Source organism: Spirillospora sp. NPDC048819 (genome assembly GCF_040650055.1).
Classification (GTDB): Bacteria; Actinomycetota; Actinomycetes; order Streptosporangiales; family Streptosporangiaceae; genus Spirillospora.
The window spans coordinates 140,158-367,258 of record NZ_JBEZGN010000003.1 but is presented as its reverse complement, the minus strand read 5'-3'; the positions used below and the strand labels follow the sequence as shown (position 1 = coordinate 367,258).

Sequence of the window (227,101 nt, the reverse complement as noted above, 5' to 3'; positions counted from 1 at the left end):
CCGGCGGCCTCCCGCAGCGCGCGGAGCCGCCGCGCCAGCAGCATCCGCGGGACGAGCGGGTCCCCCTGGGCGTCTGTGGACTGTCTTCTACCGGTGATCGCAACGGAGGCCAAGGGGACTCCTCATCGGGGGGACAGGCGTGGGCGAACGCCCCACTATACCTTCACGCATTGCGCCGGACAGGGGACGGTGAGCGACGTGGTGGCTCTGCGTCAGGGTTTGCGGGCCACCGCGCAGAGGGTCGGGAGCTCCTCGACCTCGACTCCGACCTCCGGGCGCCACGCCCCGCTGGTCACGAGCCCCGGCTCCTCGATCTCCAGGCCGTCGAAGTAGCCGCGGATGAACTCGGGGCTGCGCAGCCGGAACGGGATGGCGCCGGTCTCGTCGTAGGCGCGCTGCGCCGCGTTGAACGCCTCGTTGGTGTCGTTGGAGTCGTGCAGGATGAGGTAGCTGCCGGACGCGAGCGGCTCCATCAGCCCGCGGACGACGCCGAGCGCCTCGTCGGGGTCGACGATGTGCCCCATGACGCCGATCAGCATCAGCCCGACGGGCTGGGACAGGTCGAGCAGCTCCGACGCCTTGCTCATGATCGTCTTGGGGTCGTGCAGGTCGCAGTCGATGTAGGCGGTGCGGCCTTCGCCGCTGCCGGTCAGCAGGGCGCGGGCGTGCGCGAGGACGAGGGGGTCGTTGTCGACGTAGACGACCTTCGCGTCGGGGGCGGCGCGCTGGGCCATCTCGTGGGTGTTGTCGAGGGTGGGCAGGCCGGTCCCGCAGTCCATGAACTGGCGGATGCCGCGCTCGGCGGCGAGGTACCGGATCGCGCGGTCCATGAAGTAGCGGCCGGCGCGGGCGATCGGCACGATGCCCGGATACAGCGAGTAGTACTGGTCGCCGGCGATCCGGTCGATCTCGTAGTTGTCGGTGCCGCCGAGCCAGTAGTTCCAGATCCGGGCCGACTGCGGAACGTCAGTATTGATCTTCGTCTCCGGCGCCTGTTCCGGGCCGTGGGGGGCATCCGTCATCGGGTCTGACGCTCCTTTCACCGGTACGGCTCTGTCCCTTGCACGCGGGGGCACTTACACACGTCTCTTACACGTGGGTCACGGGCCAACCTAGACCCGTCCCTCCGGAGGAGGCCAGAAACGCGGAATTCGGGCCTGTCCGCATTCCCATTGAGGACATTATTGAATACGCAGAGTGGGCATGACTCCGAGGTTGGCGTGACGGCGGTGACCACGGGGATTCCGGTGGCGATCACGGACGTCCGGCACCGGCCCGCCGGGCCGTGGACGCTGCAACGATCACTTACGGGCACGCCACGGTGCCGTCACCGAAGCCCACGGGATTCACACCTCGCCGCCCTCGCCGGTCACCACCTTTCCAGCGGAACAATTCCGACATTTACCGCTATTTCGCAACACCCGGCCGAGTAGGGCCGGGTATTCGGCTCAGCGCACCACCCAGACCGCTACCGCCAACGCCACCCGGTCGTCGAACTGAAGCGGATTGCGGCCCGTGAGCGACTCGATCCGGGCGAGCCGGTGGCGCAGCGTGTTCGGATGCAGGAATAGTGCGCGGGACGTGGCGCCGACCGCGCCTCCCATGTCGAGGAACGTGCGGAGCGTCTCGGTGAGACGGGTTCCGTGCGCGGCGTCGTACTCGCTCAGCGGGCGGGCGATCTGGTCGACGAACGGGGCCAGCTGGTCCTGGGTGAGGCGGCCGAGGAGCGCCTGGAAGGTGGCCAGATCGGAGGCGTGGACGATGCCCCCCGTGCGGCGCGCGGCGTCCAGCGCGGCCAGGCACTCGGTCAGCGACACCGGCAGGTACTCCAGCGGGCCGGGGCTGCCGACGCCCGCCGGTTCGGTCCACGCGTGGTCGTCGTTGCTGATCAGGATGGCGGTGTCGCCGTCCACGCCGAGGAGACCCGGCAGATCCTCGTCGAAGACGTCCATCGCGATCGCGAGGAGTGACTCGGGGTCGAGCCCGGCCTCGTCGATCCGGGGACGGAGCACCTCCGCGGACGCGAGCCCCTCCCGGACCATGCGCAGCAGCCGCCCGGTCTCCTCGCGCTCGTGCCGCTCGTCGTGGGTGGACGCGAGCCGTTCGGCGAACCACTCGGTGAAGCTCAGGAACGGAACCTCCGGCGGGACCTCCACGAGCGGCAGGGAGAGCCTGTCGCAGGCCTGGCGCAGCGCCTCCGGCGCGGCGGCCGTGACGTCGCCGACGCCGTAGCCGATCGCGCTGGCGCGGCTGGCCTTGGCGGAGCCGGCGAACGCGACGCACGCCTCGTCGTCCCGCAGTGACGCGCCGACCGTCAGGACGATCTCGTGGCCGCGCAGATAGGGGCCCGGGTCGAGCAGCTCAGTGGAGTGGGCCCAGCGGATCGGGCGGTCCAGCCCGTCCTCCCCGGCGACCAGGCGCAGCTGGAAGCGCGGCACCTCAAGGAGCTGCCGGACGGTGAGGCGCAGCACCGCGGGATCGCTGGTCACAGCCTCAGCCTCTCACCCCCGCCCGGCGGTGGCGTCTGATCATGACCGTGTTTTGGAGAAGGGCACGACAGCCCGGGCCTGGCGCGGTGCATTTGGCCAAGAAATCACCATGACACTTGTCACCTGGGGTTATGGCGGGTTTGCCTGATGTCTTGCCCACCTGTCGCCCACCTGTTCGGAGGTCAGATGCGGGAGCGAGTCGCACTCGTCACCGGAGCGGCGAGCGGCATCGGCGCCGCGATGGTGCGCGAGCTGTCCGGCCGCGGCTGGACGACGGCCGGCCTGGACCTGAGCCCCGCCGACGACGCCCATCACTGGGTGAGCGTGGACGTGTCGGACGCGGCGCAGGTGACCGCCGCGGTCCGGCGGATCGAGCGCGAGCTGGGGCCGATCGAGGCGGCGCTGTGCGCGGCCGGGCACTACGCGATCGTCCCGGTGTCCGACATCGCCTGGTCCGAGTGGCGGCGGATGCTCCGGGTGCACCTGGGCGGGGTGGTCAACGTCTGCAAGGCCGTGACGCCGGGAATGATGAAGCGCGGCCGGGGCAGCGTCGTCGCAGTGACGTCGGAACTGGCCATCGGCGGCGGCGACGCCGAGGCCCACTACGCGGCGGCCAAGGGCGCGGTGATCGGGTTCGTCCGGTCGCTTGCGGCGGAGCTGGCGCCGTCCGGCGTGCGGGTGAACGCGGTGGCGCCCGGCCCGACCGACACGCCGCTGCTGCCGTCCGACTCGCCCTGGCGCAGGCCCGCCTACCTGCAGACCCTCCCGGCGGGGCGGCTGACGGCCGCCGAGGAGATCGCGCTCGCCGCCGCCTACCTGGTCGAGGACGGGACGTTCTGCGCCGGCGAGATCCTGTCCCCCAACGCCGGGGCGGTGATCTAGATGGCGGTCGCACTGGTCACCGGGGCCGGCGGCGGCCTCGGCACGGCGGTCGCGCGGCGCCTCGCCGCCGCCGGGCACCTCGTCGCCCTCAACGACCACCCCGACCGGGACGTCACCGGCCTCGCCGCCGAGGTGGGCGGCGTGACGGCGCCGGCGGACGTGTCCGACCCCGAGGCCGTCGAGGCGATGGTCGCCGGCGTCGAGCGGCAGGCGGGCGAGCAGGTCGGGATCCTCGTCGCCGGGGCCGCCTACATGACGATGGCGCCGTTCGCCGAGCACGACCTGGACGACTGGTGGCGGATCATCGACGTCAACCTCGGCGGGACGTTCGCGTGCGCGCAGGCCGTCCTGCCCGGGATGGTCGAGCGCGGCGGCGGCCGGATGGTGCTGATCTCCTCCGAATGGGGGCTGATCGGATGGCCGGACGCGACCGCCTACTCCGCGTCGAAGGCCGGGATGATCGCGCTGACCAAGTCGCTGGGCCGCGAGCTGGGCCCGCTCGGCATCGCGGTGAACGCCATCGCGCCGAGCGTGATCGACACCGCCCAGCTGGAGGTGGACGCGAAGGCCGCCGGGGTGAGCGTCGACGAGATCCGCGCCCGGTACGCCGCCCGGGTGCCGCTCGGCCGCATCGCCACCCCCGAGGAGGTCGCCGAGTCGGTCGCGTTCCTCGCCGACCCGCGGCTGCCGACGCTCATCGGGCAGATCCTGCACGTCAACGGCGGTACCACGAGGGCCCGCGCATGAACCTCCCGGAAAGGAACCCAATGGACCCGGCCGCCGAGGCCCCAGCCACCCAAGAGCCCCCCGCCCCATCGCCCTCCACCCGAGCACCGACCGGACAGGAACCGGCCGGACAGGAACCGGCCGGGCAGGGACCGGCCGGGCAGGGACCGGTTGGACAGGAACCGGTTGGACAGGAACCGGTTGGACAGGAACCGGTTGGACAGGAACCGGTTGGACAGGAACCGGTTGGACAGGAACCGGTCGGGCAGGTGAACGCGCTGGAGGTTCCGCGGTTCGCGGGGCCTGCGACGTTCGCCCGACTCCCCCGCCGCGCCGACGTCCCCGGCTACGACGTCGCCGTCGTCGGCGTCCCGTTCGACAGCGGCGTCTCGTACCGCCCGGGGGCGCGGTTCGGGCCGGCGGCGGTGCGGCAGGGGTCGCGGCTCCTCAAGCCCTACCACCCGGCGCTGGACGTGCTGCCGTTCGCGTCCCAGCAGGTGGTGGACGCCAGTGACATCGCCTGCAACCCGTTCGACATCGGCGCGGCGATCCGGCAGATCGAGGCGGGGCTGCGGGAGCTGACCGGGGACGGCGGGCGGGCGATCACGATCGGCGGCGACCACACGATCGCGCTCCCGGCACTGCGGGCCGCGCACGCGCTGCACGGCCCGCTCGCCCTCGTCCACTTCGACGCGCACCTGGACACCTGGGACACCTACTTCGGTGAGCCGTACACGCACGGCACCCCGTTCCGCCGCGCCGCCGAGGAGGGGCTGCTGATGCGGGACGCGAGCGCGCACGTCGGCATCCGCGGCCCCCTCTACGACCCGCAGGACCTGGTGGACGACGCGCGTTTCGGGTTCACCATCGTCCACTGCGCCGAACTCGACGACCTCGGTGCGCGGGGCGTCGCGGAGCGGGTGCGGGCCCGGGTCCAGGACGCGCCGGTCTACCTGTCGGTCGACGTCGACGTCCTCGACCCCGCGTACGCGCCCGGTACCGGGACGCCCGACAGCGGCGGCATGACCAGCCGGGAGCTGCTCGGCATCCTGCGCGGGCTCGCCGGGCTGAACATCGTCGGCGCCGACGTGGTGGAGGTCGCGCCCGCCTACGACCACGCCGAGATCACCTCCATCGCCGCCGCCACGGTGATCTACGAGGTGCTGGGCCTGCTGGCGAAGGGTCCCGCGGGATGACGGCCCGTGAGACGGCGGCCCGTGAGACGGCGCCCGGTGCGATGCGGCCCGCGGACCCGGTCCGCTGGCCGGGGGCGGCGACGTCGGCGGCGTCGTTCACCTTCGACGTGGACGCCGAATCGGCCGTCCTGGGCGTCCACCCGGAGGCCGCCGCGCGGCTGAGCGTGCTCAGCCACCAGGCGTACGGGCCGCTGACCGGGCTGCCGCGGCTGCTGCGGATCCTCGCCCGGCACGGGGTCCGGTCGACGTTCTTCGTCCCCGGCTACACCGCGCACCGCCACCCGGACGCCGTCCGCGCGATCGTCGACGGCGGTCACGAGATCGCCCACCACGGCTACCTGCACGAACCGCTGGCGGGGCCGGAGGGCGCGGTCGACGAGCGGACGGAGGCGGACATCCTCGACCGCGGCCTCGCCGCCCTGGAGGAGGTCGCCGGGATCCGCCCGGACGGGTACCGGGCGCCGATGTGGGAGCTGACCCACGCGTCGCCGCGCCTGCTGGCCGAGCGCGGGTTCCTGTATGACACGAGCCTGATGGACGCCGACGTCCCGTACGAGCTCGACACCGGCACGGGCACGTCCATCGTCGAGATCCCCGTCCACTGGGGCCTGGACGACTGGGAGCAGTACTGCTACCTGCCCGGCATCTCCGGGACGGGCCTGATCGAGAACCCGTTCAAGGCCGCGGAGATGTGGCGCGCCGAGTTCGAGGCGCTGCGCCGGGAGCACGGCTGCTTCGTCCTGACCGCGCATCCCTTCCTGTCGGGGCGTCCCGGACGTGCCGCCGCGCTGGAAGGGCTGATCGAGCACGTCGCGTCCTACCCGGACGTGTGGCTGGCGCCGCTCGGCGAGATCGCCCGGCACGTCCGCTCGCTGGGCCTGGCCCCGCGCGCGATCCCGCTCCCCGGCGGCCTCCCCGACCCGCATCGCCTCCCGCCGCAGGCCCCGTCCGACCCCTAGGACACCGACAGCAAAGGCACGCGATGACCCCCTCCAGCACCGGAACCGGCGAGGTACCGGCCCCCTCCGAACATCCTCAGACACTCCGCAAGGGCTTCAACCTGCGTTCGGCGACCGCGCTGGCGTTCGCCGACGTGTCCCCCATCGTCGCCCTCTACGCCATCTTCACGCTGGGCCTGCTCGCGGCCGGTCCCGCGTTCTGGTGGGCGTTCCCGATCGTCCTCGGGGGGCAGCTGCTCGTCGCCTGCGTGTTCGGCGAGCTGGCGTCCCGCTGGCCGTACGAGGGCAGCGTCTACCAGTGGGCCCGGCACGTGCGCGGTCCCGGCTCCGGCTGGTTCGCCGCCTGGGCGTACATGTGGGGGCTCACGATCGCGCTGTCCACGCTGTCGTACGGCGCGGCGGGCTTCCTGCTCCAGGCGATCGGCGTGGACGCGCCGGGCAAGGCCGCGACGATGGGCACGGCGCTGGCGATCCTGGTGGCCGGCAGCCTCGCCAACATCGTCGGCCGCCGGACGCTGAAGATCCTCGTCGTGGCGAGCCTGATCTGCGAGGTGCTGGCGTCCGTCGGGCTCGGCACCGTCCTGCTGCTGTTCTACCGGGAGCAGTCGTTCGGCGTCCTGTTCGAGGGCGCCGGGGCGGGTGGGGGCGGCGCGTGGCTCGCCGGCCCGATGCTGGCCGCCGCCGCGTTCGTGGGCTGGTCGTTCGTCGGGTTCGAGTCGGCGGGCTCGATCGCCGAGGAGGTCGAGGACCCCGAGCGGGCGGTGCCCAAGGCGCTGATCTTCTCGCTGCTCGCGGTCGGGATCGTCGTGATGTACTCGGCCGCCGGGCTGATCCTGGCGATCCCCGACATGTCCAGGGCCATGTCGGGCGGCGTCGCCGACCCGGTGAGCGACACGCTCGTGTTCCACTTCGGCTCATCGATCGGGCGGCCGCTGCTGGTGATGTTCGTGATCGGGTTCCTGGCGAGCTTCCTCGCCGTCCAGGCCGCGGTGTCCCGGGTGATCTGGGCGTCGGCGCGGGACCGGGCGCTGCCCGGCTCCGGCGTCCTCGGCCGGCTGACGGGGGCCGAGCGCCTCCCGGTCTTCGCGATCCTGCTGACCGCCGTCGGCGCCGCCGTCTTCGTCCTGCTCTCGGGCTCGACGCTGTACTCGGTGCTGGTCAACTTCACGACCGTCGGCTTCTACGTCGCGTTCGGGCTGCCGGTGTGGGGCGCCGCGCTGCTGCATCTGCGCGGCGGGTGGCGGCCGGGACCGTTCAACCTCGGCCGGTTCAGCGCCCCGGTGACGTACGTGGCGGCGCTGTGGCTGGCCGCCCAGACGATCAACATCTGCTGGCCGCGCGAGACCGGCGACGCCTGGTACATCGAGTGGAGCATGGTCCTGACGCTCAGCGTGGTGGGCCTGGCCGGGGCCGCGCTCTACCTCGGCTGGGCACGCCACCGCATCGGGCCCGCCTACGGCGAGTCGGCGGCCGCGAAGGAGACCGTCTGACTCAGGCCAGCGCGTACGCCTGCGTCAGCCGGATGTGATTCCCGGACGGGTCGCGGAACGCGGCGTCGATGCCGTAGGGCTGCTCTTCGGGCTTCTCGACGAACTCGACGCCGCGCGCCGACAGCTCCTTGTAGGACGCGTGGCAGTCGTCGGTGGTGAGGAAGATCGTTCCGGCGAAGCCCTTGCCCATGAGGTCGCGCAACTGCTCGGCGGTCGCGCCGTCCATGACGGGCTCCTCGGGGACGGCCATCAGCACGATGGACAGGTCGGGCTGCCTGACCGGGCCGACCGTCAGCCAGCGGAACCCCATCTCCGGCAGGGTCGCGTCGGAGCGGACCTCCATGCCGAGCTTCTCGGTGTAGAACGCGAGCGCCTCGTCCTGGTCGTGCACCCAGAGCTGCGCGCTGGCAAACGTGATCATCGGTTCCTCCCCGGCGAGTCGGTGGAGCCATCACGCTATTCGCGGGGGCGTCCGGCCGTCTTCTCGAAACGTCCGGTGTTTCGGACGGCCGTGTGCGCGCAGCACACAGGCGGGTATCCGCGCGTGCGCGGCGGCGGGAGGGAACGAGGCGCGGTAGGCCGTGGGCGACATGCCGAACATGCGGGTGAAGCTGGTGGTGAAGGAGCCGATGCTCTGCAGCCCGACGCCGACGCAGATGTCGGCGACGGACCTGTCGGTCATGCGCAGGAGGGCGGCGGCGCGTTCCAGCCGCCGGGTCAGCAGGTAGGCGTGCGGCGACTCGCCGAACGCGCGCCGGAACTGCTCGCTGAAATGGGCGCGCGACAGCCCCGCCGCACTCGCCAGGTCGGCCACCGTCAGCGGCTCGAAGTACCGCGCGTCGGCCAGGTCCCTGGCGCGCAGCAGGTGACGTGCGGGCGGGACGGACGTCATGGGCACAAGTATGCCCCCGGCCTGCGACACAGGCCGGGGGCGTGAGCGGGGGCTATTCGCGGGTGTTGATGGTGTCCGCGGGGCGGGCGGCCATGGCCAGGCGGGCGGGCAGGGCCGTCGCGGCCGCGGCGAGGACGCCGCCCAGGGCGAGGACGCCCAGGTGGCCGAGCGGCGGGACGTGCGGTGCGCCGCCGGTCATTCCGCTGCTGAACGCGGTGAGCGTGACCAGGGCGATCGCGCTGCCGAGGGCGGCGGCGATTCCCGCGATGGCCAGCGTCTCCCAGCCGAGCATCCGCATGACCTGGCGGCGGGTCGTCCCGACGAGGCGCAGCAGCGCGAGCTCGCGGGCGCGGCCGGAGGTCGACATCGCGAGGGTGTTGACGACGGCGATCGCGGTGAACGCGAGGATCAGCCCCATGGCGACATAGTTGACCTCGGCGTTCGTGGTCGCCCGGTTCTCGGCGAGGGTGCCGGCGTCCGTCGTGGGCAGGCCGTCGGGAGGCGTGCCGGCGATCAGCAGGGTGCCGCGCGGGTCGTCCACGTGGGCGGCGAGCAGGTCGCGGGTGACGGTGAGGTCTCCGAAGCCGAGGCCGCGCTCGTAGACGGCGATCACCTTGGGTTCGATCGGGGTGCCGTCGCCGAGGGCGAGGCTCAGCCGGTCGCCCGGCCGGACGTCGAGCCGGGCGGAGGCGGTGCTGCTCACGGCGATGGTGGAGGAGTCCAGTCCCTGGAGCGAGCCCTCGCGGACGTCCAGGTCCATGGTGCGGTCGAGTCCGCCGGGCGTGACGCCCTGGACGCCGTAGTTCTCCAGATCCACGCGGACGGTGCTCCGCAGAACCTCGGTGGCGGCGGTAACCCCGGGCGCCCGGCGGATCTCCTCGGCCGTGCCGTGCGGAACCTTGGGGCCCACGACGTGCTCGGCGATGGTGCCTTCGCTCGCCTGATTCGTCGCGGCATGGCCCATGGTCGTCTGCACGAACAGGATGGTCGCGGTCAGCCCCATCATGAGCGTGAGCGGTGTGACGACGGACGCGAGCCGCCGCGCGCCGGTGCCGAGGTTCGCGGCGGCGAGATGCCCGCCGACCGGGAAGAACCGCAGCGGCACCGACAGGGCGGCGGCCGCGGCGCGGCAGATGGCCGGGCCGAGCACGGCGACCGCGACCGTCCAGACGATCGCCGTCAGCATCGTGACCGGGCTGGACGCCGCCTCGGTGTTCAGCCCCGACAGCACGATCGTCAGGACGATCGCGCCCGCGGTGACCACGAGACCCGCCAGGATCCGCACGACTCCGAGCCCGCTCCGGCCCGGCGCCGTGTCGCCGAGTGCCTCGACCGGACGGATCCGGGCCGTCCGCCGCGCCGTGATCCGGGCGGCGGCGAACGCGGCGGCGACGGCGGCGAGCGTCGCGGCGAACGGCGGGAACGGGCTGACGACCAGGTCCAGGTTGGGCGGCAGCGCCCCGAGGCCGCGGAACCGGTCCCGCAGCCAGAAGGCCAGCGGCAGCCCGGCGGCCGCGCCGAGCGGGCCCGCGACGAACCCGACCAGCAGCGCCTCCCGCCCGATCATCCTGCGGACCTGGCGTGGTGTGGCGGCGACGGCCCGCAGCAGCGCGATCTCCCGCTCCCGCTGCTGCACCGACAGCGCGAACGTCCCGGACACGACGAGGATCGCGACCAGCAGGGCCGTCCCGCCGAGGGCTCCGCCCATGCTGATCAGCTTGATGCGGGACTTCTCCGCGCCGAGGAACTCGGCCTTGCCTCGGTCCTTCCCGGTGTGGACGGTCGCCTTGGTGCCGCGCACGGCGTCCTCGATCGCCTTCACCGGGCCGTGCGCGCCGATGGCGGTGACCATGCCGCTCCGTCCGGACAGGCGTTCGGCCTGGGCGGTGGAGAAGAAGACGGCGGTCTGGTGCTTAAGCGACTGCTCGGTGACGCCGACGACGCGGTAGCCGCCGGGGACGGCGGACGCGACCTTTACGGTCGAGCCTGGCCGGAGGCCCTTGGTGCGGGCGGTCGCGGCGTCGATGACGATTTCGTCGTCCGCCGTGGGGGCGCGCCCTTCCCGGAGGGTGAACGGGGTGAGCGCGGCGGACTCCCACCCGTGTCCCCACGACTCGCGGTCATCGTCCGCGGAGTCGCCGATCTCGGCGGGGAACGTCACTTCGGTGATCACGTCGCGGACGCCGTTCGCGCCCCTGACCTTGCCCGCGACGGAGGCCGGCAGCCACGCGCGCTCGGCGATCGCCTTCGCCTTGTGCTTCTTCTTGCCCTCCTTCTTCACGATCGTCTTGTGGACGAACTGGTCGCCGGTGACGACGACCGGGGAGCCCGCATACCGTTCGGGCGCGATGGAGCCGCGCAGACCCGTGTCGAGGAGGATCCCGCATGCGCAGACGAGGGCGGCCGCGCACAGAAGCGCGACGAACGCCCCCGCGAACCCGGCCTTGCGGTGCCGCAGCGTGCTGAGAACGAGCCAGAGCATCACTTCCACGCCCCCAGCCGCGTCATGCGGGCCGCGACCTTGTCGCTGGACGGCGCGTCCATCCAGTCGACGATCCGCCCGTCGGCGAGGAACAGCACCGTGTCGGCGTACGAGGCGGCGACCGGGTCGTGCGTGACCATCACGACCGTCTGGCCCATGCCGTCCACGGTCTCCCGCAGCAGCGTGAGGACGTCGCGGGCCGTCATCGTGTCGAGCGCGCCCGTCGGCTCGTCCCCGAACACCACTTCCGGACGCGTCACCAGCGCGCGGGCGATCGCGACCCGCTGCTGCTGCCCGCCGGACAGCTGCGCCGGACGGTGACCGGTCCGGTCGGCCAGGCCGACCCGGGCGACCACCTCGTTCAGCCACGCCTTGTCGAGGCGGGTTCGCGACAGCCGCAGCGGCAGCGTGATGTTCTGCTCCACCGTCAGCGACGACACCAGGTTGAACGCCTGGAACACGAAACCGACGCGCGCCCTGCGCAGCTCGGTCAGTTTCGTCTCGTACATCCCGGACAGCTCCGTCTCACCGAGGTGCACGGTGCCGGACGTCGGCGTGTCGAGACCGGCGGCGCAGTGCAGGAATGTGCTCTTCCCCGATCCGGACGGCCCCATGACCGCCGTGAAACGCCCCCGCGGGACGGCCGTCGTCACCTCCCGGAGCGCCGCGACGGCTCCCCTGCCGCGCCCGTAGACCTTGCTGACCTTCTCCATGCGCACGGCGTCGCGCACTCCGGTGCCGCTCCCGCTCGTGTTCACGCCCGTGGTGTTCATGCCCGAGGTGTTCATGGCTTCAAGTCTTCTGACCTGGAGGTTCACGAACCAGAGAGGTGATCAGCGGTCATATGTGATCTCGTCATGGTCCGCGGCGTGACGGGGTCCCGGCGGCGCGCCGGCGTTGATAGAAATAGGGGGTGATCAAGGTGCTCCTGGCGGACGACCACCACGTCGTGCGCAGTGCCCTCGCCGGCCTGCTGACGCTGGAACCCGACATCACCGTGGTCGCCGAGGTGGACCGCGGCGACGAGGTGCTGCCCGCCGCCCGCTCGGCCCGTCCCGACGTCGCCGTCCTCGACATCGACATGCCGGGCCTGGACGGCCTCGCCGCGGCCGCCGCGCTCCACGCCGCCGCGCCGGAGATCGCGTCCCTGATCCTCACCGGGCACGGCAAGCCCGGTCACCTGCGCCGTGCCCTGGCGGCCGGCGTCCGCGGCTTCCTGCTGAAGACGGCGCCGCCGGAGGAACTCGCCGCCGGCATCCGCAAGGTCGCCGCCGGCGAACGCGTCCTCGACCCCAGGCTGGCCCTCACCGCCTGGGACAGCGCCGACAACCCGCTCACGCCCCGCGAGACCGACGTGCTGCGCCTCGCCGCCGACGGAGCCGAGGCCACGGAGATCGCCGGGCGCCTCCACCTGTCCGCCGGGACGGTGCGCAACTACCTGACCTCCGTGGTGACCAAGCTCAACGCCCGCAACCGCACCGACGCCGCCCGCATCGCCCGTGAAGCCGGCTGGCTCTAACCGACCCGCGCCTCCAGCCGGAAGCGGCCCTCCCCGTCGGCGCGCGCGCTGAGCGTCCCGCCGACCGAGGCGAGCCGCGTGGACAGGTTCCCTATGCCCGAACCGGGAGACGTGCGGGGCGCGTGCGGATCGAGCCCGTCGTTCTCCACGACCAGCCACACGGCGTCGCCGTCCCGCCCCGTCCGGATGGTGCAGCGCGTCGCGGCGCTGTGCCGCAGCACATTGGTCACCGCCTCGCGCAGCACGGTGCCGAGCACCGCCGATGTCGGGCCGTCCGGCACCGCGCCGTCCTGGACCGCGCCGTCCTGGACCGTGGGGCCGGTCTCGACCTCGACGCCGGCCGCCGCGAGCACGGACCGTGCCGACCGCATCTCCGCGTCCAACGACAACTCGGCATCGCCCCCGGTCGCCGCGCGCAGATCCCGGCGGGCCTGCTCCGCCATGCCGACGACCTCCGCCAGTTCCCTGCGGGCGCGGTCCGCGTCCACGTCGGCCAGCCGCCGGGCCAGCTCGCACTTCAGCAGGATCGCCGCCAGGCTGTGCCCGAGCAGATCGTGCAGATCCCGCGCCGCCCGCAGCCGCTCCTGGACGGTCGCCGCCCGGGCCAGTTCCTCCCCCGCCGCCTGGAGGTCCCGCACGAGCCTCGCCAGCCGGACGAGCCCGTAGACGACCAGTCCCGTCACCAGCGTGCTGACGACGTAGTTGACGAGGGCGGCCGTCCCCAGCCCCAGCATCGCCGCGCCGACCCCGACGCCGGTCATGGTCGCCGCCACCAGCGGAACCGCGGCCCGTCTCGGCAGCCCGACGAGGAACGTCCCGGCGAGGAACCCGGCGAGGCCCAGCCACGCCTTCCCGAACACCGCGATGGGGGCGAAGCTCAGGACCGCCAGCGCGATGGGCCACCATCGGGGCCGTCCACTGCCGGTCCAGATCAGCTGCACCACCGAGGCCAGGGCGAACCCCACCGCAGCACCCGCCCAGCGCGGCCCCCACGGGACCAGCAGCAGCCCTTTCACCGAGAACCCGGCCAGCACCGCCGCCAGCAGCAACAGCGAAACGCGGTACGCCGCCCGGCCGGGCATGCTCGCCACGCGCTCCCCCGCCTCGACGGCCGCCTCCACCATGAACCGGCCGTCGTCGCCCAGCCTCGTGGTGAACGCGCCGCCCGCGTCCCGGACCCGCTCCGCCGCCTCGTCCAAGCCCTCCGCGCCCCGCGCAGCCGTGCGGACGCCGTCGTTGACCACGCGCAGCCTGACGACGCCCTCGTCCTCGGACGTCTCGATCACGCAGGTCCGCGCCGATCCCTCGCGCACCACGTCCGTGACCGCCTCCCGCAGCACCATCGCCAGCAGCGCCCCGGCCGGCCCGAGCGGCTCGCGGTGCCCGCCGCGCACCTCGGCGCGGACGCCCGCGGCCTCCAGCAGCGCCCGCGCCGCCGACGCCTCCGGCGCCAGCGACATGCTGCGGAAGTCCGCCGCCGCGGCCCGCGCGTCGTTCAGCGACTCCCGGGCGACCTTCAGGACGTGCCCGATCTCGGCGGGCCGCTCGACCGCCCGCAGGCTTCCCGCCGAGATCGCCTCAAGCCCGTCCCCGAGGCCCTTCTTCAGCTCCGCCGCGATGCGCAGCCGCTCCCGCCCGACCGCCGCCATGGTGACCGGCAGCCGCGCCGCCGCCGCGTCGCCGACCCGGTCGGCGAGCCGCACCAGCCCGTACACCACCATGCCGATCAGCAGGCAGGTGATCGCGGCGTCGGCGCTCGCGCCGTCCCTCAGGACGTCGATCAGCGCCGCGCTCCCCACGACCAGGATCGCGAGGGGCCACCCTCCCGCCAGCAGCAGCGACCCGGCGACGAACCCGAGGAGCCCCACCGACGTCCCGAGGCCGGCCACGGCCGGGTACGCGGCCAGCGCCTGCGCCGGCACGACCCAGCGCCCGCGCCACCGCTCCAGCCGCGGGACGACCCACACGAGCTGAAGGAGAAGGACCGCCAGAACCAGGGCGGCCGCCGTCCCCGCCTGCGCCGCCCCCTCCGTCCTCGACGGCGCCGCGAGCACGTACACCCCGGCGAACGAGGCCAGCACCAGCCCGACGATCAGCCGCGCCGCCCGCGGCCCCGGTACCGCCTCACCCAAACGCCCTCAACTCCCCCCATGTGAACGCCCACCCCACCCAACCACCTCCACCCAAAACGATCTCGGTGGGCACGACCGATATAGGAGACTTCAGCCGCCGAGCACGACGCCGGACTGAAAAGGTTCGACGGACCGGCGATTTCGCCGATGTTCGCGGGGCGGGCGCCTGCCGAGAATGGCGGCGTCCTGGAGCCGGGCCCCGGCTCCACCCCCGTTCTGGAGCCGCTCCCCCCGGCTCCATCGCGAACAGGAGCGAACCGACGTGCTATCCACCCCCAGGCTCGCGGCGAAAATGGTGTTCGCCGCGGCGCTGACCGCGGGAACCATCGCCGTCCCGCAGGCCGCGCAGGCGGCGGACAACCCCTACGAGCGCGGGCCCGACCCGACGGAGTCGAGCGTCGAGGCCCCGCGCGGCCCGTTCTCGGTGTCGGATGACCGCGTCTCGTCGTGGCTGGTCACCGGCTTCGGCGGCGGGACGATCTACTACCCGACGAGCACCTCCGAGGGCACGTTCGGCGCGGTCGCGATCGCGCCCGGGTTCACGGCGGACCAGTCCAGCATGTCGTGGTACGGGCCGCGGCTCGCCTCGCAGGGCTTCGTCGTCTTCACGATCGACACCAACTCGCGCTTCGACCAGCCCGACAGCCGCGGCCGGCAGTTGCTGGCCGCGCTCGACTACCTCACCGAGCGCAGCAGCGTGCGGAACCGGATCGACTCCTCCCGCCTCGCGGTGATGGGGCACTCGATGGGCGGCGGCGGGACGCTGGAGGCGTCGCTCGACCGCCCGTCGCTCCAGGCGGCGATCCCGCTGACACCGTGGGACCTGAACAAGAACTTCCGGAACGACCAGGTCCCGACCCTGATCATCGGGGCCGAGAACGACTCGGTCGCGTCGGTGACCTCGCACTCCGAGCCGTTCTACGAGAGCATCCCCGCGTCGTCGGAGAAGGCGTACCTGGAGCTGAACGGCGCCAGCCACTTCGCGCCGAACACCTCCAACACGACGATCGCGAAGTTCAGCATCTCCTGGCTCAAGCGGTACGTGGACAACGACACCCGCTACGACCAGTTCCTCTGCCCCCCGCCGAGCCGCAGCACCGAGATCTCCGAGTACCGCGACACCTGCCCCAACTCCTAGCCGCCACCGCCGTCTAGCGGCCGGGCCGCCCGTTGCCTCCCCGCACGGGCGGCCCTTCGCCGTCCTCGGGGCCGATGCCGTGCAGGCGCAGGGCGCTCAGCGCGAGGACGAGCTCGACCAGGTCGCGCGGGCGGGCCAGCGTCCGGCCGGTGAGCTGCTCGATCTTGCGGAGCCGGTTGAGGACGGTGTTGCGGTGGCAGAACAGCCGGTCCGCGGCGCGGGCGGCGGAGCCGTCGCACGCGAGCCAGGTGCCGAGCGTCGTCAGCAGGACGTCGCGGAAGGCGGGGTCGACGTCGGTGAGGCCGCCGAGCGCGACGTGGCCGAGCCGCCCGGCCAGGCGGGGCTGGGACAGCACGAGGGCGTCGGGGAGGCGGCGGTCCAGCCGGGCGATCTGGTTGCCGGGGCCGCGGCAGGTGCGCAGGGCCAGTTCGGCGAACCAGCGGGCGCCGCCCAGTTCGGCGAGGGAGCCGACGACCGGGCTGACGCCGGCGTGCGAGCGCGCGTAGGGGCGGACGGCGTCGACGAGGTCGTCGAGCTCCGCGGCGCCGAGCGCGACGAGCGCCACCTGGGCGTCGGTGCGCAGCCGCCAGATGAACCGCATCCCCGCCGTGTCGCCGGGGCGCCGTTCGGCGCCGTCGCCGAACCCGCTCTCCGCGCCGAGCATGACGACGGCGTAGCGGCCGGTCGCGGGCAGCCCGAGGACGGACGTGGCGGTGGACAGCAGGCCGCCGTCGGCGCCCTGGCCGTCGAGCAGGGCGTCCACGATCGCCTGGACGCGTTCCTCGCTGCGGCGCGCCAGCGCGAGCTCGGTGCGGTGGTAGGACGCGGCGGCGGCGCCGGACTGCTGGTCGATCGTGTCCCAGGTGCGGGTCGCCTGCCGGATCAGGGTCGGGACGTTCTCCGGGTCGTGCCGGTCGACGACCTCGACCACGGCCTCCCAGAACACCTTCCCGGCGAGCCGGTAGGACCGGAGCAGCTGGTCGAGCGGCTGCCCCTGGTGGGCGCGGCGCTGCCCGAGCCGCTGCGCCCATTCGAGGTCGGCGCGGCCGCGGCCGGGTTCGAGGATCGTCTCGAAGCCGTGCCCGAGCCCGGTATGGCACATCTCCCACACGTCGCGGGAGAAGGACTCGTCGCGGTCGACGCCGTCGCCGGACAGGATCTCGGCGGTGAGCCGGTCGGCGAGGTCGGGCAGGCGGTCGGTGAGGCGCAGCACCGCCTTGCGCATGATCTCCCGGTCGGCCCTGTGGTCGACGCCGCGGCCGGGGCCGCGGTCGGCGCCGCGCTCAGTACCGCGGTCGGCGTTCGTTCCGCCGGCCGTCCCGAGCCGTCCTCCCATCATCGTGGGCCACCTCCAGCACAACGCGGGGGCCTCATCGTGCCATTTCGGGCACCTGACGGCCATCGTCCGGCGGCCAGACTGTGCGGCGGCACAATCAGGGCCCGCCCTGATTGCACCCCGTCCCCGAAACAGAACGGCGCTCTGGACCCGTGCCGGGGGTGCGTGTTGACCTATGGGCCCGCTTCCTTTTGAGGCCCCGTCCAATAGAGGTTCATTGTAGAGGCTCGTTCTAGAGAATTGTTCTAGCCGAGACCCGGTACCGGTCAGGGTTCGTTCCCCGCAAAGGAGGACCGGCATGGCACAGGCTCACCCACCCCAACGGATCCACGGACGTGACCGCGAACTCGCCGCCATCGGCGCGACGCTCGACCGGGCCCGCGACGGGCACGGCGGCTCCCTGGCGATCGTCGCGGACGCGGGCATGGGGAAGACGACGCTGCTGGAGGCGGCGGCACGCCGGGCCGCGCCCGGCTTCCGGACGCTCGGAACCACCGGCGTCGCGCGCGAGACGGCCGTCCCGTACGCGGGGCTGCACCGGCTGCTCCGGCCGCTGTCCGGGCTGATCGCGGAACTGCCGCCCGCGCACCGGGACGCGCTCGGCGCGGTCACCGGCGGCGACGCCCGGCACGGCACGCCGTTCGTCCTGTACGCCGCCGTGTGCGAGCTGCTGAGCCGGGCGGCCCGCGACCGGCCCCTGCTGTGCTGGGCCGACGACGCCCAATGGCTCGACCGGGTGTCGCTGGAGGCGCTGGCCTTCGCGGCGCGCCGCGTCCAGGACGAGCCGGTCGCGGTCCTGTTCGCCGCGCGCGGCGACCGGCGCGAGCCCGGCGGCCTCGCCGGCATCCGGCGGCTGTGCCTCACGCCCCTCGACGAGGACGCCGGACGCCAGGTGTTACACGACGCGCTCGGGGACGCGCTGGGTTGCGCGGTCCCGCACGGCACGACCTGCGGTGACCTCACCGAGGAGATCGTCGACCTCGCCTGCGGCTCGCCCCTGGCCATCCGCGAACTCGCCGCCGCGCTGACCCCCGGGCAGCTGTCCGGCACCGCGCCGCCGCCCCGCTCGCTCCCCGCCGGAAGCACGCTGCGGGACCTGCACCGCCGCCGCTACCTGCGGCTTCCCACCGGCGCCCGGCGGCTCGTCCTCATGGCGGTGGCGGACGAATGGCTCGGCGCCGCCACCGTGGCACGGGCCACCAGGACCGATGGCACAACCGGCGGCGGCCCCGGCCCGCGCGACCTCGACGCGGCCCGCGCGTCCGGGCTGCTGCGGTTCGAGGGCGACGCGGTGACGGTGCGGAACCGGCTCGTCCGGTCCTCGCTGTGGGCCGACGCGTCCCGCGAGGAACGCCGGGACGCGCACGCGCTGCTCGCCGAGGTCCTCGTGCACGAATGGCAGCGGCCGTGGCGGCTGTGGCATCGCGCGGCCATGACCGGCGAGCCCGACGACCGGCTCGCCGGCGAACTCGCCGACGCGGCGCGGGCGTCGCAGAAGGCCGGCCGGTACGCCGACTCGTGGCGGGTCTGGCAGCGCGCCGCCGCCCTCACCGCCGACCACGCCGCGCGGACGGACCGGCTGCTGTCCGCGGCCGGCGACGCGTGGGCGAGCGGCCGGTCCCGGCGGGCCCGCTCGCTGCTGCGGCAGGTCCGCCCGTTCACGTGCGCCGAGACGCGCGCCGCCCACGCCGGGCTGCTGCGCGGCGAGATCGAGGTGGCGGCGGGGTCCCCGGCGACGGCGGTCCCCATGCTGCGGGACGCGGCGGAACGCCTCGCCGTCGGCGACGCGGACGCCGCCGACGCGGCGCTGACCGCGCTGATGTGGGCCGCCGAGGCCGCCGACGCGGCCGGCGACCACGACGCCTACCTGGAGATCGCCGACCGCGCCGCGACGCTGCCCCGCGCCCCGCTCGGCGACCGGGCCGGGACCGGGCCGCGCGGAGAGCTGATCCGCACCCATCTCGCGGGCGTCGCCGCCACGATCCGCGGCCGCTACGCGGAGGCCGCGGAGCGGCTCGGACGCGCCGTCCTGCTCGGCGCCGAGGTCACCGACCCGGCCGCGCAGGCGTGGGCGGCGCTCTCGGCGTTCGCCCTCGGGGACGGGCCGTCCACCCGGACCCTCGCCGCCGGCGCCGTCGCGTCCGCCCGGCGGGCCGGCGACGCGCCCGTCGAGTCGTACGCGCTGGTGATCGCCGGACGCTGCGAGGCGCTCCTCGGGCATCCGCCGTCCCCCATCGCCGCCTGCCACGACGGGCTGCGCCTCGCCCGCGCGACCCGGCTGCACGCCCACGCGGCCGAGCACCTCGCCACGCTCGCGCTCACCGCCGCGTTCAACGGCGACGAGAGCACCGCGCACGGGCACCTGGAACGGCTCACCGGCGCCGCCGACCGGCGCGGCCTCACCCGCGCCGCCGCGTTCGGCTCCTGGGCGCCCGCCTGCCTGGACCTCGCCGCGGACCGTCCCGCCGACGCCGCCGCCCGTCTCCGCCTGCCCGGCGGCGCCGGCCTCGCCCACCCGCCCGCACGGCTGATGGCCGTCCCGCACCTGGTCGAGGCGCTCGTCCGGGACGGCCGGCGGGGGCAGGCCGCCCGCGCGTTCGAGCACTACCGCCGCTGGACGGACGGCCTGGACGGGACGGCGCGCGCCCCGGGCCGCGCGGCGCTCGCGCGGCGCTGCCTGGCGCTGCTCGCCGACTGCGACGCCGAGGCCGAGGAGCACTTCACCGAGGCGCTCCGCCTTCACGAGGCCGCCGGCGCCGTGTTCGACCTGGCCCGGACGGAGCTGCTGTTCGGGCACCGGCTCCGGCGCGACCGGCGGCCCCGCGCCGCCCGCGAGCACCTGCGCGCCGCACTGCGGATCTTCGAGCGCTACGACGCCGCCCCGTGGACGTCGCGGGCCCGCGCGGAACTGCGCGCCGCCGGCGAGACCATCGCGCCGCCGCCCGTCCTCGAACCGGCCCCGGCGGCCGGCGCACGGGAGATCGGGGCGGACGGCGGCCCGGGCACCGCGACCGCGACGCGCACGGGCACCGCGAACGGCTTCGGGAAGCTGACCGCCCAGCAGGCCCACATCGCACGGTTGGCCGCCGAAGGCGCGACCAACCGCGAGATCGCGGCGCGGCTGCTGCTCAGCCCGCGGACCATCGACCACCATCTCCGCAACGTCTTCACCCGCCTGGGGATCCGCTCGCGCGTCGAACTGGCCCGGCTGATCCGCTGACCGCCGGCCCGGCCACGCCACGGGTGGCCGGCCGGTCAGCGGACGGTCTCGTACTCCTCGGCGCCCTCCGCGGCGTCGCCCTTGCCCTTTTTGCCCTTCTTGCGGGCGCGCTCCTCCTCGTCCATCGCCTCCTCGTGCGTCCGGACGACCTCGCTGTCGTGGATCTCGCCGCGCCAGCCCTCGACCTCGTCGGGATGCGTCAGCGACTGCGTCATCACGTACCGGCGGAAATGCTTGAGCTCCAGCCGGACGCGGCGGCCCTGGGCGCGCCAGAGGTTCGCGGTCCGCTCGAAGAAGCCCTGCGGGTGGTACTCCAGGACGAGCAGCACGCGGGTCAGGTTCGGCGACAGGCTGTGGAAGCTGACCGTCCCGTCCACATGCCCCTTGGGCCCCTTGGACCGCCACACGATGTGCTCGTCGGGGACCTGCTCGACGATCGTGGACTCCCACGTCCGGCTGGACCAGAAGATCTTCGCCTTCCAGTTCAGCTTGTTCTCGTCGGCCTGGTCGACGCTGATGACCTTCTTCATGAAGGACGGGTAGTCCTGGAACTGCGTCCACTGGTCGTAGACGAGGCGGCGCGGCGCACCGATGTCGGTGTGCTCGACGATGTTGGTGACCTTCACCTTCTTCCCGCCGCCGCCCTTGCCGCCGCCCTTGCCCTCGTCCTCGCCGTCGTCCTTGCCGCCGCCCGGGACGACGCCGCCGACGGTGTCCTTGAGGCGTCCGAGCACGCCCTGGCCGTTCTTCTCACCGGCCTGCTCGCCGGGCTCGCTCTTCGCCTCGCTCTTCTCCGAAGCGTTCTTCTGCCCGGACTTCCGCCCGGACTTCTGCTGCTCGGGCTCTTCCGGGTTGGACGAACCTTCCTCGTCCCTGCGGCCGCTCAGCGCGCGGCCCGCCGCGACCGCCGCGCCCGCGCCGAGCAGGACGCCGCCGGCCGTGCCGATGGCCCGCCCGCCCGGCAGGCTCTTCGCGATCCCGCCGCCGCCGGGCAGATTCCTGGTGATGCCGCTCAGGCCGGGCATCCGCTTGCGGCGCCCGCCCGGCAGCCGTTTGGCAATGTTTCCGACGGGCAGCCCGCCCAGTCGGCTTCCGCGTTTCATCATGCTTCCTCACTTGGGGGTTGTGACGATCTCGCCGTCGCGGATCTCGCCGCGCCAGCCCTCGACCTCGTCGGGACGGGTCAGCGACCGCGTCATCACGTGACGGCGGAAGTGCTTGAGTTCGAGGCGGGCACGGCGGCCCTGGGCGCGCCAGAGGTTGCCGGTCCGCTCGAAAAGGCCGACGGGGTGGTACTCCAGGACGAGCAGGACGCGGGTCAGGTTCGGGGTCAGCTCGTGGAAGCTGACCGTCCCGTCCACGTGCCCCTTGGGCCCCTTGGACCGCCACACGATGTGCCGGTCGGGGACCTGCTCGACGATGCTCGACTCCCACGTCCGGCTGGACCAGAAGACCTTCGCCTTCCAGTTCAGCCTCGTCTCCCCGGCCTGGTCGACGCTCTCCACCTTCTTCATGAAGGACGGAAACTCTTGGAAGAGCGTCCACTGGTCGTAGACGAGACGGCGCGGGGCGCCCACGTCGGTCTGTTCGATGATGTTGGTCGGTTTCCCCCTTCGTCCACGCCCGAAGATGCCGGCGAGGGTCTCCTTCAGCGCCGTCCATCCGAAGCTCAGCAGCGCCCGCAACGGGGACTTGCCCTCGTGCAGCGCCTTGACCCCGGCCAGGGCGGCCTTGGCGAGCGGACCGCCCTGCTCGGCCTTGGCCGTGAGATCCCGGACGGCGCGTTCCAGCCGCCGCTCGAGCCGCTGGACGATCCCGCCCGCGACCCGGCGGCCAAGGCGCCGTACCGACAGCGCGGCCACAGCTCCGCCCGCGCCGACGGCCAGGCCCGTCCGGAAGTTCATGTCATGTCCACCTCATCGTCCGCTCACGTACGGCGCCGCATTACCCGGTCAAGCAGGGGCAAAACAGACCGCAGGCCAGCGGAAGGCCGGTCGAGCCGCCGGAGACCACCTCAGCGGCACCGGCGACCGGCACACCGTGGGGGGTCGCCGACCGTGGACCTCAACTGATGCAGGCCGGGTTACCGTCTCTCATGCAAGGTGAAGCCGGCCCATCGGCAAGGAGGGCAGGATGCCGTTCCCGTTCTTCAAGCAGACAATGCAAATACTCTCGTCGTCGAACGACACCAACGGCGCACTCGGTGCGGTCGAGGTGGCGGGTCCCAAAGGGGCCGTGCCCCCTCTTCATGTGCATCACCGCGAGGACGAAGCGTTCTATGTCCTTGAGGGCGACTACAGCGTCTTCGTCGGGGACGACGTGATCAAGGCGTCTCCGGGCACCTGGGTCTGGGGGCCGCGAGATGTGCCCCATGGCTATCAGGTGCATTCGGAGCGCGGCCGCCATCTCAGCCTCGTCATGCCGGGAGGCTTCGAGGCGTTCTTCGAGGAGGTCGCGGCGATCGCGACGCCGGACGCCGACCCCCGGAACGAACTGAGCAGGCTCACGGCGGTCGCCGCCCAGTACGGCGTCGAACTCCTCGGCCCCGCCCCGCCCCCGGCCTAGCGGCTCACCACCGGGGGGCCGCTTCCGTGCGTGTTGGCTTACCGCGTGGGGCGCCCCTAGAGTCCGGTGGCCGGACTACCGGGAAGGGGTGACATGTCGGAGTCTTCGGCCGCTGCCGGCCAGACCGACAAAAGGCGGCGCAAGGCGCGGCGTGAGCGAACTCCATTGCAGCGTGCGCTGATATGGGTGTTCATCGTTTTGGTCTCCTACGGGCTCACTCTCACCGTCATCAGCGACACGTTCTTCTGGTTCGCGATTCCGGGATTGCTGGGGCTCCTCACCGCCGTGATGCTGGCCATGCACGCGGTGTTCCGCCGGTCGCCGGAGGACGATTTCAAAGTTCTGTTGAAGCGCTATGCAGCCGTCGTGCCGGTCGCCGTCGCGATGGTGGCCGTGCCGATGATGGTGGACGTCCGCTACCTCTATCCGCTCGTCGGGACGGGGATGATGACCTTCATCGTGGCGACGAAGACTTTGCTCGACCGGAGGCGCGTCGCCTGAACCACGCCGGTGGCGGGTTCAGGCGGTCCGGCTGAGCTGCATCGCCTCTCCGAGCCGGGCGAGCTTGTGCGGGTTGCTGACCGCGTAGATGCGGGTGATCCGTCCGCCCTCGATGACCAGGCTGACCGCGGTGTTGAGTTCACCTTCGAGATCGATCCGGAGTGCGGGGGCGCCGTTGAGCCACATCGCCCCGATGCGGGCGCCGGGCACGACCCTGGGGAAGGCGGCGAGCATCCTGGCCACGCGCTTCGCGCCCTGGACCGGCTGCCGCAGCGTGGGCACCAGCCCGCCGCCGTCGGCGACCAGCACCACGTCGGGCGCCAATACGTCGAAGAGCCCTTGGAGGTCACCGGTCTGGATCGCCGCGTGGAACCGCGCCACGGCGGCCTGTTGCTCGGCCCGGCTCACCTCCATGCGGGGGCGGCGGTCCGCCACGTGCTGCCGGGCCCGCCGCGCGATCTGCCGGACCGCGGCGGGGGTCTTGTCCAGCGCGCCGGCGATCTCCTCGTAGGGGGTCTGGAAGACCTCCCGCAGGACGAACACGGCCCGCTCCGCCGGGCCGAGCGTCTCCAGCACCATGAGCATCGCGATCGAGACGCTCTCGGCGAGTTCGACGTCCTCGGCCACATCGGGGCTGGTCAGCAGCGGCTCGGGCAGCCACTCCCCGATGTAGTCCTCCCGCCGCCGTGCCATGGTGCGGAGCCGGTCGAGCGCCTGCCGGGTCACGATCCGCACCAGGTAGGCCCGCGGCTCGCGCACCTCGGCCCGGTCGACGGACGCCCAGCGCAGCCACGTCTCCTGGACGACGTCCTCGGCGTCCGCCGCCGAGCCGAGCATCTCGTAGGCGACCGTGAACAGCAGGCTGCGGTGGGTGACGAAGGGGTCTTCGCTCATGCCGGAGAGGTCACGTCCTTCCTCGGCCGCGCGGAGGGCCGCGGATCGCGGCGCACATGCGATCCGTGGCATGCCGGCCATGTCTCCTCCTGTCGCCGAAGGCTTCGACATGGAGACGCCGGACGCCGCCGCTTTGTGACAGCCGAGCGTATTCGGTTGTGGGACCTCGGCGAACGTTCGGCTCGAAGCGCCTTGACCGGGACGCTAGGAGTTGGTCCACACGGCGGGCGACTCGCCGTCGCCTCCGCTCGTCCACAGCTCGCCGGTGCCGGGAACGGCGTCGAGGTCCCAGATCGCGGCGGTCGGGGAGTCCTGAGCCTCCTGCCATGCACCGTCGCTGTAGCGGAACAGCTGGTTCTCCCACGTGTTCGTGCGTATGACCGCCCAAGGAGTGCCCGCTTCGTCCGTGACCAGGTCATTTATCGCGGAGCCCTCGGGCGCCTGGATCTCGGTCCAGGTACCGCCGTCGTAGTGCAGCAGGGTGTCGCTCGTGGTGGCCCAGAATTCATCTGGGCCGACCGGAGCGACGCGAAGCAGCCGCGCACTGGGGCCGGATTGGATATGGGCAGGGACAGTCGTCCAGGACGTGCCGTCCCAATGGGCGATCGCCGGGAACTCCGGAGATCCGTAACTGTTCCGGTCCGGCTCGGTTTGGCCGACGGCCCAGGCGTCCGTGGGGGTGCGGGCCTCGATGTCGTTGATATATCGGAGGTCGGCGGGTACGGGGGTGCGGGTCCAGGCGCCGCCCGCGCGACGGTAGAGGGACTCCTCTCCTGCCTTGCTCATGCTCATCCATACACCGGCCGGGCCGCCGTGGATGCCCACCAGGGACCCGTCTCCCGGCGGTTCGGCCGGCTCGAACGCCCGGCCGTTGAACGCCGCCAGATACTCGTTCCCGGAAGCGCCGACGATCCAGGTCTCTCCCCCGCCGACCACGACGGCCCTCATCGACGCGTCCGCCTCGGGGTAGATCCAGCCATTGATCGGGTACTCCCGCCACCTTGAGCCGTCCCACTGCCGGACGACGGGGTTGCCGGCGCTGCGGATGGTACAGGGCCACATGGGCACCGGCTGCCAGCAGAACGAACCCTGGATGCCCGCGATCCAGACGTTGTCGGGCGCTGCGGCGGTGATGTCGTTGACGCCGGCGCCCGGCCAGAGGAAGGGGAGGTTCACCTTGCGCCAGGTGTCGGCGGCGGAGGCGGGCTGGGCGGTGAGGGAGACGACGAGGACTGCGGCGGCGCCGGCGGCCGCGGCTTTGATGAGCGCTCGCTTCATGGGCCCATCCTGAACCGGGGCGCCCTCCGGCGCTTGTCATCTCCGGATGAATTTCCCAGTAATCACTGGCATAGTTGTCCACAGGTGGCCACGCCTCCGGACGGCCTCTCGCCCTTGGCCGCCGCGCTGTGTCTTCCGGCCGTTTCTCGTTACTGTTCTCGGCGTGCTGATGGGGCGGGATCGCGAGCGGGAGCGCATCGCCGGCCTGCTGGAGGACGCCCGCTCCGGACGAAGCGGAACCGTGGTGATCCAGGGCGAGGCGGGCATCGGCAAGACCGCGCTGCTCGACCAGATCGCCGCGGACGCCGGTGACATGCGGCTCATCCGCGGCGCGGGCATCGAGTCGGAGACGGAGCTGGCGTTCAGCGGCCTGCACCTGATGCTGCACCCGTACGGCGACCGGTTCGACGGGCTGCCGGGGCGGCAGGCGGAGGCGCTGCGGTCGGCGTTCGGGCTGGCCGCCGGGCCGGCCGGCGACCGCTTCCTGATCGGCGCGGCCACCCTCACGCTGCTGTCCGAGCTGGCCGCCGACCGCCCGGTGGTGTGCCTGGTCGACGACGCGCAGTGGCTCGACCGGGCCTCGCTGGACGCGCTGCTGTTCGCCGCCCGCAGGCTCGGCGCCGACCCGATCTCCATGATCTTCACGGTCCGGGACACCGCCCGTCCCTTCCCCGACCACGGCATCGACGTCCTCCAGCTGGCGGGGCTGGACCGTGCCGCCGCCGAGGGTCTCGTCGCCGGCCACGCGCCCGGCCTGACCGTCCCGGTCCGCGAGCGGCTCCTGGACGAGGCGGCCGGCAACCCGCTCGCCCTCATCGAGCTGGCGAACGCCCTCGGAGCCGAGCCCGCCCGGCACGCCGGGCCGCTGCCGGTCGGCCGCCGGGTGCAGGAGACGTTCCGGCGCCAGCTCGCCGAGCTGCCGGACGCCGCCCGCCTGCTGCTCCTGGTGGTCGCCGCCGACGGCACCGCCGACCTCGGCATCGTCCTGCGCGCGGCGGCCGTCCTGGGTCTCGGGCCGGCCGATCTCGGTCCCGCCGAGGAGGCCAGGCTCGTGGTCCTGAGCGGCGAGGACGTGCGGTTCCGGCATCCGCTGATCCGCGCCGTCACCTACCAGAACGCCGCCCACCATCAGCGGATCGCCGCCCATGAAGCCCTGGCCGTGGCCCTCGCGCAGGCCGGACGGCCCGACGAGCACGCCGACCGCCGCGCCTGGCACCTGGCGGCCGCGGCCACAGGCCCGGACGAGGACGTCGCGGCGGAGCTGGAGCGGGCCGCGGACCGCGCCGGGCATCGCGGCGGGGCGGCCGCCGTCGCCGCCGCCTACGAGCGCGCGGCGCGGCTCAGCACCGACCCGGAGGGCAGGGCGCGGCGGCTCGTCCACGCGGCGCGGGCCGACTACGACGCCGGACGGCCGGACCGGGCGACCCGCCTCGCCGCCGAGGCCGCGCACCTCACCGCCGACGACGGGGTCATCGCCGAGGCCACCTTCATCCGCGCCCAGGTCGCCTACGAGCGCGAGTCGCCTGCCGCCGACGCGGCGCTCGCACTGGAAGGGGCGGCGCTCATCACGGGGAGCGACCCGGAGCAGGCGGTGTCGATGCTGACGGAGGCCGTCTGGTCGGCCCGGGACGCCGGCGCGCACGACCTCGTGCGGAAGAGCGTCGAGCTGCTCAGGAAGGTGCGGCTTCCGGCGGGTTCGGCGAAGGTCCCGGTGACCGGCGCGCTGATCGCCTACGGCCGGCTGCTCGACGGCGCCGTGACCGAGGCCGTGCCGCCGATGCGCGCGCTGGTCGGGGCCGCGTCGAACGGCGACGTCGAGGACGTCGTCGAATGCATCATCGCCGGTTACATAGGGCTTGTCGTGGCCGAGGACCGCGCCGCGGCGACGCTGCTGGAGCGCATGGCCGCGGACGCCAGGGCGCAGGGCGCGCTCGGCTGGCTCCCCTACATCCTGGAGCCCCTCGCGATCGGACGGCTCCTGCTCGGCGACATGCGGGGCGCGGAGGCCGCCGCGGCGGAGGGCATCTCGCTGGCCGCCGACATCGGCATGGACATGCAGGTCACCGCATTGAAATGCATCGCCGTCCGGCTGGAGACGGACCCGGAGTGCAGCCGTGCCGAGGCGCCCGAGGTCCTCGGGCACGCCGATCTGCATCCGACGAACGCCGCGCTGGCGTCCTGGGGGCTCGGCCTGCTCGACCTCGCCGACGGCCACGCCGACGCCGCTCTGAGGCGCCTGGACGCGGTCTGTTCGGGGCCGGCCGGGCATGACCTGCTGATCCGGGCCGTCCCCGACCACGCGGAGGCCGCCGTGCGGGCCGGACGTCCCGAACTGGCCCGCACCCACCTTCCCGCGTTCGAGACATGGGCCGCGGCGGCCTCGGACACGGCCACATCGACGGCGATGGTGCTGCGGTGCCGCGCCCTGCTGGCCGGAGGCGATGAAGCGGACGAGCACTTCCGCGCCGCGCTGAGCCTGCACGGCGACCACCCGTACGACACCGCACGGACCCGCCTCCTCTACGGCGAATGGCTGCGCCGCCGGCGCCGCCGCACCGAGGCCCGGACGGAGCTGACCGCCGCCGCGGACGCGTTCGCACGGCTCGGCGCCGGCGGCTGGGCCGAGCGCGCCCGCGCCGAACTGGAGGTGCTCGGCGACCGTCCCGCCGCGCAGGCCGGGGACACCGACCCGCTGAAGCGGCTGACCCCGCAGGAGCTGCAGGTCGTGCGGCTGGCCGCCGCCGGACTCAGCAACCGCGAGATCGCCGCGCAGCTTTACCTGAGCCCCCGCACGGTCGGCCATCACCTTTACAAGGCGTACCCGAAGATCGGTGTCACCCGCCGCATGGAGCTGGCCCGGCTGGTATCGGTCATCTGACTTATCCGCGCCGCCGTGCCCGCCGGCTCCCCTCGGCCGGAGCCGTTCTCCGGGCCCGCATTTCCGCGCTGACCTGCACGGTGCAACGCCGGTTCGCCGACCGATGCGGGCCGCGTGACCCCGCGCCTAGCGTCGAGTCCACCTCGCACAGGTCCAGAGGCCCGAACGGGCCGGAATGGAGAACGAGATGCTTCTCGAGAACAAGACCGCGGTCATCTACGGCGGCGGCGGGGCGATCGGCGGCGCCATGGCACGGGCCTTCGCGGCCGAGGGCGCGCGGGTGTTCCTCGCCGGCCGGACGCCCGCAACGCTCGACGCCGTCGCCGACGACATCCGCGGCGCGGGCGGCCTCGCCGAGACGGCCCGCGTCGACGCCCTGGACGAGGCCGCCGTGAACGGCTGGGTCGACTCCGTCGCGGAGACCGCCGGCAGCGTCGACATCTCGGTCAACGTCATCGCCCAGGACGCCGTGTTCGTCCCCATGATCGAGATGCCGGTCGGGGACTTCACGCGGTCCATGGAGAAGGTGGCCCGGTCGTTCCTGCTGACCACGCAGGCCGCCGCCCGCCACATGGTCAAGCAGGGCTCCGGCGTGATCCTGCACTTCGGCGGCTCCGACGCCGGCAACCGCATGGCCGGCATCGGCACGGTGCAGATCGGCGCCGACATGGTCGAGGCGATGCGCCGCCAGTGGGCGTGCGAGCTGGGGCCGCACTCGGTCCGGGTGCTGTCGATGCGGACCGGCGGCATCCCCGAATCCATGCCCGACGTGCCGGAGATCGCCCCGGTCAAGCAGCAGATGGTGGACGCCACCCTCCTCAAGCGCGCCGCGACCCTCACCGACGTCGGCCGCGTCGCCGCGTTCCTGGTGTCGGACCACGCCGCCACCCTGACCTCGACCCAGGTGAACATCTCCGCCGGGGCCGTGGTCGACTGACCGGCCCCCGATCGACCGAGGGGCACTAGTGCGGTGTCCATCAAGGTTCAGGCCGGTCAGGGGTCTGGCGCTCCTCAGGGCGTGATGATGAGTTTGCCGCGCGTGTGGGCGCTGCGGCTGGCGTCGAAGGCGTCGCCCACCCGGTCCAGGGGGAACGTGCCGGCGACCTCGACCGCGAGCGCCCCGCGGTCGGCGAGGGCGGCCAGCCGGGCGAGGGCGGCGCCGTCCGGACGGACCCAGATCCAGTGCCCGCCGTGCTTCTCCACCTCGCTCTCGGCGACGGAGACGTGGCGGCCCCCCGGCCGCAGCACCGACAGCGTGGTGTCGAGCTGGCCGCCGGCGAAGTCGGCGACGGCGGACACGCCGCCCGGCGCCAGTTCCCCGACGCGGTCCGCCAGCCCCTCCCCGTACGTCACCGGTTCGGCGCCGAGTTCCCGCAGGTAGTCGTGGTTCGCTTCGGACGCCGTGCCGATGACCCGGGCGCCCCGGTCGCGTCCGATCTGGACGGCGAAGCTCCCCACACCGCCGGACGCCGCGTGGACGAGCAGCACGTCGTCGGGGCCGGTCTCCAGGCGGTCTAGGGCGCGCTGCGCGGTCATCCCCGCCAGCGGCAGGCCACCGGCCTCGTTCCAGTTGAGCGCGGCGGGCTTGCGCGCCACGTCGTCCGCGGACACGGTGACGTACTCGGCGAACGTCCCCGCGCCGACGACGTCTTTACGGGCGTAGGACATGACCTCGTCGCCCGGCGCGAACTCCGGCGTGTCGGGGCCGAGCCCCCGCACGATCCCGGCGACGTCCCAGCCCGGGATGACGGGGAACACCGCGTCCATCATCCCGTCCAGGCCGCCGGCCATGATCTTCCAGTCCACCGGGTTGACCCCGGCGGCGCGCACCTCGATCAGCACCTGGCCGGGGCCGACCTTGGGTTCGGGGACGTCACCGACCTTCAGACGCGAGTTGTCGGCGGCGAAGGCGTCATAGGTGGCGGCACGCATGCCCTCAGCCTGCCACCGCACCCACCGGCTAAACCCGGTCCGGGCGAGGCCGGAGCCAAACGAGTAGGCAATCTCCTACGTTTGACACGTAGGGAACATCCTACGTATTGTCGTGCTCATGAACATCACACATGTGCGGATGCTGACCGTGCCGGTCTCCGACCAGGACGCCGCCAAGGCCTTCTACGCGGACACACTCGGGTTCGAGGTGGTGGCGGACCAGTCCATGGGCCCGATCCGCTGGCTTCAGCTCGCTCCCAAGGGCGCGGAGACGAACGTCGTCCTGGCGGACCACATGCCCGGCATGACGCCGGGAAGCGTCCACGGGCTGATGCTGGAGACGTCCGACCTGGACGCCGACTGCGAACGGCTGCGGCGCGCCGGGGTGGACGTCGACGGGCCGCAGGACCTGCCGTGGGGGCGCCAGGCCGCCTTCACCGACCCCGACGGCAACGGCATCGTCCTGGCCGAGGGCTGAGGGCCGAGGTGGCGAGCGTCGAGGTGGACGTCTTCGCGGCGCTGGCGAGCCCCGTCCGGCGGGAGCTGACGGCGCTGCTGCTGGACGGGCCGCAGCCGGTGAACGACCTGGCGTCCCATTTCGCGATGAGCCGCCCCAGCGTCTCCGAGCACCTGAAGGTCCTGCGGGACGCCGGGCTGGTCAGCGAGCGGCGCAGCGGCCGGCAGCGCATCTACCGGCTGGAGGCGGGCCCGCTGCGGGAGCTGTCGGAGTGGCTCGGCCCGTACGAGCGGTTCTGGCGGGAGAGGCTCTCCGACCTGCGCGAACTGCTGGACGAGGAGGACGGGCTGTGACACCGGTCATCGAGGCCGCCGGGCTGGTCAAGCGATTCGGCGGCGTGACGGCGCTGGCCGGGCTGGACCTGGTCGCCGAGCCGGGCCGGGTGGTGGCGCTGCTCGGCCCGAACGGCGCCGGCAAGACCACGTTCGTCCGGTCCGTCGCGACCCTCGTCCGGCCAGACGGCGGGACCCTGCGGGTGGACGGCGTGGACGCCGTCCGCGACCCGGACCGGGTCCGGCGGATCATCGGGCTGGCCGGCCAGTACGCGGCCGTGGAGGCGGCGATGACCGGCCGGGAGAACCTGGAGATGATCGCCCGGCTGTTCGGGCGGAGCCGCCGGGCCGCGCGGGCGGGCGCGGCGGCGGTCCTCGAACGGCTGTCGCTGGGCGAGGTGGGCGACCGGCTCGTGCGCACCTACTCCGGCGGACTGCGCCGCCGCCTGGACCTGGGGGCGAGCCTGGTCGGCGCACCCCGCCTGCTTCTGCTGGACGAGCCCACGACGGGCCTCGACCCGCGCAGCCGCAGGGAGCTGTGGGACGCCATCGGCGAGCTGGCCGCCGGCGGCACCGATGTGCTGCTGACCACCCAGTACCTGGACGAGGCCGACCACCTCGCGGACCGGGTCGTGATCATCGACCGCGGACGGGTCGTCGCCGAAGGCACGCCCCGGGAGCTGAAGTCCCGGACCGGGGGCGACCTGATCGAGATCCACGTCCGTGACCACCCCTCCGGTGCAGGGTCCGCGACGGAGGCCGCAGCCCGTGCGCTGGAAGGGCTCGGCACCGTCCACACCGACCCGTCGTCCCGGCTGGTGACCATGACCGCCGAGCACGGCCCCGAAGACCTCATGCAGGCCGTCCGCGCCTTGGCCGGCCAGTCCGTCGCCGTCGAGGACATCGCCCTGCGCCGCCCCACCCTGGACGAGGTCTTCCTGGCCCTGACCGGCACACCGACCCAGAGGAGCGTGGCATGACCACCGCCGCGGCACGGCCCTGTCCCGTCGGCCGGACGTCCACCAACGCGTGTCCGCCGGCCGGCGGTCGCGCGGCGGCCCTGAGGAGGCCGGCATGACGGTGATGCGGGTCCCGGGCGGCGCCTCTCTGGGGGCGGCGAGCTGGGTGGTCGCCCGGCGGGGGATTCACCGGACGCTCCGGACACCGCAGATCATCATGATGGGGCTCGTCCAGAGCGTCGCGTTCCTCCTCATCTTCCGCTACGTGTTCGGCGGCGCGATCGGCACCGGCCGGGCCGGCGTGAGCTACGTCGACTACATGATCCCCGGGCTGCTGACGGTGAGCGGCCTGTTCGCGGGGATGAGCGCGGCGGTCGCGGTCGCCGACGATCTCGCCTCCGGGTACCTCGACCGGCTGAAGTCGCTGCCGATGCCGCGCCTCGCCGTCATCGCCGGGCAGGTGGTGTCCGACACCGTCCGCGTCACGCTGATCCTCGCGGTGAGCGCCGCGCTGGCCTTCGCCGTGGGGTTCCGGGTCCACGCGGGCTGGGGTTCCGCGCTCGCCGGGTTCGGCCTGTGCGTGCTGTTCGGCTTCGCCTTCGTCTGGATGTTCGTGGCCGTGGGGCTGCTCACCGCGAACCCGCAGGCCGCACAGGGCGCCGGTTTCCTGGCGTTGCCGCTGAGCTTCGTGTCCAGCGCCTACGTGCCGGTGGACACGATGCCCGGCTGGCTGCGGGGCTTCGCCGAGAACCAGCCGGTGACCGTCATGATGGACGCCGTCCGGACCCTCACCCAGGGCGACGCCGCCGAGGCCCTGCTCGGGCACGGCAGCGGCCACTACGTGGCACGGGCCCTGGCATGGACGGCCGCGATCATCACCGTCTCGGCCACCATCGCCGTGACCCGCTTCAACCGCACATGAACACGACAACGACCGACACGACGACAACCGACACGACGACAACCGACACGACGACAACAGGCGCGGCGACAACAGGCGCGGCGACCTTGGTGCGGCGACCTTGGTACGGCGCGACCTCGGTGCGGCGACCTCGGTGCGGCGACCTCGGTGCGGCGACCTTGGTGTGGCGACGGCCGCCACGGCGGCACTTGACACGGCCGGCGATGCTTCACGGAAGAGAACGGGGGCGGCATGAGTGATGAGCGCGCGTCGATCGAGGTGGACGAGTTTCTGCCGCATCCGCCCGCCAAGGTGTGGCGGGCGCTCACGGAGCCGGATCTGCTGGCCCGCTGGCTGATGCCGAACGACTTCAAGCCCTTGGCCGGGCACCGCTTCACGTTCGCGACGAGGCCGATCCCGAACATCGGCTTCGACGGGACGATCGCCTGCCGGGTCCTCGACATCGACGAGGAGCGGCTGCTGCGCATCAGCTGGGGCGGCGGCGGACTCGACACGACGGTGACCTGGCGGCTCGTCCCCGAGGGGCGCGGCACCCGGCTGTTCATCGAGCACGCCGGTTTCGACCTGGACGACCCCGTGCACGCCTTCGCGTTCCGCGGCATGGGCAGCGGCTGGCGCTCCCACGTCATCCGCTCCCTCCTGGCCACCCTCGCCGGACTCGACTGACCACCGCCCCGGCGAAGGGGCGGCTCAGGGCGGGCCGGCGGCAGGCGGGTCGGCGAAGACGCCTTCCAGCATGCCCGTGGCCTGGCCGACCTCGATGAGGTGGCCGTCCGGGTCGCGCAGATAGCAGCGCAGCTCGGCCTTGCGGTCGATCGGCTCGGTCAGGAACCGGGCGCCCCGCGCGGTAGCCGCCTCATAGAACGCGGCGATGTCGGCCACGCGAACGTTCATGAACGCCGAAACCGGGTCGCCGGGTTCGGGCGGCGACAGGGTGACGTCCGGTTTGTCGGGGGTGGGACCGCCACCGGGATTCATGATGATCCACGTGTTGGCGACCTTCACGATGGCGGGATTCTCCTCCAGGACCACCTCACCGCCGAACACGTCCGCGTAGAACATGCGGGACCGGGCCACGTCCCGCACGGTCAGGAAATGCGTCACCACCAGCCCTTGCTCCGGTGCCGGCAGCTCGTCCCGGTTCACCATGGTCGCGTCCCTCCTGGACAGCACGTGCCCGTCGCCTGCTCGTTCCGCCGGGACGGTCATGCCCCCGGATAAGCCCCCGAACCGGTCGCGGCGGGTCAGGCGACGGGTTCCAGGGGCGGCTGGTCGCTGAACTGGGTGTGGTACAGGTCGGCGTAGCGGCCGCCGGCGGCCAGCAGTTCCTCGTGGGTTCCGCGTTCGACGATGCGGCCCTCCTCCACGACGAGGATCAGGTCGGCTGCCCGGACGGTGCTGAGGCGGTGGGCGATGACGACGGCGGTGCGGCCGTCGAGGGCCTCGGCCAAGGCCTCCTGGACGGCGGCCTCGGAGGTCGAGTCGAGGTGGGCGGTGGCCTCGTCCAGGATGACGACGCGCTGCCGGGCCAGGAGGAGGCGGGCGATGGTGAGGCGCTGGCGTTCGCCGCCGGACAGGCGGTAGCCGCGTTCGCCGACGATGGTGTCGAGCCCGTCCGGGAGGCCCTTGATGAGGGTTTCGAGGCGGGCGCGGCGCAGCACGTCCCACAGGTCGTCCTCGGCGGCCTCGGGGCGGGCGAGGAGGAGGTTCTCGCGGATGGACTCGTGGAACAGGTGCCCGTCCTGCGTGACCATGCCGAGCGTGTCGCGGATGGCCTGGAAGGAGAGGTCGCGGACGTCGACGCCGCCGAGGCGGACCGCGCCGGAGTCGACGTCGTAGAGGCGCGGGAGGAGCTGCGCGATCGTCGACTTCCCGGCGCCGGACGAGCCGACCAACGCGACCGTCTGGCCGGGTTCGGCGCGGAACGACACGTCGTGCAGGACGTCGACGCCGCCGCGGGTGTCGAGGGTGGCGACCTCTTCGAGGGAGGCCAGCGACACCTTGTCGGCGGACGGGTAGGCGAAGCGGACGCCGTCGAACTCGACGGCGACGGGGCCGTCCGGGACGGCGCCGGGCTCGGCCTTCTCGGCGACGAGCGGTTCCAGGTCGAGGACCTCGAAGACGCGCTCGAAGCTGACGAGCGCGCTCATCACCTCGACGCGGGCGCTGGCGAGGGCGGTCAGCGGCGCGTAGAGGCGGGTCAGCAGGAGGGCCAGGGCGACGACCGCGCCTGCGTCGAGGCTGCCGCGCAGGGAGAAGTAGCCGCCGAGCCCGTAGACGAGCGCGAGGGCCAGCGCGGACACCATGGTGAGGGCCGTGATGAAGACGTGCTGGACCATCGCGGTGCGGACGCCGATGTCGCGGACGCGGCGGGCGCGGGCGGCGAACTCGGCGGACTCGCGGGCCGGGCGGCCGAACAGCTTCACCAGCGTCGCGCCGGGCGCGGAGAAGCGCTCGGTCATCTGCGTGCTCATCGCGGCGTCGTGCGCGGCGGCCTCGCGTTCGAGACGCGCCAGGCGGGTGCCCATGCGCCGGGCCGGGAGGACGAAGACGGGCAGCAGGACCAGCGCGAGCAGCGTGATCTGCCATGAGATGCGGACCATCACGGCGAAGGTCAGCAGGACCGTCACCAGGTTGCTGACGACGCCGGAGAGGGTGTCGCTGAAGGCCCGCTGCGCCCCGATCACGTCATTGTTGAGGCGGCTGACCAGGGCGCCGGTGCGGGTCCGGGTGAAGAACGCGACCGGCATGCGCTGGACGTGGTCGAAGACCGCGGTCCGCAGGTCGAGGATCAGCCCTTCGCCGATGCGGGCCGACAGCCACCGGTTGGCGAGCCCGAGACCGCCCTCGGCGAGCGCGAGGAAGGCGATCAGGATCGCGAGATTGACGACGGTGGACGTCGCGGAGTGGTCGACGATCGCGTTGACGACCTGCCCGGCCAGCACGGGTGTCGCGACGGCGAGGACGGCCATCACCACGCTGAGCAGGAGGAACACTGCCAGTCTTCGTCTGTGGGGGCGCGCGAACCGGCCGATGCGGCGCAGCGTCGCCTTCGAGAAGGGCCTGCTGTCCCGCGCGTTCATCGCGTGGTGCAACGACATCCACGCAGTGACTTCCATGTCCATGACGAACCCCGTTGATCGTTAGCCTGGAAGAGCAAGCATGCGACCTCAACAAAGGTTGAGGTCAAGTCGCCACCCGTGACCAGGGTCGCGCGGGGGTACGACATTTTCGAGGGAAGGGCGGCACGTGGACATCGGCAAGCTCCGGACCGACACCCCCGGCTGCGTGAGAGTGGCTCACCTCAACAACGCCGGCGCCGCGCTGCCACCGCGTCCCGTGATCGACGCGGTGGCAGAGCACTTCGCGCTGGAGAACACGATCGGCGGGTACGAGGCGGCGGAACTGAACGCACCGGCCGTCGAACGCTTCTACGACGCGGTGGCAAGGCTGATCGGCGCGCGCGCGGACGAGATCGCCTACGCGGAGAACGCCACCCGGGCCTGGGACATGGCGTTCTACGCGATCCCCTTCGCCGTGGGCGACCGCATCCTCACGACGACGAGCGAGTACTCCAGCAACACGATCGCCTACCAGCAGGTGGCGGCGGCCAAAGGCGTGAGCGTGGAAGTCGTCCCGGACAATGCCGACGGGACCCTGTCACTGGACGCCCTGGAGGCCGAACTCGCCAAGGGCAGCGTCCGGCTGGTGTCGCTCAACCACATCCCCACGCACAACGGGCTCGTCAACCCCGCCGCCGACGTCGGGCGGCTGTGCCGCGAGCACGGCGTCCTGTACCTCCTGGACGCGTGCCAGTCGGTCGGCCAGCTCGCCCTGGACGTCGGCGAGATCGGCTGCGACATGCTGTCGGCGACCGGCCGCAAGTTCCTGCGCGGCCCGCGAGGGACCGGGTTCCTGTACGTGCGGCGGCAGATCGTCCCGACGCTCGAACCGCCGTTCCTCGACCTGCACGCAGCCGTGTGGAAGGCCCCCGACGGCTTCGAGACGCGGCAGGACGCGCGGCGTTTCGAAACATGGGAACGGTACGTCGCCGGGCAGATCGGGCTGGGCGTCGCCGCCGACTACGCGGCCGATCTGGGGATCGCGGAGATCGAGGAGCACGTGACCGGGCTCGCGGCCGTGCTGCGCCGGAAGCTGGCCGCCCGTCCTGCGACGACGGTCCTCGACAAGGGCGAGCGGCCGTCCGGCATCGTCACGTTCACCGTGGACGGCCACGACCCTGCCGCCATCAAAGCGGCCGCGAGGGACCGCGGCGTCAACGTCAGCGTCGCGAACCCCCGCGCACACGGATACGACCCGGACACCGTCCCGGCGGCCGTGCGGGCCTCCGTGCACTACTACAACACCGAAGAAGAACTGGATCTGCTTTTGTCCGCCCTTCCCTGAGCGGGGCGGACGCGTCCGGCGGCCGGGGATGGAGACCGGCGGGAGCCGCCGGACGCGCCCTGGCTCGGGCCCCGCGCGTACGCACGTGTCAGGTGTTCGGGCGGGCGGCGCTGATGTCGGCGAGCGCCGACACCTCGTCCCTCTCCATCGCCAGGTCGCCGATCGACACGATGCCGACCGGCCGGCCGTCCTCGAGGACCGGGAGCCGCCGCACCGCCCGCTCCCGCATGACCTGCGCGGCCTTGTCCAGCGAGTCGTCCGGCCCGACGGTCGCGGTCGCGCTGCTCGCGATGCCGCCGATGTTCACCCGCGTCGGGTCGCCGCCGGCGGCGAGCCCGCGGATCACCAGGTCGCGGTCGGTGACGAGCCCCAGCAACTCGTCGCCTTCCGCGACCAGGACGGCACCGATGTCCTCGTCGCGCATCGCCCGGGCCACGGTGACGATGTCGAGTTCCGGAGACACCGACGTCGGCGAACCGGTCATGATTTCGCGGATCTTCGTTGCCATCGCTCACTCCTTGAGCCTCGTGGGTCATCGCTGGGGGCCCGGGATGACTCGGCCCTACCCGGCAGGGGCGAGGTCACTCATCGCTCACTCCCGGAACGGCGCGAACAGCCGCTCGGCGGCCGCACGGTCCCACGCGAGGCGGTTCGGGTCCGCGGGCGCCGGATGGACGGGAACGGTGCTGAACTCCACGTCGCCCGGGCCGGTCTTCGCGAAACTGCTGGCGAGCGCCTCCAGTGTGCCGATGTCCAGCCGGGGCTCGGTCCTGACCGAACCGGCCGCTGCGGCGAGGAACCTGGCGAACCGCACGGGATTCGTCCGCTGCTCCTTCTCGGCCTCCCGCACCAACGCGGCCATGAACTTCTGCTGGCGCCCGATCCGGTTCAGGTCCGAGCCGTCCCCGAGGCCGTATCGGGACCGGACGTAGGCGAGGGCCTGGGTCCCGTCCAGCGACTGCGTCCCGGCGGGCAGGTCCAGCCCGGCCTTCGGGTCGCTGACCGGTTTCGGCAGCGTCATCTCGACGCCGCCGAGCGCGTCCACCATCTTCGTGAACCCGGCGAAGTCGATCACCACGGTCTTGTCGATCCGGACCCGGGTCAGCGACTCCACCGTCTTCAGCGTGCAGGACGCGCCGCCCGACGCGAACGCCGAGTTGATCATCCCGACGTGCTCCGGGAGGACCTTCCCGTGCGCGGTCTCGCACTTCGGAATCGTCACCAGCGAGTCGCGGGGGATGCTCACCACGCGCACGTGCTTCCGGTCGGCCGGCACATGCGCCAGCATCAGGGTGTCCGAACGCGCGAGGTCGCCGCCGCGCCGCGAATCCGAGCCGATGACCAGCACGTTGAGGGCCCCGGCCGCCGCGGGCGCGGTCGTGTCCGTCGCCACCGGCCGCGCGTCCCCGCCGTGGAGCAGCGTCGCCGGGACGAGGATCGCCGCGGCCGTCACCGCCGCCGCCACCGCGCAGAACAGCGTCCACCGGCGCGGGCTCCGGCGTCCGGGGGCCCGCGCGGCGTCCAGCAGCCGCCCGCGCTGCCGGGCGAACGAGGCCGTCGGCTCATGCTCCAGGCCCCGGCCGAGGTCGCGGAGCAGTTCGAAATCGTCCACGGTCACGCCTCCTCGCGCGTCGGGTCGGTGCCGCCGAGGGCCGCGCGCACCTTGCGCCGGGCCCGGTTCAGGCGGGAGCGGACGGTGCCGACGGGGATGCCGAGCGCCCGCGCCACCTCCTCGTAGGACAGGTCGCCCCACGCGACCAGCAGCAGAACGTCCAGGTCCCGCCTCGGGAGCCCGGCCAGCGCCTCCGCCAGCGCCGGACGCGACGCCGACGCCGTCACCCCGGCGGCCACCCGGTCGGCCGGTCCCTCCACCGGCCCGTCGACCGGGCTCCTGCGCAGCGCCCGGTAGCGGACGGCCTCCGTCCGGTGGTGCCGTGCGACCAGCTTCGTGGCGATGCCGAACAGCCACGGCCGCGCGTCCGGTTGCGCCAGGTCGTAGCGGTGCCGCTTGCTGAACGCGGCCAGGAAGGTCTCGCCCACGACGTCCTCCGCCGCCTCCGGGCCGAGTCTGCGCGAGACGTACCGGAAGAGCATCGCGGAGTAGCGGTCGAACAGCGCGGCGAACGCCTCAGGATCGGCCAGCGAACACTCGATGAGATCGGCGTCGCACTCCTGGGCCGTCGGAGGTACGGTCATCGCAGACACCATGGCATGCGCACCGGGCCTTCCCGTGCGGGGACGTTGTCACCGATGTATCTCCGCGAGGGCCCATCCGGGTTCACGTCCGGCGCGACACCTGCGCCGCCATTGCGAATTCACGCGAACCTTCTCGCTAAACTGCGCATCCTTCAATATGCACGGGGTTTGCCGGGGAGACCGCTCCGTCTGTCGGGGGGTTACCAGTCGAGAAGGGGCGGGCAGTGGACGACGCCAAGCAGGAACCGGTGACGTCCGGCTCCAAGGACGAGCGCGAGCCCGCGCGTACCGCCACCGCGGAGTTCCGCATCCCCGCGAAGGTCTCCCTGACCAGACCGGACATCCCCATCCGCCGCCCGGCCAAGCCGAAGGGCGACGCGTCCGAGGGACCCGCCTCTGCCCCGACGGGCCCCTGGTACGTGAAGGTCCCGAAGCCCGTCGAGGACGCCCCCGCCGAGGAAACCTCCGAGCCCGACACCGACACCGCCGAGCCCGACGCGGTCGAACCCGAAACCGCCGAGCCCGACTCCGCTAAGGACACCGCGGCCAACGTCCCGCCCGCCAAGGACGAATCACCAGAAGCCGCCTCCCCCACCGAGACCCCGCCCCAGAAGGACGCGCCAAAGTCCGGTGGGACCGGACCTACACGGGTTGAGCGTCTACCGGACCTCTCCTCCCAACCCGCACCACCGCAGGCGTCACAATCACAGGCGTCACCAACACAGGCCTCACCCCAACAGGCCGCACCACAGCGATCCGCACCACAGCAGTCCGCACCACAGCAGTCCGCACCACAGCAGTCCGCACCCCCACAGGCCTCACCCCAGGCCTCATCCCCGCAGGCCGCACCGCCCCAGGCGCCGCCGCCCCAGGCGTCACCCCCACAGGCCACGCCTCCGCAAGCCGCGCCCCCACAGGCGTCACCCTCGCAGGCCGCGCCTCCGCAGGCTGGGCCGTTGCAGGCTGGGCTGCCGCAGCGGCAAACCTCGGTTGTCAGGTCTTCGGGCCAATGGACTGTGCCCTGGGACGGGACGGCCCCTCCCGCTCCCCCGGCTCCGCCTCCGGCGCCCGCCGCGGCCGACGAGACGGAGGACAAACGGGGGCGGCGCGGGCTCGTCGTCCTCGTGGCCGTGCTGGTGCTGGTCGTCGGGGTCGTCGCGGGGCAGCTGGTGCGGCCGGTCCCCGACCCGACCATCGATCTGGCCATCACGTCCAGTCACGCGTTCCCGGGGCAGGCCCCGGCGCTGCCGTGGCCGTCGTCGGGGCAGTCGGTCGTCCACGTGGAGGGGCTCGGGACGATGGGCTCGTCGGGAGGGTCGGCGCCGACGCCCACCGCGAGCGTCGCGAAGGTGATGACGGCGTACGTGTATCTGCGTGAGCATCCGCTGAGGGCGGGTGAACCAGGACCGGTGATGACGGTGTCGCCGCAGGCGGCGGCGCAGATCCCGATGCGCAAGCAGCGCGGGGAGTCGATCCTCGGCGTGACCGCGAACCAGAGGCTGACGCAGCGCAAGGCCCTGGAGGCCCTGCTGATCATCTCGGCGAACGACGTGGCGCACGAGCTGGCGCGGTGGGACGCGGGGAGCGACCAGGCGTTCGCGGCGAAGATGAACGCGGCCGCGCAGTCGCTGGGGATGACCGCCACCCGCTACACCGATCCGAGCGGCTACGACTCCGGGACGGTGAGCACGGCCGCGGACCAGGTGAAGCTGCTGCGGGCGGCGATGAAGATCCCGGCCTTCGCGGAGATCGTGAGCAAGCCGGCGTACGTGCCGGACGACGGCGGCGCGGAGCGGCAGGGCGGGAACTACCTGCTGGGCCAGTACGGCGTCATCGGCGGGAAGACGGGGTACACGGACGCGGCGGGCGGGAACTTCGTGTTCGCGGCGCGCAAGGACGTCGAGGGCGTGAGCACCGTGATCGTGGGCGCGGTGATGGGGCAGGAGTCCCCGTCGGCGGCGGGCGCCGTCGACGCGGCGCAGCAGCTCGTCATCGCGGCCGAGAACGCGCTGGTCACGGCGACCATCGCAGCGAAGGGCGCGAGGGTCGCGCGGGTCGACGACGGGCTCGGCGGCTTGACGCCGCTGCGCGTCGCGTCCCCCGTGATCGTCGTCGGGTGGCCGGGGCTGACCGTGCCGGTCGGCGTCGAGGGGGAGCCCCCGCATCAGGCGTATTCCAGTGAGCGGGTCGGCATCCTGACGGCGGGCGCGGCGAAGGTTCCGCTGGAGCTGATGCGGGAGCTGGAGGAGCCGTCCATCGTCGAGCGGCTGATCCGCCTCGGCTGACCCCCGTGGCGGGGGTGGGGCGTCAGGCGTAGAGGGCGGACAGGAAGCGGATCAGCAGGGCCTCGCGGGTGGCGGGCGGCAGTGCGTCCAGGATGGCGTTGACCACGGCCATCTCGGGTTGGGCCATTTGGGTGCCGCCGCCCGCCAGGTCCACGCCGACGGACGCGAGGAGCCCGGCGAAGCCGGCGTCGTCGAGGCTGTCGAGGTCGAGGCCGGCGAGGGCGCCGACCAGGCCGGACGGGACGTCGGGCGGCCCGGCGGCGCGGGCGGCCTTCGTGGAGTCGGCGAGGGCCGCCAGCAGCGGTTCGATGTCGCTGACGCCGGTCAGCGTGAAGTGCAGGTTCGGCGGGATGCCCTGGTAGGACAGCTGGGGCTGGAAGAACCAGCCGCGCGACCGGGCCTCGTCGGCGATGACGAAAACGTCGAGGTCGGGGTCGCCGGACGCGACGGCGACGAGCGGCGCGACGGGTTCGCCGAGGACGCGCAGGCCCGGGATCTCGGCGACGCCGGCGATGAGGCGCTCGGCCGCCTTCATCGCGTTCTCCGCGAGGTCCCGGTAACCCTGTGCGCCGACGGCGTTGAGGGTCGCCCATGCGGCGCCGAGCGGTCCGGCGCTCTTGCTGCTCTGGACGGTCGCGTTGATGACGGTGTAGCCGGGCCATTCGGCGGCGGCGAAGTAGGCGCGGCGGCGGAGCGACTCGTCCGCGAACAGGACGACGGAGGCGCCCTTCGGGGAGTAGCCGTATTTGTGCAGGTCGCAGGAGAGGGACGTCACGCCGGGCACGGAAAGGTCGAACGGCGGGACGTCGCGTCCCCCGTCCCGCAGCCAGGGCAGGACCCAGCCGCCGACGCACGCGTCCACGTGGCAGGGGACGCCGGCGGACGCGGCGATCGACGCGATCTCCGGGATCGGGTCCATGACGCCGTGCGGGTACGAGGGGGCCGAGGCGACGACGAGGACGGTCCGCGGGGTGAGGGCGGCGGCGGTCGCGGCGGGGTCGGCGCGGAACGACGCGTCGACCGGGACGTGCACGACCTCCATGCCCAGGTAGTGCGCGGCCTTGTGGAACGCGGGATGCCCGGTCGTGGGGAGCACGATCTGGGGTTTCCCGTCGACCTGGCGGGCGTCGCGCGCCGCCTTGACCGCCAGCATGATCGATTCGGTGCCGCCGCTGGTGAAGACGCCGGAGCCGCCGCCGAGCTTGTCCGCGACGACGGCGACGATCTGGCGTTCGAGGGCGACGATGCTGGGGAACGCGGTGGGGTCGAGGCAGTTGACCTCCAGCATCTCCAGGTAGGCGGTGGCGGCGAGGTCGTGCACGGCCTCGCGTCCGGTGTCGTAGACGTAGGCGGTGACCTGGCCGCCGCGCACGGGCAGGTCGGCGTCCCGCAGCCGGGCGAGTTCGGTGAGCAGTTCCCCGGCCGGGCGGCCGTGCTCGGGCAGGTGGTCAGACGGCATGGCGTTGCGGTTCCTCAATGCTTCGGTGGGCGGCGGCCAGCCGGCGGTACGCCAGCAGCAGGGGGATGCTCAGCAGCAGGAGCACGGCCGGGACGAGCGTGAAGCCGGCGGTCAGGCCGGTCAGCGCCGAGCCGGGCTGGATGACGGGCGTGTCGAAGTCGGACGAGTGGAACGACGAGACGGCGAGGATCAGCGCGAAGATGCCGGGCCCGAGGGCCAGCGCGCCGGTTTCGGCGGCCGTCCACAGGCCGGTGAAGGCGCCGGACTGCGCGTGCCCGGTCCGTCCCGTGTCGGCGTGGACGGTTTCGGGGAGCAGCGCGAGCGGGAGCAGCTGGACGGCCGCGTAGCAGACGCCGATCAGGGCGCTGAGCGCGAGGACGCCGGCCACCGTGGTGATCACCGGGTACAGCGCGGCGGCCGCCGCCGCGAACAGCACGAGCCCCGCCAGGTAGCAGGCGACCTCCCCGTACCTGCGCGACAGCCGGTGCCACAGCGGGACGGCGAACGCGCTGGGGCCGACCATGCAGACGAACATCGCGGACGTGAGCCCGTAGTCGTCCAGCCGGTAGGTCGCCACGTACGGCGCGCCGGCCAGCATGATCGCGACGGCGAGGGTGCTGGTGACGTAGGCGCCGAGCAGCATGAAGAACGGGCGGTTCCCGCGGGCGGTGCGCAGCGCGGCGACCAGTCCCAGCGGGCGGGGTCCGGGGCGGGACGGGATCCAGCGGTTCGCCAGTGTGCTCGCGATCATCGCGGCGCCCATGGCGAGCCCGACCACGGCGCCCATCAGCGCGTACCCGGCGCGGCCGCCTCCGCCCGCGTCCGCGAGGGCCGGGGCGAGGCCGCCGGCGACCAGGATGCCGAGCGTGAGGCAGACGACGCGCCAGGCCATCGCGCGGCCCCGCTCGGACGGCTCCGCGGAGATCTCGGCGGGCAGCGCCACATAGGGCACCTGGAAGCAGGCGAAGGCGCTCGCGGCCAGCAGGAACATGATCCCGGCCCACGCGGCGGCGAACCCGGGGGATTCGACGGGCACGGCGAACATCGCGGCGAACAGCAGCGGCAGCGTCACCGCGCCGAGCAGCAGCAGGCGGGTGCGGCGGCCGGTCCGGACGGCCTCGCGGTCGCTGGCGGCGCCGACGATCGGGTTGAGCAGGACGTCCCACGCCTTGGGCACCACGAGGACGACTCCGGCGAGCGCGGCGGACACGCCGAGAACGTCGGTCAGGTAGTACAGGAGCAGCAGGCCTGGGACGGCGGAGAAGACGCCGGTGCCGACCGAGCCGATGCCGTAACCGAGGAGGCGGCGCCGGGGCAGCGCGGCGGCCATCAGGCGTTCCGGCCGCTGGGGAGCCCGATCGCGTTGGAGACGAGGCGGCGGAGGTGGGCGCGGAACCGCGCCACTTCGCGGGGATCCTCCAGGCCGTGGCGGAGCCCGTCGGCGTCCATGGTGCCGCCGGACCCGAACCCGTGGGTGCACCAGACGACCGTCCACACGACGTACTCGACGTCGACGTTGTCGGGCACGACCTTGCGGGCGGCACTGGCCACCATGTCGAGCAGCGGCCTGACGAACTGCACCTCAAGGTGTGCGACGTCGGCGGCGTCCGACAGCCAGCGGTGCATCCACAGCGCGGGGACCTCCGGGTGCTCCACGCAGAAGTCGATGTAGCGGTCGACGACTTCCAGGAGTTCTTCCGGCTCGGTGCCGATCTGCGCTACCGCGTCCTCCAGCACCGCGCGTTCGACCTCGTGGGCACGTTCCATGACGGCGAGGTACAGGTCTCGTTTCCCGCCGACGTGGTAGGCGACGGTGGCGACGTTGAGTCCGGCCGCCTCGGCGATCATGCGGGTGGAGGTGCCGTCGTAGCCGAGCGCGGCGAACAGCCGGGTGGCCGCGTCGAGGATGCGCTCCGGGGCGGCGTCGCTGCTGGTCATAAGGTCAGGCTAGGCGGCGGTCCGGCTCCCGGTCAATCGCTTGATGGAGACGTTTCGGGTGCGGTGAGCCATACGGTCAGCGCCATCTCCATCTCCAGCCGCGTCTCCGGCGCGTCCAGCCGGCCGCCGAACAGATCCTCCAGCTGGTGCAGCCGGTACCGGACGGTCTGCGGGTGGACGTGCAGGCGGTGCGCGACCTCCGTGGCGTTGAACCCGTTCTGCAGGCAGGCCAGCAGCGTGCGCATCAGCCGCTCGCGATGCCGCGGCCGGACCGCCTTCAGCGGCGCGAGCCGCAGCTCGGCGACGGTCCGCACCAGTTCCTCGTCCTGGAACATGACGAGCGCCGGCATGTGGTCGGCGCAGCGGATCAGCCGGTCGGTCGGCAGGACGCCCCGGCGCGCGAGCGGCAGCGCCTCGCGGGCCCAGCGCAGGGACTTGGCCGCGTCCTCGACGCGGACGGTGGGGCCCATCGCGGCGATCCAGTCGCGCAGCGCCGGATCCAGCAGCCGGCCGCGTCCCGGCCCCTCCGGGTCGGGGACGATCAGGCACGGCTCGCGGCGGTTGAGGTCGGTGAGCACGTCGGGCGGCAGCGACGGGTGCGAGAACGGCTGCTGCCTGCGCTCGTACAGGACGACCGCGGCGACCGTCCGGGGGACGCGCCACTGCGCGAGGCGCGCCAGGTCGGCGATGGCCTGCGCGGCGGCGGGCGGCTCGGCGAGCAGCAGGTCCAGCAGCCGGCGGCGGCGGTGCTCCAGCTCGCCGGCCTCCTGCTCGCGCGCCTTGGTGTAGCCGTCGGTGGCGGCGCGGGCGATCTCGTCCAGGAACGCGAAGATGGCTTCGGCGATGCTGGCGAGCGTGCGGCGGGAGATGTTGTAGTGCTCCGACTCGGCGGCGAGCCGGCGCCAGGCGACGCGGGCGCCGAGCCGCAGGGACGTCTGCAGGATGTCGAGGTTGCGGCCTTCGCGGGCCTCGGCCCAGCCGATCTCCCGGTAGACGGCGGCGACCGGCTCCCAGGAGCTCTCGGGGTCCATGATGAGGTCGACGAACTGGCGCAGCGCGCCCTCGACGGCGAGGCGCACGAGCCGCGCGTACTCCTCGTCCTGCGGGCGGGAGTACTCGGGGATCCCGGTGAGGATCTCCTCGATCATCTCCTCGGCGAGGCCGTCCAGATGGGGCCGGAATATGTCGGACAGTTCACTCGGAACGCCGGCCCAGGGCTTCAGTGGCGAGCGCTCCCCGAGCGTCGTGGTCACCGCCGGCACCTCCCCCGCCCCCTCGGTGTGCGGGGCACTCCGGAAGCTACCGATGACGGATCGGGCGGGGCTGCACCCCCGTGTAAGCAATGCGTCCGGACGCTTGTCACCTGGTTGACAATCCGTCCGCGCGCCCCGCGGGGACGCCGAGCGGCGCAAACGCCGGTCGCGGCGGGAGGGTCAGGCGCGGCGGGCGCCGGGCGCGGCGAACACGGCGACGGCTCCGAGGCCGAGGTAGACCAGGCCCGTCGCGTACCGCTGCCGCCGCCGGAAGACGGGCCGGGTGCGCAGCCACGTCCCGATGGAACCGGCGGCGAGGGCGTACCCGATGTCGCTGACCAGCCCGATCAGCGCGGTCACGACGCCCATCACCGCAATCTGCAGCGGGTCCGCGCCCGCGCCCTGGTCGACGAACTGGGGCAGGAACGCCAGGAAGAACAGCACGACCTTCGGGTTGAGGACGTTCACGAGCATGCCGTCGAGGTAGACGCGGCGCAGCGGCCGCGGTTCGAGCACCGGCTCACCCATGTCGTCGCGGCTGCGCAGCGTCCGGTAGGCGAGGTAGACGAGGTAGGCGGCGCCCGCGTAGCGCAGGAAGCCAAACGCGGTCGCGGACGCGGCGACGACGGCCGACAGCCCGGCCGCCGCGGCGGCGATGTGGACGAGCGTGCCGGTCTCGACGCCGAGCGCGGACGCGATGCCGGCCCGGCGTCCCTCGCCGATGCTGCGCGTGGTGATGTACAGGTGGTTGGGGCCGGGGATGGCGACCAGCGTCAGCGCGGCCAGCAGGAACAGCAGCGGATTCGTCACAGGAGCACGTTAGGGAGCGCGGTGGTCCATGCAACAGGTCCAATCAGGCCCGCGGAAAGTGGACCATCAGGGGGCGGCGGCCGCGGCGAGCGCACCGGCCAGCACCAGCCGGCCGGCCGTGCGGACCATCGTGGCGACCTCCTCGGCCGGCTGGCGCAGCGACGCCAGGCTGATCAGCGCCGCGAGCAGGATGTTGCCGAGGACGATCTCGACGTCGTCGCGCTCGGGCACCGGATCGCCGATCGCGGTCGAGAGCCGGTCCCGCAGGAACAGGAACAGGACGGTACGGGGATCGTCGACGCTGGAGTCGTCCGAGGTCACCGCCTGGATGATGGCCGAGGTCAGCGTCGGTTCCTCCGCCGCGACGTACACGATGCGCTCCAGCATCGCGGTGAGCCGCTCCAGCGGGGTGTCGCCGACCGCGAGCGCGTCGACGTCGTCGATGACCCGGTGCGCCCAGGCCGCCGCGACCTCGGTGAGCAGGTGGTCCTTGGTGGCGAAGTACCGGTAGACGGTCGCGCGGGCGACCCCGGCGCGGTCCGCGACGTCGTGCATGGTGACGGCCGCGTAACCGCCCTCGAGCGCGAGCCCGCGCGCCGAGTCGATCAGCCGTTCCCGCCGCGCCTGCTGGTCTTTGCTCAGCGTCCGGGTGACGGTGAACCGCATGTCGCCGCTCAAAACGTCCTGCCTTTCCGCGTCCCCCGCTGTGCCGTGGCCATTCCCCATTCTCCCGTACATTCGCCTCGAAGACGTACACCAGGGGTCTTCCACCCTTGCCGGGCACTTCGCCCCGGCCGGAATCTTCACCCTTGCCGACCCCTGGCCGCCGGTTCACGATAGACCTATCGTTTGCTTGGTTGAGACCTTGGTCTAGATTCAAGGCTCATCCGATTCGTGCCGAGGAGCCGTGGATGTCGCACTCCCCCCCGACCGGCGTTCCCCCGACAGGCCCAGCGCTCGCGGGCACCGCGGCGCTCGTCACCGGCGGCGGCAGCGGCATCGGCCTGGCCTGCGCCCGGCGCCTCGCCGCCGACGGCGCCGACGTCACGATCTGCGGCCGCACCGAGGCCCGCCTGAAGGACGCCGCCGCGGCGATCGGGGCCCGCCACGTCGTCGCCGACGTCACCTCCGAGGAGCAGGTCGAGGCCGCGGTCCGCGCCGCCAACGCGAACGCCCCGCTCCGCGCCGTCGTCGCCTGCGCGGGCGGCACCACCTCGGTCGGCCCCATCCCCGCCCTCGACGCCGACGCCTGGCGGGCGACCTTCGAACTCAACGCGACCGGGACGATGCTCACCCTCAAGCACGCGACCCGGCTGATGGCCCGGACCGGCGGCGGCTCCTTCGTCGCGATCTCCTCGATCGCCGCGTCCAGCACGCACCGCTGGTTCGGCGCGTACGGGGCGTCGAAGGCGGCCGTCGACCACCTCGTCCAGCTCGCCGCGGACGAACTCGGCGGCGCCGGCGTCCGCGTGAACGGCATCCGGCCCGGCCTCGTCCGCACCGAACTCGTCGCCGGGGTCACCGACCCGGGCCCCGTCCTGGACGACTACCTGGCCTGCATGCCGATCTCCCGCGTCGGCGAGCCCGACGACATCGCCGCGGCCGCCCGTTTCCTCTGCGGGCCCGAATCGTCCTGGATCACCGGCCAGATCATCAACGTGGACGGCGGCCACCACCTGCGGCGCGGCCCCGACTACCGAGCCGTCTTCGAGCCCCTGTTCGGCGCGGACGCGCTGCGCGGAGTCATCCCCGAGGAGTGAGCCCATGGACATCGACCTTCTCGACGGCGAGATGTACGCCACCGACCCCTGGACCGTCTACGCCCGGCTGCGCGCCGAGGCCCCCGTCTACCACGACGCGGACAACGAGCTGTGGGGCGTCTCCCGGCACGCCGACGTGTTCGCCGTGGAACGCAACCCCAAGATGTGGACGAACTCCGGCGGCTACCGGCCGCAGCTCCCGGCCGACCCGTCCATGATCGGGCAGGACGACCCGGAGCACGCGCACCGCCGCCGCATGGTCTACCAGCGGTTCACCCCGCGCGGCGTGTCCCGGTACGCCGACCGGATCCGCGCGACCGCCGTCGACTGCATCACCACCGCACTGGACGCGGGCACGGTCGACGCCGTCCCGGCGCTGGCCGCGCCGCTGCCCGCCCGCGTCATCGGCTGGCTCCTCGGCTTCCCCGAGGAGTCCTGGCCCCAGCTGGTCCACTGGTCGGAGACGGCCGTCTTCGCGGGCGGCGGCCGCCGCTACATCACCGACGACGCCACGATCGCCGCCGGCGAGTACGCCCTCGCCGTCCTCGAAATGGCCAAGGACCGCCGCGCCTGCCCCACCGACGACCTGCTGTCCATCTGGTCGAACGCCGGCCCCGGCCAGCCCGCCTACGACGACGACCACCTCGCCCACGAGGCGCTGCTGCTGCTCGTCGGCGGCGCGGAGACGACCCGGACGGTCATCGCGACCACGCTCAACGCCCTCATCGAGCACCCCGCCGAATGGCGGAGGCTGCGCGAGGACCCGTCGCTCATCCCGGACGCCGTCGAGGAGTTCGTCCGCTGGACGACGCCCATCCTCAACATGTGCCGCGTCGCCGCCGCCGACACCGAGATCGCCGGCGTCCCGATCCCCGCCGGCGGCCAGATCCTCCTCATGTACGGCTCCGCCAACCGCGACGAGGCGGTGTTCGACGACCCCGCCGCCTTCGACGTGACCCGCCGGCCCGGCGACCACATAGCCTTCGGCCTCGGACCCCATTTCTGCCTCGGCGCGTCCCTGGCCCGCCTCGAACTCCAGATCTTCTTCGAGGAGTTCATCGCCCGCGTGGACACCGCCGAATGGGCCGACGCCGAAGGCCCCCGCATCCTCCGCAACGCCTTCGTGCGGGGCGTCACGGAGTTCCCCGTGACCCTCACGCCCCGCTGAGGCCCCGGGACCGCGGATTCACGGCTTGCGCCCTACCCCGGCGTACCCGTCGATGTCCCGGGGGCCGAACGGGTCGGGGTCGGGACGCCACGTGGTGAACGGCACGACACCGGGTTCGACCAGTTCCAGACGATGGTGTACGCCTCGCCCGTGTCGGCGACATGTCCCATGATCCCGTTCAGGATCAGCGCGACCGGCTCGGTGAAGTCCAGCGTGCGCGCCGCGGCGCTGAGGATGGCGTCCGGGTCCCGCAGATCGGCCTCCACGTAGTCGCAGACCCCTTCCGGGCTGCTGGTGAGCAACGCGTTGGCGTGGAGCAGAACAAGGGGGTCGTTGTCGACGTACGCGATCCGGCACTCCGGGGCCGTCTGCTGGGCGATCTCATGGGTGTTGTCGGCGGTCGGCAGACCGGTGCCGACGTCGAGGAACTGGCGGATGCCCGCTTCACCGGCCAGGTGGCGAACGGCACGCGCCAGATAGTGCCGGGACGCCTGCGCGGCGAAGACGATGTCGGGGTAGGTCTCACGGACCTGGTCGCCGATCGCCTGGTCGATCGGATAGTTGTCCTTGCCGCCCAGCCAGTAGTTCCAGATCCGCGCGGAATGCGGAACGGTCGTATCGATCTCGCTCGACGGGCGGCCGGGAGTGGCGGCACTGTCACTGCTGGTCACGGTTTCCCTTCCCAGGACGGCGTTGGCGGAAGCCGATCTCACGCTAGACCGCCCAGTTCCCCGCCGCCCGGGTTCGGGGACGACCGGGGCCGACCACAGGCGGCCGGTCGCGGTGCGGCAAAACGCTCAGCTCCGAGAGGTAACCCAGTCCTGGCTTGAGCAATCTGCTCAATTGCCGTCCCATCATCTTGCACCGCGCTCATGGGTGACGGCTCAATGAGCCTGATCGGTGAACACCGCTGCGAGAGGGGCCAGACCATGACCGGACGCACACGGGCACGGCGGTCCCCGCTCCGTGACCGGCTCGAACTGGAGCGCGGACGGATCGCGATCGGCGGGGTCCACGCGCTCGTCCGCCTGCTGCTCGACCAGCGGCGCGCGGACGCGCGGCGCGGCTGGACGACGGCCGGGTTCGTCTCCGGGTACCGGGGGTCGCCGCTCGGCGGCCTCGACCAGCAGCTCATGCGGGACGCGAAGCTGCTGGAGGGCCGCGACATCCGGTTCGTGCCCGGCGTGAACGAGGAACTGGCCGCGACGGCGGTCTACGGGTCCCAGCTCGTGGAGCACCTGCCGGGGCCGCGCCACCAGGGCGTCTTCGGCCTCTGGTACGGAAAGGCGCCCGGCGTCGACCGTTCGCTGGACGCGTTCAAGCACGCGAACTGGCTCGGCACGTCCGAGCGCGGCGGGGTGCTGGCGGTGGTGGGCGACGACCCGTCCGCCAAGTCGTCCACGCTGCCGTCGGCGACGGAGGGCGCGCTCGCGGAGGCGTTCATGCCGGTGCTGGTCCCGGCGTCGGTCGGGGACGTGCTGCGGCTGGGCCGGCACGGTTTCGAGATGTCGCGGTTCAGCGGCGCCTGGACCGGATTCAAGGTCGTCACCGACGTCGCGGACTCGCACGAGGTCGTGGACGCCGCCCCGGTGCCCGATCCGGTGCTGCCGGAGTTCGCGTGGCGGGGACGCCCGTGGAAGCCGACGCGCAGGCCCGGCGTCGACCTGAAGGACACGACGTCCCTGGAGACCGAGGTCCTGCAGGGCCGGCTGCAGGCCGCGACAGCATACGCCGCCGCGAACGGCCTCGACCAGATCGAGGGCGCCGCCGGCGACGCCGTCATCGGGCTCGTCGCCGCCGGGCGCACCTACCTGGAGTTGCGCGAGGCGCTCGACCGGCTCGGCCTGGACGACGACGCCCTCGCCCGGCGGGGCGTGCGGCTGCTGCGGCTCGCCCTGATCCATCCGCTGGACGGCGGCCGGCTGCGGGAGTTCGCACGCGGGCTCCGCGAGATCGTCGTGGTCGAGGAGAAGCGCGCGTTCATCGAGACGCAGATCCGCGACCTCCTGTACGACGAGGCGGACCGCCCCCGGGTGTACGGCAAGAACGGGCCGGACGGCACCGGTCTCGTCCCGCCCGACGGGGGCCTGGACGCAGACCGCATCACCAAGACCCTGGCCCGGCTCCTCGCCGACCGCGTCGGCGAGGAGCACCTGGACCTGCGCGACCCGGTGCTGCGCCCCCGCAAGCCCCGGATCGACCTGCTCGCGCCCGCCCGCACCCCGTTCTTCTGCTCGGGCTGCCCGCACAACCGGTCGACGGTCGTCCCGGACGGGTCGATCGCGGCGAGCGGCATCGGCTGCCACGTCATGACCGTGTTCACCGACCGCAGCATCGGCACGACCCAGATGGGCGGCGAGGGCGCGATGTGGGTCGGGGCGGCGCCGTTCACCGACACCGCCCACATGTTCCAGAACCTCGGCGACGGGACGTTCTTCCACTCGGGGAGCCTCGCCGTCCGGCAGGCCGTAGCCGCCGGGACGAACATCACCTTCAAGCTTCTCTACAACGCGGCCGTCGCGATGACGGGCGGGCAGGACGCCGACGGCGGCTCCGACCCCGCCGCGATCACCCGGATGCTGCACGCCGAGGGCGTCGCGAAGATCGCCGTGGTGGCGGACGACCCGTCCCGCTACCCGCGCGGGACGGACTGGGCGCCCGGCGTCCGCGTCCGGCACCGCGACGACCTCGACGCCGTCCAGCGCGAACTGCGCGAAGTGCCCGGCGTGACCGTGCTGCTGTACGACCAGGCGTGCGCGGCGGAGACGCGGCGCAAACGCAAGCGCGGGCTCGTTCCGGACCCGGCGAAGCGGGTGCTGATCAACGAGGCGGTCTGCGAGGGCTGCGGCGACTGCGGCGTGAAGTCGAACTGCCTGAGCGTGGAGCCCGTCGAGACGGAGTTCGGCCGCAAGACGCAGATCAACCAGACGTCCTGCAACAAGGACTACTCGTGCGTGGACGGCGACTGCCCCTCGTTCGTCACGGTGATCCCGGGCGAGCAGAAGGCGGCCGGGCCGTCGCTGCCGGAGATCGGCGCGCTGGACGAGCCCGCCGGACGGCCCGTCTCGGCGGACGTCCTGCTCGTCGGCATCGGCGGCACGGGAGTCGTGACCGTCAACCAGGTCCTCGCCACCGCCGCGCTGATCGACGGACGCCACGCCCGCGCGCTCGACCAGACCGGGCTGAGCCAGAAGGCCGGCGCGGTCGTGTCGCACCTGCGGATCGGGGACGCCGCCCGGGACCGTCCGGGCATGGTCGGCGCGGGCGGCGCCGACGCCTACCTCGTGTTCGACGCGCTGGCGGGGACGTCCGAGACGAACCTGCGCCGCTGCGCGCCGGGCCGCACCGCCGCGATCGTGTCGACCAGCGAGGTCCCGACCGGCCGGATGATCACCGACACGGCGGCGTCGCTGCCGCCCGGCGCCGCGCTCGTCCGGCAGATCGCCGGCCGGACCGACCCCGGGCGCCTCGTCGCGTTCGACGCCCTCGCGCTGGCCGAACGCTGGTTCGGGAGCACGACCACGGCCAACTTCGTCGTGGTCGGCGCCGCCTACCAGTCGGGGCTGCTGCCGCTGTCGGCGGACGCGATCGAGGAGGCGCTGGCGCTGAACGGCGTGCAGGTGGAGGCGAACGTGCAGGCGTTCCGCGCGGGGCGCCGCCTCGTCCTCGAACCGGGCTGGGCGGACGCGGCCGAGCCGGCCGCGTCGCCGGCGTCGCCGGACAGGCCGCTGGACAGGACCGCGCGGGACGCGTTGCGCCTGGTCGAGGGGTCGGGCGCGGACGGCGAGCTGGCCCGCGTCCTGCGGATCCGCGTCCCGGACCTGGCCGCGTACCAGAACCTCGCACTCGCCAGGCACTACCTGGACACCGTCCTGCGCGTCGCCGAGGCCGAGCGCGCGGCGGGCGCGGCCGGGCAGCGGCTCGCGGTCGCCGTCGCACGCAACCTGTACAAGCTGACGGCGTACAAGGACGAGTACGAGGTGGCCCGCCTGCACCTCGACCCCGGCCTCGCCCGGCGCGTCGAGGAGCAGTTCGGCGCGGGCTCCACCGTCCGGTACATGCTGCATCCGCCGATGCTGCGGGCGCTGGGGCTCGACAAGAAGATCGCGCTCGGCCGGACGGCCCGCCCGGCGTTCCGCGTCCTGCGCGCGATGCGGCGCCTGCGCGGCACCCCGTTCGACCCGTTCGGCCCGGCGGCGCAGCGCCGCGCCGAACGCCGGCTGATCACCGGCTACCTGGCCGTCGTGGACGAGCTGACCGCCGCGCTGGAGGACGCCGGGGACCGGCTCGACGACGCCGTCCGGATCGCGGAGCTGCCCGACATGATCCGCGGATACGAGGACGTCAAGACCGCGAACGTCGCCCGCTACGAAGAGCGCCTGCGCGAACTGCTGGCCGCGTGGCGCGCCGAGCGCTCCCCGGCCGGCGTGTGACCGCCGGGAGACGGCGCCGGAGAGAGCCGCCGCGGCCCTCCCGGCGCCATCGCACGCGGGTGTTCGAACCCCGTCACCGGACGGCGCGTACCACCGGGCAAGCCAGGGGCCACACCTGGCCAGGAATGTGCGACGAGGGTTGGTTCGAGTGGAATCGGGCTTGCGGCTGACGGAGCGCTACCGGCTGGTGGAGCGTCTCGACGACGGCGGGACGATGGAGGTCTGGCGCGCCTGGGACGAACTGCTCGGCCGTCCCGTCGCGGTGAAGCTGCCGGCGCCCGCGCACACCGATCTGCACCGCACGTTCCAGAAGGGCGTCAACCGCGCCGCCGGTCTCTCGCACGCCGCGCTGGAGACCGTCTACGACAGCGACCAGACCCGCGACGCGTCCGGACGCCTCGTCTCGTACGTCGTCACCGAGTTCCTGGACGGCGAGTCCCTCGCGGAGCGGCTGCGCCTCGGCCCGCTCACCGCGTCCGAGACCATCGGGATCTGCGCCCAGGTCGCGGCGGCGCTGGAGGCCGCGCACGCGGCCGGCGTCCCGCACGGCGACCTGAGACCCGGCAAGATCATGCTGGTCTGCGGTGAGGTCAAGGTCGCCGACACCGGCATCGGCGGGATCGTCCGCAGCGCCCGCGGTGGACCCGGCCGCGGGACGGCCGCCGTCCCCGCCGGGGCCGCGGCCGACGAGACGAGGGCGGCTGACGTCCGCGCGCTCGGCGCCGTCATCTCCGCCTGCATCCCCGCCGGGACGTCCGGGGAACTCGCCTCGCTCGCCGCGCGCTGCGCGGGCGCGGCCGCCGGGTACGGCCCGGCCGCGGCGGAGATCGCCGGCCTCCTCGCCCGCGACGACGAGCCGCCGAACGCGATCTTCACGACGGTGCGGAGCCAGGCGCCGTCCCACGACCACCGCACCAGGGCACTGCCCCCGCGCCCGCCCGCACGAACGCGCCGGCGGGGGGCGCGCCTCGCGGCGTTCGCCCTCGTGGTCGCCATCCCCGTCACGGGCGCCGCCGCGATCCTGGTCTCCGCGCCGCGCACCCCGGTGACCGTTCCGCCGCCTCCGACGAGAGCGGACCGTACGGCCGTGCCGGAACCCGAGCGCGGCGCCCGCGCGGCCGGGACCGGCGTGACCGACGCGCTCGGACGGCTGCGCCCGATCGTGAGCCGCGGCTACACCTCGGGGGAGATCCGCTCCGACGTCGCCATCGACCTCAACAACGTCATCACGAACCTGGAGAACGATCTCACCGCCGACCGGGACGTCGACGTCGACCGGCGGATCGACCTGCTCCAGGCCAAGATCGTCACGCGCCGGCGGGAACGTGGGCTGTCCCCCGATCTCGCCGACGAACTCAACCGCGTCCTGGCAACGATCCAGACATGACGGACGAACAAGACACCGGCGAGTGGCAGAGCGAGGAGCTCCGCCCGGAACAGCTCCGCCCGGAGCAACGCCGCCCGGAACGCGGATTCCACCTGCCCTGGCTCGCGCTCGCCGGCGTCGCCGCCACCATCATCGCCGCGGCGACCCTCGTCGTCGGGATCGGCGACTCGCTGGGAGACGGCCGGCCGGCCGGCCGTCTGCTCCCCCTCCAGGCGGCCTCACCACCGCCCCCGGCCCCGGCTCCGGCCCCGGCGGACCCCACCCCCGAGGACGGCCCCGCCCAGACCCGCGAGCCTCCCGACTCCCGCATCCACGAAGCGCTGCTCAGGCTCCGCTTCTCCGTGGACGAGGGCGTCGAGCAGGGCGACGTCCGCGACGACGTGGGCATCGACCTCACCAACGTGATCGAGCGGATCCTCGACCGCCCCTGGTCCCCGCCCGAACGCCGCCGCGCCGACGTGGCCTACCTGCACCACAAGATCGCCACCCGCACGCGGGAGGGCGCGATCTCCGACCACCGCGCCGACGAGTTCCACCTGATCCTGGACCACGCCACGGACTAGCCCGGTCAGACGCAGCCGTCGAACTGGGGGATCTCGATGATCGACAGGTCGAGGCCGGGGGTGCCGCCGAACCACCTGTCCATCAGCTTGGCGGCCGTCCCGTCCTGGTACATCTGGGTGATGGCACGGTTCAGCGCCTCGCACCCGTCGGGGTCGCCCTTGCGCAGCCCGATCCCGGTGTTCTGCTCGCTGATCCGGGCGTTCACCAGCCGGAACCCGCCGCCCGCACGCTTGATCAGCCCGGCCAGGATCACGTCGTTCGTGGTGATCGCGTCCACCGCGCCCGACCCGATCTTGGCCATGCACTCGTCGTAGTCCTTGGCGGGGACGAGCTTCGCGGTCATCCCGTGGATCGCGAGGAGCCGCGCGGTGGGGTCGGCGCCCTCCACGGCGCAGAACCTGCGTCCCTTCAGGTCCCGGACGCCGTCGATGCCGCGCTCGTCCGAGCGCACCAGCACGTCCTGGAAGGACATGTAGTACGGCCCCGCGAACGCGATCTTCGTCTTGCGCTCCGGCGTGACCGACAGCGTGGCGAGCACCAGGTCGGCGCGTCCGGAGGTCAGCAGCGGGATCCGCTCCGCCGCCAGCGCCTCGACGAACCGGACCTTCTTTCCCAGCCGGTCGGCCACATAGTGCGCCACGTCGATGTCGAACCCCTTGAACCGTCCGTCCTTCTGCCGGAGCCCGAGCCCCGGCAGGTCCGGCCGGACGCCGACCACCAGCGTCGACTTGTCGAGGATCGACTCCTGCTCGCTCTGCCCGCACGCGCCCAGCAGCCCAGCCGCCAGGACGATCGCCGCCAGAACCCGCGCTACAGCCACCGCCGCACCTCCAGAGCGTTCTCATCCCGGCGCGCGGGGCTGAGGTCCCATCTTCAATGGGCCAACCTTAGAGTGCGGGCGCCCTAGCGGGACAGGGGCGATCACTCCGAGGACGAGGACCGCCGCGACGATGGCCGCCGTCATCGCCGGGCACAGCCGCCGGCCCGGACGAACAAGATCCATCGGAGCCTCCGCGGCTCACTGCGCGCGGGGCCCGAACTCGACGCAGCAGTAGCCGGAGTGCGGGGCGAGCATCGCCTTGATGGAGGACGCGCCGAGACCGTCCACCATGCCGGAGAGGAAGGCGTGGTTGACGCCGCACACCAGGTCGGGATCGTTCTCCGCCATCGGGTGGAACGGGCAGTTGCGCAGCCGCAGGCGCGTGGGAGTCTCCCGGTCGGGTTCGAACCCGTGACGTTCCAGAATCTCCGCCGCGCAGGTCAGCGCGCGTTCGGTGCCGAGCCGCCCGCCCCGGACGGGACGGCTCTCCGCGGCGCCCAGGGCACGGCCGCGCTCCCCCGCGGCCCGCAGCGCGGCGGCCTCCCCGCTCTCCCCCGCGTCCTGCTCCCGGACCGCGTCCAGCAGGATGCTCGCGAGCAGGCCGTGCTCGCGCTGCGGAATGCTGACCCGGACGTCGACACCGGACGGCTCGTACACCTTGGGCGCCCGCCCGACCCGCCGGACCCCGGCCGGGCTGGCGTAGTGGGCGCGCAGCAGCCCCGCGTCGACGAGCTTGTCCAGGTGGAACGCGGCCAGCTTCCGGGAGATCCCGACGCTGGCGGCCGCCTCGTCCCGCGTCACGGGCGCCTTGGCCGAGCGGATGAACGCGTACATGCCGCGCCGCAGGTCGTCGCTCAGGATCGCGGCGGCCTCCAGCGCGGAGGAGTCTGAGGTCACGGGATCAGCCTAACGCGCGATCACCATAACACCTAGAAATCTGGTCAAAACCGGGCAACACCCCTAGACCGAGCCACGGTCGTTGACGTATGCCTGCTATAACACCAATACTTGTTGGTGAAATAGGAGGTCGTCATGGACGATCCGCAACACCGCGCCAAACGGCCGGTGAGCATGCTCGCCGGAAGCTACGGCCACCCCTTGCACCCGATCCTCGTGACGGTGCCGATCGGGGCCTGGGTGGGCAGCCTCGTGTTCGACGTCGCCTCGCACCTGGTCGACGATCCGGCGTCCGCGGCCCAGGGCTCGCTGTGGCTCATCGGCCTGGGAGTCGCCGGCGCGCTGGGCGCCGCCGCGGCCGGGTTCCTCGACCTGCTCGCCATCGAGCCCGGCACGCGGGCCTTCCGCACCGCGCTCGTCCACATGTCCCTGAACCTCGCCGTGACGTTCGCCTACGTGGCCGGATTCGGCTGGCGCATGGGCGGCGACACCGTGTCGCCCGCCCAGATCGCACTGTCGGCCGTGTCCCTCGCGGGCCTGGGCGCGGCGGGGTTCCTCGGCGGGAAGCTCGCCTACCGCTACGGCGTCCGCGTCGCCGACGAGAAAACCCAGGCCGAGGGCTTCACCGCGGACGCCCCGCCCCCGGCGGCAAGCCGCGAAGACCAAGCAGTTCTGAACACGGAGGAAACATGAGCATCGCCGCACTCGTCACCTGGCTCGCCACCGCGCTGGGCGGCTTCTACATGCTGGGCACCTGGATCGCCCGCGGCGGGGCGAAGTCGGACGGCTCGTCCCGGCTCCCCGTCCCGGTGGTCTTCGGGCACTTCCTGCTGGCCGCCGCCGGCCTGGTCGTCTGGGTGATCTACGTGTTCGCCGACACCCCGGCCCTGGCCTGGACCGCCTTCGTCATCCTGCTGCCGGTCGCGCTGCTCGGCTTCGTCATGTTCGCCCGCTGGCTCGCCGTGACCCGCGCGCCGGCCGTCCGCACCGCCCGGGGCGGACCGGGCGCGGCGGCGGCCGACGTCCCGGCCGAGCGCGGCTTCCCCCTCCCGGTCGTCCTCGGCCACGGCCTCCTCGCAGTCGTCACACTGGTCCTAGTCCTCCTCACCGCCCTCCAGGCATAGGCACCGGGCCGGCACTTGACGGTGGCATATCGTTTTTCGATACTATCGAGAAACGATATGCCACTCGAAGGAGCCGGCCCATGCCCCCCACGTCCTGGTGGAGACGGATCGACCGCCACGCCCTGGAACTGACCGTCGGCGTCGCCCTGCTCGGAGTCGGGCTCGCCACCCTCTTCCCGCTCTTGGCCGCGATCGGCCTCATCCCGCCGGTGGACACCCGCGAGGTCACCATCGACGACCGCGCGCAGACACCCCCTCTGGCGTCCGGCGGGACGTCGTTGCGCGGCACCCATCAGGCCGAACTCGCGGTCAGCGACCCGGGTCTCTGGGATCGGATCCTGCTCGCCGGCCCCCAGATCGCGTGGGGCGTCCTGACCATCGTCGTCCTGACGCTCCTCATGCGGATGGCCGAGACGTTCCGCGCGGACGGGGACGTCTTCGTCCCGCGGAACACCCGCCGCCTGTACGGAATCGCGCTCACCCTCATCGTGACCGCCACCCTCGTCCCGGCCCTGGAGGTCCTCACGACGATCGCCCTGATCAGCGGGACGTCCCTGGAGCCGGCCGTGAACGTCACCTACGACCTGCCCGTGGCGACCCTGCTCCTGGGCATCCTCGTCGCCGCCCTCGCGGGGGCGTTCGGCCACGGTGCGCGCCTGCGCGCCGACACCGAGGGCCTCGTCTGATGCCGCCGGAGGAACCCCACCGGATCGAGGTGCACCTCGACCGCGTCCTGGCCGAGCGCGACATCACCCTCGCCGAACTCGCCGAACGCGTCGGCGTGACCGTCGTCAACCTGTCCATCCTCAAGAACGGCCGCGCCAAGGCGATCCGCTTCACCACCCTCAGCGCGCTGTGCCGCGAGCTGGACTGCCAGCCCGGAGACCTCATCACCTACAAGAAGGCCTGACACATGGCGCGCGGGCCGGCGCTGATCCCCGGAGGTCGCCGCGTCGCCCTTGGCCGCGGGTTCTGCAGGTACCCGAGGCCAAGGGCGACGCGATCAAACGGGACTTCCGGACGAACCGGGCCTTGCGGTCCGGGTCAAGGCTTCGTCCGTTGCCCGGGTTCACTGGTTATGAGGTACCGGCGACCACTTCCGTTTCTGTGTCGGGGACGGTGGGCGAGGACGGCTGCGGGCTGCGCGGGGTCATGCCAAGGGCGGCGATCGCGGCGATCACCATGAACCCGCCGACCATCAGCCAGGCGTTCACGTAGGCGTCGTGGGCGTCGGCATAGCCGGCCGGGGTGCCGAGGACGGCGACGGCGAGGCTGACGCCGAGGACGGTGCCGATCTGCCGGCTCATGTTCACCACGGCGCTGCCGGTGGCGTAGCGGTGGGACGGCAGGTCGACGGCGGCGGCCGAGAGGATGGTGGGCAGGGCGAGGCCGACGCCCGTGCCGCCGATGAGCCAGCCCGGCAGCAGCTCGGTGGTGTAGGCCGGTGCCGGGCCGAGGCTCATCGCGATCAGGACGACGCCGAACGCGCAGAGCATGCACCCGACGGCGGTGATCAGACCGACGGGGACCCGCGCGGCGGCCATCTTGCCGGCGACGATCGCCATGACCGGGACCATCAGCGGGCCGGGCGCGACGGCGAGCCCGGTCTTGACGGCCGAGTAGTCCCAGACCTGCTGCATCCACAGGACGCCGAGCAGGAGGTTGGCGGCGAACGCGACGCTGAACAGCAGGACCGTCGCGTTCGACCAGGAGAAGGTGCGCACGGCCAGCAGCGAGGGCTCGATGACCGGGGCGGGGTGGCGCAGGGAGCGCAGCCAGAACCAGGCGAGGCCGAGCAGGGCGCCGCCCACCACGACGGTGATCTGCTCGCCCGGCCACTCGTTGATCTTCACGAGGCCGAGGGCGAGGGCGGCGATCGCGAGGGTGAGGACCGTGGTGCCCGGCAGGTCGGGGATGCGGGCCGTGGCGCCCTCGCGGGAGTCGGGGACGTACCGCAGCGCCAGCAGGGTCACGGCGATCCCGATCGGGATGTTCACCTCGAACACCCAGCGCCAGGACAGGTCGACGAGGACGCCGCCGACCGCCGGGCCGGCCGCGGCGGCGAGCGCGGCGGAGGCTGACCAGATCCGCACCGCGCCGCCCCGGCGGGCCGCCGGGTAGACCGACAGCAGGAGCCCGAGGCTGGTGGGGATGAGGGCGGCGGCGCCGGCGGCCTGCAGGACGCGGAAGCCGACGAGCGACCACAGGTCCGGCGCCATGGCGCACGCCTGGGAGGCGACGGTGAAGACGACGAGGCCGGCGATCAGCGTCGGCTTGCGGCCGTAGCGGTCGGCGAGCCGGCCGAGCGGGACGAGCAGCGCCGCGAACACGATCGCGTAGGCGTTGAGGACCCAGGACAGGTCGGCCATGGGATGCCCGGCGAAGTCGCGCCCGATGTCGTTGAACGCGACGTTGACGATGAACAGGTCGAGGCCCGCCATGAAGGAGGCGACGGAGAGCACCGCGAGCACCGGCCGTGGGCGTACCTGACTTTGTTCTCCCATAGTCAGGGAGGCTAGCGAGCGGGCTGACTTTGGTCAAGCAAAGTCAGAAGGTTTATAGTGGAGGCGTGACAATCGCACTTGAGGGGCATTTCGCCGACCGCGACGCCTGGTCCATGCAGAACTGCCCGGTCGCGAGGACGCTCGCCGCGCTCGGCCCGCCGTCGGCGGTGCTGGTGCTCAGCGAGGCCTACTTCGGGACCAACCGTTTCGGCGACTTCGTCCGCAACCTCGCCATGACCGAGTCCGCCGTGACCGCACGCCTGCGCCACCTCGTCAAGGCCGGCCTGCTCAGCCGGGAGCCCTACCAGGAACCGGGGCAGCGCACGCGCTACGAGTACCACCTGACGAAGATGGGCCAGGACCTCGCGCCCACCCTCGTCGGGCTCATGGAATGGGGCGAGACGTACCTGCCCGGCGACGAGGGGCGCCAGGTCATGCTGACGCACGCCGGCTGCGGGGAGGCGGTCACGGCGCAGGTCAGATGCGCGGACGGCCATGACGTCGGGGTGGACGAGATCATCATGCGCCCGCCGATGCCCGGAGACGACCCGAACGGCGGCGGCCCCGACGGCGGCGACTCCAACGGCGGCGGCCCGGCCCGCGCCGGCCGGGCCGCCGACCGTCCGTCCGGTTAGTTCTCCGGAGTCGGGGCGGGGGTCCGCCAGGACCGGGTGCTCGTGGACGGCGGGCCACCGGCGAGCCGCAGCGCGTGCTCGACCAGCGCGACCAGCACCTGCTTCGCCGACACCGTCCGGCGCGCGTCGCACAGCAGGACGGGCACGTGCGGGTCGATGTCCAGCGCCATCCGGATCTCCGGCGGGTCGTAGCGGTCGGCGTCGTCGAAGCAGTTGACGGCGACGACGAACGGCGTGCCCTTCTGCTCGAAGTAGTCGATCGAGGCGAAGCTCGCCATCAGCCGCCGGGTGTCGGCCAGCACGACCGCACCGAGCGCGCCGCGCGACAGCTCGTTCCACATGAACCAGAACCGCTCCTGGCCCGGCGTCCCGAACAGGTAGATCGCGACGCCGTCGCGCAGCGTGATGCGGCCGAAGTCCATGGCCACGGTCGTGGTCGTCTTGGAGCCGATGCCGTCGAGGTCGTCGACGCCGACGCTCGCGTCGGTCAGCGCCTCCTCGGTGCGCAGCGGGCGGATCTCGCTGACCGCGCCGACCATCGTCGTCTTCCCGACGCCGAACCCGCCGGCGACGAGGATCTTCAGCGCGACGCGCGGGCCGTCCGCCCGCTCGTCGTGCGCCTCCCCCGCGGTCTCGTCTCGGGCTGCGTCCGGGGCGTCGGGCGGGGGGTCAGAGCGCGCGGAGTTCATCGAGCACCCTCCTGAGCAGGTTCGCGTCGGTGTGCGGCTGGACGTAGGTCTGCCCGGACGGCGTGGACCACCGCTGGACGTCCACGAGGCCCGAGTCGAGCAGGTCACCGGCCAGGACCCGGATCACGCCGAGCGGCAGGTCCAGGTCCGAGGCCAGGTCGGCGAGGGCGTGCGGGCGCCGGCACAGCGCCAGCAGGCGGCGCTGCTGGCGCGACAGCCGGCCGGGCTCCGCGGGCCGCCGGCCGGTCGCGACGAGGATCGCCACGATGTCCAGGGGCTCGCCGCGGGGCTGGGTGCGGCCGCGGGTGACCGCGTAGGGACGGACGATCGGCCCGGCGGCGGCGTCCAGCCACCGTTCCCGGCCGGGTCCCCGCGGGTCGCCGGGCAGGTCGGTCGGGTCCATCGCGGGTCACCTGGGTCCGGGCCCGGGCCCGGCCCGTCTGAGACCCGTGGACAACTGCCGGCCGACGCGCTTGACCAGCATCGTCATCTCGTAGGCGACCAGGCCGGCGTTGGCGCCGACCTCGCTCAGCAGCGCCAGGCAGCTGTTGGCCCCGGCGGGGACGACGAAGAACAGGCCGTCGTCCATCTCGATGAGCGCCTGCCGGACCTCGCCGGACTCCAGCTGCGGCTTGGCCCCGATCGCGAGGCTGTGGAACCCGGCGGCGAGGGCCGCCAGGTACTCCGCGTCCTCGCGGCCGACGCCGCGGGACATGCCCATGACGAGCCCGTCCCGCGACAGGACGACGACCTTGCGGATCTGCGGTACCCGGTCGACGAGATCGTCGAGGAGAAAGTTCAGCTCGGCCGCGACTCCCTGCTGGGTCATGATCTTCCCTCCATGCCGTCCGCGGGTCCCTCGTCCTCGTCCCTGCCGCGGAGCCATCCCGCCTGCAGGGAGGCGAACAGGTCCCGGGACGCCTCAGCTGAACGTTCCTCCCAGGCCGCGACGGCGTCGTCCTGGGCCGATGGCGCGGCGAACGGCTGCTCGTCGCGGAGTTGCGGCGCCAGGTTCCCGCCGCGCACGCGGCGCGGCAGCGGGGCGCGCCCGCCGGGCCCCGCCTGGGCCTGCGCCTCCCCGAAGGACGCGGGCGCCGCGAACCCGGCCCCGCCTCCCGGGTCCTGGCCGTACTGCCCGGGACCCGGCTGCCCGGGCCCCGCCGCCTGGAACGGGCGCGTCGCGTCGAACGCGGGCGGCGCCTGCCCGTACGGCGGTGCGCCGTAAGCGGACGACGGCGGGGTCCCGTACGACGGCGGGGTCTCGGTCCCGTCGTACGACGGCTGATCCTGGAAGGACGCCGGTGCGTTGAACCCCACCGTCGCGTCATGGCCCGGCTGCTCCTCGAAGGACGCCGGAGTTTCGGGTGGCGCCGCGTCATAGGCCGGCGCGGACGTGTCGTAGATGGGCGCGGACGTGTCATAGGTGGGCGCGGTGGTGTCGTAGGTGGGCGCAGTGGTGTCGTAGGTGGGCGCGGACGTGTCGTAGGGCGTCGGTGCGTTGAGCATCGCCGTGGACGTGGGCGCCGACGGGGTGGGCCACGACCTCGCCGACCCGTTCCCGGATGCGCCGTTCTCCTGGACGGGCCTCGGCCGGGCGACGGGAACGTCACCGGGGGCGCCGGCCGCGCCGTCCTCGTCGTCGGGCTGGTCGGCGTCCACGATCAGCTGGCGCGGGATCAGCACGACGGCGCTGACACCCCCGTACAGCGACGGCTGCAGCGCGACCCTGATGCCGTGCCGCCCGGCGAGCCGGGACACCACGAACAGGCCGAGCCGGTCGGTGACGGCCAGGTCGAACTCGGGGGGCCGCGACAGCCGCAGGTTGAGCGCGTCCAGTTCGGCCTGGTCGAGCCCGATGCCGCGGTCGATGATGTCGACGGCGAACCCGTTGGCGCCCATCTCGCCGCGGACCAGCACCTCGGTCGGCGCGGGCGAGAACACGGTCGCGTTCTCGATCAGCTCGGCGAGCAGGTGGATGATGTCGGCGACGGCCTCGCCGATCACGGCGGCCTGCCCGGACATCACGACGACCTCGACCCGCGTGTAGTCCTCGACCTCGGCGATCGCGGCGCGCAGCACGTCCTCGACGTGCACGGGACGGCTCCAGCCGCGGCCCGGGGACGTCCCGGACAGGATGACCAGGCCCTCCGCGTGCCGCCGCATGCGGGTGGTGAGGTGGTCGAGGCGGAACAGGTCCTCGAGGGCCTTCGGGTCGGACGCGCCGCGCTCCATCTCGTCCAGCATGCGGAGCTGGCGGTGCAGCAGCGACTGGCTGCGCCACGCGACGTTGAGGAACACGCGGCTGATGCCCTGCCGCAGGTACGACTCCCGCACCGCCGTCTCGATCGCGGTGTGCTGCACCTTCGTGAACGCGTCGCCGACCCTGGCGACCTCCCGGCTCTTGCCGATGACGAGCGGCGGCGCCTCGGCGGCCACGTCGACCTCCTCGCCCCGGCGCAGCCGGGCCACCACGCCGGGCAGCCGGTCCTCCGCGAGGTTCAGCGCGGCGCGCTGCAGCCCGCGCAGCTCGCGCGACAGGCTGCGGGCCGCCAGCAGCGACAGGACGATCGACGCGACCACCGCGAGCAGCCCGAACCCGCCCGCGAGGACGAGCCGCATGATGATCTGCTCGCCGATCGGCTCGGCCATCTCGTTGAGCGCCAGGCTCGCCTGGGTGATCTTCTGCGCCCAGGCCTGCGACAGCAGCTGCGTGGTGGCCTGCCACTGCGCCGCCTCGGGCGGCAGCTTGTTGTCGCGGACGTTGACGATCGCGGTCTCGGCCGCGCGGAACCGCTTGAACTCCTCGGTCGAGGCGAGCTGCTGCAGCGGCCCGCGGATCTGACCGTTCAGATCGGCGAGGCCCGCCTCGAACTGCCGCCGCCCCTCGGCCGCCCACTGCACGAACGCGGTGTGCTCGGCCGGGGTGAGCCGCCCGTTGCGCGCCATCGCGGCGGTGACCAGGGAGTCCTCGCGCAGCATGGTGGCGCGGGCGTTGCCGATGCTGATCAGCGCGCGGCCCTGCGTGAGGATGGCGACGTCGTTGACCGTCACCAGGCCGTTGAAGACCTTGATGACCTCGTCGAGGACGGCGCTGTAGGCGTTGATGACCTCCAGCGGCTCGGCGTCCCCGGAGTCGACCTGGGCGCGCAGCTCCGGCAGCGTGTCCAGGGCCTTGATCGCGACGGCGAGCCGCTGCTTCGTCTCGGGTTCGGCGGCGTCCCGCGCCTCGGGCGACAGCGCGGTCCCGCGGAAGGACGCCTCCACGCCGCTGACCCGTTTGCGCTGGCCGGCGAGCTTCTTCTTCGCCTCCGCGTCGCCGGTGCTGAGCGCGACGACGCTGAGGGAACGTTCCGCCTGGAGCTGGTTCACCAGGTAGATGCCCGGAAGACCCATCTTCTCGTACGTCGTGGAGAAGTCGTACTTGTCGAACGCGTCGCCGAGCGTGATGTTCGCGGCGAACGCCCACAGGGTGATGAGGGACACCAGCGGGACCAGCAGCAGGGCCGTGATCCGCAGGCGGATGGGACGTCGACGCCGGCCCTTGCGGGCGGACGCGTAGTCCGGGGGTTTGCTGTTCGAGGCGGGCGCGTAGGGGTCCGCCGGCCGACCTTCGGCGACCATCAGATCACAACCTCATGCGGGGAGACGGGCCGCGGTTCAGCGCCCGTGTACTCGGTCTCTACGTCTTTGTCTGCACGGTCTCGGTCCGCACGCTCGCGCTCGTCCGGCGCTCGTGCCGGTCTCGCGCTCGTGCTGGTCGATGCCGCCTGGGGGGCCGCCGTGCAGGGCGCCCGTGCCGGCGCGGGTCAGGCCCGCGCCTCGTCCATGGCCGCGCGGGCCACCAGCCCGCGGAGCCGACTGGTGATCATGGAGACGGCCTGCGCGTGCCCGCGCACGGCCTTCTCGCGCGTGGTGTACTGCCCGATGTCGGCGTGCATCGTGGTGTCGGACACGATCGTCTGCCACAGCAGCGGCCGCCCGTTCGCCGCGAGCCCGAGATCGATCACGGTGAACCAGGTCGAGACGACCACGACGACGCCGCCGACGCGGATGACGTCCTGCGCGAGCAGGCGTCCCCGCACGTCGAGCAGCAGGCGCTGGGCCTCCTCGGCTGTGGCGCGATTCCCGTCCGAGCGGTAGTAGTCAACGGACATGGCGCGCGCCTCCCATCGCCGAACCGGGGATCTGCGAGGGGAAGGCTCAGTGTCCGGAGTGTTCGTCCCGCGGCCAGGCCCGCACTTCGCACCACACCGCCTTGCCGGACGGTGTGTGGTCGGTGCCGTGCCGTTCGGCCATGACCGCGACGAGGAACCAGCCCCGTCCCGTCTCCTCCATGAGGTCGACCGGACGCTGCCGCGGGACGGCGGCGCTCTGGTCGTGGACCTCGATGCGGAGCCGGGTGCCCGCGCGCAGCATCTTCAGGCACAGGACGGAGCCGGGGATCGTGGCGTGCCGGACGGCGTTGGTGACCAGTTCGGAGACCAGCACCTCGGTGTCGTCGGCGATGTGGCCGATGCCGGAGGCGGTGCCGACGGACCGGCTGAAGCGGCGCGCCCGCGGCACCGACGCCCGTTCGGCGGGCAGTGTCAGCTCGCCCAGCAGGGTCGCGGCGGGCTCCTCGAGGGTGGACAGTCCGTGCGGTGCGGTGCCGTTGTGCGGGGTGTCGTGCGGGGACGGGGCCAGGGTGCTAGGGAGTTCGATGGTGTGGTGTTCGCCCGACATGATGGACGCCTCCTTGACTAAGGCGTGTTGTCCCGATCCAGCCCTGCCGGGGTGCGGGGCTGGGGAGGGCGCGGGGGGTTGATGCCGGTGCCGCCGCCGTTCGGGCATGCGGCGGCACGGTGCCGCAGGGGATGCGGGCCGCCGGCGCGCGGTGCGCTTCGGTCATGACGGCTCGCCCCCCTCGGCCTGGGTGCCCGCCCGTGCTCGCAGGAGCCGGGCGGTGCTGGTGAACCATTCGTAGTTCTCCTGCTCGAAGCGCAGGCCGCGCAGGCACGTCAGATACGGGCCCACGGGGGTACCGGTCCGCAGGAACGTCTCCTCGTCCAGATCGCCGCGCAGGTGCTTCAGGGTGTGCTCGAAGACCTCGACCTTGGCGGCGGAGGCCACCGCCCGGTCCTCGAGCTGCGCGATGACGGACTCGGCGGAGATGTGGTCCACGGCCTGCACCATGACGAGCAGGTTCTCTCGGATGATTCCTGGCTTGGCGGGGGACGTCGCGAACCGTTCGAGTTCGTCGACGCCGGCCTGCGTGACGGTGTACACGCGTTTGTTGGGACGGTCGTGCTGGATGATCTGCCGCCCGCTGATCAGGCCTTCGGTCTCCAACCTCGACAGCTCCGAGTAGAGCTGCTGCGGTACGGCGTGCCAGAAGTTGGAGACCGACAAATCGAAGATCTTGGCCAGCTGGTAGCCGCTGTACTCGCCATCGAGCAGCGCCGCCAGCACCGCGTGACGTAGCGCCATCGGCCTTCTCTCCCCGCCTTGACTCAGGGTTGTGCCGACGGTAGCAGACAACGACATGATTAGTCATGCTTTTGACTAGGATTGGTTAGGGCGATTTTTCCGGTTCACCGAGACTCCCGGTACCAGGGCCTGATGACCGGACGGTCACCGGCGTCCGGCGCAGCGCGGCGACGCCCGGTTCGAGGTCGCCGGCCAGTTCGGTGATCTCCCCGCTGAGGAACGCCTCCCGGGTCAGGCGGCGCTGCATCTTCCCGCTCGTCGTCCGCCGCACCGTGCCCCGCCCGGACAGGACGACGCTCAGCGCGGGCAGCTCGAATGCGCGGGCCACGCGGGTCTTGATGAGGGACGCCAGCTCGTCCAGCGGCGTCCCGGCGGCGGCCCTCGTACTGACCTCCTGGACGATGACGACCTGTTCCCTGCCGTCGTCGAGCGGGGTCTCGGTGACGAACGCGGCGCCGACGAGGGCGGCGGGGTGGGCGGCCTGCGCGGCCTCCTCGATGTCGTGGGCGTGGATGTTGCGCCCGTTGACGATGACGAGGTCCTTGATCCGGCCGGTGACGTACAGCTCGCCGTCGGCGAGGAAGCCGAGATCGCCCGTCCGGAGGTAGGGGCCGTCGCCCTCGGCGGTGCGGGCCTGGAAGCCCTCACGGGTCTCCTCCGGGCTGCGCCAGTAGCCGTCGGCGACGCTCCCGCCGCCGACCCAGATCTCCCCCACACGCCCCTCTGGCAGGCGCGCACGGGTCGCGGGATCGACGACGCGGACGTCCAGGGACACCGGACGCCCGCTGCTCACCAGCCGCCGCACCCCGCCCGCCTCACCGCCCGCGTCCTCGCCCGCGTTCTCGCCCGCCGTCCCGTCCGGTTCGTCGCGCGGGACGGCGGTGTCGCGGGTGAGGGCTTCGGCGTCGAAGTCGCGGATGACCGGGCCGCCGCCGAGGGGCGCCGCGGTGATGAGGAGGGTCGTCTCCGCCATCCCGTAGCACGGCATCCACATGTCGGGGCGGAACCCGATCGGGGCGAACCGCTCGGTCACCCTCTCCAGCGTCGCGGCCCGGACGGGCTCGGCGCCGTTCTTGACCACGCGCAGGGACGACAGGTCCAGCCCGTCCATCTGCCGGTCGGTGACGCGGCGCAGCGCGAGCTCGTACCCGAAGTTCGGCGCGACCGTGATCGTGCCGCGGTAGCGGGTGATCAGCTCCAGCCACAGCACGGGACGTTTGATGAACGTGATCGGCGAGGTGAACACGTAGCGGCAGCCGAGGTAGAGCGGCTGGAGGAACTGCCCCACCAGGCCCATGTCGTGGTAGTGCGGGACCCACCCGACCCCGACCGTGTCGGACGTCCCCTCGATCCGCCGTTTGATCTCCTCGCCGTTGCTCAGCAGGTTGCCGTGGGTGACCATCACGCCCTTCGGGGCGCTGGTCGAACCGGACGTGTACTGCAGGAAGGCCAGGGTGCCGGGGCCGAACGCGGGGGCCGTCCAGTCGCCGGGGCCGGGGCCGCCGTCGCCGTCCTCGGCGCTCTCGGTGTCGAGGCAGCGGACGCGTCCCTTCAGGCCCGAGTCGTCCAGCCACCCGTCGAGTCTGCCCCGGTGGGCGGTGTCGGTGAGGATCAGCGCGATGTCGGCGTCCTCGATGATCCGGCGCGTGCGTCCGAACCGTCCCGCGTCCAGTTCGGGCAGCGGCGCCGGTACCGCGACGACCCGCGCGTACAGGCAGCCCATGAAGGCCGTCAGGAACTCAAGCCCCTCCGGATACAGCAGCAGGACGGCCCTGTCGCGCAGGCCGCGCGCCTCCAGCCGGCACGCCAGCGCGCGCGCCTTGCGGTCGAGTTCGGCGAATCCGAGCACGTTCTCCTTGTACTTGCGGCCCGGTTCCTCACTGATGAAGGTGAACGCCCGGTCGTCGCCCTGCTCTTGAACGTTCTCCCGGACGAGCGACACGAAGTCCCTGTGCGCGTGCATGGGCTGTCACTCGTCCTCGGCCAGCGACAGCAGGGAGAACCAGCGACGCTCGCCGAAGCTGCGGAACATGGCGTCCTCCAGCGAGGGGAGGAACTCCTCGGACAGGACGGTGTCGGGCTGTGCGCGCTGTAGCAGGCGTTGCAGGCAGAGCACGAGCCACTGCCCTTCGGCGAACGCCCCGCCGAACTCGTGCCGGTTGTGCAGCCATGTCAGGGCGCACGACATCATCGCGTGCAGCTCGCAGTACCGCTTGGCACGCGCCAGCGCCGCCACCGAACCGGTGTCGCCCTCGCTCGCCCGGATGCCCTCGTCCACCTTGGCGCGCAGGCCGCCGATGCTGGACATCAGGTCCTTCAACTCCGCCGCGACACCGGGCGCCGCGTGCACGTTCGCCGCCGACAGCAGCTCCTCGGAGATCTCCTCGAACCGCTGCCCGACCTCGTCGCGGCCCTCGTTGGTGAGCTGCAGCATCCGGCCGTCCGGCTCCCACGCGGGGGGCGTCCTCGTCCAGCAGAACAGGTCGGCGAGCAGTTCCTCCTCGCCTCCCGTCTCCTCCGGCGGCTCGATCAGATACGGGAGCTGCCCGGCGACGTTGGCGAGGTTGACGTGCGTGGTGCCCTCGAAGATGCTCGCGATCGCATGGTCGCGCTGCAGCTTCTGGAACACCCCGTGCGCCACGCCCTCGCGCAGGTAGCCGCGCGCCGCCAGCACGGTCCCGATGCTCGCCACGACCTCCTCCCCCAAGACGGGGACGAAGTACTTCACGATCGACGACCACAGGCTGAGGCGTCCGGGCGCGACCGTCAGGCAGCGCGTCACCGGGATCGCCACGCACTCGGCGATCAGCAGATCAAGGTGCGTCTTGACGAGATGGTCGCGGATCACGGGGATCTTGTAGATGTCCGACCCGTACAGGGTGCGCTGGTGCGAGTACTCCATCCCGATGCGCACCACGGCGTCCATCGTCCCGACCGACAGCGCCGCGATCGCCGTCCTGGTGATCTGCAGCGTCTTCAGCGTCTGGACGAGCCCGGACCCGCGCCGCCCGATCACCCGCTCCGCCGGGATCCGCGCGCCGACGAACGCGACCCCGCTCAGGTCGTGGCCGCGCAGCCCCACCGTCCGCACCGGCGGCAGCGCCGCCCACATGTCCGGTTCGAGTTCCCGCTTGTCGACCAGGATCAGCGAGAAGTCCCGCGCGCCGGTCTTGGCGTAGGTGGTGACGAACCGTCCGCGCGTGGCGTTGCCGACCGGCCATTTCGTCCCGGTCAGCAGCAGCTCGTCCCCGCGGATCTCGGCCTCGGACTCCGACGCCATCACATCGCTGCCGTGATCGGCCTCCGAGACGCCGAAGCAGGCCAGATCGCCGTTCAGGACACCGTCCGCCACGGTCCTGCGCTGCCACCCGTCGCCCCAGAGCCAGATCGGGTTCACCGCCAGCAGCCCCGACCCGTACATCACCGCGACGGTGACGCTGCGGCGCGAGATGCCGCGCGTGACGAAGAACAGCTCCTCCAGCGTCGCCAGCCGGCCGCCGAGCCCGACCGGCACCAGGTACTTCGGGAAACCCCAGGCCCGGACGGCGTCGACCGCGCCCGGCGGCAGCTCGTCGCGCTCCTCCGCCTCGACGATCGCCTTGTAGGAGAACGGCCCGGCCTCGTCGTCCATCGGGTCGCCGAGATAGCCGTCCAGATCGGCGGCGATCCGGTGCGCCGGGGACAACTCGGCACGTCCGGCACGCACGGCGGGCGCCGGCCGCGCGGAACGCGCCGGGCCCACGGGGTCTGCCTGACCTGCGGGGTCTGCCTTGGTCACGGGGTCCGCAGGTGGTACGGCACCTGCGGTAGGCGCGGGACCTGCGGGGTGCGCGGGAACCTTACTGTCCATCTTCGTTTCCACTCCCTATAGCTGGGCGGTGTCGGACGGGCCCCCCGGTCCCTCCGCTCCCTCCATCCGCCTCCCGACCACCCGGGCGAGCGTCATAGCCGCGGGCAGGGGGCGGACCATCACGGTCAGGCCGGTGACGAGGCCGGTGTCGCCGAACCTGAGCAGGTCGAGCCCCTGGACGGCCTTGCCCATCACCCGGGCGTTGAAGATCAGCGCTTGGGCCGGCGCGTCCTGCTCGGCAGTGCTGACCAGCTCGTCGGTGTAGTGGAAGTCCTCGAAGACCTCCAGCAGCACGCCGAGCAGCGCGGCGACGGAGTCGCGGCCGCGGTACGGCTTCACCATCACCGGGCTGTGGAACTCGATGCCGGGATCGAGCGCGCTGGTGATCGCGGAGAGGTCATGGGCCTCCACCGCCTTTCGGAACGTTCCGGGAACCGTCACCTGAGCTGTCCCTTCACTTGCCGTGGGCCGGGTCAGTTCACCGTCCCGGGCGGGACGGTGTCGGCGGGGGGCGTGCTCTCGGCGGAACCGGCCCCGGCGGCGGCCCCGGGTTCGGGGCCCGGCGCCGGGGCCGGTTCCGTGGTGATGGCGGGGGCGGGAGCGGGGGCGCTGGCGGGGGCGGGGGCGGCGGCGCGGGCCAGGTCCTCGGCCCAGGCCCGGTATCCGTCGGGGGACGGGTGGAAGCCGTCGGAGGCGAAGAGCCGGCGGTCGCGCGCCATCGCCTCGTCCATGGGAGCGTGGACCGCCCCGCCCGCCCGGGCCGCGTCGCGCATGATCCGGTCCATGGTGCGCGCCCGCGCGCCGAGGAACAGGCGCAGCGGCTGCGGGATCGCCGGGAACCGGTGGACGGGCGGCATTCCCGCGACGACCAGGGTCGCGTGCGCGTACCTGCCCTGGAGGACGGTGATGAGCTCGGCCACGTCGTCCGTCCACCGCCGCAGCGGGCGCCGCCGGATCAGATCGTTGATCCCCACGGTGACGACCACGAGGTCCGGGCTCACTCCGCCGTTGCCGGGGGCGCCGTTGGCGGGGGCGCCGTTGGCGGGTGCGCCGTTGGCGGGGGCGCCGTTGGCGGGGGCGCCGTTGGCGGGGGCGCCGTTGGCGGGGGTGCCGTTCGCCGGTGGGACGAGTGCGGTCGCGACCCGGTGGGCCGTCGCGCCGTTCTCGCCGTTGACCGACCACGCCACGCTTCTGCGCAAGCGCTCTCTCAGCGCCTCGGCGAGGAAGCCCGGCAGCGCCTGCGCGTGCTGGGACGCCCCGACTCCCACGGCGGTGGACTCACCGATCACCACGACCCGGTACGCGGGCCCGGCACCCGGATCCGCGCCGGGTACGAAGCCGTACTCGTCCCCCGACGCGGGGGCGAGCCGGGGTGTCCGGCGCGCCGTCCGCCATGCCTGCACGGCCAGCACCGGCGCGAGCGGAATCAGCATCATCGACTGGGGGACGCGGGCGAAGGCGAATGGTCTCTTCATCTGTATCCCAGACTTGTGCGGTGGCCCCCGAGGCTCAGATGGCCCGCTCGCCGAGCAGGCTCCGTGCGATGTGCGCGATCACCTCCGCCACATATGCGTGTCCTCTCGGGTTCAGGTGGATTCCGTCGGCACTCCACATCGCGGGGTCGGCGACTTTCGCCACCGTTTCCCGCGCGGGAAACGGTATTCCGAAGTCGCCGGTGGCGCGGTCGAGCTCCTCGTTGAAGTCGTGAATGCGCTGCACGGTGCGCTTCTTGCGGAACTGCGACATCGGGGCGAGGTCGAGCAGCGGCGGCCGCGGCACCGGAATCGCGAGCGCGACCGCGCCGCGCTCGCGGGCCCAGCCGAACAGCTCGTTCAGCCGGGCCGCCGCGTCCGCCCGCTCGAAGCCGCGCAGCGCGTCGTTCATGCCGCAGCCGAGCACGACGAGGCCCGGCCGCAGGTCCCGGACGGCGGGCAGCTGCTCGCCGACCACGTCCTCGATCGTCGCGCCCGGGTCGGAGACGTTGAGCATCTCCGCACGGGAAACGCCCAGCTCATGGGCCAGCCGACCGGCCCAGCCGAGCCACCCGCCGGCCGGGTCCGGGTCGTTCTGGCCCTCGGCGACGCTGTCGCCGAGCACCACCATGACGGGCCCGCCGCCCGGCCGGCCGCCCATCACGCGACGAGTTCGAGCAGGTAGTCGGTGAGCGCGGTCACCGTCTCCCTGCGCCGGGCCTCGGCCACGTCGACCTCGACCTGCAGGTGGTCCTCGATGTCGCTGATGATGCTGATGGCGTAGACCGAGTCGACTCCATAGCGGGCCAGTTCGACCCCTGGATCGATGTTTTCGGCAGGCCTGTCGAGGTAGAAGGCGATCCTGTCAAGAAGCCACGATTGCAACTCGCCGTGGGAAATTGTTTCCGATCTGGTCACCGCACTCCTCCTTATGTAAGAGGATCATCGAATCAATCGCGATAGCTATCGGAAGACGAGCAACACGCAAGATACAGGCAAATGGAGGATGTGTCTCAGATCCGCATGTGAACGATCGGACACAACCATGTCTCTGTTTCGTAAATTAAGTCAGTGATCCGGTAAAACGGCGCTATGTTACCGATCAGTAACCACTTCCGTTAAGGGACCCACCCACAGCCCGCCGGGAAACCGGCGGCACCGTGAGTCCCACCGATCCGTTCCTCCCCGCGGACCTCATGACGGCACGCGACCTGCGTCGTTCCCCAGCAGGCCCGTCGCGGGCGGGCGGCTGCCGGCCACCGCGCCCCGGCACGTTCCATGAGAATTTCGGTCAACCACTCAGACTCGCCCATCACGGGCAAGCCAGGTCCTTCTTCCCCCGCGGCAAGACGTACCTGTCTCCGGCGGAGTCAGCCCTCGTCAGAGGCGCCGTCCACCGGCACCGGCCCGTTCAGGAGCGAGACGACGGGATTGGGGTCGCGGGTCTGCGCGAGCCGGTCCAGCACCGCGTGCGCACGCCGCGACCGCCACCGGTGCGCCGCGAGGCGGTGGAACGTGGCGAGCTGCGCGGCGGTCGGGCGCGACACCCCCGACAGCATGTAGCCGTGGTCGACCAGGCGGGAGGCGAGGACGTGCTCGACGAGATCCGCCTCCCAGTCCTCGAGGCGCTCCCGCCACGCCCCCACATTGCGGGTGTTGGGCGCCTCGTGCGTACGGAGGTGCCACTTGCGCGCGGACGGCACCGTCTCGCGGGCGTGCTTGTACGCCTTGGTCATCGCGGGGTCGTACTCCTCGCCGAGGAACGCGCACAGCTTCACCAGCGCGGGCTCCGGCTCGGCGACCAGGTCCTCGTAGCGGAACTCGTAGAAGGTGTCCGGGCCGAGGCGCGCGCTGAGGCGCTTCCCCGTGTCGACCGCCTCCCGCCAGGTCAGCGCGGCGGAGTACGTGTCGCCGTCGTACCAGGGCATCTTCTTCAGCGAGCTCACGGCGTCCCGTCCGTCCCGGACGAGGTGGATGAACTGCGCGTCGGGGAACATGCGCCGGAGCATCGGGATCCGGCGGAAGTAGCTCGGGCGCTTGTCGCCCCAGCGCGGTTTGCCGTGCTCGCGCGCGTACGCCCGGAAAACGGTCGCCAGCGCGGACCCGAGGGTCGGCGGTGCGTTCACGATCTCCTCGACGATGTCGTCCGGGTCGAGCTTGAGGACGTGGAACTTGGTGTCCTTGCCCTTGGCGATCCACTCGCCCAGCTTGCGCCGGTTCTCCTCAAGCTCCAGGTCGCCGAAGGTCTGGCGCGCCTCGTAGGAGGTGTGCACGAACCTGGTCTCGGACGGGAACGCGATGCGCGAGTGCGAGTGCAGCATCTGCTGGAGCAGCGTCGTTCCCGAACGGGGGCAGCCGATGATGAAGATCGGCCGGCTGGTCTGCGAGGTCATGGCGCGCCAAAATACGCCGGTTGCCTGAGCCGAACCCCAAAGCCACCTCAACGTAACCTGAAAGTTCGTCCAGACCTGTCACGCCCATGCTAGCCACCCGCGCGCCACGCGACGCAACCCCACTGAGCAGGCAGAGCGCCGGATCGAGGAGCGACCTCACGGCACGGCAGTGGCCCGGGGGACGGCCGCCGATCCGGCTGGAGACTTCCCTTAAAGAGAGAAATAAGCTAAAGTAACGACTGGTGTGCCGGGAAGCCTGGTCGGCGAGACAGGATATGTCTGCGATCAGGAGGGCTGATGACTCCCCGGCACTTTTTCATTGCGCCGCCACCGCCGGTGCCGTGCCTTCTCGCCCCGCCGTACGGCCTGACCGCCGTGGCCCGGGCGCACGACTTCCCAGATAGCTGAGCAGCACCCTCATCTCCCCTTAGCGGGCCTTTCTTCACGGCCGGCGCGTATTCAGCGCGCCCGGCACGGTCCATGACGTCTCGATGCGGAAGCGTGCGTTCAAATGGGTGAATTCGTCGACGTGGCGTTCGGTTTTCCGACCGCGCTTTTCAGCTTCTCTCTCGTGGTCGTCGCCGTGTACTGGGCCCTCGTCCTGGTCGGCGGCCTGGGTCTCGACTTCCTCGGCGCCGGCGCCGATGCCGATGCGGGGGCCGGCGCCGGCGCCGAGGGCGGGGACGCCGGGGACGGGGCCGTGGCCGGCGCGCTCGCGTTCCTCGGGCTCGGCGGCGTCCCCGGCACGATCGTGCTCTCGCTGCTGATCGCGCTCGCGTGGTTCGTCAGCCTGGCGGGGGCGGCGCTGCTCGACGGCACGGTCCTGCGGGCGTTCGTGCTGGTCGCCGCGCTGATGGCGGCCTGGTTCGGGACGCGGCTGACCGTGCTGCCGCTGCGCCGGGTCTTCCGGAGCCCGGCCGCGGCGTCGCTGCGCGACTTCGTCGGGCTGCCCTGCGTGATCCGCACCGGGCGGGTCGGGCCCGACTTCGGCCAGGCCGAGGTCACCGCCCCCGACGGGTCGTCCGCCATCGTCCAGGTCAGGCAGCCGGCCATGGACGTGGCCGTGGCGGGCGAGGCGCAGGGCACCGGCCTCACCACCGGCAGCACCGCACTGATCTTCGATTTCGACCCGGCCGGACAGTTCTTCTGGGTCATGCCGCACGACGCGGCATTCGACCGTCCGGCCCTCTGATCCCCGCGACCTATCCCCCTACAGACAGGGATTCCCGATGGAAACCATCACCTTGGGAGCCGGTGTGCTCCTCGCGCTCGCGCTGCTCATCACCCTCGGCCTCGTGCTGATGGTGAAGAAGCTGTTCCAAAAGGTCGACCAGGGCCGCGCGCTGATCATCTCCAAGTTCAAGAAGGTCGACGTCACCTTCACCGGCGCGATCGTGCTGCCGGTGCTGCACAAGGCCGAGATGATGGACATCTCGGTGAAGACGATCGACATCGAGCGGACCGGCCGGGAAGGGCTGATCTGCAAGGACAACATCCGCGCCGACATCCGCATCACGTTCTTCGTCCGCGTCAACAAGACCGCCGAGGACGTGGTGAAGGTGGCGCAGGCCATCGGCACCGAACGCGCCAGCAGCCGGGAGACGCTGCAGGAACTGTTCGCCGCCAAATTCTCCGAGGCGCTGAAGACCGTCGGCAAGCACCTCGACTTCGCCGACCTCTACATCCGCCGCAACGAGTTCCGCGACCACATCATCCGCGTCATCGGCACGGACCTGAACGGCTACAGCCTTGAGGACGCCGCGATCGACTACCTGGAGCAGACGCCGCTGCTCTCCCTGGACAGGTCGAACATCCTGGACGCCCAGGGCATCCGGAAGATCACCGAGCTGACCGCGATCGAGCACGTCCGCACCAACGAGCACGCCCGCAACGAGCAGAAGGAGATCACGCGCCAGGACGTGGAGGCGCGCGAGGCGATCCTGGAGCTGGAGCGCCGCCAGGCCGACGCCGAGCTGCGGCAGCAGCGCGAGGTCGAGACCGTCCGGGCCCGCGAGGAGGCGGAGATCGAGCGGGTCAAGGCGGAGGAGCGGCTGCGGGCGCAGGCCGCGCACATCCGCACCGACGAGCAGCTCGGCGTCCAGACCGAGAACAAGAACCGGGAGGTCTCGGTCGCCGAGAAGAACAAGGAGCGCGTCCTCGCGATCGAGAGCGAGCGGATCGAGAAGGACCGCCTCCTGGAGGTCATCGCCCGCGAGCGGGAGACGGAGCTGACCCGGATCGCCGCCGACAAGGAGGTCGAGGCGGAGAAGCGGGAGATCGCGAACGTCGTCCGCGAGCGGATCGCGGTGGAGCGGACCGTCGCCGAGCAGGAGGAGGGCATCAAGCGGCTGCGGACGGTCGAGGAGGCCGAGCGCGCCCGCCAGTCGGTCATCATCCACGCGGAGGCCGAGGCGCAGGAGAACCTGGTCAAGGACATCAAGGCCGCCGAGGCCGCGGAGGCCGCCGCCGAGCACCGCGCCCGCGAGGAGCTGACGATGGCGCAGGCCCGCCAGGAGGCCGCGGAGATGGACGCGCAGGCCAAGATCCGGCTGGCCGAGGGCCTGCGTGCCGAGGCCGCCGCCGCCGGGCTCGCCGAGGTCCAGGTGCGCGAGAAGGACGCCGAGGCCATCGAGAAGGTCGGCCGCGCCGAGGCCGCCGTCGCGCGGGAGAAGGCGCTGGTCGAGGCCGCGCGGATCCGCGAGAGCCTCATGGCGGAGGCGGAGGGCCTGACCGAGAAGGCGGGCGCGATGGCGGCGCTGGACGAGGCGTCCCGCCAGCACGAGGAGTACCGGCTGCGGCTGGAGGCGGAGAAGGACGTCCGGCTCGCCGGGATCGAGGTGCAGCGGGAGGTCGCCGAGGCACAGGCGAGCGTCCTCGCCGCCGGGCTGGACAAGGCCGACATCAGCATCGTCGGCGGCGACAGCGTCTTCTTCGACCGGCTCGTCGGGTCGATCGCGCTCGGCAAGAGCGTGGACGGCTTCGTCCAGAACTCCGAGGTCGCGCAGTCCATCGCCGGCCCCTGGCTGGACGGGACGGGCAGCTTCACCGGCGACATGTCCAAGCTGCTCGGTTCGATCGACACGGGCGGCGTCCGCGACCTGACCCTCTCCGCGCTGCTGCTGCGGCTGATCAAGGACGGCGGCCCGGAGACGGGCGGGCTGCGGGAACTGCTCGACACCGCCCGCCGCCTCGGCGTCGCCGACGCCCCGCTGTCCGAGATCAACGGATCCGCCCTGACCGCCGGCTGATGCCGGGGAGCGGCGAGCCGCGTCCCCCGGCCGGCTCGCCGCCCCGGCACCGTCCGGGCCGCGCAACGGTTGCATTGTGACCTGCGGCCTGGCGGCCGGAGGCCGGATGGGCGGCAGGGCTGTGCGTGGAGGGCATGGGCCGGCGGTTGAGGACGCCGCGAACGTGCATGAACGAAGGACAGACGGGAGAGATGGGTGAATGAGGACGTGAGGGAGGCCACCGGGGCCGAGGCGGGGCGGTCGGAGCTGGACCACGGCACGTACGAGGTGCTGCGTGCGCGGCTCGCCGAGCACGCCGCCGAGCTGGCGCGGCGGGCGGAGGCGCTGAACGTCCGGCGGCTTGAGGTCTTCGGCGGCACGGAACTGCGGCTGGCGGGCACCGAGCAGATCCGGACGGCGCACAACTGCGTCCCGCGTGACGTGGTCGCGCTCGGCGGCGTGATGCTGTTCGGCTACAACGTCTTCCTCGGGCTGAAACCGGAGACGACGGTCGACGACGTGTTCTCCCTGCACCGTTTCACGCGGGACGGGGACGGCATCGCCTTCGTCCCGGCCGGGATGGACGCCGTGCCCGGCCTGCTGGACGACCCGCGGTTCCAGCGCGACTTCGCCGACATGTACCGGTACTACCGCCAGGCGCGGCTTCTGCAACTCCGTCTTGTGGACGGACGCCTGCTCGCGGTGTTCCAGACCGGCCCCCGCCTGTCCGATCTGCGCGTGCTGCGGTGGCGGACGGCACCCGACGGGACCGTTGCGTATGAGGACAACCAGGGCGAACGCGACCACCAGTTCCCGCCGGCGCACGACGTCGACTGGATCGAGACCACGCGGGACGACCACGTCCCCGGACGGCACCCGCACATCTCGATCGAGGGCGAGATGTTCGTCGAGACGATCGGCGGGACCCTCACCGTCAAGATCGAGGACAACACCGGCACCGGGACGGGCATCTACTCCGAGCCCGTGGACGAGCCGCTGCAGTCCCTCGCCGACGCCGACGTCCTGCACGCGCGGGTCGGGGCGCTGATCCTGCTGCGGATCCGCCCGTACAACGAGACCGCGTGGCGGCATCTGGTGTTCAACGTCCGCACGAAGGAGGTCGTGCGGCTCGACGGCATCGCGCAGGCGTGCCGGAGGCTGCCGGACGACCACGGGATCATCTTTCCGGGCGGCTACTACCTGGACACCGGCGCCGCGAAGACGTTCGACACCGACGTCACGGGCCTGGAGTACGAGCGCGTCATCCGCTCCCCCAACGGCGAGGACGTCCTCTACGTCTTCCATTCGCGCGAGGACGGCCGGTCGCTGCTGCTGCCGTACAACGTGATCCGCAAGCAGGTCACGACGCCGGTCACCTGCCACGGGTTCTCGCTGTTCGAGGACGGGACGCTCGCCGTGATGCGGGCCTTCTCCGACGAGCCGGCCCGCGTCCACCCGATGCAGATCTGGCGGACCCCGTACGTCTCCGACGCGCACGCCGCCGCACAGCCCGTCGGGACGGGCCCGCTGGAGCGCGTGGGAAACGCGGACCTCGTCCGCGGAATTTCCGAATGCCTCTCCGTCACCCGCATGGTGGACGAGATGTCGCCGTCGACCCGGGTGTTCGAGGCGCTGATCTCGGCGTGCACGCGGACGTCCGACCTGTACCACTGGCTCGCCGACGCCGACCTCGGGGAGGTGGCGGCGCCGCTGGCGGACGTGCGCTCGACCGCCGGGCAGGTCCTGGACGAGTACGAGAAGGTCCGCGCGCTCACCGACCAGGCCGTTGCCGCTGTTTCCGAGGCCGCCGACGACATCGCCGCGCTGATCCGCCGCGCCCGGACGGAGGCACCGGAGAGCGCCGAGGGCTGGATCGGCCGGCTCGCCGAGTTCCGCCGCGCCCAGGGCCGCCTGGAAACTCTGCGCGACCTCCGGTACGCCGACACCGACCGGATCGACGAACTTTCCGAAAGCGTCCAGGCGGAGCTTCGCGACGCGGGCCGGGGCGCCGTCGAGTTCCTCCAGGGCGAGGACGCCTTCACCGGCTACCACGCCGAAGTGGAGCGCATCACCGAGTCGGCGCACGCCATCGAGACCGCCGCCGACGCCGTGCCCCTCGCCGATCTCCTCGACGCGCAGAACGAGGGCCTGGAGGTCGTCACCGAGGTCGTCGGAGACCTCGACATCACCGACGCCACCGCCCGCACGGCGATCCTGGAGCGGGTCGGCGAGGTCCTCGGCGGCCTCAACCGCGCCCGCGCCGTCCTCGGCAACCGGCGCCGCGACCTCCTCGGACGCGAGGGCCGCGCCGAGTTCGCCGCCGAACTGGCCCTCCTCGACCAGTCCATCGCCGGCGCCCTCGCGGGCGCCACCACGCCCGAGACGTGCGACGAGCAACTCGGCCGCCTGCTCCTCCGCCTGGAAACTCTGCAGGCCCGCTTCTCCGACCTGGACGACTTCCGCTCCGAGCTGGAAACGAAGCGCACCGAGGTCTACGAGGCGTTCTCGTCCCGCAAGCAGACCCTCCTGGACGAGCGCGCCCGCCGCACCGACCGCCTCACCGAGTCGGCCGGCCGCATCCTCTCCGGCGTCCGCCGCCGCGCCGCCGCGCTGGGCTCCCCGGACGAGGTCAACACCTACTTCGCCACCGACGCCATGGTGGCCCGCCTGCGCGGGATCGCCGACGAGCTGCGCGCCCTGGACGACGGCGTCCGGGCGGAGGAGCTGGACGGCCGCGTCAAGTCCGCCCGCCAGGAGGCCGGCCGCGCCCTGCGCGACCGCCTCGACCTGTACGGCGACGACGGCGGGACGATCCGGCTCGGCCGGCACCGGTTCGCGGTGAACACCCGCCCGATCGAGCTGACCCTCGTCCCGCACCGCGACACCGTCGCCTTCGCGATCACCGGCACGGACTACCGGGCCCCCGTCCTGGACGACGCCTTCGCCGCGACCCGCCACCTGTGGAACCAGACCCTCGTCTCGGAAACCCCGGAAACCTACCGGGCCGAGTACCTGGCGACGTCGATCCTCGCGGACACCGGCCCCGGCGACCTGGACCGGGCCGCCGCGGACGGCAGCCTCCTCGCCCTCGTCCGCGACGCGGCCGCCGACCGCTACGACGAGGGCTACGAACGAGGCGTCCACGACCACGACGCCGCCCGCATCCTGGAAACTCTGCTGCACCTCCACGCCGACGCCGGCCTGCTGCGCTACCCGTCCCCGGCCCGAGCCGCCGCGCAGCTCTTCTGGACGCACGGCACCGCCCCCGCGGGACGAACCGCTCTGGCCACCCGCGCCCGCTCCCTCGTCCGGGCCCGCCGGACGTTCGGCCGCACCGACGCCCTGACCGCCCTCACCACCGAACTCGCCACGTCCATCACCGCCTTCACCGGCCGAACCGGCCTGGCGTCCCCGGACGGCCCACTCGCGGCGGAGTACCTGATCGAAGAACTCGCCGCCGCCCCGGACGGCTTCGTCACCAGCCAGGGCGCCCGCGATCTGCTGAAGAACTTCGGCCAGAAACACCAGGCCGAACTGGAGGCCGACCTGAGCGCCCTCGGCGACGACCTCGCCGCCCGCCACCAGCTCGCCGAAGCCTGGCTCGGCTCGTTCGCCGACGACCCGTCCGACCTCCCCGAGGCGGTCGCGATACAGCTGTGCGCCTCCACCCGCTACGACTCCCCCGCCGCCCTGACCGCCACCATCGACGACCTGCTCGGCAACCACCCGCGCATAGTCGACCGCCATCTCGACCTGCGCCTGGACGAACTGCTGGCCCGGACGGCACGTTTCCGCACCGACCGCGTCCCGGCTTTCCGCGCCTACCAGAAACAGCGGAACGACCTCATCGCCACCGAGGAGAAGCGCCTCGGCATCCCCGCCCTCAAACCCCGCACGATGAGCGCGTTCGTCCGCAACCGCCTGGTCGACGAGGTGTACCTCCCCCTCATCGGCGACAACCTGGCCAAACAGCTGGGCGCCACGGGCGACGGCAAGCGCACCGACCAGATGGGGATGCTGCTGCTCATCTCCCCGCCCGGCTACGGCAAAACGACGCTCATGGAGTACGTCGCCGAACGCCTCGGCCTGGCACTGGTCAAGGTGGACGGCCCCGCCCTCGGCCACGACGTCACGTCCCTCGACCCCGCCCAGGCCCCCAACGCCACCGCCCGCCAGGAGGTCGAGAAGATCAACTTCGCCCTCGACATGGGCAACAACGTCCTCCTCTACCTGGACGACATCCAGCACACGTCACCCGAACTCCTGCAGAAGTTCATCCCCCTCTGCGACGCCCAACGCCGGATCGAAGGCGTCAAGGACGGCGACCCACGCACCTACGACCTGCGCGGCAAACGCTTCGCCGTCTGCATGGCGGGCAACCCGTACACCGAGTCGGGGCAGCGTTTCCGCATCCCCGACATGCTCGCCAACCGCGCCGACGTGTGGAACCTGGGCGACGTCCTGTCCGGCAAGGACGACCTGTTCGTGCTCAGCTACATCGAGAACGCCCTGACGTCGAACCCGGTCCTCGCGCCCTTGACGAACCATGACCGTTCCGACATCGAGCTGCTCGTCCGCCTGGCCTCCGGCGACCAGACCGTCCGCCCCGACCGCCTGTCCCACCCGTACTCCCAGACCGAACTGGACGAGATCCTCTCCGTCCTGGAAAAGCTGCTCCACGTCCAGCAGGTGGTCCTGACGGTCAACCGCGCCTACATAGCGTCCGCGGCCCAGGACGACGCCGCCCGCACCGAGCCCCCGTTCCGTCTACAGGGCTCCTACCGCGACATGAACAAACTCGCCGAACGCATCCTGCCGGTCATGAACGCGGCCGAACTGGAAGCAGCCATAGACGACCACTACCGAGCCGAGTCCCAAACCCTGACCTCGGACGCCGAAGCGAACATCCTCAAGCTGGCCGAACTCCGCGGCACCCTGACCCCCGCCCAGCAGACCCGCTGGACGGAGATCAAATCCGCCCACCAACGATCCCAGACCCTCGCCGGCAACCAGGAAGACCCGTCCGTAGGCGCCCTCCTGCACCTGGCCGACAAACTGACCGCCATAGAAAAGGCCCTACGCCCCCACTGATCGCGTCACCACTTGTCAGAGACGGTCCGCGGCACGCCGAGATCCATCGGATAGGGAAATCGAGACATGGCCCAACATCCCTTCCTGAGATGATCCGTTGCCATGTCTGAATCCCCCATGGACATGATGTTCTCCGCAGGGACCCGTTACCGATGGGACGACGGGACTGCCTCGGTCATCGATGTTCAATCGGTCGGCGTGTCGCGCCTGCCCACCGGGCATCTGATCGCCCAGGACCCCGGCTGGGGGAGTCCACCCTGAGGTGCAGCCCTTCATCGTGACGGTCCCACCGGGCCGCTACCCGGTGACTCTGTCAATCTCTCACTGGGAACGATCACCAGTTCCGCATATCCCGTCCCCGATGCGGTTGGTGAACGCCGCAAAGCTCAATGTACGTGCCGAGCCCGCGGTGTCCTGGGAACTGGACGCGGCCACCTCGAACGCGATCGATCGGCGATGGTCGACGCCATTGTTCGTTCCATCCATCTCGGCGGTATCGAGGTTCCCACCGACGATCCTGAGCTGAACGTCATCGTGTTCAGGTGCGGTATGGGCGACGGGACCTACCCGATCTGGATCGGCCGCGCCAGAAACGGCGAGGTCGTCTGCTTTGTCGCTGACCTTGAACTGCTCCAGCACAGCCTGGGCACAGCTCTGAGTGGCCGGGCCCAATAACGGCCGTCCGGGCGGGTAAGACGGCCTCGACTACAGCGAAGCCCCGGCGCGGAGCCGGGGCTTCCGCTGTCGGAGTCAGAGGTTCTTGAGGGTCTCGGCGAGGCACCGGAAGTCGCCGGGGGTAATGACGAGTTTGGGGCCGGCGGGGTCCTTGCTGTCGCGAATGGCGACCGTCCCAGGAACGCCGGCGACCTCCACACAGTTGCCGCCGTTCGGGGTGCTGCGGCTGGCATTGCGCCACACCGCGCGGCTCAGGTCCATCTCTCTTCCACCGTCCTGCGGACCAACTCGATGCTCGCGGCCATCGGCAGGGCCAGGCGGCGAAGCTCCCGGAGGGTTCTCGCGACCGCAGCCAAGGCTTCCGGCTCGCTCAAGGTGAGTCCACGATACGCGCTCTCGACATACACGACCTCCGACCGGTCCTCCAGGGTCGCCACGACGAACGGCCCGGAGTTGCCTCCGTGCTCGCCACGACTGGGCACGACCTGGACGGTGACGTGACGGCCGGCCATGCTGATGAGCTGTTCGAGCTGCTCACGCATGAGTTCCTTGTTACCGACCTCGCGGTGCAGGCTCGTTTCGTCCAGCAGGACGGTCAAGGCAGGAGGATGGTCTTTCCGGAGAATCTCCTGACGCCTGATGCGGGCATCCCCGGCCTCCTTGTCCCCGTGCAGGACGCGCCGGCTGCAGCCCCTGCGTTCGAGCTCGGTCCACCAGCATCGAGATCGGCTGCGCGTCCGAGGCCGCACTCGACAGCGCCTGAACCGGCTGCTCCCCGGACTCCTCCTGATCCGCCGTTCATTGAACACTCCTACGCGGCGTAGTGGGCTGGGCGCGGGTGCGCAGCAGTTAAGGCCCGGCGGTTTGGCGGCGTCCTCGGGTGGTGGCTCCGGCTCGCGGGGAGCCGTTTCTGTGTCGGTATCGGCGGGCGGCTGAGCGGGGACTGCAGGCGGCGGGCGCTTCCCAGGGGTTGGGGACGTCGGGTGCCGGTGTCGGTGGGGGTCGGTGGCGGGTGTCTCCGGGAGGGAGCAGCCGGTAGGTGTATCGGCCGTCCTCGCCTCGGATCATGTGGACCTGGTCAGGGTTGGCCGCCTTGAACCGGTTGTGGAATCCGCAGGTCAAGGCGAGGTTGTCGATGTCAGTGGGTGCGTGGCCCAGGGCCCAGCCGTCGACGTGGTCGACCTCGCACAGCGTCCCGGGCACCTCGCAGCCCCGCGCCGCGCACGTCGGGTAGAGCGCCTCGAGTACTTGGCGCTGCCCTGGGGTGGCGAACCGGACGGTGCGGCCGAGGTAGAGAGGGATGTGGCCGCTCCCGAGGATGAGCGCGGACACTCCGGCCGCCAGGGCGATGCGGCGGGCCTGTTCCGGTGGGATCGGCGTCCCGTCGGTGAGGCGCGCCGGTGCTCGGCCACCGGCGAGGGTGTCGAGGTCGCAGATGATGGTGACCTTGGTGGCGCGGTGCCCGCCCGATAGGACATGGGTCAGCGCGGCGGCGGTGCGTTCGGCCAGGTCGCGTGTGTCGTCGGTCCCGGCCGGTTTGGCCAGGGGTGCGAGTGTGCCGTCCCAGAGGGCGGCGTCTTCGGCGTTGAGCCACCCCTTGATGTACCGGCCGCCGTCCAGGGACCGGGTGGAATCGATCCAGGAGCGTTCGTAGCCGCGCCGGGAGTCCTTATCAGGGGTATCGGTGCCGTCGCGTTCGGCGATCAGGTCGGTGATCCGATTGCCGAACGCGGCCACCTTTCCGGCGGAGAAGCCCTTCCCGGCCAGGTCGAGCAGGATCTCCTCGGCCGCCGCGCAGTCGGCGTCGTCCAGGCGGGCCACAGCAGCGGCGATGGTGGCGGCGTACCCGTAGGACAACTCCCCCGACGCCAGGCGTCCAGCAGCCTTGGGGAGGCGGTGACGTTCACGGGCGAGAGCCATGCGTTCCTTGGCGCGGGCCTCCCGCATCCCCAGCCGGGTCCGCAGCCAACTCCGCACCGACGGGTATCCCCACCGGCGCATCTCGCCCGAGACGTCCACCCGCCCGATCATCCCGGCCAGGGCACTTTCTTGCAGGTCGGCCGTGCGGGCGAGGGTTTCAGCGTCGTGCATGCAGACCGCCGCCGACTCAGGCGGCTCCCGCTGGGCGAGTTCGGCCGCGATCAGAGCCGCCGCGTCCACCAGCTCACTGGTGGACATCGACGCCACATCGATCATCTGACTCGAACACATGACTCCATGTTATCGAACGAACACTATTAGTGCAGCCCGTTTAAGGGTGACAGTATTGAGACGTTCTGGATAGTGAAGCGCTCAGAATCCACTGATGACCTTCATCTCCACGGACGGGGATCAGGATGGCTTTGGCAGGCCGACTGTGCTTGTGCGGGTGCAGCGGAAGGAACGCCTTTTCCGGCATCAGATGGTCTCGACCCGGCGAACCGGCGGAAATCGGTGCAATCCACGAAAGCTTCGAACGATCGGAGTGCCGTGAGGGCCGGGGAGACGGCACATTGGGCAGGCCATTGCCATGTTCGCCGGACGCGTGCGCGTCCCAAACTCACAGAGCGGGCGTTCGGGCCATTGGTGAGGTCTACGAACGGACAGCATGCGAATCTTCGTCGCCGGGGCGTCCGGCGCGATCGGCGGGCTCCTCGTGCCACTTGTTCGAGCTGAGGTGCTCGGCGCGGACCAGTTCGCGCAGGGGCGACCGTGCCTGTTGCGTCCTTCGCGAGGACCGCGATCGGTCCAGAACGGTGACTTCGGGCGGGTTGCCGTCGTGATCAGGGCTTCTCGCCGTCTCTCAGCTCGTCGGCGGCCTGCTGGTAGGCGTCGGCGGCGCGGGTGAAGTAGTCGAACAGGACGTCGAGCTGCTCGGGTGAGTAGGCGCCGAGGATCTCGCCGATCTGCCGCCTGGCCGGGGCCATGACCTCGTCGAGTTCCGCGGGTTTGCCGATCGGCTCGACGATCACCTTGCGGCGGTCCTCGGGCGACGGCGCGCGGCGGACGTAGCCGGCCTGTTCGAGGCGGTCGATCAGCCGGGTGGTCGGCCCCGTGGTCAGGCCGGTGCGGGCGCCCAGCTCGCCGGGAGTCATCGCACCCGCCAGATCCAGCACGTTCAACGCGTACAGGTCGCTGGCCCCCAGGTTGCAGGCCTTCGCGCTGGCATGGGTGTGCAGCATCACCGCGCTCAGGTAGCGGCGGTAGAGCCGTCCCGCGTCCGATCGCATCTCCGGCGTTGACATCCGGCTCCCCACTCCTTAATCTCTTCCTCAACGAAGAGAAATCCTTCAAGAAGAAACTTCACCTACGAAGGTACATGGAGGTCCGCCGTGATCGCGACCGTTGAGCCCCAGACCGTCGAGCCCCAGACCGTTCCGGCGGCCGCCCGGCCCCGGCGCCGCCGCGTCAAGCGCGTCCTCGGGCTCACCGCCCTCGCCCTCGGAATCACCGCCGCCGGCGGATACGTCTGGCTGAACACCACGGCGGACGTCCGCAACACGGGAACCCCCGAATGCCTCGACGTCGTCCCCACCGGTCCCGCCGGCGGGCACGCGGAGGTGTGCGCCACGCTCGACGCGCTGACCGGAGCCTGGAACCGGGGCGACGCCGACGCCTACGGCCAGATCTTCACCCCCGACGCCACGTACACCACCTATGTCGGCACCTACTACGAGGGCCGCCGTGACATCACGGAAGGCCACCGTGCCCTTTTCGGCGGATTCCTCAAGGACACCAAGCTTGCCGGCTCCTTCCTGTCCATCCGCTTCTACTCCCCCGGCACCGCGGTCGTCACCAGCCGCGGCGACACCTACAAGGGCGCCCCGAAGAAGCCCGAAGATCTTTCCAAGACGCAGACCTACACCATGGTCCGTCAGGACGACGGCGGCTGGCGCATCGCCGCTTTCCACAACACCAAGCGCCAGACGGTCATGGAGCGCATCTCTTTCCTGATGGCGCCCGACACCAAGCCGCAAGCCGAGAAGTAGCGGCTCCCGGAAACGACCGAAAGGGTGAATGAAATGAACAACGACAGCACCGAGATCCGCGCATTGCTGGACCGCGCCCAGGACGCGTGGAATCGCGGTGACGGCGCCGCCTACGGGTCCTGCTTCACCGCCGACGCCACCGACATCACCTACGTCGGGACCGTTTACAACGGTGCCGGCGAGATCGGCCGCGCCCACCAGGTCCTGTTCGACAGTTTCCTCCGCGGCACCAGGCTGACCCTGGAGATCGTCGATATCCGCCGGTGCGGGCCGGACGCCGCCGTCGTCGTCACCCGCGGCGAGGTCGCCAAGCGCACCCCCGGCGAACTCGGGAAACTCGCGACCTACACCGTCGTCCGCGGCGCCGACGGCCGGTGGCTGATCGCCGCCGTCCAGAAGACCAAGCACAGGCCCCTGCTGGAGGCCGTCTCCTTCAAAGTCAAGCCCGCCACCCGGCCGCGCAATGCTCGCACGCAGGGCGCACACGCACATTGACGTGCGAACGCAGGAAAGGCACGCTCGGGCCCGAGCGTGCCTTTCTTAGAGGCGGGGGCGGGATTCGAACCCGCATCACCAGGCTTATGAGACCTGCGTGCTCCCGTTGCACCACCCCGCACCGGTACGACAATGGTAAGAGCGAGGCCTCCCCGGTGACCAATGGTTTTTCCGAGGGACGCCGAATCGCCTCCGGGCCGGTCATCTGCGGCTCCCGTCCCGGCAGGTCGCCTTGCGCGCCGTTTATGATCACCGTCATGACCGGCAGGAACCGGGCCGCCGCGCCCCCCAGAGCGATCGCGCCGGGTGACGTCGTGGCCGCCTTCTCGATCGCTCTCGACGAGTGGACGGCCGCACAGATCATTCGTGTCGACGCCGCCGACGAGAGGGCGGCGGTGCTCGAACTGGACTGGTCCGGTCCCGAGCCCGCGTCCGCGGCCGATCTCGGTGACGTGGCGCCGCTCAGGCTGACTCACCACTCCTGGGACGGCGCCCTGTCGTACTGCAACTACGAATGGGTTCTGCCGCGCAGCTACAAGGTCATCGGGGCCCTGCCGCTGTTGCACGACGAGCCGTCACGCAGCTACTCCACCGGCTGGCGGCTCGGCGACCAGCTCGCCCGGCAGCGCCGCTGGGACGCCGGCGTCCGCGCGGACGCCGCCGACCCGTGGACGGCGGACTACACCGGTGCCGAGATCAACGATCTGCTCGACCGGCCGGACGATCCGCACACCGATATCCGGAGCTTGAAGGTCGGGGGCGTCGAGTCGCTCGACTGCGACCGGCTCGTCCGCCGGTTTCCGAACCTGACGGATCTGACGTTGCGGGGCGAACTCGGCCTGCTGTCGGCGGCGGCCGCCCTCAACGAACTGGGGTCGTTGCAGAGAATCCACATCATCGACCTTTTCGGGATGGGCCGGGACGACCTGCTGCTCCCCCGGAACGTCCCCGCGCTGGAGGCACTCCTCCTCTACAGCGTCCCCGCCGAGTACGCCGCCGCGATGCGCTCGACGTGGCGCCCCGAGATGCCCAACGGCACCTATGTCGACGTCCACAACGCCCGCACGCCCGACTGGGTCGCGGAGAACCGGAACAACCCGCTGCGCCACTGGGACGGCCGCGCGCACATCAGCGGCGCCCGGTTCAAGAAGGCCGTCGCGCAGTACAAGTCGACGCGACGGGCGGTCATGGCCGTGCTCTCCGGCGATCCCGGCGGCGACCGGCCGGCGCGGCTCGTCGAGATCGGGCGGCAGTACGGCGAGGCGTTCAACCGGCTGGACGACCGCACACCCTTCATCGAGACCGAGGAGCGCGAGGACCTGTTCGCCGCCCTCGACCACATCGTGGACGAAGCCGAAGCCGCCCACGGCCCGGGCCTGGCCTGGGCACGCGAGAGCCTCATCTCGGGAGTGGAGGACGTCCGCGACTGGTAGCGGCGGGCGTGGTGTTTCAGGGCGGCGTGGTGTTTCAGGGCGTCGGTGACGTCCTCGACGTGCGGGGCCGTTCCTCTGCCGAGGGGCAGGAGGACGCATGGGGTTCTCCGCATGCCCGGCAGCGGCCGGCGGGACCGGTCCGGGGCGCTGACCAGCGGTGAACGCTTTGCCTCCTCGATCGGCAATTCACAGGTGTAAGGCGATCCAGAACGAGGAGGGCCATGACACCCGATCCAGATGATGCGGAGTTGATCGCCCGGTCGCTCGACGGCGACGAGAACGCCTTCGTCGAGGTGGTCCGGCGTCACGAGGCGGCGGTGGGGGCCTACCTCGCGCGACGGGTCGGCCGGGACCTGGCCGAGGACCTGCTCGGCGAGGTATGGCTGGCGGCGCTGAAGTCCCGTGCGACCTACGACCGCGCGTTCCCGGACGCCGGCCCGTGGCTGTTCGGCGTCGCGCACAACACGCTCCGGCGGCACTGGCGATCCCGTCCGGCCGAGGAGCCGCTGGCGGACATGACCGGCATGGTGTCCGGGTGGGATCCATGGGCCGCCGTGGACGACCGCGTCGACGGCGAGTCGGCGCTGCGGCGCGCCCTGGCGCTGCTCCGGCCGCAGCAGCGGGAGATCCTCACCCTGGTCGCCTGGGAGGACCTGACCGTCGCCGACGCGGGGCGGGCGATCGGCATACCGCCGGGAACCGCGCGCCGCCACCTGCATGAGGCGCGCATGGCGCTGCGGAACGCGCCGGGGATGGCCGCGCTGGCCGGTCACAACACGCTTAAGGAGGCCAACTGATGGTTGACGAGATGGATCTGCTGAGGGATCTGAGGGACGCCGAGCCTGTGCGGCCGCGCGCCTTCGAGGAGGCCAGGGCCGTGCTGCAGTCGGCGATCGCCGCGGACGGGGCACCGGAAACGACGACGGCGCCTCGCCGGCGGGCCCGGTGGGGCATGCGCCGGACGGTGGGTCTCAGTGCCGCCCTGGTCGCCGCTGCCGCTGCCACGGCGGTGGCGCTGGCCGTCACGTCTGCGCCGACGCCCGGTGAGCCCCCCGCGCAGGCGTTGCCGGCCACGGCGAACCCGATCCTGACCGAGCTGGTGGCGCACAACACGCCCCTGCGGCCCGACATGCCGGGCGACGCGACGCTGCAGATCCGCAACCAGTCGCCGACCAGTGACGAGCTCGGCCACAACGGCATCGGCCTGTTCGCCGACGACGGCACCTACTACTGGGCGAACGACAGAAAGGCCCTGCAGCAGGCCATCGCCAAGGACGGGGGCGACGACGTGTTCAAGGGCGCCATAGCGGTGGCGCTCTACGCCGTGAAGGGCGATGTCGACACCGCGCGGGCACGGATGGCCGTTGCCAACCTTCCCGAGGGCACGAAGCCGGACTGGGAACGGGAAAGGGCGGAAAGGCTCAAGCGCTACGCCAAGGAGCGGGGCGAGAATTACGTGCCGCCGGAGCCGCTGACCCCCGAGCGGAAGAAGCAGATCACCGACAACCACATCTGGTCGAACTCCATCGACGCGCTGATCGCGGCGCCGAAGAATCCCCAGGTCCGGGCCGGTGTGCTCCGCATCATGGCCACGATGCCGAAGGTCGAGGTCACCAAGACCACCACCGCCGGACGGCCCACGCTGACGCTGGAGGACACCTGGTCCGCCGGCGGGGAGATCGTGGAAACGCTGATCATCGACGCCGCCACGGGCCACCCCGTCGCCGTCTCCAGCAAGGCCCCGGACACGCCGCTCAGGACGATCTACTACCACACGTCCCGGGTGACGCTCGCCGACATCGAAGCCGGCAAGTTCTGACCCCGTCCCACCGAAATCGTGCGGGCCGCCCCATCACCGGGCGGCCCGCACGCCTGTAGGGGCCCTGTGGCGCCCGCCCATCGGATGCGAATTAGCTGATGCAAATTCTGTTAACGTATGCGAACATCACACGGGATGTTCGCTGGAGATGGCGGCATCTCCGGTCAAGTGTCATACGGCGTTCTGGATGGTTTGCACACGCAACCGCCCACAGACGAAAGAAGCCCCCCGTGTTCCCTTCTCGCCTGATCACCCCCGGTGTGCTGAGCCTGGCGCTGCTGGCCCTGGCCGGTTGCTCGGGTTCGGACAAGGACGAGCCCGCCGCCTCCCAGGGCGGCTCGGCGAGCCCCACGACGGCCGCGGAGCCGCAGGGCGGCGGCACCGGAACGCCCGTCGGCGGCCCGAACACCGGGGTCACGGTCGGCCTCCCGGAGGGATGGAAGCAGGTCGACCCCACCCAGGACGCCTCCCCGGTGGTGCAGACGTCCTTCCATCTGTCCGGCGACCGCGGTGCGCTCATCAAGGAACTGATGGGCGAGCAGAAGAAGCTCGGCATCGTGTGGGGGATCGACTCGTCCGTCACGTCCGGTTTCGCGCCGAACCTGGCCGCCGGATGCGACAAGGGCGGCATCATCGGCACCGAACTGGAGACGCTGAAGGAGAAGGCGCGCAGGCTCAACAAGGGCGCCGAGATCACCGATCTCACCGTCAGCGGGAAGCCCGGGTTCAAGATGACCAACACCAGCACCGGAAGCGACGGGATCGCCACCGACCAGATCGAGGTCACCGTCCCCGTCTCCGACGAGCGCTACTGCTTCGTCAAGCTGGAGGCCGCGCAGGGCGCCATGCCGCCCGCCGCCGAGCAGATCGTGACCTCGTTCAAGCTCGCCTGAACACGAGCCGCGGCGGCTCAGCAGATGCGGGGCAGCGGGTCGCCTACGAGAAGGTCGGCTATGCGGGTGCCGCCGAAGGCGGTCTTCAGAAGGACGAGGCCGGGCGGGTCGTCGCGCACCCGGCCGATCACGGCGGCGTCCCGGCCCAGCGGATGGGCTTGGAGGGCGGCCAGCGCGGTCTCCTCCGCCTCGGGGGCGACGACGATCACGGCGCGGCCCTCGCAGGCCACGTACATCGGGTCGATGCCGAGGAGTTCGCAGGCGCCGCGCACGGCGGGACGCACCGGGACGCTGGACTCGTCCACCACCACGGCCGTGCCGGAGTCCGACGCCAGTTCGTTGAGGACGGTCGCGACGCCGCCGCGGGTGGCGTCGCGCATCCGGCGGACGGCGCCGGGGCAGGCGTCGCGGACGTCGGCGAGCAGGCAGTTCAGCGGCGCGGTGTCGGACGTCAGGTCGGCCTCGATGTCGAGTTCGCCGCGCGCCAGCATGATCGTGACGCCGTGTTCGCCGATCGGGCCGGTGACGAGGACGGCGTCGCCGGGCCGGATGTCGGCGGGTGCGGAACGGGCGAGGCCCACACCGGCGGTGTTGATGTAGCAGCCGTCGGCCTTACCCCGCTGGACGACCTTGGTGTCGCCCGTGACGATGTCCACGCCGGCGGCCTCGGCGGCGAGATGCATCGACTCGGTGATGCGGCGCAGGTCGGAGATCGGGAAGCCCTCTTCGAGGATGAATCCCGCTGAGAGGTGCAACGGAGTCGCGCCGGAGACCGCGAGGTCGTTGACGGTTCCGTTGACGGCCAGGTCACCGATGTCGCCGCCGGGGAAGAACAGCGGCGAGACGACGTAGGAGTCGGTGGTGAAGGCGAGGCGGGTGCCGTTCACGGCGAAGTGCGCCGAGTCGTCCAGCCGGTCGAGGACGGGGTTGCCGAACGCCTCGCGGAAGACGGTCTCGACCAGGGTGTGGGTGGCCTTGCCTCCGGAGCCGTGCGCGAGCGTGACGGTGTCCTCGCGGAGGCGCGGCCTGGCGTTGCGGGCTCGGTCGATGCGTTCGAGAACCTGCTCTTCGCGGATCGTCACCATGTCGTCTCCTTCACACCGGTCGTCTCCTTCACGCCGGTCGGCTCCTTCACGCCGGTCGCCTCCTTGACGCGCTCGCGGGTGAAGCGGCCGAAGTTGTAGTAGGCGGCGCAGGCGCCCTCGGACGAGACCATGCAGGTGCCGATGGGCGTCTCCGGTGTGCAGGCAGTCCCGAAGACCTTGCACTCCCACGGTTTCAGGACGCCCTTCAGGACCTCGCCGCACTGGCACGCCTTGGGGTCGGCGACGCGGCCGCCCGGGATGTCGAAGACGCGCTCGGCGTCGAAGGCCGCGTACTCGTCCTTCATGCGGAGCGCGGAGTGCGAGATGAAGCCGAGGCCGCGCCATTCGAAATAGGGGCGCAGTTCCATGGTCTGGCCGATGACCTGCAGCGCCTTGGCGTTTCCGTCCCACGGGACGACGCGGCCGTACTGGTTCTCGACCTCGGAGCGGCCCTCGGCGAGCTGGGTCAGCAGCATGTGCACCGACTGCAGGATGTCCAGCGGCTCGAATCCGGCGACGACCAGGGGTTTGCCGTGGTCGCCGGCGATGAACGAGTACGGGCGGCAGCCGATGACGGTGGAGACGTGGCCGGGGCCGATGAAGCCGTCGAGCCGCAGGTCGGGCGAGTCGAGGATGGCCTTGATCGCCGGGAGGATCGTCACGTGGTTGTTGAAGACGGAGAAGTTCTCGATCCCCTGGGCAGCCGCGCGCAGCACGGTCATCGCGGTGGACGGGGCGGTGGTCTCGAACCCGATCCCCATGAAGACGACGCGGCGCGACGGGTTCTGCTGGGCGATCTTCAGCGCGTCCAGCGGCGAGTAGACCATCCGGATGTCGGCGCCGGCGGCCTTGGCGTCGAAGAACGAGCCGTCTCCGCCGGGTACCCGCATCATGTCGCCGAACGACGTCATGATGACGTCCGGCTGGGACGCGATGTGGACGGCGTCGTCCACCCGGCCCATCGGAATCACGCACACCGGGCAGCCGGGGCCGTGCACGAGCGAGATGCTCTCCGGCAGGTAGTCCTCAAGGCCGTGCTTGTAGATGGTGTGGGTGTGGCCCCCGCACACTTCCATGAACTTGTAGTGCCGGCCGGGCTCGCACAGCGACGCGATCGAGGCGGCGAGCGCCCGCGCCCTGCCCGCGTCCCGGTACTCGTCGACGAAGCGCATCAGTCGATCCTCGATTCCCGCAGTGCGTCGATCTCGTCGTCGTAGGCGTCGCCGATGCCTTCGAGCAGCCGCAGCGTGGCCTTCGCCTCCGCCTCGTCGATCTTGGACATGGCGAAGCCGACATGGATGAGGACCCAGTCGCCGGCGGCGAGCCGCTCCCCGTCGAGCAGGCCGATGTTGACGGCCCGCCGGACGCCGGTGACGTCGACCTTCGCCAGCGGGCGGTCGGGCATGATCTCCACGATCTCGCCCGGTATCGCCAGGCACATCAGACGGCCTCCTCGGTGGGTTCGCGCCGTGTCGGTTCGCGCTGCGTCAGTTCGTGCTGCGTCAGTTCCCATAGGGCGTGGTAGATGGTCGTCTGCGCCTCCTGGATGCGGTGGACGGACGACGACGGCACGACGAACAGGTGGCGCAGCCCCGGTTCCTCGGCCATCTGGCCGCCGGTGTATCCGGCGAGGCCGACCGTGACCATGCCGCGCCGTCCCGCCTCCCGCAGCGCGGCGATCAGGTTGTCGGAGTTCCCGCTGGTGGACAGCGCGAGCGCGATGTCCCCGGGACGTCCGAACGCGGCGAGCTGCCGGGCGAACACCACCTCGAACCCGATGTCGTTGGACAGCGCGGTGACCACGGCGACATCGGTCGTGAGGGCCAGCGCGGGCAGCGGCCTCGCGGAGTCGCCCGGGTTGAGGAACAGGGCGGCGACGTCCTGCGCGTCGGTCGAGCTGCCGCCGTTCCCGAACGTGAACAGCCGCCCGCCGGCCCGGAACGCTTCCGCCATCCGGGCGGCGCAGGCCACGAGCTCCGCGCCGTACTCCTCCAGGACGGTCTCGCGCAGCCGGACGATGTCGTTCGCCTTGTCGGCGGTCGAGCGGCGGACGTCGTCCATGAGGGTGTCCAGCCCCGAGCCGCCTTCGTACAGGAACGGGTAGAGCTGCTGCATGTCGGTCATGTCACGACCCCGATCGCTTCCTTGGCATGGACGAGCACGGTGTCGCCGGCCGCCGCGTCCACCAGCGCCACGCTGACCTCTTCGACCCGCCCGTCCCCGGCGTCGACGTCGGCGAGGCCGCCGTCCCGTATCCGCAGGATCCGGACGGGGACTGCCTCGTCCGAGCACGTCACGCAGTGGTCGCCGGCGCAGTCCCGGCCTTCTGGCGGCGAGGTCACGTGACCGCCTCCCGGACGAGCACGTCCGGATGCTCCAGGAACACGTGGACCAGCTCCCAGAGCATGTGGTACGCCGTGACGTGCACTTCCTTGACGATGCGCGGATCGTCGGACGCCACCGTCACCACGTGGTCGGCCGCCCCGGCGAGCGCTCCCCCGTCGCCTCCGGCCAGCGCGACCGTGAGCATCCCGAGGTCCCGGGCGCTTTCCAGCCCGCGCAGGACGTTGCCGCACCGGCCGTCCGGCGAAATCCCGAAGGCCATGTCGGCGGCGCCGCCGAAACAGCGGAGCTGGTGCGCGAAGACGTCGTCGAACCCGGTGCTGCGGCCGATCCCCGTGAGGGTCGCGACGTCGCCGGTGAGCGACAGCGCGGGCAGAGCCCGCTTCCCCACGATCACCGGGTGGACGAACTCGACCGCCACATGCTGGGCGTCGGTGGCCGCGCCGCCGTTGCCGAACGTGAACAGCCGGCCGCCGCGGTGGAACCGCGCCGCCATCGCGTGGCACGCCGCGGCGATCGCGCCGGCGTCACCGGCGAGCGCCGCGCCGGGTTCGGCGCGGCGCCGGAAGACCTCCGCCACCGTGACGGTCATCGGCCGTCACCCCCGGGCGGCGGCGGGACGTCCCTGACGCCGTGCTGCCTGAGCGACATGTCCACGGCGAGGTCCCAGCGGTCGGACAGTCCGCGCGACATCGCGTACGCGTCGTCGCACATGGCCCTCGCCACCGCGGCGGTCTCCGCGTCGCCGGCGCGTTCGGCGACGCGCCGCAGCATCTCCCCGGCCGCGATCTGCAGGTGGACGGCGACGTAGGCGTCCCGCATGTGCTTGCCGGCGGTGTCGCGGCGGCTGCGGCCGAGCCCGGCCTCGACGACCGCCGCGAACAGCATGCCCGCGTCCCGGACGAGGGAGGGCGCGGAGTGGTGCGCCTTCAGCCGCGCCTCGATCTCCCTGGTGTGGACGCGCGACCGCTCGGCGTAGTGGCCGAGCGGCTGGCACATGTCCGGTTCGTCCGCGGACGTGGTCAGCAGTTCGCTCAGCGCCGCCTCCACGTGTTCCTGGAGGGCGTGCGCGTCCTTCAGATAGCCGATCAACTGCTTGTCGATCGTCGTCATGGGCGTCCGTTCACATCGTCTCGGCCCTCAGGTACCGGCGCATCGCCGGCATCTCCTTGACGAGCACGACGATCACGCCCACCGTGAGCAGCGCGACCATCGTGCGGGCCACTCCGGGGCCGATATGGATTCCCTTGCGCATTCCTCTCCCTCCTTCGCGGGTCTCTGTGCGAGTTCGCGGGTCTCTATGCGAGTTCCTTCGCCAGCAGCCCCTCGATCAGCCGGACGGCCTCGTCCACGGCCGCGCCGACCGGCGGGCTGAGCTCCATCTCCCATGTGGCGTCGGTGGTCTGCGACGACGGCTCGCACGCGACGAGCAGGATCCGGGCGGGCACCCGCCCGTTGTCGCCGGCGAGCCGCAGCACCTTCGCGGGGTCGAGCCCGTGCGCGTCCACGGCGGCGCCGCCGAAGCCGAAGCCGACGCCGTCCGGGTCGCCGGCGTCCGGCTCGATGAGCGAGACGGTGCCCGGCGCGTGGCCGCGCGCCGACGCGTCGACCAGGACGGCGGTCTCGTAGCCGTCGCCGAGCGCGTACATGAGGTCGATGCCGCGGATGCCGAAGTCGATGACGTCCACGCCTGGCGGCACGGGCCGGGTCGCCATCCGCCGGACGACCTCCACGCCGAAGCCGTCGTCGCCGTGGAACACGTTCCCGATGCCCGCGACGAGCACCTTGCGGGACGGCCCGTCCACCGGCAGCGGCTCGACCTCGTCCAGGCCGACGAAGAAGCGGTGCCCGAGCTGGTTGCGGGCGCCCAGGTCGCGCCCCGGGTCGTCGTCGACCGCGACGACCAGGTGCAGGCCGCCCTCCATGTCCTCCTCGACGCGCTCGACGGTCGCGGTGCGGCCGACGAGCGCGAGGTCGAAGATGTCCGCGCCGCCGCGCGGGCGCAGCCGGACGCGGCTGCCCGGCACCATCTCCGTCCCGTCCACGACGGCCCTGGCGTCCCCCGTCACCAGACGTCCTTCCGCGGGTCGCGCATCGTGCCGTGGAGCGTAAGCAGTTCGTCGGACGAGAGCGCGCCGCAGCGTTCCAGGATCTGCGCCGCCCTCGGGTCGGTGGCCGCCATCTCCCGCCGCTCGTCGTCGCTGAGGCTGAGCACGCTGAGGATGAGCAGCCGGTCGATCTCGGTGCCGTCGAACATGTCCCCGGGGCTCTCCGGCGCGACCTGCGGCCAGTCGTAGAGGACGATCGGCGCGGCGAGGACGGTGTCGTGGCTTCCCGGCGGGCCCGCGAGCACCGGCCACAGCCCGTCGCTCTCGCACGCGGCGGCGGCACCGGCCATCCGCTCGGGCGGGTCGGTCAGCGAGACGAACGCCGCGCCGCCGCCCGCCCGCGCCACGACGTGGGCGCACAGCATGCCCCCGTGGACGGCGCCGTCGCGCTCTTCCGCGGCACCGGTGTTGACGACCTCGACGCGCAGCCGCACGGCCCCGTCTCCGGCCTCGAAGGCCGAGATCTCGATCGTCCCGTCCACCCGCCGCCACAGGCGCGTGAACCGGGCGTCGCCGCCGATCTCCTCGTCCTCGGCGCCCGCGGCGACCGCGACCGGCACCCGGACGGGGGAACGGAGGAGGCGCGCCACGGAGACCCGTCCGCTGGTGATCTCGCGTTCGCGGGCCTCCTGCCATGTCGTGAACGTCTCGTCCCCGGCGCGGAGCTGATCCACCGGGGCGTCGCCGTCCATCACCTGGCGGTGCACCGCGTGCAGGAACCGCAGCGTGAACTCGACGTCCGGGTCGGAGCCCTCGGCGTCCATGAGGAACTCGGCGCGGACCGTCGAATGGTCGCCGGTCCGCTCGGCGTACGGGCGCGGGTAGACGCCGCCGATCGTCCACCTCCGCTGGTTCTTCAGCGCGGACCGCCGGTAGGGCCACAGCAGGTAGCCCTCGTAGAGGACGACGTCGGCGACCGCCCTCACGCAGTCCACTCTTCCTCCTCGCGCAGTTCCCCGTCCGCACGCAGGTCCCCGTCCGCACGCAGGTCCTCGTCGGCGCGCAGCGCCTCGGCCCTGCGGAGCAGCTCGTCGACCGTGTCGTCGAAGGAGGAGTGGGCCCGCCGTGCCCGGTACGCGGCCAGGCGGCCGAAGCAGTCGTCGTCCAGGCGAAGCCAGCGGGCGGACCCGTAGTAGCGGTCCATCAGGTCCCGCCACGCCTGGACGGGGAGCAGCCCGGTGGCCTCGTGATGCCACGGGATCTGCCCGGTGCGCAGCCTCCCGTCCTCGCCCGGATAGAACACGGTGCCGTTGAAGGTGAGGTCGAGCGGGACGTCGCCGCCGCGCAGCGCGTGCAGGTAGCGGTCGGCCGCGACCTGCATGTCGTGCCCGCACGCCAGCGCGAGCGTCACCTCCGCCTCGCCGCGGAACGTCGGCACGGTCGCGCCGACGCGTCCCCACGTCAGCCCGTGCAGCGACCTGTCCCACATGTCCGGCTCGCCGAACACGCCGGCGAGCCGCTCCCGCTCGACGTCGTCGTAGGCGCGGCGCGCCGCCGCGATCGTGACGGTCGTGGTGAGCAGGACGCACTGGACGGGTCCGCCGTCCAGCCGCCGCAGCCCGATCCGCAGGTTCAGCGTCGGCGTCGCCGCGAACGTCTCCGCCTCGATGCCGAGCAGGTCGAGGCCCAGTTCCGGTGACCCGCTCATGCCGGCGACAGGTTCGGCATCGAGTCGAGGATCGGTCCCCGGGCGGACGCGTTGATCCCGGTGGAGCGGCGCGCGGTCGAGGTGCCGTCCGGCAGGTGCCCCTCCTGTTTCTCGTAGTTGCCGGTGCTGTTGCCCTCGCGGACGCCCCTGACGTGCGACGGCTTGTCGGGCCTGACGTCGGGTTTGCCGACCTTGATCATCGTTCTCCCCTCATCTCTTCGAAGAAGCCGCTGATGTGGTCCCAAACCGCGTCGCCGCCGCCGAAGCCCGTCCAGTGCTCGCGCAGCAGGGCGGTCAGCCGGTAGCAGTCGTCGATCGGGAGGATCCAGTGCTCGGCCGCCCGCCGCTCCCGGTGTCGACCGGCGCCGTGCCGTTGAGCGCGGTGGACGACGAGCGCCTCCACGTCCGCGCGCAGTTCCGCCAGGACGGGGTTGGCCTCCGCCAGACGCCGCCAGCTGTCGGGATGGACGGTGGCGTGCAGCGCGCCTGCCGGGCTCGGGTAGCGGGCCGACACCTCCCCCAGCGCGGTCACGGAGAAGAACGCCAGGTCGACCGGGACCGCGAGGCCCGCCCACAGCGGCCCGTCCAGGTGGAAGCCGGTCAGCTCACGCCGTCCGGCCGGGACTAGCCGGTAGTGCCGCCCGCCCGCCGACTGGTCGTCGAACAGGATGGTGCACGCCCCGCACGCGCACAGCAGCTCGTCTTTCTCCAGGTCGAGAAGGTGCCGGTGGGCGCCCTGCAGAGGCTCGGCGCACAGGTCGCATTTGGCCGCGGTCTCGACGGCTTCGCCGGTCTCGCCGGTCTCGCCGGTTCCGGCGTGCGGCGGCGAGGACGGCGACCCGGCCAGCGCCGCCAGCCGCGGGGTGCACAGCCCGGACGTCATACGCGGCTCCTCAGCTGATCCAGCGGAATGAGCACCGGCTCCGGTGCGGGCTCCTCGACGTCGACGCGTTCCAGTTCCGGCGCCGCGGCCCGCACCGCCCGCTCGACCGCGTCCATCACGGGGCGCGGCGCGGCGGCACGCCCCTCGGTCGCGACGCTCAGCCGGACGGCCGGGCCCTCGATCCCCGCGAACTCCACGGACGTGCGGTGCTTGGCCAGGAACCCTTCCAGCCCGCCGAGCGCCCGCCGCACCCGCGTCTCCGGGGTCTCCGGATGCAGGCCGTGCATGAGCAGCAGGTGGGCGATCAGCTCGTCCCCGACCAGCGCGGGCACCGCGTCCGCGGCGAGCCGCACGACCCGGTCGAGGGCCTCCCCGTACAGGTCCGCCAGGGCCTGGACGGCCGGGGCCGCGGCCGGGTCGAGCCGTCCGAGCAGCCCCTCGAGGTGCTGGACGTGCTCGCGCACGCGCTCGTCGTCCCAGCCCATCAGGCCTGCCCGTCCATCGGCCGCTCAGCGAACATCGACTGGTCACCGAACATCGGCGAGTGGCGCTGCTCGATCGTCCGGCCGTTGCCCACGTACATGTGCACGCCGCACGGCAGGCACGGGTCGAAGCTGCGGACGGTCCGCATGATGTCGATGCCCTTGAAGTCGTCCGGGCCGTTCTCCTCGAAGATCGGCATGCCCTGGACGGCGTCCTCGTACGGGCCGGGCACGCCGTTGGAGTCGCGCGGGCTCGCGTTCCACGGCGTCGGCGGGTACGGCTGGTAGTTCGCGATCTTGCCGTCGCGGATGACGAGGTGATGCGACAGCACGCCCCGGACGGCCTCGTGGAACCCGACGCCGATGGCCTCGTCCGGGACGTCGAAGTCGGTGAACACCTTCGTCCGCCCGGCCCGGACCTCGTTCAGGGCCTGCTCGGCGAAGTGCAGCGCCATCGCCGCCGCGTACGCGATGAAGTACGCGCGGGCCCGGTCGCGTTCGATGGTGTTGGCGTACTGCGGCGGCCTCCACTCCAGGTTGACCTCCGGCATGCCGGGCGTCTTCGGCAGGTCGATCTGGACGCTGTGCCCGGTCGAGCGCACATACGGCGTGTTCACCTCGCCGGCCAGCGCCGTCGCCCACAGCCGGGCGAGCGGCCCGCCGCCGGTGTCGAGGGCCAGGTGGTCGCCGGACGACGGGTCGAGCCAGCGCGGGCTGACGACCCAGCTGTACTTCCCGCCGTCGAGGTCGCGCTTCTGCGGATGCGGCAGCGTCGTCTGGTTCCACGGGTGCCGCTTGTCGATGGGGTTGCCGAGCGGGTCCTCCTTGACGAACGTCTCCTCGTTCGTCCAGTCGTCGTAGTACGAGCTGCCCAGCAGGATCCGCATGCCGAGGTTAATGTCGACCAGGTCGGTCGTGACGAGTCGGCCGTCCACGACGATGCCCGGGGTGACGAACGCGGCGCGCCCCCACTCGGACATGTGCCGGTAGTCGTAGTCGACGACGTCCGGGTTCTGGAACGCGCCCCAGCAGCCGAGCAGCGTCCGCCGCCGCCCCACCTGGTCGTAGCCGGGCACCGCGTCGAGGAAGAAGTCGAAGACGTCGTCGTTCATCGCGACGGCCCGCTTGATGAAGTCGAGGCAGCGGGTCAGCCGGACGAGGTAGTCGGTGAACACCTGCGGTGTCGCGACCGTGCCGACACCGCCCGGATACAGCGTGGACGGGTGGACGTGCCGCCCCTCCATCAGGCAGATCATCTCGCGGGTGATACGGCTGAGCTGCAGGGCCTCCTTGTAGACCGACCCCTCGAACGGGTTGAACGCGGCCATCAGGTCGGCGATCGTGCGGAAGCCGTGGACGGAGCCGCGCGGCGCCTCGGTGTGCTTGGCAGTCGCCAGGAGACCCGGGTTCGTCTCGGCGACCATCCGTTCGCAGAAGTCGACGAAGACCAGGTTGTCCTGGAAGATCGTGTGGTCGAACATGAACTCGGCGGCCTCGCCGAGGTTGATGATCCAGTCGGCGAGCGGCGGCGGCTTGATCCCGTACGCCATGTTCTGTGCGTAGACGGAGCAGGTCGCATGGTTGTCGCCGCAGATGCCGCAGATGCGGCTGGTGATGAAGTGCGCGTCGCGCGGGTCCTTGCCCTTCATGAACACGCTGTAGCCGCGGAAGATGGACGAGGTGCTCTTGCACTCGGCCACCTCCCGGTTCGCAAAGTCGATCTTGGTGTAGATGCCGAGGTTGCCGACGATCCGGGTGATCGGGTCGAACGCGACCTCGACGAGGCCCCCCTGCCCGGGGGACATGTCGCTCCTCGTCTGAGTGCCCTGCTTCATTCACGCGGCCTTTCGGTTGCGGGCGTCCGGCCTCAGTGGTGCGGCCAGCGTGGCTGGTAGCCGCTGGTCAGCCGTTCGCGGTTGTGGCGCCACTTGGGCTCCTTGTTCGCGCCCCTGTTCGTGATCGACCGCATCGTCCGGATGAACGGCCCGTACGTCCGCAGCAGCGTCGAGGACAGGCTCGCGCCGGGCGGCTCGTCCATGAACGGCATGAACTTGTCGGGGAAGCCGGGCATGGTGCAGCCGATGCAGATGCCGCCCACGTTGGGGCAGCCGCCGACGCCGTCCATCCAGCCGCGCTTGGTGACGTTGCAGTTCACCACCGGGCCCCAGCAGCCCACCTTCACCTGGCATTTCGGCGAGTTGTAGTCGCGGGCGAAGTCGGCCTGCTCGTAGTAGGCGGCCCGGTCGCAGCCCTCGTGGACGGTCTTGCCGAACAGCCAGGTCGGGCGGAGCTGCTCGTCCAGCGGGATCACCGGGGCCTGCCCGGCCGCCTGGTGCAGCACCCACAGGAGCGTCTCCATGAAGTTGTCCGGCTGGACGGGGCAGCCCGGCACGTTCACGATCGGCAGGCCGCCGGCGGAGCGGAAGTCCCAGCCGAGGTAGTCGGCGAGGCCCATGCACCCGGTCGGGTTGCCGGCCATCGCGTGGATGCCTCCGTAGGTCGCGCACGTCCCCGCGGCCACCACCGCCCACGCCTTCGGCGCGAGCCGGTCGATCCAGGTGTTGACCGTGATCGGCTCACCGGTCTCGGGGTCGTTGCCCATCGACGTCCAGTAGCCGTCCCCGTTGATGTTCTCGTTCGGGATCGATCCCTCGACGACGAAGATGAACGGCTCCAGCTCGCCCCGCGCGGCCTGGTGGAAGGCCTCCATGAACTCGGCGCCGTTCTCGTAGGCGAGCACCTTGTTGTGCAGGTGGACCTTCGGCAGGCCCGGTATCGCCCCGAGGACCACGTCCTCGATGCTCGGCAGCGAGGCCGCGGTCACCGAGACGGTGTCCCCGTCGCAGCTCATCCCCTCGGACGTCCACAGAATGTGGATCTCGTCCGTCCGCGGCTCCGCCGGTGCGGCGCTCACCATCGCTTCCTCCCCCGACCGGTAGAGATCATTACCAATTCGGCCTGCCCTGCGGGAACGTCCCGAAACACCGGCCGAAAAGCCTTCCAAGCAAGTGCATCGACTCGGTAAACACAGCGTTTGAGCAGGGAAGATCGGGGCAGCAGAAACGGGCGTGCGCAACCGAGGCCGACGGGGGATGAGCGTGCACGAATTGGCGGTGACGGAGAGCGTCATAGCTGCGATTTCCATGCAATTGCCCGATTCGCAGGTGGCTGTTGTCCATCTGGAAATAGGGAGACTTTCCGGTGTCATGCCGGACGCCGTGCGATTCTGCTTCGAACTCGCGGGCGAGGGCACCTGCGTGGAGGGCGCGCGGCTCGACATCACCGAACCCGAAGGGACAGGGAGCTGCGCGAGCTGCGGAACGTCCTTCCCCGCACGCGACGCCCTCGCCGTGTGCCCGTGCGGCAGCGCCGACGTGACGATCAGCGGCGGCGCCGAACTGACGATCAAAGCGGTGGAGGTCACCGACGATGTGTGAGACCTGCGGATGCGACGCGGCCGGCGCCCCGCGCCTGACGACCCTGCCGGCACCGGACCACGCACTCGGCCGCGACACCGCACTTGGCCACGACCCCGCACCCGGCCGCGACACCGCTCACGACAACGACCCGGCACACGATCACGACCGGCCACACGGCCGTGACCACGCCCACGTCGTCCCGCTGGGCCAGCGGGTCCTGGCGCACAACGACGACCTGGCCGGGCGGAACCGGGCCTGGCTCGCCGAACGCGGCGTCCTCGCGCTCAACATGATGAGCTCGCCCGGCTCCGGCAAGACGACGCTGCTGGAGCGGACGGTCGCCGACCTGGGCCCGTCCCGCCCGGTCTCGGTGATCGAAGGCGATCAGGAGACGCTGCTGGACGCGCGCCGCCTCGCCGCCGCGGGAGCCCGCACCGTCCAGGTCAACACCGGCTCCGGCTGCCACCTCGACGCCGCGATGGTGGCCGACGCCCTGACCGCGCTGGAGGCGCCGGACGGCTCGACGGTGTTCATCGAGAACGTCGGCAACCTCGTCTGCCCTGCGCTGTTCGACCTCGGCGAGCGCGCCCGGGTGGTGCTGATGTCGGTCACCGAGGGCGCCGACAAGCCGCTGAAGTACCCGCACATGTTCCGCGGCGCGGACGTCCTGCTCCTCAACAAGATCGATCTGCTCCCGTACGTGGACTTCGACGTCGACGCCTGCCGTGACGCGGCCCGCCGCGTCCGCCCCGGCCTGAGCCTCCTGCCCGTCTCCGCCACCCGCGGCGACGGGCTCGACAGCTGGTACGACTGGCTCGCCGACGCCTGACGCCGCGCCGCGGCGGCGATGAGCGGCCTTGACCTTGAGCGCACTCCAGCAGCTAGCGTTCCGCGCATCCGACTACCAGGGAGAACCCCCAGGATGCAGTATCGCAAGCTCGGCCGGACCGGCGTCGAGGTCAGCACCCAGTGCCTCGGGGCCATGATGTTCGGCGAGGTCGGCAACCCCGACCACGACGACTGTGAACGCATGGTCCACCGCGCGCTGGACGCCGGGATCAACTTCATCGACACCGCCGACATGTACGCCGCCGGGGAGAGCGAGGAGATCGTCGGCCGCGCCATCAAGGCCCGCAGGGACGACATCGTCCTCGCGACCAAGTTCTTCTTCCCGCTGGGCGAGGAGCGCAACCGGCGCGGCGGATCACGCCGCTACATCGTGCGCGCCGTCGAGGACAGCCTCCGCCGTCTCGGCACCGACCACATCGACCTCTACCAGATGCACCGCCGCGACTGGGACACCGATCTGGACGAGACGCTCGGGGCGCTGGACGACCTCGTCCGCCAGGGCAAGGTGCTCTACCTAGGGTCGTCGTCGTTCCCCGCCGACTGGATCGTCGAGGCCCAGTGGGCCGCCGACCGCCGCAACACCGCGCGGTTCGTGTGCGAACAGCCGCAATACTCGATCTTCGCGCGATCGATCGAGGTGGACATGCTGCCCGCAGCCCGGCGGCACGACATGGGCGTCATCCCGTGGAGCCCACTGGCCGGGGGCTGGCTCACCGGCAAGTACCGGCGCGGCGAGCAGGCCCCCGACGGCGCACGCTTCTCCGGGACCGGCCATCCCGCCTGGGAGAGCCGCACCGTCGGCGTGGACCCCAGCGCCCCGGCACGCTACGACGCCGTCGAGCGGCTCGCCAAGATCGCGGACGAGGCCGGCCTGTCCCTGACGCACCTCGCGCTGGCCTTCGTCGCCGAGCACCCGGCCGTCACCTCGACGATCATCGGCCCCAAGACCATGACCCAGCTCGACGATCTCCTGGCCGCCGCCGGCACTCGCCTGGACACCGCCGTCCTGGACGCCATCGACGAGGTCGTCCCGCCCGGCACCGACATGCCCGGCATCAACCACGGCACGGGCAACACGTCCCTGGAACCGGCCGACCGCCGCCGCTGACCTTTCCGCTTGACCTTGAGCGCGCTCCAGGTTCTAGCGTTCGGGTGACTACCAAGGGAGCACATCAGCATGGAGTACCGGAGACTCGGCCGGACGGGCGTCCGAGTCAGCACGCAGTGTCTCGGCGCCATGATGTTCGGGACGATCGGCAACGCCGACTACGGCGAGTGTGAACGCATCGTCCACCGGGCCTTGGACGCGGGCGTCAACTTCATCGACACCGCCGACATCTACTCGAACGGCAAGAGCGAAGAGATCGTGGGCCGCGCCATCAAGGGGCGGCGGGACGACATCGTCCTCGCCACCAAGTTCTTCAACCCGATGGGCGAGGACCGCAACATGCGGGGCGGGTCGCGGCGCTGGATCGTGCGGGCGGTGGAGGACAGCCTCCGCCGGCTGGGGACCGACCACATCGACCTCTATCAGATGCACCGGCACGACTGGGGCACCGATCTGGACGAGACGCTCGGGGCGCTGGACGACCTCGTCCGCCAGGGCAAGGTGCTCTACCTCGGGTCGTCGTCGTTCCCCGCCGACTGGATCGTCGAGGCCCAATGGGCCGCCGACCGCCGCAACACCGCGCGGTTCGTTTGCGAACAGCCGCAATACTCGATCTTCGCGCGTTCGATCGAGGTGGACATGCTGCCCGCCGCGCGGCGGCACGGCATGGGCGTCATCCCGTGGAGCCCGCTGGCCGGGGGCTGGCTCACCGGCAAGTACCGGCGCGGCGAGCAGGCCCCCGACGGTTCCCGTTTCAGCCGCCGCGGGGGGCTCGACCAGAACCCTGACGCGCCCGCCCGCTTCGACGCCGCCGAGCGCCTGGAGAAGATCGCCGACGACGCGGGCCTCTCGATGACCCATCTGGCGCTCGGGTTCGTCACCGAGCACCCGGCCGTCACCTCGACCATCATCGGGCCGAAGACGATGGAGCAGCTCGACGACCTGCTCGCCGGCGCCGACGTCCGCCTCGACGGCGGTGTCCTCGACGCCATCGACGAGGTCGTCCCGCCGGGTACCGACATGCCGGGCATCGACCACATGTCCGGCAACCCGTCGCTGAGGCCGCGGAACCGCCGCCGCTGACCCGCCGCGGATCCGCCGCGGACAAGGAACGGCCCCGGCGCGGGTGCGCCGGGGCCGGTTCCGCGCCCTACCGGATCAGCGGGTCGCGGGGCAGGCCGAGGATGCGTTCGCCGATCTGGTTGCGGGTGATCTCCGACGTCCCGCCGGCGATGGACATGCCGCGGGAGCCGAGCCGCATCAGCCCGGCGAACTGGCCGAGGCCGTCGGTGAACGCGGTGTCCGGGCCGGCGAACTCGGCGAGCAGGTCGGCCGTGGCGTGGCCGTGCTCGGCGAGAACGAGCTTGGTGATGTTGCCCTCGGGACCGGGCTCGCCGCCGGCGACGGCCCGTTCGGCGGACCGGAGGTTGAGCAGCCGGAGCGCCTGCTCCTCCGCCGCGTAGGCGCCGACGCGTTCGGCGGCGGCGGGAACGCGGTCGCCGCGCTCGGTGTAGAGCCGGAAGACGTCGGGTCCGGGCGGGCCGCCGACACCGCCGCCGATGCTGACGCGCTCGTTGCCGAGCGTCGCGCGGGCCACCGCCCAGCCCTGGTTGGGGGTGCCGACGACGTCGGCGTCGGGGACGAAGACGTCGGAGAAGAAGACCTCGTTGAAGTCGGAGTCCCCGGTGGTCTGGCGCAGCGGCCTGACCTCGACGCCGGGGTGTTCCATGTCGACGACGACCATGGTGACGCCGGCGTGCTTGGCGGCGTCCGGGTCGGTGCGGACCGTCGCGAAGCCCCAGCGGCAGTAGTGCGCGCCGCTCGTCCAGACCTTCTGCCCGTTGACGAGCCAGCCGCCGTCCACCTTCACGGCCCGCGTCTTGACGGCGGCCGCGTCCGAGCCGGCCTCCGGCTCGCTGAACAGCTGGCACCAGATCTCGTCGCCGGTGAGCGCGGGACGCACCCAGCGGTCGATCTGGTCCTGCGTGCCGTGCTGGATCAGGGTGAGGATCACCCAGCCGGTGATCCCGTACTGGGGGCGCTTGACGCCGGCGGCGCGGAACTCGTCCTCGATGACGAGCTGCAGCCCGGCGCTCGCCTCCACACCCCACGGGCGCGGCCAGTGCGGCTGGACGTACCCGGTCTCGATGAGCTTGCGCCGCTGCTCCTCGGCGGGAAGCGCCGCGATCTCGCGCGCCAGTTCGCGGATCCGCCCGCGCTGCGCCTCGGCCTCGGGCGGCAGGTCCAGGCTCGCCACCCGGGCGACGCCGGCGGTCCGCAGCCGCGTCACGTCCCGCTCCGCGGCGTGCGGGTCGAACACCGCCTCCAGCGTGGCGGCGCGGCGCAGCAGCAGGTGCGCGTCGTGCTCCCAGGTGAAGCCGATCCCGCCGTGCACCTGGATGTTGAGGCCGGCGTTGCCGGTGAACGCGGGGACCGCGAGCGCCGCCGCGACCGCCGCGGCCAGCTCGAACTGGTCGGACGGACCGGACGCGGCCCGCGCCGCGTCCCACACCGCGGCCGTGCCCATCTCGGCGGCAACGAGCATGTTCGCGCAGTGGTGCTTGACGGCCTGGAACGTCGCGATCGGACGCCCGAACTGCTGCCGCACCTTGGCGTACTCGGTCGAGGTCTCCACGCATTCGAGCGCGCCGCCGACCGCCTCGGCGGACGCGAGGGTGCGGGCGATCGCGGTCGCGTGCGCCCTGGCGCCGGCCAGGACCGCTTCGGCGGGCACGCCGTCGAGCCGGACGCGGGCCGAGCGGCGCGACGGGTCGAGGTTGCCGGGCACCTCGACGGTGACGCCCGCCGCGTCCGCCCGCACGACGACCATGGCGTCGCCCGCGGCGAGGACGAGCAGCTCCGCGAGCCCGCCGCCGAGCACCACGCCGGCGTCCCCGGAGGCGGCGCCGTCCCGCACCGTCACGGAGCCGTCCACACCGACGGCCGCGGGGGTCGCCCCCGAGGCCAGGCCGGGCAGCAGCCGCGCGCGCAGCGCGTCGTCGCCCGACGCGGCGATCACGGCGGACGCCGTCATCGTCGGCAGGAAGGGTCCGGGCGCGGCGGCGCGGCCGAGCTCCTCGGCGACCACGACCAGTTCCTGGAGGCCGGCGCCGCCGCCTCCGTGCTCCTCGGGGAGGTGCAGGCCGAGCAGCCCGAGCCCGGCGAACTCCGTCCAGAATCCCGGCAGCGTCTCCTTGTCCGCCTCCAGCAGCGCACGGTTCGCGGCGCGCGCGTCATGGTCGCGCAGGAACGTTCGCGTCGTCCGCGCCAGCTCGCGGTGTTCCTCGCTGATGGCGATCGCCATGGGCCCTCCAAGGTCCTGCCGCTTCGGCACCCGCCCGGCCCGGCCCGGCACTTCGGCGGGAACCCTCGATGTTCACCCGGTCATTCTGGACCGAACGGCATTCTAGTCGCACGGGCGGCCGTTTGGGCAGCCTCAATGCGATCGCAGGTCCGGGTACCGCCGGCTACCGCAGCGCGTCGACGAAGCGCTGCGCCTCGTCGCGTCCCATACCCGTCTCGGCGCAGACCAGCGCGACCGCCGACTCGTAGTCGCCGGCGTGCTTGAACGCCCGCACCCGGTCCGACAGCACACCGTGCGGCGCGGCCGCCGGCGGCGGCACGGCAGGCGGCGGTGCGGGCACGTGCCCCATCTGAAGGGCGCGGACATAGTCCTTGGCGGCCCGCGTATCGAGGCGGATGTACTGGTGGACCAGTTTCACCGCTTCCTTCTCCCTGCTCCCGGCGATCAGCACGCGCGCCTGGGCCTGGATCTCGGGCGGCACCATCCTGTCGAACGCCTCGGCCCGCAGGCCGTCCACATACTCCTTCGCCTCTTTCAGCCCGGCCCCCGTGGCCTCCCGGACGAACTTGACGGCCGGAATGTACTTGCCCCGCCTGACCATCTCGATGACCCTCTCGCGGGCCTCCGGATGCATTGGGGGAACCGAAGATTTCACCAGATCTCTCCTCAGAGCGGCAGGCGTCCGATTCTTCCCGCATCCACCGGCCGCCGCACCCCCCTCACCTCAGCGGACGGCGGCCGAGATAGGCGATCAGCCGTTCCCCCGCGTCGGCGTCCGGGCCCGGCTCGACGGGCTCGTCGAACAGCGGGCGGCGCGGCTCGGGCACGACGAGCGGGCAGAGCCTCAGCAGTTCCTCCGCCATCCCCGGCGGGACGGGCCGCCGCTCCCCCGACGCCTGCGCGATGTCCCAGCCGTGGACGGCCACCTCGATCGCTCCCGCGGCCTCCATCAGGTCCCCGGCAAGCCGGCGGTCGCCGATCTCGACCCGCCCCAGCGCCCCGGAGACCCGCAGCAGCCGGACGGCGCTCACCCGCACGGCCGACACCGGATCCTCCTCCCGGACGAGCGGCGCCGGTTCGACGCCGACCCGTCCCAGAGAAGCGCCCTCGCTGAGCGCCGTCAGCGAGTCCCGGAGGTGCAGCAGCAGCATCTCGAGGTCCCAGGACGCGCACGGCGTCCGGCGCGGCAGCATCTGCGGCGTGACCGTCTGGACGGACGTCAGCGCGAAGCCGATCGCCCGTTCCAGCAGCCCGCCGCCCCGGGGGGCCCGACACGGCGCGCTCGTCCGCTCGTACATCGGCGTTCCAATCGTGGTGGTGTGCCTCTCTCTTTTGGACCATCCGGGCGACAGAAAGTCATCGGGCGTCACACATTGCGCGAAAATCTCCCACCCGACCAGTGAAACGGCACATTCCACCCGTAAAGCCCACGTTCACCCCGGCCCGAATACCGTGGAGGCGATCATCGCGCGCGAATCCCGCAGGAGTGAGCCCATGTCCGACCAGCGACGGCCCGCGGCCGAGGAGACCGGGCCCGGCGCCATCACCGTCCGCCCCATGCGGGCATCGGACGCCGACCAGGTACTGGCCATCTACCAGGCGGGCCTGGACACGGGCGAAGCGAGCTTCGAGACCACCGCCCCCACCTGGGCCGGCTTCGACGCCGCCCGGCTCCCGGCGCATCGCCACGTGGCCGTCGACGCCGCCACCGGCGAGATCGCCGGCTGGGTCGCCGTGTCCCCCGTCTCCAGCCGCCGCGTCTACGCCGGCGTCGTCGAGCACTCCGTCTACGTCCATCCGGGACGGCGGCAGCACGGCATCGGCGCCGCCCTGCTCCGGGCCCTCATCGACTCCACGGAGTCCGCCGGGATCTGGACCATCCAGACCGCCATCTTCCCGGAGAACTCCGCCAGCCTCGCGCTCCACGAGCGAGCGGGCTTCCGCATCGTCGGCACGCGAGAACGCATCGCCCGCCACCACGGCCGCTGGCGCGACGTCATCTTCCTGGAACGCCGCACCCCGACCGACCCGCCCCCCGAAACCAGCTCCCTGTAGTCCCGGGAATCCATGGCGCCCAGACGGCGGGGCGAATTCCGGGTGCCCGCCCACCGGCTCGTATGGAACCCTCGAACCCCACGGCGAGGAGAAGCGGATGAGAACCGGCGATCTTGAGACGCGCATGCGCTCCCGGGAGTGGTTCCACTCGATGAAGCTGCTCCCGGGCGCGTGGACCATCGTCCGCGTGGACGGACGCTCGTTCTCCCGCTACACCGAAGCCCGCTTCGACAAACCCTTCGACCCGCGCTTCTCCGAGCTGATGACCGGCACCGCACAAGCCCTGCTCACCGAACTCGGCGGCCGGTACGCCTATACCGAGAGCGACGAGATCTCCGTCGTGCTCGACCCGTCGTTCGACCTGTTCGGCCGCGAAATGGAGAAGCTCGTGTCCCTGTCGGCGGGGATCGCCACCGCGGCCTTCACCCACGCCGCGGGCGAACCGGCCGTCTTCGACGCACGCGTCTGGCTGGGCACCGACCTGGACGACGTCGTCGACTACCTGTCCTGGCGCCAGGCCGACGCGGCCCGCTGCGCCCTCAACGGCTGGTGCTACTGGACGCTCCGCGATGAGGGCCGGTCCGCCCGCCAGGCGAGCCGCGACCTGGAACGCACGTCGACCTCGGCCAAGAACGAACTGCTCTTCGCCCGCGGCGTCAACTTCAACGAGGTCCCCGCCTGGCAGCGGCGCGGCGTGGCCCTGTGGTGGGAGACCCACGAGAAGACCGGCCACGACCCCATCCGGAACGTCGACGTCACCGCCACCCGCCGCCACGTCCACATCGAACGCGACCTCCCCATGAAGACGCCCTACCGGGATCTCACCCGCACCCTCCTGACCGGCTGAGAGCGCGGCGGCTCGGCCCGGTCACCGGCCGGGTCCGGCGGTGAGTTCGGCGGCGAGCCGCTCGATGCGGCCGCGGATCTCGTCGCGGATGGGCCGGACGGCGTCCACGCCCTGGCCGGCGGGGTCGTCGAGTTCCCAGTCGAGGTAGCGCTTGCCGGGGAAGACGGGGCAGGTGTCGCCGCAGCCCATGGTGATGACGACGTCGGAGGCCTGGACGGCGTCGACGGTGAGGATCTTGGGCGTTTCGGCGGAGACGTCGATGCCCTCTTCGGCCATCGCCTGCACGACGGCGGGGTTGACCTGGTCGGCGGGGGCCGATCCGGCGGAGCGGACTTCGACCTTGTCGCCGGCGAGGTGGGTGAGGTAGGCGGCGGCCATCTGGGACCGTCCGGCGTTGTGGACGCAGACGAACAGGACGCTGGGCTTGTCGGGCATCAGGCTCCTCGCGGGTCGGGCGTGGTGAGGCGGCGGCGCAGCCACAGGGAGACGTACACCAGGGCGACCAGGACCGGGACTTCGATGAGCGGGCCGACCACGCCGGACAGGGCCTGGCCGGAGGTGACGCCGAAGGTGCCGATGGCCACCGCGATGGCCAGTTCGAAGTTGTTGCCGGCGGCGGTGAACGCCAGCGTCGCGGTCCGCGGGTAGGGCAGCCGGATCGCGTGGCCGAGGGCGAACGATCCGCCCCACATCAGCGTGAAGTAGACCAGCAGCGGCACTGCGATGCGGGCGACGTCGGCGGGCCGGCCGGTGATGGCGTCGCCTTGCAGGGCGAACAGGATGACGATGGTGAACAGCAGCCCGTACAGCGCGACCGGGCCGATGCGCGGAAGGAACCGGTTCTCGTACCAGTCGCGTCCGCGGGCCCTCTCCCCCGTGCGGCGGGTCAGGTACCCGGCCAGCAGCGGGACGCCGAGGAACACCAGCACGTTCACCACGATCGTGCCGGTGGAGAACTGCACCTCGTCGGTGGCCAGGCCGAGCCGGCCGGGCAGCACCTTGAGGTAGAACCAGCCCAGCGCACCGAACGCGATGACCTGGAAGACCGAGTTCAGAGCGACCAGGACGGCGGCGGCCTCGCGGTCACCGCAGGCCAGGTCGTTCCAGATGATGACCATCGCGATGCACCGGGCCAGCCCGACGATGATCAGCCCGGTGCGGTACTCGGGCAGGTCGGGCAGGAAGGTCCAGGCGAGCGCGAACATCACCGCCGGGCCGATCAGCCAGTTGAGCACCAGCGAGGACACCATGAGCCGGCGGTCGCCGGTGACGGTGTCGAGGCGGTCGTAGCGGACCTTGGCCAGCACCGGGTACATCATGACCAGCAGCCCCAGCCCGATCGGCACCGAGATGCCGCCGACCTCGACCTTGGACAGCGCGTCGTCCAGGCCGGGCACCGCGCGGCCGAGCCCGAGACCGGCCGCCATCGCGGCGATGATCCACACCGGCAGGAACCGGTCCAGTGTGGACAACCGGCCCGCCAGGCCGGACTCGGCGGCATCAGTCTGCGGCGCCGCCGGTTCGGTGGTGGTCACGGGCAGGGCCTCCTGATGTCGCCGCCACGAGTGGCGCGGGCCTTCGCCGCCAGTTCGCCGAGCCGCTCGGCCAGGGAGTCCAGGGCCTCGGGGCGCAGCCGGTAGTAGGTGAACCGGCCGCACGGCTCGGTCTCCACCAGCCCGGCGTCCTTCAGAACCCGCAGGTGGTTGGAGATGTTGGTCTGCCTGGCGCCGGTCTCCTCCACCAGGTGGCACGTGCACAGCGCCTCACCGGCGAGCAAGGTCACGATGCGCGCACGCAGCGGATCCGCCAGCACCCTCAATACATCAGTCTCAACTGACATCACCATGGAGTGATACGTTAGCAGCTCCCCGAACCGGTGCCCATCCACCTCTGGCCACGATCCAACTACACAACTACACAACTTTGTGTAATAGTGGCGCCATGGAGGCGAACGTCCACGGATGCGAACCGGCACTGCCGTCGGCCAAGGCGGGCAAGCCCGCCCTGGCGGACCGGCCGCTGATCTCGTCCGCACAGGCCGGGCGGCTCGTCGGCCTGTTCAAGGTGCTCGGCAACGACACGCGGCTGCGGCTGCTGCACGCGCTGCACCGGGACGGCGAAGTGCCGGCCGGCGAGCTGGCAGAGCAGGTGGGCATGCGCCCCCAGGCGGTCTCCAACCAGCTCCAGCGCCTGGCCGACCGGGGCATCGTGACCGCGCGGCGGGACGGCAACCGGATCTTCTACTCGATCGCCGACCCCTGCGTACCCGCCGTCCTGGACCTGGCGTTGTGTCTGACCGAGGAGACGGCGGTGGCCGGCGATGCGAACCCGTGAAACCCAGGTAACGGCCAAGCGGCACGCCCGCGTGGGCGCGAACCGCATCGCCTACCTGGACGTAGGCGACGGCCCGCCGGTACTGCTGCTGCACGGCTGCCCGTTCTCCTCGTTCGTCTGGCGCAACGTCATCGCCGAACTCCGCGGGCGGTTCCGGTGCCTGGCGCCCGACCTGCTCGGCCTCGGCGACACCGAGACCCCGCGTGGCGCCGACTGGCGGCTGCCCGCCCAGCTCGACGCCGTCCTCGGGCTGCTGGACCACCTCGGCCTGGAGCGGGTCACCGTGGTCGGGCACGACCAGGGCGGCGCGATAGCGCAGCTGATGGCCGCCGCACACCCCGGCCGGATCAGCGCACTGGTCCTGGCCGACGCGGAGGCCTACGACAACTGGCCCTCGGCCGACGAACGGCCGTTCGTGCGCGCCACCCAGATCCCCCTGCTCGGCCCGCTCGTGCTGTGGACGTGGTCGCGGCGCAGGGTGTTCCGGTGGGCGCTGGCGTCCGGCAAGGCCGTCCACGACCGGACGGCACTGACCGACGAACTGGTCGACGGCTACACCGCCGCCAACCTGTCCACCCGGCACCGCCGCGCCAAGACCCGCCGCTTCCTGGCCGCCCAGCTCGACCCCGCCAACCAGGCCTGCACCGGCACCGCCCTGGACGGCCTGCGCCGCTTCACGCGCCCGACCTTGATCATGTGGGGCGAACACGACGTGCACTTCCCGCCCCGCTGGGGCGAACGCCTGCACGCCGACATCCCCGGCGCCGTCCGCTTCGTCGTCCTGCCGGGCACCGGCCACCTGCTCATGGAGGAACAGCCCGGCCCGTTCGCCGCCGAGCTGACCCGGTTCCTCACGGATCTGGACGATTCCGCCGGTGAGGGGTGACCGGCGATGCTGCTGGAAGCCGTGATCGTCGTCCATATCGCCGCGGGCCTGACCGCCGTCATCGCCGGAGCCACCGCGGCGCTCGCCCCAAAACGCCCGGGTGCCCACCCTCGCGGCGGCAGGACGTACCTGCTGGCCCTGCTCGTCCTGGTCGCGACCGCGACCGGCATCGCGTTGGCCCGGCCGCACACCGCCTACCTGCTGGTCCTGGGCGCCCTGGCCCTCGCGGCCGCCGGGACGGGGTTCGCCGCACGGCGACGGCGGTGGCGCGGCTGGCCGCGTCACCACATCACCTCGATGGCGATCAGCTACATCGCCATGCTGACCGGCTTCTACGTCGACAACGGCCCCCGCCTGCCCCTATGGGAACTGCTGCCGCCGATCAGCTTCTGGTTCCTGCCCGCCGCGGTCGGCGTCCCTCTGCTGGTCCGCGCTCTGCGCCGCCACCCCGCCCGGCCCGCGTCGCCTGACCCGGGACGTGCCGCGGAGGCCGTTCATGACTGACCGGGCCGTGCCGTCAGTCCACGGTGGGCGGGCAGCAGCCGCGGAGGTAGTCCTGGAGTTCGGTCAGGGACTTCTCGACGGTGGGGACGTCGACGCGGTATCGGACCTCCTTGCCGACCCGGCGGGACGCCAGCAGGCCGCCGCGGCGGAGCAGGGCGAGCTGCTGCGAGGCGTTGGACTGGCCGATGCCCATGCGCTGGGCGACCGTGCCGACGGTGAGTTCGACGCCGCCGGCGAACAGTTCCATGAGCTGCTGGCGCTGTTCGCTGGCCAGGGCCTTGAGGAAGTCGCGCAGCTTGTCGCTGGGCTGGACCACGGCCGCCGCGCAGGACGGCCCGCCCACCTCGTCCGGCTGCGGCCCTGCCGTGGAGCCGGTCGTCGGCCCGGTCATGGTCGCCCCCTCTCCGCGATCGTCATCGTAGCTCAGACATCAACAAATTGACACATTATAAAGTATTGATATGTTGGCCCATTCCCGCGCGCCGCTGATCGCGCTGTGCGTCACCGAGATCACCAGCTGGGGCGTCCTCTACTACGCCTTCCCCGTCCTGGCCCCCGCGATCGCCCGCGACACCGGCTGGTCCACGTCCGCCACCACCGCCGCGTTCTCCGCCGCCCTCGTCGTCGCGGCCCTCGGCGGCATCCCCCTCGGCCGCGTCCTGGACCGGCGCGGCCCGCATGCCATCATGACCGGCGGCTCCGTCCTGGCCGTCCTCTCCGTCCTCGCGATCGCGGCCGCGCCCGGCCCGTGGGCCTTCGCCGCCGCATGGCTGCTCGCCGGGACCGCCATGACCGCCGTCCTCTACCAGCCCGCCTTCGCCGCCCTCACCCGCTACTACGCACCACGCCACGTCCCCGCGCTGACCACCCTCACCCTCGTCGCCGGGCTGGCCAGCACCGTCTTCGCACCCCTCACCGACGCCCTGGCCTCCCACCTGACCTGGCGCGGCACCTACCTCGTCCTCGCCGCGATCCTCGCCGCCGTCACGATCCCGCTTCACGCGATCGCCCTGCGCCGCCCCTGGCCACCCGGCACGCATACCCCGCACGGCGACCGGGCCGCGCCCGGCAACGTCGCCGCAGTCGCGCGCAGCCGCCCCTTCCTCCTGCTCACCGCCTCGCTCACCCTCTCCGCCTTCGCCATGTACGCCGTGATGATCAACCTCATCCCGCTGCTGACCGCACGCGGCGCCGGCGCGAGCACCGCAGCCTGGGCGCTGGGCCTCGGCGGCGTCGGGCAGGTCGCCGGACGCCTCTGCTACGGCCTCCTGACCCGCCGCACCGGCGTCCGCGCCCGCACCGTCTGGGTCCTCGGACTCTCCGCGGCCACCACCCTCGCCCTGGCCGTCCTGCCCGGCCCCATCGCCCTGCTCACCGCCATGGCCGTCCTTGCCGGAACCACCCGCGGCATCGCCACCCTCCTGCAGGCCACCGCCGTCTCCGACCGCTGGGGCACCACCGCCTACGGCGCGCTCTCCGGCATCCTCGCCGCGCCCATCACCACCGCCGCCGCCCTCTCCCCCTTCGCGGGCGCGGCCCTAGCCGCCGCGCTCGGCGGCTACCCCGCCCTCTTCGCCGTCCTCACCGGGACCGCGGCCCTGGCCGCCGTCCTCGCCGCGGGCAGCGTCCCCCGCAGGGATCGAACCCCGTGACGCCGATGTCCGTATGACTCGCCGAGGGAGCCCAGCCGGAACTCGAGATCCGGAGTTGCGGTGGACGGAGAGTCTGTGAAGGCGCGCGTCAGATGACCACGCCGGGCGATGCGGCGGCCGGCTCGGCGGACCCGTGGGTGCGGTTCCTCGCGGCACTCGAAACCGGATGCGGAACGTGCGGCGGCACGGGCAAGACCGTCCGCGAGGAGTGGCGCCTGTGGCACCGGCAGGCGGACGAACTGGTCAGAGTCGCCCAGGCCGCACGCCGGGCGGCGGACCTCAACCCGGACACGACCGCCTACCAGCACGTCCCCCACGGACCGGGCGGGCACGGACCGGGCGGGCAGGCGCCGGGCGGGCAGGCGCCGGGCGGGCAGGCGCCGGGCGGGCAGGCGCCGGGCGGGCAGGGACCGGCCGGACCCGCCGCCGAACCCTCCATCGTCGCCGCCATCGACCGGGCCATCGACGACCACATGAAGGCACGGCCGCAGGGCCCCGAGGAGGAGACCTGCCGGGCGTGCCGCGGCTGCGGGACGCTGCTGACGGCGGCCGGCCACCACCTCGCCGACCTCCTGGCCCGCCACGGCTTCGTCCGGGAAAAGTGAACGAAGGACCCCGCGTCCTGCGACGCCCCCCGGCCGCGGGGCGCCGTCGCCGTCAGCCGATCCAGCCGTTGGCGCGCGCCTGGTCGAGCGCCTGCTCCGCCTCCCGGTCGTCGAGCATCTCCAGACCGCGGACCGCCCAGAACCGCAACGACTCGTCCATGCCCTCCAACTGATCGCGGAACAGGCCGAGCGCCTTCGGCGACCGGGCCTCGGCGACGAGTTCCAGCAGCCAGCAGCGCAGGCCTTGGTCGTCCTCTGCCGTGAACTCCGCGATCAGCTCATCCACATAAGCATCGGCGTGCTCGCGAAGAAAGTCGAACGCGTCCTCCCGGACCTGCGTGTCACTCTTCCGCATGAGCTGCATGGCCTGCTCGAAACGCTGCCGCGACATACCCCGACCCTACGACCGCCCACCGACAGGCAACGCCCGGCGGCCTCGCTGGTGGGTACGGGCCCGGACGGGGTATGTCGCGGGAGATCACCAGGAGGCACCATGACGGTCACATCGTCCGCATCGTCCGTGCTGGGCGGCTTGGACACCGTACGGGAATGGCAGGAGGAGCTCTACCGGGATCTGCATCGGCACCCCGAGCTGTCCCATCAGGAACGGCGGACCGCCGGGAAGGTCGCCGAGCGGCTCGGCAAGGCCGGGTTCGACGTCCACCAGTTCGTCGGCGGCACCGGTGTGGTCGGGGTGCTGGGCAACGGCGACGGCCCCACGGTGCTGCTGCGCGCGGACATGGACGCCCTGCCGGTCAGGGAGGCGACCGGGCTGGCCTACGCCAGCACCGCCACGGCCACGGACTCCAGAGGCGACGAGGTACCGGTGGCCCATGCCTGCGGACACGATGTGCACGTGGCCTGCCTGCTGGGCGCCACGACGCTGCTGGCGGAGGCCCCCGGGCAATGGAGCGGGACCGTGGTCGCGCTGTTCCAACCGGCCGAGGAGACCGGCGACGGCGCCCGGGGAATGGTCGACGACGGTCTCGCCGACCTCATCCCGGCCCCGGACGTGGCGCTGGCCCAGCACGTCCTGCCCGCACCGGCCGGGCAGCTCGGCACCCGCGCCGGGCCGACCCTGTCGGCCGCCGACAGCATGCGGATCACCCTGCACGGGCACGGTGGGCACGGCTCGATGCCGCACGCGACGGTCGATCCGGTGGTGCTGGCGGCGATGATCGTGATCCGGCTGCAGACCGTCATCTCCCGCGAGACCCCGCCCGGGGAGACCGCGGTGCTGACGGTCGGCAGCATCCAAGCGGGGACGGCGAGCAACGTCATCCCCGACACGGCGGTACTCCAGCTCAACCTGCGCTGCTACAGCGAGCAGACCAGGCGCCGGATCCTGGACGCGATACGCCGCATCGTCATCGCCGAGTGCGACGCCTCGGCCTGCCCTCAGGAGCCGGAGTTCGAGCTGTTCGGGCGTTTCCCTCTGACGAACAACGATCCCGCTGCGACCGACAGGGTGGCGCGGGCGTTCGCCGACGTCTTCGGCGAGAGGTCGCAGCCGATGGGCCCGCAGACCGCGAGCGAGGACTTCAGCGACATCCCGTCCGCCCTGGGTGTGCCCTACACCTACTGGGGGCTCGGCGGCGTCGACCCCGACGCCTACCACCGGGCCGAGGCCGCCGGCCGCATCAACCAGGACGTCCCGGTGAACCATTCACCGAAGTTCGCTCCCGTCATCCAGCCCACGCTGGACGCCGGGACTGAGGCGCTGGTCGTCGCCGCCCTGGCCTGGCTGGCCCCCTGACTCAGTGCCGGTCGGCGGGGTCCGGCTCGGGCGGATCGGTGCCGGGGCCTCTCCACGGCGGACCCGGTGCGTTGAGTTCAAGGTGGACGCCGAGCATCCGGATGGTGAAGCAGACCGCCGCGGCGCCCAGCGCTGCGGGCAGGCCGTAAACGTCCAGCTGAGTGGTCGCGACCGTGATCCCGGCCGCGACCAGGGCCGGAATCGCGTACAGGTCGCTGCGCAGCACCGATGGGATCCGTCCGATGAGGATGTCCCGGATCGTGCCCCCGCCCACCCCGGTGACCACACCCAGCGCCAGCGCTGGCCCGATCCCCAGCCCGTGGGTCAGTGCCTTGCTCGCCCCGATGACCGCGAACGTGCTCAACCCGATCGCGTCCAACACCGTGATCGGCCCCTCCAGCCGATCCAGGAACCGGCTGAACGCGAACGCGAGCAGACCTCCGACCGAGGCGAGGGCGAAGTAGCGCCAGTCCACGAACGTGGCGGGCGGGAACGAACCGATGATGACGTCCCGGATGACCCCGCCGCCCAACGCCGTGATCATCCCGAGGGCCACGACGCCGACCACGTCGAGCTGCACCGCGCGCACCGCCGTCAGCGCCCCGTTCAGCCCGAAGGCGAAGGTGCCGGTCAGATCCAGCGCGAGCAGCAGGGGCGATTGGGTGGCCATCCCTCCTGACTACCACGAGCCGGAATCGCGACGGCCGCCGAACCCGCGCCGCAAGGGATCAGCGGAGGTACCGGTGGACGGCGCGGCGGATCTGCCCGGACGTCATCAGGTCGGTCGACAGGGCGCTGTGCAGGACGAGTCCCTCGATGAGCGCGTCGACCTCCCGGGCGGTCGCGGCGTCGAAGTGGCGCTCCAGCGCCCGGCGGCTGCGCGCCATCCACGCCTGCGTGACGGCCTTCAGTGCCGGGTTGCGCGCCGCGGCCGCGTACAGCTCCACGGTGAGGACGAGGTCGTGCCGTGAGCCGAGCAGGTCGTCCGACACCAGCGTGATGACGGCCTCGACCGCCTCCGCCCGGTTCCGTGCGGCGCTCAGACGCTCGTCGAAGACGCGGGCCACCGACTCGGCATGCCGCGTGAACGCCTCGGCGAGCACTTCGTCCAGGGACGTGAAGTGGTAGGTCATCGAGCCCAGCGGGACGTCCGCGGCGCGGGCGATCTCCCGGTGCGTCGTCCCGGCGACGCCGCGCTCGGCGATGACGGTGAGCGCGGCGTCGATCAGCCGGTCGCGCCGTCCGGGGTCGTGCCGGCGTGGCCGACGCGGGGCGGGCGACGGTGACCGCGTGCCGCTCATGCCCCGTCGGCCTCGATCGTGCGGACCACGCGGGCGGGACTGCCCACCGCGACGACGTTCGCCGGCAGATCCCGGGTGACCACCGCGCCGGCGCCGACGACGGTGTTCTCCCCGATCGTGACCCCGCCCAGGACGATCGCCCCGCCGCCCAGCCACACGTTGTCACCGATGGCGATCGGTTCCGCGGCCTCCCACTTCGCCCGCCGAAGCCCTGGATCCACCGGATGCGTCGGGGTGAGCAGCTGCACGTTCGGACCGATCTGCACGTCGTCGCCGATGGTGATCGGCGCGACGTCCAGAGCGACGAGACCGAAGTTGGCGAACGACCGTGCGCCGACGCGGATGTGGGCGCCGTAGTCGACGCGCAGCGGCGCCCGGATCTCCGTGTCCTCGCCGACCGCGCCGAGCAACGCGGAGAGCAGCCGGCGGCGCTTCCGCGGATCACGGGCCGACGTCGAGTTGAACGCCTCCATCAGATCCATGGCCCGCAGGCTGAGTTCGGCCAGCTCCGGGTCATCGGCGATGTACGGGTCACCGGCGAGCATCCGCTCGCGCATCGAGCGACCATCCGGATCGGCAGCCATATGTACCAGCGTACACATGCTTGGGCACCGATGCCGGGGGGCAGAATGCCGTACATGACTCGGACTGTGAATCTGCCCGGTGGCGCTGCGCTGCCGTTGATCGGTTTCGGAACCTGGGAGCTGCAGCCCAAGACGACCTACGAGTCGGTGCGCGCGGCACTGGAGATCGGCTACCGGCACATCGACACCGCGACCCTGTATCGGAACGAGGCGGACGTCGGCAGAGCCGTGAAGGACGACGGCGTGGACCGGGACCAGGTCTTCATCACCACCAAGCTGCGCCCGAAGGACGCCCGGCATGCCCGGCGCACCCTGGAGTCGAGCCTGCGGCTGCTCGACACCGGCTACGTGGACCTCTGGCTGATCCACTGGCCGACCGGCGAGGAGGAGTTCGTGTCGACGTGGCAGGAACTGCTGTCCGCACGGGACGCAGGCCTGGTCCGCAATGTCGGGGTCAGCAACTACAGCCCTGCGCAGATCGACCGCCTGACCGAGGCCACCGGAGAGCAGCCGGCCGTCAACCAGATCCCGTGGAGTCCGGGGCAGCACGACCCCGACCTGCTGGAGGAGCACCGTCGCCGCGGCGTTGTCGTGGAGGGCTACAGCGGGCTGAAGAACACTGATCTGCGCGATCCGGTCCTGACCGAGATCGCTCAGCGGCACGGAGCCACGCCCGCCCAGATCGTCCTCCGCTGGCATCTGGAGCACGACATCGTGATCCTCCCCCGGTCCTCGCGCCGCGAGCACATAGCCGCCAACTTCGACCTGGACGGCTTCGGCCTCACAAAGGAAGACGTCACCGCGATCGACACCTTGGCCCGAACCGGCTGACCGAGGCCGGCCGTGTACTGAAGCAGACCTCCGAACTCGCAATGACGAGTCGGTGAAAGGCGTGTCCAATCGCGCAGATCCACGACCCTGTTCAGCCAGAGTGCACGAAAACGGGAGCCTGAACACGCAGACTTTGTCAACCATGTCGTAATCGCCGCGAATGCGCGCCGAATTACGTCATAGCCGGTGACGCCGGGCACGATGCGCAGTATTATCGCGCCTGGTCGTCAGTCGTCTGACCTGCCCAGCCCGGTCCTCCGTTCGCTTCCGCAGAGATCAGCGACGTGGTGATCTCTCTCGCCAATGCGAATTCGGACTACGCCTGCCCGCGTCGGTTGACGGACGGTCCCCGAAGGCCCACTGGGCGCTACTACGTGACGGAGCGGGCTGTTGATCGACGACGTCCTCGACTCGACTCCGGAACGGGAGGAGCCGGCCGCCGGATCGCCCGCGGCGGCGATCGGCCGCGCGACCTTGGGGTCCCGGCTCTCGGCGACGTTACCGGCGGGACTGGTCGGCCGCCTCGTGCGGGCGGTCTATCCGCGGCTTGAGCCCGAGTTGGGGCGGCTGCCCGAGTACGTGCCGGCCGGGGGCACCGCGGTCGACGTCGGGGGTTGGTTCGGTCCGTGGACGCGGCGCCTGGCGGGCCGGGCGGACCGGGTGGTGACCATCGAGGCCGATCCGCACCTGGCCGCGCTGCTGCGCCGCACGTTCCCGAGGGTCGAGGTAGTGCAGGCCGCCGCGTCCGACGAGTGCGGCGAGATCGACCTGTGGATCCCCGACGGCGGTGCCCTGGCCGGAGTCTCCTCGGTATCGGGCCGCACCGGCCGTCCCGTGAGCGTCGCCCGGGTCACCGTGGACAGCCTGGGGCTCACCGACGTCCGCTTCATGAAGCTCGACGTCGAGGGGCACGAACTGAACGCGCTGCTCGGCGCCGGTGAGACCATCGCGCGCGACCGGCCCACCCTGCTGGTCGAGGTGGAGGAGCGGCACGGGCAGATGCCGGACGTGATCGCCCTGATGCGGAGCTGGAGCTACACCGGCCACGTGCTCCTGGACTCCGGCTGGACACCGCTGGCCGATTTCGACCTCACCGCCCACCAGCGCGACACGGTGCACGAACTGAACCGCGGTTTTGTCAGCCGAATGCTGCGGCCCGGCAGGCGCTACATCAACTCCGTCCTGTTCACCAGCGGACCCCGCCCGCCGTCCCCCACGACGCACGGCTGAGCGCGCGAGGCACCGGCCGAGGGCCATAACTACCCCTACCCTGTATAAGTTTTCGATCTCCCGCAGGTCGGCGCCTCCGCCCGGCGGGCGCTGACGCACCTCGCCATCCGAGGTCAACGCGTCCGCCAGAGCCACCCAACCCACATCTGAGAGCAGCCAGGGGTTGCCGTTTCGGCACTACCCCCCTAGGGTATGGACCTCTCATTGATACCCCCCAGGTGTATAAGGAAGGTGACGCTCATGTCCCGCACGACAGCTCCCCCGGCCTCACGTCGCTGGTGGGCGCTCGCCCTCATCGCCCTCGCCCAGTTCATGGTGATCATGGACACGTCGATCATCGGGGTGGCCCTCCCCCGCATCCAGGAGGACCTCGGGTTCTCCCAGGAGAACCTGTCGTGGGTGTTCAACGCCTACGTCATCGCCCTGGGCGGCCTGCTGCTGCTCGGCGGCCGGCTGTCGGACCTGTTCGGCGCCCGGACGATGTTCGGCACCGGCTGGCTCATCCTGCTCGCCGGCTCCGCCATGGCCGGGGCCGCCGGCGACGTGGGCGTCGAACTCGCCGGACGCGCCGTCCAGGGCGCCGGTGCGGCGCTCATCGCACCGGCGGCGCTGACGCTGCTGATGATGCTGTTCGGGTCCGAGCCCCGCGAGCTCACCAAAGCACTGGCCCTGTACGGCGCCGCCGCTCCCGCCGGCGGAACCGCCGGCGTCTTCCTCGGCGGCGTCATCACCGAGTACGCCTCCTGGCCCTGGGTCTTCTACATCAACATCCCCATCGCCCTCATCGCGCTGGCCGCCGCACCGTTCCTGATGCCCGGCGGCGGCGGGGCACGGGGCTCGGTCGACCTGGTCGGCGCCGTCACCGTCACCCTTGGACTCGGCACCACCGTGTACGCGATCGTGCGCGCGCCCGAGGTCGGCTGGGGCTCGGCCGAAACCTGGACCGTGATCGCGGCCGGGATCGTGCTGCTCGCGGCGTTCCTGTGGATCCAGTCCGCCCGACGGCAGCCGCTGATGCCGCTGTCGATCTTCCGCGCGCCGAACCTGGGCGCCGCCAACCTGGCCCAGCTGCTGCTCGGCGCGGCGTGGATCCCGATGTGGTTCTTCCTCAACCTCTACCTGCAGCAGGTCCTGGACTACAGCGCCTTCCCCTCCGGAGCCGCCCTGCTGCCGATGACCGTGCTGATCATGCTCGGAATGATCGTCCTGGCCCCACGCGTCATCAACCGTTTCGGCCCCAAGGCCGTCACCGTCGCCGGGCTGGCCGTGCTGGCCGTCGGAATGGGCTGGCTGTCACTGATCCGTTCCGACGGCACGTTCTGGATCGACGTACTGCCCGCCTCGCTGGTCGCCGCGCTGGGCATGTCGCTGGCCTTCATCCCCTCGCTGGGCACGGCGATCTCCGCCGCCCGTCCCGAGGAGGGGGGCCTGGCGTCCGGCATCGTCAACACCGGCTACCAGGTCGGCTCCGCGCTCGGCCTGGCCGCCATGACCGCCATCGCCACCGCCAACGGCGCCGACCGCCTCGGCGACCTGCCCGCACTCACCGACGGCTTCTCCGCCGCCTTCATGGGCGCCGGCCTGATCGCCCTCACCGGAGCCGTCCTGGCCGCCGCCACCCTGCGCACCCCCCGCCCGGAGCCGGGAACCGCGACCTTGGCCGACGACCGTGAGACGACCCGCAGACGCTGAGACAAACCACGAACGAATGGCACAGCCGAGCTTCAAAGGAATTCCGCGCGGCGCCGCCGGACGCTCTACCCGGCGGCGCGGCCGCTACGCCCTTCAGACCCGCACCCGAACAGAATCCAAGGCGACACCATGCGAAATCTGCACACACTCGCCCCCGCCGACGCCCCGGCCAAATCCAGGGAACTCCTCACCGACATCATCGACCGCCACGGTTCCGCCGGGGACATGATCAGCACCATGGCCCATTCTCCCGCCCTGCTCCAGGGCTACCTGGACTTCTCCCGGGCGATGAAACGCGCCAAGCTGCCGCGCCCGTTGAGCGAGAAGCTCTCCCTCGCGGCACAGGAATGGATCGGTTGCGGCACATGCCTGGCGGCGCACACCGACGCCGCACGATCGGCCGGCCTGACCGAAACCGACATCGCCCTGGCCCGTCAAGGCACCTCGACCGACGCCCGCGAAGCCGCACTCATCGAATACGCGCTCCGCGTCCTGACCGAGCCATCGTCCATCACCAACGACGACGTGACCGCGCTACGCGAACACCAATGGAGCGACCGGATCATCGCCGAGGTCGTCGGCCTGGTCACTCTCAACATGCTCACAGGCGCCTTCAACCTCATCGCCGGAATCCAACCACCCACAGACGCTGAATGAAACCGGCCGACCCTAGCCTGCCGCTCCTCTGGTTCCACACACGTCGCCGACAGTTGATCCATACTGCTCTGACGGCGTTGTCGGCGATGAGGGATGGCTGGAGGTCTTCACCACAAACGAGAACGGTGCGCTGGCCGTCGTTCAGGTGTCAGGCCCGGACTACGGATCGCACATCCTCGACGCGCTCAATTTTCCCGCTGACGAGGACGATCCGGGTGACGTGATCGAGGTGCGCAGCGGGGAACTCGCGCTGTTCAGTGCGGCAGCCGACGGCGCGGGCGCACACGCCACCGAGTTGTTGCCGGCTACCCCAGGGCCGTTTCCTGCCTCAAGACCACCGATGACGCCGGGGCTCGATCCGGGCCTCGTCCTCCCCATGATCCGAGGCAAGTACATGCTGCGTGTGCGGTGGTACACCGAACTCGGTGACGACGCCTGCTTCGCCCGATGGCTCCTCCTGCCCGTGGTCGCCCTAGTTGGCGCGCCATGCCCGGGCCGCGAACCATGAGGCGGTGTTCGGGCTGCTCTTCCGCCTCACCGCCGAAGGCCGCGATGTTCGCCGGGGAGGCAGACGACCTCGACCTCTTGGGGGGCGTTGTTGGCGAAGCCGCCGCGATTCCAGGCTTGGCCGTCCGGCTGCACGTTGCCCGCTTCGTCCGTGGCCCGTGCCGACAGCAGGTGGCGGCCGGGGGACGGTGACCAGTCAATGGTCCAGGAGCGCCAGGCCCACGGTCCACCGTCGCCCTCGTCGAGGGCGGCCGGTGCCCATGATCGGCCGCCATCGGTGCTGACCTCGACGGCGTTCACCGGTGCGCGACCAGACCAGGCCCTGCCTTGGAGTGTGATCGGCGCAGGCCGGACGATCCGTCGCCGGGACATGAAGTCGGGGAAACCCGGCGGGATCAGCAGTGCACGCGGTTCGATCCGCGTCACCGCCTCTCCCTCCTCGCCGGCGTCCTGACGGAGGCGGTAGGCGACAGTCTGCTGGAAACCGGTGAACGGCCGGTCCACAGCCGTGATTCGCGTGAGCCACTTGACGTGCGCCATGCCGTACCAGCCCGGTACGACCAGGCGCAGCGGGTGCCCGTGCTGAGCGGGCAGGGGTGCGCCGTTCATCTCGTAGGCGAGGATCGTGTCCTCGGCCATGACCTCGGAGACGGGGAGGCTGCGCTGATAATCCTGCTCCACGCCGCGTTCAACACCGTGATCCGCACCGGTGAAGACCAGCTCGACGGCCGACCGGTCCAGACCGGCCAATGCGAGGACCTCACGAAGGGGAACGCCGGTCCAGTCTGCTGTACCCACCGCCTCGACGATCCAGGGCTGGCTGACCGGCCGCGGCGTGAGGCGAGCCCGCCCGTTCCCGGCACATTCCATGGTCACCCGCACCGTGCGGCTCGGCATCCCGCGCAGCGCGTCGATGTCCAACGCCAGCGGCCGACCGACGGACCCCCCGACATCGAGCAGGACGGACGAACTCGCCGTGATGTACAGCGGCCAGATCGTCGAGTCGGGCCCCACCGCCGCGGTCCTCGATGCGCCACTGATGCCGTACACCGCGGCACTCCTGCAGTCGACGCCGAGCGTGGACAAGCCGGCGGGAGGCCGGCTCCCCACGATCCCCGGCGAGCCGCTGCCGCCGGAGCGCCGTCTGACAGGGTGCCGTTTCGCGTCCCGATGCCGCTACGCCATCGAAAGATGCCTCACCGCCGAGCCACCCCTGGCGACCACCGCCGGCGGACGCAGTCACCGATGCCATCTGCCGCTGGACGGGCCCGCGGCGTCCGAGGCCCTCGCCGCGAATCTCGCGCGAGGGCATACGGCGGCCGGCCTGCCGGTGGCCGAAACCGACGTCGCGAGAGGAGCCTGACGATGGCGGGCACGGGAAAGGCCCACTTGAGGGCCACCGGAGCAGTACTGCGCGCCGAGGACCTCGTCGTCGAGTTCCCGCTGCGCGGGGGCAAGCGCGTCCACGCCGTCTCGGGCGTCGATTTCGACCTCCTGCCCGGTGAGACGCTCGCGTTGGTCGGCGAGTCCGGATCCGGTAAGTCGACCATCGCGAAGGCCATCGTCCAGTTGGAGAAGCCGACGGCGGGACACGTGCTTTTCGAGGGCGATGACCTGACCGGGCTCCGGGCCGGCGCCCTGCGGCAGGTCCGGTCGCGCCTGCAGATGGTGTTCCAGGACCCGGTCGCCTCGCTCAACCCGTGGCGGGAGGTCCTCGACATCATCGCGGAGCCGCTGCAGATCTGGGGCCGGGGCACCCGCCGGGAGCAGCGGGAGGCGGCGCGCACCGCCATGCGCTCCGTGGGACTGGATCCCGAAACGATCGGCAGGCGCCACGCGTCCGAGCTCTCCGGGGGCCAATGCCAGCGCGTCTCGATCGCTCGCGCACTCATGCTGGAGCCGCGGGTCGTCATCTGCGACGAGCCGGTCGCGGCGCTCGACGTCTCGGTGCAGGCCCAGATCCTCAATCTGCTCAGTGACCTGAAGACGCAGTTGAGCCTGTCGATGCTGTTCATCAGCCATGACCTCGCGGTCGTGAGGATGGTGAGCGACCGTGTGATGGTCATGTACCTCGGCAAGATCTGCGAAGTGGCCTCCGCCGCGAGCTTGTACGAGGCTCCCGGCCACCCCTACACCGCCATGCTGCTGAGTTCCATCCCACGCCTTGGAAAGGCGTCAACAGCTCCCCGGTACGGCCTCGGCACCGAGATCCCTTCGCCCGTCGACCCGCCATCGGGCTGCCGCTTCCGCACTCGATGTCCACTGGCAACCGCCCGCTGCGCAAACGAAGAGCCCGTCCTGCGAGAGATCGCTGACGATCATTACGTCGCCTGCCACCATGCGGACACGCCGATCCCGAGCAAGACTGACGCACGTCCCCCAGCGGTGCTCCTGCCCTGACGACGAACCCATGTCGGCGGTGTTGGGCGAGGCCTGACCGGCGGAGTGCCTGCGGTCAGGACGGGTAAGGGCCCCACGCGTCGCGGCCGGAAGTGGAGGGCTTGTTGCCGAGTTTGCCGGCGCGTACCTGGACGGCGAGGCTGTCCAGGACGATACGGCTGCTCATCAGGCAGGTCATCTCGGCCCAGTCGTAGGGCGGGGAGCATTCGACGATCTCGATTCCGGCCAGGCCGGGTTCGGAGACCAGCCGGACCAGGTTGAGCGCCTCGCGGGGCAGCAGGCCGCCGGGTTCCGGCCAGCCGGTGCCGGGGACGAACCCGGCGTCGATCACGTCGATGTCGAAGGAGAGGTAGACCGCTTCGGCGTTCTTCCAGGCGATCTCCAGCGCCGTCTCGGCGACCTTCTCCACGCCGACGCGTTCGACGTCCCCGACCGTGATGACCGTGGTGCCGCGCTCCCGGCCGACCTTGACGCCGGCGCGGGGCGACTGCCAGCCGCCGATGCCGATCTGGACGAGGTTGGTGGCCGGGGCGTTCTTGATGTTGGTGGCATGGAACCAGGGCGTGGTGTGCATGCGCTCGTCGAGGTCGGTCTCCTGGGTGTCGACGTGCCGGTCGAAGTGGATGATGCCGACGTTGCCGTCCACATGGGGTGTCAGGCCGCGCACGGTGGGGAACCCGATCGAGTGGTCACCGCCCAGGACGACCGGGAACACCTCATGCGACACCACGTGCGACATCGCCTGGCTGATCTGGTCGAAGGACTTCTCCAGGTTGCCCGGGATGGTGAACACGTCGCCGATGTCGACGATGTTGAGCTGCTCGCGCAGGTCCACGCCGAGTTCGTAGCTGTAGGTGCCGAACAGGCCGGTGCAGCGGCGGATGCCCTGGGGACCGAACCGGGTGCCCGGCCGGTAGGTCGCGCCGGCGTCGAGCGGGACGCCGAACACGGCCACCTCCGCGTCCCCCACGTCGTGGACGTCCTCCACGTAGGGGCACTTCAGGAAGGTTCCGGTCTCACCGGCGAAATGCGGGATTTCGCCCCGCGCGAAGGTCGAGATGGTCCGGTCCTTGATCGTGGGAGCGCCTTCCAATCCGTGGGCCAGGCGCCGTTCGATCTCCTCCTGATTCCTGCGGGTGGGCAGCTCGGCCTCGGCCCGCTGGGCTCCCGCGCCTTCACGGTCGACCTGCTCGCCCATAGATGCCTCCCTCACCGTGTCCATGGGGGCGCCGGTCGCCCTACCCGGGCGAGAGCAGGTCACTCACGGTTTGCGGCCGACGCCTCCGAGCAGCCACCGTGTGGGTGGCCGGAACGGGCCTGATGGACGCCAGTCGGGCGCGGACACCAGACCCGGTTCGAGCAGGTCGAGCCCCGTGAAGAACTGGGACGCCCTCGTCCGCCCCCGCATGGTGACCGGGATGCCGATCTCGTCACCGATACGCAGGTAGGTGGCCACCCTTTCGGCCGGCTGCTCCTCGCCGCTGAGATCGGAGTAGACCAGATGACTGCCGGGCGCCATCGCCTCACGGTAACCGGCGACGACGCCGTCCGGGGCGTCCTCGTCGCCGATCAGGTGCAGTACCGCGATCAGCAGGATGCCGATCGGACGGTCGAGGTCGAGGCGCGCGGCGACCTCGGGATGACCGAGAACGCCCTCCGGGTCCCGGACGTCCGCCTGGACGGCGGTGGCCGCAGGAACCTTGGACGACAGGAGGGCCAGAAAGTGCGTGACCGCGACCGCGTCGATGTCGACGTAGACCACCCGGGCCTGCGGGGCCATGGCGTGGACGATGTCGTGGACGTTGTCGCGCACCGGCATGCCGCAGCCCAGATCGAGGAACTGGCGGACGCCCGCGTCCAGCAAGGCCTCAAGAGCGCGGGCACGGAAGCGGTGCCACTCGGACAGCAGGTAACGCGCCTCTTCGAGCGCGTCCGCCAATTTCAGCGCGGCCGTTCGGTCAGCGGCGAAATTGTCTTTTCCCCCAAGGGCGAAGTCGCACAGACGCGCGTCGTTCGCCCTGCTCGCGTTGACCTCGCGCGGCAATCCGGAGTCTGTTTCCATCGCCCTCCGATCCTGTGCCGACCTCACCTCGCGCTTACGGCCGCCGACCCCCGCCTCCGACGATTCCATCGTGACGGACCGCTGCGCGCAGACCATACGCGGTCCGGCATGGCGGCAGACCAGCGTCACATTGCGCGATGCCGGGTCATTACGACGGTAGCATCGTGGCAGCGCACCGTTTACCCGAACCTCAAATCTCTCCCCCCCGTGTCCACCGAGGTTTTCATCCGGCGCCTGGCAATGGAGTCAGACACCATCCCGCTAAATGTCCACTCAACCACGCCGTAAAATTGCGTTGCCTAGGACCATTGATGATGGTTCTGGGCACCATTTGAAGGGTGCCCAGCGGACCAGGCCGCTCAGGATGTGGGGAGGCTGGTCATCTTCTGCGGCTCACGGTATGGCACAGCGGTCGGAGGGGGCGGTCGTGGTCAAGGGAGGGAGCTGTCCTGGGCGGTGATCCAGACCGCGATCTGGGCGCGCGAGGAGTAGCCGAGCTTGGCGAGAATGTGCTCGACGTGCGAGTCGGCGGTCCGTTTGGCGATCGTGAGCCGCTCAGCGATGTCGCGGTTGGACAGTCCTTCGGCCACCAAGCCCGCGACCTGAAACTCGCGTTCGGTGAGCGGATGAGCGGCGTCGGCCGGTTTGCCCGCGGGCTCGCCAGGGGCGGTCGTGGACTCCCTGAGCGCGTCTTCGATCGCGTACGCCAGGGGCAGCCGCTTGCCTTCCTCGAAGGCCGCCTGGAACCGCTCCCGTCCAAGGGCCTTCACGGTTTGGTCGATGTAGATTTCCCTGAGTATCGCGTGGTGAGGGCCGAACCAGGACGTCTGGGTCGACTCTCGCATCCTGTCGGACGCCCCGAGGAGCATGGCGGACCGAACAAACTCGCCGCTGCTGCACAGGCACCCGGCGATCCCTTCCAGCCCCAGCGTCATGCCCAACTCGTCTCCGAGGTCGCGTTTGATCCGCAGCGCCTGGCGGAGCCGCTCCATGGCCTCATCGAGGTCGCCGCCGAGCCACAGCGCGAGGCCCCATACGAGCATGCCGTAGGAGCGGGCCCACAGTTCCCCGCGCTCCTCGCCGAGCCGCACGGCTTGACCGGCGTGCGTGATCGCCGCGGTGAGATCGTTCCGGAACAGGTACGCCAGCCCCCGGAAGACCTCAGTGAGCAGGATGAACAGGTCGTCGTTCCCGGCTTCGCCGTACATCTCGTCGGCGGTGCCCAGCAGTTGCAGCGACAGATCGAAGTCACCGGCGAACAGTGCGGCGACGCCCTGACCGCCCAAGGCGGCTGCGACGCCCTCCTGGTCGTCCTCCGCCCGGGCCTGCGCCAGCGCCCGTTCCAGCAATTCACCCGAGACGGCGAGATCGTTCTGAAGCGTCATCGTCAACGCGGCCACCGTGAGGAAGTCCGACCAGCCCCGTCCCGTGGTGTCGCGCCTTTCCAGCAGCCGGTCCATCCAATGACGACTCTCGCCGAGGATGCCGTTCAGCGCCCAGAAACGGCCGAGGGTGCCCAGCGCGTCGCGGATCGTTTCCTCGTCGGCCGTCGGCAGAACCTGCCCGAGCACCGCGCGGATGTTGGCGCGCTCGCGGCCGAACCATGCGAGCCAGTCGACCTGTGCCGCGCTGGGCAGTTCGGTGCGAGCGCGGCGCAACAACTCGGCGTACCAGTCGAAACAGCGATGCCGCAGCCGGTCCACCTCTCCCGGGCCACGCGCGGTGAGGCGCTCGGCGCCGTATTCGCGCAGCGTTTCGAGCATCCGGTAGCGGACCCGGCCGCCACGATCGGCGCGCTGGACGATCGACTTCTCAAGCAGCCCGGTCAGCACCTCAACGATGTGCTCAGCGGCCAGGCCGTCCCCGGAGCAGACGTCCTCGGCCGCGTCCAGGTCGAAGTCGGTGGCGAACACCGACAGCCGCGCCCACAGCAAACGTTCCTCGGCCGAGCACAACTCGTAGCTCCAGTCGACCGTCGCACGCAACGTCTGATGCCGCTGCAGGCTCGTGCGCCTGCCACGGACCTGGAACAGGTGGGTACCGAGACGCCCGAGCACCTGGTCCAGCGAGAACGCACGTAACTGCACCGCGGCGAGTTCGATCGCGAGCGGGATGCCGTCGAGGCGGTCGCACAGACGAACGACCACTTCGCGGTCGTCCCGCGTGAGCGTCCACCCCTGCACGGTCGCGGCGGCGCGCTCCGCGAACAACTTGACCGAGTCGCATTCCTCACCGTCGGCGGCGTCCGGACGTCCTGAACCCGCCTCCGGCATGCCGAGAGGCGCGACCAGGAACGTGTACTCGCCCATCACATCGAGCGGCTGACGGCTGGTCGCCAGGACGCGCAGACCGGGAGCCGCCCGCAGCAGCGCCTCGGTCAGCATCGCGCACTCGTCGACCAGGTGCTCACAGGTGTCGAGCACGAGCAGCAGCCGCATGCCGGCGAGATGGTCGGCGAGACGCGTGGCCGCGGGCTCGCCGGCCCGCTCGCCCAATCCGAGCGCGTCGCAGATCGTCTGCGCCAGCAGCGACGGCTCCGTCAGCCCGGAGAGACCGACGAACGACACGCCGTCGTCGAAGGCGTCCTGCGCCAGGCTCGCGGTGCGCACGGCGAGCCTGGACTTGCCGACCCCGCCCGGCCCCGCCAAGGTCACCAGCCTGTGGCCGTCGATGAGCCGCCGTACCTGCTCCAGTTCCGCCTTCCGGCCGATGAAGCTGGTGAGCTCCGCAGGCAGTCTTCCCGTTTGCCGTTCCAGAGTCGCGGTCAGCGACAAGGCCGCCTCCAGTCAGCTAGGCCGCAAAAGTCCGGCCACCAGGGGGACCCTTTGAGTGTAGTCAACAGGACACGGACGGCTACTCGATTAGGAATGATGCACAAATCGGTACGCGGATCGGTTCATCTACCGATGCGCCCCGCTGACCACGCCACCACGATGGGTCTTTGCCAGATGGGGAGCGGGCCGTCCCAGACGGGGGCATGGGCCGTCTTGGTTCGAGACCGGTGAAACGCGCAGACCCGCGATTCTGCGGCCCGCCCCTGGAAGGCCATCCCCGGCGTTCCCACGAGGTCCGCCGGACCGGCGGCCGGAGATCCGAGGGGGAATCTCCGGCCGCCGGTCAGGACCGGGTGCACAAAGGGAGCCGAGGACGGTATGGGGGCATTGCATGACGATCGACCTATACAGCTGGCAGGTACGAAGCGGCGACGGGCAACGTGCCGGCCCCGGCGGAATCAGCGGCGAGCAGACCCGCGCGCTGGAAGCTCTGGCCGAAGCGCTCGCGGACGAGCCGCCTGGCGCGCGGGGCTCGGTGTGGGCAGTCCACCTCAGACAGGGACGGCGTCCGGACTACGACTACGCGGGGCTCGTAGCCACAGGTTTCCATGATCCGCAATCAGGTGCTGTCACCGTGGAAGGTCCCGACCTGACCTTCAAGGCTCAATGGCCGAGCGCCACCGCCAGCGCCAGGCCCCAGGGTGCAGCCCTCGATCGACTGCAACGGGCGCGTCCAACCTCTAGGCTGCGCGGGGTGACGGCCGTATCGGACAACGCGCTGCCCGGCCCGCTTTCTGACCGGGAACTTCGAATCATCGGTGAAGCCGGCTTGGCACTGTTCGCCGGGCGGGTGGTCTTGGACGCGCAGCCGCCGGTCGACGATGCGGTACTCAGTGCGGTGGCCGAACGCTGCGCCGGGCCGCTACCCGATCCGCTCATCGCGTTGTGGCGCACCACCTTTGGTGGACGACTCGACTACGGCCTGCGCACTGATCTCGACGGCCAGGACGTCCCGCTGTCGTTCGCGGAGCTGTTCTATCCGGACAGCGACGGCTACCACGACCTGTGGGGCTGGATCGATCACGAGTGCGACTTGGCCGAGGAGTATCAGCCGGACTGGTCTGGCCGGCTCGTCCACCTGCCGATCGGTGGTTTCGAGTATCTCGAGCGCGTCTACGTGCACACTGAGCCCGGCCCGGACCACGGCACTGTCATCTGCTGGCGGCAGGGACTGCCACCCGGGTGGGAGCTGTCCACGGGCGACCGTGCCGGGTGGCTCGCGGGCGACCTGCGTGCGCTGTTCGGCCGGCTCGTCCTGGATCAGGATCCCTGGAAGACGCAGGACGACACGGGCGCGGAGATGCGCGACGCCGTCGACGAGCTGGCAAACAGCGGCGACCCGGACGCCCGGTCGGCCGCGGCGAAGCTGCGCCGGCTCGTCCAGGCGACCGTGCTCGACTGGCGCGGCGCGCTGAACGAGGGCACGCTCGCCGCGGAGCGCCGGCTCCGGCGTTTGGCCCTGGAACGGGCGGCGGCCGACGACGATGTCGCGCTGCTCAAGCGGCTGGTGGCGATGGGCTGCGATCCGGCGGAGGAGGTCGGCAGCGGGCTGAGCCCGCTGGAGGTGGCCCTGCTCCATCGTGCCTCCGCGGTCATCCGGTGGCTTCTCGAACAAGGTGTTCCGGTCGAGAACTCCCTGCGGGTCGGCGCGCACGCCGTCGACTTGGAACTTGCCCGGGACCTCCTCGACCGAGGCGCGTCGATCGACGCGAGCGCGCTGACTCGGGCGTTGGAGAACGAGGACGCGGAGGTCGTGCACCTGCTGTCCCGGGCCGTCCAGCCGGACGAAGGGCTCGCTCGGCTCGGGTCTCAGCTGCGGATGCTGGCCGCCCAGGCAGCGCTCGTCGGCGGCCGCCTGACGGCCCAATCCGACCAAACGGCTGCCGAGCGTGAGCAGCGCCGGTCTTCGGTGCTGACAGAGCTCGCGGACCGATTCGATCCCGACCGCCGCTTCTGACCGCGCGACCGCGTTGCTGGACGCCGTCAGCAAATCGCCGGCTACTGGCCGCGCAGGGCCGAGTGGTCGGCTGCCTGCGGTGGGCTGGGCGTAGACCAATGCGGCAACAACGGCTGGCAATCGTCAGCGGACCACTTACCGAATGAAGTCGTCATCGTGGGCGCGCGGCGTCGGGGTGGAGGCGTGGGCGCAGGCCGTTCATGCCTCCGTCGACGGTCACTGCCGTGCCGGTCACCGGCGAGGCGAGACAGGTGATCGCGGACGGTGTCGCGGGTGACGTTTCAGGTGCATGGAGGCACCCAGTTGCTGCTTCCCGAAGGACAGTGTTGAGACCCGGGTTACGGATGCGGCCGCGCGTTCGTCCCGACCGACCCGGCGCCGGTGCCCGGGCGCGCCAACGACGTGCCCGTGTGGGCGAGTCGGCTGTGGCGCTGTTCTGCGTACGCGTTCTGAGCCCGCTGTCGTTTCCGTCCAAGACGGCCCAGCGTCTGCGATCTAGTGTGAACCCGGCAGCTCGCCCGATCATGAGGAGAAAGAGTTATGCGTGACCTGGTCTACACCGGTTTCATGTCGCTCGACGGCGTTGTGGACTCACCCGGCGGAGGGCCGGGTGAGGAGCACCGCAGCGGCGGCTGGGTGTTCAAGGACCTCGAGTTCGTCCCGGAAGCCTGGTCGCTGAAGGGCGAGGAACTCGCCGACACCACGGCGCTGATGTTCGGCCGCCGCAGCTACGAGGCGTTCGCGTCGGTCTGGCCTGGTTCGGAGGACCACGCCGACTACAAGGAACTGCCCAAGTACGTGGTGTCGACAACGCTGCCCGACGACGCCCTCGTCGACGGGTGGGGGCCGACGACGATCCTTCGCTCGACCGAGGACGTCGCCGCGCTGAAGGAGGGCGAGGGCGGCGCGATCTTCATCCACGGGAGCGCGGAACTGGCCCGGCGGCTGTCGGACGCGGGCTTGATCGACCGGTACAACCTGCTCGTCTTCCCCGTACTGCTCGGTGCCGGGAAGAGCCTGTTCGGGCGGGCCGACCGCGACAAGCAGATGCTGACGCTCCGGGAGTCGGAGAGCTACCCGAACGGGATCCTGAGGCTGGTCTACGGCGTCGAGCGCTGATCCAGGTCGAGGCCGATCGCGCCGCCGGCGCCCTCGCGCAACTGCCCGGCGGTCCGTCCGACGTAGGAGCGCAGCGCCCGGGCCAGGTGCGGCTCGTCGAAGTAGCGGAGCTTGGCGACGACGACGGCGGCCGGGTCACCGGCCGCCAGCAACCCCGCCGCCGTGCGGGCCCGCTCGATCTGCCGGACGGCGCCCAGTGTCAGCCCGGTCGCGGCACGGAACCGGCGTTCGACCGTCCGCCCCGAGACGTCCGGGCGGTGGCCCCGCAGCACCTCGGCGACGAGCGGGTCAGCGACCACGGCCCCGGCCCGGACGAGACGCTCGACCAGGGCCTCGGCGTCGTCGGGGCCGGGCGTCTCCCAGCGTGCGCCATCCAGCCGGAACGTCCAGCGCGTGGTGTCAGGGAGCTCGACGCCCGCGTCGACCAGCGCCGACGTGGGCACGGCCCGCAACGAGGTGCCCACCGCGAACTCGATACCCGTGAAGTTCGCGCCCTCCGGCACCGGCGCCATGCCGGTCCGGGTCTCGGGACCGGTGATGCTCGTGTACGCCCGGCCGTCCTGCCTCCAGAACACCAGACCCCAGCGCGCCCCCGCCACGGACGTCATCTCCGTGACCTGCTCGCTCGTGCAGGTCCAGACGGTGTCAACCCATGGCGAGTCGGACTGGCGCGTCCCGAAGCGCAGTTCCACGGACGAAGGATACGCCGCGCCGGACACTACGCCGCGCCGGACGAATCTCGATGCGACGGCGCTCAGCGGCAGAAGAGGGCGTTGTAACACGCGGGATGCTGTATCGGGTCTATTCCTTGACCGCTTGCAGTGTGTAACTGGCGGCCAGCCGTTCGGGGTGGCGGGTCAGGCGCCATTCGCCGGTCTCGTCCATGGTCATGTGTCCGGGGAGGGCCTGCCAGGGGACGCTGTCGTGCTCGGTCAGGCCGGTCAGCCGCATTCCGGCCGCCAGCAGCGCGGTGATGGTCTCGCCGAGTCCATGGTTCCATTCGTGGGTGAGAGCGTGGGTGAACATGGTCTCGGTCTGCACGTAGGTCCCGGGCTCGTCGGAGATCACCGGCTCGGCGGTTTCGAAATAGGGGTAACGCAGGCCGGGCGGGCTGGCGGTCTCGTCCAGTGCGAACAGCATGGGGTGGCCCTCGCGGATGAACAGGCGGCCGCCCGGGCGCAGCAGGTCGGCGACGACGCGGGCCCATCGCGCCACGTCCGGCAGCCAGATCAGGGCGCCGATCCCGGTGTAGACCAGATCGAAGCCCTCGCGGCCGAAGACCTCGACGGCGTCGTAGAGCTCGGCGTGGCGGAAGTCGACGGTGCTGCCCGTGCCGACGGCCAGTCGCCGCGCCTGGTGCAGCGCGGCCGCGGAGAAGTCCAGGCCGCTCATCGTGGCGCCCAGGCGCGCCAGGGACACGGTGTCGGTGCCGATGTGGCATTGCAGGTGCACGGCACGCAGCCCGGTCAAATCACCGAGGCGGGGGCGGTCGAACCGGACGACGTCACTGAGGTACTCGGGGTCGTTGATGAACCGATCGAATCCGTAGTCGGGGGAATCGGCATGTGCCGGGGCCCGTTCGTCCCAGTTGGCCCTGTTGATCGCCACGTAGTCGTCCACACCAGCACTGTGCCAGCGCATCGCCCCCACACCCAGCGAATATCCGCCTGCCCCGCGCACAGCCACCCGCAGCCGGCACCGATGCGGCCGCACCTCGGTCCTCCGCGATGACGCCTCCGGTTGCGCACAGCCCGGCCCGCCTCGAACGAGGTGGGCCGGGTACTTCTTAGAGTTGGGAGACCAGGATCCGCGCGAAGGCCCGCATTCCCATGGCGTTCGGGTGGAACGGGACCGCAAGGCTGGCTGGAATGTAGGGCTCGACCCACGCGGATACCGCCCAGCATCGCATCGATCGCGGGCGCCAGGGCCTTGATCTTGGCCTGCCAGATGTCGTGGCCGTCCTGTTGGTAGCCGTCTCGGCAGGGGTCGGGGTTCATGCCCAGGGCGAGGCAGTCAGCGACCAGCCGGAACAGCGAGATGTCGTTGGCCCGAGGTGGACGGTGACCAGGTCGGTGCCCTCCGTCAAGGCGTCGAACTGCGGCGGAGCCCTTCCAAGCAGGGTGCTCTGGGGCCGGGTCAGGTCGGTCGTCTCGGCGCTGGTGCACGTCACGTCCGTGAAGGAGTGAACGTTCAGGGCGGCGGCCGTCAGGGACGGGTGGTTCCGGCGGGAGCGAAAGCAGCCGGGTCGGCTCGGGTCCTGGTCGGGGATGAGTGGACCGGCCGCGGCCGGATCGCCGAGGGCGCTAGTCGATGGTGCGGGCGTCACCGGCGTGGGCGGGAACGGCTGGGGCGAGGACGCAGACACAGAACGCCAGACCGGCGATCACATGTCGGAGCATGGGGGTGGCCTTTCGAGGGCGGGCCTCTCCCGGCGGGACGGCCCGCCGGGAGAGGGGACGGTCAGCCGGGGATCTGGAGGGCCTTGGCGTTGCGGCGCCAGTCCGACCACCGGCTGTCGGAGCAGTAGCCGCAGGACGGGCCGAAGAATTCGCTTCCGGCGTTCGGGTCGTCCATCAGCCAGTGGCGCAACCAGGCGGTGGCCGGGCCGCGGAACCCGCCGCCGCCCCAGGCCGCGGTGAGGTGATCGGCCCCGCGCAGCTCCGCGTAGACGGCCGGGATGTGGTCCGAGTCGTTGTAGAGGGCCTTCACCATGAACGGGAAGACGATGCTGTCCTTCTCACCGGCCATGTAGAGGGTCGGTTCGTCGATCAGGTCGGGGTCGGTGAGCGGACCGGGCTCGATCCCGACGGCCGTGTCGACCCGGGAGTCGATCGCGGCGTTGATCGCGCCCGCGCCGCCCTGGGAGTGGCCGGCGGAGGCGATGCGGTCCAGGTCGACCTTCTGGTGGAAGACGCTGCTCGGGTCGGCATTGCGCTTCGTCAGCGTGTCGATGCCGAGCCGCATGCTGAGTCCGGAGTTGGACTGGGTGGAGTTGGACGCGGCGACGATGAAGCCGTGGCTGGCCCAGTGCCGGAGCAGAGCGCTGTAGACGCCGGGCACGACGAACGTGCCGTTGCCCCAGATGATCACGGGGTGTTTCTCGCCGTGCGTTCCCATGTGGGCGGGGCGGTAGAAGGTGGTGACCGCCTCGATGTCAACGTGGACGTCGTAGGGTCCGCGGTCGGCCCATGCGTGGCCGACGGTCGGGATTCCGTTGGGGGTGGTGTCCGCGGCGGCGGGGCCCTGCAAGAGGGAGGCCGTCAGCGCGACGACCGCCAGCAGGGCGGTTCCTCTTCTCTTCATAGACGCACATCGTGAACGGGTGCCGGGGCGTTGTCTGTCCGCAATCGCGGCAAAGTCGCCGTTCACCGGTTGTGCGTTCGCCCAACGGTCAGCCGGTCAGGTCCAGTGCGGTCAGGGCGGCGAGGAGCAGGCGGGAGCCGTCGGGGTCGGCCGGGTCGAGGCCGGTCAAGGCGGCGATGCGGCGCAGCCGGTAGTCGAGGGTGTTGCGGTGGACGTGCAGGTCGAGCGCCGCCTGCCGCCGGTTGTTGCCGTGGACGGCCACCGCCCTCAGGGTCTCCATGAGGTCGGGGCGGTCCCGGATCGCGTCGAGCTGGGCGGCGAGCTTGGCCAGCCCGTGCCCGGGCCTGGACAGCTGGTACTCCAGCAGCACGTCCTCGATCCGGTACAGGCCGGGCGGGCGGCGCAGCCGGACGACCAGTGCGGCGACCTCGCGGGCCTCATCGGCCGCGGCCGGGATCTCCTCCGGCGCCGCGGCCGTCGCGTGGGCGGCGGTCGCGGGCCGCTCTGCCGCGTTGCCGAGCAGCACGATCAGGTCCCCGAGGCGGGGATCGGGCGGTCCCGGCAGCAGGATCGTGCCGCCGTTCTCGTCGAACGAGGCCAGGACGTGCGATTGGGCGTGCGCGTTCAGCGTCGTCTCCAGCGCCCGCAGCAGCGGCCGGACGTCGCCCGGCTCCGGGGCCGTGCCGCCCAGCCGCAGCACGACGACCGTGTACTCCGTGGCGAGCGCGACGCCCGCCCGGGCCGCCAGGCCCCGCGCGCGGTCGCCGTTCAGCAGTGCGGTGACCAGGGCGTGCCGGGCCTCCCGCCGTTCGCCGTACAACTGCTGCTGTTCCTGGACGTGCGCGAGCGTCACGGCGGGCACGACCGAGCGCAGGTGGCCGAGCAGGTGCAGGCCCAGTTCTTGGAGGTCGCCGGCGTCGTCCGGCCCGGCCTCCTCGGCCGCCGCCCGCCAGCACACCTCGGTCGCCAGGTGGTAGGCCGACAGGGCGGCCTCCAGCGGGACGCCCTCCTCGGCTCTCCGCGCCGACCAGCTGATGATCTCCGCCTGTTCCTCGACGCTCGGCGCCCGGCACTGCCGGAGCGTTTGCACGATCAGCCGCAGGTTCGCCTCGACGGCGAGCCGCACCGGCCCGTCCAGGACCTCCGGCGGCTGGAGCGCGTAGAACGGTACCTGCCGCCTGAACTCGTCCACGATGCGCAAGGCCAGCCGCGGCAACTGATCGGCCAGCCAGAAATGTAGTTTCGGCTCGTCCATCGGGACTCCTGGGGTGGGGAAGACCGATGCTCTCCCAGTAGTGGGCCACGGTCCATGGGCGGTGGCACTATGCCCGATTCCTCGGCTTGGGCGTACGCTCAACCGCGAGGACCGGGTCCAGCACGGTCGTGAGGAGCCGGGCGGCCAGGTCGGGGCTCGCCGCCACCAGGGCCGCGGCCGGATCGTCGGCGATGGTGCCGGCGCCGCGCGAACCTGGCCGCATCGAATCGCGGGCCAGTACTCGCCAAGGCTCGGTCCATCCCAACGAGCGCGATTCGGCAGACCCGCGCTGCGGCATGTGCGGACGTCCTACCCGGCACCAGGGGTCGTGGTATCGCCACGCCCCTATCGTGGTTCGCACGGAAGGTTGCCACCTCGTTTCGGGACTGCATCGCTTCGCCGATGACTCCGATGCGGTCGATCGAAACCACGCCCGGGAAGTTCCCGTTGCGTCTATGACTCCGGAGGCGGCATGTTCTGCGCGCACGGTGAGGACCGAACCGCACTCCAAGAGCTGGCCCCCCGGTGGCGTGCGGGCGCGGTCACTCGAGCTGGGCCAGCAGCGCTCGGGTCCGGTCACGTTCCGCGCGAGCGTCCAGATGTTCCCACGCCGTGAGCGCACGCGTCAGCTCGGCGGAATCCCCGTGCAGGCGTCCGCGCGCACGGGAGAGGCAGGCCGCTGCCCACCCGTTCTCCTCGGCAAGCGGGGCGGTGGTCGCGAGCAGTTCCGCCGCGTCGGGCAGTTCCGCCGCGACGGCCAGCTCTGTGCCTGCGGCCCGTGCGTACGGCAGGTACGGGTCCAGCGGGGCATCGAGGGCGAACGCCGTGCGCACGAGGGGCTCGGCGTCGTCGAAGCGCCCGGCGTGGACGGCGAGGAGGGCGTCGACGAACACGGCGACCGGTGCCGTACCGAGGGTGCCGCCGGCCACCTCCTCGGCCCGGGACCTCCACAGCGCGGCGGCCTCCGACTCCTCGAGCATCGCGCAGGCCAGCACGGTCGTGCACACCGCCGGCAACATCCAGAGCGGGGCCGGGCGCCCGGCCCGCTCCCACTGGTCCCACATCCGTTCGGCATGGTCGACCGCGTCGCGGAACCGCCCGGTCAGCGCGAGCGGCTGGACCAGGCGGCTGGCCGTGATGTGCGTGTCGCGCAGCAGGTCGTCCTCGATGCAGGCCCGCGCCGCGGCCATCCCGCCGCGCAGGTCACCGGCCATGATCGCGTAGATGCAGGCGCGGCCGTAGGTGTTGCAGATCTCCGGCGCGCAGTACGGGTCGTCGCGGTCCATGGACGGCAGCAGCCGCATGCGTTCCCGGGTGATGCGGTTGGCCTCCCGCAGTCGTCCGGCGCGCAGCGCCGCGGTGGCCGCCGCGCACAGCCCCGAGCTGAGCAGTACCGGATCCGCGGTCGCCTGGGTGGCGGCGACCGCGGCCGACGCGAGCGCGAGGTCCGGCGCGCCGCGGTCGGGGCCGGCCAGCCACGCGCCGGCCACGGCGATGCACGCCGCCACCTCCGGATCGTCGGCGGGCCCGGCCGCGAGCGCGTCGTCGAAGAAGCCGAGGAGGATCTCGCGCGGAACCTGCGTCTCGAACGCCTCGGGGAACCGGCACGCGGTCTCCACCGCGCGCGCCAGGTCGATCGCCCGTCCGCGGTCGTCCCCGGCCAGCCGGGCGTGTTCGGCCGCCTCCAGCAGTAACTCGTACACGTGCAGGTTGGACGTGGTGCTCACGTGCGCGCACCAGGCTCCCGCCCGCAGGTCGCGCGCGGCCGAGGCGGCGCCGGTCGCGACCAGGGCGGCGGTCCGGTGGTGCGCGAAGGACTCCAGCAGGTGCCGGCGGGCGAAGGTCAGGTGCGCCAGGGTGCGCGCCAGCCGGTGCGTCACCTCGTCCGGACCTCCGGCCGCGGCCAGTGCGGCCCGCAGGTCCGCGGCCTGCACGTCGAAGTCCTCCCGCCACGCGGGATCGCCGAGCCCGGCCTCCACGGCGCCCGCCGCGTCGGCGGCCCACTGCAGGTGTCGTGCCCGCGTCTTGTCCTCTTCACCGATGGCCGACATCTGTGCCAGCGCGAACGCTCGGACCGTCTCCAGCAGCCGCCACCTGCCGGCCCGCCCGCGCACGTGCACCACGAGGCTCTTGTCCACCAACCGGCCGAGCAGGTCCGCGACGCTCGCCCGGTCCCCGCCGACCGCCGCCGCGGCGTCCAGGTCGAACGCCCCCACGAAGATCCCGAGCCGGCGGAACAGCGCCTGCTCCTCCTCATCGAGCAGGTCGTAACTCCAGGACAGCACCGCGCGCAGGGATCGATGCCGCTCGTCGCCACCGCGCACGCCGCCGGACAGCAGCCGTAGCGCGTCGTCGAGGGCCGCGAGCAGACCCGTGGGGCCCAGCGACGCACTGCGGGCCGCGGCCAGCTCGATCGCCAGGGGCAACCCGTCCAGCCGCGCGCACAGTTCCGCGATCACCGCGGGCTCCGCCACGAACTGCGGGTCCGCGGCCAGCGCCCGGTCGTGGAACAGCCGCTCGGCGTCCGGGCCCAGCGGCAACGGCGAGATCGGCACGCTGCGCTCGCACGGGATGCCCACCCGTTCCCGGCTGGTCACCAGCACACGGGTGCCCGGGCAGGCGATCAGGATCTGCTCGGCGAACGCGGTCGCCTCGTCGATCACGTGCTCGCAGTTGTCCAGGACGAGCAGCCACCGCCCGGTGCCCAGCCGGGCCGCGACCGCCTCGGCCAACGGCTGATGCGAGCCCTCGGTCACGCCCAGCGTGGTCGCGACCGCCCGGGCCACGAACCCCTCGCGCACCGGCACCAGGTCCACGAACGCGCCGCCGGACGGGAACATCGCGACGGCGTCCTCCGCCACCACTGCGGCCAGCCGGGTCTTGCCCACGCCGCCCGGACCCACCAGAGTCACCAGCCGGGCCTCCTCGATCGCGGCCAGCACGGCCGCGCGCTCGGCGTCGCGGCCGACGAACGTCGTTCCGGTCGCGGGCAGGCCGACGATGCGGGCCGGCTCCCGCGTCCCCGAGCGGGCCAGCTCCGCCAGCGCCCACCGGTCGGTCACCCCGTGCTTGCGCAGCAACGACGACACGTGGCTTTCCACGGTGCGTACGGAGATGTGCATCCGACGCGCGATCTGCGCGTTGGTCAGCCGCATGCCCAGCGCGGCCAGCACCTCGGCCTCCCGCTCAGATATCCGCTCCGCCATCGCGGCCCCTTCTTATCCGTGACGGTATCCGTGGCGGCATCCGTGGTGGTCTGCGGACGGTACGGATGACCGTCCCGCCCCTCCGGAGCGACGCTGGAGGCATGGACATCACCCTAACCGCGCGCCCCGCCACCCAGCCGCCTGAACTGAACGAGCTGGTCCCCGCCGTGCGCGCCGCCGTCGCCCGCAACGCCGGCTGGCGCGACACCGCGTCCCATGTGGCCGACGCGCTGCGCGAGCACCTGCCGTCGCCCGGGCTGCTCCCCGCCGGCCTGCTCGAAGGCGAGTACGGAACCCACCGGAGCCACCGCCTGCACGTGGAGCCGGACGGCTCGTTCTCGATGCTGGCCATCGTCTGGCAACCGGGCGCCCTGACCCGCGTCCACGACCACGTGACCTGGTGCGTGCTCGGCATTCTCGCCGGTGTCCAGTACGAGGACCTCTACGCACTCGCCGACGACGGCACCGCCCTGATCGAGGCCGGCAGCACCCGCAATCCGACGGGTGAGGTCACCGGCTTCGCCCCGCCCGGCGACATCCACCGCATGCGCAACGCCGAGGACGGTCCCGCCGTCTCCCTGCACATCTACGGAACCGACCTCGACCGCATCGGATCCAGCGCCCGCCGCTTCTACGACCTCCCCGTCCGCCCCGCCCGATGAACCGACAGGAGACCTGAGATGAGCAAGCCGATCATGCGCCCGGACGAGGTCAGCGAGGTGCTGAACCGTCCGCTGAGCCAAGAGCTCCTGGCCCGCGACCTGACCCGCCTCGCGTACGTCGCCAAGGACGGGACGCCTCGGACCATCCCGATCGGGTTCACCTGGAACGGCTCGGAGATCGTCATGTGCACCGCGACGAACGCCCCGAAGCTCCCGGCGCTGCACCACAACCCGGCGGTGGCCCTGACGATCGACACCGAGGTGCACCCGCCGAAGATCCTGCTGATCCGCGGCCGAGCCGAGCTGGACGTCGTCGAGGGCATCCCGGAGGAGTACCTCCAGATGAACGGCGCGCTCACGATGACGGCCGAGCAGCGGGTCGAGTGGGAGGCCGGGGTTCGCTCGCTCTACGACGCCATGGTCCGGATCGTCGTGACCCCGACCTGGGCGAAACTGATCGACTTCGAGACCACCCTCCCCAGCGCGGTCGAGGAACTGATGCGGAAACGCGACGAAAACCAGCGCGCCTGACCGAGCGCCATCGCCGAACGACTCCCGACCTCAGCAACCGCGACGCGCGTAAATTTGACCCGAGGAGAACAAGAAATGAGCTCAACTACAGCCGGCACCATGCGGAAACTCATCGTCCAGCAGTGGGTCACCGTCGACAACATCGCAGCAGAGGAGGACGGCGGGCTCAGCTTCGTGTCAGGGGAGCCCTTTTCCGAGAAGAGCGACCCTGCGTTCAAGGCAAGCGTGATGGGCTTCATCGACTCGGTCGACACGATGATTCTCGGCGCGAACACCTATGCCCAGTCCAAGGACTACTGGCCGTACGCCGACGAGCAGGGCGAATACGGCGAGAAGCTCAACGACCTCGCCAAGTTCGTCGTCTCGTCGAAGCTGGAAGACGCCCCCTGGGGAACCTTCCCCGCCGCGACCGTGACGCGCGACCCGGTCGCCACCATCCGGGAACTCAAGCAGCAGAGCGGCAAGGACATCTGGCTGTGGGGGAGCTTGAAGCTCATGCACTCCTTGCTGGACGCCAGCGTCGTCGACGAGGTCCGGATGCTGGTCTGCCCGGCGTCACGCGGCAAAGGAACGCGCGTTTACGACGGCGGGCAAGACCTGAAGCTGATCGAGGCGACCGGGTTCGAAAACGGCCTAGCGCTCCTGCACTACGAGATCAACAAGTAGGCGGAAAGCGGTCGAGGGCTGCAATGGCATCGGCCGGCACATCGCCAACCGGCTCCTGGCCGATGGTCAGCAGGTCGTCGATGTCCCGGCGAAGCTGTCGGCATGGGCACGGATATTCGCCACCGGGCAAGGCCGCAAGACCGACGCCACCGATGCGCACTCGGTCGCCCTGGCCGGCACCCGTATGGCGGGTGGCCGGCGACGAGCAGCTCGCGCTGCCGCGGATCCTGATCGACCGCCGCCGATCCCTCGGCGATGACCACACCAGAGCGGGCCGCTTCATGTAAATCACCAGGAACCACGCGCAGCGCGACGTGCTGCCCGTGGTCGTCGGCGACCAGCGCGAGCGCCAGGTCCAGGAACGCGCTCAGCCGGGCGCCCGTCCACACGTCGCCGTCGCGGATGAAGACCGGGTCGGCGTCACCACGGTGTCGGGTACTCGGCGGCGAGTTGGTCGGCAGTGGACCAGTGCGTCGTAGCCAGCCCGCGAGCGGCCGGTTCGTGGCAGAGTTGCGGGATGCCTGGCGCGCGGTACGGGATGGATGCGCCCTACGGGTTCGGCTTCGTTGGCCTGGTCGTGCTGGGGTTCTGGGTGACCGGGCTGGTGATGGCGGTCACCGCCGATCTGGCCGCCGCGCTGCCCGCGCTGGTCTCCGGCACCCTGCTGGCGGGATGCCTGGCCCTGAGCCTGCACGCCACGCTGCGCGGCAAGTTCCTGGTCTGGCGGGACGTGCTGGACGAGCTGGACCTGCGTGGCGACGAACGGCTGCTCGACCTCGGCTGCGGACGCGGCGCCGTCCTGTTGGCCGCCGCCCGGCACCTCCCGCAGGGCCGGGCGGTCGGCGTGGACCTGTGGCGCGGACGGGACCAGTCCGGCAACACCCCGGCGGCGACCCTGCGCAACGCGCGCGCCGAAGGCGTCGCCGACCGCGTCCACGTGCAAGGGGGTGACCTGCGCAGACTCCCGTACGCGGAGGCAAGCTTCGACCTGGTGGTGTCCAGCCTGACGGTGCACACCATCTTCGGCGCGAACGCCCGCGCCCAAGCGATCGCCGAGGCGTACCGGGTGCTGCGGCCGGGCGGCCGCCTGCTGATCGCCGACCTGGCGCGGACCCCCCGCGAGTACGCCGCGGTGCTGGCCCGGCTGAACGCCCAGGACATCCGCGTGCGCGGCCTCGGCTGGCGCGCGTGGTGGGGCAGTCCGTGGGTCCCGACCCGCCTGCTCACAGCCCGCAAACCAGCAACCCCCTGAACACACCTACCGGCACGATCCAGGCCCCATGGTCACCTGGCGTCCGACGAGCACGTGTGTGTTCCACGGCTTCCGGGAGGTCGTCCTCCGTCTCATCGGCAGGACCACCATCACCGTCATCACGGTGTCAGCCGCGCTGGCAGCCCCCGCCCCCGTTGGCCGCCGACACCATCAGGGGCACCCATTTCACCCCTGGGTTTTGCGATCCTGGTCTGCGGACATGTCGTCATCAGTTCCCTGGTCAGGACCGGGCTCCGGGCGATTCCGGTCTCCGGACCCTCGGCCAGGTGACCGCGCAGCCTCGCAACGACCTGTTCGGCCGAGGTCGCGGCATCGAGATGCACCTTCAGGGCGACGGCGCAGGCCTCCCACCGACGCACCCGGCCGTAACCACGACGGCCACCAGCGGCACGGCCAGAAACCGGCGCGGCGCATGATCCATACCGGGCTCCACGCACGCGGCGCCCCCTCTGTTAAGGAAATCTCGAACGGCAGCGAACAAATCACGCTCTTCCGCGCCGACCGGCTCGGCCAAGTGGGTCCTCGCGACAGCGTTTCAGCCGGAGTGATCGTCTGGAAGGGCTATCCCGGGCGGCGTCCCCATGCCGAGATCAGCGGCGCGAGGGTGAGGTCGAGCTCGCCGGCATCAATGGCGGCCAGGTGCGCGTCGATCTCGGCGTCGTTGGCCGACCCTGCGGCGAGCAACTCGGCGCGGACCATGCGCACCGTCGCGGTCTCCAGCCGATCGCAGGCTAGCCCGCCGACCGGGAAGCACCCGGCCGCCCCGACATCGACCAGGCCGGCCGCACGCAACGCCCGCGGCAGCGTACGGCCGTAGCGTAGGTCGGCGCCGCGACGGGTCATCAACTCCCGGACAGCGCGCCGCAGCCGGTTGGCGCGTTGCTGTGCCGGGCCAGCCTCATCGAGGCAGGCCAGCGGCTGCAGCTCGGTATCGGCGTCCTCGACCAATAGCCGGCCACCGGGCCGCAGTGCCGCCACCATCGTCGCCAGCGCCCGGGCACGGTCGGGAACGTGGACAAGCACGAGCCGGGCGTGTACCAGGTCGAACGTGCCTTGCTGCGGCGGCGGGTCCCCGACAATGTCGTGCCGGAGCACCTCGTATTCGCCGTGCGGGTCCAACCAGGCCGGATCGATGTCCGTGGCCAGCACGTAACCGGTTGGTCCGACGGCCGTGGCGAGTGCCTCGGGAATGCTGGGGCCTCCGGCGCCGACTTCCCAGCAGCGCCAGCCCGTCTTAACTCCGAGCCGGTCGAAGTGCCCCCGTGTGACACCGTCGAACAGCTCGGCCAGCCAGGTGAACCGCTCGCCTGCCTCCGTCCGGGCGTTGTCGAGCAAATAGCGGTGATCCGGGGTGGCCCCAGAGTTGCCCGGCGATGGGGGGCCGGACCCCGCGCCAGCGGTATTCACCGGCGCGCCTGCGGTCGTGTCCGGCTCGGATCCGGGGTCGGTTCGGGGCTGCGATGAACTCATGCCCACATCCTCATGACCTACCGCGAGTTGTGTCAGTGCAACACGGAATAACCTGAGGGGCCCGGGTTCGATGAAGTCTGATGTGCCCCGACCACGGCGACCGGAACGCCGCCGCACTGCCCAAAGCCTGTTAAACCGGATGCCGGTCTAAAAGCGGACATCACCTTTGTGATGGGTGCAGGAAGCGCGTGCAGGGCCGCGCCGTCCCGTATCAGTGGCGGAGTTGGCCGGTGGCCGGTGGGCCGGGGGTGGTGGTGCGCAGGTGTGGCCTCAGGTGTTGATCTTGTCGGTGGCGGGGTGAGGGCTGCGTCATGGGGCTGTGACTGCGGCGGTGTGGCGTGGGGGGGTGTTTGGGTGACCGGGGTGTGCCGTCTGGCGTCGCTCGGTCTTGGTGACAACGTGGTGACAAATGATTAGAGGCCGATCTAGGATTTCTCCTGAATCGGCCTCTTACCTGGGGTTTCTCGGTGGAGCTGAGGGGATTTGAACCCCTGACCCCCTCGATGCGAACGAGGTGCGCTACCGGACTGCGCCACAGCCCCGAGGACTCCGTAAGGTTAGCAAACATCCGGGGGTGTTCGCGCACCGGTTATTCGCCGACGGCGCGGCGGTCGTCGGCGTATTGGTCGAAGACCTCCTCGGGGGTGAGGAGTTCGATGACCTCGGCCGGTTCGGCCGTTTCGGCGGCTCGGAGGGCCTCGCGGGCCTTGGCGCGGGCGAGGGCGCGGGCGTGTGCGGCGGCCTGGCGGCGGGCGGTGTCCATGCCGACGGCGACGCGGAGGAGCGCCAGGTGTCCCGCCAGGAGGACGGTCGGGGGCGCGGTGATCCACCAGGGCGCGAGGCCGGACGCGACGACGGCCGCGGCGGTGAGGAGCAGGGCCGTCAGGCCCGTGGTGCGGCGGCGGCGGCGGGCGATGACGGTGGCGCGGCTCGTCCGGCGGTGGGGCCGGGGTTCGGGGATCTCCTCGGGTTCCTCGTCGTCGTCTTCGACGAGGGTTTCCTCGGAGCGTTTGTGGAGGAGCCGGGTGATTCCGGTCGTCTCGGTGTCGCGGCGCAGCCACATGGGCACGAGGACGACGGCCCAGACGGCGACGATGGCGAGATAAAGAACGGCGCTGCTCACCGGCCCCACCGTCCCAGGGCACGCTCAACAGGCGGGCCGACTTTCGGCGCGCGAACGTGCATTGGGAGCAGGGTCACGCCCCGCACGGTACGAGGGGGTGTCAGAGGTTGACGAGCATAAGGGACGGTGTGTCGCGAGATCGATCTCGCCGTTACTCTCCGTTTGCCAAGGCTTCTCGATCGCAGGATTCTTACGGCGGGAAAGTCACAGCGGACTCAAGTGCGCCGGGGAAATGCCTGTTTGCGCTCGGCCAGCCAGCGTGCGCGCAGGCCACCGGGCACGTCCTCGACGGTCAGGGCGTAGCAGATGTGGTCGCGCCAGGCTCCGTCGATGTGCAGATGGCGGCGCCGAATTCCCTCTTCCCGGAATCCGAGCTTTTCGACGACGCGGCGGCTTGCCGTGTTCTCCGGACGGATATTCGCCTCCAGGCGGTGGAGGCCGACGGTGAAGAAACAGTGATCGACGGCGAGGGCGACCGCGGTGGGAATGACGCCGCGGCCGGCGACCTGCTTGTCGACCCAGTAGCCGATCTGGGCGGAACGGGCCGAGCCCCAGACGATCGCGCCGATGGTGAGCTGCCCGGCGAATTCGCCTTCGTGGGTGACGACCCAGGGCAGGGCGAGGCCTTGGCGGGCTTCGCGGCGCATGGTGTGGACCATGCTGAGGTAGGGGCCGAGGCCGCTGCGGAACAGCGGTGTCTCGGGGTTGGTGGGCTCCCAGGGGCGGAGCCAGTCGGCGTTGCGCACCCGCAGTTCACGCCAGACGGCGGCATCGCGGTGCCGGAGCGGGCGCAGCCCGACAGGACCCTCGGTCAGGGTGGCAGGCCATCCCCGCAAACGTTCCACGGCTCCATGATTCCCTGGTCGGACGTCTGGACGCCATCAATTGTCGCCGAGAAACGGTCACTCAGGTCGTTCAAGGGCCGTTTTCATGTCGGGGCGGGCCGTTTCGCGCGCTGCTCAGCCGGTGGGCGGGCGGGGGTGGTCGCCGCCCTTGATCTGGTCGACGGCGTGGGCGAGGACGCGGCCGAGGACGGTCATGCCGTCGCGGACGCCGCCCGTCGAGCCCGGCAGGTTGACGATGAGGGTGCCGCCCGCGACGCCGGCGAGCCCGCGGGACAGGATCGCGGCGGGCACCATGTCGCGCCCCTCCAGCCGGATGGCCTCCGCAATACCCGGTATCTCCCATTCGATGATCTGACGGGTCATCTCCGGGGTCTGGTCGGTGGGGGTGAGGCCGGTCCCGCCGGAGGTGACGACGACGTCGTAGTGGGCGGCGACGGCGTCCCGGAGGGTCTCGGCGACCGGGTCCCCGTCCGGGATGACGACCGGGCCGTCCACCCGGCAGCCGAGGTCCTCCAGCATCTCGACGAGGACGGGGCCGGATTTGTCCGGGTAGACGCCCGCGGCGGCCCGGTTCGACACGGTGACCGCCATCGCCCTGATCATCGGCGCCACACGCCCTTCTTGCCGCCGGTCTTCTCCTCGACCCGCACGTCGCCGATCACGGCGGCGGGGTCGACGGCCTTGACCATGTCGACCAGGGCCAGCGCGGCGACGCTGACGGACGTCAGCGCCTCCATCTCCACGCCCGTGCGGTCCGCGGTGCGGGTGACGGCAGTGATCGCGACGCCCTCGTCCCGGATCTCCAGGTCGACCGTGACTCCGTGGAGCGCGATCGGGTGGCACAGCGGGACGAGGTCAGGGACGCGCTTGGCCCCCATGATCCCCGCGATGCGGGCGACGGACAGGGCGTCGCCCTTGGGGATGTCACCCGCGCGGAGGAGGGCGACGCACTCGGCTGAGAGGTGGACGAAGCCCGTGGCGGTCGCTGTCCGGGCGGAGACGTCCTTGGACGACACGTCGACCATGCGGGCCGCGCCCGCGTCGTCCAGGTGGGTGAATTCGGGACCCGTGGCACTCAAGACGGCAACCTCATGACGTCGACGTGGGAACCGGCGGGGAGCGCTTCGACATCCTCCGGCAGAACGATGAGCGCGTTGGCGGACGCAAGCGAGCCGAGCTGGTGCGAGCCCTGCACCTCGGCCGCCGTGACGGAGTAGGAGCCGCGGTGGAACGACAGCCTGCCGCGCAGGAAATGGCGGAGCCCGGCGGGTGACTTGACGTCCTCGGCGAGGACGGCGCTCACCGTGGGCAGGGGGTCGGGTTCCAGTCCTTGCATGGCGCGCAGGGCGGGGCGTACGAAAACCTGGAACGACACGTACGCGCTTACCGGGTTGCCAGGGAGGGTGAAGACCGGCGTGTCCTCAAGGAGGCCGAACCCTTGAGGCTTACCGGGACGCATGCGCACCTTGTGAAAGCCCACCGTGCCCGTGCCGGAAAGTACTTCCTTGACGACGTCCTTGGTGCCCATGGAGACGCCGCCGGTGGTGACGATGGCATCGGCACGGACGAGCTGGTCTTCGAACATCTCCAGCACCTTGGCGGGCTCGTCCACGACGGTGGCCTGCCGGAAGCCCATTCCGCCCGCCTCCACGACGGCGGCGGTGAGCATGTAGCTGTTGGACTCCCAGATCTGGCCGTGCCCGAGCGGTGAGCCCGGTTCGCGGAGTTCGTCCCCGGTGGCGACGACCACGACGCGGGGCCTCGGCCGCACCGTCACCCGGGACCGTCCCACCGCGGCGATCATGCCGATCTGCGGGGCGCCGAGCCGGGTGCCGGCGTCCACGACGACCTGCCCGGCGACGACGTCCTCGCCCGCGCGGCGGATGTAGTTGCCCGCCGGCGCGGCGCGCGAGACCCGGACGGTCGCGTTGCCGCCGTCCGTCCACTCGACGGGGATCACCGCGTCGGCGCCGGCCGGCAGCGGCGCGCCCGTCATGATCCGGGCGGTCAGGCCGGGCCTGATCGCCGACACGCCGGAGTCGCCCGCGACGATGTCCCCGACGACGGGCAGCGTGACCGGGTCGGTCTCGGTCGCCGCCGCGATGTCGGCCGCGACGACGGCGTAGCCGTCCATCGCGGAGTTGTCGAACGGCGGCAGCGGGACGGGCGCGGACACCGACTCCGCGAGCACCGTCCCCTGCGCCTCCAACAGCGCCAGGTCGAGCGGCGGCAGCACCGCGACGCCGCCGAGGATGTCCGTCAGATGCTCATCGACCGTTCTCATGCCCACGGCCCCAGTCTGACGGGTCGTCACGAGTCCCCGGAGCCGCCCGTGCCGCCGGACGCGTCGTGCTCGCGCACGAACTCGCGCAGCCACGGGATGAACTCCGGTGCCAGGTCGGGACGTTCCGAGGCGAACTGGACGACGGTCCGGAGGTATTCGAGCTTGTTGCCCGTGTCGTACCGGCGTCCCCGGAACTTGACGCCGTAGACGCCGCCGCCCTGGTCGGCGGGCGTGTCGGCGAGGGTGCGCAGCGCGTCGGTCAGCTGGATCTCGCCGCCGCGTCCCGGCGGGGTCTTCTCCAGGACGTCGAACACCGCGGGGTCGCAGACGTACCGGCCGATGATGATCCAGTTGCTCGGCGCCTCCTCGGCGGAGGGCTTCTCGACGAGGTCGGAGATCCGGACGACGTCGTCCTCGCCGGTCGCCTCGATGGCCGCGCACCCGTACGCCGAGACCTGGTCGGGCTCGACCTCCATCAGCGCGACCACGCTGCCGCCGTACTGCCCCCGCACCTCGATCATGCGCCGCAGCAGGTTGTCGCGCGCGTCGATCATGTCGTCGCCGAGCAGCACCGCGAACGGCTCGTTCCCGACGTGCTGGCGGGCGCAGTGCACCGCGTGCCCGAGCCCGCGCGGCTCGCCCTGCCGCACATAATGCATGACGGCCAGGTCACTGGACGCGTGGACGGCGTTGAGGCGCTCGTCGTCGCCCTTGGCGCGCAGTGCCTCCTCCAGCTCGTACGCTCGGTCGAAGTGGTCCTCGATGGACCGCTTGCTGCGGCCGGTCACCATCAGGACGTCGCTGAGACCCGCGTCCACCGCCTCCTCGACGACGTACTGGATCGCCGGTTTGTCGACGATGGGCAGCATTTCCTTGGGAGTCGCCTTGGTGGCGGGCAAGAATCGGGTACCGAGGCCGGCCGCCGGGACGACCGCCTTGAGCACAGGTGCATTGTCGGCCATGTATTGACCCTAGCCACCCACGAGGACGGCAGCGTGCAGGACATCGTTTCGAAGACCGACCTACGAGCCGAACTGATCGGCAGACGTGCGGCGATGCCGCCCGAAGCCCGTACCGCGGCCGGGAGGTCGATCCGGGACGCGCTGCTGCCGGTCCCCGAGGTCGAGATGGCGGGGACCGTCGCGGCGTACGTCTCGATCGGCACCGAACCGGACACCCGCGGGCTGCTGTTCGCGCTGTGGAAGCGCGGCACGTACGTGCTGCTCCCCCGCCTGCTCCCGGACGGCGATCTCGACTGGGCGTCTTATGAGGGCCCCGACTCGCTCGTCCCGGGGCCGCGCGGACGCCTGGAACCGTCCGAGCCGCCCCGTGGGCCGGGCGCGGTGGCCAGCGCGGACGTCGTTCTCGCCCCGGCGCTGGCCGCCGACCGCACCGGCATGCGCCTCGGCCGCGGCGGCGGCTCCTACGACCGGGCGCTCGCACGGGTCGGCCCGGCGATCCTGACCGTGGCGCTGCTGTACGACCAGGAACTCCTGCAGACGGTGCCGGCCGAACCGCACGACCAGCGCGTCCGCGCGGCCGTGACCCCGTCCCAGGGCCTCGTCCGGCTCGGCTGACGAGCGGGCCGGCGCCCTGAGGCGGCGACCCGGGCCGGGCGGGTCGTCGGCGGGGCTCATTAGAGTGAGAAAGGCAAGATCGCGGGAGCGGTCGTGCGGAGGCGAAACGGGAGGTTCCAGATGACGGCGCCGTGGCGGATCCTGTCCCTGCCCCCGATCGACCAGAACGTCGTCCGGCGGCTGTTCGAGCCGCTCGGGGACGCCGCGGAGGTGACGTTCCCGCAGGCCAGGGAGCGCGCGGCATTGCTGTCCGCACTTTCCGGCGCCGACATCGTGATCGCCGACTTCAGTGCACGGCTGGCCCTGGACGCCGAGGCCGTACGGGCCGCGCCGCGCCTGGCGTTCGTCCAGATGCCCGCGGTCGGAACGGACAGCATCGACATCGCCGCGCTGGCGGCCGCGGGCGTGCCCGCGGCGAACGCGGCGGGCTTCAACGCGCGCGGGGTCGCCGAGTGGGCGGTGGGCGCGTCGTTCGCGCTGTGCCGCCACCTCGCCTGGGCGGACAGGGGCGTCCGCGCCGGCAAGTGGCCGCAGATGGAGGTGGTCGCCCGGCGTCCGCGCGAGATCCACACGCAGCGCGTCGGCATCGTCGGCTTCGGCGCGATCGGCGCCGAGGCGGCACGGCTGTTCGCGGCGCTCGGCTGCGCCGTCTCCTACTGGACGAGGCGTCCGCGTCCCGAGGCCGCGGCCAGATACCGGGAACTGGACGACCTGCTGGCCACGTCCGACATCGTCGTCCTCGCTCTGCCGCTGACAGACGAGACCCGCGGGATGATCGGTCCCGAACGTCTCGCCCTACTGCCGGACGACGCGCTGCTGGTGAACGTGGCGCGCGGGGGCATCGTGCCTGACGACGCCATAGTCGCCGCTCTGGAGTCGGGACGGCTGGCGGGCGCGGCCCTGGACGTGTTCGACGAGGAACCCCTTCCGGACGACCATCCGCTCCGCACCAACGAGGACGTGCTGCTGTCCCCGCACGCGGCCGGAACGTCCGTTCAGTCACAGTTGAACCTCGTGTCGGTCGTACGCGACAACGTCACCGCGGCCGTGGAGGGACGCGAGGTGCAGAATGTGGTCAACGGTGTGAACCCGCACGTCAGACGGCGATAACGGGGATCCCCGGCATGCCGTCCCTCAACCGCAAATGTGCGATCGGCCCGTGAATCTGTAGGATTCCTAAACGATCAACTTTGACGACCCCGAAGGGTGGGATGTGCATCTCGACATCTGGCTACTCCTCGGGGCCACGCTCGTACTCAGCGCCATCATCGCGGTCAGGCTGTCGCACCAGGCGGGCCTGCCGACCCTCCTGGCGTACATGGGCCTCGGCCTTCTCATCGGCGAGTCCGGCCCCCTCCACATCAACTTCGACGACGTCGAGCTCGCCAATACGCTCGGCTTCGCCGCCCTCGTCCTGATCCTCGCCGAGGGCGGTCTCAGCACCAGCTGGCGGCACGTGCGGCCCTCGGTGCCCGCCGCGATCAGCGTTTCCACGATCGGCACGCTGATCAGCATCGTCGTGGTGGCGCTGTCCGCCATGTGGCTGATCGACATGCCCTGGCAGCCGGCGTTCCTGCTCGGCGCCGTGCTCGCCCCGACCGACGCGGCCGCCGTGTTCTCGGTGCTGCGGCGGCTGCCGCTGCCGTCCCGGCTGTCCGGGCTGCTGGAGGCCGAGTCGGGCTTCAACGACGCGCCCGTCGTGATCATCGTGATCGCGCTCAGCACCCACACCGGCGCGCCCAACCTCGCCGAGCTGTTCGGCCTGATGGTGTACGAGCTGGTCGCGGGCGGCGTCGTCGGCGTCGCCATCGGCTGGCTCGGCGCGCAGGGCCTGCGCCGCCTCGCGCTGCCCGCCTCCGGCCTCTATCCGATCGCGGTGCTGTCGCTGGCCGTCGCCGCCTACGGCGCCGCGTCGCTGCTGCACGCCAGCGGGTTCCTCGCCGTGTACGTCGCCGCCCTCGTCCTCGGCAACGCCCGGCTCCCGCACCGGCCCGCGACCCGCGGCTTCGCCGAAGGCGTCGGCTGGCTGGCCCAGATCGGGGTCTTCGTGATGCTGGGCCTGCTGGCCTCCCCCGGCGAGCTGCCCGGCCAGATCGTGCCCGCGCTGGTGATCGGGTTCGTGCTGCTGCTCGTCGCGCGTCCCGTGTCGATCGTGCTGTCCACGCTCGGGTTCAAGCTGTCGTGGGGCGAGAAGATGTTCGCGTCCTGGGCCGGGCTGCGCGGCGCCGTGCCGATCATCCTCGCCACCATCCCGATGGTGGCGGGGGTCGAGGGCTCCGCACGGATGTTCTCGATCGTCTTCACCATCGTCGTGATCTTCACGCTGCTCCAGGGCCCCACACTGCCCCTGGCGGCGCGCTGGTGCCGGCTGGAGAGCGACGAGCAGACCCGGGAGCTGGACGTGGAAGCGGCGCCGCTGGAGGAACTGCACGCCGACCTGCTGGAGGTCCGGATTCCGGCCGACTCCATGCTGAACGGCGTGGAGATCTTCGAGCTGCGGCTGCCGCCCGGCGCGTCCGTCACGCTCATCGTGCGGAACGGGTCCAGCTTCGTCCCGGAACCCACCACGCCTCTGCAAGCCGGTGACACCCTCTTGGTCGTGACCACCGACGCAGTGCGCGAGGCCACGGAACGCCGTCTGCGCGCGGTCAGCCGGAAGGGCAGGCTGGCCGGCTGGTTCGGCGAGAAGGGAATCTGACTTGCCGTCCCGTGACAGGGTGCCGTACCGGGACCGGTCGTCTTGCCGTCCCGTGACCGGTGGTCTTGTGGCCGGTGGTCTTGTGACCAGGTTGTTCGCCGGCCTGTGACCGGGCTGTTCCCCGGCCTGCCGGACTATGACCGGTCAGGGAACAGGTCGGGGGCGAATCCTGTTTCAGCCACGGGTACCATTAGCAGTCGTTCAAAGTGAGTGCCAGTCCGGGTTGAGCCGGACTGAGTCAGCGAGGAGGAACCGTGCCGACGTATCAGTACGTTTGCACCGAGTGCGCCGAGCCTCTGGAGGTCGTGCAGAAGTTCAGCGACGACGCGCTGACCGAATGCCCGGCCTGCGAGGGCAGGCTCCGCAAGGTCTTCTCGGCGGCGGGGATCATCTTCAAGGGGTCGGGCTTCTACCGCACCGACAGCCGCGGCTCCGGCAAGACCTCGGCCGCGGGCGCCTCGTCCAACGGCGCCGCCTCGAACGGCGACTCGCCGTCCGACTCGTCCAAGTCGGATAAGTCTGACAAGTCGTCCTCGCCTTCCGCCTCCTCGTCCTCTGGTAGCGACTCCTCCTCGTCCTCCAGTACGTCGTCGTCCTCCTCTTCCTCCTCCGAAAAGGTCGCCTGACCCCTTCTCGGAGCCCCTCCGGGCCACGCACGGTGAGCCGGGCGATCCGCCGTCCCCTGGTGGGCGGGCGGATCTCCCGGCTTTTGTCGTGCCCAGAACTCGCCCGTCCCGGACATCCCGCCGGCGAGCCCACGTGAAGCGCATCAGCGCCGCGAACCCCGCCGCGTTAACCGGAGACATCCCCCGGTAGACTCCTCCCTGCCACCGCGACATCTACATCTCAAGAGGTAGCCGCGGTGCCGGTACCTGCCTCAGATGACGTAGCCCAGGTCCAATCTCTCGCCGGAGGCGCCGGCGATGCCGTCCCGCGACGATTTAGAGGGCGAGAGACGACCGGCAGGCCGGCTCTCCCGACTCGACGAAGCCCTGTCCCGAGAAGGCGCGGGGCTGCATGGAAATCTCGCGATAGTACTTGACATTCATCTCGCCCATCGAGACAGTCTGAAAGACGCGACATATCTCGATTGTCGGAGAGTGCACAGGAGAGGAATCATGAGCACACAGAGCCCGGCTCCCCCCAGGACGTGGGCCCATCGCCTGGCCGGACTGATCGCCGGCAGGCGCACCAAATGGGCAGTCCTGGCCCTGTGGGTCGTCCTGCTCGTCGCCCTCGGGCCCCTGGCCGGCAAGCTCGGCGACGTCGAGGAGAACGACGCGGCGTCCTGGCTCCCCGCCGGAGCGGAATCGACCCAGGTCGTCGAACTTGAAGAACAGTTCCGCAAGGACGAGACGATGCTCGCGGTCGTCGTCTACGAGCGCGCCGAGGGGATCACCGCCGACGACCGCGCGAAGGCCGCCTCGGACGTCTCCGCGTTGCAGAACCTGCCCGGCGCACAGAAAGTACAGGGCCCGATCCCGTCCGAGGACGGAAAAGCGCTGCAGACCCTTGTGCCCCTCACAGACGAGGACCTGACCGGTGCCGTCGACGAGGCGCGTGAGCTCGCCGAGCGCGGACCTCCTGGGCTGACCTCGCACGTCACCGGTCCCGCCGGAAGCGGCGCCGACCAGTTCGAGGTCTTCGAGACCATCGACGGGTTCCTGCTCATGGCCGCGGGCTCCGTCGTCATCGTCCTCTTGCTCATCATCTATCGCAGCCCGATGCTGTGGTTCGTCCCGGTACTGAGCGCCCTCTTCGCCCTCGGGCTGGCCCAATCACTGGTGTACCTGCTGGCCAAGTACGGGGACCTCACCGTCAACGGCCAGAGCGCCGGAATCCTGACCGTCCTCGTCTTCGGCGTCGCCACCGACTACGCACTGCTGCTCGTCGCCCGATATCGGGAGGAACTGCACCGCCACGAGGACCGGCACGAGGCCATGGCCTACGCGCTGCACCGCGCCGGACCGGCCATCATCGCGTCCGCCGCCACCGTCGCGGTCGGCCTGCTATGCCTGCTGCTCGCCGAGATGAACTCCACCGCCGGCATGGGACCCGTGGCCGCCGCGGGCGTCCTGACCGCGCTCGCCGCGATGACGACCCTCCTGCCCGCACTCCTGGTCATCTGCGGACGGTGGCTGTTCTGGCCGCTGATCCCCCGCTACGACGTCAAGTACCTGGAGCCGGAGGCGTACGAGTCGGAACACGGCATCTGGAGCCGAGTGGCCCGCCTCATCAGCAAGCGCCCGCGCGCGCTCTGGGCCGCCACCATGCTCGGCCTGATCGTCCTCAGCCTTGGCCTGACCACCCTCAAGGCGGACGGCCTCTCGGACGCGGGGATGTTCACCGGACGCCCCGACTCCGTCAAGGGCACCGAGGCCGTCGCCCGGCACTACCCCGCCGGCTCCGGTTCCCCGGCCGTCGTCATCGGCTCCGCGTCGGCGTCCGACAAGATCGCCGATACCGTCCGCGGCACGTCGGGCGTCGCCCAAGTCAGCGCACCCGCCACGGCGAACGGGCTGGTCAAGTACGAGGCGACGCTGAAGGACGCGGCGGACAGCGAGGCCGCCCGCGCGACCATCGACCGGCTGCGCGCCGCCGTGCACGACGTCCCGTCCGCGGACGCCAAGGTCGGGGGCATGACCGCGACGTCCCTGGACATCCAGCGGGCCTCCGCCCGCGACAACAAGGTGATCATCCCGATCGTGCTGGGCGTGGTGTTCCTGATCCTCGTCGCGCTGCTGCGCGCCCTGGTCGCGCCGCTGCTGATGATGGGCACCGTGGTCCTGTCGTTCCTGGCCTCGCTCGGCGCCTGTGCGGTGATCTTCGAGTACGGGTTCGGCTTCGAGGGAACCGACGCCGGTTTCCCGCTGCTGGCCTTCATCTTCCTGGTCGCGCTGGGGGTCGACTACAACATCTTCCTGATGCATCGCGTCCGGGAGGAATCGCAGGTTCTCGGGACCCGCCGCGGCATCCAGCGCGGCCTCACCGTCACCGGCGGTGTGATCACCTCGGCCGGTCTGGTCCTGGCGGCCACGTTCGCCTCCATGGTCACGCTGCCGCTGGTGTTCATGGTCGAGATGGGCTTCGCGGTCGCGTTCGGGGTGCTGCTCGACACCTTCATCGTCCGGTCTCTGCTGCTCCCGGCCCTGTCGTACGACATCGGGCGGCGGATCTGGACACCGGGCCGCCTCGCCAAGCGCAAGCCGGCCGCCGACCCGCCCAAGGTCCTCGAACGGGTCGGCTGACGCCGCCACAGATCCCGGCTCCGGCCGGGACGGGGAAGGGGAGGGGTCCGGCTTCGGCCGGGCCCCTTCTTCGTGCCGCGGAGTTATCCACAATCGGCGGACGGTCTCCCGGGCGCCGGCGCGGGATGGCTAATGTCGGCGCCATGTCCACTCAGCCTTCCGCCGCGCCGCCCACCGCCGAGATCGGGGTCATCGGCGGCTCCGGGTTCTACTCGTTCCTTCACGACGTCGAGGAGGTCCGAGTCGAGACCCCGTACGGGCCTCCGAGCGACCCCATCGCCGTCGGCGAGCTGGCGGGACGCCGCGTCGCGTTCGTCCCCCGCCACGGCCGCGACCACCGGTTCCCGCCGCACAAGATCCCCTACCGGGCCAACATGTGGGCGCTGCGCTCACTCGGCGTCCGGCAGGTCCTGGCGCCGAGCGCGGTCGGCTCCCTCACCCCCGACTACGGCCCGGGCACGCTCGCCGTCCCCGACCAGCTCGCCGACCGCACGTCCGGACGCGAGCAGACCTACTACGAGTCGGGCGCCGCCGTGCACGTGTCGTTCTCCGACCCGTACTGCCCGGCGGGCCGCCGCGCCGCCGTGGAATCCGCGCGGACGGCCGGCTGGGACCCCGTCGACCGCGGCACCCTCGTCGTCATCGAGGGGCCGCGCTTCTCGACCCGGGCGGAATCCCAGTGGTTCGCCTCCCAGGGCTGGACGCTCATCGGGATGACCGGCCACCCCGAGGCCGTCCTCGCCCGCGAACTCGCCCTCTGCTACACGTCCCTGTGCCTTGTCACCGACCTCGATGCGGGCATCGAGGAGGGCGAGGGCGTCACCATGGAGGAGGTCCTCCGCGTCTTCGGCGAGAACATCGACCGTCTCCGCACCCTCGTGGCCGACGTCGTCAAGACGCTGCCCGCCGAGCGCACCTGCCCCTGTCCGAACGTCCTGGACGGCATGAAGCTCCCCCTGGAACTTCCGTGAACGCCCGCTTAGCCCGCCTGCGACGGCCGCTGGCGGCACTGTTCGCCGCGGCCGCCGCGGGCCTCGCCCTCATGGCCCTGCGCCCCGGTCCGCCACCGTCCGTCCGGGTCCTGGCCGCCGCCCGCGACCTCCCGGCCGGAACCGCCCTCGCCCCAACCGACCTGCACCATGTGAACCTGCCGCCCGCCGCCGTCCCGTCCGGCGCCCTCCGCTCCGGCACCGGCCGGACCCTCGCCGCCCCCATGCGCGAAGGCGAGCCCCTCACCGACGCCCGCGTCGTCGGCGACGGCCTACTCCGCGCCTACGGCCCCGGCACGGTCGCGACCCCGGTCCGCATAGCCGACGCCGACGCCGTCCGCCTCCTCCACCCGGGCGACCACATCGACGTCCTGACCACCCCGGCGCCACCCGCCTTGCCCGACGCCACCGCAAGCCACCCCCGAGGCGACGCCCGGGTCGTGGTGTCATCGATCCCCGTCATCACCGTCCCCGCCCCCGACGAGGCCGACAGCCGACAGGGCGCCCTGGTCGTCCTGGCGACCACCAGAGCCCAAGCCCTCGCCTTAGCGGCCGCCACCGCCCCCCTGACCCTCACCATCACCGCCCCTGCCCCGTAATCAAGAGCAAGCTTGGCCTCACGTCCCGAAGCTGCGCGATTCCCCAACGATGTTGGACGCACCGGTCGCCCGGCACGTGCTCACCGCGGACGGTCAGCCCCCTGCCCCGCCCCCGGACCGCCACCCCCCGGCGCGTGCTCACCGTGGACGGTCAGTCCCCTGGGCCGGCCCCAGACCGCCGCCCCCGACGGACCGGCAGCCACCACGGCGCGCTGATCCGAGGTACGCCCCGCCCCCACGACATCCCTGACTCCCGCCCCCACCGCAGTCGACTCTCACTCGCAGCGGACCCTCACCCGCAACCCTGAACTTGGCATGTCACACAAGGTTTCATTACCATCCGTAGCCGTTCCTGCGCTCTCGATTCACCAGGGAGACGCACCCCCTAACCCCCGGAGCCGGCATGAGTGGTTTCAAGAAGTTCCTCCTGCGCGGAAACCTCGTCGAACTCGCGGTCGCGTTCGTCGTCGGAGCAGCGTTCGCGGGCCTGGTGAAGGACTTCGCGAGTTCCTTCATCACGCCGCTGATCGCGCTGATCGGCGGCGAGCCCGACTACACGGCCCTGGCCGTGACGATCAACGGAACCAAGTTCCCGTACGGCATCTTCGTGACCTCGGCGATCGCGTTCGTCATCACGGCGGCGATCGTCTACTTCCTCGTGGTGTTGCCGACGACCAAGCTGATCGAGCGAATGGACCGGGGCAAGGAGGCCGCCGAGCACGAGTGCCCACAGTGCCTCAGCGACATCCCGGTGAAGGCCCGCCGCTGCCGCTACTGCACCGCCGAGGTCGTCCCCGCCACCGAGGCCCCCTATCAGGGCGGCCCCGCCTAGCCTCGACACACCCGCGCCAAGTAGCCCGCAGGCCCTGCTGCCGCCCCCGAACGGCGCTGACCTGGGGCCGTGCTCCCCGCGGGCCCGAACTGACCCCGACCGGTGCTGCTCTCCGGCGGTACTGCTCTCAGGTCGTTCCGACCCCGCGCCCGAGCCGACCCCAGGCAGTGCTGGCCCCGCACCACGTTGCCGCAGCATCGTCTGGGGCCAGCTCGGATCGAGGGCAACACCACCCGGGGCCGGCGCCGCGCGAGTTCCCGCACGAGACCGCCGACGCCCTGGGCGAGCAGCACAAAGCACAGGAAACCGAGAGTGATCGCCGACCAGATCACGGGCGCGCTCGCCTGTACGGCGCTGTTCTGGCGGCGGCGGTGGCCCGTCCAGCTCGCCGTGGCCCTGCTCGTGACCGGAACGTTCGCGCACCTGATGACCGGTCCGACGCTGATCGCCCTGTTCATCGTCGCGGCGCACCGTCCCGTCCGCACGACGGCCTGGGTGAGCGCGCCGGCCTTCGCCCCGCTGCCGCTGTTCGTCGCCCCGCCGTACCTGCCATCGCGGGCCGCACCGCGTACCGCATCGTCCGGGAGAGCCTGACGAACGCCCGCAGACATGCGCCCGGCTGCCGAGGTCGCCGTGACGGTACGCAGCGGCCTCGTGCCGGTCCCGAGCCGTGCCGACCCCCGGGCCGAGCCGCGTTGCCCTCGGACCGTGCCGGTCCCGGGTCGTGCCGCCCCCGGCGGTGATGGTCTCGGACGGTCCTGGCCTCGGGCGGTGTTGCCCTCGGGCCGAGCCGGTTCTGGGCCGAGCTGCCCCGCGCCGCGTGACCTCGGGCCGACCCCAGGCCGTGTTGGCCCCGGGCAGTGCTGGCCCCCCGGCGGGTTAGTCCCGGACGGTCCTGGCCCCGCGCCGCGTTGTCCTCGGGCCGTGTCGGTCCCAGGGGCGTGGTTGCACTTGGCGGTGTTGGGCTTGGGTGGTGTTTGAGGGTGATGCGCTGCGTGGTGGGTCGGGGGTGGGTTATTCGTTTTCGGTGCCGAATTCCCAGTGCCAGGGTTCGAACGGGTTGCTGTAGGCCCATGCCGGGTGGATCCATCCGAACTTCCCGGCGTTGTTCTCCATCCAGTTGAACTGGACGGAGCCTGAGTTCTGCACGCCGCCGCAGAGGTCGAGCGCTTGGCCCTTCCCGTGGTTGCTGGTCCCGGGGACGGCCGCGAAGCCGGGCCTCCGCGCGTAGACCGAGTGCTGCTCAGAGAGGCTCCGGTACGCGTCCGTGACGCACATGTCGCGGCCGAACCGGCGCTTGTACGAGGCGTTCAGCTTGTAGAAGCCCAGCGCCGCGTCCGCCCGCAGCTTGTGCCCCTTCTGCGGCAGGTCGCACAGGTACTTCGCCGGGATCAGCCCGTTGGGGAACTGCTTGGCGTCGGCGGCGAGGCTTTCGTCGCATTTGAGTTGCAGCCGCTTCAGCCTGCTCACCGCAAGCTTGTCGAGCATCGTGTTGAGCTGTTTGGTGAGCTCCGCCGACTTGGTCTTCAGCCCGTTCACCTCCTGCTGGAGGCGGGTCTGCTCGACCGCGTTGCGCGACTGCAGTTCCTGCGCGGTCGACGCGAGCCGCTTCCGCCGCGACTGCAGGTCGTCGGCGCGGTCCACGAGCGCCTGCTGCGACCTGGCGAGCAGCGTCACGTCCGCCGTCGAGCGAAGCGCCTGGCTCGGATCGCCCCCACCGAAGATCGCCATGGACCCGACGGCGCCACTCTGCTTGTACGAGGAGTTCGCCAGCCTGGCCAGCGGCTCACGGATCTTGTTCAGCTCGGCCTCGGCCACCGCGAGGTCCTTCAGGGTGCCTCGCAGCTTGACCTGCGAGGCGGCCAGATCCTTCTGCCGGCCTTTCATCTGCTTGGTGGCCTTCTCCAGCTCGGTGCGAGCCTTCGACGCCTCACGGCGCAACGACTCCAGGGTGTCGCCCTCGGCCGCGCCGGCGGCGCCGAGCGGTGAGAGCGTCGTCATCACCAGGAAGACCGCGGTCAGCGCCGCCGACCGGGGGTACGGCACGGTGGTTTTCCTCCTGATGCCCAAATGCGGAACAGCGGCAGAACGGTACTACAGGTTCTACGATGACCTGTGCGTAATCGGTTCAGCGGCCACGGTGACCATCGCGATCACCCTGCCGCTCGCACCACCTTCGCATCCACCAGACGTCCTCCCACCCTGGTGGGCACGGCCTCCTCGTCGTGGTCTGCGACGGTGACGGGGACGGCGCCGGCGGGCGTCTCGTCCGCCGCGGTGTGGTCCTGGGAGCGGGCGCCCGATTCGGCGCCTTGGTCGCCGCCTGCGGCTCCTGCTCGGGCGGTATGTACTCCCCGTACGTCGGCTCACCTGCGGGGACGGCCGGCGCCACCTTCTGCGCGGAGGTCCCCACCGTCCCGGGCAACTCCCCCGGCGACTCCTCACTCGCCCCGAACACGATCACGGTGGCCAGCACGACGGGCACCACGAAGACACCGGCGGCGACGCCGATCCATTTGGCCCGGGACGAACGCTCGTCCACCTCGTCTTCGGCAGCCCTGCCACTCGGCTGCCCGCGATGCCGACCCGTCACGGCACCGAAGCGTACCCACAGCGGCCCCACCAGGCCTAGAGTCCTGGGGCGCCACATAAGAAGGAGCGCGCAACGCGCCCCTTCCCCTACCCTGTAGGTGCCGTCCGCTACGCTCTTGCCGCGAGCGACGACATGCCTCCGTAGCTCAGGGGATAGAGCACCGCTCTCCTAAAGCGGGTGCCGCAGGTTCGAATCCTGCCGGAGGCGCCCTCGATGAAGTGTGCTGGCCAGCCGAAGTGTGACGGCCGGTCGGGGCGTCCGTCGTTCCGGGAGATCATCTCGGGCCTCCCGTGTCGGCACCCTTGCAGGCACGATCCGGCTACGTTCGGTTGCTGCGGCGGCATGAGTGTCGAGGTCTTCGGTGTTGCGTCCTCGCCTCGGCGACCGCGTGCACGTTCGAGGTGAGCGCGGACGCTCGAGACCTGCCTCAGTTCCCGCCCATGGGCCGTCCCTCGCGGGGGCGGTGACTGCCGATCGACCGGCCCGGTGGCGCTGGCCCGGGAGTTCGCTACGCCCAGTGAGGACGGTCGCGGTCGCCGGGCCTCCGCCGGGGGCGTCCGGCCTGATGCGTGTCACGCACTGTCGGTGTGGTTCTGCATTGGGTGCGTCTGCCCGGTGTGATCTCTAGGCGCTACCGTGTTGGCGTCTCGGTCACGGGGGCGGGCAGCGCGGTCTGCGTCGTGGCGGGGTGGCCCATTGTCTGGGCGAGGTCGCGGACGTGGCGGGTGTCGTCGTTCAGCATGTCCGCTCGGCCTGGACCAGCTCGTGTCCGGCGCCGAGGTGGAGCGGCCACGCGGTCGGTGGAAGGGGACCGAGTGTCAGATCATGTGCTCGCCGGCCGGTATCGCCTGGGGGAACGGCTCGGCAGCGGCGGGATGGGCACGGTCTGGTCCGCCGTGGACGAGACGCTGCGCCGCACCGTGGCGGTCAAGGAGATCGTCTTCCCGGACGTTCTCACCGCCGAGGAGCGCCGGGTGGCGGCCGGCCGGGCGCAGCGGGAGGCGCGGGCGGCGGCGCTGATCGACCATCCCGGCGTCATCACCGTGCACGACGTGGTGATCGAGGACGAGCGGCCGTGGATCGTCATGGAGCTGGTGAGCGGCGCTTCCCTTGAGGAGGTGCTCCGGCGGGACGGCCCGCGTCCGCCGGCGGTGGCCGCCCAGATCGGCCTGGAGGTGCTGGACGCGCTTGAGGCCGCACACGCCAAGGGCATCGTGCACCGTGACGTCAAGCCCAGCAACGTGCTGCTCGGCCAGGACGGACGGGTCGTCCTGACCGACTTCGGCATCGCGAGCATCGACGCCGACCCGGCCCTCACCCGCACTGGGACGTTCGTGGGTTCGCCCGGGTACATCGCCCCGGAGCGGCTGCGGGAGCAGCCGGGCGGCCCCGAGTCCGACCTCTGGTCGCTCGCCGCCACCCTCTATACGGCGGTCGAAGGAAGGCCGCCGTTCAGACGGGACAGCCCGATGGCGGTGCTGGGGGCCGTCCTGTCCGAGGAGCCGGCGCCGCCGCGGCAGGCGGGGTCCCTGGCACCGCTGCTGTGGTATTTGCTGCGGAAGGACCCGTCCGCGCGGCCGAAGGCCGAGGACGTGCGGCGGGTTCTGCGGAATGTGTCCGCCGGGAGGCCGTCGGGGCTGCCCGGTCCGGCTCCGGTCCCTTGGCCCGCTCCCCCGCGGAAAGGACCTTGGCGGGTGGCGGTTCCGATCGCGGCGGGCGTCGCCGTGGTCGCGGTCGGCGGCCTGGTCGTCGGAGCCGTGGCGCTCAACGGCTCCGACGGCGAGGCTCGGGCGACTCCCGGTTCGGCGCCGGCGGGGTCGTCCAGCCCTCCGGCGGCACCTTCGGCGACGCCGTCGCCGCGTACGTCGGGCCTCGACCTGTGCGGTCTGCTCACCCGGCAGCAGGTGAGCCGGCTGCTCCCGCGAGGGAAGCCACAGGTGGAGGAGGACGAGAAGTCCTGCGGATGGGCCGCCTCCAAACGCGGATTCATGATCAGCGACCTCGGCCGCACAGCCGGGCGGCCGCCCCCGCAATCGCCCGCCGAGGCGCACAACAAGTATGTGAGCACCAAGAACGCGGCCACACCCGGGATCCATTACTGGGGATGGCCCGAGATCAACGTCGACCATGTGAAGGCGCGGGAGACGCGGGCGCGCACCATCGCCGGGATAGGCGACGAAGCCTTCGCCTACACGTCCACGGGTTTGTCGAAGACCATGGACATATCCGCTGTCGTGCTGCGGGTGAAGAACACGGTGCTGAGAATCGAGCACATGTACGTGCGCGGCACCGCGTCCCCGGGTGAGGCCCGCGAAGCGGCGCGCTGGATCGCGCGAGCGGCGGCGGCGAAGTCATGACCGCGCCGGCCCGTACGCTCGGCGGGCGCTACAGGCTCGTCCGGCGCCTCGGTGAGGGCGGCATGGGCGTGGTGTGGCGCGCCCGCGACGAGTTGCTCGGCCGGGACGTGGCGGTCAAGGAGCTCCGGCTGCCCGGCCATCTGAGCCCCGAGCAGCGCGACCAGGCGGCCCGGCGTGCCCTGCGCGAGGCGAGGGCGGCCGCCCTGCTCCAGCACAGGTCGATCGTCACCGTGCACGATGTCGTCGTCGAGGAGGGCGGGCCGTGCATCGTCATGGACCTGCTTCCCGGCCGTTCCCTGGACGCGGTGCTCGCCGACGACGGTCCCCTGCCGCCCGATCGGGTGGCGCGCATCGGCCTGGAGATTCTCGGGGCCCTCCGCGCCGCCCACGCCCAAGGCGTCCTGCACAGGGACGTCAAGCCCGCCAACATCTTCCTGCGTGAGGACGGGGCCGCGGTCCTCACCGATTTCGGCATCGCCGCGCTGGAGGGCGAGGCCACGCTCACGCGGCCGGGCTCGCTGATCGGGTCGCCGGCCTATATGGCGCCCGAACGCGTGCGGCACGATTTCGGCGGCGCCGCCTCCGATCTCTGGTCCTTGGGCGCGACGCTCTACGCCCTGACGGAGGGCCGTCCGCCTTTCGCCCGCAGCACGCTGATGGGCACGCTTGGGGCCGTCCTGGCCGACGAGCCGGAGCCGCCCCGCGCCGCCGGGCCGCTCGGCCCGCTGCTGGGGCGGCTGCTGGTCAAAGATCCGGCGGCCCGCCTCAGCGCGGAGGCGGCCGAGGCGTACCTGCGTGCCCTGGTGACGGGCGAGCGCACCGTTCCTCCTCCGGCGGCCCTGCCTCCGTCGCCGCGTCCCGCCTATACGGGACGTCCCACCGTTCCCGCCCGGTCTCCGGGGACGGGCCGGCCCTGGATCGTCGCCGCCCTCGCCGGCGCCGTGGCGACGGTGGTCGTCATCGTGGCCGTCGTGGTCGTCGCCACCCGCGGTTCCGAGGACGCGCCGCCGGTGTCCCGGGCGAGCCCGTCCTCCCGGGCGGCCGAACCGGCGCCTTTCGCGGCCGCACCCTCCCCGTGCGGTCTCATCAGCGCCGAGCAGGCGGGCAGGCTGGTGCGCACCTTCCACAATCTCGGCGACGAGAGCCCCGACTCGTCCACGGGGCGGCCGAGGAAGGACTGCGTCTGGCAGACCGCCGCGCTCGCGGACGGGGACGAGCGGCTGAGGCTCACGCTCCGCACCACGGCGAACGCCGCCGCGGCCCGCCGCCTGCTCGCCGAGGAGCGGGCCGAGGCCACCGAGCGGGTCACGCCGCTCCCCGGCCTCGGCGAGGCCGCCTTCGCCGTACCCGGCCCGGCCGGCGATTCCGTGGTCCTCTTCCGCGCCGGCAATCTGCTCGCCGAGATCAAGTACCGCACCGGGCGCGATCGGCAGGACGAGCTCGCCCGCCAGGCGGCGCGGTGGGCCCGCGCGGCCCTCGAACGCTCCTGACGCCGGTTTTCATGCGGTGAGGGACGTTCGGGCCGGTGAGGGCGCCGGCCCGTGAAAGACGTTGACGTGTCGAAGCGCTTCGATCAGCCTCCTGGTCACCGGGACCACGAGGAGGTTCGAGCCCATGCGAAGATCATTCACCGGGGCCGTCGCGAGTGTGCTGGCGGCGCTGGCCCTGGTCGCCGGCCTGGTGGCGGGGGTGGCGGCGGCCACGCCCCGTCCTACGTCGGCGGCCGGGGACTACACGTGGAAGAACGTGGCGATCGGCGGGGGCGGATTCGTGCCCGGGATCGTGTTCAGCCGCAAGGAGAAGGACCTCGTCTACGCCCGCACCGACATCGGCGGGGCCTACCGCTGGGACCAGGCGGCCGGGCGGTGGATTCCGCTGCTCGACTGGGTCGGCTGGGACCGATGGGGGTACAACGGCGTGATCAGCCTGGCCGCCGACCCGGTGGACGCGGACCGGGTGTACGCGGCGGTCGGGATGTACACCAACGACTGGGATCCCAACAACGGCGCGGTGCTGCGTTCCGCCGACCGGGGCCGGACATGGCAGGTCGCGGAACTGCCGTTCAAGCTGGGCGGCAACATGCCGGGACGGGGCATGGGCGAACGGCTCGCGGTCGATCCCCATGACAACAGGGTGCTCTACCTGGGCACGCCCGAGGGCAACGGGCTGTGGCGGAGCACCGACCAGGGCGTGAGCTGGTCTGAGGTGAGCAGCTTCCCCAACCCCGGCGACTACTCGGACGATCCGGGTGACACCACCGGCTACGGCAGCCACCGTCCGGGCGTCGTATGGGTGACGTTCGACGAGAGCACCGGGACGGCGGGCGCTCCCACCCGGACGATCTACGCGGGCGTGGCGGACAAGGAGAACACCGTCTACCGCAGCACGGACGCGGGCGTGACGTGGGAGCGCGTGCCCGGACAGCCCACCGGCTACATCGCGCACAAGGGCGTGCTGGACGCGTCCAGCCACATGCTCTACATCGCGACCAGTGACACGGCGGGCCCCTACAACGGGGCCAAGGGCGACGTGTGGAAACTCGACACGCAGTCGGGGGTGTGGACGCAGATCAGCCCCGTGCCGTCGAGCAGTTCCGACGACTACTTCGGATACAGCGGCCTGACCGTGGACCGCCAGGATCCCGGAACCCTGATGGTCGCCACGCAGGTCTCCTGGTGGCCCGACATGATCATGTGGCGGAGCACCGACGGCGGTGCGAACTGGACCCGCATCTGGGACTGGACGAGCTATCCGAACCGCAGTCTCCGCTACACCCAGGACATCTCCTCGGTGCCCTGGCTGACGTTCGGGGCCAACCCCTCGCCACCGGAGGTCACCCCGAAGCTCGGCTGGATGAACGAGTCGGTGGAGATCGATCCTTTCGACTCCGACCGGCTGATGTACGGGACGGGCGCGACGATCTACGGGACCGGCGACCTCACCCGGTGGGACACCGGCGGCAAGATCACGATCCGGCCGATGGTGCGGGGCCTGGAGGAGACCGCCGTCCTCGACCTGATCAGCCCGCCGTCCGGCGCACCGCTGGTCAGCGGGCTCGGCGACATCGGCGGGTTCCGGCACACCGACCTGGACTCCGTCCCGTCGACGATGTTCACGCAGCCGGTCTTCACGAGCACGACCAGCCTCGACTACGCGGAGGGCAATCCGAGCGTGATGGTGCGGGCGGGCAACTTCACCGACTCCGACCGGCCGAACGACAGCCATGTGGCGTTCTCGACCGACGGCGGCGCCAACTGGTTCCAGGGGACCGAACCCGGCGGCGTCAACAACGGCGGGACGGTCGCGGCCGCCGCTGACGGCGGCCGTTTCGTGTGGGCGCCCGGCGACGGCGGGCAGCCGGTCGTCCACTCGGCCGGATTCGGCAACGGCTGGAGCCGGTCGTCCGGTGTGCCGGCGAACGCGATCGTCGAGTCGGACCGGGTGAACGCCGGCACGTTCTACGCGGTGTCGGGAGGCAGGTTCTACGTCAGCACCGACGGCGGGCAGTCGTTCTCGGCGACGGCGGCGTCCGGGCTGCCGTCGAGCGGCGTCCATTTCAAGGCGTTGCCGGGCGGGGAGGGCGACATCTGGCTTGCGGGCGACACCGGACTGTTCCACTCGACCGACTCGGGGGCGAGCTTCACGAAGATCTCGACCATCTCCTCGGCGGTGAACGTCGGGTTCGGCAAGGCGGCCCCTGGCGCGAGCTACCCGGCGCTGTACCTGATGGGGACGGTCGACGGCGTGACCGGGCTGTTCCGGTCGATCGACGCGGGCGGGAGTTGGACGCGCATCAACGACGACCGGCATCAGTACGGCAACGCCGGCGAGGCACTCACGGGCGACCCTCGCGTCTACGGCCGGGTCTACCTCGGCACGAACGGCCGCGGCGTCATCTACGGCGACACGTCCGAGACGACGCCCACGGACCCGCCGACCACGACGGAGCCGCCCACGACCGAGCCGCCGACCACCCCGCCGCCGTCTTCGGAGACCGCCTGCGCGGCCACGTACGAGACGACCGGGTCGTGGCAGGGCGGGTTCCAGGGTGAGGTCACCGTCGAGAACACCGGGACGGCCGCGATCACGGCATGGCAGGTCTCCTGGACGTTCGGCGGCGGCCAGACCGTCGCGCAGTCCTGGGGAGCCAGGGTGACGCAGGACGGCGCGGCGGTCACCGCGGCGAACGAGTCGTGGAACGGGACGCTGGCCGCCGGGGCGACCGCCACGTTCGGCCTGATCGGCACCGGCTCGGCCGAGGCCGTCGACCCGTCCTGCAGCGGCGGGTGACACCGGAGGCTCGAACTCGCCGGTGATCGCAGGGCTGCGGCCCACGACCGACAGGGAGCACAACGGGTCGACCCGCGCCCGTGGAGCGGCCGGGCGCGGGTCGACGTTCGCGGTCGAGTGGCGGGATGTGTCGAGTGGCGGGATGTTCAGCAGGTCAGGTTGCCGCCGGTGGGGACGCCCAGAATCTGGGCGAACCTCTGGTAGGCGTTCACCCGGCTCTGCACCTGGGCCGGGTTCCGGCCGTCGCATTCCAGAGCGCCGTTGATGCTGCGGATCGTCTCGCCGAAGCCGTGGCCGTTGACCATGGCGCTGTGGCCGGTCATCGTTCCCGGGCCGCTCTGGGTCATCCAGTACCAGAGCGCGCTCTTCCACGACACGGCCGCGTTCTGCTCCACCAGCCACGGATTGTTGAGCAGGTCGATGCCCAGGGCGTCGCCCGCCGCCTTGTAGTTGAAGTTCCAGCTCAGCTGGATGGGGCCGCGCCCGTAGTAGGCCGCCTGCCCGGCCGGGCAGCCGTAAGGCTGGCTCCAGTCGCAGTAGTGCGGGTAGTTGCCGGTGTTCTGCTCGACGATGTGGACGAGCCCACCGGTCTCGTGGTTGACGTTGGCCAGGAACGCGGCCGCCTCCTGCTTCTTGACGGTGTCGCTTCCCGTGTTGGCGAACGCGGGGAAGGAGTCCATGGCCGCGGTCAGGCCGCTGTAGGTGTAGAAGGAGTTGCGGCTCGGGAACATCTGCTGGAACTGCGCCTGACTCACCACGAAGCCGCCGGGGTCTCCAGGGTCGCCGGGCCCATCGCAGGTGTGCGGGTCCCAGAACCAGTGGCTGATGACCGGGTCGTAGCCCGGGTTCTCATGCACGGCGATGTAGTAGTTGCCGTCGGTGTACCGGACGATGCTGCCCACCGGGTACCACTGGCCGGCAACCCAGTTCGGGGCGTTGCAGGCCGCCGCGGCGGTGGCCGGCGCCGCCGGGACGACGAACAGCGTCGTCATCGCGAGAAGGGCGGCGCCGAGCAGCGTCAGGACGCGCCGCCGTATCACCTGACCTCCAGGTCGATGCAGGCGTAGAACGCGTTGGCCGTGTCGGCGATGTTCCAGATCGCCAGCACCTTCTGGCGGCCGCTCACTCCGCCGAGGTTGACGGTGTGGGACACGCTGGAGGGCGGCTGCTGATCGTGGCCGTCGACTACCGCGACGCGCCTGCCGCCGACGTAGTACTCGTAGTTGAGCGTGCGGTGCCGGGCGGTGAACGTCCAGGTGAAGGTCACCGTGTTGCCGACGGAGGTGGCCCGCCAGCCCTTGCCGTCATCGTCGAGTTCGCGGAAGCGCGCGTTCCCGCCGCTGCAGCTGCGCAGGCCCTTCGGCCCTTCGACGCTCTGCGGCTCCCACTGGATGGCGCCGCACTGGACGATGCGCGCCGCGCACTGGGCCTGCCGGCTCATCGGCGCGGAGACGTAGCCATGGGCGTAGGCGGTGGACGCCGGCATGATCACGGCGACGAGAGGGGCGATGCCCAGGCCCGCCACGGCGGCGGCGAGCCTGCTTCTTGCCTTCTTCATGCGGGGATTCCTCTTGTTCGGGGTGGTCAGGTTCTCGACGTGCCGCGGACACCGGGGGGATGGAGGGGAGCGGGGCATGGGGGGACTCCATCTGATAGGAAACTTTCCTATCAACTAATGCTCACGCTAACCCCGCGGCCGGAACCGGACAAGGCCCCGGGTTGATCACCGAATTGGCTGTGATATGACCAGCGCAGGCCGGAAACCGAACCACCTGGCGGCCCGGATAAATTCGTCAATGTTTCCGATGAACAGGGCCGGCGACCGGCGATTAATGCCCAATCACGCCTGAAGGCCCCGCTCGCGGCCGGCTATGTCGATCAGGGTTTGCGGGCCAGGCCGCAGGTGGCGTCGACTTCCGGGGGCGGGCCGAACGGGGCGGCTTCGGGACGCCACCTGGACGTGGAGACGACGCCGGGTTCGAGGAGTTCGAGGCCGGCGAAGAAACCGGCGATCTGCTCGGGGGTGCGGGCGACGTAGGGGGTGGAGCCCTGTTCCGAGGCGACCCTGATCGCCTCTTCCCGGCCCTCCTTGTCGAGGACGCCGGTGCCGTCGTTGAAGGCCATGAAGCTGCCCGGGGGCAGGGCGTCCAGAAGACGGCGGACGATCGTGTACGCCTCGTCGTCGTCGACGACGTTGCCCATGATTCCGAACATGATGAGGCCGATCGGCTCGGTGAAGTCGAGGGTGCGGGCGGCCTCCGCGAGGATCCGGCCCGGGTCGCGGACGTCGCATTCGATGTAGTCCGTCCTTCCCTCCGGGTGGCTCGCGAGGAGCGCCCTGGCGTGGAGGAGAACGAGCGGGTCGTTGTCGACGTAGACGATCCGGGCGGACGGGGCCACGCGCTGCGCGACCTCGTGGGTGTTGTCGTGGGTGGGCAGCCCCGTACCGATGTCGATGAACTGACGGATTCCCTCTTCGGCGGCCAGGTGGCGGACCATGCGCCCGAGGCAGACGCGCGAGTGGCGGGCGATGTCGCCGACGCTGGGGAACGCCGCGGCGACCTGGTCACCGACCTCCTGGTCGATCGGGTAATGGTCCTTACCGCCGATCCAGTAGTTCCACATGCGGGCCGGATGCGGTCGGGACGTGTCGATCTGCGAGGGGTCGTTGTCAGGCATGGCGTTCATCGTTCCCGCGCGGGCGCCGTCCGGCAAGGCAGAATCAGGGGTGTGGCGAAGAAGTGTCCTTGCGGTGTCGGCTCCCGGTATCAGGATTGTTGCGGACGGTTGCATCGAGGTGAGGCCAGGGCGGAAACGGCCGCGGAGTTGATGCGGTCGCGGTTCAGCGCGTTCGCGGAGCGGGACGAGGCGTATCTGCTGAAGAGCTGGCATCCCGCGACGCGGCCTGAACAGGTCGCCTTCGACGCCATGACGCGGTGGACGCGGCTGGAAATCGTCCGGGAGGAAGGCGGCGGGCCCGGGGACGACAAGGGGACGGTCGAGTTCCGCGCCCATTACTACGTGGAGGGTTCGGTACCCGGGGAATTGCACGAGGTCAGCCGGTTCGTCAGGCATGACGGCGACTGGGTTTACGTCCGGGGCAAGGTGAGCTGACTTTCCGGCCGGCGTGCGGCCCGACGCCCTTTCGGAAATGGCCGAGTGTCACGACGCCGGTGTCGTCCTCAGCCGCCACCCGCAGCGGGCGAGGAGCGTCAGCAGCAGGGCGGGGGCGACGAACACCGCGGCGCGCAGGGTGGTCAGGTCGGCGAGCGTCCCGAGGGCGAGCGGTGCGATGCCGATCGCGACGCCGGACGCGAGGGCGCAGCGGGCGGCGGCCCGGACCGGCTGCGACGGCCACGCGGCGAGCGCCTGCGCGAGGATCACCGGGTAGAGCAGCGCGACGCCGAGCCCGACGACCAGCAGCCCGGCGACCGTGACGGGCGCGGGCGCCGTCCACATGATCGCGAATCCGGCGACGCCGACGAGAGTGGCCGCGGCGAGGAGCCGGTCGGGGCGTCCCGCCGCCCGGACGACGGGCCCGGACATGATCCGCCCGATCGCCATGCCCAGCAGGAACGCCGCCGAGTACGTCGTCGCGGCGCCCGAGCCGAGGTCCTTGGCGGAGCGGAGGAAGTCCGCCGCCCAGAACACCATGCAGAACTCGACGCCGACGGCGAGGACGAGGTCGAGCCACCGGCTCACGAAGGCGCGCGGGGTCCGCTCGCCCGCCGCCGGCACGGTGGCCTCGGCGGCCGCCGGTGCCACGGCCCGCCGCGTGAGCAGCAGGGCGGCGGCCACCGCCAGCGGCGGGACGGCGAACGCGAACCGCCATCCGAGCCCGTGGGCGAGCGCGGCGCCGATCAGGATCGGGGACAGCACGGACGCGGTGCTCGCGACCGCGTTCGCCTCACCGATCGGGACCGCTCCGTCCCCGCCGTGCAGGTCCCTCAGCCCGGCCGGGATGAGCTGGACGAGTCCCGCGCCGCCGAGGCCGAGGACCAGGGCGCCGATCCCGGTCCCCAGGCGTCCGCCGGCGACGGCCATGATCCCGGCGCCGCCGGCCAGCGCGGCCAGGGCCGTGGGGAGCGCCAGCCGCCCGAGGCGCCCGGCGAGCCGGTGCCCGGTGAACCCGATGACGACGAGGCCGAGCGCGAACGCCGACGGGTACAGGGCGACCTCGGCGCGCGGGAGACCGCGCTCCTCGCGCAGTTCGGGGAGGATCGCGCCGAGCGCCGTGAGCAGGTAGCCGAGACAGCCGAACGTCGCGTACAGGCCGAAGGTCGCAGATGTCCGGCGCAGGGCCGCCGTCTCGGTCATGACACTCCCCCAAGGATTATGCTCGTGCAACGAGGATAATCACGAACGGCGAAGATGTCACCATGCAGCCGAAGAGCGCGCACTCGGCCCGGGCACTGCGCAGCCAGGGCGCACTGGCCGTGCTCCGCCACGTCCACGCGCACCCGTCCGCGACCCGCGCGGACGTGGCCCGCGCGCTCGGGCTGAGCAGCGGCTCCGCCACCGAGATCACGAGCCGGCTCAAGGCGTCCCGGCTGGTCCAGGAGACCGCGCCGCCGCGCACCGGCGGACGCGGCCGCCCCTCCCCCGCCCTCACCGCGCACCCCGGCGGCCCGCTGGTCTGCGTCGTCGACATCAGCCACGAGGAGTGGCGGGTGGCCTGCGTGGAACTCGGCGGCCGCGTCGTCACCGAGGACACCGGCCGCCACTCCGGCTCCCCCGAACTGGTCGGGACGCTCGCCGAGCACGTGGCCGCGCTGCACGACCGCCACGGCCGGCGCGTCCGCGCGGTGTCGGTCTGCGTCGCGGGCACGGTCAGCGGGACGACGATCGTCCAGGCGTCCGGCCTCGGCTGGCGCGACGTCGGGCTCGGGCCGCTCAAACCGCCGGGAATCCCCCTCCTCGTCGGCAACAACGCGTCGCTCATCGGGCTCGCCGACGCCCGGCGCGGTGCGGGCGCCGCGGCCCGGGTCGTCCTGCACCTGACGGTCGAGGTCGGCGTCGGCGGCGTCCTCGTCGTGGAGGGCCGCCCGGTGGACGGCGCGACCGGCGCGGGCGGCGAGTTCGGCCACATGCCGTTCGGCGACCCCGCGCTGGAGTGCCCCTGCGGCGCCCGCGGCTGCTGGGACCTGGAGGTCGACGGGCGCGCCATGTCCCGCGCGCTCGACCGTCCCCCGCCCGCGGACCCGCGCACGGCGGCCGGGGAGATCATCGCGTCCGCGGCGTCCGACCCGAGGGCACGGGACGCCGTGGCGGGTGCCGCCCACGCGCTCGGACGGGGCATGGGCGCCCTCGTCAACGCCCTCGATCCGGACGTCGTCACCCTCTCCGGCCTGGCCCTCGATCTGGCCGCGACCGCGCCCGCGTCCCTCGACGGGGGCTACGCCTCGGCGCTGATGCGCTACCGCCGCGCCGGCCCGCCGCCCATCCTCCGGTCCCCGCTCGGCCCGCAGGGCGCGCTCGTCGGCGCCGCCGACGCCGCGTTCGACGTCCTGCTCACCGAGGAGGGCCTGGACGCCTGGTCACGCGGCTAAGCCTGGCGCCACTCCGGTACCGCGCCGGCCTCGTGCAGGCAGAAGTCCGGTGCGCCCTCCAGGGCCTTCTCCTCGCCGCCCGGCGTGTACGTGACGATCAGCCGCAGCGGGCGCCACGTCGTGTTGTGCGTGGAATGCCAGACGCCCTTGGGGATGTGGACGGCGTCGCCCTCGCGGATCGCGAACGGCCTGCCGTCGTCCACCATCTGCGTCGCCTCACCGGAGATCACGTAGATGACCTCCTCGGCGTTCGGATGGTTGTGCCGCGCGTGCCCCTTGCCGGGGTTGACGATCACCTCGCCCAGCGTGCTGCTCGCACCGGGCACCGACGACGGCGTGACGAACCACTTGATCGACCCCCAGTCGAAGGTCATCGTCGTGACGTCTCCGGGATTCACCAGCATCAGATCTCCAGGTTCTTGAAGGCGGCCACTTGCTGCGTGATGGCCTTCTCGGTCGGCAGCCGCTCGACCGAGGAGGCCCCGAAGAAGCCCACGACGCCCTCGGTCCGCGAGAGCACGTAGGCGGCGTCGTCCGGTTCGGCGATGGGGCCGCCGTGGCAGAGGACGAGGACGTCCGGGCGGACGGCGGACGCGGCGTCCCGCATGGCCTGGACCCGCTCGACCGCCTCGTCCAGCGTCAACGACGTGCCCGCGCCGATGCTGCCCTTGGTGGTGAGCCCGACATGCGGGACGAGGACGTCGGCGCCCGCCTCCGCCATCGCCCGCGCCTGATCCTCGTCGAACACGTAGGGGGCGGTGACCATGTCGCGCTCGTGCGCGAGCCGCACCATCTCGACTTCGAGGTCGTAACCCATGCCGGTCTCTTCGATGTTCTGCCGGAACACCCCGTCGTAGAGCCCGACCGTCGGGAAGTTCTGCACGCCCGCGAACCCCATCGCCTTGAGCTGGTCGAGGAAGACCGGCATCACCCGGAACGGGTCGGTGCCGCACACCCCGGCCAGCACCGCCGTGTCCTTCACGACGGGCAGCACCTCGGACGCCATCTCCACCACGATCTGGTTCGCGTCCCCGTACGGGAGCAGCCCGGCCAGCGACCCGCGTCCCGCCATCCGGTAGCGGCCCGAGTTGTAGATGATGATCAGGTCGACACCGCCGGCCTCCGCGCATTTGGCGGACAGCCCGGTACCCGCACCCGCGCCGATGACGGGCTTTCCTTCCGCGACGCCGGCCCGCAGCCGCTCGAGGACGGTCTGACGGTTCACTTCGATCCCCCCGAGATCATCTGGTGCAGCCGGTCGGCCATCGCGCGGCCGAACGACGGGTCGTTGATGTTCACGTCGAGCCTTTCCGTCTCCACCGCGCCCTCCATGGCCGCGAAGCACGCCCCGTCCGCCTCCGGGTCGTGGAAGGGCATCCCCGGCGCGTCCAGCGCCGACACGCCCCCGAGCGGAAGGAACAGGACGGTCGGCCCGGTCGCCTCGGCCGCCTTCGCCGCCACCCGCCGGCCCAGCTCCGCCATCTCCTCCCGTGTCGTCCGCATCAGCGTCACGGTCGGGTTGTGGACGTAGAGGTTGCGTCCCTCGAACCGCTCGGGGACGGTCTCGCGCGGCCCGAAGTTGACCATGTCAAGCGCCCCGGGGGCCACGACCTGCGGAACCCCGTGCTTTCCAGCCGCGGTGAGCCGCTCGGGCCCGGCCGACAGGACACCGCCGACGAGGTCGTCCGCCAGCTCGGTCGTGGTCAGGTCGAGCACCCCGGCGATCAGCCCGCTCTCCACAAGCCCCTCAAGCGCCCGGCCCCCGGCCCCGGTCGCGTGGAACACGAGGACCTCGTAGCCCAGCTCGTCCAGCCGCTCCCGCGCCGCGTCCACCGCCGGCGTCGTCACCCCGAACATCGAGGCCGCGACGAGGGGCCGCTCATCGACCGCAGGCGCCGTCTTGGTCTCGGCGTACGCCTTGGCCATCCCCGCCGCCGCGGCCGCCGCGTTCCCGAGGATGAGCCGCGACACCCGGTTCACGCCCGCGATGTCGACGACGCTGTACATCATCGTCACGTCCTTCGCGCCCACGTACGGCGTCACGTCCCCGGACGCCATCGTGGACACGATCAGCTTCGGAAGCCCGATCGGCAGATCCCGGACCGCCCGCGCCGCGATCGACGACCCGCCGCTCCCGCCGACGGCGAGCACGGCGTCCACCCGCTCCAGGCCGGCGACCACGGCCGCCGCACCTTCCCCCATCGCCGTGACGGCCGCACCCCGGTCCCCCGCGTCCCGCAAGGCCCCAAGCGACGCGCCCCCGGCCTCCGCGACCCGCTCGGCACCTACATCGGCCTCCACATCGGACGCTCCGACCCCGACGTCGACGAGGACCACATCGCAGCCCAATTCCCGCACCCGATCACGAAGCCACACATACTCGGCCCCCTTGGTATCGAGCGTCCCCACCAACACCACAGTCGCCATGGAAGACGCATTCCCCACCACCCCACCCCGCAACCGGCACCGGATGAGTACGCGCTGTCCCTGTTTCCCTCACGCCTCAGTGCGGGATTCCGCCGATCAGGTCGCGGGCGCCCTTGCGCAGCAGGTCACCGGCCACGTATGCGCCCAGGTCCTCGCCCTTGTCCGGTTCCGACCACTCGTGTGAGTGCACGAACTTGGACCCGTCACGGGTGAAGACCATCCCGCGCAGGGTCAGCTGCCCGTCCCGTTCCAGCCGCGCATGCCCCGCGATCGGGCTGTTGCAGTGCCCTTGAAGCCCGTGCAACATCGTGCGCTCCGCGCGCACGCACCGCCGCGTGTCCCCGTCGTCCAGCAGCCGCACCAGTTCCACGATGTCGGGATCGGCACGCCGGCAGTCCACCGCCAGCACCCCCGCACCCACCGCCGGGATGATGTCGAGCGCATCGCCCGCCCGATCGATCCCCAGCCGTACCAGGCTCGCCCGCGCCAAGGCGATCGCGTCGAACTCCTCTCCCGAGTCCAATCGCCCGAGCCGGGAGTTGACGTTGCCGCGCAGGTACTCCACCCGCAGGTCCGGCCGGATCTGCCCGAGCTGCGCACGCCGCCGCACCGCCGACGTCCCCACCCGCGCCCCTGGCGGCAGATCCGCCAAGCACCGCACCTTGCTCACCATCGGGAACAGCATCACGTCGGACGTGTCATCACGCTGCACGTACGCGGCGAACACCAGCCCATCGGGGCGCGGCACATCACCGGGCACGTCCTTGAGGCAGTGCACCGCGACATCCACCCGCCCCGTCAACAACGCCCGGTCGATCTCCCGCATGAACGCACCCTTGCCGCCCAACTCACCCAGGTGGCCCCGGTGCCGATCTCCGGCCGTCTGAATCCCGATCACCTCGACCCGGACGCTGGCCAACTCCTCCAGCCGCGCCGCCACACTGCGCGCCTGCACCATCGCCAGCGGAGACGTACGCGTCCCCAACCGCAACGCCCCACCCCCGCCCGACCAGGAGAAAACCGGTTCCACTGCACCCGCCCCGGCCAGGACGACATCTGTCACGGCCGACGTTCCAGCCTGGCCGCTGGACTCCGCTTCACGCCCCATCGTCATGTCCCTTCCATTGCTTCACCGAGAACCCTTGCACTTGCGCGCCGCCACGATCAGGCGCGCTCTCGGAACGGGAACATGCGGTGCTTCAACAGCAGGTCCAGGGCTTCGGCCGCCGCCTTCACGTCCCCGCACGGCGAGATGAACCCGCCCCGACCGTCACCGGCCTCGAAGTAGCCCCACGCCTCGCCCGGCAGCGCCCGCACCGTCACCACGGCCCCAACGTCGTCGGCGTGCCCGCTGGCATACACCCACAGCAGTGGCACCGGGAAGCGGAACTCCCACTTGTCGTAAAGCCCCACGCACCGCCAGCCCAGCGGCAACAGCGCGACCCGCAGAACCTCCAGTCGCCGTACCGCCGCGTCATGGCACCCGAGTGTCCGAGCCTCCAGGATCAGCCGCCACCGGCCGACCCCCCGAATCACACCCCGGACCGCGCCCTGCGCCACCTCACACGCCCTTTCTGTTTCCCGAGCCGCCTCGTCCCCTGCCCACGCCCGCCGATCACCGCGCGTCACCCCCGTCCATCAGGTGTTCGACCTGCTGACGGCTGAACCGGCGGACGCCACCGAGCGTGCGAATGCACGCCAGCATCCCGTCGTCGGCCCAGCGCACCACCGTCTTGGGGTTGACGCGGAACATGTTGGCCACGTCCCCGGGCGTCATGAGCTGCCCAGGACCGAAGTCCCAGCCATCAATGATCAGCGGCTTGGCAACCGTCCGCTTGCGGCTGTTCATCGGGGGTTCCGTCTCGTTGAAGGAGACTTCGGCGGACGGGTTTGCGGTCCACTCGGCGAAGACGACCTTGCCGCCCGCCTCGTCGCGCAGCGTGCCCCACCGGTCGACCAGTTCCCCGATGATCATCAGCCCCCGACCGCTCAACGCGTCGGGGCCGGGGTGGCGCAGCACCGGAGGGGTCCCGTCGCCGTCCCAGACCTCCACCACGTAAACGTCGCCATCCGCGTAAGCGTCCACCCGGATCTCGTCCGTGCCCGCGTGCCGGATCGCGTTGGTGACCAGCTCCGAGGTGACCACGCGCACGTTGTAGCCATCGACAGGCCATTCGGCGGTGATCTCCGCGACGTGATCCCGCGCCACCTTGATCTTTTCGGCGTCCGGCTTGAATGCGATCATCTCACCCACTCCCCACGTGTTTTCCGGTCATAGAGTGACGGCCGCCGCTATGGTCTAACTCGTTCAACCAATCAATCTGTACTTAAAGGATCATGAATGGCTGCGCGGAACGACCTCGATCCGGATAACGATCACTGGCATTGGCTGGCCTCTGACCTGCGGGTATGGCGGATTGAGCGGAATATGACGCAGGCCGGTGTGGGCAAGCTCCTTGGGGTTACAAAGACTCAGGTTTCGAACTGGGAATCAGCTCGGGAAAACCTGCCCATGAAACACGCCGAAGCATTGGATGGGATTTGGCGTACATGTGGGCATTTCACCCGACTTCGCCGTCTTGCGGAGCGGGCGCACGACCCGGGCTGGTGGAACCAGTACACGCCGATCGAGGTGCGGGCGTCCCGCATCTGCTACTGGGCACTCGCGATAATCCCCGGATTGCTCCAGACGGCGAACTACGCCCGTGCTCTCCTGGAAGACGGCCAGATCATCGAGGACGTTGAAGCGACGGTCGGCGCACGCATCGCCCGGCAAGAGGTGCTGAGCCGGGACAAGCCGCCCGAGTTGCGGGCATTGATCAACGAGTCGGCACTCGACCAGCCTGTCGGCGGACCGGAAGTCATGGGCGAACAACTCGCCCACCTCATCACCCTCAGCCACCGGCGCAACATCATCCTGCGCGTCGTGCCCCGCAGCGTTGGCGCGCACATCGGCCTGGACGGCTCGTTCGCAATCCTCACTGGGACAAAGGATTCCGCGGCCTATATGGATGCCAACACTGGTGGCAGACTGACCCAGGACCCGACAAGGCTGGACGATCTGCATCGGCGCTTCGACCTCATCGGCTCCGAAGCGCTGTCGGCGTCCGCCTCGCGTGCTCACATCGAACGGATCATGGAGGGCATGAAGTGATCGAGTGGCGCAAGTCCAGCCGGAGTAACGCGTCCGGTGAGGAGTGTGTGGAGGTCGCGGTCCTTGCCGAGGGGTGCGGTATCAGGGACAGCAAGGCCCCTGAGGCTGGTCATCTGACGCTTTCTGCCGTGAGTTTCGAGCGGTTCCTCACCCGAGTGAAGCTGGATGAGTTGGATGTTCGCACGAACCCTTGACCGGCCAGCGTGAGTAGACCAAACGGAACTGCCGAGTCACCGGACGTCTGGCACTGCCAAGAGGTCGATCTCTTCGTTCGCGGGCATCCTCGAGGACACCCGCTTCGCCACCGGAGACGCCGTGACCCAGCCCGCCTATCAGCGCATCGCCGATGATCTACGGCGCCAGATCATGGGCGGGCGGCTCGCAGCAGGCGACAAGGTCCCCTCGCGCGCTCGGCTCCGCGAGCAGTACGACGTCTCCGACCAGGTCGCGATCCAGGCCGTGCGGCTCCTGATCTCCGAAGGCTTCCTGGAGGGCCGCTCGGGATCGGGCACCTACGTCAGGCGCAAGCCCACGCTGAAGCGTCTTGCCCGTTCCTGGTACGGCACGAGCGGCCGCACCAGTTCCCCGTTCCGCACGGAGATGGCGAGTCAGGGCCGGGCCGGCGACTGGCGGGTCTCGTCACAGACCGCCGCGGCGAGCCCGCCGGTCGCAGAGCGGCTCGGCATCGCGGCGGGCGACCCCGTGATGGAGAGCCGGTACACCTTCCTCGCCGACGACGAGCCGGTGATGCTGTCCACGTCGTGGGAGCCGCTGGAGATCACGCAGGGCACGCCGGTGATGTTCCCGGAGGAGGGCCCGCACGCAGGCGCGGGGGGTCGTCGCGCGGATGCGGGAGATCGGCCGGCACATCGAGACCGCGCAGGAGGTCGTCACCGCCCGCCCGGTCCTGGCGGCCGAGGCGGACCGGCTCGGCGAGGCGCTCGGGTCGGTGGTGATGGTGATCGCGCGGACCTACGCCACGGCCGACCGGCCGGTCGAGACCGCGGAAATCGTGGTGCCGGTCGACCGGTATGAGTTGGCGTACGTCATTCCTGTTGAGTGACGGGTGACCGGCGTCAGCCTGGGGTTGGGACGGGGGTTTCTGTGATTATGCCGTCTTCCAGGTTGAGGATTCGGTCGGCTTCGGTGAGGAGGGCCTGGTCGTGGGTGGCGACCAGGACGGTGACGCCTTCGCTGGAGACGACCGCGCGGAGGAGGGGCATGATCGTGGCGGCGGTCTCGGAGTCGAGCTGGCCGGTGGGTTCGTCGGCCAGGAGGAGGCGGGGGCGGTTGGCGAGGGCGCGGGCGATCGCCACGCGCTGGCGCTGGCCGCCGGAGAGTTCGTAGGGGCGCTGGGCCGCGTGGTCGGCGAGGCCGACCAGGGAGAGCAGGATGCGGACCCGCTCGTCGCGTTCGGCGGGGGCGGTGCGGACGAGGCGGAGCGGCACCTCGACGTTCTCGGCGGCGGACAGGACGGGGATCAGACCGTGGGACTGGAAGACGAAGCCGATGTCGTCGCGGCGGAGGGCGAGGAGGTCGTTCTCGGGGAGTGTCCCGACGTCGCGGCCGTTGACGCGGACGGTGCCGCCGTCGGGGGTGTCCAGGCCGCCGATCAGGTTGAGGAGGGTCGTCTTGCCCGAGCCGGAGCGGCCCTTGATGGCGACGAGTTCGCCGGGCGCGGCCTCGAAGCTCGCGCCGCGCAGGGCCGGGACCTCGATCCTGCCGGTGCGGTAGGTGCGGGTGAGCGCCTCGACGGCGACCATCGGCTCGGTCATTCGGTTTCCTCCCGGTCCGGCCAGACGCCGACGTGGTCGTCCTCCAGGTTGAGGCGGACGCGGTCGCGCATGTCGAGGGCCTCGGTGAACGCCGCGGGGAGCTGGACGCGGCCGACGCGGTCGAGGACGGCGTACTCCTCGGCGGTCCGGGTCCCGTCGCCTTCGGAGCGGCGGCGGACCTCGCTGCTGGTGCGGCCGTCGCGGATGCCGACCGTCCTGTCGACGTGCTCGGAGATCTGCGCGTCGTGGGTGACGACGACGGTGGTGGTGCCGAGTTCCTCGTTGACCTGGCGGAGCGCGCCGAAGACCTCGGCGGCCGTGGCGGTGTCGAGTTCGCCGGTGGGTTCGTCGGCGAGGACGACGCGGGGTTCGTTGGCGACGGCGACGGCGATCGCGATGCGCTGCTGCTGGCCGCCGGACAGCTCGTGGGGGCGGCGGCCCGCGCAGTCGCCGACGCCGAGCATGCCGAGCAGTTCGGCGGCGCGGGTGGCGCGGGCGCGGCGGGACCGCCCGGCGAACCGCATCGGCAGCTCGACGTTCTGCGCCGCCGTCAGGTACGGGAGCAGGTTGCGGGACGTCTGCTGCCAGATGAACCCGACCTGCTCGCGCCGGAACGCCAGCCGTTCCTTGGACGCCATGGTGAGCAGGTCGGAGCCGGCGACGCGGGCGACCCCGGCGGTGGGCACGTCCAGGCCGGACAGAATGTTCAGCAGCGTCGACTTCCCCGAGCCGGACGCGCCGACGATCGCGACCAGCTCGCCGGGGTCGACGAGCAGGTCGAGGCCCTGCAAGGCGACGACCTCGACGCCGTCGGTCTTGTAGATGCGCACGAGGTTGTCGCAGACGATGTGGGCGCCCTCGCCGTAGACGGGGCCGCGTTCGGCGGCCCGGCGCTCCAGTTCGGCGAGGTCGGGTGCGTTGGTCATCATTCCCCCGTTCTCAGGGCGGTGCCGGGGCGGGTGTCGAAGGCGCGGTCGACGGCGACGGCGGCGGCGGCCGCGAGCAGCAGGGCCGCGGCGAGGCCGAGCAGCGCGGGGACGCCGGGGACGTGCGCCGTGGCGGCGAAGCCCCCGGTGTAGGGGCGCAGGTCGACGACGGGGCCGGTGATCTCGGGCAGCAGGAGGCCGAGCGTCCATCCGGCCCCGACCGCGCAGAGGAGGACGGGCGCGATCTCGACGAGCGCGAGGCCGCGGCTCTGCCGGCGGCTCAGGCCGAGGGCGCGGAGGCGGGCGACGGTGCGGCCCCGGGCGCGGGCCCCCACGACGAGGACGAGCAGCACGGCGAGGAGCCCGTAGGCGCCGCCGATGAGCGCGCCGTCCCGGAACGTGTCGTGGACGACGGAGACCAGCGGCGTGCCGGTCATGCCGTCCAGGACGACCTGCCGCATCCGGATGTCGCGGCCGGGGGCGGCGGCGCGGAGGGCTTCGGCGTCCAGGTCGTGCCCGGCGACGAAGACCTCGGACGGGAAGCCCTCCGCCCCGGCGAGCAGCTTGTCCGGGACGATGACGAACGCTGAGCCGGCGTCCAGCCCGGGGAAGCGTTCGATCCGGCCGGACGGTGTGACGCGCAGCGGTTCGAGGCCGGGGCGGCTCAGCGTCACGGTCCCCGAGCCGAGGAAGCGGGAGGCGGACGCGGAGACCCACACTCCGGGCGAGTCCGGAATGCCGGGCACGTCGGAAGCGAGGTCGCGGTAGGCGTCCAGGTCCACGCCGACCACGGTCATCGGCGCCGGGTTCGCCTGGGACGTCACGTTCGTGACGACCCGGGCCGGGACCGCCCCGGTCACACCGCGCACCGCACGGATGCGGTCGAGCGCGGCGTCGTCCAGCGGCCCGGCTTCGATGAAGGCGTCGGCGCCCACCTCGGACCAGGACGCGCGTTCCTGCCCGTCCCGCAGCGCGGTGTCGACGGTCGCGGCGAAGCCCGCCACGGCGGTGGCGATCAGCAGGACGACCAGCGGCAGCGTCCCGACGAGGTTCTGCCGGGCGGCGCGGGCGAGGCCGAGGAACGCGACGGCCCCGCGCCGCCGGCGCAGGTAGGGCCCGGCGGCGCGCAGCAGATACGGGTAGGCGCGCAGGACGAGCACGCCGAGCGCCGCGCCGAGCAGCACCGGCACGGCGGCGATCAGCGGGTCGGTCCCGGCGGACCCGCCGCGCCGGCGCAGCAGCACGGCGCCGATCACGGCGAGGGCCACGAGGAGGAGGTCGAGGACGAGCCGCCGCCGGGACGGCCGTGCCGCGGCGCGGTCGTCCCGCCGGTCTGCCGTCGATTCCAGGCCGCCGCCGCGTTCCCGCGCGACCATCGCGGCGGACAGGGCCAGGACCGCGGCGACCGGCACGGCGATCGCGTACACCGATGCGGTCTGCGGCGGTCCCGCGTCCAGCAGCCGTCCCGCCGCGTACCCGAGCCCGGCGGACGGGACGACGGCGAGCGCGGTCAGCCCGCAGGCGTGGACGGCGAGCTGCCGCAGCGCGGCGCCGCGTGCCCGCATCGTCCCGAGGACGGGCCTGAGCCGTTCGCCGAGCAGCCCTGCGGCCAGCAGCAGCACCCCGGCGGCGACGGCGGCGAGCCCGCCGAGGGCGAGCCCCAGGACGGACCGGGCGGTGTGGAGCCGGTCCGAGTACCCCCGCAGCCGCCCGTCCAGCACGGTCACCACCTGGCAGGAGAACAGGTCGGAGCGGCCCTGCACCGCGGACCGGTAGGCGTCCAGGTCGGCCGCCATGGCGGTGACGTCGGCGGAGTCGACGGCGTCCCGGCGGACCGGGAAGCGCCAGCTGTAGGTGAGCCGCCGGTCCGGGTCGCGGGTGAGCATCGTGTAACCGCCGACGCCCATCAGGGCGGTGCCCAGATCGGCCTGGACTCCGTCGCCGACCGACGCCTTCGTGGCCCGCACCATGCTGGGACGCGCCTGCCAGTACGGGTCGGCGGCGTTGACCGGTTCGTACAGGCCGGAGATCCGGACCCGCACGGGCCGGGGCACGTCCCTCTCGCTGAGGGAGAGCCGGTCGCCGGGCTTGTAGCCCATCGCGTCGGCGTACTTCCTGGCGACGACGACCTGGATCTCGGTGTCCTCGTCCTCTGTGCCGGACGGCCGGTTGACCGGCGGACCGCCCGCGACGAGGCGGACGCGCTCGATGGCGCCCTCGGCCCAGCTCAGGTAGAGCAGCCGCGGAGCCGGCGCCTCCCCCGCGATCGACATGCGGCCGGAGGTGACGGACGGCTCCGGTTCGCCGGCGACGCCGCGCAGGGACGCCGGAAGCAGATCCTGCCAGGCGAGGGAGTTGGCCGTCATCGCCGCCATGTTGGGGATCAGCCGCGCCGCCGTGTCGCCTCCCGACGTGCCCTCCACGAGCACGTCCGCGCCGGTGCCCACCGCCGCGGCCGCGGCGCGGTCGTACCCGGCGGCGATCCTGGCCGGCAGGACGACGGCGAGCAGCGCGGACACCGCCGTCAGCACGGCCAGCGCGACGAGCGGCGCCCACTGCGCGCGGGCCAGCCGAATCACCGGGCCCCTCATCGGTCCTCCCCCGCACGCAGGCCCGCGCCGAGGTCCCGGCGGCGCAGCACCCGGATCACCGGCGCCAGCACAAGGCCGAGCACCACCGCGACCCCGGCGAGCATGCCGAGCACCACGGGCCATCGGACGACGAGTTCGGCGGGCGGGTACGGCTGTGCGGCCTGCACGCTCAGCACCACGTGCGGGACCACCAGCCGCGCCACGACCAGCCCGAGGACCGTCCCGCCCAGCAGGCCCAGCACGACCAGGTACGCCTGCTCGATCGCGAGCATCCCGGCGACCTGCCGGGGATGGACGCCGAGCGCCCGCAGCACCGCGAACTCGCGGGAGCGCTCGCCGGCCGTCACCGCCGCGTTCACCACGAACGCGATGACGGCGAACGCGAGCGCCGCGCCGAACCCCAGGACCAGCGCCCCCTGGAGCGCGGCGCCGAGCGGCGCGTCCCGCAGCCGCGAGCGCAGCGCGACGCGGTCCCCGGCGACCTCACCCCAGGCGGGGTGGCCGTTGAGGGCGCGGACGGCGGGGGCGGTGCGGCCGGCCCGCGCCGAGGCCCACCATTCCCCGGGCGCGATGCTTCCGGTGTTCGCCGCGCCGACGGCGATCCGGCTCTGGGTGAGCGTGGGCAGGTCCACCAGGACGCCCGGCGTCCCGGGAGGCACGCTCGGCAGCGCGGGCGCCACTCCCACGACCTTGACGGGCTGGTCGCCGTCGACGGTGCTCAGCGTGACGGTGCCGCCCACGCCGGTCTTGGCCAGGCGTGCCGTCTCGTCGGTGATGACGCCCGGCACGGCCGGCTGGAGTTCGGCGTTCCCGACGCCGTGGGACGGCGGCGTGGACGTCCCGAGCACCGCGTCGACCTCCCCGAGCGGGGCGCTGCTCGTGCCCCAACCGATGTCCTCCAGCTTGGGCTCGGGGATGGAAAGCCTCCCGAGCGTGCCCTCGGCGTCCTTCATGGTCGGTGCGGTCCGCGCCGTCGGGTCCGGCGGGAAGGCGAACGCGTCCCAGCGGGAACCGGCCGGGCGGGTCGCCTCCCCGGTGCCGTCGCCCCGCACCCGCAGGATCTCCAGTTCGAGCGGCCCCGCGATGGGGTTGTCGTCATAGGAGTAGTGGACGCTCCGTACCGCCAGCGGGTAGGACAGCGCGCCGCCCGGCCCGGCGAGGTCGTCCACCGTGACGGTGTGCTCGGCGCCGTCGGGGGCGATCCCGGGAAGGGTCACCCTGCGGGCCAGCCCCTGCCCGTCCACGATCGTCACGGCGATCTTGTAGGCCGGGCCGTCCGGTGGCCGCAGGTCACCCGGCGCCGGTCCCGCGCGGCTGAGCCGCAGGTCGAACAGCAGCCGCTCCGGCCGTCCCGGGACGGTCAGCACCGGCGCGGGAGGACGCAGCCGGGCCAGCTCGTCCAGCCGCAGCGCCCGCCGCAGTTCCGGCTGGACGCGCAGCAGCGGGCCGAGCGCCTCCGCGTCCGCGCCGAGCACGACCGCGGGCTGCGTGCCGAGGTCGGCGTCCGCGCGCAGCACCGGTGTCGCGGACGTGACGCCGGGCAACGCCGCGAACCGCCCGCCCTGCCCGAGCGGCGCCGGGCCCCCGTCGCGCGCCGAGGGGACGAGCCGCAGGTCGGACCCGCTCTGGAAGTCCGCCTGGTCGATGTGGGACTGGCGCCAGGTCGCCATCGTCGTCACCGAGAGGATCCCGACCGCCATCGCCATGACCAGCAGCAGCACCGGACCGGTGTAGCGCAGGCGCCGGCGGCCGACCTGGCGGGTGCCGAGGACGGGCACCAGCCCCCGCCCCCGCGTCGCGACCCGTTCGGCGGCGCGCGACACCAGCGGCACCGCCCGGAGCAGCAGCACCCCGCCGGCGAGCAGCGCCAGCGCCGGGCCGGACACGATGAACGGGTCCACACCGCCCGGACCGCCGCCCGGACCGCCGCCCGCGCCGTCCACCCCGTACCGGGTGAGCTGCCAGATCGCGAGGCCCGCGACGAGGAGCAGCGCCAGGTCGATGCCCGATCCGCGCATCCCGCCCCGCGCGGGGCGGCCGAGTCCGGCCTGCGCCTCCACGAACGTGCGGTTCGCGCCGCGCAGGGTCGGGATCGTCAGGACGGCCGCGCAGGCCAGTGCCGTCAGCACCGAGACGATCCACAGCGACCCGGACGGCCCGGTGTCCAGCCGCAGCCCCGACGCGCGCACCGCCGGGGCGAACCCGGCGAGCCGCAGCAGGGGCCCGGCCAGCAGCGGGCCGAGCAGCGCGGCCGGCAGGACGATCAGCAGCCCCTCGGCCAGGCCGGCGGCGGCGAGCTGCCGCATCCCCATGCCGCGGGTCCGCAGCAGCGCGACCTCGCCGCGCCGGTGGTCGGCCAGCAGCCGGGCGACGAGCAGCCACGCGCACCCGGCCAGCAGGACGAGCTGGATCACCGGGATGAGCATGGTGGAGCGCGCGACCTGGACGGCGTCGCGCAGTTGCCCGGCCAGCTCCGGCAGCTTCGTCACGACGGCGAACTGCGTCCCGTCCCCGGCGTTCTGGAAGGTCTCCTCGCCTGCGGCGACCCGGTCGGCGAGCGGGCCCAGCTCGCCGGCGCCCACGTCGCGCAGGTCGGGCAGGACGGTGAAGCGGACGTCGGCGCCGGTGCCGGTGAAGCGCTCCGCGAACACCTCGGGACGCACCACGAACGGCCCGTACGTCGTGTAGTTGAGGCGTTGGACGCCGGTCGTGACGAGCCGGTCGCCCTGCCAGAAGTAGTGCGCGGGGTCCGGGACGTCGAACAGCCCGACGACCCGGACCTTCACGGCCGACTCCTTGTCGACGCGTCCCCTCAGCGTGAAGGCGTCGTCCACGCCGACGCGCATGGCGTCGGCCGCGGCGCGCGGCAGGGCCGCCTCCACCTCACCGGAACCCGGCCCGGCTCCCGACCCGGGCCAGCGTCCCTCGGTGAGGCGCGCGTGCTTCTCGATCCCGGTGTAGGTCGCGAAGGCGGTCAGCTCGGGATGGTCGCCGTCCTCCTGCCCCGGCATCGTGTACGAGTCGCTGCGCACGCTCATCGAGACCGACAGCGGCACGTCCCGGTAGATCTGGCCGAGCGCGCGGCCGACCTGATCCCGCACGTCGCCGAGCCCGCCGGGGCGGACGTGGGTGCCGATCGTCGTCCCGGCCGTCTCGAACGTCGCGTCCGCGAGGGTGCGCCGGACCCCCTCGCGGGTCACCGGCCCGGTGTAGCCGACCAGGGCCGCGAGGACGGTGGTGGCGAACAGCGCCGTCGCGCAGGCGGCCAGCGCCAGCGTCCGATCGCCGGCCATCCGCCCGATGATGAACCCCCGTCGCCCCATGGCGTGATGATCAACTCTGTGCGGTCACGCGACAAGGGGTCGTAATGATTCTTTGACAAATCGCGATGATCTCGAAATCAGCGACAAGTTACTCGGCTGAAACCCGCCACACCGAGACACCTTTCGGTGGGACGGCCTCCGCGCGCCGCAGAATCTCCTCCGGATCGAGGGCGGCACCGGCCTCGAAGGCGTCGCCCGCGTCCCCGATCCGCGCGGTGGCGCGGTCGATGTCCTCCTGTTCGGCCGGCCCCGCGGGCAGACCCGCCGACGCGCGGATGGCCGCCGCCTTGCCGAGTGCGTGCGCCGCGTCCTCGGTGCGGCCGGCCAGGCCCAGAGCACCGGCCAGCCCTTCCAGGGAGCCCGCCAGGTCGCGCGGCGCCTCCAGGCGGATCGCGACGGCCAGCGCGTCCCGGTGGCAGGTGAGCGCGCCCGCCGCGTCCCCGCGCGCCTCGGCCACGCGGCCGAGGCCGGTCTGGACGAGGGTCAGGTAGAGCGGCGGGAACTCCTCCGGGGAGGCGGTCGCCATCAGGCGGTGCAGGCGGTCCTCGGCGTCGTCGAGACGGCCTTCGCGCTGTGCCACCAGGGCGAGGCCGATGTCGGCGAACATCACGGCCTGCGCGAAACCCTGCTCCACGGCCACCCGGTGCGCGCGGCCGAACAGGCGGCGGGCGGACGCGTGGTCGCATCGCAGGTAGGCGATCCAGCCGCGCCAGGCCATCCGGACGGCGACGTCCGGCCACAGGTGCAGTTCCTCGGCCATCCGCTGGCCGTCGTGCTGCAGCCGTTCGGCGCGGTCGTAGTCGCCGGTCAGTTCGGCCAGCGCGCCGAGCCACTCCACCGCCTGCAGCCGGCCCCAGCGGTCCCCGACCTCGGCGAACAGTGCGGCGGCCCGCTCGGCGTCGCGTTCCAGCGCGGCCGGGTCGCCGTGGGCGTGGGCGTGCTGCGCCCGCAGGATGAGCGCGGCCGCCTCGCCCCAGCGATCACCGGACGCGCGGAACGCGTCCAGCGCCTCCTCCACCGATGCCGCGCCCGCCCCGACGTCGTCCAGCTCGACCTGGGCGTACATCAGGAACCACCGCGCCCAGGCCCGCAGGCGCTCGTCCCCCGCCTCGTCCACGAGCCGGAGGGCCTCGTCCCGCGACTCCCTCCAGTCACCGGAGGCGTCCTTCAGGACGGACAGGCCCGCGCGCCACGTCAGCGTCCTGGCACGCACGGCGGGTGAACCGTCATGGGCGAGCGCGGCGTCCAGAGAGCGCAGCGCCTCGGTCAGCCTGCCGCGCAGGAACCAGTACCAGGCGAGCGCGTTGGCCAGCCGCAACGCGTCCTCGCCCGTGGCGGCGTCGAGCGCGACGCGGAGATTCGCCGATTCGGTGTCGAGCCTCCGCAGCCAGCGCGCCTGGTCGGGCCCGTACAGGTGACGTTCGGCGCGTTCGGCCAACTCGACGTAGTGGCGGCTGTGCCCGGCGCGTGTCCGCTGGACCTCCCCCGCCTCGGCCAGCCGTTCGGCGGCGTAGGCGGCGACCGACTCCAGCAGCCGGTACCTGGGCCCCTCACCCGGACGTTCCGTCATGACGACCAGCGAGCGGTCGACCAGCCGGACCAGCAGGTCCAGAACCTCCGCCTCGGGGACGTCCTCCCCCGCGCACACCGCCTCGGCCGACTCCGCCGCGCAGCCGTCGGCGTGCACCGACAGGCGCCGCAGGACGGCCCGCTCCGGCCCGGTCAGCAGATCCCAGCTCCAGTCGATCATCGCGGTGAGCGTCCGCTGCCGGGCCGGGGCGCCCCGGTGCCCGGACGACAGCAGCCGGAACCGGTCGTCGAGCCGGTCGACCAGCCCCTCCACGCCGAGCGTCCGCACCTTGGTCGCGGCCAGTTCCAGGGCGAGCGGGATCCCGTCCAGGCGGCGGCACACCTCCCCGACCGGCCCCGCCGTCTCCGCGTCCAGGCGGAAACCCCGCGACGCCGCCTCCGCCCGCGCCGCGAACAGCCGGACCGCGCTCGCCCCCGCGGGATCGTCGTCGCGGCCCGGAACGTCCAGCGGGGGGACGGCCCACACCACCTCGCCGGGCAGCCCGAGCGGCTCCCGGCTCGTGGCCAGCACCCGGATCCCCGGCACGCCGCGCAGCAGCCGCTCCACCAGCTCCGCGGCCTGCTCGATCACGTGCTCGCAGTTGTCCAGCACGAGCAGCAGCCGGCGGGCGCCCAGCGCCGCCGCGAGCCGGTCGAGGGCCGCCTCCGGGGCGCCGGGCGCGTCCCGGATGTCGAGGATGCCCGTCACGACCACCGCCAGGTCGGGGACGCCGGCCCGCTCGAACCCCGCCAGCTCCGCCATCCACACGCCGTCGCCGAACCGGTCCACCAGCCCCGCCGCCGTCTCCACCCCGAGCCGCGTCTTGCCGACCCCGCCGGGCCCGGTGAGGGTCACGAGCCGGTCGGTGCCGATCCGCGCGCGGACCTCCCTGACGGCGTCGCCGCGCCCGATCAGCTCCGTCGGCGGGACGGGCAGGTTCGACCGCCGCGCGGACGGCGGCGGGGACGGCGGTGCGGCGGGCGCGTCCAGGCCCGGGTCCTGCCGCAGGATCGCCCGCTGGAGATCGGCGAGCCCGGACCCGGGATCGAGGCCCAGCTCGTCCGCCAGCAGCGCCCGGTAGCGCTCGTAGCTCTCCAGCGCCTCGTTCTGCCGCCCCGCCCGGTAGAGCGCCCGCATGTGCGCGGCCCGCAGGCGTTCACGCAGGGGATGCGCGCCGACCGCGTCACCGAGCTCCCCCGCCAGGACCCCGTGCTCTCCCAGGTCGAGCCGCACCTCGGCATGCTCCTCCAGCGCGGTCAGCCGCAGCTCCTCCAGCCGCGCGATCGCCGGCCGCGCGAACGGCTCGTCCGCGAAGTCGGCGAACGCCGGCCCGCGCCACAGGCCCAGCGCCTCGGCGAGCAGCGCCGCCCGTTCCTTCGGCTCCGCGGCCTGGCGCGCGTCGTCCACCAGCCGCCGGAAGCGCCGGGCGTCCACCCGCTCGCCGCCGGCGCCCAGCAGATATCCGGCCGGACGCGACTCCACCAGCGCCCGCGCGCCCGGCTCCGCGTCCTCCAGCACGCGCCGCAGCTGCGACACCTTCGCCGACAGCGCCCCCATCGGGTTCCCGGGCAGATCCTCGCCCCACAGGTCGTCGATCAGCCGGTCGGCGGGCACCGGGCGGCCCTCGCTCACCAGCAGGTCCGCCAGCAGCGCCCGGACCTTCAGCCCGGGCACCGCGACCAGCCCGCCGTCGTCGGTCCACACGGCGAGCGCCCCAAGCACCCCGAAACGCACACTCCGACCCTAGCCGCGGCAAGTGACGGCGCCGCCCGGAAAGCAGCCGTAAGAATGCCGTAAACGCTCTGCCGCACAGTGGTTCCAGCAAGCCGGAAAGCGCACGATCGAACCGACGGAGGAAAACCATGCGCAAGATCATCAACTCGACGTACGTCTCGCTCGACGGCGTCATCGAGAACCCGCAGAACTGGACCTCGGCCTACTTTCAGGACGAGGCCGCCGCCTACGCCCGCGAGCTGCTGTTCTCCTGCGACGCCCTGCTGATGGGCCGTACGACGTTCGACGGCTTCTCGCAGGCGTGGCCCGCCATGGAGGAGGCGACCGGCGACTTCGGCGTCCGGATGAACAGCCTGCCCCACTACGTCATCTCCGACTCCCTGCAGAAGCCCGGCTGGGGCGACACCACGGCGATCCGGCGGTCGGACGCCGTCGCCGAGATCGGCAGGCTGAAGGAGCAGGACGGCCAGGACATCCTGCAGTACGGCTTCGGCGCGGTGTCGCGGACGCTCGTCGAGAACGGGCTGCTGGACGAGCTGCGCCTGTGGATCCACCCGGTGATCGTCGGCCCGGCCGACCTGAGCGAGCTGCTCGCGCCCAAGGACTTCACGGCGTCGTTCGAGCTGGCGGACACCAGGACGCTCGGCACCGGCGTCATCATCGCGACCTACCGTCCCACCGCGAAGTAGACCATCGCACCTCGAAGGGGGGCGGACGGGCGGGAGAGGGCGGAAGCGGGCAGGGCCCTGGCCATGGCGCCGGGGCCCTTCCCCGTGTGCTTCAGCCGAGCCGGTCGAGCTGACCGAGCCGGCCGAGCTGGTCGCAGATGCTCCGCAGGAGGGCGAGCGTGCGGACCGGCGGCTCCGCCTGGACGCCGAGCCGGTTCAGAACGTCCCGGTAGCGGATGAGGTCGGACGGCCTGTCCGGATACATCGCGCTGGTGAGCTGCTCCAGGTAGACCACGTCGGGCAGTTCGGGCTCGGCGAACCGCAGCAGCGTCATCGGGCCGCCCTCGGCCGCGTGGCCGCCGGTGGCGAACGGCAGGATCTGGAGGGAGACGTTCGGGCGCTCCGCCATCTCGATCAGGTGCCGGATCTGCTCGCGCATCGTCTCGGCGCCGCCGACCAGGCGGCGCAGCGCCGCCTCGTCGAGGACCGCCCAGAGCTTCAGCGGGTCGGGACGCTCGAACACGCGGCGGCGCTGCATCCGCAGCTCGACCCGCCGCTCGATCTCGTCCTGCGTCGCCTCCGGGTACCGGGCGGCGAGCAGCGCACGGGCGTAGCCGGCGGTCTGCAGGAGCTCCGGGACGTCCTGGACCTCGTACACGCGGACGACGACGGCGCCCTGCTCCAGCCCCAGATAGGGCTCGAACCAGGAGGGCACCACGTCGCCGTACTCCTGCCACCAGCCGGGGACGTTCGCGGCCTCGGCCAGCTCCAGCAGCGGCTCGCGGAGGTCCGGGGCGGTCACGCCGTAATGGGTCAGCAGGTCGGCGACGTCGCGTTCCTTGAAGCCGACGCGGCCCAGCTCCATCCGGCTGATCTTGGAGTGGGAGGCGCGGATCTCGTACCCGGCGTCCTCGGTGGAGATCCCGGCGGCCTCCCGGAACCGGCGCAGCTGCGCGCCGACGAGCATCCGCAGCACGGTCGGGCCCGACGTCCGGTCCCGCTGCGCGGGGACGACCGGGGCCGGTTCGTCCGGGGGTTCGCCCGCGCTCATGCCTTGCGCCCGACGGCACAGAACTCGTCGACCTCGTCCGGCTCGCCGAACGGCCCCGGCTCCACCCGCCACCGCGACACCGGCACGACGCCCGGCTCCAGGATCTCCAGGCCCTCGAAGTACCCGGCGATCAGCTCGGGCGTGCGCAGGTGGTAGGGGGTCTCGCTCGCCTCGTTCCACATCTTGATCGCGCTGTGGAACGTGTCGCCGGTGAAGACGTCGGTGCTGTCGGCGACGGCCAGGTGGCTCCCCGGGGGCAGCGCGCCGACCAGCTGCGCGACGATCGAGCGCGCCGTGTCGTAGTCCGGGATGTGGCCGAGGATGTTCAGGAGCATCAGCGCGACGGGACGGTCGAGGTCGAGCGTCCGCCCGGCCTCGGCGATGATCCGCCCGGGGTCGCGCAGGTCGGCGTCGATGTAGCTGGTGGCGCCCTCGGGGCGGCTGGTCAGCAGCGCGCGGGCGTGCGCGAGGACGAGGGGGTCGTTGTCGACGTACACGATGCGGGCGTCGGGCGCGACGCGCTGCGCCACCTCGTGGGTGTTGTCGACGGTCGGCAGGCCGGTGCCGATGTCGAGGAACTGGCGGATGCCGACCTCCCCCGCCATGTACCGTACGGCCCGGGACAGGAAGGCCCTGGAGTGCCGGGCGATGTCCACGATCTGCGGGTAGACGCCGACGAACTGGTCTCCGGCCGCCTGGTCGACGGGGTAGTTGTCCTTGCCGCCCAGCCAGTAGTTCCAGATGCGCGCGGACTGCGGAATCGCGTTGTCGATCTGGGGCTCGGACGGCACGCCGCCGCCCGGTGCCGAATCTCCCACGGGGACCGCCTCCTCGGACGCGCAAAAACCTTTCTACGGGACGAAGTTACTCGTAAGACGTCCACTTGCCCACCGAAGCGGATTGTTCAGTTCGCGGTGATCTGGGCGGATGTGTCGACCATGTTCCGTCGGCACCCCGGTGACCTGGCACGATACGAGGCCGGAAAATTTTCCGAAGAAGTCCGGAGGGAATGTCGATCCGGTCCCCCCTTCTTCGACGCGTCTGTGAAGGGCCGGAGAGACCGGCCCGGACGAGACAGAGGAGACACCGATGCGCTTCCTGATGATGACGACCGACACCGGCGCGGACCAGGGCCCGCCGGACGAGGCGATGCAGATCGAGATGGGCAGGTTCATCGAGGAGATGTCCAAGTCCGGCGCGCTGCTGGCCACCGGCGGGCTGGAGCCGGGCGGCGCCCGCATCACCTCGTCCGGCGGCAAGGTCACCGTCACCGACGGCCCGTTCGCCGAGGCGAAGGAGGCCGTCGTCGGCTTCGCGCTGGTCGAGACCCGCACCCGGGAGGAGGCGATCGAGCTGTCCAAGCGCTTCTACCAGATCGTCGGGGACGGCGCGGGCGTCATCAAGCAGGTCTTCGGCCCCGAGGACCCGATGCCCGGCGCGTGAGCCGCCGGTGAGCTGAGCTTGCGCGGCGGCCGGTGCGGGTGCTCTCATCGGCAGCGTGACGGCCTCGAACGGATCCGGCGTGCGGCGATCCGGCGTGCACGCGACCATCGACGCGGTGTGGCGGTTGGAGGCCGCCCGCATCATCGCCGGACTCGCCCGGATGGTGCACGACATCGGGCTCGCCGAGGAACTCGCGCAGGACGCGCTGGTCGCCGCGCTCGAACAGTGGCCCGAGTCGGGCGTCCCGGACAACCCGGGCGCCTGGCTCATGGCCGTCGGCAAGCGCCGCGCCATCGACCGGATCCGCCGGCGGCAGCGCCTCGAGCACAAACTTGAGGAGATCGGCCGCGACCAGGAGACGCAGGCCCCGCCGGAGATCGACGTCCCCGACGACGAGCACATCGAGGACGACGTCCTCCGCCTCGTGTTCACCGCCTGCCACCCCGTCCTGTCCACCCAGGCCAGGGTCGCGCTGACGCTGCGCATGCTCGGCGGCCTGGCCACCGACGAGATCGCGCGGGCGTTCCTGACGTCCGAGCCGACGGTCGCGCAGCGGATCGTCCGGGCGAAGCGGACGCTGTCGGACGCGGGCGTGCCGTTCGAGGTGCCCGAGGGCCCGGACCGCGCCGCCCGGCTGTCGTCCGTCCTGGAGGTCATCTACCTGATCTTCAACGAGGGGTACACGGCGACCGCCGGGGAGGACTGGGTGCGGACGGACCTGTGCCAGGAGGCGCTGCGCCTCGGCCGGACCCTCGCCGGCCTCGCGCCCGGCGAACCCGAGGTGCACGGCCTGGCCGCGCTGATGGAGATCCAGGCGTCCCGCATCCGGGCGCGCACGGGCCCGTCCGGCGAACCCGTCCCGCTCCTCGACCAGGACCGCGGCCTCTGGGACCGCCTCCTCATCCACCGCGGCTTCGCCGCCCTGCTCCGCGCGAAGAAGATCGGCGAGCCGCCCGGGCCGTACGTCCTGCAGGCCGCGATCGCCGCCTGCCACGCGCAGGCGCCCGCCGCCGAGGACACCGACTGGGCGCAGATCGCGTCCCTGTACGAGATCCTCGCGGGCGTCGCCCCGTCCCCCATCGTGGAACTGAACCGCGCGGTGGCCGTCGGCATGGCGCACGGCCCGGAGCGGGGCCTCGAACTCGCCGACGCGCTGGTGGACGAGCCGTCCCTGCGCGGCTACCACCTGCTGCCGAGCGTCCGCGGCGACCTGCTCGCCCGGCTCGGGCGGACGGACGAGGCCCGCGCGCAGTTCGAGAACGCCGCGAAGCTCACCCGCAACGAGCCCGAACGCAAGATCCTCCTGGACCGTGCCGCCTCCCTGGGTGACGTTCCCCGGTAGACCGCCCCTCCTCGGACAGGTGCCATACGTGATTTGGTACTGATAGGGCCGGAGACGGAGAGGAATCCAGTGATCGTTCATTCGGACGTCAGCGCCGCCGCGAAGCGCGTCGCGGACCATGTCCGCCGCACGCCGCTGCTCGCGGTCGACCCCGCCCCGCTCGCGCCCGCCGCGCGGATGTGGCTGAAACTCGAAATGACGCAGCACACCGGGTCGTTCAAGGCGCGCGGCGCGTTCAGCCACGTCCTGGCCGCGCGGGACTCGGGACGGCTGCCGGACACCGGGATCGTCGCCGCCTCCGGAGGCAACGCCGGTCTCGCGTTCGCGTACGCGGCGTCGCAGGCGGGCGTCCCCGCCGAGGTGTTCGTCCCGGAGACCGCGCCCGCGGTGAAGGTCGCCCGGCTCCACGCGCTCGGCGCCACCGTGACCCAGGTCGGCACCCGGTACGCGGAGGCGCAGGACGCCGCCGCCAAATACGCCGCCGACACCGGGGCGCTGTACTGCCACGCCTACGACCTGCCCGAAGTGTGCGCGGGCCAGGGCACGCTCGGCCTGGAGATCCTGGAGCAGACCGGCGGCGAGGTCGACACCGTCCTGCTGGCGGTCGGCGGCGGAGGGCTGATGGCGGGTGTCGCCGCCGCCCTCGACGGCCGCGCCCGCGTCGCCGGCGTCGAACCCGAGCTGATCCCGACCCTCGAACGCGCCCTCCACGCGGGGCGGCCCGTCGGCGTGGACGTCTCCGGGGTCGCCGCCGACTCCCTCGGCGCCAGCCGGCTCGGCGACATCGCGTTCGCGGTCGCGTCCCGAACCGGCGTCCTCCCCGTCCTGGTCACCGAGGAGGCGATCGTCGAGGCCCGCCGGTTCGTCTGGGACGAGTACCGCCTGGCCGTCGAGCACGGGACCGCCGCCGCGGTCGCCGCCCTCCGCTCCGGCGCCTACCGCCCGTCGCCCGGCGAGCGCGTCGTGGTCGTCCTGTGCGGTGCCAACACCGACCCGTCCGACCTGGTCTGACGCGCTCGCGGCGGCTCAGAAGCCGGTGCGGAGGGACTGGAGCGGCAGCAGCCGGACGGCCTGTTCGGGCCCGCCGGACTGCGTCGCGGCCCGGCTGCCGCACAGCGCCTCCACGACGTGCGCGCCGAGCGCGTTGTCGATCGGGTGCGGGACGGGGACGCCCTGCGCGTCGAGCTGCTGGTACTTCATCAGGTTGATGGCGAAGGAGACCTGGCGCGTGCCGCCGTCGGAGGTCAGCGACTGGGTTCCGGCCCCGAAGACCGCGCCGTCGTGGCCCCAGAACGTCCCGCACGGCATCTTCAGCGCGTAGAGCCCGAGGCCGTAGTTCATCAGGACGTTGCCGTCCGCGTTCTTCACCGGGACGGTCCGCTTCATCTGGGCCAGCGCGTCCCGGCCGATGAGCTCGCCGGTGAGGAGCCCGCGGTAGAAGCGGTTGAGGTCGGCCGTGGTGGAGACCAGGGCGCCCGCCGTCCACGCCCAGCTCATGTCGTAGGTGCTGTAGTCGCGGGGCGGTTCCACGTGCTGGTAGAGCGATTCGTACATCCGTGAGTGCGGCCCCTGGACCCATGAGCCGGACGGGAAGTACGTGTGCTTCAGCCCCGCCTTGCCGATGACGTTGCGGGCGATGTACTTCTCCGCCTCGGTTCCGGTCACCTTCTCCAGGAGCCGCCCGGCGATGATGTAGTTGGTGTTGGAGTACGACCAGCGCTCGCCCGGCATACCGGTGCGCGGGGCGTTCAGCCCCCATTCGATGAGCTGCTCAGGCGAGACGTCGCGGAAGCGATGTTCGTCCAGGCTCTCGGGTGACAGCTCGTTCAGCGACGGGAACGCCGAGCCGACGTAGTCGCCGATCCCGCTGGTGTGGTTGAGCAGCATCCGCACCGTGATCTGCTCTCCGCTCCGTCCCTGGAAGAGGCGGGGCAGATAGCGGCTCACCGGTGCGTCGAGGGCGATGCGGCCCTCCTCGACCTGCTGGAGGACCGCCGTGGCGACGAACGTCTTGGTGATGCTCCCGACCCGCTGCCGCATGTTCGGCGTGACGGGACGTTCCGTCCGGACGTCCGCGACCCCGGACGCCCCGGCCCAGGTGGTGCGGCCGTCCCGCGCCGCCGAGAACACCCCGTACATGCCGGCGGCGTGCGTGGCGTCGAGGGTGACGCGCAGCTTCGCCGGATCGAACGGCCCGGCGGACGGGCCGCGGGCGCCGGCCGGGAGGGGCTCGGCGAACGCGCGGGGCGTCCCGCCGGGCACGGCCGGCGCGTGGGCCAGCGTCATCGTCAGAACCACCGCGGCGCCCGCGGCCGCGCCCCGCGCCGCGACGGCGCCCGTGAGCCGCACCCGCCGTCCGAACCGCCTCGCCATCGCCCTCTGCTCTCCAGCCGTCTGACACGTCAGGAGAGAGTCTGCTCGCAGATCATCCGCGTTGTCATCCCGCGGCGAGATGAGCTCCGTCTCGTTCTCGCGGCGGGGCGGGCGGCCCGCGGGTCAGCCGAGCAGGTCGGCGAGGGTCTCCCGGCGGGACGGGTGACGCAGCTTGTGCATCCCCTTCGACTCGATCTGCCGGATGCGCTCGCGCGTCACCCCGTAGACCTTGCCGACCTCTTCGAGGGTCTTGGGTTCGCCGCCGGACAGGCCGAACCGCATCGAGATCACGCCCGCCTCCCGTTCGGTGAGCGTCTCCAGCACCGCGTCGAGGCGCCCGCGCAGCATCGAGGACGCGACGACGTCGGCGGGGTCGCCGCCGTCCGGGTCCTCGATGACGTCGCCGAGTTCGCCGTCGCCGTCCTCACCGAGGGGGGTGTGCAGCGACAGCGGCTCGCGGGCCTGCCGGCGCAGCCACTCGACCTTCTCCACGGTGACGTCGAGCTCGACGGCGAGCTCCCGCGACGTCGGCTCGCGGCCGAGGTCCTGCAGCATCCGCCGCCGGACCCGCGTCATCCGGTTGAGCACCTCGACGACGTGCACGGGGATGCGGATCGTGCGGCTCTGGTCGGCCAGCGCCCGGCTGATCGCCTGCTTGATCCACCAGACGGCGTAGGTGGAGAACTTCAGGCCGCGGCGGTACTCGAACTTCTCGACGGCGCGGATGAGCCCGAGGTTGCCCTCCTGGACGAGGTCGTTGAGCGGCAGGCCGTGGCCCATGTAGCGCTTGGCGAGCGACACGACGAGGCGGAGGTTCGCCTCGACCATGTGCGTCTTGGCGCGGCTTCCGTCGGCGGCGATCCATTCCAGGTCCCTGCGGTCCTGGAGGCTGAGCTCGTCGCCTAGTGCGTCGAGGCGCGCGCGGGCGAACAGGCCGGCCTCGATGCGCTTGGCCAGGTCGACCTCCTGCTCGGCGGTGAGCAGCGCGGTGCGCCCGATGCGGGAGAGGTAGTCCTTCATCGGGTCGACGAGGTTCACGGTGGCGCGGGGGGCGCTCTTCGCGTGGCTGGCGTTCAGGGCGGTGTCCTTTGCTCGTCCGGTTGCTCGTCCGGCCGGGAGGGAACGGGTCACGCGATCTCGGTACCCGGCAGCCTTGTGACATAAACTTAGGACGAACCTAGATCTATGTCAACTATAAATTTAGGTCGAACTATGGAAGGATGCCCGGCATGGGACTGCGGGAGATGAAGAAGCAGCAGACTCGGGAGAACATCTCGCACCAGGCGACGCGCCTCTTCCTGCGCCATGGCTTCGACCGGGTCACGATCGCCGACGTCGCCGCGGCCGCGCAGGTGGCCAAGATGACGGTCACCAACTACTTCCCGCGCAAGGAGGATTTGGCGCTCGACCTGCATGAGACCTTCGTCTCAGGGCCCGCCCGGACGGTCGCCGAGCGCGCCCCCGGCGAATCGGCGCTCACCGCTCTGCGCCGGGGCCTCCTCGACGCGGTCGACCGGCACGACCCCGTGATCGGCTTCTCCGGCGCCGAGTTCGCCCGCATGATCACCGACAGCCCCGCCCTCGTGGCCCGGCTGCGGGAGTTCCACGAGGAGCGTGAGACCGCCTTGGCCGCCGTCCTCGCGGAGGAGACCGGAGCCCGGCCGGGCGATGTCCTGCCGCGTCTGGTGGCGGCGCAACTGGGCGGCGTCCACCGCGTCCTTTTCCAGGAGACCCTCCGCCGGACGCTGGACGGCGAGGACGACCACACGATCGCGGCGGCGGTGGCGGAGTCGGCCCGGCTGGCGTTCGACCTCCTGGAGCCGTCCCTGGCCGCCTACGCGGTGCGCCCCGTGACCCGATCCGGCCGCCCCGCCACCCCTCGTTGAGTTGCCGCGTCGGTCAGGTGACCACCAGCAGGAGGTCGCCGGCCTGTACCGGGGTCGTCTGCGGGACGGCCAGGCGGGTGACCGTACCGGCGATGTTGGCGGTGATGGCGGCCTCCATCTTCATCGCCTCGATGGTGGCGACGACGTCCCCGGCGGCGACCTCGTCGCCCTTGGACACGCGCAGCGTCACCGAGCCGTCGAACGGTGCGGCGACGTGGCCGGGCTCGCCCGGGTCGGCGCGCTCGACGGGCGGCGCGTCCGACACGACGGACTTGTCGCGGACGGAGAGCGTGCGGAGCTGGCCGTTCACGGTGCAGATGACCTGCCGGACGCCCGCCTCATCGATGGCGCCGACCGCCTCCAGGCCGGCCAGGACGCGCACGCCGGGTTCGAGGTCGAACGCGACCTCGTGTCCGGTGCGGAGCCCGTAAAGGAACGGGCTCGTGGGCAGGACGGAGAGGTCGCCGTAGGCCGCGCGGGCTTCGCGGTAGTCCTTGGCGGGGCCGGGGAAGAGGAGCCGGTCCAGGGTCTCGCGTACTTCGGGCCCGGCCAGCGCCTTCTCCTCCGCGCCGTCGAGTTCGGCACGGGCCGGCGTGTACTGACGTCCGGCGAGGGCCTTGGTGCGGAACGGCTCGGGCCAGCCTCCCGGCGGGTCGCCCAGTTCGCCGTTCAGGAACCCGATGACGCTGTCGGGGATGTCGTAGCGCTCCGGGTTCTCGGCGAAGTCGTCGGGGTCGGCGCCTGCCGCGACCAGGTGCAGGGCCAGGTCGCCGACGACCTTGCTGGACGGGGTGACCTTCACGAGGCGTCCGAGGATCGCGTCGGCGGCCGCGTAAAGGCGCTCGATCTCCTCGAACCGGTCGCCGAGCCCGAGCGCCACGGCCTGCTGCCGCAGGTTGGACAGCTGCCCGCCCGGGATCTCGTGCCGGTAGACGCGTCCCGTCGGCGATGGCAGGCCCATCTCGAACGGGGCGTAGAGCTTGCGGACGGCCTCCCAGTACGGCTCCATGACGGTCAGCGCGTCCAGGTCGATCCCGGTGGCGTGGCCGGTGAAGTCGGTCGCGGCGACGATCGCCTGGAGGGGCGGCTGGCTCGTGGTGCCCGAGAGCGGCGCGGCGGCTCCGTCGACGGCGTCGACACCGGCCTCGATGGCCGCGATGTAGGTGCCGATCTGCCCGCCGGCCGTGTCGTGGGTGTGCAGGTGGACGGGCAGGTCGAAACGCTCGCGCAGAGCGGTGACCAGGGTGCGGGCGGCGGGGGCGCGCAGCAGGCCGGCCATGTCCTTGATGCACAGGATGTGGACGCCCGCCTCGACGAGCTGCTCTGCGAGCCGCAGGTAGTAGTCGAGGGTGTAGAGGCGCTCGTCCGGGGACGACAGGTCGCCGGTGTAGCAGAGGGTTCCCTCGACGACCGCGTGGGTTTGGAGCACCGCGTCGATGGCGGGACGCATGCGTTCCACGTCGTTGAGCGCGTCGAACACCCGGAAGATGTCCACTCCCGTGCTGGCGGCCTCACGCACGAACGCGCGGGCGACCGAATCGGGATACGGCGTGTATCCGACGGTGTTGCGGCCGCGCAGAAGCATCTGGATGCACAGGTTCGGGGCGGCCTCACGGATCGCGGCCAGCCTGTCCCAGGGTGATTCGCCCAGGAAGCGGAGCGCGACGTCGTACGTGGCTCCGCCCCACGCCTCCACGGAGAGGAGCTGCGGGGTCATGCGGGCGAGGTACGGCGCGGCGGCGAGCAGGTCGTAGGTACGTACTCGCGTGGCGAGGAGGGACTGATGCGCGTCCCGGAACGTGGTGTCGGTGACGGCCAGGGCGCTCTGGTTCCGCAACTCTTCGGCGAACGCGCGCGCGCCGAGAGCCAGCAGCCGGTCACGGGAACCCTGGGGGAACGGGCCGTCCATGGCCAGTGGCGGAAGCTTCGTCGCCGGGTCGAGGTCGGTGGGCGCCTCACCGTGCGGCTTGTTGACGGTCACGTCCGCCAGGTACCGGACGAGCCGCGTCGCGCGGTCGCCGCTCGACCGGGCCGTGAGCAGCTCCGGGTGCTCGCCGATGTAGGCCGTCGTGACGCCGCCGGCGCGGAAGTCCGGCTCGTCCAGCAGCGCCTGGAGGAACGGGATGTTGGACGCGACGCCCCGGATGCGGAACTCGGCGACGGCCCGGCGCGCCCGCCGCACCGCCTCCTCGAACGTCCGGCCGCGGCAGGTCAGCTTGACCAGCAGCGAGTCGAAGTGGGGGCTGACGATCGCGCCCCCGTAGGCCGTCCCGGTGTCGAGGCGCACCCCGGCGCCGCCCGGCGACCGGTACGCCGAGATCTTGCCGGTGTCGGGCCGGAAGTCGTTCGCGGGATCCTCGGTCGTGATGCGGCACTGCACGGCGAAGCCGCTGACCGTCACCTCGTCCTGCGCGATGCCGAGTTCGGGGAGCGTCTCGCCGCCCGCGATGCGCAGCTGGCTCTGCACCAGGTCGATGCCGGTGACCTCCTCGGTCACGGTGTGCTCGACCTGGATGCGCGGGTTCATCTCGATGAAGACGTGCTCGCCCCGGTCGTTCACGAGGAACTCCACGGTGCCCGCGTTCTCGTACCCGATCTCGCGGGCGAACTTCACCGCGTCCTCGCAGAGCCGCCGCGCGACGTCCGGGTCCAGTTCCGGGGCGGGCGCGATCTCCACGACCTTCTGGTGGCGGCGCTGCACCGAGCAGTCACGTTCGCGCAGGTGGACGACGTGCCCGGCGCCGTCGGCGAGGACCTGCACCTCGATGTGGCGGGGCCGGTCCACCGCCTGCTCCAGGAACACCGACGGGTCGCCGAACGCGCTCTGCGCCTCGCGGCGCGCCGCGTCCACGGCGGCCTCCAGGTCCTCGCGGGCGTCGACGCGGCGCAGCCCGCGCCCGCCGCCGCCGGCCGCGGCCTTCACGAACAGGGGGAACCCGATCTCATCGGCCGCCGCCAACTCCGCGCCGACCTCGGGTGTCGCCGAGCTCAGCACCGGCAGGCCCGCGCGCCGCGCCGCCGCGACCGCCTCGATCTTGTTGCCCGCCAGGTTCAGCACGGCCGACGGCGGGCCGACGAACTTGATCCCGTTGCGCTCGCACGCCTCCGCCAGCTCCGGGCTCTCCGACAGGAACCCGTAGCCGGGGTAGACGGCGTCGGCGCCGACCCGCAGCGCGGCCTCCACGATGCCGTCCACGTCCAGGTAGGCCCGGACGGGGTGGCCGTGCTCGCCTATCTCGTACGCCTCGTCCGCCTTCTGCCGGTGCAGGGAGAAACGGTCCTCATGCGCGTAGACGGCGACGCTGGCGATGCCGAGCTCGTAGGCGGCGCGCAGCGCCCGCACGGCGATCTCGCCGCGGTTGGCGACGAGGAGCTTTGTGATCAACGTTCTTCTCCCAGGAGACGGCTCGGGCGCGTCCGCCCGCACCCGACGGCCTCCCGGGCTCTTCACTGAGCTCGGCGGTGAGCGGGGACCAACCCGGCGGGCGAACCGAATCTTCGGATACCTACCCAGTTGAGCGGCTGGAACAGCCTCCCGGGCCGCCTCGAAGTTGTGAACAAAGTGACAGAACGCGCCTTGTGGGAAATATGGGCCATTTTTCTCCACGCCGCCGCGTTGGCCGGTCCCCATCGTTAGGCTGTTCGACCGCGTTGGTGTGCCTTACCGGCGTTGGGGTGCCTTACCGGGTTGGTGTGCTTTAGGGGGAACGCTATGCGGTTGCCGGAACATCTGGAACTTCTCGTGTCCGACGAGCCCGTCCTCGACCTGTACGCGTTCGGGCCCTGGCGCGTCCCGGACGGACTGTACGCCGAGATCCGCGACCGCGTCGACGCCCTCGTCAACGATCCGCGCTGCATCCCGCTGACCACCGGCCAGCACGCCATGATGAACAACCCGGCCCCGCTGGTCGCCGCCGAGATGATCAGCCTCCTCGCCTACCTGCCGGGCGCCGCGGCCCTCTACTCCGGCGCCTTCGACGACCTTTACCACGAGTTCTTCGGGCGCTACCTGAGCAAGCCGAAGAAGGCCGCGAAGCGCAAGCCCGGCGCCTGGAGCGCCCTGCCGGGCGAATTCCGGGCGTTCGAATGGCTGGAGGACGGCGGTGACCAGGACCTGGCGCTCACCCTGGCGCGCGAGTCGCTCGGCGTCTTCCAGGGCCTGGAGCCGTTCGAACGCCGCCGGCAGGCCCTGCTGAAGCTGTTCGAGAACCCTCCGGCCGGGAACTGGCTCGACCTCTCGCTGAAGCCGCGGCGGGAACTGTGGGCGGCGCAGGCCGACGACGACGTCATCGCCGCCCTGCCCGAACTCGCCGGGCCCATCAGCCACCTGGAATGGGTGTGCTCCGGCCTGCTGCCCGTCCACGAGCACCTCCGCGAGATCGCCCCCCACGGCGAGACCGCCGACGAGCTGCTCGTCAACCTGCTGTTGCAGGCCGGCCTGGAGCAGGTGCCCGCCGAACTGTCCGTCGTCCTCACCGAGGACCGCTACGGCGAACTGCTTGCACGGTTCGACGACAAGAGCGGCTCTTTCGACGCGGACGCGTGGTCGCTGACCGAGTGGGCCTGGCTCGCGCGCGCGCTCGGCGCCGGAGCCATCGACGCTTGCCGCGGCTGGCTCGACATGGCGATGCGCTTCACCGCCAGCGTCGGGGGGCTTCCGGACGTGCCGTCCAGGCCCGACCGCGTGTACATCCCGGTCGGCGGGTTCCAGGAGGACGTCCAGCGGCTGTTCGCACCGCGCCGCCGGATCGCCAACCCGCTCGCCGCGAGTCTCGGCAAGGCCGAGTCCCGTCCGCGCGGCGCCCGCGCCGCCGCGAAGGTGGAGACGGACCTGGTCGGCCAGCCGGACGTCGCCGCCGCGCTGGAGGAGATCGCCACCGGGCCGGGACCGGTGCGGCTGATGATCGTCGGCCCGGACGGCACCGGCAAGCGCGACGCGGCCCAGGAGATCGTCCGGCTCGTCCAGCGGCACGGCCTCGCCGACCCGCCGCTGTGGCTCGCCGGCGACTTCTTCGCCGGCAAGGACGTCTCGGGCGCCACCATGCACATCTACAACGACGCCCGCGAGAGCGCCGGCGTACGGCTCATGGTCATCGACGGCCTCGACGACATGTCCAAGGACGACCGGAGCGGCGAGGCCATCATCGAGCAGCTGCACCGGGCCCTCGACGTCCACGACGACCTGCACATCGTCGCGTTGTGCGAGCCCGGTGGCGACGATCGGATCCGCGAGGTCAACCCCGCGCTCGCCCTGCGGTTCCAGATCGTCCGCACCCATCCGTTCACCGCAGAGGGGCACGCAGAGCTGTTCAACCGGGCCATCCAGCAGCGCGGGGCGCGCGCGCACAAGCGCGCCTTGACGGCCGCCGGGCAGCTGCTCGCCGGCACACGGCCCGTCCGGAACCTGCGGAACGCCCGCCTCGCACAGCGCCTCGCCGACATCGTCGTGGAGTCCGTCCGCGAACGGACCGAGCCCGGCGAGGAGCTCGTCGTCAAGCGTCCCGACATACCCGCCTCGTTCGACTCCCCCGGCGCCGACCCCATGGCCGAACTCGAAGCGCTCACCGGCCTCGGCAGCGTCAAGAACGAGATCGAGCTGCTCATCGCCGGCGCGAAGGCCACGAAGATGCGCCGCGACGCGGGGGTGCCCGTCCCCGCCGCACCCGCCAGGCACACGGTGTTCACCGGCAACCCCGGCACCGGCAAGACGGTCGTCGCGCGGCTGTTCGCCCGTGTCCTCAAGGACCTCGGCGTCCTGTCGTCCGGGCACCTCGTCGAGGCGACCCGTTCGACGCTCGTCGGCACCTACATCGGCGAGACCGCCGTGAAGACGCGGAACGTCGCGCGCCGCGCCGTCGGCGGCGTCCTGTTCATCGACGAGGCGTACTCGCTGATCCAGGAAGGCGTCGAGGAGGACTACGGCCCCGAGGCCATCGCCGAACTCCTGAAGTTCATGGAGAACCACCGCGACGACCTCGTCGTCATCGTCGCCGGCTACGAACGCGAGATGCGGCGGTTCATCGCGTCCGATCCCGGTCTCGCGTCCCGGTTCCCCAGCACGGTCCGCTTCCCCGACTTCACCGACACCGAGCTCATCGAGATCTTCGACGGCCAGGTGGCGTCCGCCGGGCTGGAACTGGAGGACGCCGCCCGCGACAGGGTGGCCGACCTCCTGCGCCGCGCCCCGCGCGGCCGCTCGTTCGGCAACGCCCGCGCCATGCGCAACCTGTGCGAGCGCGCCACCGCCCTGCAGGCCCGCCGCGTGACCGCCCTGAGCAAGCCCGCCCCGGACGACCTGTCCGCCCTGCTCGCCGACGACATCCCGGACACCCTCTCCGGCGCGACCCGCGTCCGGCCCGTCACCGACCCGCTCGCCGAACTCGACGCCCTCATCGGACTCGCGGACGTCAAGCAGGAGGTGCACCGGCTCGCCGCCGAGGCCCGCGCCACCGACCTCCGCCGCGCCGCCGGCCACACGGTCGGCGTGCCGACCCGGCACATGGTGTTCACCGGCAACCCGGGCACCGCCAAGACGACCGTCGCCCGCCTCGTCGCCTCCGTCTACGCCGACCTCGGGCTGCTGTCGTCCGGGCACCTCGTCGAGGTCTCCCGCGCCGACCTCATCGGCTCCTACGTCGGCCAGACCGCCCCGCGCGTGCGGGCCGCCGTCGAGCAGGCCCTCGGCGGAGTCCTGTTCATCGACGAGGCGTACTCGCTGGCCGGCGACTCCTACACCCGGGAGGCCGTCTCCACGCTCGTCCAGCTCATGGAGGAGTACCGCGGCGACCTGGTCGTCATCGCCGCGGGCTACGAGCGGGAGATGAAGGCCTTCCTGGCGGCCAACTCCGGGCTCGAGTCCCGCTTCCCGAAGCACATCGCCTTCCCCGACTACTCCGACGACGAGCTCGTCGAGATCTTCGCGCATCTCGCCGCCGCCGAGGGGCTCCAGCTGGCCCCGGACGTCCCGGCGCGCGTGCGCGGCCTGCTCGGCGACGTCCCCCGCGGTCCCTCGTTCGGCAACGGGCGGCTCATGCGCAACCTCCTCGACGGCGCCCTCGCCGTCCAGTCCGAACGCCTCACGGCCTCGTCGGACGCGTCCGAACTGTCCACCCTGTCCGCCGCCGACCTTCAGCCGGTCAAGCCGGACTCGTCCGACGAGGGGACGGGCCTGTACCTCTGATCCCGGATGCGCTCGATCTCCGGATGCGCCCATAAACGGAACGATCACTCGGAATAAGGCAAAAGATCTTGCGGTTGCAACTACCGTGCGATCGCCCGTGATCCGGGTAGCACCCCCTGTCCGCCATCCACGGAGGAGAACCGTGCCGAGCAGCATCCCCAGAACCCGCACCGGCCGCCCACGTGAACATGTGAAGACCACATCGCTGCGCGCCCTCGCGGTCGCGGCGCAGCTGGAACGCAATCACGCCCAGGAGGGTCCACCGGGCAACGCGAACGGCCGGGTGGAGCGCGACGCAGAGCGTCGGACGCCCGACCCGGCCTGACACCCGTTCGCCCAGCCGGACCCCCGGCCGGGCATCCGAGCCCCCGTGCACGCCACGGGGGCTCCGGCGTTCTCAGGACCTCGCCACGTCGAAGAGTGTGAGGACGGCGGCGCGTGCGCGTTCCGCGCCAACGTTGTCGACCATCGCGGTGAGATGTTCCGCGCTGAGGACGGCCAGCAGCGCGTGCGCCAGAGCGTCCCCGTCGGGGACGATCTCGTCGAGCAGGATCGTCACGTGCCGATGCCAGAAGCCATAGGCGCCGATGCGGTACCGCGCACCCGGCGACGCCGTCTCCGACATGCGGACCAGGGACAGGTGGGCCAGCACGTAGTCCAGGTACGCGTCGGCGAAGGCGTGCAGACGTTCGGCCGGTGAGACCACCGCACCCGCATGACCTGGCCCCAGAGGAGACGGGCCGGACAGGATCGCGTCCTGCAAGTCGCGTTCACGCTCGTCCAGGAGGGCCACGGCCAGGCCCGCCTTGTCGCCGAAGCGGCGGAAGAGGGTTCCCTTGCCGACGCCCGCTGCGGCGGCGACCGCGTCCATTGAGACCGACGCCACACCGTGCCGGGCGAAGAGCTCGGCGGCGGCTTCGAGCACCTTCACCCGGTTGCGCGCCGCATCCGCCCGCTCCTTCGGCGGCGGCGTGCGCATCAACTCCAGGTCGACGCTCCTCCCGCCGGCCGGACCACGGTCCATCACCGCATCCCTCCTCCCATTAACCGGACTGTAGTCCTATTATCGCGGGATCGCCAGATCCTTGATCAAATGCTTTGCGGAGCGCCTACCATCATCTGGCCATAGGCTTGCAGCAATGTCTTGCCGATGAGCCGAAGGTTACGGGGAGCGAGTGGCGTGACGGACAGGACGATGCCGGACGCCCTTCCACTGCGGTCGGGCGATCCGACCGAGCTGGGCGGGTACATGATCCTGGGCCGCCTGGGCGAGGGCGGTCAGGGGGCGGTCTTCCTGGGCCGCCCCACCGGCGCGGCTCAAACCCTTCCCGCCGCGGACCACGTCGCCATCAAGCTGCTGCACGGCGGCCTCGCCGGGGACGACTCCGCCCGCGCGCGCTTCGTCCGCGAACTCGAAGTCGCCAAGCGCGTGGCGCGGTTCTGCACCGCGCAGGTCCTGGACGCCGACGTCGCGGGCGACCAGCCCTACATCGTCAGCGAATACGTCCCCGGCGTGTCGCTGCACCATGTGGTGCGCACCGAGGGCGCGCGCACGGGCGGCGCGCTGGAACGGCTCGCCATCAGCACCTTGACCGCGCTCACCGCGATCCATCAGGCCGGGATCGTCCACCGCGACTTCAAGCCGCACAACGTGATGATGGGGCCGGACGGCCCCCGAGTCATCGACTTCGGCGTGGCGCGCGCGCTGGGCGCGGCCGGTGAGACCCAGAACGTCGGCACCCCCGCCTACATGGCGCCCGAGCACTTCACCGGCGGTGAGGTCAGCACGGCCTCCGACATGTTCGCCTGGGGCACCACCATGGTGTTCGCCGCGACGGGACGCCCCGCGTTCGGCAACGACGAGATGGCCACGGTCATGCACCGGATCCTGACCGGCGAGCCGGAAATCGGCGACCTGTCCAGCCCGATGCGCGAACTCGTCCTGGCTTGCCTGTCCAAGGAGCCCTCCCAGCGCCCCACCGCCCGCGAGGCTCAGGAACGCCTGGTCGGCGCGGCCGGCGGCTCGTCCTCGGCGCCCATCCAGCCGCTGCCCGCGTTCCCCGGACTCCCGGCCGACGCCCCCGGCGCCCAGCACCCGGGCACGCCGCCGAACTCGACCGACCCGCACGCAGCCCCGTCCGCCATGGCCGGTGCTGTGCTGCCGCCCGACCACGTCACCGACCCGTCCGGCGTCAGGCACTGGACGGCCCCGCAGCCGCCGCCCTACGGCGAGCAGCCCCATCCCCACGGCGAGCAGCCTCCCGGTGGGCACGTGCAAGGCCCGCCCGGCGCGCCCCCACATGCTTTCCCTGGGCCGGCCCAGTCTCATGGGCCGGAAGGCAAGAGGCGCGGACTTCTCATACCGATCGCGGCGGCCGCCGCAGTGGCGGCCGTCCTCGCGAGTGGCGCCGTCTGGGCCGCGACAAGGCCGGGCGACGACAAGGGCAACGAGAAGCAGACCGTGGCGTCCGACCAGAACCAGGGCGCTCAGGGCGGTTCCGAGGCCGCGAACGGTGCAGGCGGCCAAGCGCAGAGTCCGACGAAGAAGCATCGGCAACCCAAGGGTGAGCAGAGCCAGAACCCCTCGGGCCCGAACTCGTCCCAGAAGCCCGGTACACCGCAGAAGCCCGGAGACCCGAAACCCACGTCGAGCACTGGCGGCGGAGGCGGAGGTACCACGCCCGACAAGGAGCCGGCCAACAAGTACAGCCCGCAGCAGGTGTGCAACAGCGGCGGCCATGGAGGCGGCTACTACGTGCAGCGTTCGCTGAGCGTCTCCGGCGGCACCGCCTACCTGATGTACAACAGCTCCACCTACAACTGCGCCGTCACGATAAAGACGCAGAACGTCGGTACGAAGTCCCCGGTGTCGGTCTGGATCCAGAAGCAGGGCGGCAGCACGATCGCCGACAGCGGCCAGTTCGCCTGGTACGCGGGACCGGTGTACGTGAAGGCGCCCGGCGCCTGCGTCCGCTTCGGCGGCAACGGCCGGTCCGCCCCCTACGGCAACTGCGGCTGACCTCGCAGAAGGCCGACCTCACAGAAAAGGCCACCCTCGCGCCTGGGGTGGCCTCTGCTCTATGGCGGTCGGGTCGACGTTCGGTGCACCGGAGCCGACCCGCCGCGTTTCGACTGGCGGTTTTCCTGGGGTGGTTCAGTTACGGGAGGCGATGAGATGGTCGAAGTCGCCGTCCTTGGCTCCAAGGATGAGCGCCTCGATCTCGGGACGGGTGTAGATGAGTGCGGGGCCGTCGGGATGACGGGAGTTGCGCATCGCGACCCGCCCGCCCGGCAGTTCGGCGATTTCCACGCAGTTCCCCTGGGAATTGCTTCGCCGGGACTTCAGCCACCGCGCCCCTTGGAGGTTGGCGGCCGGCATCCCGTTGTCGTAGTAGTTCTTGAGCATCATGTCTCTCTGAGAAGATCACCGAGAAGCTCGACGGTGCGTTCCGGTGTCGCACTGTCGACGCACAGGCGTTCCATCGCCTGCAGATAGGTGTCGACGTCGTCGCGCTTGTCCAGGTACATCGCGCCGGTGAGGTTCTCGACGTAAACCACGTCCGGCAGGTCCTGCTCGGGAAAGCGCAGGATGGTGAACGCGCCCCCCTCGGCGGCGTGGCCTCCGAACCTGAACGGCATGATCTGGATGGTGACGTTGGGCAGCTTGGACATCTCGATGAGGTGCTCGAACTGGCCCCTCATCACCTCCGGGCCGCCGATGGGACGCTTCAGCGCCCCCTCGTCCACCACCGCCCACAGGCGCGGAGCTTCCGGGCCCGTGAGGCGTTCCTGCCGTTGCATGCGGAGTTCCACGCGTTGGTCGATTTCGTGTTCGGCGGCTCCGGCGTTGCCCAGGCGGATGACCGCGCGCGCATACCCCTCCGACTGCAGCAGTCCCGGAACGAACTGCAGTTCATATGTGCGGATCAACGCCGCCGACTCCTCCAGGCCGACATAGGTCTGGAACCAGCCGGGCAGTACGTCGTTGTACCGGTGCCACCAACCGGGGGTGTTGGCCTCCCGCGCAAGCTGAAGCAGCGCCTCGCGTTCCGTCTTGTCGCTGACGCCGTACAGCGAGAGCAGGTCGTCCACGTCTCGCTCTTTGAAGCTGACCCGTCCGAGCTCCAGGCGGCTGATCTTCGACTCCGACGCGCGGATGACGTAGCCGGCGTCCTGACGGGTCACGCCCTTCTGCTCGCGCAGACGGCGAAGCTGCGACCCGAGCAGGATCCGACGAACCGTCGACCCGCTTCCCGGCGTCTCTGGAGTCACGCCCAACCTCCCGGCTATTCGGCGGACAGCGAACCTAGTGTGCCACTGGCCTCAGTGTCCTGCGGTTACCTCCGATCAGCTCGCGTACATTCGCGCCGCCCCACACCCTCACAACGCGGATGCACGTGCATTGGGCCTTGCATTCGCACGCTACGATGCGCAGGATAACGCACGAGACTTCCGAGCCACGGCTGCACAACGAGATCACTCTGCGGGGTCCGGTTGGAATGACGTCACGCCACGCGCACGACGACACGCGGTGGGAGCTCGGCCCCTTCGTGGGGCCGGCCGATCCGCACGGCCATGCCGGGTGCTCGACGCCCGTCCCGGAGTCGTCCGACCTGCCCCCGCGCCTGGACACGGCCGTGACGGCCCTCACCCTGCTGCGGGGCCCGACGGTCTCGTTCACGGTGAAGCCCGATCCGGAGTCGGTCACCGAGGCGCGGCATTTCGCCGTGTCCCGGCTCACCGAATGGGGTGTGCCCGAACTCGCCGACGACGTCGGCCTCGTCGTCTCCGAACTCGTCACGAACGCACTGCGGCACAGCGGGCGGCACAGCGGGGGGACCTCCCGCGGGCGGCCGGGCGGCCCGGTGGCGGACGACGTACACCGCGAGGGCGTGTACGGCGACCCCGCCGACCCGCTCGGCTCCGCACCGTCCGCCATCAGGCTGCGGCTCGCCCACCAGGACCGCTGGCTGCTCTGCGGAATCATGGACGCGAGCCCGGCCGCGCCGCGCCGCAAGGAACCCGACTACATAGCCGAGACGGGCCGCGGCCTCCACCTCGTGGAGTCGTTCAGCGTCCGGTGGGGGTGGCGCGCCATCCCGCAGGGCAAGATCGTATGGGCCCTGTTCCGCTCCCCATGAAGGCCCCGACGCGCTCCGCCCCGCGTAACGACGTGCCATAGGGGTACCAAACGAGTTCCCACTAGTCTCGACGGGACGAGCGGCGGACGAGACGAGCGGCAGAGAGGAGCACCGGTGGACTTCGCGGTCGAGCATCGCGTCGAAAAGGGCCTCACGGTCGTGAAGATCAGCGGTGAGATCGACGTCTTCACCAGCCCCCGGCTGCGGGAGGCCCTCCTCGACATCATCGACAACGGCGGCGCTCACCTGGTCATCGATCTCGGCGAGGTCACGTTCCTGGACTCCACGGGCCTCGGCGTGCTGGTCGGCATCTACCACCGGCTCCGCGCCCGGGACGGCTCGATGTCGTTCATGGGCGTCAACGACCGGGTGCGCCGCGTCTTCCACGTCACCCAGCTCACCAAGATCTTCGTCTTGCACGCTTCCCTAGAGGAAGCCATAGCCGCCCACAACTCCTCCACCTCCTGACCCACCGCACCCCTGCCACCCCCTGGACAGCCGGGGTCATGCGGGTGCGCCCACGCGGGTTATCCACAGTTTGCGGCGGCGCGCTTCCGGCCGCGGGTACCCGGTACGGTGAGACCGAGATCAAGCCCGCCGCCCAGGTACGTCCCGCCGACGCGCGCGGTGCTGTCCGCCAGCCGACCCATCGAACGGACGGGAGCGCTCCGTGGCAGAACAGCCGCTGCATGAGCACACGCTCGGCAATGGCCTGCGCGTGGTGGTCTGCGAAGACCACGTCGTACCACTGGCCGCCGTGAACATCTGGTACGGGGTGGGCTCGCGGCACGAGCGGGCCGGCCGCACCGGGCTCGCCCACCTCTTCGAGCACCTCATGTTCCAGGGCTCGGCGAACGTCGCCGAAGGCGAGCACGCCGCGCTGCTGGAGAGCGCCGGTGCCGCCTTCAACGCCAGCACGTCGTTCGAGCGCACGAACTACTACGAGACGGTGCCGGTCAGCCATCTGGAGCTCGCGCTCTGGCTGGAGGCCGACCGGATGGGCACGCTGCCCGCCGCGCTCACCCAGGCCAACCTCGACAACCAGCGCGACGTGGTGAAGAACGAGCGTCGCCAGCGCTACGACAACCAGCCCTACGGGACGGCGTTCGAGCGGCTGTGCGCCCTGACCTTCCCCGAGCGCCACCCGTACGCGCACACCCCGATCGGCTCCATGGAAGACCTCGACGCCACCACCCTCGAAGACTGCGCGGACTTCTTCGCCACCTGGTACGCACCGGGCAACGCTGTCCTGTCCGTCGTCGGCGACGTCGACCCCGAGGAGACGCTGAACGCGGTGGAGCGCTACTTCGGCGGGCTGCTCACCGGCCCGGAGAAGCCCCCCGCGCGGCCCGGCGAACTCGGGCCGCTGAGCGGCGTCCGCGGGGAGACCCTCGACGAGGAGGTCCCTTCCCCCGCCTACTTCGCGATGTTCACCCTCCCCACCGACGGCGGCGACGACGTCGAGGCCGCCGAGCTGGCGGTCGAGATCCTCGGCGGCGGCTCCGGCTCCCGCCTGTACGACCGGATGGTGCGGCGCGACGAGATCGCCACCGAGGTGTGGGCCGGGGTGACGCGGCTGGCGTCCGGCCCCTCCCTGGCGATCGTGGACGCCATCGGGCCGGAACCGGACAAGATCGCCGCCGTGCTGGACGAGGAGCTCCAGCGGTTCGCCGCCGAGGGGCCCGACGCCGACGAGACCGCCCGGGCCACCGCCCAGGCCGAGCGCGGCTTCCTGGAGCAGACCGAGACCGTCACGGGCCTGGCCAACGCCCTGTCGCAGAACGCCACGCAGTTCGACGACCCGGCCCGGGTCTTCACCGCCCCCGGCCGCGCCGCCGCGGTCACCGGAGACGCGATCAAGGAGATGGCGGGCCGCTGGCTGGCACCGGGCGCCCGCACCGCCCTGACCTACGGAGGCACCTCGTGAGCAGCGGCCTGGACCTGCAGCCCCGCCCCGTCCCCGGGCCCGTCCCGGCCTGGGCGTTCCCGGCCGGCACCGCGGGCCGCGTCCCGGCCGGCCCGGCGACGCTCCGCTGCGACCTGCCGGGACGCCGTCTCGCCGCGGTCCGGCTCGTCCTGCACGCGGGCGCGGGACGCGAGCCGTCCGGCCTCGACGGCGTCGCGGCGCTGGCGGCGCACGCGCTGGCGGAGGGCACCGAGCCCGGCGGCGGCACCGCGCTGACCGCCGCGTTCGAGCGGCTCGGCGCCAGTTTCTTCGCCCACGCCGACCTGACCGCGCTGCGGATCGCGCTGGACGTCCCGACGACGCGGCTCGGCGCGGCCATGGAGCTGTTCTCCGAGGTCGTGCGGCGGCCGGCGCTCGACGACGCCGACGTGCGGCGCCTGGTCCGCGAACGCCTGGAGGAGATCGCCCAGGAGGACGCCGACCCGGGGTCGCGCGCCATGCGCGAGCTGCGCGCCGTGATGTTCCCCTCCGACGCCCGCGCGTCCCGCCCGACCGGCGGCACCCGCACCTCGGTCGGCGCGCTCCAGGGTTCGGACGTCCGCGGCTTCTACGGCTCCGTGGTGCCCGCTGAGGCCACCGCGGTCGTCGCCGGTGACCTGTCCGGGGTGGACGCCGACGCCGCGCTCACCGCCGCCCTGGAGAGCTGGTCCGGAACCGGGGACCCGCTGCCGACCGCCGACCGGATCCTGCCGGAGTCGGCCGCCAGGATCGTCGTCGTCGACCGTCCGGGCTCGGTGCAGACGTACCTCAGCTTCGGGCACGGCGTCCCCGACCGCTCCAACCACGACTGGCCGTCCCTGACGGTCGCGTCGCACGTGCTCGGCGGCGGGCTCACGTCCCGGCTCAACGCGGTGCTGCGCGAGGAGAAGGGCTACACCTACGGCATGCGCGCGGGCCTGCTGCGGATGCGGCACTGCGGGCTGTTCATCGCGCAGGGCGCCGTCCACACCGAGGTCACCGCCGACGCCGTCGCCGACGCGCTGACCGAACTGCGCGGCATCGTGTCCCGGGGCATCGACGCCGACGAGCACGGTTCGTCCGTCCGCGCGCTGGCCGACCGGGCGCCCGCCGAGTACGAGACGGCCCGCGCCGTCGCCGCCGAACTCGCCGACGTGTCCGCCAACGGCCTGGGCGCCGGCTATCCGAGCGCCTACCTGGCCGCCGTGCGCGCCTCCACCCCGGACGGCGTCGCCCGCGCCTACCGCAAGCACATCGACCCGGAGGCGCTGACCGTGATCGCCGTCGGGGACGCCGCACAGATCCGCGAACCGCTGGAGAAGCTCGGCTACGCCACCGTCACCGTCACCGCCAAGGAGGAGTGAGGCCTTTTCGGCCCACAAAAACCCCTTCCCGAACGAACCGGTGAGGTGCGAACTTCGTAGCGCGCCGGAGGAAAAGCCGCGGTATTCCGCTTCGCGGTGTGAACCGATGGCATGGTGGAGTAGGTCTAACTCGCGTCGGCCACTTCGCGCGGGCCGACTCATGCGGGCTGACTCGTGCGGGGAAGCGTCCTCGCCGTCGGAGAGGGGAACGGCCGTTGTCCTACGGTCAGATGGCGGGCGGCGGCCCGTCCGTCGACACGATCCTGTCGGAGCCGAACTGCAAACCCGGCGGGGTCGTGGCGGGCAAGGTGCATCTGCGCGGCGGCGCCCAGCCCGTGGAGATCCGGCACGTGACGCTGGCGCTCATGCCGCGCATGCAGAACGGCTACGGCGGTGAGACGGCCGGGCCGGAGGTGTACAGGGGCGCCCTGACACGCGGTTTCCGGCTGGACACCGCGCAGCAGCGCGACCTCGCGTTCTCCATCCCGCTGCCGTACGAACTTCCGTTCACCACCGTGCTCGGCCACGAACTCCCCGGCTTCACCATCGGGATGTGCACCGAGGTCGACGCGGCCGGCCAGCCCGACCCCGGCGACGTCGACCCCATCTCCGTCGAGCCGCTGGAATCCCAGCAGTGGGTGCTCGCCGCGATCGCCCGGCTCGGCTTCCAGATCTCGAACGTGACGTTCGAGTCGTCGAAGCTGCGGGGCGTCTCCCAGCAGCTGCCGTTCCACCAGGAGATGCACCTCAACCCGCCGACGTCCTACCAAGGCCGGATCGACAAGGTCGGGCTGAGCTTCGTGGCCAGCCCCCGCACCATGGCGTTCGTGCTCCGCGCCGAGGACCGCGAGGCCCCGTCGGACGACTCGTTCGGCGTCTTCCAGGTCCCGCACGGCGAGGCCGCCGAGACCGACTGGAACACCAAGATCGGCCAGTGGCTGGAGGCCGCGGTCGCGCTGCCGCGCTCGTCCCAACCGGGCTCCGCCCACGGCAGTCCCCCACCGCCTCCCGGCCAGGCCCCGCCTCATCCGGGCCGGATCACGCCGCCTCCCGGCCAGATAACACCACCTCCGGGCCAGATGACGCCGCCTCCGGGGCAGGCACCGCTGCCGCCTCCGGGCGGCCCCTCCGCCTTCCCGCCACCGCCGCCGTCACCGGCACAGCCCGCCGCCGCGTCCTACGGAGGCCCCGGCGAGTACGGCAGTCCGGGCAACGCGCAGTTCCCGCCGCCCGCACCCTCCCCCGGCCAGGCGCCCGCCCCCATGCAGACCCCCGGCCACGGCCAGGCGCCACCCCCACCCGGTCCCGCCTACCCACCGGGCCCGTCGCAGGCTCCTCCGCCACCACACGGCGGCGCCCCCGGCCACTCACCGGGCGCCTTCCCGCCGCCCCCTCCGAGCGCCCCGCCCGCGCACGCACCCATGCCCGGCCACGGCGGCCCGCCCCCGCCTCCCGGCCACGGCGGCCCGCCCCCGCCACCCGGTCACGCGCCTCCCGGGCCCGTGCCGCCCCCGCCACCCGGGGGCGCCGCACCGTACCCGCCGGCCCACACCGGGCCGCCGCCACCCGCCCCGCCGGGCCCCGCGCCGTACCCGCCCGCCCCCCACGGCCAGCCCGGACCGCCGCCCATGCACGTCCACCACGGCTCGCCCGGCTACCACGGCTCGCCCGGCCACCACGGGCACCGCGGCTACGGCGGATACGGCGCCGCCGCGGCCGGTGTGGTCGGCGGAGCCGCCGCGCTCGGCGCCGCCGGAGTCGCGGGAGGCATGGCCGTCGGCGCGGTGGGCGACGCGGCCGGATACGCGCAGAACGTCGCCGGCTACGTCGCGGGCGTCCCCGTGGACGCGTTCGGCAACGCCATCGCCGGCTACGCGGGCCAGGCCGCAGGCGACATCGCCGGCAACATGGTCGCGGACGCCGCGGGCGGCGTCGCCGGCGACATCGCGGGCAACGTGGCCGGAGAGATGGCGGGCGGCGCCGCCGAAATCCTCGGCGGCCTCCTGGGCGGCCTCTTCGGCTGACCCGGCGCACGAACCACCCGCCACGGCTCGAAAGCCACCCTCCGCGGGGGCGGGCGCGGGAAATGCCGGGCCTTTTGGACGAGATCCGCCGCGTCCTCCGCCAACACGGCCGCGGATGGTTATCGTCGAAAGCGCAGCCCGCACTCCGAGGAGTCACATGACCACCGTGGTCCTTGTCCTGCTCTGCCTCGCGATCGCCGGACGCGAGCTCTACCTGGCGTCCGACAAGCGGCTCCCCCGCGCGCAGGCGGAACTGCGCGACCTGCGCAACCAGCTGTCCGAACTCGCCCGGCGGCACGAGGCGCTCAGGACCGTGGTCGACGAGGCGACCGAACCCGCCGGCATCACGATCCCGCCGCCGCAGCCCGAAAGCCCGCCGAGCGAGGTGATGGACAGGCTGGACTCCGTCACCGGCCGGGTGGAGCGGCTGGAGAAGCAGTTCGGTGACATCTCCGACGAACTGGCGGGCGTCGACCTCGACCGCGACGCCCAGCGTGCCCTCGCCCGCTCGCTGGACGCCGTGGAGCAGGACGTCGTGGAACTGCACCGGGAGATGCTCGACCGTCTCGACCGCGAGGAAGGCGTCGTCACCGGCGTCCTGCTCAGCGAGGAGGGCGAGGCGGAGGCGCTGCTCGCCGACGCGTACGAACGGTGCGCCGCCGAGTACGGGCTGCGGGCCCGGGTCCGCGACGGGCGTTCCGCGCAGGCCACGGGCACCTACCGGGGAACGGTGTACCACCTTTCGGGCCGGCGCCCGGAGGTGCTCGCCGAGGACATGTTCAGCTACGTCCGCGGCATGTACGACCCGCGGGACTCCTCCGCCCTGAACGCGCTGCTCACGGAGCTGGCGGCGCTGCGCGGAGGCGGCGTGGCGCAGTTCGGCCCGTTCACCGCCGTCAGCACGCAGAGCGCCCTGGTCTGCGGCGTCCTCCCGGAGGAGAGCACGCCGCCGACCGAGCCGTGGCAGCTCGTGGACCATCTCCGCGAGCTGCCACCCGACCGGCAGAGCGACCTGTCCTGGCTGCGCTCGGACGACTGATCAGGGCCGGACGAACCGGGGCGCGACCTCCGTCCGGTCCACGCGGAACGCCAGCAGGCACCGGGGCACCCGGGCCGCGTCGATCTGCAGGCACAGCCCGAGCCCGAGGTCCGGATCGACGAGGACCACGCGCCGCAGCGCCCACAGCGCCCGCCTGACCCGTGCCCGCGTCTCCGGACGCGCCGCCTCGTGCAGGGTCCCCGTGACGACCTGGCCCGCGTATCGCCACAGGGCGGCCGAGTCCAGCACCCGCACGCCCGCGGCCGTCAGGTTCGCGACGATCACGACACCGCTGTCGTCGTCCTCCGCCGGCGGCGGCACCGGCAGCGCCCCCTCACCCGGCAGGTCGCGCGGCGCCCGCGGCCCGCCCACGGCACGGTGGTACCGCAGCGGATCGAGCGTGTCGATGACGAACGCCCCGGCGTAGGGCCGTGACGCGCGGGGGCGCCCCGGCCGGTCCCGCAGCGGCGTCCGCGCGGTCCGCATGCCGAGCTGGGCGCTGAGGTCGAACACCATCCCGGCGTCGTCCAGCCACGCCGGAACCCCGAGCTTGGCCGCGACCTTCCGGTCGAGGGCGTCCATGGTGCGCCACAGCTCATCGGTGCGGCGCGAAAGCGTCGCCGCCATCCCCAGCCCCGGGAACGCCCCCTCCAGCACCGCGAGCGTCGCCCGCCACGTCGTGCTCCCGACGAACTCGGCCACGAACGCGTCCGCCAGCGCCTTGCGCCGTTCCGGGTCCGCCATCGGCCCCGGCCGCACCGACGGCGGCGTCATCTCGGGTCTCGTCCGCGGCGGCGGCTCGGCCGACAGCCCCTTCCCCGGCAGGAAAGGCTCGTCATCGGCCCGCTCATGCCGCCCTGGAGTCCGCCCCTCCGCCCCACGCCACGCGGGCGCGGATTCGGCCGGCGAACCGGCTCCGACGGCCGACGGCCCGGAGGACCCGTCCCGATCCGACGGCTCACCGGGACCACGTCCCGTCGCCGCCCTGGACGACGAACCAGGCGGTGCGGTGCCCGGCTCACGCGGCTGCCAGGCCGCGGGTGACTCGACCGGAACGCTCGGCAAGGACCCGGCCGCATCAGCCGACGGTCCGCCCGGTTCCCATGACGGGGACTCGGACGACGCCCTGCCTGATGCCGATCCAGCCGAAGCCTCACCCGAAGGCGGACCAGGCTGCGGTGCGGTACCCGGCTCGCCCGGCCGCCAACCGGCAGCCGACTCAGGCGGCCGACCACCCGGCCCAGAACCCGCCTCCGACGCCAGCGGAACATGCGGCTCCCACGACGGGGACGACTCAGGCCGCAGGACGTCCGACGAAGAACCACCCGCAGACGAACCGGGCTGCGGCGCGGTGCCCGGCTCACCCGGCCGCCAACCAGCAGCCGACTCAGGCGGCCGACCACCCGGCCCAGAACCCGCCTCCGACGCCAGCGGAACATGCGGCTCCCACGACGGGGACGACTCAGGCCGCAGGACGTCCGACG

Annotated in this window: 212 protein-coding genes, 3 tRNA genes and 5 pseudogenes (1 of these 220 cut by a window edge); 99 read left to right on the top strand and 121 right to left on the bottom strand. The window is 71.8% G+C overall.

The features are described 5' to 3' along the window. From AB0C35_RS07645 to AB0C35_RS07635, 3 genes are all read right to left on the bottom strand, one after another. A protein-coding gene (locus AB0C35_RS07645; protein WP_358451733.1) for a helix-turn-helix transcriptional regulator crosses the window boundary here: on the bottom strand, positions 1-113 show its 5' end (the start). 772 nt of this gene lie to the left of the window's left edge; only the first 113 of its 885 coding nucleotides appear in the window; it begins with the start codon at positions 111-113; its stop codon lies beyond the left edge, outside the window. 99 nt (positions 114-212) lie between these two features. Next, positions 213-1,022 (bottom strand): SAM-dependent methyltransferase, encoded by an 810-nt coding sequence (locus AB0C35_RS07640; RefSeq protein WP_358451731.1) that lies wholly within the window; start codon positions 1,020-1,022, stop codon positions 213-215. 426 nt (positions 1,023-1,448) lie between these two features. After that, a complete protein-coding gene (locus tag AB0C35_RS07635; RefSeq protein ID WP_358451729.1) occupies positions 1,449-2,489 on the bottom strand; it encodes a PucR family transcriptional regulator in 1,041 nt (346 codons plus the stop codon). A gap of 186 nt (positions 2,490-2,675) precedes the next feature. Here AB0C35_RS07635 and AB0C35_RS07630 point away from each other — a divergent pair, with 186 nt between their 5' ends. The 5 genes from AB0C35_RS07630 (at position 2,676) to AB0C35_RS07610 (ending at position 7,742) form a co-directional block, all read left to right on the top strand. Then, positions 2,676-3,371: an SDR family oxidoreductase gene (locus AB0C35_RS07630; protein WP_358451727.1), complete on the top strand. Its 696-nt coding sequence runs from the start codon at positions 2,676-2,678 to the stop codon at positions 3,369-3,371. Further along, positions 3,372-4,118, top strand: coding sequence for an SDR family oxidoreductase (locus tag AB0C35_RS07625; RefSeq protein WP_358451725.1), 747 nt, complete (start codon positions 3,372-3,374; stop codon positions 4,116-4,118). Positions 4,119-4,366: 248 nt separating this feature from the next. Next, complete coding sequence (gene speB, locus AB0C35_RS07620) at positions 4,367-5,293, top strand: agmatinase (RefSeq protein ID WP_358451723.1); 927 nt, start codon at positions 4,367-4,369, stop codon at positions 5,291-5,293. After that, positions 5,290-6,252 carry a polysaccharide deacetylase gene (locus AB0C35_RS07615; protein ID WP_358451721.1) on the top strand — a complete coding sequence of 321 codons (963 nt, stop codon included), beginning with the start codon at positions 5,290-5,292 and terminating at the stop codon, positions 6,250-6,252. The genes speB and AB0C35_RS07615 overlap by 4 nt, the downstream gene beginning before the upstream one ends. A 23-nt stretch (positions 6,253-6,275) precedes the next feature. After that, the gene (locus AB0C35_RS07610; protein WP_358451720.1) at positions 6,276-7,742 is read left to right on the top strand and encodes an amino acid permease; all 1,467 of its coding nucleotides are present in this window, start codon (positions 6,276-6,278) and stop codon (positions 7,740-7,742) included. Between the two features lies 1 nt (position 7,743). Here AB0C35_RS07610 and AB0C35_RS07605 read toward each other — a convergent pair whose 3' ends face one another. From AB0C35_RS07605 to AB0C35_RS07590, 4 genes are read right to left on the bottom strand one after another with little or no spacing between them, the layout of a single operon-like run. Then, a complete protein-coding gene (locus tag AB0C35_RS07605; protein WP_358451718.1) occupies positions 7,744-8,163 on the bottom strand; it encodes a VOC family protein in 420 nt (139 codons plus the stop codon). Positions 8,164-8,193: 30 nt separating this feature from the next. Continuing rightward, complete coding sequence (locus tag AB0C35_RS07600) at positions 8,194-8,634, bottom strand: helix-turn-helix transcriptional regulator (RefSeq protein WP_358451716.1); 441 nt, start codon at positions 8,632-8,634, stop codon at positions 8,194-8,196. A 52-nt stretch (positions 8,635-8,686) separates the two neighbouring features. Next, positions 8,687-11,116 (bottom strand): FtsX-like permease family protein, encoded by a 2,430-nt coding sequence (locus tag AB0C35_RS07595; protein WP_358451714.1) that lies wholly within the window; start codon positions 11,114-11,116, stop codon positions 8,687-8,689. Beyond that, positions 11,116-11,889, bottom strand: a complete 774-nt coding sequence (locus tag AB0C35_RS07590; protein ID WP_358451842.1) for an ABC transporter ATP-binding protein — start codon at positions 11,887-11,889, stop codon at positions 11,116-11,118. Before AB0C35_RS07590 ends, AB0C35_RS07595 begins: the two co-directional genes overlap by 1 nt. A gap of 140 nt (positions 11,890-12,029) precedes the next feature. Here AB0C35_RS07590 and AB0C35_RS07585 point away from each other — a divergent pair, with 140 nt between their 5' ends. After that, positions 12,030-12,635 (top strand): response regulator transcription factor, encoded by a 606-nt coding sequence (locus AB0C35_RS07585; protein ID WP_358451712.1) that lies wholly within the window; start codon positions 12,030-12,032, stop codon positions 12,633-12,635. Here the strand turns inward: AB0C35_RS07585 and AB0C35_RS07580 are convergent. Then, positions 12,632-14,767: a histidine kinase gene (locus AB0C35_RS07580; protein WP_358451710.1), complete on the bottom strand. Its 2,136-nt coding sequence runs from the start codon at positions 14,765-14,767 to the stop codon at positions 12,632-12,634. The genes AB0C35_RS07585 and AB0C35_RS07580 overlap by 4 nt on opposite strands. A gap of 292 nt (positions 14,768-15,059) precedes the next feature. Here AB0C35_RS07580 and AB0C35_RS07575 point away from each other — a divergent pair, with 292 nt between their 5' ends. Next, complete coding sequence (locus AB0C35_RS07575) at positions 15,060-15,905, top strand: alpha/beta hydrolase (protein WP_358451840.1); 846 nt, start codon at positions 15,060-15,062, stop codon at positions 15,903-15,905. A 13-nt stretch (positions 15,906-15,918) separates the two neighbouring features. Here the strand turns inward: AB0C35_RS07575 and AB0C35_RS07570 are convergent, their stop codons facing one another. Further along, the gene (locus AB0C35_RS07570) at positions 15,919-17,244 is read right to left on the bottom strand and encodes a helix-turn-helix domain-containing protein (protein WP_358451708.1); all 1,326 of its coding nucleotides are present in this window, start codon (positions 17,242-17,244) and stop codon (positions 15,919-15,921) included. A gap of 295 nt (positions 17,245-17,539) precedes the next feature. Here AB0C35_RS07570 and AB0C35_RS07565 point away from each other — a divergent pair, with 295 nt between their 5' ends. Beyond that, positions 17,540-20,461 (top strand): AAA family ATPase, encoded by a 2,922-nt coding sequence (locus AB0C35_RS07565; RefSeq protein WP_358451706.1) that lies wholly within the window; start codon positions 17,540-17,542, stop codon positions 20,459-20,461. A gap of 35 nt (positions 20,462-20,496) precedes the next feature. Here the strand turns inward: AB0C35_RS07565 and AB0C35_RS07560 are convergent, their stop codons facing one another. Both AB0C35_RS07560 and AB0C35_RS07555 read right to left on the bottom strand, forming a co-directional pair. After that, positions 20,497-21,564, bottom strand: a complete 1,068-nt coding sequence (locus AB0C35_RS07560; RefSeq protein WP_358451704.1) for an SRPBCC family protein — start codon at positions 21,562-21,564, stop codon at positions 20,497-20,499. Between the two features lie 9 nt (positions 21,565-21,573). Then, entirely contained in the window at positions 21,574-22,365 is a 792-nt protein-coding gene (locus AB0C35_RS07555) for an SRPBCC family protein (RefSeq protein WP_358451702.1), read from the bottom strand. A gap of 229 nt (positions 22,366-22,594) precedes the next feature. Between AB0C35_RS07555 and AB0C35_RS07550 the strand changes: the two genes are divergently transcribed. Together AB0C35_RS07550 and AB0C35_RS07545 are read left to right on the top strand one after the other, a co-directional pair. Then, positions 22,595-23,026 carry a quercetin 2,3-dioxygenase gene (locus AB0C35_RS07550; protein WP_358451700.1) on the top strand — a complete coding sequence of 144 codons (432 nt, stop codon included), beginning with the start codon at positions 22,595-22,597 and terminating at the stop codon, positions 23,024-23,026. A gap of 93 nt (positions 23,027-23,119) precedes the next feature. Next, positions 23,120-23,527: a hypothetical protein gene (locus AB0C35_RS07545; RefSeq protein WP_358451698.1), complete on the top strand. Its 408-nt coding sequence runs from the start codon at positions 23,120-23,122 to the stop codon at positions 23,525-23,527. 18 nt (positions 23,528-23,545) lie between these two features. On the opposite strand, the gene AB0C35_RS07540 is transcribed toward AB0C35_RS07545, so the two are convergent. Together AB0C35_RS07540 and AB0C35_RS07535 are read right to left on the bottom strand one after the other, a co-directional pair. Then, positions 23,546-24,421 carry an RNA polymerase sigma-70 factor gene (locus tag AB0C35_RS07540; RefSeq protein WP_358451696.1) on the bottom strand — a complete coding sequence of 292 codons (876 nt, stop codon included), beginning with the start codon at positions 24,419-24,421 and terminating at the stop codon, positions 23,546-23,548. 204 nt (positions 24,422-24,625) lie between these two features. Beyond that, positions 24,626-25,699, bottom strand: coding sequence for a hypothetical protein (locus tag AB0C35_RS07535; RefSeq protein ID WP_358451694.1), 1,074 nt, complete (start codon positions 25,697-25,699; stop codon positions 24,626-24,628). Positions 25,700-25,868: 169 nt separating this feature from the next. Here AB0C35_RS07535 and AB0C35_RS07530 point away from each other — a divergent pair, with 169 nt between their 5' ends. Both AB0C35_RS07530 and AB0C35_RS07525 read left to right on the top strand, forming a co-directional pair. Beyond that, positions 25,869-28,577 carry an AAA family ATPase gene (locus tag AB0C35_RS07530; RefSeq protein ID WP_358451838.1) on the top strand — a complete coding sequence of 903 codons (2,709 nt, stop codon included), beginning with the start codon at positions 25,869-25,871 and terminating at the stop codon, positions 28,575-28,577. Positions 28,578-28,764: 187 nt separating this feature from the next. Then, on the top strand, positions 28,765-29,514 hold the full coding sequence (locus AB0C35_RS07525) for an SDR family oxidoreductase (protein ID WP_358451692.1): 750 nt from the start codon (positions 28,765-28,767) through the stop codon (positions 29,512-29,514). 74 nt (positions 29,515-29,588) lie between these two features. Here AB0C35_RS07525 and AB0C35_RS07520 read toward each other — a convergent pair whose 3' ends face one another. Further along, positions 29,589-30,509, bottom strand: a complete 921-nt coding sequence (locus tag AB0C35_RS07520) for an NADP-dependent oxidoreductase (protein WP_358451690.1) — start codon at positions 30,507-30,509, stop codon at positions 29,589-29,591. A 118-nt stretch (positions 30,510-30,627) separates the two neighbouring features. Here AB0C35_RS07520 and AB0C35_RS07515 point away from each other — a divergent pair, with 118 nt between their 5' ends. The 5 genes from AB0C35_RS07515 to AB0C35_RS07495 all read left to right on the top strand — a co-directional run bounded on the left by AB0C35_RS07515 (position 30,628) and on the right by AB0C35_RS07495 (position 33,845). Continuing rightward, on the top strand, positions 30,628-30,987 hold the full coding sequence (locus tag AB0C35_RS07515; RefSeq protein ID WP_358451688.1) for a VOC family protein: 360 nt from the start codon (positions 30,628-30,630) through the stop codon (positions 30,985-30,987). An 8-nt stretch (positions 30,988-30,995) separates the two neighbouring features. Beyond that, the gene (locus AB0C35_RS07510; RefSeq protein ID WP_358451686.1) at positions 30,996-31,319 is read left to right on the top strand and encodes a metalloregulator ArsR/SmtB family transcription factor; all 324 of its coding nucleotides are present in this window, start codon (positions 30,996-30,998) and stop codon (positions 31,317-31,319) included. Continuing rightward, positions 31,316-32,278, top strand: coding sequence for an ATP-binding cassette domain-containing protein (locus tag AB0C35_RS07505; RefSeq protein WP_358451684.1), 963 nt, complete (start codon positions 31,316-31,318; stop codon positions 32,276-32,278). The genes AB0C35_RS07510 and AB0C35_RS07505 overlap by 4 nt, the downstream gene beginning before the upstream one ends. 94 nt (positions 32,279-32,372) lie before the next feature. Then, positions 32,373-33,179: an ABC transporter permease gene (locus tag AB0C35_RS07500; protein WP_358451682.1), complete on the top strand. Its 807-nt coding sequence runs from the start codon at positions 32,373-32,375 to the stop codon at positions 33,177-33,179. A 231-nt stretch (positions 33,180-33,410) separates the two neighbouring features. Continuing rightward, positions 33,411-33,845, top strand: a complete 435-nt coding sequence (locus AB0C35_RS07495; protein ID WP_358451680.1) for an SRPBCC domain-containing protein — start codon at positions 33,411-33,413, stop codon at positions 33,843-33,845. 24 nt (positions 33,846-33,869) lie between these two features. On the opposite strand, the gene AB0C35_RS07490 is transcribed toward AB0C35_RS07495, so the two are convergent. Next, the gene (locus tag AB0C35_RS07490) at positions 33,870-34,388 is read right to left on the bottom strand and encodes a VOC family protein (RefSeq protein WP_358451678.1); all 519 of its coding nucleotides are present in this window, start codon (positions 34,386-34,388) and stop codon (positions 33,870-33,872) included. Between the two features lie 35 nt (positions 34,389-34,423). Next, positions 34,424-36,304 carry an ABC transporter ATP-binding protein gene (locus AB0C35_RS07485; protein WP_358451676.1) on the bottom strand — a complete coding sequence of 627 codons (1,881 nt, stop codon included), beginning with the start codon at positions 36,302-36,304 and terminating at the stop codon, positions 34,424-34,426. Between the two features lie 124 nt (positions 36,305-36,428). Between AB0C35_RS07485 and AB0C35_RS07480 the strand changes: the two genes are divergently transcribed. Further along, a complete protein-coding gene (locus AB0C35_RS07480; RefSeq protein ID WP_358451674.1) occupies positions 36,429-37,586 on the top strand; it encodes an aminotransferase class V-fold PLP-dependent enzyme in 1,158 nt (385 codons plus the stop codon). An 88-nt stretch (positions 37,587-37,674) separates the two neighbouring features. On the opposite strand, the gene AB0C35_RS07475 is transcribed toward AB0C35_RS07480, so the two are convergent. The 3 genes from AB0C35_RS07475 to AB0C35_RS07465 all read right to left on the bottom strand — a co-directional run bounded on the left by AB0C35_RS07475 (position 37,675) and on the right by AB0C35_RS07465 (position 39,782). Continuing rightward, the gene (locus tag AB0C35_RS07475; RefSeq protein WP_358451672.1) at positions 37,675-38,094 is read right to left on the bottom strand and encodes a CBS domain-containing protein; all 420 of its coding nucleotides are present in this window, start codon (positions 38,092-38,094) and stop codon (positions 37,675-37,677) included. 84 nt (positions 38,095-38,178) lie between these two features. Beyond that, positions 38,179-39,198 carry an LCP family protein gene (locus AB0C35_RS07470; RefSeq protein ID WP_358451670.1) on the bottom strand — a complete coding sequence of 340 codons (1,020 nt, stop codon included), beginning with the start codon at positions 39,196-39,198 and terminating at the stop codon, positions 38,179-38,181. Between the two features lie 2 nt (positions 39,199-39,200). Next, complete coding sequence (locus AB0C35_RS07465; RefSeq protein WP_358451668.1) at positions 39,201-39,782, bottom strand: RNA polymerase sigma factor; 582 nt, start codon at positions 39,780-39,782, stop codon at positions 39,201-39,203. A 1,124-nt stretch (positions 39,783-40,906) separates the two neighbouring features. On the opposite strand from AB0C35_RS07465, the gene AB0C35_RS07460 reads away from it, so the two are divergent. Beyond that, positions 40,907-42,067 carry a D-alanyl-D-alanine carboxypeptidase gene (locus AB0C35_RS07460; protein ID WP_358451666.1) on the top strand — a complete coding sequence of 387 codons (1,161 nt, stop codon included), beginning with the start codon at positions 40,907-40,909 and terminating at the stop codon, positions 42,065-42,067. 22 nt (positions 42,068-42,089) lie between these two features. Here the strand turns inward: AB0C35_RS07460 and AB0C35_RS07455 are convergent, their stop codons facing one another. The 6 genes from AB0C35_RS07455 to AB0C35_RS07430 form a co-directional block, all read right to left on the bottom strand. Next, a complete protein-coding gene (locus tag AB0C35_RS07455; protein WP_358451664.1) occupies positions 42,090-43,526 on the bottom strand; it encodes an aspartate aminotransferase family protein in 1,437 nt (478 codons plus the stop codon). Continuing rightward, positions 43,516-44,856 (bottom strand): MFS transporter, encoded by a 1,341-nt coding sequence (locus tag AB0C35_RS07450; protein ID WP_358451662.1) that lies wholly within the window; start codon positions 44,854-44,856, stop codon positions 43,516-43,518. The genes AB0C35_RS07455 and AB0C35_RS07450 overlap by 11 nt, the downstream gene beginning before the upstream one ends. After that, positions 44,856-45,464 (bottom strand): TetR family transcriptional regulator, encoded by a 609-nt coding sequence (locus tag AB0C35_RS07445; protein WP_358451660.1) that lies wholly within the window; start codon positions 45,462-45,464, stop codon positions 44,856-44,858. The genes AB0C35_RS07450 and AB0C35_RS07445 overlap by 1 nt, the downstream gene beginning before the upstream one ends. A gap of 32 nt (positions 45,465-45,496) precedes the next feature. After that, positions 45,497-46,717 (bottom strand): helix-turn-helix domain-containing protein, encoded by a 1,221-nt coding sequence (locus AB0C35_RS07440; protein WP_358451658.1) that lies wholly within the window; start codon positions 46,715-46,717, stop codon positions 45,497-45,499. Positions 46,718-46,897: 180 nt separating this feature from the next. Continuing rightward, positions 46,898-47,527, bottom strand: a complete 630-nt coding sequence (locus AB0C35_RS07435) for a LysE family translocator (protein ID WP_358451656.1) — start codon at positions 47,525-47,527, stop codon at positions 46,898-46,900. A 66-nt stretch (positions 47,528-47,593) separates the two neighbouring features. Continuing rightward, a complete protein-coding gene (locus AB0C35_RS07430; RefSeq protein ID WP_358451654.1) occupies positions 47,594-48,193 on the bottom strand; it encodes a TetR/AcrR family transcriptional regulator in 600 nt (199 codons plus the stop codon). 245 nt (positions 48,194-48,438) lie between these two features. Here AB0C35_RS07430 and AB0C35_RS07425 point away from each other — a divergent pair, with 245 nt between their 5' ends. Together AB0C35_RS07425 and AB0C35_RS07420 are read left to right on the top strand one after the other, a co-directional pair. Then, a complete protein-coding gene (locus tag AB0C35_RS07425; protein WP_358451652.1) occupies positions 48,439-49,287 on the top strand; it encodes an SDR family oxidoreductase in 849 nt (282 codons plus the stop codon). A 4-nt stretch (positions 49,288-49,291) separates the two neighbouring features. Then, entirely contained in the window at positions 49,292-50,455 is a 1,164-nt protein-coding gene (locus AB0C35_RS07420; protein ID WP_358451650.1) for a cytochrome P450, read from the top strand. Positions 50,456-50,473: 18 nt separating this feature from the next. Here AB0C35_RS07420 and AB0C35_RS07415 read toward each other — a convergent pair. Next, positions 50,474-51,126 (bottom strand): annotated as a pseudogene (locus AB0C35_RS07415) (SAM-dependent methyltransferase). A 258-nt stretch (positions 51,127-51,384) separates the two neighbouring features. Here AB0C35_RS07415 and AB0C35_RS07410 point away from each other — a divergent pair. From AB0C35_RS07410 to AB0C35_RS07400, 3 genes are all read left to right on the top strand, one after another. Next, positions 51,385-54,888, top strand: a complete 3,504-nt coding sequence (locus tag AB0C35_RS07410; protein ID WP_358451648.1) for an indolepyruvate ferredoxin oxidoreductase family protein — start codon at positions 51,385-51,387, stop codon at positions 54,886-54,888. Between the two features lie 160 nt (positions 54,889-55,048). Then, positions 55,049-56,275 (top strand): protein kinase, encoded by a 1,227-nt coding sequence (locus AB0C35_RS07405; RefSeq protein WP_358451646.1) that lies wholly within the window; start codon positions 55,049-55,051, stop codon positions 56,273-56,275. Beyond that, positions 56,272-56,838 carry a hypothetical protein gene (locus AB0C35_RS07400; protein ID WP_358451644.1) on the top strand — a complete coding sequence of 189 codons (567 nt, stop codon included), beginning with the start codon at positions 56,272-56,274 and terminating at the stop codon, positions 56,836-56,838. The genes AB0C35_RS07405 and AB0C35_RS07400 overlap by 4 nt, the downstream gene beginning before the upstream one ends. 5 nt (positions 56,839-56,843) lie before the next feature. On the opposite strand, the gene AB0C35_RS07395 is transcribed toward AB0C35_RS07400, so the two are convergent. Both AB0C35_RS07395 and AB0C35_RS07390 read right to left on the bottom strand, forming a co-directional pair. After that, a complete protein-coding gene (locus AB0C35_RS07395; RefSeq protein WP_358451642.1) occupies positions 56,844-57,659 on the bottom strand; it encodes a transporter substrate-binding domain-containing protein in 816 nt (271 codons plus the stop codon). A 198-nt stretch (positions 57,660-57,857) separates the two neighbouring features. Then, the gene (locus tag AB0C35_RS07390; RefSeq protein WP_358451640.1) at positions 57,858-58,556 is read right to left on the bottom strand and encodes a helix-turn-helix domain-containing protein; all 699 of its coding nucleotides are present in this window, start codon (positions 58,554-58,556) and stop codon (positions 57,858-57,860) included. Between the two features lie 135 nt (positions 58,557-58,691). Between AB0C35_RS07390 and AB0C35_RS07385 the strand changes: the two genes are divergently transcribed. The 4 genes from AB0C35_RS07385 (at position 58,692) to AB0C35_RS07370 (ending at position 60,590) form a co-directional block, all read left to right on the top strand. Further along, the gene (locus AB0C35_RS07385; protein ID WP_358451638.1) at positions 58,692-59,249 is read left to right on the top strand and encodes a DUF2231 domain-containing protein; all 558 of its coding nucleotides are present in this window, start codon (positions 58,692-58,694) and stop codon (positions 59,247-59,249) included. Then, positions 59,246-59,680, top strand: coding sequence for a hypothetical protein (locus AB0C35_RS07380; protein ID WP_358451636.1), 435 nt, complete (start codon positions 59,246-59,248; stop codon positions 59,678-59,680). Before AB0C35_RS07385 ends, AB0C35_RS07380 begins: the two co-directional genes overlap by 4 nt. Before the next feature lie 80 nt (positions 59,681-59,760). After that, complete coding sequence (locus AB0C35_RS07375; protein WP_358451634.1) at positions 59,761-60,366, top strand: DUF2975 domain-containing protein; 606 nt, start codon at positions 59,761-59,763, stop codon at positions 60,364-60,366. Continuing rightward, entirely contained in the window at positions 60,366-60,590 is a 225-nt protein-coding gene (locus AB0C35_RS07370) for a helix-turn-helix transcriptional regulator (RefSeq protein WP_358451632.1), read from the top strand. The genes AB0C35_RS07375 and AB0C35_RS07370 overlap by 1 nt, the downstream gene beginning before the upstream one ends. A gap of 166 nt (positions 60,591-60,756) precedes the next feature. On the opposite strand, the gene AB0C35_RS07365 is transcribed toward AB0C35_RS07370, so the two are convergent. After that, positions 60,757-62,184 (bottom strand): MFS transporter, encoded by a 1,428-nt coding sequence (locus tag AB0C35_RS07365; protein WP_358451630.1) that lies wholly within the window; start codon positions 62,182-62,184, stop codon positions 60,757-60,759. Positions 62,185-62,249: 65 nt separating this feature from the next. Between AB0C35_RS07365 and AB0C35_RS07360 the strand changes: the two genes are divergently transcribed. Beyond that, entirely contained in the window at positions 62,250-62,819 is a 570-nt protein-coding gene (locus AB0C35_RS07360) for a helix-turn-helix domain-containing protein (protein WP_358451628.1), read from the top strand. On the opposite strand, the gene AB0C35_RS07355 is transcribed toward AB0C35_RS07360, so the two are convergent. The 14 genes from AB0C35_RS07355 to AB0C35_RS07290 all read right to left on the bottom strand — a co-directional run bounded on the left by AB0C35_RS07355 (position 62,816) and on the right by AB0C35_RS07290 (position 76,689). Beyond that, a complete protein-coding gene (locus AB0C35_RS07355) occupies positions 62,816-63,508 on the bottom strand; it encodes an ATP/GTP-binding protein (RefSeq protein WP_358451626.1) in 693 nt (230 codons plus the stop codon). The genes AB0C35_RS07360 and AB0C35_RS07355 overlap by 4 nt on opposite strands. Beyond that, complete coding sequence (locus AB0C35_RS07350) at positions 63,489-63,911, bottom strand: DUF742 domain-containing protein (protein ID WP_358451624.1); 423 nt, start codon at positions 63,909-63,911, stop codon at positions 63,489-63,491. Before AB0C35_RS07350 ends, AB0C35_RS07355 begins: the two co-directional genes overlap by 20 nt. 6 nt (positions 63,912-63,917) lie before the next feature. Next, entirely contained in the window at positions 63,918-64,337 is a 420-nt protein-coding gene (locus tag AB0C35_RS07345) for a roadblock/LC7 domain-containing protein (RefSeq protein WP_358451622.1), read from the bottom strand. Continuing rightward, on the bottom strand, positions 64,334-67,129 hold the full coding sequence (locus AB0C35_RS07340) for a nitrate- and nitrite sensing domain-containing protein (protein WP_358451620.1): 2,796 nt from the start codon (positions 67,127-67,129) through the stop codon (positions 64,334-64,336). The genes AB0C35_RS07345 and AB0C35_RS07340 overlap by 4 nt, the downstream gene beginning before the upstream one ends. Positions 67,130-67,314: 185 nt before the next feature. Beyond that, complete coding sequence (locus tag AB0C35_RS07335) at positions 67,315-67,662, bottom strand: hypothetical protein (protein ID WP_358451618.1); 348 nt, start codon at positions 67,660-67,662, stop codon at positions 67,315-67,317. A gap of 46 nt (positions 67,663-67,708) precedes the next feature. Next, on the bottom strand, positions 67,709-68,230 hold the full coding sequence (locus AB0C35_RS07330) for an ATP-binding protein (protein WP_358451616.1): 522 nt from the start codon (positions 68,228-68,230) through the stop codon (positions 67,709-67,711). 162 nt (positions 68,231-68,392) lie between these two features. Then, entirely contained in the window at positions 68,393-68,974 is a 582-nt protein-coding gene (locus tag AB0C35_RS07325; protein ID WP_358451614.1) for a PadR family transcriptional regulator, read from the bottom strand. Between the two features lie 85 nt (positions 68,975-69,059). Next, entirely contained in the window at positions 69,060-70,937 is a 1,878-nt protein-coding gene (locus AB0C35_RS07320) for a fatty acyl-AMP ligase (RefSeq protein WP_358451613.1), read from the bottom strand. 6 nt (positions 70,938-70,943) lie between these two features. Next, on the bottom strand, positions 70,944-72,680 hold the full coding sequence (locus AB0C35_RS07315) for an acyl-CoA dehydrogenase family protein (RefSeq protein ID WP_358451611.1): 1,737 nt from the start codon (positions 72,678-72,680) through the stop codon (positions 70,944-70,946). 159 nt (positions 72,681-72,839) lie between these two features. Further along, positions 72,840-73,265 (bottom strand): nuclear transport factor 2 family protein, encoded by a 426-nt coding sequence (locus tag AB0C35_RS07310; protein WP_358451609.1) that lies wholly within the window; start codon positions 73,263-73,265, stop codon positions 72,840-72,842. A gap of 32 nt (positions 73,266-73,297) precedes the next feature. Beyond that, complete coding sequence (locus AB0C35_RS07305) at positions 73,298-74,299, bottom strand: SGNH/GDSL hydrolase family protein (RefSeq protein ID WP_358451607.1); 1,002 nt, start codon at positions 74,297-74,299, stop codon at positions 73,298-73,300. Between the two features lie 34 nt (positions 74,300-74,333). Then, positions 74,334-74,957, bottom strand: coding sequence for an SGNH/GDSL hydrolase family protein (locus tag AB0C35_RS07300; protein ID WP_358451605.1), 624 nt, complete (start codon positions 74,955-74,957; stop codon positions 74,334-74,336). Continuing rightward, positions 74,957-75,214: an acyl carrier protein gene (locus AB0C35_RS07295; RefSeq protein ID WP_358451604.1), complete on the bottom strand. Its 258-nt coding sequence runs from the start codon at positions 75,212-75,214 to the stop codon at positions 74,957-74,959. Before AB0C35_RS07295 ends, AB0C35_RS07300 begins: the two co-directional genes overlap by 1 nt. A 452-nt stretch (positions 75,215-75,666) precedes the next feature. Beyond that, a complete protein-coding gene (locus AB0C35_RS07290; protein ID WP_358451602.1) occupies positions 75,667-76,689 on the bottom strand; it encodes a sulfotransferase in 1,023 nt (340 codons plus the stop codon). Between the two features lie 511 nt (positions 76,690-77,200). Here AB0C35_RS07290 and AB0C35_RS07285 point away from each other — a divergent pair. The 5 genes from AB0C35_RS07285 (at position 77,201) to AB0C35_RS07265 (ending at position 85,682) form a co-directional block, all read left to right on the top strand. Continuing rightward, on the top strand, positions 77,201-77,881 hold the full coding sequence (locus tag AB0C35_RS07285) for a hypothetical protein (RefSeq protein WP_358451600.1): 681 nt from the start codon (positions 77,201-77,203) through the stop codon (positions 77,879-77,881). Between the two features lie 37 nt (positions 77,882-77,918). After that, positions 77,919-79,937 carry a flotillin family protein gene (locus AB0C35_RS07280; protein WP_358451598.1) on the top strand — a complete coding sequence of 673 codons (2,019 nt, stop codon included), beginning with the start codon at positions 77,919-77,921 and terminating at the stop codon, positions 79,935-79,937. Positions 79,938-80,132: 195 nt separating this feature from the next. After that, positions 80,133-85,007 carry a DNA repair ATPase gene (locus tag AB0C35_RS07275; protein WP_358451596.1) on the top strand — a complete coding sequence of 1,625 codons (4,875 nt, stop codon included), beginning with the start codon at positions 80,133-80,135 and terminating at the stop codon, positions 85,005-85,007. 262 nt (positions 85,008-85,269) lie between these two features. Next, positions 85,270-85,533: a DUF4241 domain-containing protein gene (locus AB0C35_RS07270; RefSeq protein WP_358451594.1), complete on the top strand. Its 264-nt coding sequence runs from the start codon at positions 85,270-85,272 to the stop codon at positions 85,531-85,533. Then, positions 85,464-85,682 (top strand): DUF4241 domain-containing protein, encoded by a 219-nt coding sequence (locus tag AB0C35_RS07265; RefSeq protein ID WP_358451592.1) that lies wholly within the window; start codon positions 85,464-85,466, stop codon positions 85,680-85,682. Before AB0C35_RS07270 ends, AB0C35_RS07265 begins: the two co-directional genes overlap by 70 nt. Before the next feature lie 75 nt (positions 85,683-85,757). Here the strand turns inward: AB0C35_RS07265 and AB0C35_RS07260 are convergent, their stop codons facing one another. From AB0C35_RS07260 to AB0C35_RS07245, 4 genes are all read right to left on the bottom strand, one after another. Then, positions 85,758-85,943 (bottom strand): DUF397 domain-containing protein, encoded by a 186-nt coding sequence (locus AB0C35_RS07260; RefSeq protein ID WP_358451590.1) that lies wholly within the window; start codon positions 85,941-85,943, stop codon positions 85,758-85,760. Continuing rightward, on the bottom strand, positions 85,934-86,431 hold the full coding sequence (locus AB0C35_RS07255; protein WP_358451588.1) for a DUF5753 domain-containing protein: 498 nt from the start codon (positions 86,429-86,431) through the stop codon (positions 85,934-85,936). The genes AB0C35_RS07260 and AB0C35_RS07255 overlap by 10 nt, the downstream gene beginning before the upstream one ends. A 100-nt stretch (positions 86,432-86,531) precedes the next feature. Next, the gene (locus tag AB0C35_RS07250; protein ID WP_358451587.1) at positions 86,532-87,893 is read right to left on the bottom strand and encodes a DUF222 domain-containing protein; all 1,362 of its coding nucleotides are present in this window, start codon (positions 87,891-87,893) and stop codon (positions 86,532-86,534) included. Positions 87,894-88,444: 551 nt separating this feature from the next. After that, positions 88,445-88,906 (bottom strand): MarR family transcriptional regulator, encoded by a 462-nt coding sequence (locus tag AB0C35_RS07245; RefSeq protein WP_358451585.1) that lies wholly within the window; start codon positions 88,904-88,906, stop codon positions 88,445-88,447. 87 nt (positions 88,907-88,993) lie between these two features. On the opposite strand from AB0C35_RS07245, the gene AB0C35_RS07240 reads away from it, so the two are divergent. Next, positions 88,994-89,650 carry an SgcJ/EcaC family oxidoreductase gene (locus AB0C35_RS07240; RefSeq protein WP_358451583.1) on the top strand — a complete coding sequence of 219 codons (657 nt, stop codon included), beginning with the start codon at positions 88,994-88,996 and terminating at the stop codon, positions 89,648-89,650. Positions 89,651-89,683: 33 nt separating this feature from the next. Further along, complete coding sequence (locus AB0C35_RS07235) at positions 89,684-90,145, top strand: SgcJ/EcaC family oxidoreductase (RefSeq protein WP_358451581.1); 462 nt, start codon at positions 89,684-89,686, stop codon at positions 90,143-90,145. 49 nt (positions 90,146-90,194) lie between these two features. On the opposite strand, the gene AB0C35_RS07230 is transcribed toward AB0C35_RS07235, so the two are convergent. After that, positions 90,195-90,266: transfer RNA gene (locus tag AB0C35_RS07230), tRNA-Met, on the bottom strand. A 136-nt stretch (positions 90,267-90,402) separates the two neighbouring features. On the opposite strand from AB0C35_RS07230, the gene AB0C35_RS07225 reads away from it, so the two are divergent. From AB0C35_RS07225 to AB0C35_RS07210, 4 genes are all read left to right on the top strand, one after another. Next, positions 90,403-91,578 carry a hypothetical protein gene (locus AB0C35_RS07225; RefSeq protein ID WP_358451579.1) on the top strand — a complete coding sequence of 392 codons (1,176 nt, stop codon included), beginning with the start codon at positions 90,403-90,405 and terminating at the stop codon, positions 91,576-91,578. A gap of 221 nt (positions 91,579-91,799) precedes the next feature. Further along, the gene (locus tag AB0C35_RS07220) at positions 91,800-92,375 is read left to right on the top strand and encodes an RNA polymerase sigma factor (protein ID WP_358451577.1); all 576 of its coding nucleotides are present in this window, start codon (positions 91,800-91,802) and stop codon (positions 92,373-92,375) included. Then, a complete protein-coding gene (locus AB0C35_RS07215; protein ID WP_358451575.1) occupies positions 92,375-93,397 on the top strand; it encodes a hypothetical protein in 1,023 nt (340 codons plus the stop codon). The genes AB0C35_RS07220 and AB0C35_RS07215 overlap by 1 nt, the downstream gene beginning before the upstream one ends. 230 nt (positions 93,398-93,627) lie before the next feature. Then, entirely contained in the window at positions 93,628-94,290 is a 663-nt protein-coding gene (locus tag AB0C35_RS07210) for a hypothetical protein (protein WP_358451573.1), read from the top strand. A gap of 17 nt (positions 94,291-94,307) precedes the next feature. Here the strand turns inward: AB0C35_RS07210 and hypE are convergent, their stop codons facing one another. From hypE to AB0C35_RS07130, 16 genes are all read right to left on the bottom strand, one after another. Beyond that, entirely contained in the window at positions 94,308-95,375 is a 1,068-nt protein-coding gene (hypE, locus tag AB0C35_RS07205; protein ID WP_358451571.1) for a hydrogenase expression/formation protein HypE, read from the bottom strand. After that, entirely contained in the window at positions 95,369-96,547 is a 1,179-nt protein-coding gene (gene hypD / locus AB0C35_RS07200) for a hydrogenase formation protein HypD (RefSeq protein ID WP_358451569.1), read from the bottom strand. Before hypD ends, hypE begins: the two co-directional genes overlap by 7 nt. Beyond that, positions 96,547-96,816 carry a HypC/HybG/HupF family hydrogenase formation chaperone gene (locus AB0C35_RS07195; protein WP_358451567.1) on the bottom strand — a complete coding sequence of 90 codons (270 nt, stop codon included), beginning with the start codon at positions 96,814-96,816 and terminating at the stop codon, positions 96,547-96,549. Before AB0C35_RS07195 ends, hypD begins: the two co-directional genes overlap by 1 nt. Next, positions 96,816-97,499 carry an SIS domain-containing protein gene (locus AB0C35_RS07190; protein ID WP_358451565.1) on the bottom strand — a complete coding sequence of 228 codons (684 nt, stop codon included), beginning with the start codon at positions 97,497-97,499 and terminating at the stop codon, positions 96,816-96,818. The genes AB0C35_RS07195 and AB0C35_RS07190 overlap by 1 nt, the downstream gene beginning before the upstream one ends. Beyond that, complete coding sequence (locus AB0C35_RS07185; RefSeq protein WP_358451563.1) at positions 97,496-97,717, bottom strand: HypC/HybG/HupF family hydrogenase formation chaperone; 222 nt, start codon at positions 97,715-97,717, stop codon at positions 97,496-97,498. Before AB0C35_RS07185 ends, AB0C35_RS07190 begins: the two co-directional genes overlap by 4 nt. Then, positions 97,714-98,310: an SIS domain-containing protein gene (locus AB0C35_RS07180; RefSeq protein ID WP_358451561.1), complete on the bottom strand. Its 597-nt coding sequence runs from the start codon at positions 98,308-98,310 to the stop codon at positions 97,714-97,716. The genes AB0C35_RS07185 and AB0C35_RS07180 overlap by 4 nt, the downstream gene beginning before the upstream one ends. Next, positions 98,307-98,831, bottom strand: a complete 525-nt coding sequence (locus tag AB0C35_RS07175) for a DUF892 family protein (RefSeq protein ID WP_358451559.1) — start codon at positions 98,829-98,831, stop codon at positions 98,307-98,309. Before AB0C35_RS07175 ends, AB0C35_RS07180 begins: the two co-directional genes overlap by 4 nt. A 10-nt stretch (positions 98,832-98,841) precedes the next feature. Further along, on the bottom strand, positions 98,842-98,973 hold the full coding sequence (locus tag AB0C35_RS07170) for a hypothetical protein (protein WP_358451558.1): 132 nt from the start codon (positions 98,971-98,973) through the stop codon (positions 98,842-98,844). Positions 98,974-99,016: 43 nt separating this feature from the next. After that, complete coding sequence (locus tag AB0C35_RS07165; RefSeq protein WP_358451556.1) at positions 99,017-99,787, bottom strand: hydrogenase maturation protease; 771 nt, start codon at positions 99,785-99,787, stop codon at positions 99,017-99,019. Beyond that, complete coding sequence (locus AB0C35_RS07160; protein WP_358451554.1) at positions 99,784-100,761, bottom strand: hypothetical protein; 978 nt, start codon at positions 100,759-100,761, stop codon at positions 99,784-99,786. Before AB0C35_RS07160 ends, AB0C35_RS07165 begins: the two co-directional genes overlap by 4 nt. Beyond that, the gene (locus tag AB0C35_RS07155; RefSeq protein ID WP_358451552.1) at positions 100,749-101,474 is read right to left on the bottom strand and encodes a DUF6084 family protein; all 726 of its coding nucleotides are present in this window, start codon (positions 101,472-101,474) and stop codon (positions 100,749-100,751) included. The genes AB0C35_RS07160 and AB0C35_RS07155 overlap by 13 nt, the downstream gene beginning before the upstream one ends. Beyond that, positions 101,471-101,674, bottom strand: coding sequence for a hypothetical protein (locus AB0C35_RS07150; protein ID WP_358451550.1), 204 nt, complete (start codon positions 101,672-101,674; stop codon positions 101,471-101,473). The genes AB0C35_RS07155 and AB0C35_RS07150 overlap by 4 nt, the downstream gene beginning before the upstream one ends. Continuing rightward, entirely contained in the window at positions 101,671-102,357 is a 687-nt protein-coding gene (locus AB0C35_RS07145; protein ID WP_358451548.1) for a DUF5947 family protein, read from the bottom strand. Before AB0C35_RS07145 ends, AB0C35_RS07150 begins: the two co-directional genes overlap by 4 nt. Then, on the bottom strand, positions 102,354-102,842 hold the full coding sequence (locus AB0C35_RS07140) for a hypothetical protein (protein ID WP_358451547.1): 489 nt from the start codon (positions 102,840-102,842) through the stop codon (positions 102,354-102,356). The genes AB0C35_RS07145 and AB0C35_RS07140 overlap by 4 nt, the downstream gene beginning before the upstream one ends. Beyond that, positions 102,842-104,644 carry a nickel-dependent hydrogenase large subunit gene (locus tag AB0C35_RS07135; protein WP_358451545.1) on the bottom strand — a complete coding sequence of 601 codons (1,803 nt, stop codon included), beginning with the start codon at positions 104,642-104,644 and terminating at the stop codon, positions 102,842-102,844. The genes AB0C35_RS07140 and AB0C35_RS07135 overlap by 1 nt, the downstream gene beginning before the upstream one ends. Before the next feature lie 62 nt (positions 104,645-104,706). Continuing rightward, complete coding sequence (locus AB0C35_RS07130) at positions 104,707-105,753, bottom strand: hydrogenase expression protein HypE (protein WP_358451543.1); 1,047 nt, start codon at positions 105,751-105,753, stop codon at positions 104,707-104,709. Between the two features lie 178 nt (positions 105,754-105,931). On the opposite strand from AB0C35_RS07130, the gene AB0C35_RS07125 reads away from it, so the two are divergent. The 4 genes from AB0C35_RS07125 to AB0C35_RS07110 all read left to right on the top strand — a co-directional run bounded on the left by AB0C35_RS07125 (position 105,932) and on the right by AB0C35_RS07110 (position 109,298). Beyond that, positions 105,932-106,276, top strand: coding sequence for a hydrogenase maturation nickel metallochaperone HypA (locus AB0C35_RS07125; protein ID WP_358451541.1), 345 nt, complete (start codon positions 105,932-105,934; stop codon positions 106,274-106,276). Beyond that, complete coding sequence (gene hypB / locus AB0C35_RS07120; protein ID WP_358451539.1) at positions 106,269-107,087, top strand: hydrogenase nickel incorporation protein HypB; 819 nt, start codon at positions 106,269-106,271, stop codon at positions 107,085-107,087. The genes AB0C35_RS07125 and hypB overlap by 8 nt, the downstream gene beginning before the upstream one ends. A 93-nt stretch (positions 107,088-107,180) precedes the next feature. After that, positions 107,181-108,215, top strand: a complete 1,035-nt coding sequence (locus AB0C35_RS07115) for an aldo/keto reductase (protein ID WP_358451537.1) — start codon at positions 107,181-107,183, stop codon at positions 108,213-108,215. Between the two features lie 69 nt (positions 108,216-108,284). Then, the gene (locus tag AB0C35_RS07110) at positions 108,285-109,298 is read left to right on the top strand and encodes an aldo/keto reductase (RefSeq protein WP_358451535.1); all 1,014 of its coding nucleotides are present in this window, start codon (positions 108,285-108,287) and stop codon (positions 109,296-109,298) included. Between the two features lie 67 nt (positions 109,299-109,365). Here the strand turns inward: AB0C35_RS07110 and AB0C35_RS07105 are convergent, their stop codons facing one another. The 3 genes from AB0C35_RS07105 to AB0C35_RS07095 all read right to left on the bottom strand — a co-directional run bounded on the left by AB0C35_RS07105 (position 109,366) and on the right by AB0C35_RS07095 (position 112,817). Next, positions 109,366-111,519 (bottom strand): acyl-CoA dehydrogenase, encoded by a 2,154-nt coding sequence (locus AB0C35_RS07105; RefSeq protein WP_358451533.1) that lies wholly within the window; start codon positions 111,517-111,519, stop codon positions 109,366-109,368. A gap of 163 nt (positions 111,520-111,682) precedes the next feature. After that, a complete protein-coding gene (locus tag AB0C35_RS07100; protein ID WP_358451531.1) occupies positions 111,683-112,174 on the bottom strand; it encodes a ribosomal protein L7/L12 in 492 nt (163 codons plus the stop codon). A 64-nt stretch (positions 112,175-112,238) separates the two neighbouring features. Next, positions 112,239-112,817 (bottom strand): TIGR03086 family metal-binding protein, encoded by a 579-nt coding sequence (locus AB0C35_RS07095; protein WP_358451529.1) that lies wholly within the window; start codon positions 112,815-112,817, stop codon positions 112,239-112,241. 196 nt (positions 112,818-113,013) lie between these two features. On the opposite strand from AB0C35_RS07095, the gene AB0C35_RS07090 reads away from it, so the two are divergent. After that, positions 113,014-113,574 carry an N-acetyltransferase family protein gene (locus AB0C35_RS07090; protein WP_358451528.1) on the top strand — a complete coding sequence of 187 codons (561 nt, stop codon included), beginning with the start codon at positions 113,014-113,016 and terminating at the stop codon, positions 113,572-113,574. A gap of 97 nt (positions 113,575-113,671) precedes the next feature. Next, complete coding sequence (locus AB0C35_RS07085) at positions 113,672-114,421, top strand: tRNA(His) guanylyltransferase Thg1 family protein (protein WP_358451527.1); 750 nt, start codon at positions 113,672-113,674, stop codon at positions 114,419-114,421. 21 nt (positions 114,422-114,442) lie between these two features. Here the strand turns inward: AB0C35_RS07085 and AB0C35_RS07080 are convergent, their stop codons facing one another. The 3 genes from AB0C35_RS07080 to AB0C35_RS07070 are packed head-to-tail and all read right to left on the bottom strand — an operon-like array spanning position 114,443 to position 116,240. After that, complete coding sequence (locus AB0C35_RS07080; protein ID WP_358451526.1) at positions 114,443-114,856, bottom strand: arsenate reductase ArsC; 414 nt, start codon at positions 114,854-114,856, stop codon at positions 114,443-114,445. Further along, positions 114,856-115,956, bottom strand: a complete 1,101-nt coding sequence (gene arsB / locus AB0C35_RS07075) for an ACR3 family arsenite efflux transporter (protein ID WP_358451525.1) — start codon at positions 115,954-115,956, stop codon at positions 114,856-114,858. The genes AB0C35_RS07080 and arsB overlap by 1 nt, the downstream gene beginning before the upstream one ends. Beyond that, positions 115,953-116,240, bottom strand: a complete 288-nt coding sequence (locus tag AB0C35_RS07070) for a metalloregulator ArsR/SmtB family transcription factor (RefSeq protein ID WP_358451524.1) — start codon at positions 116,238-116,240, stop codon at positions 115,953-115,955. Before AB0C35_RS07070 ends, arsB begins: the two co-directional genes overlap by 4 nt. Before the next feature lie 122 nt (positions 116,241-116,362). Between AB0C35_RS07070 and AB0C35_RS07065 the strand changes: the two genes are divergently transcribed. From AB0C35_RS07065 to AB0C35_RS07055, 3 genes are read left to right on the top strand one after another with little or no spacing between them, the layout of a single operon-like run. After that, on the top strand, positions 116,363-116,755 hold the full coding sequence (locus AB0C35_RS07065; RefSeq protein WP_358451523.1) for a metalloregulator ArsR/SmtB family transcription factor: 393 nt from the start codon (positions 116,363-116,365) through the stop codon (positions 116,753-116,755). After that, positions 116,742-117,641, top strand: a complete 900-nt coding sequence (locus tag AB0C35_RS07060; RefSeq protein ID WP_358451522.1) for an alpha/beta hydrolase — start codon at positions 116,742-116,744, stop codon at positions 117,639-117,641. Before AB0C35_RS07065 ends, AB0C35_RS07060 begins: the two co-directional genes overlap by 14 nt. A 6-nt stretch (positions 117,642-117,647) precedes the next feature. Beyond that, on the top strand, positions 117,648-118,145 hold the full coding sequence (locus AB0C35_RS07055) for a hypothetical protein (RefSeq protein WP_358451521.1): 498 nt from the start codon (positions 117,648-117,650) through the stop codon (positions 118,143-118,145). A 13-nt stretch (positions 118,146-118,158) separates the two neighbouring features. On the opposite strand, the gene AB0C35_RS07050 is transcribed toward AB0C35_RS07055, so the two are convergent. Then, entirely contained in the window at positions 118,159-118,536 is a 378-nt protein-coding gene (locus AB0C35_RS07050; RefSeq protein WP_358451520.1) for a metalloregulator ArsR/SmtB family transcription factor, read from the bottom strand. Between the two features lie 70 nt (positions 118,537-118,606). Here AB0C35_RS07050 and AB0C35_RS07045 point away from each other — a divergent pair, with 70 nt between their 5' ends. Both AB0C35_RS07045 and AB0C35_RS07040 read left to right on the top strand, forming a co-directional pair. Beyond that, positions 118,607-119,797, top strand: a complete 1,191-nt coding sequence (locus tag AB0C35_RS07045; RefSeq protein ID WP_358451519.1) for an MFS transporter — start codon at positions 118,607-118,609, stop codon at positions 119,795-119,797. A 92-nt stretch (positions 119,798-119,889) separates the two neighbouring features. After that, positions 119,890-120,402 (top strand): hypothetical protein, encoded by a 513-nt coding sequence (locus tag AB0C35_RS07040; protein ID WP_358451518.1) that lies wholly within the window; start codon positions 119,890-119,892, stop codon positions 120,400-120,402. 52 nt (positions 120,403-120,454) lie between these two features. Here the strand turns inward: AB0C35_RS07040 and AB0C35_RS07035 are convergent, their stop codons facing one another. Next, positions 120,455-120,793, bottom strand: coding sequence for a hypothetical protein (locus AB0C35_RS07035; RefSeq protein WP_358451517.1), 339 nt, complete (start codon positions 120,791-120,793; stop codon positions 120,455-120,457). A 102-nt stretch (positions 120,794-120,895) separates the two neighbouring features. Here AB0C35_RS07035 and AB0C35_RS07030 point away from each other — a divergent pair, with 102 nt between their 5' ends. Beyond that, complete coding sequence (locus AB0C35_RS07030; protein ID WP_358451516.1) at positions 120,896-122,158, top strand: amidohydrolase; 1,263 nt, start codon at positions 120,896-120,898, stop codon at positions 122,156-122,158. Position 122,159: 1 nt separating this feature from the next. Here the strand turns inward: AB0C35_RS07030 and AB0C35_RS07025 are convergent, their stop codons facing one another. The 3 genes from AB0C35_RS07025 to AB0C35_RS07015 are packed head-to-tail and all read right to left on the bottom strand — an operon-like array spanning position 122,160 to position 124,043. Continuing rightward, the gene (locus AB0C35_RS07025; RefSeq protein WP_358451514.1) at positions 122,160-122,828 is read right to left on the bottom strand and encodes a TRIC cation channel family protein; all 669 of its coding nucleotides are present in this window, start codon (positions 122,826-122,828) and stop codon (positions 122,160-122,162) included. 58 nt (positions 122,829-122,886) lie between these two features. Further along, positions 122,887-123,459 carry a TetR family transcriptional regulator gene (locus tag AB0C35_RS07020; protein ID WP_358451512.1) on the bottom strand — a complete coding sequence of 191 codons (573 nt, stop codon included), beginning with the start codon at positions 123,457-123,459 and terminating at the stop codon, positions 122,887-122,889. Beyond that, the gene (locus tag AB0C35_RS07015; RefSeq protein ID WP_358451510.1) at positions 123,456-124,043 is read right to left on the bottom strand and encodes a sugar O-acetyltransferase; all 588 of its coding nucleotides are present in this window, start codon (positions 124,041-124,043) and stop codon (positions 123,456-123,458) included. Before AB0C35_RS07015 ends, AB0C35_RS07020 begins: the two co-directional genes overlap by 4 nt. A gap of 54 nt (positions 124,044-124,097) precedes the next feature. On the opposite strand from AB0C35_RS07015, the gene AB0C35_RS07010 reads away from it, so the two are divergent. The 5 genes from AB0C35_RS07010 (at position 124,098) to AB0C35_RS06990 (ending at position 128,961) form a co-directional block, all read left to right on the top strand. Further along, positions 124,098-124,874: an aldo/keto reductase gene (locus tag AB0C35_RS07010; protein WP_358451508.1), complete on the top strand. Its 777-nt coding sequence runs from the start codon at positions 124,098-124,100 to the stop codon at positions 124,872-124,874. A gap of 390 nt (positions 124,875-125,264) precedes the next feature. Beyond that, complete coding sequence (locus tag AB0C35_RS07005; protein WP_358451506.1) at positions 125,265-126,104, top strand: FkbM family methyltransferase; 840 nt, start codon at positions 125,265-125,267, stop codon at positions 126,102-126,104. 240 nt (positions 126,105-126,344) lie between these two features. After that, the gene (locus AB0C35_RS07000) at positions 126,345-127,796 is read left to right on the top strand and encodes an MFS transporter (protein ID WP_358451504.1); all 1,452 of its coding nucleotides are present in this window, start codon (positions 126,345-126,347) and stop codon (positions 127,794-127,796) included. Positions 127,797-127,925: 129 nt separating this feature from the next. Continuing rightward, entirely contained in the window at positions 127,926-128,453 is a 528-nt protein-coding gene (locus AB0C35_RS06995; RefSeq protein ID WP_358451502.1) for a carboxymuconolactone decarboxylase family protein, read from the top strand. Positions 128,454-128,598: 145 nt separating this feature from the next. After that, positions 128,599-128,961, top strand: a complete 363-nt coding sequence (locus AB0C35_RS06990; protein ID WP_358451500.1) for a hypothetical protein — start codon at positions 128,599-128,601, stop codon at positions 128,959-128,961. A gap of 26 nt (positions 128,962-128,987) precedes the next feature. On the opposite strand, the gene AB0C35_RS06985 is transcribed toward AB0C35_RS06990, so the two are convergent. Beyond that, positions 128,988-129,881 (bottom strand): sulfite oxidase, encoded by an 894-nt coding sequence (locus AB0C35_RS06985; protein WP_358451498.1) that lies wholly within the window; start codon positions 129,879-129,881, stop codon positions 128,988-128,990. Between AB0C35_RS06985 and AB0C35_RS06980 the strand changes: the two genes are divergently transcribed. After that, positions 129,829-130,323 (top strand): oligopeptide/dipeptide ABC transporter ATP-binding protein, encoded by a 495-nt coding sequence (locus AB0C35_RS06980; RefSeq protein ID WP_358451496.1) that lies wholly within the window; start codon positions 129,829-129,831, stop codon positions 130,321-130,323. The genes AB0C35_RS06985 and AB0C35_RS06980 overlap by 53 nt on opposite strands. Positions 130,324-130,325: 2 nt before the next feature. Continuing rightward, complete coding sequence (locus AB0C35_RS06975) at positions 130,326-131,360, top strand: oligopeptide/dipeptide ABC transporter ATP-binding protein (protein WP_358451494.1); 1,035 nt, start codon at positions 130,326-130,328, stop codon at positions 131,358-131,360. A gap of 55 nt (positions 131,361-131,415) precedes the next feature. Here AB0C35_RS06975 and AB0C35_RS06970 read toward each other — a convergent pair whose 3' ends face one another. The 3 genes from AB0C35_RS06970 to AB0C35_RS06960 form a co-directional block, all read right to left on the bottom strand. Then, positions 131,416-132,558, bottom strand: coding sequence for an agmatinase family protein (locus AB0C35_RS06970; protein ID WP_358451492.1), 1,143 nt, complete (start codon positions 132,556-132,558; stop codon positions 131,416-131,418). A gap of 63 nt (positions 132,559-132,621) precedes the next feature. Then, positions 132,622-133,422, bottom strand: a complete 801-nt coding sequence (locus AB0C35_RS06965) for an SAM-dependent methyltransferase (RefSeq protein WP_358451490.1) — start codon at positions 133,420-133,422, stop codon at positions 132,622-132,624. 431 nt (positions 133,423-133,853) lie between these two features. After that, positions 133,854-136,196 carry a LuxR C-terminal-related transcriptional regulator gene (locus AB0C35_RS06960; protein ID WP_358451488.1) on the bottom strand — a complete coding sequence of 781 codons (2,343 nt, stop codon included), beginning with the start codon at positions 136,194-136,196 and terminating at the stop codon, positions 133,854-133,856. A 391-nt stretch (positions 136,197-136,587) separates the two neighbouring features. Between AB0C35_RS06960 and AB0C35_RS06955 the strand changes: the two genes are divergently transcribed. Both AB0C35_RS06955 and AB0C35_RS06950 read left to right on the top strand, forming a co-directional pair. Continuing rightward, the gene (locus AB0C35_RS06955; RefSeq protein ID WP_358451486.1) at positions 136,588-138,213 is read left to right on the top strand and encodes an SMI1/KNR4 family protein; all 1,626 of its coding nucleotides are present in this window, start codon (positions 136,588-136,590) and stop codon (positions 138,211-138,213) included. A 540-nt stretch (positions 138,214-138,753) separates the two neighbouring features. Continuing rightward, positions 138,754-139,332, top strand: coding sequence for a dihydrofolate reductase family protein (locus AB0C35_RS06950; protein ID WP_358451484.1), 579 nt, complete (start codon positions 138,754-138,756; stop codon positions 139,330-139,332). Here AB0C35_RS06950 and AB0C35_RS06945 read toward each other — a convergent pair. From AB0C35_RS06945 to AB0C35_RS06920, 6 genes are all read right to left on the bottom strand, one after another. Continuing rightward, the gene (locus AB0C35_RS06945; protein WP_358451482.1) at positions 139,314-140,024 is read right to left on the bottom strand and encodes a helix-turn-helix domain-containing protein; all 711 of its coding nucleotides are present in this window, start codon (positions 140,022-140,024) and stop codon (positions 139,314-139,316) included. The genes AB0C35_RS06950 and AB0C35_RS06945 overlap by 19 nt on opposite strands. A gap of 109 nt (positions 140,025-140,133) precedes the next feature. Next, positions 140,134-140,952 (bottom strand): class I SAM-dependent methyltransferase, encoded by an 819-nt coding sequence (locus AB0C35_RS06940; RefSeq protein WP_358451480.1) that lies wholly within the window; start codon positions 140,950-140,952, stop codon positions 140,134-140,136. 840 nt (positions 140,953-141,792) lie between these two features. Then, the gene (locus AB0C35_RS06935) at positions 141,793-142,635 is read right to left on the bottom strand and encodes an acetylxylan esterase (protein ID WP_358451478.1); all 843 of its coding nucleotides are present in this window, start codon (positions 142,633-142,635) and stop codon (positions 141,793-141,795) included. An 88-nt stretch (positions 142,636-142,723) separates the two neighbouring features. Beyond that, a complete protein-coding gene (locus tag AB0C35_RS06930; RefSeq protein WP_358451476.1) occupies positions 142,724-143,890 on the bottom strand; it encodes a helix-turn-helix domain-containing protein in 1,167 nt (388 codons plus the stop codon). Positions 143,891-143,957: 67 nt separating this feature from the next. Continuing rightward, entirely contained in the window at positions 143,958-144,113 is a 156-nt protein-coding gene (locus AB0C35_RS06925) for a hypothetical protein (protein ID WP_358451474.1), read from the bottom strand. Between the two features lie 319 nt (positions 144,114-144,432). After that, on the bottom strand, positions 144,433-147,096 hold the full coding sequence (locus AB0C35_RS06920; RefSeq protein WP_358451472.1) for a LuxR C-terminal-related transcriptional regulator: 2,664 nt from the start codon (positions 147,094-147,096) through the stop codon (positions 144,433-144,435). Between the two features lie 101 nt (positions 147,097-147,197). On the opposite strand from AB0C35_RS06920, the gene AB0C35_RS06915 reads away from it, so the two are divergent. The 4 genes from AB0C35_RS06915 to AB0C35_RS06900 all read left to right on the top strand — a co-directional run bounded on the left by AB0C35_RS06915 (position 147,198) and on the right by AB0C35_RS06900 (position 149,242). Further along, positions 147,198-147,758 carry a cysteine dioxygenase family protein gene (locus AB0C35_RS06915; RefSeq protein ID WP_358451470.1) on the top strand — a complete coding sequence of 187 codons (561 nt, stop codon included), beginning with the start codon at positions 147,198-147,200 and terminating at the stop codon, positions 147,756-147,758. An 18-nt stretch (positions 147,759-147,776) separates the two neighbouring features. After that, positions 147,777-148,289 carry a pyridoxamine 5'-phosphate oxidase family protein gene (locus AB0C35_RS06910; protein WP_358451468.1) on the top strand — a complete coding sequence of 171 codons (513 nt, stop codon included), beginning with the start codon at positions 147,777-147,779 and terminating at the stop codon, positions 148,287-148,289. A gap of 75 nt (positions 148,290-148,364) precedes the next feature. Continuing rightward, a complete protein-coding gene (locus tag AB0C35_RS06905; protein ID WP_358451466.1) occupies positions 148,365-148,955 on the top strand; it encodes a dihydrofolate reductase family protein in 591 nt (196 codons plus the stop codon). Between the two features lie 152 nt (positions 148,956-149,107). After that, positions 149,108-149,242, top strand: coding sequence for a hypothetical protein (locus AB0C35_RS06900; RefSeq protein ID WP_358451464.1), 135 nt, complete (start codon positions 149,108-149,110; stop codon positions 149,240-149,242). Positions 149,243-149,254: 12 nt separating this feature from the next. Here the strand turns inward: AB0C35_RS06900 and AB0C35_RS06895 are convergent. Then, positions 149,255-149,432: pseudogene (locus AB0C35_RS06895) on the bottom strand (AraC family transcriptional regulator); the annotation flags it as partial. Positions 149,433-149,472: 40 nt separating this feature from the next. On the opposite strand from AB0C35_RS06895, the gene AB0C35_RS06890 reads away from it, so the two are divergent. Further along, positions 149,473-150,207 (top strand): class I SAM-dependent methyltransferase, encoded by a 735-nt coding sequence (locus AB0C35_RS06890; protein ID WP_358451462.1) that lies wholly within the window; start codon positions 149,473-149,475, stop codon positions 150,205-150,207. Between the two features lie 582 nt (positions 150,208-150,789). Here the strand turns inward: AB0C35_RS06890 and AB0C35_RS06885 are convergent. The 8 genes from AB0C35_RS06885 to galU all read right to left on the bottom strand — a co-directional run bounded on the left by AB0C35_RS06885 (position 150,790) and on the right by galU (position 156,912). Further along, positions 150,790-151,563, bottom strand: coding sequence for a methyltransferase domain-containing protein (locus tag AB0C35_RS06885; RefSeq protein ID WP_358451460.1), 774 nt, complete (start codon positions 151,561-151,563; stop codon positions 150,790-150,792). Between the two features lie 603 nt (positions 151,564-152,166). After that, a tRNA-Ala gene (locus AB0C35_RS06880) sits at positions 152,167-152,240 on the bottom strand. 47 nt (positions 152,241-152,287) lie between these two features. Next, positions 152,288-152,821, bottom strand: coding sequence for a hypothetical protein (locus tag AB0C35_RS06875; RefSeq protein WP_358451458.1), 534 nt, complete (start codon positions 152,819-152,821; stop codon positions 152,288-152,290). Between the two features lie 215 nt (positions 152,822-153,036). Beyond that, positions 153,037-153,657 carry a GNAT family protein gene (locus AB0C35_RS06870; RefSeq protein WP_358451837.1) on the bottom strand — a complete coding sequence of 207 codons (621 nt, stop codon included), beginning with the start codon at positions 153,655-153,657 and terminating at the stop codon, positions 153,037-153,039. Between the two features lie 123 nt (positions 153,658-153,780). Next, positions 153,781-154,257, bottom strand: a complete 477-nt coding sequence (locus tag AB0C35_RS06865) for a MogA/MoaB family molybdenum cofactor biosynthesis protein (RefSeq protein ID WP_358451455.1) — start codon at positions 154,255-154,257, stop codon at positions 153,781-153,783. Positions 154,258-154,265: 8 nt separating this feature from the next. Beyond that, positions 154,266-154,691, bottom strand: coding sequence for a cyclic pyranopterin monophosphate synthase MoaC (gene moaC, locus AB0C35_RS06860; RefSeq protein WP_358451835.1), 426 nt, complete (start codon positions 154,689-154,691; stop codon positions 154,266-154,268). 50 nt (positions 154,692-154,741) lie between these two features. Next, positions 154,742-155,950 carry a gephyrin-like molybdotransferase Glp gene (gene glp, locus AB0C35_RS06855; protein WP_358451453.1) on the bottom strand — a complete coding sequence of 403 codons (1,209 nt, stop codon included), beginning with the start codon at positions 155,948-155,950 and terminating at the stop codon, positions 154,742-154,744. Positions 155,951-155,976: 26 nt separating this feature from the next. After that, positions 155,977-156,912 carry a UTP--glucose-1-phosphate uridylyltransferase GalU gene (gene galU / locus AB0C35_RS06850; protein ID WP_358451451.1) on the bottom strand — a complete coding sequence of 312 codons (936 nt, stop codon included), beginning with the start codon at positions 156,910-156,912 and terminating at the stop codon, positions 155,977-155,979. Positions 156,913-156,945: 33 nt separating this feature from the next. Here galU and AB0C35_RS06845 point away from each other — a divergent pair, with 33 nt between their 5' ends. From AB0C35_RS06845 to AB0C35_RS06805, 9 genes are all read left to right on the top strand, one after another. Beyond that, entirely contained in the window at positions 156,946-157,527 is a 582-nt protein-coding gene (locus AB0C35_RS06845; protein WP_358451449.1) for a 5-formyltetrahydrofolate cyclo-ligase, read from the top strand. A gap of 120 nt (positions 157,528-157,647) precedes the next feature. Beyond that, positions 157,648-158,637, top strand: coding sequence for an NAD(P)-dependent oxidoreductase (locus tag AB0C35_RS06840; protein ID WP_358451447.1), 990 nt, complete (start codon positions 157,648-157,650; stop codon positions 158,635-158,637). Between the two features lie 103 nt (positions 158,638-158,740). Then, complete coding sequence (locus tag AB0C35_RS06835) at positions 158,741-160,225, top strand: potassium/proton antiporter (protein WP_358451445.1); 1,485 nt, start codon at positions 158,741-158,743, stop codon at positions 160,223-160,225. A 254-nt stretch (positions 160,226-160,479) separates the two neighbouring features. After that, on the top strand, positions 160,480-160,851 hold the full coding sequence (locus AB0C35_RS06830) for an FmdB family zinc ribbon protein (RefSeq protein ID WP_358451443.1): 372 nt from the start codon (positions 160,480-160,482) through the stop codon (positions 160,849-160,851). 492 nt (positions 160,852-161,343) lie between these two features. Continuing rightward, entirely contained in the window at positions 161,344-163,473 is a 2,130-nt protein-coding gene (locus tag AB0C35_RS06825; protein WP_358451441.1) for an MMPL family transporter, read from the top strand. Between the two features lie 143 nt (positions 163,474-163,616). Further along, entirely contained in the window at positions 163,617-164,444 is an 828-nt protein-coding gene (locus AB0C35_RS06820) for an S-methyl-5'-thioadenosine phosphorylase (RefSeq protein ID WP_358451439.1), read from the top strand. Next, positions 164,441-165,061 (top strand): RcpC/CpaB family pilus assembly protein, encoded by a 621-nt coding sequence (locus tag AB0C35_RS06815; RefSeq protein ID WP_358451438.1) that lies wholly within the window; start codon positions 164,441-164,443, stop codon positions 165,059-165,061. Before AB0C35_RS06820 ends, AB0C35_RS06815 begins: the two co-directional genes overlap by 4 nt. A 403-nt stretch (positions 165,062-165,464) precedes the next feature. Further along, a complete protein-coding gene (locus AB0C35_RS06810) occupies positions 165,465-165,893 on the top strand; it encodes an MscL family protein (RefSeq protein ID WP_358451436.1) in 429 nt (142 codons plus the stop codon). Positions 165,894-166,205: 312 nt separating this feature from the next. Continuing rightward, positions 166,206-166,487, top strand: a complete 282-nt coding sequence (locus AB0C35_RS06805; protein WP_358451434.1) for a hypothetical protein — start codon at positions 166,206-166,208, stop codon at positions 166,485-166,487. A 420-nt stretch (positions 166,488-166,907) separates the two neighbouring features. On the opposite strand, the gene AB0C35_RS06800 is transcribed toward AB0C35_RS06805, so the two are convergent. Beyond that, a complete protein-coding gene (locus AB0C35_RS06800) occupies positions 166,908-167,939 on the bottom strand; it encodes a D-alanyl-D-alanine carboxypeptidase family protein (RefSeq protein ID WP_358451432.1) in 1,032 nt (343 codons plus the stop codon). 82 nt (positions 167,940-168,021) lie between these two features. After that, positions 168,022-168,486 (bottom strand): hypothetical protein, encoded by a 465-nt coding sequence (locus tag AB0C35_RS06795; protein WP_358451430.1) that lies wholly within the window; start codon positions 168,484-168,486, stop codon positions 168,022-168,024. Between the two features lie 134 nt (positions 168,487-168,620). Here AB0C35_RS06795 and AB0C35_RS06790 point away from each other — a divergent pair. The 4 genes from AB0C35_RS06790 (at position 168,621) to AB0C35_RS06775 (ending at position 175,133) form a co-directional block, all read left to right on the top strand. Further along, positions 168,621-168,693 (top strand) — tRNA-Arg (locus AB0C35_RS06790). 608 nt (positions 168,694-169,301) lie between these two features. Further along, positions 169,302-170,843 (top strand): serine/threonine-protein kinase, encoded by a 1,542-nt coding sequence (locus tag AB0C35_RS06785; RefSeq protein WP_358451428.1) that lies wholly within the window; start codon positions 169,302-169,304, stop codon positions 170,841-170,843. Further along, positions 170,840-172,333 (top strand): serine/threonine-protein kinase, encoded by a 1,494-nt coding sequence (locus tag AB0C35_RS06780; protein ID WP_358451426.1) that lies wholly within the window; start codon positions 170,840-170,842, stop codon positions 172,331-172,333. Before AB0C35_RS06785 ends, AB0C35_RS06780 begins: the two co-directional genes overlap by 4 nt. A 124-nt stretch (positions 172,334-172,457) precedes the next feature. Next, positions 172,458-175,133 (top strand): cellulose binding domain-containing protein, encoded by a 2,676-nt coding sequence (locus AB0C35_RS06775; protein WP_358451424.1) that lies wholly within the window; start codon positions 172,458-172,460, stop codon positions 175,131-175,133. A 146-nt stretch (positions 175,134-175,279) separates the two neighbouring features. Here AB0C35_RS06775 and AB0C35_RS06770 read toward each other — a convergent pair whose 3' ends face one another. From AB0C35_RS06770 to AB0C35_RS06760, 3 genes are all read right to left on the bottom strand, one after another. Beyond that, positions 175,280-176,173: a chitinase gene (locus AB0C35_RS06770; RefSeq protein WP_358451422.1), complete on the bottom strand. Its 894-nt coding sequence runs from the start codon at positions 176,171-176,173 to the stop codon at positions 175,280-175,282. Then, positions 176,170-176,691 carry a lytic polysaccharide monooxygenase auxiliary activity family 9 protein gene (locus AB0C35_RS06765; RefSeq protein ID WP_358451420.1) on the bottom strand — a complete coding sequence of 174 codons (522 nt, stop codon included), beginning with the start codon at positions 176,689-176,691 and terminating at the stop codon, positions 176,170-176,172. Before AB0C35_RS06765 ends, AB0C35_RS06770 begins: the two co-directional genes overlap by 4 nt. A gap of 320 nt (positions 176,692-177,011) precedes the next feature. Next, positions 177,012-177,812, bottom strand: coding sequence for an SAM-dependent methyltransferase (locus tag AB0C35_RS06760; RefSeq protein ID WP_358451418.1), 801 nt, complete (start codon positions 177,810-177,812; stop codon positions 177,012-177,014). 51 nt (positions 177,813-177,863) lie between these two features. Between AB0C35_RS06760 and AB0C35_RS06755 the strand changes: the two genes are divergently transcribed. Further along, complete coding sequence (locus AB0C35_RS06755; protein WP_358451416.1) at positions 177,864-178,247, top strand: YchJ family metal-binding protein; 384 nt, start codon at positions 177,864-177,866, stop codon at positions 178,245-178,247. A 48-nt stretch (positions 178,248-178,295) separates the two neighbouring features. Here the strand turns inward: AB0C35_RS06755 and AB0C35_RS06750 are convergent, their stop codons facing one another. Further along, positions 178,296-179,450 (bottom strand): MFS transporter, encoded by a 1,155-nt coding sequence (locus tag AB0C35_RS06750; protein WP_358451414.1) that lies wholly within the window; start codon positions 179,448-179,450, stop codon positions 178,296-178,298. Positions 179,451-179,512: 62 nt separating this feature from the next. On the opposite strand from AB0C35_RS06750, the gene AB0C35_RS06745 reads away from it, so the two are divergent. After that, positions 179,513-180,682 carry an ROK family transcriptional regulator gene (locus AB0C35_RS06745; protein ID WP_358451412.1) on the top strand — a complete coding sequence of 390 codons (1,170 nt, stop codon included), beginning with the start codon at positions 179,513-179,515 and terminating at the stop codon, positions 180,680-180,682. Here AB0C35_RS06745 and AB0C35_RS06740 read toward each other — a convergent pair. From AB0C35_RS06740 to AB0C35_RS06710, 7 genes and pseudogenes are all read right to left on the bottom strand, one after another. Continuing rightward, the gene (locus AB0C35_RS06740) at positions 180,679-181,086 is read right to left on the bottom strand and encodes a cupin domain-containing protein (protein WP_358451410.1); all 408 of its coding nucleotides are present in this window, start codon (positions 181,084-181,086) and stop codon (positions 180,679-180,681) included. The genes AB0C35_RS06745 and AB0C35_RS06740 overlap by 4 nt on opposite strands. After that, positions 181,086-181,907, bottom strand: coding sequence for a phosphoenolpyruvate hydrolase family protein (locus AB0C35_RS06735; protein ID WP_358451408.1), 822 nt, complete (start codon positions 181,905-181,907; stop codon positions 181,086-181,088). Before AB0C35_RS06735 ends, AB0C35_RS06740 begins: the two co-directional genes overlap by 1 nt. After that, a complete protein-coding gene (locus AB0C35_RS06730) occupies positions 181,904-183,109 on the bottom strand; it encodes a Tm-1-like ATP-binding domain-containing protein (protein ID WP_358451406.1) in 1,206 nt (401 codons plus the stop codon). The genes AB0C35_RS06735 and AB0C35_RS06730 overlap by 4 nt, the downstream gene beginning before the upstream one ends. A 76-nt stretch (positions 183,110-183,185) precedes the next feature. Beyond that, on the bottom strand, positions 183,186-184,172 hold the full coding sequence (gene hemC / locus AB0C35_RS06725; RefSeq protein WP_358451404.1) for a hydroxymethylbilane synthase: 987 nt from the start codon (positions 184,170-184,172) through the stop codon (positions 183,186-183,188). Positions 184,173-184,273: 101 nt separating this feature from the next. After that, a complete protein-coding gene (locus AB0C35_RS06720; RefSeq protein WP_358451402.1) occupies positions 184,274-184,645 on the bottom strand; it encodes a hypothetical protein in 372 nt (123 codons plus the stop codon). Between the two features lie 79 nt (positions 184,646-184,724). Further along, entirely contained in the window at positions 184,725-184,886 is a 162-nt protein-coding gene (locus AB0C35_RS06715) for a BldC family transcriptional regulator (protein ID WP_358451833.1), read from the bottom strand. 144 nt (positions 184,887-185,030) lie between these two features. Then, positions 185,031-185,354 (bottom strand): annotated as a pseudogene (locus AB0C35_RS06710) (ATP-binding protein); the annotation flags it as partial. Between the two features lie 96 nt (positions 185,355-185,450). Here AB0C35_RS06710 and AB0C35_RS06705 point away from each other — a divergent pair. The 4 genes and pseudogenes from AB0C35_RS06705 (at position 185,451) to AB0C35_RS06690 (ending at position 187,326) form a co-directional block, all read left to right on the top strand. Beyond that, a complete protein-coding gene (locus AB0C35_RS06705) occupies positions 185,451-186,263 on the top strand; it encodes a helix-turn-helix transcriptional regulator (protein WP_358451400.1) in 813 nt (270 codons plus the stop codon). After that, a complete protein-coding gene (locus tag AB0C35_RS06700; RefSeq protein ID WP_358451398.1) occupies positions 186,260-186,457 on the top strand; it encodes a DUF397 domain-containing protein in 198 nt (65 codons plus the stop codon). Before AB0C35_RS06705 ends, AB0C35_RS06700 begins: the two co-directional genes overlap by 4 nt. Positions 186,458-186,629: 172 nt before the next feature. Beyond that, positions 186,630-186,992: pseudogene (locus tag AB0C35_RS06695) on the top strand (GntR family transcriptional regulator); the annotation flags it as partial. A 118-nt stretch (positions 186,993-187,110) separates the two neighbouring features. Beyond that, on the top strand, positions 187,111-187,326 hold the full coding sequence (locus AB0C35_RS06690) for a UTRA domain-containing protein (RefSeq protein WP_358451396.1): 216 nt from the start codon (positions 187,111-187,113) through the stop codon (positions 187,324-187,326). A gap of 13 nt (positions 187,327-187,339) precedes the next feature. Here AB0C35_RS06690 and AB0C35_RS06685 read toward each other — a convergent pair whose 3' ends face one another. From AB0C35_RS06685 to AB0C35_RS06665, 5 genes are all read right to left on the bottom strand, one after another. Next, positions 187,340-188,038 carry an ABC transporter ATP-binding protein gene (locus AB0C35_RS06685; protein ID WP_358451394.1) on the bottom strand — a complete coding sequence of 233 codons (699 nt, stop codon included), beginning with the start codon at positions 188,036-188,038 and terminating at the stop codon, positions 187,340-187,342. Beyond that, positions 188,035-188,964, bottom strand: a complete 930-nt coding sequence (locus AB0C35_RS06680) for an ABC transporter ATP-binding protein (RefSeq protein WP_358451392.1) — start codon at positions 188,962-188,964, stop codon at positions 188,035-188,037. Before AB0C35_RS06680 ends, AB0C35_RS06685 begins: the two co-directional genes overlap by 4 nt. Next, positions 188,964-191,555 carry an FtsX-like permease family protein gene (locus AB0C35_RS06675; RefSeq protein WP_358451391.1) on the bottom strand — a complete coding sequence of 864 codons (2,592 nt, stop codon included), beginning with the start codon at positions 191,553-191,555 and terminating at the stop codon, positions 188,964-188,966. The genes AB0C35_RS06680 and AB0C35_RS06675 overlap by 1 nt, the downstream gene beginning before the upstream one ends. Beyond that, complete coding sequence (locus tag AB0C35_RS06670) at positions 191,552-194,848, bottom strand: FtsX-like permease family protein (protein WP_358451389.1); 3,297 nt, start codon at positions 194,846-194,848, stop codon at positions 191,552-191,554. Before AB0C35_RS06670 ends, AB0C35_RS06675 begins: the two co-directional genes overlap by 4 nt. Before the next feature lie 118 nt (positions 194,849-194,966). Continuing rightward, positions 194,967-198,182 (bottom strand): BTAD domain-containing putative transcriptional regulator, encoded by a 3,216-nt coding sequence (locus AB0C35_RS06665; RefSeq protein WP_358451387.1) that lies wholly within the window; start codon positions 198,180-198,182, stop codon positions 194,967-194,969. 128 nt (positions 198,183-198,310) lie between these two features. Here AB0C35_RS06665 and AB0C35_RS06660 point away from each other — a divergent pair, with 128 nt between their 5' ends. Then, positions 198,311-198,871, top strand: coding sequence for a dihydrofolate reductase family protein (locus AB0C35_RS06660; RefSeq protein ID WP_358451385.1), 561 nt, complete (start codon positions 198,311-198,313; stop codon positions 198,869-198,871). 91 nt (positions 198,872-198,962) lie between these two features. Here the strand turns inward: AB0C35_RS06660 and AB0C35_RS06655 are convergent, their stop codons facing one another. Together AB0C35_RS06655 and AB0C35_RS06650 are read right to left on the bottom strand one after the other, a co-directional pair. Beyond that, positions 198,963-199,817, bottom strand: coding sequence for a helix-turn-helix transcriptional regulator (locus AB0C35_RS06655; protein WP_358451831.1), 855 nt, complete (start codon positions 199,815-199,817; stop codon positions 198,963-198,965). Positions 199,818-199,897: 80 nt separating this feature from the next. Continuing rightward, complete coding sequence (locus AB0C35_RS06650) at positions 199,898-200,719, bottom strand: SAM-dependent methyltransferase (RefSeq protein ID WP_358451383.1); 822 nt, start codon at positions 200,717-200,719, stop codon at positions 199,898-199,900. Positions 200,720-200,990: 271 nt separating this feature from the next. On the opposite strand from AB0C35_RS06650, the gene AB0C35_RS06645 reads away from it, so the two are divergent. The 3 genes from AB0C35_RS06645 to AB0C35_RS06635 all read left to right on the top strand — a co-directional run bounded on the left by AB0C35_RS06645 (position 200,991) and on the right by AB0C35_RS06635 (position 203,697). Next, entirely contained in the window at positions 200,991-201,344 is a 354-nt protein-coding gene (locus AB0C35_RS06645; protein ID WP_358451381.1) for a YciI family protein, read from the top strand. A 55-nt stretch (positions 201,345-201,399) separates the two neighbouring features. Further along, on the top strand, positions 201,400-202,686 hold the full coding sequence (locus tag AB0C35_RS06640; RefSeq protein ID WP_358451379.1) for an RNA polymerase sigma factor: 1,287 nt from the start codon (positions 201,400-201,402) through the stop codon (positions 202,684-202,686). A 69-nt stretch (positions 202,687-202,755) separates the two neighbouring features. After that, positions 202,756-203,697, top strand: coding sequence for a threonine/serine dehydratase (locus AB0C35_RS06635; RefSeq protein ID WP_358451377.1), 942 nt, complete (start codon positions 202,756-202,758; stop codon positions 203,695-203,697). A 15-nt stretch (positions 203,698-203,712) separates the two neighbouring features. Here AB0C35_RS06635 and AB0C35_RS06630 read toward each other — a convergent pair whose 3' ends face one another. After that, positions 203,713-205,059, bottom strand: a complete 1,347-nt coding sequence (locus AB0C35_RS06630; protein ID WP_358451376.1) for a serine hydrolase domain-containing protein — start codon at positions 205,057-205,059, stop codon at positions 203,713-203,715. Between the two features lie 123 nt (positions 205,060-205,182). Beyond that, positions 205,183-206,085, bottom strand: a pseudogene (locus AB0C35_RS06625) (RNA polymerase sigma factor); the annotation flags it as partial. A gap of 203 nt (positions 206,086-206,288) precedes the next feature. On the opposite strand from AB0C35_RS06625, the gene AB0C35_RS06620 reads away from it, so the two are divergent. Beyond that, positions 206,289-206,945, top strand: coding sequence for a TetR family transcriptional regulator (locus AB0C35_RS06620; RefSeq protein ID WP_358451374.1), 657 nt, complete (start codon positions 206,289-206,291; stop codon positions 206,943-206,945). 13 nt (positions 206,946-206,958) lie between these two features. Here the strand turns inward: AB0C35_RS06620 and AB0C35_RS06615 are convergent, their stop codons facing one another. After that, positions 206,959-210,330 (bottom strand): pyruvate carboxylase, encoded by a 3,372-nt coding sequence (locus AB0C35_RS06615; RefSeq protein ID WP_358451372.1) that lies wholly within the window; start codon positions 210,328-210,330, stop codon positions 206,959-206,961. A 327-nt stretch (positions 210,331-210,657) separates the two neighbouring features. Here AB0C35_RS06615 and AB0C35_RS06610 point away from each other — a divergent pair, with 327 nt between their 5' ends. After that, entirely contained in the window at positions 210,658-214,125 is a 3,468-nt protein-coding gene (locus AB0C35_RS06610; RefSeq protein WP_358451370.1) for an AAA family ATPase, read from the top strand. Positions 214,126-214,267: 142 nt separating this feature from the next. Next, on the top strand, positions 214,268-214,450 hold the full coding sequence (locus AB0C35_RS06605) for a hypothetical protein (RefSeq protein WP_358451368.1): 183 nt from the start codon (positions 214,268-214,270) through the stop codon (positions 214,448-214,450). 72 nt (positions 214,451-214,522) lie between these two features. On the opposite strand, the gene AB0C35_RS06600 is transcribed toward AB0C35_RS06605, so the two are convergent. Further along, positions 214,523-215,149, bottom strand: a complete 627-nt coding sequence (locus AB0C35_RS06600; RefSeq protein ID WP_358451366.1) for a TetR/AcrR family transcriptional regulator — start codon at positions 215,147-215,149, stop codon at positions 214,523-214,525. 156 nt (positions 215,150-215,305) lie between these two features. Here AB0C35_RS06600 and AB0C35_RS06595 point away from each other — a divergent pair, with 156 nt between their 5' ends. Next, positions 215,306-217,144 (top strand): protein kinase, encoded by a 1,839-nt coding sequence (locus AB0C35_RS06595; RefSeq protein ID WP_358451365.1) that lies wholly within the window; start codon positions 215,306-215,308, stop codon positions 217,142-217,144. Between the two features lie 135 nt (positions 217,145-217,279). Here AB0C35_RS06595 and AB0C35_RS06590 read toward each other — a convergent pair whose 3' ends face one another. Then, positions 217,280-217,531: a DUF397 domain-containing protein gene (locus AB0C35_RS06590; RefSeq protein WP_358451829.1), complete on the bottom strand. Its 252-nt coding sequence runs from the start codon at positions 217,529-217,531 to the stop codon at positions 217,280-217,282. After that, entirely contained in the window at positions 217,531-218,397 is an 867-nt protein-coding gene (locus AB0C35_RS06585) for a helix-turn-helix transcriptional regulator (protein ID WP_358451364.1), read from the bottom strand. The genes AB0C35_RS06590 and AB0C35_RS06585 overlap by 1 nt, the downstream gene beginning before the upstream one ends. Positions 218,398-218,624: 227 nt before the next feature. Between AB0C35_RS06585 and AB0C35_RS06580 the strand changes: the two genes are divergently transcribed. The 6 genes from AB0C35_RS06580 to AB0C35_RS06555 all read left to right on the top strand — a co-directional run bounded on the left by AB0C35_RS06580 (position 218,625) and on the right by AB0C35_RS06555 (position 225,617). Then, positions 218,625-219,266, top strand: a complete 642-nt coding sequence (locus tag AB0C35_RS06580) for an ATP-binding protein (RefSeq protein WP_358451363.1) — start codon at positions 218,625-218,627, stop codon at positions 219,264-219,266. 114 nt (positions 219,267-219,380) lie between these two features. Next, positions 219,381-219,734, top strand: coding sequence for an STAS domain-containing protein (locus AB0C35_RS06575; RefSeq protein ID WP_358451361.1), 354 nt, complete (start codon positions 219,381-219,383; stop codon positions 219,732-219,734). Between the two features lie 202 nt (positions 219,735-219,936). Further along, positions 219,937-221,193: a pitrilysin family protein gene (locus tag AB0C35_RS06570; protein WP_358451359.1), complete on the top strand. Its 1,257-nt coding sequence runs from the start codon at positions 219,937-219,939 to the stop codon at positions 221,191-221,193. Further along, positions 221,190-222,554, top strand: coding sequence for a pitrilysin family protein (locus tag AB0C35_RS06565; protein ID WP_358451357.1), 1,365 nt, complete (start codon positions 221,190-221,192; stop codon positions 222,552-222,554). The genes AB0C35_RS06570 and AB0C35_RS06565 overlap by 4 nt, the downstream gene beginning before the upstream one ends. A gap of 215 nt (positions 222,555-222,769) precedes the next feature. After that, positions 222,770-224,578, top strand: a complete 1,809-nt coding sequence (locus AB0C35_RS06560; protein ID WP_358451356.1) for a sporulation protein — start codon at positions 222,770-222,772, stop codon at positions 224,576-224,578. 157 nt (positions 224,579-224,735) lie between these two features. Then, positions 224,736-225,617, top strand: coding sequence for a hypothetical protein (locus AB0C35_RS06555; RefSeq protein WP_358451354.1), 882 nt, complete (start codon positions 224,736-224,738; stop codon positions 225,615-225,617). Here AB0C35_RS06555 and AB0C35_RS06550 read toward each other — a convergent pair whose 3' ends face one another. Next, positions 225,618-226,391, bottom strand: a complete 774-nt coding sequence (locus tag AB0C35_RS06550) for a hypothetical protein (protein WP_358451352.1) — start codon at positions 226,389-226,391, stop codon at positions 225,618-225,620. It abuts the gene before it with no gap. Positions 226,392-227,101 lie beyond the last annotated feature (710 nt).

Coding starts and splice junctions, on each gene's coding strand:
- AB0C35_RS07095 (WP_358451529.1), bottom strand. CDS start 112,817: ATGTACGAGCGGACGAGCGCGCCGTGTCGGGCCCCCCGGGGCGGCGGG.
- galU (WP_358451451.1), bottom strand. CDS start 156,912: ATGGCCGACAATGCACCTGTGCTCAAGGCGGTCGTCCCGGCGGCCGGC.
- AB0C35_RS07420 (WP_358451650.1), top strand. CDS start 49,292: ATGGACATCGACCTTCTCGACGGCGAGATGTACGCCACCGACCCCTGG.
- AB0C35_RS06655 (WP_358451831.1), bottom strand. CDS start 199,817: ATGCTCGTCGGCGCGCAGCTGCGCCGGTTCCGGGAGGCCGCCGGGATC.
- AB0C35_RS07345 (WP_358451622.1), bottom strand. CDS start 64,337: ATGACCCAGCAGGGAGTCGCGGCCGAGCTGAACTTTCTCCTCGACGAT.
- AB0C35_RS07060 (WP_358451522.1), top strand. CDS start 116,742: ATGCGAACCCGTGAAACCCAGGTAACGGCCAAGCGGCACGCCCGCGTG.
- AB0C35_RS07500 (WP_358451682.1), top strand. CDS start 32,373: ATGACGGTGATGCGGGTCCCGGGCGGCGCCTCTCTGGGGGCGGCGAGC.
- AB0C35_RS07155 (WP_358451552.1), bottom strand. CDS start 101,474: ATGAGCGGGTCACCGGAACTGGGCCTCGACCTGCTCGGCATCGAGGCG.
- moaC (WP_358451835.1), bottom strand. CDS start 154,691: ATGGTCGACGTGTCGTCCAAGGACGTCTCCGCCCGGACAGCGACCGCC.
- AB0C35_RS07300 (WP_358451605.1), bottom strand. CDS start 74,957: ATGGGCGGCCGGCCGGGCGGCGGGCCCGTCATGGTGGTGCTCGGCGAC.
- AB0C35_RS06820 (WP_358451439.1), top strand. CDS start 163,617: ATGTCCACTCAGCCTTCCGCCGCGCCGCCCACCGCCGAGATCGGGGTC.
- AB0C35_RS07610 (WP_358451720.1), top strand. CDS start 6,276: ATGACCCCCTCCAGCACCGGAACCGGCGAGGTACCGGCCCCCTCCGAA.
- AB0C35_RS07530 (WP_358451838.1), top strand. CDS start 25,869: ATGGGGCGGGATCGCGAGCGGGAGCGCATCGCCGGCCTGCTGGAGGAC.
- AB0C35_RS06910 (WP_358451468.1), top strand. CDS start 147,777: ATGAGCAAGCCGATCATGCGCCCGGACGAGGTCAGCGAGGTGCTGAAC.
- AB0C35_RS07545 (WP_358451698.1), top strand. CDS start 23,120: ATGTCGGAGTCTTCGGCCGCTGCCGGCCAGACCGACAAAAGGCGGCGC.
- AB0C35_RS06690 (WP_358451396.1), top strand. CDS start 187,111: ATGCGGGAGATCGGCCGGCACATCGAGACCGCGCAGGAGGTCGTCACC.
- AB0C35_RS07235 (WP_358451581.1), top strand. CDS start 89,684: ATGAACAACGACAGCACCGAGATCCGCGCATTGCTGGACCGCGCCCAG.
- AB0C35_RS06550 (WP_358451352.1), bottom strand. CDS start 226,391: ATGACGCCGCCGTCGGTGCGGCCGGGGCCGATGGCGGACCCGGAACGG.
- AB0C35_RS06905 (WP_358451466.1), top strand. CDS start 148,365: ATGAGCTCAACTACAGCCGGCACCATGCGGAAACTCATCGTCCAGCAG.
- AB0C35_RS07045 (WP_358451519.1), top strand. CDS start 118,607: ATGTTGGCCCATTCCCGCGCGCCGCTGATCGCGCTGTGCGTCACCGAG.
- AB0C35_RS06600 (WP_358451366.1), bottom strand. CDS start 215,149: ATGGACCGTGGTCCGGCCGGCGGGAGGAGCGTCGACCTGGAGTTGATG.
- AB0C35_RS06670 (WP_358451389.1), bottom strand. CDS start 194,848: ATGGCCGGCGATCGGACGCTGGCGCTGGCCGCCTGCGCGACGGCGCTG.
- AB0C35_RS06590 (WP_358451829.1), bottom strand. CDS start 217,531: ATGCTCAAGAACTACTACGACAACGGGATGCCGGCCGCCAACCTCCAA.
- AB0C35_RS06965 (WP_358451490.1), bottom strand. CDS start 133,422: ATGGAAACAGACTCCGGATTGCCGCGCGAGGTCAACGCGAGCAGGGCG.
- AB0C35_RS06970 (WP_358451492.1), bottom strand. CDS start 132,558: ATGGGCGAGCAGGTCGACCGTGAAGGCGCGGGAGCCCAGCGGGCCGAG.
- AB0C35_RS06685 (WP_358451394.1), bottom strand. CDS start 188,038: ATGACCGAGCCGATGGTCGCCGTCGAGGCGCTCACCCGCACCTACCGC.
- AB0C35_RS07250 (WP_358451587.1), bottom strand. CDS start 87,893: ATGTGTTCGAGTCAGATGATCGATGTGGCGTCGATGTCCACCAGTGAG.
- AB0C35_RS06935 (WP_358451478.1), bottom strand. CDS start 142,635: ATGAAGAGAAGAGGAACCGCCCTGCTGGCGGTCGTCGCGCTGACGGCC.
- AB0C35_RS06730 (WP_358451406.1), bottom strand. CDS start 183,109: ATGGCGACTGTGGTGTTGGTGGGGACGCTCGATACCAAGGGGGCCGAG.
- AB0C35_RS07570 (WP_358451708.1), bottom strand. CDS start 17,244: ATGATGGGAGGACGGCTCGGGACGGCCGGCGGAACGAACGCCGACCGC.
- AB0C35_RS06555 (WP_358451354.1), top strand. CDS start 224,736: ATGACCACCGTGGTCCTTGTCCTGCTCTGCCTCGCGATCGCCGGACGC.
- AB0C35_RS07385 (WP_358451638.1), top strand. CDS start 58,692: ATGGACGATCCGCAACACCGCGCCAAACGGCCGGTGAGCATGCTCGCC.
- AB0C35_RS06825 (WP_358451441.1), top strand. CDS start 161,344: ATGAGCACACAGAGCCCGGCTCCCCCCAGGACGTGGGCCCATCGCCTG.
- AB0C35_RS06765 (WP_358451420.1), bottom strand. CDS start 176,691: ATGAAGAAGGCAAGAAGCAGGCTCGCCGCCGCCGTGGCGGGCCTGGGC.
- AB0C35_RS07190 (WP_358451565.1), bottom strand. CDS start 97,499: ATGACCGACATGCAGCAGCTCTACCCGTTCCTGTACGAAGGCGGCTCG.
- AB0C35_RS06620 (WP_358451374.1), top strand. CDS start 206,289: ATGGGACTGCGGGAGATGAAGAAGCAGCAGACTCGGGAGAACATCTCG.
- AB0C35_RS06865 (WP_358451455.1), bottom strand. CDS start 154,257: ATGGCGGTCACCGTGTCGAACCGGGCCGCCGCGGGCGTCTACCCGGAC.
- AB0C35_RS07010 (WP_358451508.1), top strand. CDS start 124,098: ATGACTCGGACTGTGAATCTGCCCGGTGGCGCTGCGCTGCCGTTGATC.
- AB0C35_RS06745 (WP_358451412.1), top strand. CDS start 179,513: ATGCAGCCGAAGAGCGCGCACTCGGCCCGGGCACTGCGCAGCCAGGGC.
- AB0C35_RS07055 (WP_358451521.1), top strand. CDS start 117,648: ATGCTGCTGGAAGCCGTGATCGTCGTCCATATCGCCGCGGGCCTGACC.
- AB0C35_RS06750 (WP_358451414.1), bottom strand. CDS start 179,450: ATGACCGAGACGGCGGCCCTGCGCCGGACATCTGCGACCTTCGGCCTG.
- AB0C35_RS06740 (WP_358451410.1), bottom strand. CDS start 181,086: ATGCTGGTGAATCCCGGAGACGTCACGACGATGACCTTCGACTGGGGG.
- AB0C35_RS07465 (WP_358451668.1), bottom strand. CDS start 39,782: ATGACCGTACCTCCGACGGCCCAGGAGTGCGACGCCGATCTCATCGAG.
- AB0C35_RS07150 (WP_358451550.1), bottom strand. CDS start 101,674: ATGATCAAGGTCGGCAAACCCGACGTCAGGCCCGACAAGCCGTCGCAC.
- AB0C35_RS06995 (WP_358451502.1), top strand. CDS start 127,926: ATGCGAAATCTGCACACACTCGCCCCCGCCGACGCCCCGGCCAAATCC.
- AB0C35_RS06705 (WP_358451400.1), top strand. CDS start 185,451: ATGGCTGCGCGGAACGACCTCGATCCGGATAACGATCACTGGCATTGG.
- AB0C35_RS07175 (WP_358451559.1), bottom strand. CDS start 98,831: ATGACGACGATCGACAAGCAGTTGATCGGCTATCTGAAGGACGCGCAC.
- AB0C35_RS07280 (WP_358451598.1), top strand. CDS start 77,919: ATGGAAACCATCACCTTGGGAGCCGGTGTGCTCCTCGCGCTCGCGCTG.
- AB0C35_RS07625 (WP_358451725.1), top strand. CDS start 3,372: ATGGCGGTCGCACTGGTCACCGGGGCCGGCGGCGGCCTCGGCACGGCG.
- AB0C35_RS07630 (WP_358451727.1), top strand. CDS start 2,676: ATGCGGGAGCGAGTCGCACTCGTCACCGGAGCGGCGAGCGGCATCGGC.
- AB0C35_RS06780 (WP_358451426.1), top strand. CDS start 170,840: ATGACCGCGCCGGCCCGTACGCTCGGCGGGCGCTACAGGCTCGTCCGG.
- AB0C35_RS07195 (WP_358451567.1), bottom strand. CDS start 96,816: ATGTGCCTGGCGATACCGGGCGAGATCGTGGAGATCATGCCCGACCGC.
- AB0C35_RS07475 (WP_358451672.1), bottom strand. CDS start 38,094: ATGGCAACGAAGATCCGCGAAATCATGACCGGTTCGCCGACGTCGGTG.
- AB0C35_RS07370 (WP_358451632.1), top strand. CDS start 60,366: ATGCCGCCGGAGGAACCCCACCGGATCGAGGTGCACCTCGACCGCGTC.
- AB0C35_RS07140 (WP_358451547.1), bottom strand. CDS start 102,842: ATGGGCTGGGACGACGAGCGCGTGCGCGAGCACGTCCAGCACCTCGAG.
- AB0C35_RS07320 (WP_358451613.1), bottom strand. CDS start 70,937: ATGCACGCGCACAGGGACTTCGTGTCGCTCGTCCGGGAGAACGTTCAA.
- AB0C35_RS06920 (WP_358451472.1), bottom strand. CDS start 147,096: ATGGCGGAGCGGATATCTGAGCGGGAGGCCGAGGTGCTGGCCGCGCTG.
- AB0C35_RS07600 (WP_358451716.1), bottom strand. CDS start 8,634: ATGACGTCCGTCCCGCCCGCACGTCACCTGCTGCGCGCCAGGGACCTG.
- AB0C35_RS07640 (WP_358451731.1), bottom strand. CDS start 1,022: ATGACGGATGCCCCCCACGGCCCGGAACAGGCGCCGGAGACGAAGATC.
- AB0C35_RS07065 (WP_358451523.1), top strand. CDS start 116,363: ATGGAGGCGAACGTCCACGGATGCGAACCGGCACTGCCGTCGGCCAAG.
- AB0C35_RS07615 (WP_358451721.1), top strand. CDS start 5,290: ATGACGGCCCGTGAGACGGCGGCCCGTGAGACGGCGCCCGGTGCGATG.
- AB0C35_RS07145 (WP_358451548.1), bottom strand. CDS start 102,357: ATGACGTCCGGGCTGTGCACCCCGCGGCTGGCGGCGCTGGCCGGGTCG.
- AB0C35_RS07450 (WP_358451662.1), bottom strand. CDS start 44,856: ATGGCCGCCGCGCTGCCCCGGCGCCGCCTCCTCGGTTACGGCATCGGC.
- AB0C35_RS07365 (WP_358451630.1), bottom strand. CDS start 62,184: ATGGGAGAACAAAGTCAGGTACGCCCACGGCCGGTGCTCGCGGTGCTC.
- AB0C35_RS07030 (WP_358451516.1), top strand. CDS start 120,896: ATGACGGTCACATCGTCCGCATCGTCCGTGCTGGGCGGCTTGGACACC.
- AB0C35_RS07560 (WP_358451704.1), bottom strand. CDS start 21,564: ATGAAACGCGGAAGCCGACTGGGCGGGCTGCCCGTCGGAAACATTGCC.
- AB0C35_RS07225 (WP_358451579.1), top strand. CDS start 90,403: ATGACCGGCAGGAACCGGGCCGCCGCGCCCCCCAGAGCGATCGCGCCG.
- AB0C35_RS07180 (WP_358451561.1), bottom strand. CDS start 98,310: ATGACCGTCACGGTGGCGGAGGTCTTCCGGCGCCGCGCCGAACCCGGC.
- AB0C35_RS07535 (WP_358451694.1), bottom strand. CDS start 25,699: ATGAAGCGAGCGCTCATCAAAGCCGCGGCCGCCGGCGCCGCCGCAGTC.
- AB0C35_RS07445 (WP_358451660.1), bottom strand. CDS start 45,464: ATGACCAGCAGCGACGCCGCCCCGGAGCGCATCCTCGACGCGGCCACC.
- AB0C35_RS07020 (WP_358451512.1), bottom strand. CDS start 123,459: ATGAGCGGCACGCGGTCACCGTCGCCCGCCCCGCGTCGGCCACGCCGG.
- AB0C35_RS07340 (WP_358451620.1), bottom strand. CDS start 67,129: ATGGTCGCCGAAGGTCGGCCGGCGGACCCCTACGCGCCCGCCTCGAAC.
- AB0C35_RS06840 (WP_358451447.1), top strand. CDS start 157,648: ATGACGGCGCCGTGGCGGATCCTGTCCCTGCCCCCGATCGACCAGAAC.
- AB0C35_RS07265 (WP_358451592.1), top strand. CDS start 85,464: ATGGTCGACGCCATTGTTCGTTCCATCCATCTCGGCGGTATCGAGGTT.
- AB0C35_RS07595 (WP_358451714.1), bottom strand. CDS start 11,116: ATGCTCTGGCTCGTTCTCAGCACGCTGCGGCACCGCAAGGCCGGGTTC.
- AB0C35_RS07035 (WP_358451517.1), bottom strand. CDS start 120,793: ATGTCGCGGCAGCGTTTCGAGCAGGCCATGCAGCTCATGCGGAAGAGT.
- AB0C35_RS07290 (WP_358451602.1), bottom strand. CDS start 76,689: ATGACCTCGCAGACCAGCCGGCCGATCTTCATCATCGGCTGCCCCCGT.
- AB0C35_RS07050 (WP_358451520.1), bottom strand. CDS start 118,536: ATGACCGGGCCGACGACCGGCTCCACGGCAGGGCCGCAGCCGGACGAG.
- AB0C35_RS07105 (WP_358451533.1), bottom strand. CDS start 111,519: ATGGCGATCGCCATCAGCGAGGAACACCGCGAGCTGGCGCGGACGACG.
- hypB (WP_358451539.1), top strand. CDS start 106,269: ATGTGTGAGACCTGCGGATGCGACGCGGCCGGCGCCCCGCGCCTGACG.
- hypE (WP_358451571.1), bottom strand. CDS start 95,375: ATGGTGACGATCCGCGAAGAGCAGGTTCTCGAACGCATCGACCGAGCC.
- AB0C35_RS07305 (WP_358451607.1), bottom strand. CDS start 74,299: ATGAAGAGACCATTCGCCTTCGCCCGCGTCCCCCAGTCGATGATGCTG.
- AB0C35_RS07000 (WP_358451504.1), top strand. CDS start 126,345: ATGTCCCGCACGACAGCTCCCCCGGCCTCACGTCGCTGGTGGGCGCTC.
- AB0C35_RS07090 (WP_358451528.1), top strand. CDS start 113,014: ATGTCCGACCAGCGACGGCCCGCGGCCGAGGAGACCGGGCCCGGCGCC.
- AB0C35_RS07015 (WP_358451510.1), bottom strand. CDS start 124,043: ATGGCTGCCGATCCGGATGGTCGCTCGATGCGCGAGCGGATGCTCGCC.
- AB0C35_RS06630 (WP_358451376.1), bottom strand. CDS start 205,059: ATGGCGAGGCGGTTCGGACGGCGGGTGCGGCTCACGGGCGCCGTCGCG.
- AB0C35_RS06975 (WP_358451494.1), top strand. CDS start 130,326: ATGGCGGGCACGGGAAAGGCCCACTTGAGGGCCACCGGAGCAGTACTG.
- AB0C35_RS07260 (WP_358451590.1), bottom strand. CDS start 85,943: ATGGACCTGAGCCGCGCGGTGTGGCGCAATGCCAGCCGCAGCACCCCG.
- AB0C35_RS07335 (WP_358451618.1), bottom strand. CDS start 67,662: ATGTCCGTTGACTACTACCGCTCGGACGGGAATCGCGCCACAGCCGAG.
- hypD (WP_358451569.1), bottom strand. CDS start 96,547: ATGCGCTTCGTCGACGAGTACCGGGACGCGGGCAGGGCGCGGGCGCTC.
- AB0C35_RS07430 (WP_358451654.1), bottom strand. CDS start 48,193: ATGCGGTTCACCGTCACCCGGACGCTGAGCAAAGACCAGCAGGCGCGG.
- AB0C35_RS07220 (WP_358451577.1), top strand. CDS start 91,800: ATGACACCCGATCCAGATGATGCGGAGTTGATCGCCCGGTCGCTCGAC.
- AB0C35_RS07555 (WP_358451702.1), bottom strand. CDS start 22,365: ATGAACTTCCGGACGGGCCTGGCCGTCGGCGCGGGCGGAGCTGTGGCC.
- AB0C35_RS06715 (WP_358451833.1), bottom strand. CDS start 184,886: ATGACGCCCGGGGACGTGGCCAACATGTTCCGCGTCAACCCCAAGACG.
- AB0C35_RS07575 (WP_358451840.1), top strand. CDS start 15,060: ATGGTGTTCGCCGCGGCGCTGACCGCGGGAACCATCGCCGTCCCGCAG.
- AB0C35_RS06645 (WP_358451381.1), top strand. CDS start 200,991: ATGCGCTTCCTGATGATGACGACCGACACCGGCGCGGACCAGGGCCCG.
- AB0C35_RS07375 (WP_358451634.1), top strand. CDS start 59,761: ATGCCCCCCACGTCCTGGTGGAGACGGATCGACCGCCACGCCCTGGAA.
- AB0C35_RS07040 (WP_358451518.1), top strand. CDS start 119,890: ATGACCACGCCGGGCGATGCGGCGGCCGGCTCGGCGGACCCGTGGGTG.
- AB0C35_RS07125 (WP_358451541.1), top strand. CDS start 105,932: ATGAGCGTGCACGAATTGGCGGTGACGGAGAGCGTCATAGCTGCGATT.
- AB0C35_RS06580 (WP_358451363.1), top strand. CDS start 218,625: ATGACGTCACGCCACGCGCACGACGACACGCGGTGGGAGCTCGGCCCC.
- AB0C35_RS07410 (WP_358451648.1), top strand. CDS start 51,385: ATGACCGGACGCACACGGGCACGGCGGTCCCCGCTCCGTGACCGGCTC.
- AB0C35_RS07115 (WP_358451537.1), top strand. CDS start 107,181: ATGCAGTATCGCAAGCTCGGCCGGACCGGCGTCGAGGTCAGCACCCAG.
- AB0C35_RS06980 (WP_358451496.1), top strand. CDS start 129,829: ATGGTCACCCGCACCGTGCGGCTCGGCATCCCGCGCAGCGCGTCGATG.
- AB0C35_RS07350 (WP_358451624.1), bottom strand. CDS start 63,911: ATGGACCCGACCGACCTGCCCGGCGACCCGCGGGGACCCGGCCGGGAA.
- AB0C35_RS07515 (WP_358451688.1), top strand. CDS start 30,628: ATGAACATCACACATGTGCGGATGCTGACCGTGCCGGTCTCCGACCAG.
- AB0C35_RS07135 (WP_358451545.1), bottom strand. CDS start 104,644: ATGTCCCCCGGGCAGGGGGGCCTCGTCGAGGTCGCGTTCGACCCGATC.
- AB0C35_RS07540 (WP_358451696.1), bottom strand. CDS start 24,421: ATGAGCGAAGACCCCTTCGTCACCCACCGCAGCCTGCTGTTCACGGTC.
- AB0C35_RS06950 (WP_358451484.1), top strand. CDS start 138,754: ATGCGTGACCTGGTCTACACCGGTTTCATGTCGCTCGACGGCGTTGTG.
- AB0C35_RS06930 (WP_358451476.1), bottom strand. CDS start 143,890: ATGGACGAGCCGAAACTACATTTCTGGCTGGCCGATCAGTTGCCGCGG.
- AB0C35_RS07455 (WP_358451664.1), bottom strand. CDS start 43,526: ATGCCGTCTGACCACCTGCCCGAGCACGGCCGCCCGGCCGGGGAACTG.
- AB0C35_RS07495 (WP_358451680.1), top strand. CDS start 33,411: ATGAGTGATGAGCGCGCGTCGATCGAGGTGGACGAGTTTCTGCCGCAT.
- AB0C35_RS07400 (WP_358451644.1), top strand. CDS start 56,272: ATGACGGACGAACAAGACACCGGCGAGTGGCAGAGCGAGGAGCTCCGC.
- AB0C35_RS07525 (WP_358451692.1), top strand. CDS start 28,765: ATGCTTCTCGAGAACAAGACCGCGGTCATCTACGGCGGCGGCGGGGCG.
- AB0C35_RS06890 (WP_358451462.1), top strand. CDS start 149,473: ATGCCTGGCGCGCGGTACGGGATGGATGCGCCCTACGGGTTCGGCTTC.
- AB0C35_RS06760 (WP_358451418.1), bottom strand. CDS start 177,812: ATGCCTGACAACGACCCCTCGCAGATCGACACGTCCCGACCGCATCCG.
- AB0C35_RS07085 (WP_358451527.1), top strand. CDS start 113,672: ATGAGAACCGGCGATCTTGAGACGCGCATGCGCTCCCGGGAGTGGTTC.
- AB0C35_RS06900 (WP_358451464.1), top strand. CDS start 149,108: ATGCGCACTCGGTCGCCCTGGCCGGCACCCGTATGGCGGGTGGCCGGC.
- AB0C35_RS06610 (WP_358451370.1), top strand. CDS start 210,658: ATGCGGTTGCCGGAACATCTGGAACTTCTCGTGTCCGACGAGCCCGTC.
- AB0C35_RS07550 (WP_358451700.1), top strand. CDS start 22,595: ATGCCGTTCCCGTTCTTCAAGCAGACAATGCAAATACTCTCGTCGTCG.
- AB0C35_RS06675 (WP_358451391.1), bottom strand. CDS start 191,555: ATGAGGGGCCCGGTGATTCGGCTGGCCCGCGCGCAGTGGGCGCCGCTC.
- AB0C35_RS06680 (WP_358451392.1), bottom strand. CDS start 188,964: ATGACCAACGCACCCGACCTCGCCGAACTGGAGCGCCGGGCCGCCGAA.
- AB0C35_RS07110 (WP_358451535.1), top strand. CDS start 108,285: ATGGAGTACCGGAGACTCGGCCGGACGGGCGTCCGAGTCAGCACGCAG.
- AB0C35_RS07605 (WP_358451718.1), bottom strand. CDS start 8,163: ATGATCACGTTTGCCAGCGCGCAGCTCTGGGTGCACGACCAGGACGAG.
- AB0C35_RS07520 (WP_358451690.1), bottom strand. CDS start 30,509: ATGCGTGCCGCCACCTATGACGCCTTCGCCGCCGACAACTCGCGTCTG.
- AB0C35_RS07215 (WP_358451575.1), top strand. CDS start 92,375: ATGGTTGACGAGATGGATCTGCTGAGGGATCTGAGGGACGCCGAGCCT.
- AB0C35_RS07025 (WP_358451514.1), bottom strand. CDS start 122,828: ATGGCCACCCAATCGCCCCTGCTGCTCGCGCTGGATCTGACCGGCACC.
- AB0C35_RS07285 (WP_358451600.1), top strand. CDS start 77,201: ATGGGTGAATTCGTCGACGTGGCGTTCGGTTTTCCGACCGCGCTTTTC.
- AB0C35_RS07245 (WP_358451585.1), bottom strand. CDS start 88,906: ATGTCAACGCCGGAGATGCGATCGGACGCGGGACGGCTCTACCGCCGC.
- AB0C35_RS06775 (WP_358451424.1), top strand. CDS start 172,458: ATGCGAAGATCATTCACCGGGGCCGTCGCGAGTGTGCTGGCGGCGCTG.
- AB0C35_RS07380 (WP_358451636.1), top strand. CDS start 59,246: ATGAGCATCGCCGCACTCGTCACCTGGCTCGCCACCGCGCTGGGCGGC.
- AB0C35_RS07565 (WP_358451706.1), top strand. CDS start 17,540: ATGGCACAGGCTCACCCACCCCAACGGATCCACGGACGTGACCGCGAA.
- AB0C35_RS06955 (WP_358451486.1), top strand. CDS start 136,588: ATGACGATCGACCTATACAGCTGGCAGGTACGAAGCGGCGACGGGCAA.
- AB0C35_RS06925 (WP_358451474.1), bottom strand. CDS start 144,113: ATGCGGCCAGGTTCGCGCGGCGCCGGCACCATCGCCGACGATCCGGCC.
- AB0C35_RS07170 (WP_358451558.1), bottom strand. CDS start 98,973: ATGCGCAAGGGAATCCATATCGGCCCCGGAGTGGCCCGCACGATGGTC.
- AB0C35_RS07325 (WP_358451614.1), bottom strand. CDS start 68,974: ATGGCGCTACGTCACGCGGTGCTGGCGGCGCTGCTCGATGGCGAGTAC.
- AB0C35_RS07330 (WP_358451616.1), bottom strand. CDS start 68,230: ATGTCGGGCGAACACCACACCATCGAACTCCCTAGCACCCTGGCCCCG.
- AB0C35_RS07490 (WP_358451678.1), bottom strand. CDS start 34,388: ATGACCGTCCCGGCGGAACGAGCAGGCGACGGGCACGTGCTGTCCAGG.
- AB0C35_RS07485 (WP_358451676.1), bottom strand. CDS start 36,304: ATGGACATGGAAGTCACTGCGTGGATGTCGTTGCACCACGCGATGAAC.
- AB0C35_RS07080 (WP_358451526.1), bottom strand. CDS start 114,856: ATGCCCGACAAGCCCAGCGTCCTGTTCGTCTGCGTCCACAACGCCGGA.
- AB0C35_RS06660 (WP_358451385.1), top strand. CDS start 198,311: ATGCGCAAGATCATCAACTCGACGTACGTCTCGCTCGACGGCGTCATC.
- AB0C35_RS07355 (WP_358451626.1), bottom strand. CDS start 63,508: ATGAACTCCGCGCGCTCTGACCCCCCGCCCGACGCCCCGGACGCAGCC.
- AB0C35_RS07425 (WP_358451652.1), top strand. CDS start 48,439: ATGTCGCACTCCCCCCCGACCGGCGTTCCCCCGACAGGCCCAGCGCTC.
- glp (WP_358451453.1), bottom strand. CDS start 155,950: ATGAGAACGGTCGATGAGCATCTGACGGACATCCTCGGCGGCGTCGCG.
- AB0C35_RS06810 (WP_358451436.1), top strand. CDS start 165,465: ATGAGTGGTTTCAAGAAGTTCCTCCTGCGCGGAAACCTCGTCGAACTC.
- AB0C35_RS07590 (WP_358451842.1), bottom strand. CDS start 11,889: ATGAACACCACGGGCGTGAACACGAGCGGGAGCGGCACCGGAGTGCGC.
- AB0C35_RS06915 (WP_358451470.1), top strand. CDS start 147,198: ATGGACATCACCCTAACCGCGCGCCCCGCCACCCAGCCGCCTGAACTG.